Origin of the sequence: Solidesulfovibrio sp. DCME, from assembly GCF_049995385.1 — a bacterium.
In the GTDB taxonomy this organism is placed as follows: domain Bacteria; phylum Desulfobacterota; class Desulfovibrionia; order Desulfovibrionales; family Desulfovibrionaceae; genus Solidesulfovibrio.
In genome coordinates this window covers 2,684,998-2,910,013 of record NZ_CP188261.1, presented here as the reverse complement: position 1 = coordinate 2,910,013, position 225,016 = coordinate 2,684,998, and the positions used below count along the sequence as shown (strand labels likewise).

Below are 225,016 nucleotides of genomic sequence, written 5' to 3'. Positions count from 1 at the left end.
TCACCTTCAGCCCTGGGCCATAAAAGCCGCGAGCGAGGCTGCATGAACGGGCAAACCCAGTCGAGCGCGCCGGTGGGCGTGGTCGTGGTCACCCACACCGAATACGGAACGTGGCTGCTGCGGGCGGCGGAATTCATCCTCGGGCCGCAACAGGGCTGCCGCTCGGTCAGCGTGGACATGACCCACCCGGTGGACGCGACCCTTGTGACCCTCAAGGCCGCCATCAAGGAAACCGAGCAGGGGGCGGGCGTGCTCGTTTTGACCGACATGTTCGGCGGCACCCCCACCAACCTGAGCCTGTCCCTTTTGGGCACCGGCCACCTGGAAGTGCTCACGGGCGTCAACCTGCCCATGCTCATCAAGATCCTGGGCTCGCGCACGCGGCCCCTGCAGGCCCTGGCCGTGGAGGCCAAGCAGGCCGGTTGCCAGGGCATCGTGGTGGCCGGCGAGGTGCTGCGCAAAAAGGTGGCCGAGGGCTAGGCCATGGCGTTCGTGCGGGTGGACAACCGGCTCGTGCATGGCCAGATCATCGAGACCTGGCTGCCGTTTACCAACGCCCGGGCCATCCTGGTCGTCAACGACGCGCTGTCCGCCGATGCCCTGCGCCAGGAGATCATGTCCCTGGCCATTCCGGCCGGGGTGCGCATCGAATTTCTGCCCGTGGCCGAGCTCATGCCCTTTTTGGCCCGAAACCCCCTGGAGGCCGAGGACGCCCTGATCCTTTTTGCCAGTTGCCGCGACGCCCGGGCGGCCTACGAACAGGGCTTCGGCTTTGGCAACTTGAACCTCGGCAACCTGCATTACGCCCCGGGCAAGAAGCAGGTCTGCCCCCACGTGGCCCTGTCCAAGGAAGACGAGTCCTGCCTGGATTTTTTACGCGACAGGGGCGTGCGGCTCGATTACCGTTGCGTACCGAGCGATCCGCAGCAGTTGCGCTCCGTGTAGGTCTTTGGCCCCACCCGGCAAGGGCGGCCCCGCGCCGGCGGCGCGGCAACGATTTGCTTGAAGCGAGAACCGAAGCATGACCCATCAGGCCGACATCCTGCTGCACGTTTTTGGCGTCGCTTTTTTTTTGTCCTGTTTTCGTCCTTCCGCTTCTTCGTCAACGCCGCCCTGCTGGAGCGGCCGCTGGTCATCGGCTTCGCCTGGGCGGCCGTCTACGGCGACCTTGACCTGACCCTCAAGCTGTGCCTGTTCTACGAGCTGTTCTGGCTCGACGGCATTCCGGCCGGCACGCACATTCCACCCAACGCCGCCGCCGCCACCCTGGCCGGCCTGTCCCTGATGCATGTCTTCCAGCTGACCTCCCCGGCCGAGGCGCTGTTCGTGGCCGCCACCACGGCCCTGCTCGGCCGCCTTTTCGCCGCCCTGGAAGGGGTGCAGCGGGTGGTGGAGAACATCGTGCTGTCGCGCTACACGGCGGCCAGGGAGCGGACCAAGGCCCCGTTTTCACCGGGCCGGCTGATCCGCCGGGCCTTTTACGACATGGTCATCTTAAACGGCATGGCCTTCAGCGTGGCCCTGGCTGGCCTGGTGGCGCTGTATTACGTGGTCTTGCCCAAGGTCTGGCCCTACCTGTCCTCGTCCGGGGCCAGTTGGAGCCAGCTGTGGATCCTCGGCAGCCTGGGCGGGGTGTTGTCCCTGCGCTACCGGCCGGCCTACATGGTGCTGGCCGGGGGCATGGGGCTGACCATGCTGTGGTTTCTGCTGTAGCCCGGCCGGGCCGGCCGGGGCGGGCCGCATCCCCAGAACCGTAGGCCGGGTGGGCCGCCCGGGACAGGCCGCCGCCAAAAAAAGGAGCGGCCGTCGCTGGAATTTGACTTGGCAAGGTTTGCCTTTTGGGATATTCTTCACAAGTTTCGTTATGAGGCAGCCAACCCGTCAGGGTTTCGGAAAAACCACCAGGAGGACATTACTATGGCCGTGTATGTCGTTGGTCACAAAAATCCGGACACCGATTCCGTCGCCGCCGCCATTTCCGTCGCCGATCTGATGAGCAAGAAGGGCCTGGATGCCAAGCCCGCCGCCCAGGGCCCGCTCAACCCCGAAAGCGCCTTTGTGCTCGAGAAGTTCGGCGTGGCCGCTCCGGAGATCGTCACCGACGCCACCGACAAGAAGATCATCCTGGTCGACCACTCCGATCTGGCCCAGAGCCTGGACAACCTGTCCAAGGCCGAGATCATCGGCATCTACGACCACCACAAGCTCGGCGACGTGACCACCCCCAATCCCCTGGACATCCTGGTCAAGCCCGTGGGCTGCTCCTGCACCGTGGTCAAGATGATGTACGACTGCGCCAAGGTCGAGATCACCAAGCCCATGGCCGGCATCATGCTGTGCGCCATCCTGTCCGACACCGTCATGTTCAAGTCGCCGACCTGCACCCCCGAGGACAAGGCCGCGGTCGAGGCCCTGGCCGCCATCGCCGGTGTCACCGACTACATGTCCCTGGGCGTGGAGATGTTCAAGGTCAAGTCCGCCGTGGGCGGCACCCCGGCCAAGGACCTGGTCTTCCGCGACTACAAGGATTTCGACATGAGCGGCAAGAAGGTCGGCATCGGCCAGCTGGAAGTGGTGGACCTGTCGATCCTCGAGCCGGTCAAGGCCGATCTGCTGGCCGAGTGCAAGAAGGTCAAGGCTGAAGGCCGCCACAGCGTGTTCCTGCTTCTCACCGACATCATGAAGGAAGGTTCCGAGATGCTGATCGTCTCCGACGACCCCAGCTACGTGACCAAGGCCTTCGGCGTCGAGGTCAAGGGCGATTCCGTGTGGCTCGACGGCGTGCTGTCCCGCAAAAAGCAGGTCGTGCCGCCCTTCGAGAAAGCCTTCGCCTAGTTCGTTCGCGCCAGAGCGTCAGAGAGGGGAGCGGCTTGCGGGCCGCTCCCTTTTTTCATGCCCGCCGGGCATGGGCGTCAGCCTGAGCCCGTGCTGCCTGGTGCCGCGTCCCGACAAGAGGCGATGGTGTTGAAGGAAAAAGCGGTGGTTCGCCTGTTTATTGCCTGACATTTTCGGGGGCGCGGCACGAGGCCTCATTGCAGCAACAGAAGGGAGGTGCTGGGTAGGGCAGCCGGGATGGTGACCAGGCCGGCCAGGTGGGCGACCGTGCCGAGGGACGCCTTGGTCTGGGCCGTCTCGTAGGCCATGTTCAAGTACTGGAGGTCGTCCATGTTCACACGGCAATGATAGTTCGGGTTGAAATTGTTGTCGTCCTCGATGACCATGATGGATGGAAAACTGTTGTCCCAGAAGCTGTATTGATCTCCCTCGTCGTTGCTGTCGCTGATGATGACCGGGACCAGGCTTGTCGACAGCCCGTAGTTGTTGACGACATTGACGAACAGGTTGGCTATGGCCAGATCCGCCGCATAGCCGGGGTTTTGCTGGATCCGGGTATGGAGGTTTTGAATGGGGCTGGACTGGGTGCTGTAGGCGATCATGTCCAGGTTGACGACGTCGAGGATGTTTTGGCCCGCGTCCTTGAGCTGCTTGGCATAGGCCTCGGTGCCGAGGAGGCCTTGTTCCTCGCCGGTGCTGAAGACGAAACGGATGGTCCGTTCGAAGCGGTAGCCCTTCAGGATCTTGGCCGCCACCAGCAGGGCGGCGCAGCCGCTGCCGTCGTCGTCGGCGCCGGGGGCGGCGACGGTGGGGTCGTCCGATTGGTTGTTGATGCTGTCGAGGTGGGCGACCATGAGGATGACCTCGGCGGGTTTGGAAACGCCGGGCATCTCGCCGATCACATTGCTCCCCGAGTAGGCGCTTGTGGCCCAATCGTTCGCGGAAACCGTCAAGCCGAGGGCTTGCAATTGCTCGGTGATGTACTGGCTGGCTTTTTGGATGGGCGTGCCGGAGGCGGTGTTTCTGGTCGTGATCGTGTATTGCTCCCCGCCGATGGTGACTTCCGTGTCGCCGCTGAGCCCGGAAATGCTGTCCGACAGATTGTCCGACGTGACTTTGTCGAGCATGGCTTGCACCGTGGCGCTCTTGACAAAGGGCGTGCCCGCTTTGCGTGGTGCGGTGGGGGCGGGAAGGCTGCGTGGCTCCGAGCGCAGCGGCCTGGGCTTGAGCCCCAGGCGGGAGAGGGCCGCGGTCAGGTTCGGGGCATCGCGGACGATGATCCGAAAGCCGTCGTCGGACAGGACATCGGTGATGGCCTTGGCCTTCTCGCGCGCCTGGGGGTCGCGGCTGGCCGCCAGCAGGTAGCGCGTCCCGGAAGGGGCCGCATCCAGCACGGTAGAGGCCTGGCCGGCTTGCTGCAACTGCTCCAGGCTGGCGATGGACAGCACGTAAGGCACGCCCTTGCCATCGACAAGGTCGCTGTAAATCGGCAAGGGGATGTCGGTTATGGGGCCGGAAACGTCCACACGGACCAGGTAAAGGGTGGCCGCAGCGTCGCCGGTTGTTTCCGCTTTGGAGGCCAGCGTCGGGCAGAGGACGGCGAGGCAGAACAGTATCAGGCCGAGGTACAAAGCGTATTTCTTGTCGTGATGCACGGACGGTTCCGATTCCATGGTCGCCTCCGGGTTTTCATGACGAAAACGGTTGGTGCAAGGATACGGAAAACTTACGGCACAGCGAGAAGAAGAAAGGAAACGCGGTCGCAGCTCGATGCGGCACGGGAACGGGATGGCTATCGAGGCACTATCTTTGTTTCCAAAAAAGGGCAAGGGGCATTTGGTATTGGCCGGATTTACTGTACTGTCGGCAAGTATTGGATGCAGAAAGAATCGAGCGCCTCACCTCCCTGTCTTCATGTCAGTCGTGTCATGTGGACGGTGCGCGGGGGGAGGCCAATCGCCAAGGTAACGGCAGTGCCCAGCCCGGCTTCGCCCTTGCGGGGATGGGGGCGCGACGCGTTGCGCCCGCTATCGAGGCCGCACGCCGCAAAAGAAGCAACCCCCCGCCGGATTGCCCGACAGGGGGTTGCCAACGGACCGGGTGCCGCGGTCCCCTAGAACATATCCTTTTCCGACTCGGAAATGGTCTTTTCGATGACGTCCTGGAGTTCCTTGGGCAGGCCCATGATATCCACGTTGAGAAAGCCGCGCACGATGGTGGAGGTGGCTTCCTCCTCGTCCAGGCCACGCGCCATGAGGTATTCGATCTCCTCCTGGGCGATCTTGCCCACGGCCGCCTCGTGGGAGAGCTCCACCCCGTCCACCGAACCGAGCAGTTCCGGGATGGCGTGGATGACCCCGCCGCCGAGGATGAGGCCCTTGCACTCCAGGTGCCCCTTGGCCGGCACGGCGTTGCCGCCGATGTAGCCCCGGGCCACGATGGTGCCGCCCGAGGCGATGGTGCGGGAGATGATCTCGCCCTTGGTGTCCGGGGCATTGAGTTCGATGCGGCTGCCGGAATCCACGTGGGAGCCCTTGGGGGCCACGATAACGGAATTGAACCGGGCCACGGCCCCTTTGCCGTTTAAGCGGATGGCCGGATAGGATTGCAGGTCCTTGACGGGCTTGAGCAGCACGTAGTTGTTGACGAACACGCCGCCTTCGGCCACCACGCCGCCGGTGCGGGGCCGCACGACCGTGGTCTCGGCCCAGTTGTGGATCATGGTGAAGGTGAGCTTGGCGTTTTTGCCCACGAAGAATTCCGAGATGCCGAGGTGGGCCGCCCCCTTGGAGCCGTGGGCCACCGAACAGCCGGTGATGATGTGCAGCTCGGAATCGTCCGCCACGATGACCACGTTGTGGACGTTCTGGCCGACCATGTCGCTTTTTAAAAACAGGCACGACTGGACCGGCTCGGTGATCTTGGCCCCTTTCTCCGTGCGCACGAAATAGCCGCCGTGGAGGTTTTCGGCCGCGGACCGGGTGAACTCGTCCTTGTCCTTGTCCACCTGGGTCCAGAAGTAGCCGGGCAGGCCGTCGTACTTTTTCAGGGCGTCCTTGATGTCGAGGATTTCCACGCCCGGCTGGGTGCTCTTGCAGTGGACGCGGCCGTGGTCGACTTGCAGGTAGGTGCCGGCCCGCTCGCGCTCCTCCACGTCCACGCCGGACATGAGCATTTCCGCCTTGTCCGCCGGGTCGAGGTTGCGCAGGTCGGCGATTTCGCCCAGTTGGGAGCCGCTGAACCGGAAATCGTGCAGATCGATCTTATCCATGGAGTTGGCTCCCTTGGGCTAATTGAGGCAGCGGACGCATTCCTGGTAGCCGTACTGGCTGATGTGGTCCAGGATGTCGCGAGGATTGGCCTCGCAGCACAGATGGCCGTTGTAGAGCACCTGTCCCCGGTCGGCGTTGACGTATTCGAGGATGTAGCCGGTGTGGGTGATGATCAGCCCGGAAACCGGGCGCTTGCGCACGCGCTGCTGCTTCATGCTGGTCTCGGGCCGGGGTTCGATGCCGCCGGAGAGCACCTCGCGCACGGTGGAGCCGATCAGCTTCATGTTCTCCAGGTCCACGCCGGACTCGGGCTCGTCGAAAAGCAGCAGGTAGGGGTTCTGGGCCATCAGCTGGAGCAGCTCCGAGCGCTTGATCTCGCCGCCGGAAAAGCCGGCGTTGATGTCGCGTTCCAGGAAGGCGTCCATGTTGACCTTGCGGGCCAGGCCGTCCACGTCGATGCCGCGGCCCCGGGCGCACATGCTGACCAGGTGGCGGGTCTTCAGGCCATGGATGGTGGGCGGGCGCTGGAAGGACATGCCAATGCCCAGGCGGGCCCGCTCGTAGATGGGGGCGTGGGTGATGTCCTGGCCGCGAAAGAGGATCCGGCCGCCGGTGATCTCGTAGTTGCCAAAGCCCATGAGGGTCATGAGCAAGGTGGTCTTGCCGGAACCGTTGGGGCCGAACAGAATGAAGGTTTCGTTCTCGGCGATGTGCAGGTTGATGCCGCGCAGCACCTCGCGGTCGCCGATTTTGACATGCAGATCTTCGATGCGAAGCATGCTTCCCTCGCTTTTCGCGCCATGGGCGCGGTTCTCGGCCAGGGGTCTACGGAAAAAACCCGGTAAAGTCCACTCGGGCAGTGGGAGATGGCCGCGGCGGCGGCGAAACTCAGCAGGGATCGTAGGCGCGGATGATGGTGGCCAATTCGTCGCAGTCGTAGGGCTTGGCCAAATAGTCGTGAATGCCGTGGCGATTGAAAAAGTCCAAATGCTGGCGCAGGCCGTAGCCGGTGAGGACCACGATGGGGATATCGGCGCGGCGGGCCTGGCCCTGGCGCACCCGGTCGATGATTTCCCGGCCGTCCACGTCCGGCAGGCGCATGTCGAGCAGGATGAGGTCAAAGGCCTGCCTGGCCAGGGCATTGAGGGCGGCCCGTCCGTCCGGGGCGGTCGTGATCAGGTGGCCGTCCCCTTCCAGGGCCTGCCGGGCCAGGGTGGCGTGATTGGTGTCGTCTTCGGCCAAAAGGATACGCAACATGGGCGTGGATACCTCCGCTTGCACTTAAGCATCTTTCATGCCGATGGCGACTTGACCAGGCGTTGCGCCGCGATCGCGGGAAAATGCGCCCGGGGCGTCGCCCGAAGGGCGCAGGTGGTTCCATTTTTACGAGAAAACAGGAAAATGACTCATCCCCGGCTCGCGCCTGCCGCCTTGCTCCCGCGGCTGGGCAACCGGGCGCCGGTGGCCAGGGCATACACCCAAGGCAGGAAACGGGAAAGCAGCCCGCCCAGGGCGCCCAGGAAAAATATGACCGCCAGGCCCGACAGCCAGTAGAAGGCCACCTGCTGAGCGTCGCCCACGGGTTTCCACACGGCCAGCAGCCGGGTTTGCAGGATGGACACCGTGGGCTCGTGGGCCAGGTAGATGAAGAAGCTGTGGCGGGCCAGCCAATGGAGCAGCCGGCTTTCGCGCACGGCCGGGATGGCGGAAAGCCGCCAGAAAGCGGCCAGGCCCAGGATCAGGTTGCACTTGAACAGGAACAGGCGGACATGTTCGTCGGTCAAGCCCAGTTGCCGGTAGGGGGCCAGCAGGGCGGTGAGGCAGACAAAGGCGATCGTGCCCCAGTTCTGCCACCACGACACCCCGGCCAGGGGAAACCGGGACCGGGCCAGATAGCCGCCGAGGTAGAACATGAAGAAATCGGCGAAATACGAATAGGGATTGGGGTTGATCCCGGCCCACAGGCAAAAAAGCGCCACCAGGCCCACGCCCGGGGCTTCCTTGAAAAACAGGAGCAGGGCCGGCGACAGGGCGAAGACCACGAACAGGTCGCGCAGAAACCACAGCGGGTAGTTGATGGGCGTGGTGCCCAGGCCCAGGGTCTTGGTGACCAGGCCCTCCTGGACGAGGTACCCCCAGGAGCCCATCATTTCGATGCTGCCCACGAAATAGAACCAGGCGGCCAGGCCGATGTTGAACAGCAGGTAGGGCACGAGCAACGAAACGGCCTTCCTGCGCAGCATCGCGGCGTAAGAGGCGGCCGACAGCTCGAACTTGCGCAGGAACAAAAATCCCGAAATAGTAAAAAAAAGCGGAACGGCCACGAAATCGACATGGCCGTTTAAGACCTCGAGCATCCAGCCGGCCACCGGGCCGGTGGCCTCCACGCGCACGGTGATGCCCCGGGCGCCGTGGGCCAGGACGATCAGGCCGATCAGGACGATGCGCAAGACGTCGATACGCCGCGAGACCTCGCGGTCAAGGGGCTCCCGGACCGGCCCGAGCAGCCAGGCCGGTTTGGCGGTTTCGTTCACGGAAAAGACTCCTCGGCCGCGCCGCTGGCGCGGGATTGGGCTGTGGCGGCCGCGCGAAACCGCACGGCCGGCCCGCCCCATGTGCCACGGCCGCAGGACGGAATCAATGGGCGTAGGCGAGCATCTTCTTGAGGCGGGCGTCCGTGACGGCGTAGCCCTCCTCGCGCAGGATGCGGACAAAGCTCTCGATGATGCACTGGGCGGCGAAGCCCTTGTTGGCGATATGCGGCGAGGTCATGATTTCCCGCAAGACGAGGTCGATCATGTAGACGCAGTGGGCCACATCCTGGATGTCTTTGCGGGGCATGCTGCTGCTTTCGGCTCTGCGGCCGCCCGGGGAGCGGGCGGGTTGGCGGCCCTTGGGCCGCGGTGGTTCAACCGGCCTTGCGCGCCAAAAGCTCGTCCATGCGCATGCCGTCGGCCAGGCCCTGCCGGTAGGCGATGGCCACGAAATCGTGCCGGATCCGGTCGCACAGGCGCTGCACGTCCTCGGCCAACTGGCGGGCCTTCTCGTCGCCCCCGCCGCCGGCCAGGGCCTCCAGCTCGCCGATGCGGCAGCCGAGTTCCTTGATGTGGGCGGCCATTTCCTCGTCCGCGGTCTGGCCGTTGAAAAGATCGTCGATGCGCGTCTGGATGATGTCGGGCAGCGAGGCCTTGATTCGTTCCATGTCCCTCCCCTTTGGCCGGCAATGGCACCCCGGCCGTTTGGCCCGCCGGGAAGCGGGCCGGCGCCCCACCATGGCAGGGTCATACCCGAGAAGAACGACGCTGTAAAATCCCTCGGAGGGCTACCGGCACACCGCGTCCACCGGTGGGCGGCCAGCCCGTGGCGCCCACCGGAGGGCTACCGGCACACCGCGTCCACATCGGCCTCGATGGATTGCCGGTCGGCCAGGCCGCGGAGCCAGTCCTCGGGAATGGCCCCGCGCCCCAGGGCGGCGCCGACGACCATGCCGGCCAGCAGCCCCCGGGCGGCGCTGTCCCCGCCGGCCATGACGTTTTGCCGCAAACAGGCGGCCAGGTCGCGCCCGTGGCGGGCAATGAGGTGGATGACGGCCGGGAAGGCCTCGTTGATGTGGCAGGATTGGCCGAAACGGCCGATGGCCGTGACCGTGTCCTCGCCGGCCGATTCCAGGCCGGCGGCCAGCCAGCGTTCGATGGGGGCGCTGGCGTAGCCGGCCTCGGCGGCCAGGACCAGGGCCTCGCGGGGGTATTTGCCGTCCAGCACCATCCGGGCGGTCCGGGCGAAAAATTCGGCCGCCTCGATGACCTGGGCATGGTTGTGGGTCATCTTGGTCTGGGCCCGGGCCGCCGCGACCAGGGCCGGCAGGTCGTGGCTCAGGGCGCCCACCAACGGGGCGATGCGGGCGGCGCCGGCCAGGTCGTTGGAGTTGGAGCCCGATTCCCCGGGCCCTTCGCCGAAATCGAAAATCTTGAGCGTCATGCGGGTGGCGCCGTCGATGTAGCCGTCGTAACCGCGCATGCGGGCGAGCCATTTGGCGGCGTAATCCCCCAGGTCGAAGCCGCCCCTCTCGGCCAGCGATCGCAGCAGGATGCGCGTCTGGTCGCCGTAATGCGTCAATTCCCCCGCTTTCTTGCCGCCGTGATAACCGTCCGGGGCCGGGGCGACATAGCCCGAAAGGGGCTCGTACCGCCGCCGCAGGGCTTCGGTGTCGTATTCCCAGTGGGGGCCAAGGGCCAAGGCATCCCCGATAAACGACGCCAGAACCATGGTTTTTGCCTTTTCGGACATGAGACCTCCGGTGGCGAGTCCCAGACACCCTACGCATTATGTCGGAAATATCCAAGCCGGTTTTCGGGCATTTCACACGAAAGCGGCCCGGGCAAACACCCCGTGGGGTCCTGCCGGCCGCCGGGCCGGGCAAGGCGGCGGCGCAGGCCGGCGTCGGGGGGGCGGAAAGCAGTGCGCGTAGCGTGCGCCAGCCCGTCACTCCCCTGAGAAACCCGTCCATGGACCGGGGCGTCGTGCAGCGCTACAGGCAGGCAGCAGGGCAGAATCGTTTACGGCGCATACCGCAACACAGGAGCAGCATCCACAGATACAAGAGGCTTTTCAAAAGATGCATCGCTGGAAAATATTGATGTAATCAATTTGTTGTAACGTGCCTCTTGTTATTGACAAAGCTATTCCATGGCTGTTGTTATGCCTTGCCACGGATGCAAAAGGTTGGGCCGCAGGCAGGGAAGGATTGACGGAGCCAAACCGAGGCCCTAGAGTTATGCGTCACAAAAAGCACGTCCGAGGGTGGCGCCATGACCGCGACAGTGACCGCTGGGGCCAAGAAGCCGCGTCTCGTGTCCGTGGATGTCATGCGTGGCATTGCCGTGGGTTGGATGATCCTGGCCAACAATCCCGGTGACTACATGCATGTCTTCCGCCAGATGCTCCATGCCAAGTGGGACGGCTGGACGGCCACGGACTTCGTCTTTCCCATGTTCCTGTTTTTGGTCGGCGTGTCCGCGGCCCTGGCGGTCAACAAACAGAAGGTCAAGGCCGGCGAGGTTCCCCACTTCTGGCCCAAGACGTTCAAGCGCACGGCCATCCTGTTCGGCCTGGGGCTGTTCGAGAACGCCTTCCCCCATTTCGACCTCCACCACCTGCGCATTCCGGGCGTGCTCCAGCGCATAGCCATCGTGTATCTGGCCGTGGTCTGCCTGCACCTCGTTTTCGAGAAAAAAGGCATCGTCGCGACGATCGCCGTCATCCTGATCGGCTATTGCGCCCTGCTCAAGGACGTGCCGGTGCCCGGCTACGGCGCGCCGAGCCTGGCCGACGACGTGAACCTGGAAGGCTGGCTGGACCAGAAATTCCTGCATGGCCCCCCTCAGGCCTGGCCCGACACCGCCTGGTCGCCGTCGCGCCCCAGGGCGTAGAGGGCGTCCATCCGGTTCTGGAAACGGTAATAGAATTTCACGTCGTTGCCGAGCACGTTGCCGACCCTGATGGCCTTGCGGGCGTCGGAAACGATGTTGCCCGTAGCCTGCTGATGCACGCAGCCGACCAGGCCGCAGTAGACCACATCGTAGCCCAGCAGCGCCAGGTCCAGGTCGTGGGCAATGTCGTCCATCTGACTCGGCGAGAAGCAGAGGTCGAAGCCCGGGACATCCAGCAACGCCTGGCGGGTGAACATATGGCAACAGCCCATGACGTTGAGGGTGTCACGCGCGAAATCGTAGGCGCCGTTGTCGTATTGCGTGTTGGGCGTGTCCAGGCTGATGCGCAGGATGCCCGGCTTGGCCACGGCGATATTGCGGTAGAGGTATTGGAAGCGGGGGAAGCGGCCGGGGAACAGGACCTTGCAGCCGACGACCCCGCATTTGGGCCGCAAACGGGCGGCGGTCAGGAAATGGTGCAGGAAATCCGGCTGCAGCAGCACGTCGTCGTCCAGAAACACCGTCTGGTCGGCCTGGCGCGTCGCGGGATCGGCGATCAGCCAGTTGCGCGCCGCCGGCGCGCCGATGTTGATGGGCAGGGCGACGATGTCAACGGGATTGTCGGGGAAGCGCTCCTTGGCGCTTTGCGTCACGGCCAGGCTGTCGTCGGTGCAGCCGTTGAGCAGGACCTTGATTTTGGCCGGGCCCAGGTCGCACCGGGCCAAACTGTCCAGGGTCTCGTCGAGGAGGGCGGCCTTGTTGAAGGAATAAAGATAGATATTCGTTGCCGAGGAACCGAGCAGGCTCGTGTCCGGCCGGGTCGGCGACACCAGTTCGCCCAGGCGGCGGCGCACCGGGTGTTGTCGCTGGTCCATGGCCAAGGAAGCCTGATAGAGGGCGATCGCCTGTTGCCTGTCCCCGGCGAGGGCCATGATTTCGGCGGCCCTGTTGAGAATGGCCTCGTCAGGGTCCGCCCCGCGCAGGCTCTCCCAGATTTCCAGGGCTTCCGGCACAAGCTTCACCGAGGCAACGGTGAGAAACAGCCGTCGCAGCCAGGCGGAGTGAAACTCCGGGGGCACCTGGACCAAATTTTTAAGCGGAAGCGGGTCCATTCCTTCTTTAAGGTGCAGGTTGAGGAGGATGTCGGCTACAATCAGGTTGGAGGGCATGTTTTTCAAATACCGAATGAATATATCCAGGGCCTGTTCCGAATCGTTTTGGAGAAGACGTTGGAGTTTCCTGTGCCAGTAACCCTTATTGTATTGCTGCTTGAGGTAAGCATACAAATTCTTATCTGGAAAACATCCGTGTAGACTCGAAAATGCTTCCAGGCCAATGATGTTGAATGGGTCTATTTGGATGTATTTTTTGCAGAGGTAGCGAATGTAGTTCTGTGCTTTTGTATTTGAAGCAAATCCTTCATCTTGGGCAATGCGATTGACATAGCAGGATGTTACAGCGGGATCGAGCAAAAAATTGCACTGATGGTTGTCGAGATGATCAAAAACTTCGTCGAGCGTCAGAAAAGTCAGTTCGCCAGGCAGGCCTCCCGCTATGCTGCAATAATCCTCGTTCATAACACGCCTCGTTTGATTTTATTTCAGAGACAGCACGTACGAAAAAAAACGCCGGCATGGGAGCACATGAAAACAATCGGTTGAAACCGATAAAACCAATAGGCGGATATGTCCACTCGTTGACAATTTTGAATTTGTCTCCCGAACGGTCTCTCCTTGAGCCGCAATGCCGGAGTGCCGTTTCTCGTCCGATGGCTGTGTGCCCTTGCGCCGATTGCGGGCCGGCCCCCAGGGCCATATCCGGCAAACAGCCCTTGCCAGGCGGTGGCCGTTGCGCTAGGGGAAAACCCGGTCGGCAGTTCACCCAGGCGTCGCCGCCCCGTACGGGGAGCTAAACCTGCCATGATCGCTTCGCGTTCCGACACCTTGTCCCGTGCCGTTTCGCAAGCCGGCGACCAGCGATATTCCCCCATGGAAATGGCACGCTTCGAGGGATAAGCGATGTCACGTATTGCCTTGCCCTTGGCCGTTGCCGACATTGCGGCCTTGGCCCGCTTCCTGCGGTCGCGTCTGGCCCAAGCCGAGTCCACCCCCAGCCATCTGGAAATGCTCCATTGGCTGGCCAAGGCGGCCGGCTACAAGAACTTCCAGCACTTCCGGGCCGAAGCCCGCCTCACGGGCTCCGTCGCCCCAGACGACACGGCCCAGCCAGCTTCCGTCATCCCAGGCGTCACGGCCAGGCCCCAAGCCGTCGCCCCGGACGATACGGTCAGGCCCCAAGCCGTGGCCACAAACGGCGTGGCCAGGCCAGCTCCCGTCACTCCAGGCGACGCAGCCAGGCCCGAAACCGTGGCCCTGGCCCGGCCGACCCGTGAGGAAGCCCCGCCCGTGCCCGAAGTCGTGGACCAGGCCCGGATCAAACGGCTGTTGCGCCTGTTCGACGCCGAAGGCCGCCTGGCGCGCTGGCCGTCCAAACGCGGCCTGCAGTTGACCTGCCTGTGGACGCTGTGGGCGGGCATCCCGGCCCGCGAGGTCTTTAACGAGCCCGGCATCACCCGGCTATTGGCCGCCGCCCACGGCTTCGGCGACCCGGTCTTGCTGCGCCGCGAATTGTGCGACCTGGGCCTGCTGTGGCGCACGACCGACTGCCGGGCCTACAAGCGCCTGGAACGCAGACCGCCCCCCGACGCCCTGGAACTCATCCGCCGGGTGCGCGCCGTGGCCACGGCCCGGCCGGACACCGCGCCGCGGCCGGCCCCGGGAAAGGAGGGGCGCCATGTCCGCTGACCGCTTCCGCTTCCGGGGCCTGATCCGGGAGCGGATGGAGCCGTTTGTGGCCCAATGCGGGCAATGACCTGAGGCAAGCCGCCGCCCGTCGGGGCCGCCGGTCCCGGCGGGCGGTTGCGGCCTCGGGCGATGCCCGAGGCCGGGCGGCGGGTTGCCAGACGCCCGCTGCGGGTCGCCTCGTGTCGCGTCCTTGAAAAGGATATGTGCTTTTCTGGAAACAACACCCTAAAATAATTATTTCTTCATAAAAATACTAGCGTATTTTTTTAGGGACGCAACACGAGCCGTTTTTTTCGGTGTAACGCGCCAGATAGGCCTTGTAGAAATCCAGGATGTGCGGCGGGCAGCCCGGGACGCAGTGGGCGTTTTCCCGGCAAGTGTCGGCGTTTTCAAGCAGCTTCGCGGCGCAGTCGCCAAAGCACCACAATTCGCCCCGGATGCGGCGCGGCGAGCCCATCCCGGGCATGGGCTCGCCCACGTAGACGGTTTGCACCGCCCGGCCGGAAAGCTCCCCCGCGGCATGCAGCTTGTCCAGGGCATGGCGCAGGGCCGACAGGCACCCCTGGCAGGCGCCGCCCTCCAGGCAGAAGATTTCCGGATAGGCCCCCATGCAGCCGATGATGGGCCGTCGAAACGGCCGGGCGACCGCCGCGACCGCCATGCCCACCACCTCGATCCGGTCCGGGTCGGTCTCGCCCAGGCCTTCGCTGCGGATGATGCGCAGCATGGGGACTTCCATGGGGTCGAAGCCCATGACCTGGGCGCAGACGGTATCCACGGCCGCCGTGTCCGTGCCGCAGACCAGCACGTTGCAATCCGCGACCACGCTGCCCGAAAGCGGGGCCTGGCCCTGCACGGCGTAAATGGCGTCCACCACGGTCACATGCGGCCTGATCACCCGCAGGATGTCGGTCACTTTCAGGTTGATGTCGTTGCGGTGGCAGAACATGCGCTGGTCGTCGAGCACCAGCCCGTACTGGTTTTTCACCCCGGCGGTCATCAAGGTGTGCACGTGCGTCTTGAGCTTGGGCACATTGATGTAGACCTCGGCTTCCAGCAGGGCCTTGGGCACCACGATGGGATCGAAAAGGACCGCCTCGGGATTGTCCAGGCGCACCGTCTCCTCCGCGTCGAAGTACCGCAGGGTCGCGCCGGCGCGTCGCAGCCCTTCCTTGAACCGGCCGAGCGCGGACAGGGCCGCGGCCAGGGACAGGCCGTAGCCCGGGTTGTCGCCCACCCAGACCTCGCGGGCGCCGGCATCCCGGCACAGGGAAACCAGGCCCAGGACCACCCGCTCGTCGGTGACGATGGCCTGGGGATTGCGGGGATCGGGGCGTACGAGGTTGGGTTTGAGCAGAACCCGCTTGCCGGCGCATAAGGCACGGAGATCGACGCACAGGCCGATGGTTTCGGCCAGGAAATCGGTCACGGCCCGCAGTCCCGCGCGTGTGTAGTGGCTGGGGGATTCCGGGATCGCCTCCCGGCGCAGCAAGGCGACGCGCTGCTTTGGGGGAACGCTCATTTCTTGCATCAACGGTCCTGGAGGGTTGCCCGATGCCGGCTAGGGGCGCTTGAGCTCGAAATAGTCCGCCCGGTCGATGTCCGGGAATTCGTAGAGCACGGGCGTGCAGGTCCCCTGGCGGATGATGCGCAGCTCGCAGGCGAAGGCCTTGCCCGCGACGATGCCGTATTTCCGGGCGAAGCGCGTGCCCGGCGGCATGCCGTTGACCAGGGTCAGCTGGTGGGTCAGGCCCGGGCGGTAGAGCGGTTCGCCGGTGATTGGGCTGTCGGGGGTGAAGGTGAAGGTCACGGCCAGGGGCGGATAGGGCGCGGGGATGCCTTCCATGGGCGAGGACGGCTGCCAGGGCGCCACGGTTTCGATGACCGCCTTGCCGGGAAAGGTGTCGTAGCGGCAGGGGCCGCCGACGCGGCCACCGTCCCCGCCGGCCAGGGCCGGCGAGGCCCAGGCCCAGAACGCGGCCAGGGCGCACAGGACCGTCAGGGGAAGGGCGATACGCATGGGAAACCTCCGCAGGCTTGGCGGCCGGGCTATTTGGCCAACAGCCGCAGGTACAGGTCGCCGCGCATGGGGCCGATGCGCCGGCCCATGCCTTTCAAACGGATGGGCCGGCCCACCACGAAATCCGGCGGCAGGGTCACTTCCACCATGGTCGGCTTGCCGGCCCCCAGGCCGTGGCGGATGCCCACCCGGATGCGCGTGCCGGGAAACAGGCTGGTGGTGGGCAGGTGGACGGTCTGCTCGTCGTCGAGCTGTTTCCTGAAGTAGTCCTTGAGGGAACCCCAAAAACCTTTGGAGATATCGAGGGATACCGCCTTGTCGCCCCAGTGGAACGAAACCTTGCGCGGCCCCTTGGCCGTCACGGGCCCAGGCTTGGCCGCGGCGCCGCGTTTGACCTGCTGGTAGATGTCCTGAAACACCTGCCGGGCAAAGGGGTCCTTGAGCAGGTCTTGCAGCACTTCCTCGCGGCGGAAGTAGAACCCGCCGTCGGCGTTCTGCTTGCTGGCCTGGGTGTAGGCGGCCCGGCCCTGGCGTTGGCGGTGGGCCTCGCCGGCAGTGGGGCCGGCCTTGGGGCCGGCGGTCGGGCCGGGGCCGGGTTTGGGGCCCGAGGCCGCCCCGGCCGACGAGGCCGGCCCCTTGGCCTGCCTGAATTCTGGCTCGGCCTCGCGGTTGGCCAGAAAGTGGCGCAACAGCAGGTAGGCTTCGTTTAAGCGCTGGAACTTGCGCTTGGCGCCGGGATCGTCGGGATGCAGGTCGGGGTGCAGGGAAAAGGCCAGCTTGCGGTAGGCGGATTTGACGGCCTCCAGGTCGGCGGAGGCCGCAACGCCCAAGATGGTGCGCGCCTCGTCAAGGCGCATCGAATCCGCAGGGGCCATGCTTCCCGTCCTCGGCTTGCACCGGCCCGACGTCGGCCAGGGCCTCGGGCACGCCTTCGCCCCTGGCCCGGGCCAGCCCGTGGCGGGCCAGGTATTCCCGCCCCTGCCGGGCGAACTCGGCGTGGGGCACGGCGCGGTTTATGCCCGGGCAGTCCTCGGCCGCCATGGCATGGCTGTCGGCGTCGATGATGTTGCCCCGAAAATACGGCCAGGCCCGGCAGACATCCGGCCGGCCGGGATGCACGCCGCAACCGTCGCTGTAAAAGACGCAGGAGCCGTCCGCGCCGGCGATGAGGCGGTACTTGCCCGAAACGAAACGGGCGTAACGGGACAGCATGACCGCCGGCTCCAGATGGAGATGGTCGGCCAGGCGGATGATGTCCCGCTCGGCCATGACGATGCCGCCCTCGCCGTGACAGCAGTGGCCGCAGCGGCGGCAGGTGAAGGCCTCAAGGTACGCCATCGCTTTCCCTTACCCCCAAAGGCGTCGGTGTTCAACCATGATGCAGCGATCTTCCACCACACTGATGCCGCTTGGCGACAAAAGTTCCCGGGCCTGCGGGCTGACGATGCCTGTTTGCATCCAGAAGCAGGCCGGCCGGAAGGGCAAGTCCAGGACCTCGGCGGCATGGTCCGGGCAATGCTGCGGGGCGCGGAACAGATTGACGATGTCCACGGCCGTGTCGATGTCGGCCAGGGCCTTGCGGGCCGGGATGCCCCAGACCGTGGCCCGGGCCGGATGGACGGGGATGACGGTGAAGCCGGCTTCGATGAGGTACCGGCCGACCATGTCGACCTCGGTGCCGGGCCGGTCCTTGGCCCCGACCAGGGCGATGACCTTGCCCGGGGCGAGCAGTTCCTTAAGCAGTGAATCGGCGTACAGCATGGCCTGCCTTGGGGTGGTTTTCGTTTACGGGAAAAAAGTGTATCCGCTTGGCGGCATCCATGCCCGGAGGTTACGCGCGCATGCCCGATTCCGCCATCGACCGTTTGAGCCCGGCAAAGGCCCGTGCCCTGTGGGAAGAAGAGGACGTCTTTTCCCTGGGCGCAAAGGCCCACGCCGCCCGCCTGGCCCGGCATCCCGAACCGGTCGTCACCTACATCGTCGACCGTAACATCAATTATACCAACATCTGCGCCTGTGGTTGCCGGTTCTGCGCCTTTTTCCGGCCGCCCGGACACCCGCAGGGCTACGTGCTCTCCCGGGAGCAGCTCGCGGCCAAGGTGGCCGAGACGGTCAGCCTCGGCGGCTGGCAGATCCTGCTCCAGGGCGGCATGCACCCCGAGCTGCGGCTGTCGTTTTACACGGACATGCTGGCTTTTCTGCGCGACCGGTTTCCGGAAGTGGCCGTGCACGGCTTCTCGCCGCCGGAAATCGTCTTTCTGGCCGAAATGGAAGGCCTGTCCATAGCCGAGGTCCTCACCGAACTCAAGGCCGCCGGCCTGGCCTCGCTGCCGGGCGGCGGGGCCGAGATCCTCGCCGACACCATCCGCGGCGCGGTCTCGCCCAACAAATGCCCGGCCGACGCCTGGATCGGGGTCATGGAAACGGCCCATGCCGTGGGCCTTCGCTCCACGGCCACCATGGTCATCGGCCTTGGCGAGACCATCGAAGAGCGCCTGGAGCACCTCACGCGCCTGCGCGACCTCCAGGACAAAACCGGCGGCTTCACGGCCTTCATTCCCTGGACCTTCCAGCCCGGCAACACGGCCCTGTCCGTGCCCGAGACCTCGTCCTGGGAGTACCTGCGCTGGCTGGCCCTGTGCCGGCTGTTTCTGGACAACATCCCCAACATCCAGGCGTCCTGGGTGACCCAGGGGCCGCGCGTCGGCCAGCTGGCCCTTTTTTACGGCGCCAACGACCTGGGTTCGACCATGATCGAGGAAAACGTGGTGGCCGCGGCCGGCGTCCATTTCCGCATGGAGGAGGACGAGCTGCGCCGCCTGGCCGTGGGCGCGGGGTTTACGCCGGTGCGGCGCAACATGGATTATTCGCGCCGGGACGGCTAGGCCCGTCCGCCGTGTCGCGCAGTCTGGGGACGGGCCGTGGGGGCCGGCTTGCCGCCGTCGCAGGGCGACCGGGACGAGGCGCGCCAGTTCAGGCCGGCTTGGACCGGCCGGGCCGGGAGGTCAGGGCCACGCCGCACAGGGCCATGAGCCCGCCCGCCCACTGGGCCGTGGTCAGCGCCTCGTCCAGCATGACCCCGGCCAGCAGGCAGGCGAAGACGGGGATGAGGTTGATAAATGCCGCCGCCTTGGCCGCCGGGGCGCGGCTGACGCCGTAGTTGTAGAGGCCGTAGGCCACGAAGGTGACACCGAACCCCAGAAAGGCCACGGCCAGGGTCGGGCCGGGGGCCAGGGCCTCGGGCAGGGGGGCGAAAAAAAGGACGGGCGCGAAAAAGACCGTGCCGGTGAAACTCTGGACCGCCGTCAGATAGAGCGGATGATGCCGGGCGGCCAGGCGCTTGGCCGTGACGATGTAGCCCACCGCGCAGCACATGGCCACAAATTCCAGGAAATTGCCGAGTACCGGCCGGGGGGCCGCGTCCGAGGCCTGGCCCGAGGCGCTCATGACCACCACCCCGGCCACGGCCAGGGTCAGCCCGGCCACGGAGGCGGCCTCCAGTTTTTCCTTGAGGAAAAAGGCCGCCGCCACGGCCGTGAGCAGCGGCAGCAGGGCCGTGACCATGGCCGCCTGGGAGGCCTGGGTGAAGGTCAGGGCATTGGCCTCGAAGACGAAATAGAGGCACGGCTCGCAAAAGGCCATGAACAGCAGCCCGACCCAGTCGCCCTTGGCCGCCCGGAAGCCGCCCAGGCGCGGCCACAGCACGGCGAAGACCAGCGAGGCCAGGGCCATGCGGCAAAAGACCACCACAAGCGGCGAAAAGCCCCGCATGGCGATCTTCATGGCGATAAAGGAACCGCCCCACAAAAGCGTGGCCACGGTCAGGGCGAAAAAGGCCGGCCAGGCCAGGCGCGTATTCGGCATAGGCTTTGTCCAACCGGCATAGATTCGGGAAAACGGTGCTCGACGGCCCGATGGCGCGTCCACCGTACCCATAACCCGGAGGATGGCTATACCGTGTTGCCTCCGGAATGCAACCCAAGGGGAGTGAGGATGTTTGAAGCGCTGGAACGCCTGCCCATCGAGGAAATGCGCGACCGCCAGGAAAAGTGCCGGCAGGCGCTCACGGCCGCCGCGCCAAAGGCCGGCGGCCTGCTCGTCTTTTCGCGCCTGGCCATCTATTACCTGACCGGCTCCTGGGCCAACGGCGTGCTGTGGCTGCCCCTTGACGGCGAGGCCGTGCTGTGCTGCCGCAAGGGCCGCAAGCGGGCCGAACTGGAATCGCCGCTGACGCACATCGTTTCCTTCCGCTCCTTCGGCGACCTGGCCGGGCTGTGCGAGCAGGCCGGCAGCCCCCTGGCCCCGGTGTGCGCCGCCGAGCAGTCCGGGCTGCCCTGGAACCTGGCCGAACTGCTGGCCGCGCGCCTGCCCGGCATCGCCTTCGTTGCCGGCGATGCCGCCCTGGCCGTGGCCCAGGCGCAAAAATCCGAATGGGAACTGACGAAGATCCGGCTGTGCGGGGCGCGCCACGCCAAGGGGCTCATGGAGCTTCTGCCGGCGGCCATCGCGCCGGGCATGAGCGAACGCGAGATCGCCCGCAAGTGCTGGGACGCCTTTTTCGACCTCGGCCACCAGGGCATGCTGCGCATGTCCGGCGGCGACGAGATCTTTCTCGGGCATATCGCCGCCGGCGATTCCGGCAACTACCCGAGCGTGTTCAACGGCCCGGTGGGGCTTCGGGGCGAGCACCCGGCCGTCCCCTTTTCCGGCTACGCCGGCACGGTCTGGAAAAAGGGCGGTGTACTGACCATCGACAACGGCTTTTCCCTGGAAGGCTACGCCACGGACAAGACGCAGGTCTATTTCGCCGGCAAGGCCTCCGAAATCCCCGAGGCGGTCAAACGCGGCCACGACCTGTGCGTGCGCGTGCAGCAAGCCCTGGCCGAGCGGTTGCGCCCCGGGGCGATCCCGAGCGACCTCTACGCCCTGGCCCTGTCCATGGCCGAGGCCGATGGATTGACCGAAGGCTTCATGGGCCTGGGCGAGAACAAGGTCCGGTTCCTGGGCCACGGCATCGGGCTGACCATCGACGGCTGGCCCGTTTTGGCCAAGGGCTTCGACGCACCGCTTGAAACCGGCATGACGCTGGCCCTGGAACCCAAGTACGGCATCCCCGGCGTGGGCATGGTCGGCGTGGAAAACACCTTCGAGGTGACCAAAGCCGGCGGCAAATGCCTGACCGGGGATACCTACGACATCATTTGCGTCGACTAGCCGGCGCTTCGCCGGTCAGATCTTTTGCTCCACGGCGGCAAAGCAGGGGATGCACAGGGTCCGGCCGGCGAACCGCCGGCTGCGCGATTCCATGACGGCCTCGCCGCAGGATTGGCAGGCCAGGCTCGACAGGATGGCCGCCCGGCGCGGGGCCGGGGCCGTGGGTTCGCCGCGGCTGAAAAGCGCCTCGGGGTCGCACGTAAGGAGGCGCTTGGCGCAACGGGCCGCCAATTCCGGCAGTCCGGCCTTGGCCGCGGCATCGTCCGGCGCGGCATTGGCCCGCTCCCGGGCGGCGGCGAACTCGGGGTCGACAAAGGCGTGCAGGTCCGGCCGGGCGAGCAGGCGCACGGCCGCGCCGTCGCGGCGGCGGTAGAAGGTGAAGGCGGCCTTGCCCCAGTCGCGGTGGACCAGGTTGCCCTTGCCGTACGTGCAGCCCATGAGCGCCTGGATGGCGTCCACGGCGCACATGTCGGTTTCCACCACGGCCACCACGTCCTCGTCGCGGTCGTGGCCGCACACGGCCAGCCCGATGCGGGCGGCCTGGATGCCGATGGCTAGCCCCGGGCACATGTGGCCGTGAAAATCCACGGCCCGCTGGGTCAGGGCGGTGACGTCGTCGATTCCCATACCGTCTCCTTTCATTGTCCCTTTGCGGCGGGCCTGTGGGGCACGAAGCCCGGCACGGCGCCAAGCGGCCCGAAATCCGCCGCCATCTGCCCATACACCGGCCGCCCCACCAGGAAGGCATAGACCGCGTCGGCCTTCCCGGCCGGGTCGATGTCGGCGAAGGCCTCGGGGTAGAGGACCTTGCCGGCGGCGTAGGCGTCCACCACGATGGTGTCCAGGTTGGTGAGGTAATTGGTGAAGGGGTAGAGCAGGTAGACCCGGCCCTCCCGCATGGCCCGCAGCGCGCCGACGAATTCCGGTTGCCGGGAACACTCGTCGGCAACGAGGGAAAGCCCGGCCGCGTCAATAAAAAGGATGTCGGGATCAAAAGCCAGGAGTTTCTCCCGGTCGATGAAGGCATGGCCGTCGTCCGTGACCCGGCTGGCCAGGTTGTCGGCGCCGAGCCAGTCCAGGGGGGCGTAGGGATGATCGGTGCTGGTCAGGCCGTGGGCGCCGCGAAGCCCGGTGCCGCCGACATAGACCGTGGGCCGGCGATAACCGGGCGCCGCCGCCGCCCTGGCCGCCCGGGCACGCACGTCGGCCTCGGCCGCGGCCAGGAAATCGGCCACGGCCCGCGCCCGTTCCTCGCATTGCAGGATCACGCCGGCCAGTTTCAAGGAATCGAAGACTTTTGGGTCGTAGCGGGCAAAGGCGCCGTAGCTGAGGGCCACCACCGGGATGCCGAGCTTGCCCTGCATGGCCTGGGCCACCGCCCCGTCCATGGCCGATGTGAAGATGACCTGGGGGGTCACCGCCAACACGGCTTCGAGGTCGGGTTCCTGGTTGATGCTCTTGGGGCCGCCGGGGCCGATCACGGGCAGGGCGAGCAGCTCCGGGTGGGCCAGGCGGTAGGGCCGGCCGGTTTTCTGGGCGATCTCGAAGCGTTCGATGCCGACCACCTTGTCCGTGGCCCCGAGGTAGGCAATCAGGCGCAGGCAGCCCGGACCCAGGCAGACGATGCGCGAAACGGTTGCCGGCACGGTCACGGACCGGCCGGCGGCATCGGTCACGGTCCGGCTGGCCGCCGCGGCCGGGCCGGACGGCAACAGCAGCATGAGGAGCAGGGCGGCCAGGGACCAGGGATGTCGACGCGGCATCGAGGTTTCCTCCGGATGATCGCCTCGCCCGGCGATCGATCACAAGCGACGGGGTTCGACTCATTGTTCTTGAAGTTCGGATGCGCGGCTTTCGAGAAGGCGGCCCGAGGCGGCCTCGGCCACCTTGAGCGGCGTGGCCACGGGATGGCCGCCGAGTTCGCCCAGGGCCACCTCCACGCCGTACACTTCGCGCACCATGTCCGGGGTCAGCCCCGCGCGGTCCACCCGGGCCGCGATGGCGCCGCCGAAAAGCAGGGCGAAGTCGTCGGCGAAGCGCATGGCCTGGGACAGGTCGTGGAGCACCACGGCGGCGGCGAGCCCGCGCCCGGCCACGGCGTCGCGGACGATGGCAAAGGCCTCCAGAGTGTTTCTGAGGTCCAGGCTGGCGGTGGGTTCGTCGAGGAGCAGGGCCCGGGGGTCCTGGGCCAGGGCCCGGGCGAGGGCCGCCTTTTGCGCCTCGCCGCCGGAGAGCGCGTCCAGGCGGCGAAAGGCCAGATCGGCAAGCCCCAGCGAGGCCAGGACATCCTCCACCCGGGCCAGGTCGCGCCGGCTGGGGGTCAGGCCCATGTGGGGCCGGCGGCCGAGCAGCACGGACTCGAAGACCGTCAGCTTCTCGCGCGGCCTGGTCTGGGGCACGTAGGCCACGGCCCTGGCCGCCTCGCGCCGGGGCAGGCGGGAGAGCTCGCGGCCCCCCAGGCGCACCGTTCCCCCCGTCGGCCGGGCAAGCCCGCCCAAACAGCGCAGCAAGGTCGTCTTGCCCGCGCCGTTGACGCCGAGGATGGCCGTGACGCGGCCCGGCGTCAGGGCCAGGTTCACCCGGCGCAGCACCGGCCGGCCATTGTAGGCGAACTCGAGATCCGTTGCGGCCAGGCTCATAAGCGTCCTTTGCGAAGCAGCAGGAACAGGAACAGTGGCGCACCCAGAAACGAGGTCAGCACGCCGACCGGCAAGGCGCCGGTCCCGGCCAGGAGCCGGCCGGCCGTGTCCGAGGCCAACAGCAGCAGGGCGCCCCACAGCCCGGCGTGCACGGCTAGGGGGCCGTGGTCGGCGCCGGTGGTGCGCCGGGCGATGTGGGGCGCGAGAAGCCCCAGAAAGGCGATGACCCCGCACACGGCCACGACCACGCCCGTGGTCAGGGCGGCCAGGCCCATGCCCCAAAGCCGCAGCCGGTTCGTGGCCACGCCTACGCTTGCCGCCACGTCGTCGCCGGCGAGCAGGGCGTTGAGGTCCTGGCGGGCCAGCAGGCAGAACCCGGCCGTCACGGCCGCCGCCCCGGCCATGGCCGCGATTTGCGGCCAGCCGGCCCGGGACACGTCGCCGAAGGTCCAGAACACGATGGCCGCCAGTTGCAGCTCGTCGGCGAAGAACTGGATCAGGATGGTGCCGGCCGTAAACAGCGAGGACAACGCCACGCCGCACAGGATCACGGCTTGCGGTTCCAGACGGCGCAGGATCGCCAGGGCGGACACGGCCGCCGTGGTGGCCGCCGCCCCGGCGAAGGCGCACAGCGAGACGGCGAACAACCCGGTCACCCGGGCCGTCTCCCCGGCCGTGGCGAAGACGGCGTTGCCCGAGAAACCGCCACCACCGAGGAACATGATGCCGCAGGCGGCGCCGAAGGCCGCGCCATGGCTGACGCCCAGGGTGAAGGGCGAGGCCAGGGGGTTGGCCAGCAGGCTTTGCGTGAGCACGCCCGAGACGGCCAGGCCGAAACCGCCGCAGATGGCGGCCAGGATGCGCGGCAGCCGGATGGTGCGCACGACCACGGCGCCGGCGCCGTGGTCCTGGCCGAGCAGGGCTCCCACCACCTTGGCCGGGTGCAGGTCGTAGCTGCCGGCGGCCAGGGCGTAGAGGGAAAGCGCGGCCAGGATGGCCCCCAAGGTCACGGCGCGAAGGGTCTGGGCGCGCTGCCGGGCAAGGTGGTTTTCGACGAGGTTCGGGGAGGCCGGAGGGCTCAACGACATGGTTGACGGTATTACGAAATCGTCATTGATACAATCGCAGGCTGAAATTTTTTTATTTCATCATGCATCAGTCGGAAATAAATGGAACGGTTCGCCGCCAGGCCCGATTACGGCAACGGCCCCAGGGCGGCCCGCACCGGCGCGGCTTCGGCCTCGGGCACGTGGGGCGGCGGGCAGGCCAGCAGGTAGCGGCCCGGGGCGATGTCGGCCAGAAACAGGCCTTCGAGGATGCGGATATCCGCGCCGAGCAGGATATGATGGACGGGGAAGGCCGGGTCGGCCAGGGGTTCGATGCTCAGCGCGTCGATGCCGACCAGGGCCAGTCCCCGCCGGACGCAGGCCCGGGCCAGGGCCGGCGTGGCGGCGGCGAAGGTTTCGGGAAAGGCCGGGCCGCAAAAGAGGCGTTCGCTGGAATTGACCGTGCGCAACAGCACCGCCTCGCCCGGGCCGGCCTCGCAGCCGTCCAGCACCTCCGGCCCGAGCTGCCGGGCCTGGCCGCCGTCGACCACCACGGCCGGCAGGAAGAAGGCGGCCACGGGATAGTCGCCGGCCCGCTTGCCGCCGGGCAGGAAATGGGCCGGGAAGTCGATGTGCGTGCCGGCATGGGCCGAAAGGCTCCAGCTGGCGGCCTCGCAACCGTCGGCGTCGTGGGCCAGGAAGAGCTGCCGGGCGAAGGGCGGGTCGCCGGGAATGGGCGGCAACGCGGCGCAAAGCGGCAGCGACACGTCGCGCCAGCCTGCCCGCCGCGCCGCCGGGGAGGGGAGCGGCATCAGCCTTCCATCGCGAACTTGATCAGGGACAGGAAGGCGCCCTGCGGGTCGCCGATGACGCAAAAGCGCCCCACGCCCGGGATGTCCGTGGGTTCCTTGTAGACCTTGCCGCCCAGTTCCACGGCCTTTTGGGCCGCGGCGTCCACGTCGGCCACGGAGACGTAGCTGCCCCAGATCGGCGGCATGGTCCCGGCTTCCGGGGGCATGGCCATGATGCCGCCGACGGGCGCGTCACCGACCTTGGCCAGGGTGTAGGTCATGCCCATTTCGGGCATGGGCTTGTCCTCGAGGTTCCAGCCCAGCAGGGCGGCGTAGAAAGCCTTGGCGCCCTCCACGTCCGTGGTCATGAGCTCGTTCCAGCTGAAAAAACCGTTCTTGCAGCAGGGTTCGTCCATGGCGTGCTCCTTGTCGGTGCGTCTTTGTTCCCGGGCGGCCGGGAGGATACGTTCACCGGATACGGGCAATGGACGGGAAAGGCAACGGCGCCCGGTGAAAACCGGCAATAGATGGCGCTCCGGCCTGGCCGGCGCCCGGGGCCGCGCCGGACCAGCGGGGCGGACGATCCCATCCCGCCCGCAATAAAAAAGGACACTTGGGAGAGCGGCCATGCGGTGGGCCGGCGCGTCCGCCAGCCGACAAACGCGCCCGCGCCAGCAGGACCGTCTCTTGCCGCCCAGAGCCGGGCCGGCCAAAAAAAAGCCCCCGCGCGGGGCGGGGGCTTGGGGCGGCGGAATCGATGCGGGCGTTACTTCTGGGCGACGTGGCAGCCGTTGTTGGAGCAGGGGGCCACGGAAAGGGGCTTCTGGCCCTTTTCCTTGCGGACGGCGTTGGTCTTCATGTGGCAGCCCAGGCAGCTGTTCTCGGCGTTCTTGTCATGGAAGGCGCGGAAATAGGAGGTGGCTTCCTGGCGCTCTTTGAGGTTGTCGTGGCAGCCTTCGGCGGCGCAACCCTCGATCTTGCCCTTGCCGTCCCACATGTGGTGGCAGGTGACGCAGGCGACGTTGGCATGCTGTCCGTGGGAGAAGGAGACCGGCGCGAAGCTGGTCTTGAGCACCCCGGACGGACGCTTGAAGGTGAGTGTCAGGGGGTAGCACAGCTCGGATTTGGCTTCGACGATCGCGCTGTACTTGCCATCGGCCAGGGCGGCCGTGGCCACGGCCAGGGTGAACACCGAAAGGACCAACATGGAAAGCATGACCTTGGAACGCATCCAACTCCCTCCTTAAAGCTCCAATAACGATAAATGGACCTTGCCGCTGTGAATACACGGGCGGCAGCCACAGGCTAAGCCCCGCCGCCTCAATTCAAGGTAAAAGCGTAAAATTTCACAAGTCGGAAGTCAACAGATTTTGGCAAAAAAAGGTGATTGCGACCTTCCCGGCCGCAAGCCCCCAGGCCAGGCAGGGCGCGGCTCGCCGGCCATCCGGCGCATTATTCCTCGCAGCTTTCACATTCGAGCTTTTCGCTGGCTTCCAGGGCGTCCATGAGTTCGAGGCTCAAGCGGATGAAGTCCGAGGCCGTCAGGATGCCCACGAGCTTGCCGCCCTCGACCACGGGCAGGCAGCCGTACTTCTGGGTCAGCAGCACCTCGGCCGCCTGGCGCAGGGGCAGGCCCGGCGTGCCCATGGCCACGTCGGTGCGCATGACCTCGCCGATGGGGATGCCGGAATAGATTTCCTCCTGGGTGGCCTGGTCGATTTCGGCCAGCCGGGACACGGACGCGGCCAGCAGGTCGCGGTGGGTCAGCAGGCCGACGAAGGCGCCGGCGGCGTCGATGATGGGCAGATGGCGGATGCGCCCCCGCTCCATGGCCCGCTGGGCTTCGAGCAGGCTGTCGGTGTCGCGCAGGGCGATGAGGTCTTCGGTCATGAGGTCGCGGGTGGTCAGCATGGATGCCTCCTTATTCGCCGGAAATGGCATTGCCCGGCAGGCCTGTCAAGGCGTGGCGGTTGACTTGGGGCGAGGATTTTGTTTTCAAAAAAGGTGCCTGCGCCTGGGCGGCAAGCCTTGGCCAGCGGTACGGGCGGGGGCGTGGATGAACGGACCGGGGCCGAAAATCGACTTGAAGCGCAGTCGCGAACGCATGGTCCGGGAACAGATCGAGTCCCGGGGCGTGGCCGATCCCGATGTGCTGCGGGCCATGCGCCGGGTGCCCAGGCATCTGTTCGTGGAAGAGGCCCTCGTGCCCCAGGCCTACGAGGACCACCCGGTGCCCATCGGCCATGGCCAGACCATTTCCCAGCCCTATGTCGTGGCCTGGATGACCGAGCTGTTGGAGGTCGCCCCGGGCATGCGCGTGCTGGAGATCGGCACAGGCTCGGGCTACCAGGCGGCCATCCTGGCCGAACTGGGGGCCTGGGTCTTCACCGTGGAGCGCATGCGGCCGCTTTTCGAGGCGGCCCGGGAGCGGCTTGGGGCCATGGGCTACCGCAAGGTGCGCTTCAAGCTCGACGACGGGACGCTGGGCTGGCCCGAGGAGGCCCCCTTCGAGCGCATGGTGGTCACGGCCGGCGGGCCGCGCATCCCCGAACCGCTGCTCGCCCAACTGGCCGACCCTGGCCGGCTGGTCATCCCGGTGGGGCCTTCCCGGCGCAGCCAGGCCCTGCACGTGGTGCGCAAGGAAAACGGCCGTATTTTGGCGCGCAAGCTCGGCGAGGTCGCCTTCGTCGACCTGGTCGGCGCCCACGGCTGGTAGGGTTGCCCCCGGCCGGCGCCGGCCTTTTGGGACGTGGGGCGGCAACATGGATGCATGGTTGGCAGGCGCGAAAACCCGGCCCGCTTGAAGCGCCTGTGACGGAAGCGGCCAGGAAACGGAGCAGGGCATGGACCAGTGTAGGACATTGCGCCGCGGCTGCCCGGCCCAGGGCGAGGGCGGCAAGGCCGACGAGGCCCGCGACGGCCGCATCGGCGCGACCCTGGAAAGGATCCGCTACAAGCTGTTCGTCATGAGCGGCAAGGGCGGGGTGGGCAAGAGTTCGGTGGCCGTCAACGTGGCCCGGGCCCTGGCCGACGGCGGGGCGCGGGTGGGGCTTTTGGACGTGGACCTGCACGGCCCGAGCGTGGCCCGGATGCTCGGTCTCACGGGCAGCCTGGAAGCCGGCCGCGAGGCGCCGCTGGCGCCCAAGCGGGCCGGCGAGAACCTGCTGGTGGTCTCCATGCAGTCCCTGCTCGAGGACCCGGACCAGGCCGTGCTGTGGCGCGGGCCCATGCGCACCACGGCCATCCGCCAGTTCCTGGCCGACGTGGACTGGGGGGAACTCGACTACCTGGTCATCGATTCGCCGCCGGGCACCGGCGACGAACACCTCACCGTGCTCAAAACCGTGCGCGACGCCCTGTGCCTGCTGGTGACCACGCCCCAGGAAGTCTCCCTGGCCGACGTGCGCAAAACCGTGAATTTTTTGCAATACGCCAACGCCAACATCCTCGGCGTCGTGGAGAACATGAGCGGCCTGGCCTGTCCCTACTGTCACCGGGAAATCGAGCTGTTCAAAAAGGGCGGCGGCGAGGCCCTGGCCACGGCCTACGGCCTGGAATTCCTCGGCGCGGTGCCCCTGGACCCGGCCACGGTGGTGGCCGCGGACCTCGGCAAGCCCGTGGTCTCCCTGGAAGGGAATCCGCCGGCCAAGCAGGCTTTCGTGGCCCTGGCCGCGGCCGTGGCGGCCGCCTGCCAGGCCAGCCTCGAGGCGGCCGCCACCTCCTGCCCGTGACCGCAAGCCGACCGGCGCCGCAAGGGGCCGTGTCCCCCGGCCGGGCGCATTGAGGCTTTACGCCGGCCGGGGATTGCTTTAAGTGCCTGCCAGCAAGCCGTAACCCGAAAGGCCCACAACCATGTTCAATCTCGCCAACAACCTGACCCTGGCCCGCATCGCCGCCGTGCCTTTCCTGGTCGTGCTGCTGTATTTTCCGGGCCGGGGGACCTGCCTTGTCGCGCTGTTGATTTTCGTCGTCGCCTCGGTGACGGACATCGTGGACGGCGCCGTGGCCCGGCGGCTCAACCTCGTCACCTCCCTGGGCAAGTTCCTCGACCCGTTGGCCGACAAGCTGCTGGTCGGCTCGCTTTTGATCATGCTCACCCAGCTCGGCTGGGTCCAGGGTTGGGTCTCGGTGGTCATCATCGGCCGGGAGCTCGCGGTGACGGGCCTGCGGGCCGTGGCCGCGGACAACGGCGTGGTCATTAGCGCCGACCGCTACGGCAAGCTCAAGACCATCCTCCAGATGGTGGCCCTGTGCCCGCTGGTCCTGCACTATCCCTGGTTCGGCCTCGACCCGGCCCCCCTGGGCCAGGTCCTTTTGTACGTCGCCGTGGTTTTGACCCTTGTATCCGGCGGCAATTACTTTTATGTGTTCGGGAAAAATATGATGCGGTCCACGGCCACCTCCGGCGGGGGTGCCGGCCGGGCCGCCAAACCGCACGACAAGGCGCCATGAAAGCCAAGAATACCTCCAAGCTGGCCAGACGCCGGGTCCGCGCCGTGCGTCCGGGGCTGGGCCGGGCCAGCCGGCCGACCCCGCGCCACGACGATAACCTGTCCGCCCGGATCGAAAACTGCCTGCACACCATCCTCGAACTCGAGCCGGACCTGGAGCGCCTCCAGTTCGGCCATTACCTGCTGCGCGATTTCAACATCCTCAAGATGTTTTTGTCCCACGTCGAGGACATCGACGTGAAGGAACAGGACGTGGCCCGCATCGAGGCGGCCACGGAGAACTTCCTGAAGGAACTCAAGGAACCCCTGGCCCAGCAAGACTATAAACGCTCGAAAAAGTACGTCGTGCAATGACATGATCTGGCGACGGTTTCTCCTGACGGGACTGATCTTCTTCAACATCTTCCTGCTCTATAATCTCATATGGAGCGATAACGGCATTTTTGCCTATCTGGAACTCAAATCCCGTCACGAACAGCTCAAGCAGCGCCTGGCCACCGTCGATGATCATACCCTGGATCTCAGCCAGGAGATCCGCTGGCTCAAGACCGACCGCGCCTTCACCGAAAAAATGGCCCGTTCCCAGATGAACTATCTCAAGGAAAACGAAATTCTCTACCAGTTTCCCAAGGACGCCGCCGCGTCCCGGACGCCGGAAGGAGACAGGGCCGATGGTCAGTAAGATCGAGCTCTACCGCGAAGTCCTGGAGATCGAGCCCAATTCCAAGGTGTTTTTCCCCCTGGCCCGGCTGCTCGCCGCTTCCGGGCAGGACGACGAGGCGGCCAAGGTGCTCGCCCGGGGCATCGCCTTTCACCCCGATCACCTGGAAGCCAAGTTCCTGCTCATCGAACTGCTCACCCGCCAGGGGCGCGGCAGCGAGGCCGACGCGGTTTTTGCCGACGTGGGCGGGCTGTTGTCCCGCTACCCCTCGGTCTGGCTCCTGTGGTCGCGCACGGCCGCGGCCCGCTCCAAGGACCCTTCCCTGGCCATGCTGTTTCTGGCCAACTATTTCCAGAACGAATCCCTGACCTGGTCCGAGGTCATGGAACGGGGCCTGCGCAGCCTGCGCCAGGCCGAGGCCGCCCCGGACCGGGAGGCCGGCGCCCCGCCCCAGGCACCCGTCGCGGCGGCGGCCGACGTTTGGGCCGCCCCTGCAACCGCCGCCCCTGCAACCGCCGCCCCGGTTGCGCCGACTGCCCCGACGGCGCCCCGGGACGAGGCCGGGGGAGGGGAGTCCCTGACCCTGCGCGGCGCCCGGGAAGTGCGCGAACTGGCCGCCGACCTGCTCGAGGCCCCCAAGGAAGCCCCGGAAGCCAAGGCCAAGGGCCGGGCCGGCAAGGGCCGCGAAGCCGTGGTGCGCACCAAGACCATGGCCGCGCTGTTGGCCGACCAGGGCGATACGGCCGGTGCCCGGGCCATTTATGAGGAATTGCTGGCCGAGTTGCCCGCCGGTGCCCAGCGGCGGGAAATCGAGGCCCTGGCCGCCGCCCTGGAGGCCGCAAAGCCCGCCGGGCCGCCGGCCGCCTCGGGCGCTGACGCCCCCGCGGCCGCCCCTGCCGCCGAACCCGCCCGCAAACCGGGCGGGCCGGCCAAGCTCGTCAGCCTGCTCGAAGCCCTGGCCGAGCGCCTCGACGCCCGGGCCGGCGGCTGAACCACGTCATCCCGCCGCGAAAGCGACGCCACAATCCGCAACTTCGTGAGGAAACGGCCTTGAAACGAACTGTGAGCGCGGCCCTGGCGGCCCTCTGTTGCCTTGTTTTTCTGACCGGCTGCGGCACGATGAAAACCTCTTGGCGCGACACGAAAAAGCTCTATCGCTCCTACATCAACACCGACCCCACCATCGACTTCAGCGACGAGGGCATAAGCGACAAGGGCCTGCAACGCCTGGCCGCCCTGTTCATGCCCGCCGACGAACGCCTCATGGGCATGCTGCGCACCCTGGGCGCCCAGGACACGCCGCCGGATGGCGAGTGGACCCAGCAGATTTTGAGCAAGTACGACTGGCTGTCCTCGGTTGCCGTCATCGACACCTCCGGCACGGTGCTGTCCCAGGTGCCTTCCGTGACCATGCGGCCCCTGGATTACACCGGCCTGCTCGAATACGCCGACCGCTATCCCACCCGCAAAATGGGGGCGCAAGTCAAGACCGACGAGTTCGGCACGGTGGTCATGGTCGGCGCGCCGTATTTCAAGAACAACGAATACGCCGGCCTGGTCGTGGCCAGCTTCGACCCGCGCAACCTCATGAAGTTTTCCCCCGACCCCGGCGCCTTGGTGGTGGTCTCCACCCAGGGCCTGGTCTGGGCCGGCGACGGCGGCCAGGGCGAGGCCCTGGCCGGGCTCAAATGGGACGACATCCTCAAGGGCGCGGTGCAGGGCGAGCTGACCGCGGCCGGCGGCCAGTACGCCTGGCAGGCCCGCTACCTGGGCCAGATGGAGATGGTCTACCTGACCGACGTGCGCGAGGCCAAGGCCCGCAAGCCCGAACCGCCCAAGGCCGCCCCGGCGCCGGCACCGGCCGAGGCCGCGCCCGCGGCTCGGGCGCCCGGCGACGTCCCGGCCGAGCCCACGGGTGTGCCCATGACGCCGCCGTCGTGAACCTTTCCGCGTAAGCTGGCCAAGCCGGCGGCCCGGGCCGCCGGCTTTTTTTATCCGCAACCCCTGGAAAATCTTGTGGGAAAGGGGCCAGCATTGTAGAAGGAATGGCAGCCGCCTGGGACATGGCGGGGCGTACGCCGCGCGTGGGCCGCCTCGAACATCGGCGGCGGGAGGAACCAGCTATGCCGCAAGTCACCGTGACCGAACATCTGCTCCTGCACCAGAAGGAATCCCCCATGGCCTCGGGCCGGTTCACCCGGCTTTTAAACGAATTGATCCTGGCGGCCAAGATCATCTCCCGCGAGGTCCGCAAGGCCGGCCTCGTGGACGTGCTCGGCTTCACCGGCGAGATCAACGTCCAGGGCGAGCAGGTCCAAAAGCTCGACGAATACGCCAACAAGGTGCTCATCCACCGCATGGAGCGCTCGGGCGTGCTGTGCGCCATCGCCTCCGAGGAAAACGCCGACCTGGTCCGCATCCCGGACCAGTTCCCCAAGGGTGACTACTTCCTCATTTTCGACCCCCTGGACGGCTCCTCCAACATCGACGCCAACGTCAACGTGGGCACCATCTTCTCCATCTACCGCATCAAGCCAGGCGGCAGCGCCGACAACCTCTGCGACCTGCTCCAGCGCGGCTCCGAACAGGTGGCGGCCGGCTACTTCCTCTACGGCACCTCCACCATGATGGTCTACACCACGGGCAAGGGCGTCCACGGCTTCACCCTGGACCCGAGCGTGGGCGAATTCCTGCTGTCCCACCCCAACATCCGCATTCCCGAAACCGGCAAGGTCTATTCCGTCAACGAGGCCTACTGGGACTTCTGGGACGAGCCGACCAAGGAGATCGTCAAGTACTTCAAGGGCTCGGACAACCTGCGCGGGGCGCCCTACGGCGGGCGCTACATCGGCTCCCTGGTGGCCGACTTCCACCGCAACCTGCTCTACGGCGGCATCTTCCTCTATCCGGCCGACCACCGCGACCCCAAAAAGCCCAAGGGCAAGCTGCGCCTTCTGTGCGAGGCCTCGCCCCTGTCCTTCGTGTGCGAGCAGGCCGGCGGCGCCGGCAGCGACGGCGTGCGGCCCATCCTGTCCATCGAACCCGAGGAGCTGCACCAGCGGGTGCCGCTTTTTATCGGCAGCAAAAACGACGTGGCCAAGGTGGAGGAGATCTACGCCCGGGCCGGCAAGGCCTAAGCGCTTCCATGCTTTGCCTCGGCATCGAGACTTCCTGCGACGAGACGGCCGTGGCCCTGTGTCGCGACGGCCGTCCCGTCCTGGAAAAACTCGCCTCCCAGATCGACGTCCACGCCCTTTTCGGCGGCGTGGTGCCGGAGTTGGCCTCGCGGGAGCACCTGCGCCGCATGGGGCCGCTTCTGCGCGCGCTTTTCGCCGCATCCGGCCTGACGCTTGCCGACGTGGACGTCATTGCCGTGGCCCGGGGGCCGGGGCTTCTGGGCAGCCTGCTCATCGGCCTGGCCGCGGCCAAGGGCCTGGCCCTGGCCGCCGGCAAACCGCTCGTCGGCGTGGACCATCTCCACGCCCACCTGCTGGCCGCCACCCTCGGCCGCGACGACGTGGCCTATCCGGCCCTGGGGCTCCTCGTTTCCGGCGGCCACACCCAGCTGACCCTCCTGCGTTCGCCGCTGTCGCTGACGACCCTCGGCCGCACCCTGGACGACGCCGCCGGCGAGGCCTTCGACAAGGCGGCCAAGTCCCTCAACCTGCCCTATCCGGGCGGGGCCTACCTCGACGTGCTGGGCCAGGGCCTCGAGGCCGACCGGGACCTTTTCCCCCGGCCCTACCTGGACAACCAGAACCTCGATTTCAGCTTCAGCGGCCTCAAGACCGCCGTGGCCACCTACGTGGCCGCCCATCCCGAACTGCGCCTGTCCGTCATGCCCGCTGTAACCGGCCCCATCGAGGCGGCGAGGTGGCCCATGGAACTGCGCCGGGTCTGCGCCGCCGTCAATTTCGCCATCGCCGACACCCTGCGCGTGAAAATCGAACGGGCCCTGGCCGGACCGGCCTCGGGCGCGGCCTCGCTCCTGGCCGCCGGCGGGGTGGCGGCCAATAGCCGCATCCGTGACATGTTGGCAACCGTTGCCGCCCGCCACGGCCTGCCGCTTTACCTGCCGCCGCCGGCGCTTTGCGCCGACAACGCCACCATGATCGCCGCCGCCGGCTGCCGGCTGGCCGCGGCCGGGCTTGTCCACGACCTGGACCTGGACGCCGTGCCCCGGGGGCGCAAGGTGCCCTGGGACTACCGGCCCGGCCCGCCGGTTGACAGCCGGCCGTTCGAGCAATAGGTTTGCACGGTTGCGGACTGCTTGACCCTTTGGCGTCCGCGTACCGAATCCAACTCCAAGACAGCGAAAACCCGGCCGCCCTGGCGGCCGGCCATCACACAAAAGGAGCATGCCCATGGCCATTCAACTCAGCGATGCGAATTTCGAGGCCGAAGCCCTGCAGTGCGACCTGCCGGTCCTGGTGGACTTCTGGGCTCCCTGGTGCGGGCCGTGCCGGGCCATGGGGCCGGTCATCGACGAACTGGCCAACGAGTACACCGGCCAGGTCAAGGTGGCCAAGATGAACGTCGACGAGAACCCCAGCACCCCGAGCAAGTACGGCATCCGGGCCATCCCGACCCTGATCCTGTTCAAGGGCGGCGAGGTGGTGGAGCAGATCACCGGCGCGGTGTCCAAAAGCAGCATCAAGGAAATGCTTTCCCAAAAGGCTTTGTAATCCATGAAACGCTATGACGCCGTCGTGATCGGGGGCGGCCCGGCGGGGATCACGGCCGCCCTGTACCTGGCCCGGTCCGATGTGTCCGTGGCCATGGTGGAGAAGCTCTCCCCGGGCGGCCAGATGCTCATGACGCATCTGATCGAGAACTACCCGGGGTTCCCGGACGGCATCGAGGGCTGGAAGCTGGCCGACCTCATGGCCGCCCACCTCGGCCATTACGCCGTGGACCGCATCGGCGACGAGGTGCGGGCCATCGAGACCGTGGACGGCTGCCACCGGGTGACCGTGGGCGGCGAAACCATCGAGGCCACGGCCGTGGTGCTGGCCACCGGCGCCCGCTACAAGCGGGTGGGCATCGCGGGCGAGAAGGAGTTCGCCGGCCGCGGCGTGTCCTACTGCGCCCTGTGCGACGGCAACTTCTTCCGGGGCCAGACCGTCGCCGTCATCGGCGGGGGCAATTCGGCCCTGGAGGAGTCGCTCTACCTGTCCCGGCTGGTCAAAAAGCTCTACCTCATCCACCGACGCGACGACTTCCGCGGCCAGAAATGCTACCAGGACCGCTGCTCGGTCAGTCCCGTCATCGAGATCCTGCGCTCCACCATCGTCTGCTCCATCTCCGGGACGGACAGCGTCACCGGCATCGAGGTGCGCGACGTCAAAAGCGGCGATTGCCGCACGATCCCGGTGGACGGCGTCTTCGTCTTCGTCGGCTTCGAGCCGCAAGGGGATTTCTATCCCGAGGGGCTGGCCCGGGACGGGAACGGCTTCATCAGGACGGACGAGGAGATGCGCACGAGCATCGACGGCATTTTCGCCGCCGGCGACATCCGGTCCAAGTCCTGCCGCCAGGTGGCCACGGCCGTCGGCGACGGCGCCAGCGCCGCCCATGCCGCTTACGCCTATATCAGTTCGCGCTTCACGCAAGGTTGACGGCCGGACCCGTCCCTCGCCGTCCGCTGTCGGAGGCGGCCGGACGGGTTCGGTTTTTTCCATTGTGCGCCCTTGACCCATCTGGTAAGAGGACGCCCATCAAAACGCCCGGCCGGTCGCCACCCTGGTGCGACCTGCCCGACGCATCCGCCCGGCCGGAACCGGGCCTTATCCGGGAACACACACCATGAATGCGATGTTGCGCCGTTTTCTGCCCCTGACCTGCCTGCTGCTGTTTCTCGGCGGCTGCGCGGGGCTTATGGATTACTATTTTCTGCCGCCGCCGGAAGACACCGCCCAGGAACTGTACGAGGCCGGCCGCCAGTCCATGTCCGAAAAGGACTACTACGGCGCCATCGGCTACTTCATCAAACTCAAAGACCGCTATCCCTTCAGCCCCTACACGCCCATGGGCACCATCGCCCTGGCCGACGCCTACTTCCTGGTCGAGGATTACGGTCCGGCCGCCGAAACCTACAAGGAATTCGAATCCGTCCATCCGCGTAGCGAAGAGATTCCCTACGTCCTGTACCAGATCGGCGTCTCCAACTTCAAGCGCTCCGAGTCCATCGACATGCCCCAAGGCAACCTCCAGGAGGCCCTCCAGTACTTCTACCTGCTGGAGCAGACCTTCCCGGATACCGAGTACGGCAAGGAGGCCGGCGAATACATTCGCCGCTGTCGCAAGCGCATGGCCGAGCACGAACTGTTCGTGGCCGATTTCTACTGGCGCACCGACCAGTACGGCGCGGCCTGGAAGCGCTACATGTACACGGCCGAGAACTTCAAGGACCTCGAGGAGGTCCTGGACTACGCCAAGCTGCGCGCCGAACTGTCCTACCTCGAATACCAGAAGACCCTGACCGAGGACGAGCGGCGCAAGCTCGAAGGCAGCTGGCGCAACTGGGCCAAACGCTGGCTGTAAGCCTGGCGCGGCGCGGGACGGCTTGCCGTTTCGCGCCGCCGCGCACGTCATGACGTCCACCGACACCCCCGTTGTCCCGCCGTTTTGGCCCGAGGCCATGGAGCGCGGCCGCGTCGCCGACGCGGCCTTCGCCCGGGCCTACGCCCGCGTCCCGGATCGCCACCGCGCCCTGATCAAGACCGGCATCGCCGCCGTCTACGCCGCCTGCGGCGGGCCCATGCCCGCCCGGCGCCGCCACGACGAAGACCTCGGCCACGACCTGCGGCTGGTGCGCGAGGATACGCCCCTTGATTTCGCCGTCATTGTCTGCGGCCCGCGGTTCGCTTCGCCGGCCCGGCTGGCTGCCGCCGTGCTCCCGGCCCTGTGCGCCAGGGTAGGGGAAGTGGCTGCCGTGCGCCTCGGCGCGGCCTGGCCCGAGGCACTGCTCGTCACCCTGGAGCTGTGCGGCGTGGAGACGGCCTGCCGCCTGGGCCGGCGCGGCCTGGCCGGCCTGTGGGCGGACCTGGCCGCCCGGGGCCACGGCGCGGCCGTCCTGCTGGACGGGGCCGACGGCCCCGGGCGCGAACCCGCCGGCAACGTGCGTTTTTTTTCCGCCAAGACCGCCGGCCGGGCCCTTGTCTGCGACGGCCCCGAGGCCGCCTGGGACCGCGAGGCCCTGGCCTTGGCCCAGCCGGACCTGACCTTTGACGCGGCCGATTCGCTGCCCGGCGGCCCGGACCGCCTGGATAAGGCGGCTTTTTCCGGGTATGACGCCGTCTACGCCGCCGACGGCCGCCGGGATGCGGCCCGGGCCACGGCCGGCCTGGTCCTTGGCCCCGGCCGGGAAAGCTGCTGGCTGTGGCCCGAGCTGTGGCCCGAGGCCTTTCGCCGCCTTCGCCTCACCGCCTCGGTCGTCGACGGCAGCGCATGATCCGGCCGGCCTCGCCGCCGCCCCAACGCACCAGCCGCACGGAGCGTGTATGAGCGCCAAGAAGGGAACCGGGAAATCCAGGCTCGAAAGCCTGCGCAACATCGGCATCATCGCCCATATCGACGCCGGCAAGACGACCTTGACCGAGCGCATCCTCTATTACACCGGCCGCATCCACCGCATGGGCGAGGTCCACGACGGCACCGCCACCATGGATTTCCTGCCCGAGGAACAGGAGCGGGGCATCACCATCACCTCGGCCTGCACCACCTGTGCCTGGAAAAACCATTCCATCAACATCATCGACACCCCGGGCCACGTCGATTTCACCATTGAGGTCGAACGGTCGCTGCGGGTCCTGGACGGGGCGGTGGGGGTTTTTTGCGCCGTGGCCGGGGTGGAGCCCCAGTCCGAGACGGTCTGGCGCCAGTCCGTGGCCTATGGCGTGCCCAAGCTGGCCTGCGTCAACAAGCTCGACCGCCTGGGCGCCGATTTCGAGGCCACCCTGGCCGCCATGCGCGACAAGCTGCGGGCCAACCCCGTGGCCGTGACCATCCCCGTGGGCCAGGGCGCCGAGTTGGCCGGGCTTATCGACCTCCTCGCCATGGAACGCCTGGATTTCGACCAGTCGAGCCAAGGCGAGGCCGTTTCCCGCCGGGCGCTTAATGCCGACGAGGCCGCCTATGCCGCGCCCTGGCGCGAAACGCTGGTGGAGGCGGCCTGCGAATACGACGAAGGCCTCATGGAGGCCTATCTGTCCGGGGAGGCCATCGACCCGGCCGCCCTGGTGGCCGGGCTTCGGGCCGCAACGCTTGCCCACGGCGCGGTGCCGGTCTATGCCGCCTCGGCGCTCAAAAACATCGGCGTCCAGCCCCTGCTCGACGGTGTGCTGGCCTTTCTGCCGAGCCCCCTGGACCGGGGAGCGGTCGTCGGCCACGACCCCAGGACCAAGGATGAGAAGCGTTTCGATCCCGACCCCGCCGCGCCCCTTGCCGCCCTGGCCTTCAAGGTCAGCATGGAAACCGGGCGCAAGCAGGTCTTCGTGCGCGTCTATTCCGGCCGCCTGGAAGCCGGCAAGGACGTCTACAACGCCACCCGCGACGCCGTGGAAAAGCCGTCCCGGCTTTTCAAGCTCCACGCCGGCCACCGCGAAAAGGCCGAGGTCGCCGGCCCTGGCGAGATCGTGGCCGTCTCCGGCCTGCGCTTGGCCGCCACGGGCGACAGCCTGTGCGAGAAGGCCGACCCCATCGTGCTCGAGGCCATCGCCGCCTACAAGCCGGTCATCAGCCTGGCCCTCGAGCCCCGAAACGCCGAGGAATCGGACAAATTGAAGGATGTCCTGGACAAGCTCCTCCAGGAGGACCCGACCCTGACCCTGGTCCACGACACCGACACCGACCAGATGATCCTTTCGGGCATGGGCGAGCTGCACCTCGACGTGGTCCTGGAGCGGGTCAAGCGCGAATACGGCGTGGCCCCGCGCGCCGGCAAGCCGCAGGTGGTCTACCAGGAGACGGTCACGGCCGAGGGGGCCGGGGAGGGCGAGTTCGACCGGGAACTGGGCGAACGCTTCCACCACGGCAAGGTGACCCTGGCCGTGTCGCCGCTGCCCCGCGAGGCCGGCCGGGACATCGCCTTTGCCGTGGATACGGCCCTTTTTCCCCGGGCCTGGATCGAGGCCGTGGCCGAGGGCCTGGAGGACGGCCTGCAATCCGGGCCGCTCAAAGGCTATCCGGTCCAGGACGTGCGCGTGCGGGTGACCGGCATTTTTCCGGTCGAGGGGCGCACCACGCCGGTTGGCTGCCGCATGGCCGCCTCGCAGGCCCTCAAGGCCGGCCTGGCCGCGGCCAGGCCGGCCCTGCTCGAACCGATCATGGAACTCGAGATCGGCGTGCCCGATGCCTTTGTCGGCGACGTGGCCGGCCTGCTCGGGGCCAAGGGCGCCAAGATCGAGAACATGTTCGACCGGGGCGGCCACAAGATGGTCACGGCGCTGGCGCCCCTGCGCCAAATGTTCGGCTTTTCCACGGACCTGCGCTCGGCCACCCAGGGCCGGGCCGGGCTGACCATGCGTTTTTCCAAATTCGACCTGCTCCAGTAGCCGCCAAAACGATTCCCATGGCCACCCGCACCCTGGTTTCACCGGATATTTCCAAGCGTTTCGACGTGTTGCGCACGCTACTCGTCGTTTTCGTCGTGGGCGTGCATGCCGAAAAGGGCATCCAGGCCTATTACACCGAGATCCCCGACGCCCTGCGGGCCTTTCTCGTCGTCGTGCCCCACAACATCTTCCGGCTGTGCGTGCCGGTTTTTTTCAGCATCTCGGGCTACCTCTTCTATCTCACCTACAAGCCCACGGCGGCGGCCTACGGAAAGATGGTGCTCAAAAAAACCCGCACCATCCTGTTTCCCTACCTGCTGTTTAACGCCATCACCATCGCGCTCATCCTCATCTTCAACAAGGCCCCCTACATGGGCGACATCCACGGCCTGCGCCAGGATGGCATCCTCAAGTTCCTGCTTGGCGTCTACCGCTTTCCGGCCGTCTATCCGCTGTGGTTTTTGCGCGATCTCTACGTCTACTTCCTGCTGGCTCCGGTCTTCTACGTCGTTTCCGTGGAGATTCCCCGGCTGGGCTTGCTGGCCTGCTGGGCGGTCTGGATGTTCGTGCCCCAGACGGGCCTGGCCGTGGAACTCAGCGGCATCTTCTTTTTCTATGCCGGCTGCCTGTTCGCCAGGACCGGCGCCGACCTGGACGGGCTGCGGCGGTTCACCATCCCCGGCATCGCCCTGGGCCTCGTTGCCCTGGGCGCCGTCAGCTACGTGGAATACTTCCAGGGCTTTCCGTCCTACTACCACCTGTTCTACCGCCACGACATGATTTTCGGCACCCTGGCCCTGTGGCTGCTCACCGGCTATCCCTGGCTTGGCCGGTCGCGCTTCCTGCTGTCCCTGTCCGGCACCTCCTTTTTCGTGTATCTGACCCATGAACCGGTGCTGTCGTACCTCATTTACGCTACGCGCTACGTGTTTCATCCCACGTCCGGGACGTGGGTGGGGGTCGGCTACATGGCGCTGCTGACGGCTCTGACCTTCGCCTTGTGTACGCTGCTGGCCAGGCTGCTGGTGCGCTTTGCCCCGGCCGTCTACGCCGTGGCCACGGGTTCGAGGCAACGATGAGCCTGCGTGTCATTGCCGGCCGTTTCGGCGGCCGCCGCCTGAAGGTCATGGAGGCCGCCGGCCTGCGCCCGGCCACGGGCCGGGTCCGGGAAGCCCTTTTCTCCATGCTCGAGGCCAGGGGCGCCCTGTTTCCCGGGGCCAAGGTGCTGGACCTTTTCGCCGGCGCCGGCAGCGTCGGCATCGAGGCCGTCTCCCGGGGCGCCGGGGAATGCCTGTTCGTGGAAAAAAATCCGGCCGTGGCCAGGCTGCTGCGCGAAAACCTGCGTTCGCTTAAGCTTTCGCCGGCCGAGGCCACGGTCGTCGAGGCCGATGTGGCCCGGGCCTTGCCGCGCCTGGCCGGCCGGGCCTTCGATCTGATCGCCGTGGACCCGCCCTACGGCCAGGGGCTTTTCCCGCCCGCCCTGGCCGCCATCGCCGCCCATGGCCTGCTTTCGCCGGACGGGGTCGTCGTGGCCGAGATCGAGGCCGAGGCCGCCTTCGATCCCAAGGACGCGCCGTCTTGCCTTTCCGTCGTCACCGACCGCGCCTACGGGCAAACGAGGATCATCTTATGGACGCCATGCGAAACTGCGTCGCCGTCTACCCCGGAACCTTCGACCCCCTGACCAACGGCCACGTTTCCCTGGTCAAACGCGCGGTCAAGATCTTCGGCTCGGTCATCGTGGCCGTGGCCGGCGACTCCCACAAGACCCCGCTTTTTTCCCTGGACGAACGGGTGGCCATCGCCGAGGCCGTGTTTGCCCATGACGAAAGCGTCATGGTCGAGGGCTTTCGCGGCCTGCTGGTCAACTACGTCAACAGCCGCCGGGCCAATGTCATCCTGCGCGGCATGCGGGCCGTGTCCGACTTCGAGTTCGAGTTCCAGATGGCGCTGATGAACCGCAAGCTCGACCGCGGCATCGAAACCGTCTTCATCATGACCGACTACAAATGGCTCTACATCAGTTCCACCATCGTCAAGGAAGTGGCCAAACACGGCGGCGACATCCGCGGCATGGTCCCGGAACTGGTGCGGGAGCGGGTGCTGGGCAAATACGGCCTGAAAAACGGCGCGGACGGGATAGGTTGAGCATGGCCGGCGCGAAAGTCGTCTGTCTTCTCGGGGCCACGGGGACCGGCAAGACCGGGGCCGCCCTGGCCCTGGCCGAAGCCTGCGGCGGGGCGGTGGTCAATGTCGATTCCCGCCAGGTCTACAAGGGCCTGGCCGTACTGACGGCCCAGCCCACGCCCGAGGAGCAGGCCCGCTGCCCCCATTTCCTGTATGGCGACACCCCGCTCGATATGGCCGTCACCGCCGGGGCCTATGCCAAACGGGCGCGTTGCGTCGTGGCCTCGATCCTGGAGCGGGGGCTCCTGCCGTTGCTGGTCGGCGGTACGGGCCTGTATTTCCGGGCCATCCTGGGCGGGTTGGCCCCCATTCCGGCCGTGCCGCCCGAGGTGCGAAACGAAATCGCCCGGGACTACGAGGCCCTGGGGCCGGCGGCCATGCACGAGCGGCTCGCCGCTGTGGACCCGGCCAGCGCCGCCCGCATCGCCCCGGCCGACCGCCAACGCGTGACCCGGGCCCTGGAAGTGGCCGCGGCCACGGGCCGAAGCCTCAGCAGTTGGCACGGCCAGGGCGATCCCGAGGCCCCGGGGTACGACGTCCTGTCCCTGGGTGTGCGCCTGCCCCTGGAGGCGCTGGCCCCGCGCCTGGCGGCGCGCATCGAGGCCATGGCCGCCGGCGGGGCGGTGGAAGAGGTGGCCCGGGCCTTGGAACGATACTCCGCCGACGTGCCCGGGCTGTCCGGCATCGGCGGGCCGGAGCTGGCCGCCCATCTGGCCGGGCAAACGACCCTGGGCGCGGCCAAGGCCGCCTGGCTGGCCAACACCCGGGCCTACGCCAAGCGCCAGATGACCTGGTTTCGCAAGGAGCCGGACGTGCATTGGTTCGCCCCCGGCGATACGGCGGGGATGCTCGCGGCCGTGGCCGGCTGGCTGGGCCGGGGGGCGGCGTGAACCGGCGGCTTTTCACCTGGCTGCTGGCGACCTGCCTCGTCGTGGCCGCCGTGGCCCCGGCCCTGGCCGATACCGCCGACGAACTGGCTTCCCAGGCCCAGGACGCCTTGTCCGACGGCAATTCCGACAAGGCGCTTTCGCTCCTCACCGAAGCCCAGGCCAAGGACCCGCGCAACCACCGGGTCCAGGCGCTGCTCGGCCGGGCCTTTTTCCAGCGCGGCGACCTCCGCTCGGCCCTGGAGCATTGCAACCAGGCCGTGCGCCTCAACCCCGAGGACACCTCCTCGCGCATCATGGCCGAGACCATCAGCCAGTTTCCCCTGCCCGGACGCCCGGCCAAGGAAACAGCCCCCGCGCCGCCCCGGCCGGGCACCCTGGCCGGCGAGGCCAAGGCCGAACGCCAGGCGCTCCTGGCCCAGGGGCCGTTCCGGCAGGGGCAGGGGCCGTTTCGGCTGCTCATCGATCCCGGCCATGGCGGCATCGATCCCGGCGCTCCGGGCGGCGGTCTGCGCGAGTCCGACGTGAGCCTGGACATCGCCCTGCGCCTGGCCCGGGTCCTGGCCGGGCACGGCCAGGCCGTGGCCGTCAACCTGACCCGCACGGCCGACGTGAGCCTGCCGGGCTGGGCCCGGGCCGCCTTGGCCGCCTTCTACGACGCCGACCTGGTCCTTTCCATCCACGCCGCCCGGGTGCCCGAGCCCGCGGCCACGGGGCTGGCCCTTTTCACCTTCGGCCGCCAACCCTCGGATGCCGTGGCCGGGGCCACGGCCCGGCTGGAAAACGCGGCTCACGAATCCCGCGACCCGTCCTCGGGGCGGTTGGGCGGGCAGTTTTTTGCCACGGCCGCCCGCCGGGCGGCCGATGCGGCCGGGACGGCCCGGGCCGCCCGCGCCGCCGGGCTTATGGCCGCAAGCCTTGGCCAGGCGTCGCCCCTGCCGGTGCGCCCGCCGGCTTCGGCGCCGTTTCGGCTCCTCGACGAGTCCGGTGGGCCGGCCATCCTCGTGGAGGCGGGCTCCCTGTCTCACCCGGCCGATGCCGCCATCCTGGCCGGGGCGGACAAACGGCAAGCCCTGGCCGAAGCCTTGGCCCGGGCCGTGCTGGCCGTGGCCACCGCCGGCCAGGCCGCTGTTTCGCCATGAAAAAGGCCCCGGGGGCGAACCCCCGGGGCCTTGTGCGCGCAGTGTGTCCGGACTAGTGCTTTTCCGGCGTGTCGTCCTTGGCCTTGCCCGGCGTCACGTCGATTTCGTCGGGTTCGTTGGTGGCCTTCTTGAAGTTCTTTATGGCCTTGCCCATGCCGGCTCCGATCTCGGGAAGCTTGTTGGCGCCGAAAATGATGAGCACGATGACCAGGATGATGATAAGCTCCGGAAATCCGATTCCAAACATGCGATGCCTCCGCGAGTGGGTTGGCCGAGGCTATACACGCCGTGCCTGGGCAGGTCAAGGAAGGGCGCGACCCGTGCAGGGCGCCTCGTGACGGCCCGGCTGCTGCGCTTGCCCGGCCAGGGCTGCCGCTATTTCCAGGCCGGCCGTTGCCTGTACGAGGAGCACCGCAATCCGGGGCTGCACGAAGGCTACCGGTGCGCTGTGCTGTTGCGCCTGGGCCGCCTCTTCGACGATTTCACCCTGCGGGCCGAGCAGCTCGGCCTGACCGAAGAGGAGGCCGGACGGGTCTGGCAGGCCCGGTTTCCGGCGACGCTGGCCCGGGAAGGCTATTGTCGGGATCGCCCGGCCGGTGATACGAGGGCCTTCCCGGATTGCGACAAGGTCGCCGGGGACCTGTGCCTGCTGGCCCTGCCGGCCTGCGGCGGCCTGTGCCCGCGTTTTGCCCGGCGGCAGGACGCCTAAACCCCCATGCCAAGGACGGACGTGCCATGAACGCCCTGCTTGTCTTTCCCCATCTGCATCCGGGCCTGGCCGGCGAACTGCCGGCCGGGGTGCGGCTGCTGGACCCGGGCCTGGGTTCGGCCGACGATCCGGCCTGGTTGCGGCCGGGCGACCTGCCCATCGGCCCCGAGGAACTGGCCGGTTATGTCCGGGAGTTCGACCGCCTGCGCCGCGAGGTGAAAAACCCCAAGGACCTGGCCTTGCTGGCCGGCACGACCGACGGCCACTTTTTTGCCGAGACCTCCTTTGCCGTGCGCCAGGAGATGGAGGATGCCCTCGATCCCGGGCGGGTGGCCCTCAGGCGCGCCCGGGCGGCCCAGCTTGCGCTGTGCCTCACGGCCATGGTCGAGGAGAGCCTGCTGGAACTGGCCACGGCAGGGGAGCTCGATGTCCGTTTCCGCCGGGCCATGGCCGAAAGCCTGGGGCTCGAAGCCGACGACGAGACCGAGGAGCTGGCCCTGGCCCTGGCCGCAACCGCCACGCTGCCGCCGGCCGCCGCCCTGGCCGAGGAGTTCCGGCCGCCCTGGCGGCAGACTCTGCCGGCGTTTTGGGCCGTGGCCCCGGCCGGCGCCGGGCTTTATATCGCCGATGCGGACATCGTCGAGACCCTGACCGATGCCGGCATCGCCTTCGCGCCCCTTTCCCCGGAGGATGCGGCCGCGTTTTTCCCGGACGGCCCGCCGGCCGGGGCGTTGCTGGCGGCGACCCTGCCGGGCTGGCGCCTGGCCGGCCGGACCCGGCCCGACCCCGGCGCGCCCTGGCTCGACGCCCCGCGCCCCGTGGTCGTGGTCGCGCCCTAGCTCGGCGACCTGGAAGATCAGGCCTTTTTGCTGTGACAACATACTAGAATGATTATTTTTTCTTGAAAATGCCAGCGTGTTTTCAAGGGACGCAACGCGAGAAGGAGCCTTCGGTGTACGTGTGCAACCCCGCCTCCCCTCCGGATTTCCTCGGCCGGGTCAAGGGCGTCGTCTTCGACTGCGACGGCGTGCTGGTCGATTCCCGCGACGCCAACCGCATGTACTACAACCTCATCCGGGAGGGCCTGGGCATGCTGCCCATCACCCCCGAGGAAGAGGAGTACGTGCACATGCATGCGGTCAACGAATGCCTCATTCGCATCATTCCGCCCGAGCGCATGGACGAGGCCCAGGAAGTGCGGCGCAACCTCAACTATGCCGACATCTTCCCCTATATCTACCTGGAGGATGGCCTCACCGACATCCTGGCCGCCTTGCAGGGCTGGGGGGTGCGCATGGCCGTGCACACCAACCGCACGACGACCGTCGGCGACCTGCTGGCCCATTTCGAGATCGACCGCTACTTCGACCCGGTCATCAGCGCCGGCAGCCTTAAGCGGCCCAAGCCCGACCCCGAGGGCATCCACATGATCCTCGGCGCCTGGGGCCTGGCCAAGGAGGCGGTGGCCTACATCGGCGATTCGGCCCTGGACGAGCGTTCGGCCCGGGCCGCCGGCATTCCCTTCTGGGCCTTCAAAAACCCCGGCCTGGCCACGTCCATGTACATTCCGGACTTCCCCACCTTGCTTTCCTGCCTGCGGGGATTTCACGCCAAGGCCGAGGGGTAGGGGCGGGGTTGCCTTGTGCGGGCTTTTCCTCTATAATTCAATGCGTTAATACATTAATCATGACAACGGCCCGTCCGGGTGGGGGCCAGGGCGACGTTTCGCGGCCGCCCCGTGCCCCCGCTCGGGCTGGTTCGCGGCCGCGGCGGCGGTTGTCTTGGGCTCGGCCGCGCGCCAGGATCGGCGGCTACCCCGAGCCTGGTAGCATGCCGCGACCGGCGTTGTGCCAAGTTTGGCCGTGTGCCGCGACCGGCGGTTACCTCGGGCCTGGCGCGTGTCACGACCAGCGGTCACCCCAGGCTTGGCCGCGCGCCACGACCGGCGGTTATCTCGGGCTGGGCACGCGGTGCGACCAGCGGTTACCTCGGGCCTGGCCGCGCGCGGTGCGACCGGCGGTTGTGCCAAGCCGGGCTGCGTGGTGCGGCCGCCCCGGCGGCGCGGTGCGCGAATTGTCTTGATTAATGGCAGGCGCTGTGCCATTTTTCAGGTACGTCACGGCGGCTTGATCGCACGTGTTGGAAGGATGTTGCATGGATATTGTTGGATTTTTCTTTGTCGCACTGGCCAGGGTCCTGGACATTGTCCTGACCTTGTATTTCTGGATCATCGTCGTTGCCGCGCTGATGTCCTGGGTGCGGCCCGATCCGTACAACCCAGTGGTGCGGTTCCTGCGAGCCGTAACCGACCCGGTCTTCTATCGGGTACGGCGTTGGTTGCCGTTTTTAACCATTGGCGGTGTGGACCTTTCCCCCATCGTGGTCATTTTGGCCGTGCAGTTTCTGCAATGGTTCCTGGTGCCGACGCTGTTGCGCCTGGGCGGCGTGGGCGCCCTGGGCGCCGGGCGCCTGTAGCCGCGGCCGCAACCAGGCGGGCGCGCAAGGGGCATGATGCAAACGCCAAACAGGCGGGGCGCCTGGCGCCTCCCGCAAGCGCAGGCACGATGGTCGTGAGCCGCGAGAACGCCCCCTCCCTTCGGATGTTTTCCCAAACCCTGCCCGGGCGAAGCCGGCACGAAGGGGACCGCCCGGCGCGGACGGCGGCGCGAGCCTTGTTGCCGCCCGGCCGCCCGGCCGCATGGCCCGTGACGGGCCGGGGAGGGCACTGATTGGCCGGCGCGGGCGTCAAGGCCGGGGTGCCGCGCCCTGGGACACCCCCCGGCAGCGCCGGGTTGCCGCTTTTTGTCTCGGCTGACGGGCCCGGGGCCTGGACGCTACGCGTGGCCGTGACCCCGGGCGGCGTCAAGGACGCCTTGGCCGGCCTGGCCGAGGACCGGTTGCGGGTGCGCCTTCGGGCCAAGGCCGTGGAAGGGCGGGCCAACGCTGCCCTGACCGTGTTTCTGGCCGCCTGCCTGGGACTGAAACCCAGGCAGGTGGCTATTGTGTCCGGGGAGAAATCCCGGAAGAAAACCCTACGCATCGAAGCGGAGTCCGAACCCGACTGGTCGCTTGCGGCCGGCACGGGATGAGACGAGAACCGTCAACAAGGAGTCTTTGCCATGGACCAACGCGATCTGGATCTCATTGCCAAATACGGCGAAGCGGACCCGGAACTCAAAAGCCTCTTCGAGGAGCACGTCGCGTTCGAAAAGATTCTGGAAAAGATGGAAAGCAAGCCGTACCTGACGCCTTCCGAGGAAACGGAACTCAAGGAAATCAAGAAAAAGAAGCTTTCCGGCAAGACGCGTATCGAAACGCTCCTCGTCAAATATCGCAAGGCGGAGGTCCACTAGCATGGAACTGACCGGGGCCCAAATCCTTCTGGAATCCTTGCGCCGCGAGGATGTGGAGGTCGTGTTCGGCTTCCCCGGAGGGGCGGTCATCGACATATACGACCAGCTTCCCAACTATCCCCTGAAGCACGTGCTGGCGCGCCATGAGCAGGGAGCCATTCACGCCGCCGACGGCTACGCCCGGGCCTCGGGCAGGGTAGGCGTATGTCTCGTGACCTCGGGCCCCGGCGCCACCAATGCCGTCACCGGCATCGCCACCGCCTACATGGACTCCGTGCCGGTGGTCATCATCACCGGCCAGGTCCCCACGCCGCTGATCGGCAACGACGCCTTCCAGGAAGTCGACATCGTCGGCATCACGCGCCCCTGCACCAAGCACAACTACCTGGTCAAGGACGTGCGCGACCTGGCCCGGGTCATCAAGGAGGCCTTCTACCTGGCCGCCACCGGCCGGCCCGGCCCGGTGCTCATTGACCTGCCCAAGGACGTGCAGCAGGCCAAGTGCGAGTACAAGTACCCGAAAACGATCAAGATGCGCAGCTACAATCCGACCTACGCCCCCAACCCCAAGCAGGTGGCCAAGGTGGCGGACGTGGTGCGCAAGGCCAAAAAGCCCATCATTTACGCCGGCGGCGGCGTCATCGCCTCCGCGGCTTCCGACGACCTCATCTGGTTGGCCCGCACCCACGACATCCCGGTCACGGCCACGCTCATGGCCCTGGGCTGTTTTCCGGCCGACGATCCCCTGTGGCTCGGCATGCTCGGCATGCACGGCACCTATGCCGCTAACCTGGCCATCAGCCACGCCGACCTGATCCTGGCCATAGGCTCCCGCTTCGACGACCGGGTCACGGGCAAGCTCAGCGAGTTCGCCAAAAACGCCAAGATCGTCCACATCGACATCGACCCCACCTCGATCCAGAAAAACGTGGCCGTGCACATCCCGGTGGTGGCCGACTGCAAGAGCTTCCTGGCCGCCCTGCGCCAGACCCTGGAAGCCGCGCCCGCGGGGGCCGCGACCGAGGAGGCCCCGCCGGCCCCCGGCCGCCATGCCGCCTGGCTGGAGCGCATCGACGCCTGGAAGGCCGAAAAGCCCCTGACCTACGCCGCCGATTCCAAGGTCATCAAGCCCCAGCAGGTCGTGGAGGTCATCTCGCGCCTGACCAAGGGCCAGGCCGTCATCACCACCGAAGTGGGCCAGAACCAGATGTGGGCCGCCCAGTTCTACCAGTTCACCCGGCCGCGCTCGTTTATCAGCTCCGGGGGCCTGGGCACCATGGGCTTCGGCTTCCCGGCCGCCATCGGCGCGCAAATGGCCTGCCCGGACCGGCTGGTCATCGACGTGGCCGGCGACGGCTCCATCCAGATGTGCATCCAGGAGCTGGCCACGGCCGTGTGCTACGATTTGCCGGTGAAGATCGTCATTTTGAACAACGGCTACCTCGGCATGGTCCGGCAGTGGCAGGAGCTGTTCTACGCCAAAAACTACTGCGCCACCTGCCTGGACGTGGCCCCGGATTTCGTCAAGCTGGCCGAAGCCTACGGCGCGGCCGGCTACCGCCTGACCGACCCGGGGCAAGTCGAATCCGTCCTGGCCGAGGCCTTCGCCCTGCCCAAGACCGTCATCGTGGACGTGGTCATCGACCGCGAGGAAAACGTCGCGCCCATGGTCCCGGCCGGCAAGTCCATAACCGAGATGATCCTCGTCTAGGAGCCGCCATGCGCCACATCCTCTCCATTCAGGTCGAAAACGAACCCGGCGTGCTCTCCCGGGTGGCCGGCCTTTTCAGCGGCCGGGGCTACAACATCGAAACCTTGAACGTCGCCCCGACCCTGACCGACGGCCTGTCCATGATGACCATCACCACCGAGGGCGACGAGTCCATCATCGAGCAGATCGTCAAGCAGTTGCGCAAGCTCGTGACCACGGTCAAGGTCGTGGACCTCACCGACGTCAAGTCCGTGGAGCGCGAGATGATGCTGCTGCGGGTGGACGCCGAAGGCGCCAAGCGGGCCGAGGTGCTGCGCATCGTCGACATTTTCCGCTGCAAGGTGGTGGACGTGAGCCTCGATGAGCTCGTCATCGAGGTCACCGGCACCCAGGACAAGCTCGGAGCGCTCATCAACCTGCTCCAGCGCTACGGTATCAAGGAAATCGCCCGCACCGGCGCCGTGGCCATGCGGCGCGGCATGCAGGAATAAAAAAGGAGCCCCAATGAAAATCTATTACGACCAGGACGCCGATCTTTCCCTGTTGGCCGACAAGACCGTGGCCGTCATCGGCTACGGCAGCCAGGGCCACGCCCATGCCCAGAATCTGCGCGATTCCGGCGTCAAGGTGGTCATCGGCCAGCGTCCTGGCGGACCCAACTGGCAGCTGGCCAAGGAAAACGGCTTCACCCCCATGTCCGCCGCCGAGGCCGCCGCCGCTGCCGACGTCATCATGATCCTGGTCCCGGACCAGCACCAGAAAGCCATCTACGAAAAGGACGTCCTGCCGCAGCTTACGGCCGGCAAGATGCTCCTGTTCGCCCACGGGTTCAACATCCACTTCCAGCAGATCGTGCCCCCGGCCGACGTGGACGTGGCCATGGTCGCGCCCAAGGGCCCGGGCCATCTGGTGCGCCGCGTCTACACCGAGGGCGCCGGCGTGCCCAACCTCGTGGCCGTGCACCAAAACGCCAGCGGCAAGGCCCTGGAAATGGCCCTGGCCTACGCCAAGGGCATCGGCGGCACCCGGGGCGGCGTGCTGACCACCACCTTCAAGGAAGAAACCGAGACCGACCTGTTCGGCGAGCAGGCCGTGCTGTGCGGCGGCGCCTCGGAACTGGTCAAGGCCGGGTTCGAGACCCTGTGCGAGGCCGGCTACCAGCCCGAGATCGCCTACTTCGAGTGCCTGCACGAACTCAAGCTCATCGTGGACCTCATGTACGAGGGCGGCCTGTCCCGCATGCGCTACTCCATTTCCGACACGGCCGAGTACGGCGATTACACCCGCGGCCCGCGCGTGGTCACCGACGAGACCCGCAAGGAAATGAAAAAGATCCTCAAGGAGATCCAGGAAGGCACCTTCGCCAAGGAATTCATCGTGGAGAACATGTCCGGCCGGGCGCATTTCCTGTCCATGCGCCGCATCAACGCCGAACACGCCATCGAGAAGGTCGGGGCGAAGCTGCGCGACATGATGAGCTGGCTCAAGAAATAGCACTGCGACGCGGCCGCGCCCCGAGTCCGGGACGCGGCCGCTTTCCAGGGAGGAGCCCCCCCATGCGCCTGCTTTTGCGCCTCGCCAAACTGCCCGTGCTGGCCTGGCTGGCCTTTTGGGTCGCACTCGCGCCCGTGGCCGCCGCCGCGCCGCCGCCCACCGGTCCGGATGCCGCCGACGCCGTCGAGGCGGCGGAAACCTTCGACGTCCGCCTGGCCAAAGCCCAGGCCGGCGATGCCCGGGCCCAATGCGAAGTCGGCGTGGCCTACATCAACGGCACCGACGTGCCCCAGGATTTCCGCCAGGGCCTGGACTGGCTCCACGCCTCCTCGGACGCCGGCTTCGGCTACGCCCGCTTCGTGCTGGCCGACCTCTACAGCCGGGGTTACGGCGGCGTGCCGGTGGACGACGCCAAGGCCTACTATTTCGGCACCCTGGCCGCCGCCTCCTCCACGCTGCCCGAACGCTTCCGCGAACGGGCGGTGAAACTGCGAAACGCCAGCGCCAAGCGCCTGAGCGCCGCCCAACTGACCAGCCTGCAAGCCAAGGCCGCCCTGGCCCCCCTGGACGCCGCCTTCGGCCAGTGACGCCCCCTTGACGCGGGAGCGTGGATTGCCCATCACAAGCCATGGACCGTTTCGCCCCTCTGCCTGCGTCCCTTGATCCGACCGTCGTTGGGCCGAACCCCGGCGTCCGGTATCGGGCCCGGCGCCGGGCCGCGCGGCCGGTCTGGCTGCGCCTGGCGGCGGTGGCGGTCCTGGCGGCCGGCCTCCTCCTGGGCTCAAGCCTCCCGGCCCGGGCCGCGCCCAAGGCCGACACCCGGGCCTTCAACGCCTCCTTCGCGGGCTTGAGCGCCAAGCTCTACGACCACCTGCTCAAGGTGCAGGACTATTACGCCTCCCTGGTCAAGGAGGGCAACGCCGAGCGCGTCAAGGACGCGCTGGCGTTGCGGGCCTCCCTTTCGGCCTGCTGGGAACTCTTTCTCAATGCCGGGGACATGGTCTACGTCTACGACCAGCTCGACCCGGCCTGCGCCGACAGTGTCGCCAAGGTCGGCGACATGCTGCAACGGGGCCTCGGCGTCGTTGCCGGCAAACTGGACAAGGAACTGGAGTGGATGGGGCTGACGGAAAAACACCTGACCGACCAGCCCATTTCCGTGGAACTGACCCAGGCCCGCAAGGACATCCTGGCCGCGGCCGCCGCCTTCCGCCAGGCGGCCACGCTTTTTGCCGCCCCTGCCGCCGGCGAGACACGCCGCCCCGTGGCCAAGTAGTGGTGCGCCCTCGAAGAGGACAGGGGATATATGCTACTCCAGATGAAAGGCCCGATACGCATTCTTAGGGTCGCAACACCAGGCAAGCCATGAGCGCCTTCTCCGACATCGTGGGCTACGCGGCCGGTATCCTGACCACGGCCGCCTTCGCGCCCCAGGTGCTGCAAGTGGTGCGCACGCGCTCCACCAAGGACATTTCCCTGGGCATGTACGTCATTTTCACCATCGGCATCAGCCTTTGGCTCCTCCACGGCCTGCAAGTCGATTCCATGCCGGTGGTCGCGGCCAATGCCGTCACGTTGCTGTTGGTCCTGGTCATTTTGGTCCTGAAGCTCCGCTACAAATAAACCGATCCGACGCGCCTCAACCGGCGCGAGGAGGCCCCGATGCGCGCCGCCCGCCTGTTGCTCATCCTGCTGGTCCTCGGCTGCCTGTCGCTTTCCGGCTGCGCCCGCCACACGTATTACGTGGAGCTGAGCAACGGGAAGTACTTCTACGTCGACCCGCCGCTGGTGCTCGACAGCGACAAGGCGGTCTACCGCATGTGGGTCGCCGGCAAGCTGCACATCATCCCCATCGACGATGTCCGCTACCTCGATGACGCGGCCCAGATCTGCTACAAAAACGGCCTCACCGACACCTTTACCTGCTACGACGCCCTCTACCAGTTCTAGCCGGCCGGCTCGCCATGGATGCGGTCAAGGACCTGGCCCTGCGGCTTCTGGAGCGGGAGCCGCCGCCGGGGCCGGTCATGGACCCGGCCCTGTACGTGGCGGGCAGCCTGCCCGGGCTGCTGGCTGCCCTGGCCAAGCCGGGCGGCCGCGCCGACGGGCCGGCCCTGGGGAGCCTGTGCCTCAAGTACGCCCATGCCTATGTCCATCCGGACCGCATCGGGCAGGATGTTTCCCTGGAGGCGGTCACGGAGCTGGCCGGGCAGTTCGTGCGCCGGCGCGGCGGCTGCCGGTCGCTGGCCGGCCGGGACGGCCTGCGCCGGCTGCTGTTGCACCACGGCTTCGCTTTGCAGATGCTCTTCGACCTGCCCAAGACCGTCCACCTGCTGACCGCGCTTGGCGCGGCCGCTTCCCGCGTCCTGGCGGGGGAAGGCTTCCTTGGCCTGGACTGTGGCGCCGGCACGGGCATCCTGCTGCTTGGCCAATACCTGCTGGCCGGGCAGCTGGGGGTGGCCGCGCCGTCCTTGTGGGGCATCGAGCACCTGCCGCCGGTGGCCGCCAGGGCCGATGACCTGCTGTCCGCCCTGGGAGTGGGCCGGGTCTTGTGCGGCGACGCCACCGCATCCGCAATCTACAACAATTTTCCGCAAGGCCCTGTCGCCTGCCTGACCAACGAAACCCTGCCTTCGCGGGGGCGGCGGCTCTACAAGGAGCCGTTTACGGCCATATGCCAGGCCCTTTTCGCGGCCCTGGGCGACAGGCTTGGCGACACGGCCTTCGTGCCGGAAGCGGTCTGGGCGGTGGACAGGGCAGGGGAGTGGTTGCGGCTGGCCCCGGAAAACGCCTTCGCCGGGGACGACGGCCAGGGCAAGCCGGCCCGCCTTTTCGCCATGGCCGATGTGGAGTTGGCTGGCCGGCGCCTGCCGGCCGACCGGGTGGGGGAACCCTTTGCGGACCTGCTGGCCCCGGCCTGGCGCGAAGTCCTGGGGCGTCGCTGGTAGGAGCTTGGGTTCATGCCCCCGGATTTCGCCCAAGCGAAGAAGAGGGCATGGCGGGCGGCTCGGGCCGGCGGACGGATGAAAAGGGGGATCGCCCATGTTCATGGTCAAACGCGTCTATGCGGCAGCGTCCCCGCAGGACGGCAAACGGTACCTGGTGGACCGAATCTGGCCGCGCGGCCTGACGAAGGAACGGGCCGGGCTGGACGGGTGGCTCAAGGACCTGGCCCCGAGCCATGCGCTGCGCGCCTTCGTGCATGGCGACCCCGCCGGCTGGGAACAGTTCGAGCCGCGCTACCGGCAGGAATTGACCACACCGGCGGCCGCCTCGCTCCTGGAAACGCTGCGCGAGGAAGCCGAAAGCGGCGTGGTGACCCTGCTGTACGCGGCCAAGGACGAACAGCGCAACAATGCCGTATGCCTGAAAAAAATCCTGGAGGACAAAGGGCGGGGCTGACGTGCCGCCCGGTGTCGGCAAGGCGGCCTACAGCCGCAGTTCGTAATACAGCGCCCCGGGCAGGGGGTTTTCGCAGTAGGGCGCGATCTGGCCAAAGCCCAGTTTCCGGTAGAGCGCGTTGGCCGCGGTCATGGACTCCAGGGTATCCAGGCGGATGGCGGCATAGCCGCGTTCCCGGGCGCCGGCCACGGCCGCCTCGGCCAGTTTGCGCCCCAGCCCCTGGCCGGCGTAGGCCGGGCGCACAGAGAGCCGCTTCATTTCGCAAATGCCGGTTTCCAGCGGCCGCAGGGCCACGCAGCCCGCCGGCATGCCTTCCATCCAGGCCAGCCACAGGCCGCCCCCGGGCGGGGCGTAGCGGCCGGGCAGGCCGGCCAGTTCCTCGTCGAAATGCTGGAAACACAGGTCAAAGCCCAGGCCCTGGGCGTATTCCTGGAAAAGCAGGCGGACCACGGCCATGTCCGTGGCCGGGGCGATGCCCGTGCCCAGGCGCAGGTTGTGACGGGGGGCGGATTCGGTCATGGGGGAGCGCTCCTTGACGGCCGATCAGACGATGACATGGCGGCGGATGAAGGCCACGGCCTCTTCCGGGGTGTCCATGACCGAGAACAGTTCCAGGTCCTCCTCGGACAGGAAACCGCGCGACAGCATGGACTGGCGGAACCAGTCCACCAGCCCGCCCCAGAAGGCCTTGCCCAGGAAGATGATGGGAAAGGGCTTGATGCGCCGGGTCTGGATGAGGACCAGGGCCTCGGACAGTTCGTCCAGGGTGCCGAAGCCGCCGGGCATGGCGATGTAGGCCATGGCGTATTTGACGAACATGAGCTTGCGGATGAAAAAATAGCGGTAGTCGCTACGGATCGTCAGGTAGGGGTTGGGCTTTTGCTCCAGGGGCAGGTGGATGTGCAGGCCGATGGATTCGCCGCTGGCATCGTGGGCGCCCTTGTTGGCCGCTTCCATGAGCCCCGGCCCGCCGCCGGTGATGACGGAATAGCCGGCCCGGCACAGCAGCCCGGCCAGCTTGGCCGTGTCGGCGTAGAGCGGGTCATCCGGCGCCACCCGGGCCGAGCCGAAAATGGACACGGCCGGCTTGATCTCGCCGAGGACCTCGAAGCCGTCGACGATTTCGGCCATGATGCGGAAAAGCCGCCAGGATTCGGAGACGGACAGGTCGTCGATAAGGTACTGATGCGACGTACTCAAGTGGGCTCCTTGGGGGGCCGACGGCCCCCGGGGCTTTTCAGGGCCGGCCAAACGCAGTAACACGGCGGGCTCGGCGAGCCGCCCATTTCCCAGCTGTGCTCCCTTGGGCAAGGATAATCAAGACCCGGCCGTACCCCGGCCCACCCTCGGAGGCTCCATGAAGGTCAAGTTCCTCGGCGCGGCCGGTACGGTCACCGGTTCCTGCCATGTGGTCACCACGGAAACCGCCCGCTTCGCCGTGGATTGCGGCATGCACCAGGGCAGCGACGTCATCGAGCGCCGCAACCTCGACACCAGCGTCTACGACCCCCGGCGCATGGACTTCTTCATCGTCACCCACGCCCATATCGACCATTCCGGGCTCCTGCCCCGCATGGTCAAGACCGGATTCGCCGGCAAGATCTACTGCACCCCGCCCACCAGGGACCTGCTCGGCATCATGCTCGAGGACAGCGCCCACATCCAGGAGATGGAGGCCGAGTGGGCCAGCCGCAAGAACAAGCGCCACGGCGGCCGCGTGGTGGAGGCCCTCTACACCCGGGCCGACGCCGCCGCAACCGTCAAGCGCCTGGTGGCCGTGCCCTATGGCGAGCCCTTTTCCCCGGCGCCCGGCATCACGGCCACCTACCACGACGCCGGCCACATCCTGGGCTCGGCCTTCATCGAACTGTCCGTGGAGGAGCAGGGCCGCCGCACCCGGATGCTTTTTTCCGGCGACCTCGGCCGGCCCGACCAGTTGCTCGTCAACGACCCGGACAGTCCCGTGGATTCGGACTACCTCTTCCTGGAGGGCACCTACGGCGACCGGGACCACAAGGACGTGGAGCAAAGCCGCGACGAACTGGCCCAGGCCATCGCCTACGCCCACCAGGGCGGGGGCAAGGTCATCATCCCGGCCTTTGCCGTGGAACGCACCCAGGAAGTGCTCTACTGCCTGCACCTGCTGCAAAAAGACGGCAAGGTCCCGGCCGACATGCCGGTCTTCGTGGACAGCCCCCTGGCCATAAAGGCCACGGAGATCTTCCGCCGCAACCCGAAGTACCTGGATCAGGAAACCCAGGCCGCCTTCGACCGGGGGGAAAACCCCCTGTCCCTGCCGGGGCTTCGCTTCACCGAGTCCACGGACCAGTCGCGCGAGATCAACACCCTGCAGGGGCCGGCCATCGTCATCGCGGCCAGCGGCATGTGCAACGCCGGGCGCGTCAAGCACCACCTGCGCCACAACCTCTGGCGGCGCGAGTCCTGCGTGGTTTTCGTCGGCTTCCAGGCCGTGGGCACGCCCGGCCGCAAGATCGTGGACGGGGCCAAGACCATCCGCATCCTGGGCGAGGACGTGTCGGTGGCGGCGAGGGTCTTCACCATCGGCGGCTTCTCCTCCCACGCCGGCCAGAGCCAGATCCTGGCTTGGCTGACCCATTTCAAGGTCAACCATCCCCAGGTCTTCCTGGTCCACGGCGAACCCAAGGCCCTGACGATCCTGGCCGGGCTCGTCAAGGAGCGCTATGGGCTCAAGGTGCGCATTCCCCAGTACCTGGAGGAATACACGCTCACCCCGGGCAGCGAGCCGTCGGTGGCCGTGGACGAGGCCAAGGCCCGGCCGCGCATCGACTGGGACGCGCTGCTGACCGAAACGGCAGGCCGCATCGAGCGCATGCGGTCCAGGAAGGAGGCGCTGGCCGCCCGCACGCCCGAGGAACAGGCGGAATGGCGCCAGCGGCTGGCGGCCGTGGACGGGGATCTGCTGCAGCTGCTGTCGGAAATGTAGGCCGGATGCCGGCGCGGTCGGGACAGCCGGCCGCGCCGCCCGCCCCGTTTCGGACCGGGCGGCCTTACTTCAGGCGGTAGGTGATGCGGCCGCGGGTGAGGTCGTAGGGGGAGAGCTCGACCTTGACCCGGTCGCCGGGCAGGATGCGGATGTAGAACTTGCGCATTTTGCCGGAGATGTGGGCCAGCACTTCGTGCCCGTTTTCCAGCTCCACACGGAACATGGCATTGGGCAGGGCTTCCTGCACCACGCCGTCGACCTCGATGGCACCTTCTTTGGCCATAAAAAGTATCCTCCCGGCGGCGTGGGGAAAGCCCCGGCCGCGTGATCATTTTCGCGTGAACGTAGCCGAATAGCCGTTTTTTTCTGGGATGGCAAGGGGGCGGTGCGCCGTCCCCGAGCGGCCCGTCCGAGGGCGACGACGGAGGGGGCGGCGGTTCTTGCCGCCGGGGCGGCTTTCGGGCTATGCTCCCCAAAAAAGGAACTATGCCGTGCTCACGCGCCCCCAACTCGAAAAATACGCCGATGTCCTGCTCTGGGGCCTGACCACCTCCCGGGTCGAGCCCTACAAGCCCGGCGACGTGGTCCTGGTCCAGTACGAACTGCCCGCCCTGCGCCTGGCCGAGGCCGTCTACGCCAAGCTCCTGGCCCGGGGCCTCAACCCCGTGCCGCGCCTGGCCCTGACCCCGCGCATGGAAAAGGACTTCTACAGCCTGGCCGACGAGGCCCAGCTCGTCTTCCAGGCCCCGGGCCAGGCCGTGCTCCACGAAAACGTCCACGGCGCCATGCATCTGCTCGCCCCGGAAAGTCTGACCCACTTAAGCGCCATCGACCCCAAGCGCATCGCCGCCGCGGCCGTGGCCCGAAAGCCCCTGCGCGACATCCTGGTGCGCCGGGAGGAGAAGGGCGAGTTCGGCTGGACGCTGTGCCTGTACCCCACCCGCGAGTTGGCCGAAAAGGCCGGCATGACCGCCCGGGAATACGCCGCCCAGGTCACGGCCGCCTGCTTTCTCAAGGAGGCCGAACCCGTGGCCGTGTGGCGCGGGCTCTACGAGGAGGCCCGGGAGATCAAGTCGTGGCTCGGCAGCTTCGAGGCGGTGGCTCTGCATATCGAATCCGACAATGTGGACCTGACCGTCACCCCGGGCGAACACCGCCGTTGGCTCGGGCTTTCCGGCCACAACATCCCGAGCTTCGAGATCTTCACCTCCCCGGACTGGCGCGGCACCTCCGGCCGCTACTACGCCGACCAGCCGTCGTATCGCAGCGGCAACTACGTGCGGGGCGTGCGCCTGACCTTTACCGACGGCGTGGTCACGGACATCGCGGCCGAGCAGGGCGAGGCTTTCGTGCGCAAGCAGCTGGCCATGGACCCGGGCGCCTCGCGGCTGGGCGAATTTTCGCTCACCGACAAGCGTTTCTCCAAGATCAACCGCTTCATGGCCAACACGCTCTATGACGAAAACTTCGGCGGCCCGCACGGAAACTGCCACGTGGCCGTGGGAAGCTCCTATTCCGACACCTTCGACGGCGATCCGGCCACACTCGACGGCGCCCGCAAGGAGGCGCTCGGGTTCAACGACTCGGCCCTGCACTGGGACCTGGTCAACACCGAGCCCAAACGCGTGCGCGCCCGCCTGGCCGACGGCCGCGAAACCACGATTTATGAGGACGGCCAATTCCGGTATTGACGTCGACGCCAAGGCACCGTAATCGCGGCCTTGTCGGGGCCGTTCCCGGGGAAGGGGAGCGGTTTGAAGGAGATGCCCATGCGCGCCTTGTTTTTTTCGTTGCTGGCGGCCTTTGTCGTCCTGGCCAGCCCGGCCTTTGCCGGCCCCAAGGCCAACCCGGACATCAAGGGCTGGGAAAAGGGCGGCGAATACGACCGCCTCTTCGATCCCAAGGAAGCCGACTCCCTCAAGGGCCGGGTGGTCAAGATCATTGACATCAAGCCCCTGCCCGGCATGGCCCCGGGCATCGGGCTGCAGATCGAGGACAAGAAGGACAAGACCCTGGAGCTCATCCACCTCGGCCCCAAGGATTTCGTCGACCTCGGCGTCATCGGGCTCAAGGAGGGCGACCAGGTCAAGGTCATGGGCGCCTGGGCCGAAATGGACGGCCAGGACGTGCTTATGGCCACCAAGGTCAAAAAGGACGAGAACGTCCAGCTCAAGGTCCGGCGCACCAAGGACGGCTTTCCCTTCTGGAGCATGACCCCGGAGGAACGCAAGGCCGAATCGTCCGGGGATTGAGGCCCGAAAACGGAATTTTCCGCCCGATGCCCTTGCCCAACCTGGGGGCCATTGGATAGATATCCCATACTGGGGACGTACTGCCGCCGCCCGCGCGGTCACATTCTAAACGGGAGCTTGCCGGATGGAGGAAACCCTCAAAAAACAGGATGCCGAGCTGCTCCAACTCGTCACGTTCAGCATCGGCGAGGAGGAGTTCGGCGTCGATATCCTCAGCGTGCAGGAAATCATCCGCATGATGGATATCACCAAGGTCCCGCGCGCCCCGGAATTCGTCGAGGGCGTCATCAACCTGCGGGGCAAGGTCATCCCCATCATCGACCTGCGCCGGCGTTTTGGCCTGTCCACCCGGGACCATGACAAACATACCCGGATCATCGTCATCGAGATCAACAACATGATCGTCGGGTTCGTGGTCGATTCCGTCTCCGAGGTGCTGCGCATACCGGCCAGTACCGTGGAGCCGCCGCCACCGGTCGTCTCCGGCCTGGAATCGGAATACATCAGTGGCGTGGGCAAGCTGGAAGACCGCCTGCTCATCCTGCTCGACCTCAACAAGCTTCTGTCCGGCGAAGAACGCGACATGCTCGGTTCCTTCTAGTTTTACCCCCCGGAAACCCGGCTCGGGTTTCCGGGGTCACGACGAATACCGTACCGTCGCCGCCAGGGGCATGCCCGTGACGACGACACAAGGCGAGGCCCGGCCACGGCCGTGAACGCCGGCCATGGCCGGCCTCGCCTCGATTCGGCGGCGCGCGGCGCCGCCCCCGCATCCGCAGCCGGCGCCGCGCACGTGGCGACGGCCATCCCGCGTTTCCCATGAGGCTCGCCTTGTCCCGCACCACACCCCTTGCCGCGCTCCTGGACAGCCCCGATTCCGTCTCGGTCTACAAAAGCGGCCCGGCCACCCTGGCCTTTCTCGCCGCCGAGGCCCTTTCGCGCGGCCGGTCCGTGGTGGTCACCACCCCGGGCCACAACGAACTGTCCCGCATCGCCGCCCTGCTGGAACTGGTGGCCCCGGCCGGAACCGGCAGCCTGTGGGGCCGCTCGGTCATGACCTTGCCGTCCTACGCCCCGGGCGCGCCGAGCGGTTCCTTCTGGGCCCGGCGCATGGCTTTCCTGGCCCATGCCGCCCTGGGGAGCGGGCCGCGGGCCTTCCTGTTTTCCGCCGACAACCTCCTGCCCAAATGGCCGCCCTTGCGGTCCCTGGAAGGCAACGTCCTGACCGTGGCCGTGGGCGAGGAGCTGCCCCGGGACCTGGTGGCCGAGCAGGCCGTGCTGTGGGGCTACAAGCGTATGCCCATGGTGACCAACCCCGGGGAATTTTCGCTGCGCGGCGACATCCTGGACATCTTTCCCCCGGGCTACGAAAACCCGCTTCGCCTGGAATTTTTCGGCGACACGGTGGAAGCCGCCCGCCGCTTCGACGCCGGCTCCCAGCGTTCCCTGGCCGAGCTGCCCGAGGCCGTGCTCGTGCCGGCCGCCCCGGCCGTGCTCTCGGAAACCTTCAAGGAAGAGGCGGCCAGGCTCTGGGAAACCATCGCCGGCACCGGCGAGCTCCACCGGGCGGCCAAGGCCCGGCTCGAAGACGCCGTCGCGGCCGCCGACGGCTGCCTCTGGCCGGGGCTTTACTACGAAAAGCCGGCCGCCCTGTCCGACTGGTTCCCCGACGACGCGGTCTGGATCGTCTGCGACGCCGGCCGGGTCAAGGAGCGCCTGGAGGAGACGGAGCATGCCTGGCGCCGCTTTTTCGAGGCCGAGGTCAAGGAGCGGGGCCATCCCTGGCCCAACGCCCGGGTGCTGTGGCCCGAGAACATGGCCCGCAAGGCCCTGGTCAATGGCCGGCGCGTCCTGTTCGAGGACCTGGTCATGGGCCGGGGGCGGCACGGGCCGGACATGCCGGAAAAGGCCCTGGAGCGCTTCGGCGACCTGTTCTGGAAACCCGGCTCGGACAAGCGGCCCTGGACGACGCTCACGGCCGCCCTCAAGGAATGGAACGGCCACGGCCAGACCATCCTGTCGTTTCACGGCGAGCGTTCCCGCAAGAAATTCCTCCAGATGATCGAGCCCGAGGGGCTGGTCTTCCGCACGAGCTATTCCCCCGGCGAGACGGGGCTTTTCGCGCTTCTTTCGGGCCTGCGCCACGGCATGGAGCTCCCCTGGCGCGACACCCGCATCCTGGCCGAGGACATCCTCCACCCCGAAGCCACCGGCGGCGAGGCCGGCCGGGGCCGGGACAAGGATTTCAAGGGCCTGGCCTCCTTCGACGACATCCGCCCGGGCGACCTGGTCGTGCACCGCGACTACGGCGTGGGCTCCTTCGAGGGGCTCACGCGCATGACCGTGGACGCCACGGGCGGCGACTACCTGCTGCTGGTTTTCGCCGACGAGGACAAGCTGTACCTGCCGGCCGACCGCCTGGGCCTGCTCCAGCGCTACAAGGGCCCGGAGGGCCTCAACCCGCCCCTCGACCGCCTGGGCGGGGCGCGCTGGAAGTCCGTGCGCGAGCGGGCCAAAAAGGCCATCGAGCGCATCGCCGCCGACCTGGTCGAGATGTACGCCTACCGGCAGGTGGCCAAGGGCTACGCCTACGGCCCCACCAACGAGCTCTACCTGGAGTTCGAGGCCACCTTCGGCTTCGAGGAGACGCCGGACCAGGAAAAGGCCATAAGCGAGGTCCTGGCCGACATGGAGCGGCCCGAGCCCATGGACCGGCTGGTCTGTGGCGACGTCGGCTTCGGCAAGACCGAGGTGGCCCTGCGCGCCGCCTTCCGGGCCGTGCTCGACGGCAAGCAGGTGGCCATGCTCTGCCCGACCACGGTGCTGGCCGAGCAGCACTACCAGAATTTCGCCGCCCGCCTGGAAGGGTTTCCCGTGCGGGTGGAGATGCTCTCGCGCTTTGTGACGCCCAAGCGGCGCAAGGTCATCCTCGACGCCGTGGCCCGGGGCGAGGTGGACATCCTGGTCGGCACCCACCGCATCCTCTCGGCCGACGTGACCATCCCCAACATTGGCCTGTTGATCCTCGACGAGGAGCAGCGTTTCGGCGTCAAGCACAAAGAACGCCTCAAGGCCTTCAAGAAGAACATCGACGCGCTCACGCTCACGGCCACGCCCATTCCGCGCACGCTCCAGCTGTCCCTTTCCGGGGTGCGGGGCCTGTCGGTCATCGAGACCCCGCCGGCCGAGCGCAAGGCCGTGGAAACGGCCCTGGTCGAGCGCGACGAAGGCTTTTTGCGCGAGGTCCTGCGCCGGGAGCTGGAGCGCCAGGGCCAGGTCTTCTGGGTCCACAACCGGGTCCAGGGCCTGGAGGACGTGGCCGCCTACGTGAAGACCCTGGCCCCCGGGGCCAAGGTGGCCATGGCCCACGGCCAGATGTCCGAAACCGCCCTGGAAGAGGCCATGCACGGCTTCTGGCACGGCGAGACGGATATCCTGGTGTGCACCTCCATCATCGAGTCCGGTCTGGATTTTCCCCGGGCCAATACGCTTGTGGTGGACAACGCCCACTTCTTCGGCCTGGGCCAGCTCTACCAGCTGCGCGGCCGGGTGGGCCGCTCGCCGCGCCAGGCCTACGCCTACTTCGTGGTGCCGAGCCTGGAGAAGGTGCCGGAGCTGGCCCGCAAGCGCCTGCGCGTCATCCTCGACATGGACTACCTCGGCGCCGGCTTCCAGGTGGCCATGGAGGACCTGCGCCTGCGCGGGGCCGGCAACATCCTGGGCGAGGCCCAATCCGGCCATATCGCCCGCATCGGCCTGGACATGTTCCTGGAGATGCTGGCCGAGGAAGTGGGGCGGCTCAAGGGCGAGCCGGTCAAGGAGCGCACCGAGCCCGAACTGACCCTGGGCGTTGCCGCCCGCATCCCCGAGCGCTACGTGCCCGAGGCCTCCGACCGGCTGCGCCTGTACAAGGCCCTGTCCACGGCCCGCACCGAAGAGGGGCTGGCCGAGCGCATGGCCGAGATGCGCGACCGCTTCGGCCCGCCGCCCCAGGAAGTGGAGAATTTCCGGGCCGTGCTGGCCTTCAAGCAGGTGCTCTCGCGCCTGGGGGCGCGCAAGGCCGAGATCGCGCCGACCCGCCTGACCGTTTCCTTCGAGGCCGAGGAAGCGGCGGTTTCGCCCGAGCGGCTGGTGGATTTCGCCGCCCGGCGCGGCGACGGGGTGAAGCTCTTGCCGCCGGGCCGGCTGGCCTTGCCGCTGGACGCCTCGCTGCCCCTGCCCGAGGCCGTGGCCGTGTGGACCCGTGAACTGGCGCAGCTTGCCGGGGAGGGACTGGCGGCATGACCCGGGTTGGCCGGCCGGGGCGGCGCGCCGCGTGGGGCGGGCTTGCCGGGCGAGTGGTGGCGCTGGCCTTGGCGTCCTGCCTGGCCCTTGGCGGCTGCGGCGCCGACGTGGCCGAGGAGCCGGGCGTGGTGGCCGTGGTCGGGGGCGAGCCCATCCGGCTGGCCGATGTCCAGGCCCGCCACGACCTGTTGCGCATCGGCCAACCCGAGGCGGACAATCCCGGCGTGGAACGGCTGCGGGCCGAGTACGGCGCCGTGGTGGCCGACCTGATCGTGGCCCGGCTGGCCGCCCAGGAGCTGGCCCGGCGCAAGCTTTCCGTCACCGAGGCCGAAATCGACGCCGCCGTGGCCGAAGCCCGGTCCGGCTACTCCGAGGAGGCTTTCGCGCGGCTGCTGCAAGAGGAGCGCATCGACGCGGCCCGCTGGCGCGAGGTCCTGGCCGACCGGCTGGCCTTGGAAAAACTCAGCCGCGAGGTGCTGCGCCCGGGCCTGCGCGTGGACGTGACCGAGGCGGCCAAATATTACAAGGACCACATCGACGCCTTTGCCCAGCCGGCCCGCATCATGCTTGCGCGGGTGCGCGGCGAGGACCTGGAAGCGGTCAAGGCGGCCCAGGCCGCCGTGCGCAAATCGGGGCCGGCCGCCCTGGCCGGGCTTGCCGGCGTCACCGTGGCCGAGGCCGACCTCCCCGAGGCCAACCTGCCCATGGCCTGGCGCGAGGCGGTCAAGGGCGTCAACCCCGGCGGCGTGACGGCGGTGTTGCCCGAAGGCAAGGGCGGCGCTTTTTTCGTCGTTACGGGCCGCCGGCCCGCCACCGTTCTGGACCCGGCCAAGGCCTATTCCCGGGTCGAGGCCACGCTTTCGGCCAAAAAGCTGGAGTCGGCCTTCACCGCCTGGCTGGACACGGCCCTGGCCGAGGGCCGCATCAAGGTCAGCCGGCAGTTGCTGGCCTCGGCCGGCACGGCCCAAGGCCCGGAAGCGGCCCGTGACCCCACGCCAGACGAACTGGCCCTGGCCCGGGCCGAGGCCGCCGCCCGCGAGGGCTTGACCCGGGAGGCCAGAAAGGCCCTGGCCCAAAAAGCCCGGCTCGCCAAGGACGGTGCCGGGCCCGCCGAGGACGGCGTGGCCGCCCCGGCAATCGGGGCGCCCGAACCCGTGGTGCCGCCCCGGTCTCCAGCCCGTTCCGCAGCGGAGTCGCCAGCCGGGCGGCCAGCCGAGGCCCCCCCCGTCGCAGCGCCCGCCGCAACGCCAACCCAAGCGCCCGCAGTCGCACCGTCCGCCGTAGCGCCCGCCGTAGCGCCCACCGCAGCGCCCGTCGCAGCATCCGCCGCACCGCCAGCCGAAGCGCCCGCAGTCGCGGCCCTGGCTCCCGTTGCGGCTCCACCGCCCGTGGCCGTGGCCGAAGAGGTTCCCGCCGACCTGACCGCCGACGGGCAGCCCGGCCCGGTCGACGCCTCCCCGGCCCCGCCGCCGCAGCCGGCGACAGCACCCCCATCCGGGGTTGCGGCCACGGCCTTGCCGGAACCAGCGTCCCCGGCCAGCCCGGCGCCCGACGCGACCGGGGAGGCCGCCGCGACCGCCGGGGTTGCCACGGCCGCAGCGGCCAAACCGGGCGTGGGCGAGGTCGTCATCAGCGCCATCAAGGCGAGCTGGATCCTGTATACGGTGGATGACGGCCAGGAACAGCGGGTCTACCTCAAGCCCGGCAAGCCGTTCACCATGGCCTACGCGAAAAAACTCACGGTGCGCCCCGGCAGCCCCAGCGAGTTCTCCTACCGGGCTGGCGGCCGGGAAACCACGGTCGTTGTCGGCAAAAAGGAGAGCCGCGTCCTGACATTTCCCTGAATCGGAGGGAAAACCCGTCCCCGGCCGCGATTGCCTGGACAGGTAAAAACGTTTATAGGCCCCAGATACGCCGACCGCCTGCCTGGGAGAGAGGCCGACGGCTCGGCCCAGATGCCCGCAACGGCATCCTTTATCGACCGGGTTGGGACTGCGGCAGCGGTCGTTTCGGCCGGTATACGATGCCGCTATCGCGCCCAGGCGGCGGCCTTGCCGCGACGCCTTCACGGAGGAAACTTTGCCTCGTCTGCCCAAAATCTGCATCGTACTCGGCCTGCTCCTGGCATTGGCCGCAACCGCCTCGGCGGCGGAACTGGTGGACAGGGTGGTGGCCGTGGTCAACGGCAAGATGATCACCCTTTTTGACCTCAACTCCCGTGTGGCCGACCTGATGCAACGGACCCAAGGCGTCACGTTCAAGGCCGACGATCCCCGGGCCGACGAACTGCGGCGCCAGATCCTCGACACCATGATCACCGACCTGCTCATCGAATCCGAGGCGACGCGCCTGAAAATCACGGTCTCGGAAACGGAACTGGACAACCAGATCGACGAGCTCAAAAAGAAGAACAACCTGACCCAGCAGCAACTCCTGGCCGAATTGGCCAAGGAAGGCCTGACGCTGCAGGAATTCCGCAAGCGCCTGCGCGACGACAGCATCAAAAAGCGCCTGCTCGGCTACATGGTGCACCGCAAAGTCCTGGTCACCGATGACGAGGTCCGGGACTACTACGAGAAAAACAAGGATTCCCTGTCCACGACCCGGTCCATCACCGGACCCAAGGTTTCGGGCAACATCGGCTTCATCATGGTGGGCAATGCCAAGCAGGCCGAGGAACTGCGCGCCAAGATCAACAGCGGCGCCATGAGTTTCGCCGAGGCGGCCAAGAAATTCTCCATCGGCCCCGGCCGCGACCAGGGCGGCGACCTTGGCGACGTCCAGGCCAAGGACTTGGCCCCGCCCCTGCGCGACGCCCTGGGCGCCGTGCCGGCCGGCCAGGTCACGGCGCCGGTCATGCTCGACGGCAAGGCCGTGCTGCTGACCCTGCGCGCCCCCGGGGCGGCCAAGCCCGCCCCGGCCCCGACGCCGGCCCCGGCGGCCGGACCGGCCCTCGACGGCGTCAAGGACCAGATTCAGGAAACCCTGTACAAAGAGAAATTCGACAAGCTTTTTCAGGCTTACATCGACAACCTGCGCTCCAAGGCGGTCGTCGAGGTCAAGCTGTAGCCCGCCCCGCCCGCCGCTTGGGGGCTCCCGCCCCGGCGCCGTGGTCACGGAGGAGTGTCTTTTATGGATTTGCGTGAGTTAGGGACAATGCTGCGCGAGGAACGGGAGCGGCAGGGTCTGTCCATCGAGGACGTTTCGGATAAGATCAAGATCACGCGCAGCTGTCTTGCGGCCATCGAGGACGGCAACGAAAGCGTTTTGCCCCATCCGGTGTACGCCAAGGGCTTCATCAAGAATTACGCCAGGCTCCTCGGCGTCGACCAGGAGGAGTTCACCCGGCGGCTGTCCGAGGTCTACCGGACCGAGGAAACGTCCGCGCGGGATGTGACGCTCGTCAAGGACATCCCGGATGACGACTGCGGCTGTCCGCCGGTGCGCCGGGCTCCCCGGCTGCCGCTCGTGCCGGCGCTGATCTGCGCCGGCGTGGTCCTCGTGGTCATAGGCCTGGCCTGGTATCTGTTCACCCACGTCTTTTCCCGCTCCGGGGATACGGCCGACACCGCGACGCCGGTGCAGACCGAACCGGCCAAGCCGGCCGCCGAAACGGACACGCCGGCCCGGCCCGTTCCCGTGGTGCCCGTGCAAAAGCCGCAGGAGACCGCGCCGCCGGCCGTTGTCCCGCAGCCCGCCCCGGCCGCCCCGCCCGTTGCCGCGCCGACGCCGCCCGCAACGCCGAGCGCACCCGTAGCCACGGCCAAGCAGCCTCCCGTGGAGGCCAAGCCCGCCCTGAGCCCCGACGACCAGGCCACCCAGGACATCGCCGTCAGCGGCCCGGCCAGCCCGACCACGCCGCCGGCCATTCCGCCGGCCCCCGAACCCGCTCCGGCCCCCAGCCAGCCGGCGGCCAAGACCTTCACCGTGGGCGAGACCGGCCCCCATACCGTGTCCATCGTGGCCAACGACCGCTGCTGGCTGCAAGCCGGCGCCGACGGCGGGGCCATGCACGAGACCATGCTGGAAAAGGGCGACGCCTTCACCGGCCGTTTCGCCGACTACCTGCTCGTGCGCCTGGGCAATGCCGGGGCGGTGGAAATCCGTTTCGACAACAAGCTCTATCCGCTCCAGGCCACCAAGGGCTCGGTCAAGACCCTCAAGTTCGTGGCGAAAAAATCCGAGGAGCCGGCCAAGCCGGCCCCGGGCCAAGCGCCGGCAGCGTCATCGTCCGCCGCGCCCACGCCGGGCCAGGCGCCGGCAGCATCGGCCCCCGCACCCACCCCGGCCGCGCCGGTTGCGGCCGTGGCCTCGCCCGCCCCGGCGCCCACTGCCGGCCAGGGCGGCCAGGGCGCCCGGGAAGTGGAACTCTACGGCCAGGACGGCAGCTGGGTCATCATCAGCCCGGACAAGGGCCCGGCCAAGGAAATCTACGTGAAAAAGGGCCAGCGGCTCACCGTGCCCTTTGGCGAGAAAATCGAGATCAAGCTCGGCAACCCGAGCAATGTGGTCTTCCGCTACGACGGCAAGGAAACGGCCGTGGTCACGGAAAAGGGCGAGACCAAGTCCATCCGCTTCCCCTAGGCCGCGCGGGCGGCGGGGGGCCGGCCCTGGGCCGGCTGGTTGACGCAAGCGGGGGATGGCGCGCCCGGCGGGGCCGGCATGGAATTTTCCGACCAGGCGCTCGTGCTCAAAGTGGGGCGGTTCCGGGAGATCGATGCCTGGGTGCGTCTTTTTTCCCCGCAGCGCGGCCTGTACACGGCCTTTGCCTTCGGCGGGCTCAAAAGCCGCCGCCGGTTCCTGGGCTGCCTCGATCCCTTGAACCATGTCCGCTTCAAGGTGCGCCACGCCGGGCACCTGGGCTACCACTGCCTGACCGAGGCCCGGCTGCTGGATGCGCCGGTCAACCTGCGCGGCGACCCGAACCGCTTAGGGATGGCCGTCAACTGCTTGAAATTTTTCGAGGCCGTGCACATCGGCCCCACGGGGTCGGCCGAGGCCTATGGGCTGCTGCGGGACATGCTCGGGGCGCTGGAGGAAACCGCCGCGCCGGCCTCGCTTTTCCCGATGCTGTTTCGGGCCAGGCTGGCCGCCTTGCAGGGCCAGTTCCCGGCCTGCCAGTGCTGTGCCGTCTGCGGCGCGCCCCTGTGCCAGGGGGCGGTGGTGTGCCATGTGGAGGCCGGGCGCTTGACCTGCGCCGACTGCCGGGACGATAACGCCCCGGGGGTGCGCCAGCGCCTCGGCACCGGGGCCTTGGCCCTTTATGCCGCGGCCGTCTCCGGCGACGCCCGGGGCTGGGCGGCCTGCCGGCCCGATCCGGCGGCGGCCAGGGAGTTTTCCCGAACCGTGGACCTGCTCGTGCGCTACCACCTGGGCCTGGCCTGGGAGCAGGGCGGGTTCGTGCGCGTGTGAGGATCGTCACGTTCGCTTGTCTTGGATTCGAGTCGCCGCGTGTGGCCACGGCGTAACCATGAAATCGGAGCGACCATGCATTTCCAGGATGTCATCTTGACGCTGCAAAACTACTGGGCCAAATCCGGCTGCCTCGTGGTCCAGCCCTACGACACCGAGGTCGGGGCCGGCACCTTCAACCCGGCCACCTTCTTCCGGGTCATCGGCCCCGAACCCTGGCGGGCCGCCTACGTCGAGCCCTCGCGCCGGCCCACCGACGGCCGCTACGGCGAGAACCCCAACCGGCTCCAGCACTATTACCAGTTCCAGGTCATCCTCAAGCCCTCGCCGGACAACGTCCAGGACCTCTACCTGGACAGCCTGGCCGCCCTGGGCGTCTCGGCCAGCGACCACGACATCCGCTTCGTCGAGGACGACTGGGAATCCCCGACCCTCGGCGCCTGGGGCCTGGGCTGGGAGGTCTGGCTCGACGGCATGGAAGTGACCCAGTTCACCTATTTCCAGCAGGTGGGCGGCATCGACCTGTCGCCGGTCTCGGTGGAAATCACCTACGGGCTCGAGCGCATCAGCATGTACCTGCAGCAAAAGGAATCGGTCTACGACCTGGCCTGGAACGACACGGTCACCTACGGCCAGGTGCACCAGCGCGGCGAGTTCGAGCATTCGCGCTACAATTTCGAGGAATCCGACGCCGCCATGCTGCTTTCCCACTTCAACGACTTCGAGAAGGAATGCAAGCGGCTGTGCGAACTGGGCCTGCCCTGGCCGGCCTACGACTACTGCCTCAAGTGCTCGCACACCTTCAACATGCTCGAAGCCCGCGGCGCCATCTCGATAACCGAACGCACGGGCTACATCGGCCGCGTCCGCGCCCTGGCCTCCAGCCTGGCCCGCCTCTACGCCGCCCAGCGTAAGGAACTCGGCTATCCCCTCCTGACTCCCAGCGCATAAAGGACGAAACGCCATGCCCCATTTTCTGTTGGAGATCGGATTCGAGGAGATGCCGGCCCGGTTCCTGTCGGGCCTTGTCGCCGAATCCCGCGCCCTGGTGGCCGACGCGCTGGCCCAGGCCAAGCTCGATGCGCCGGTGGTGGCCGCTTTCGCCACGCCCCGCCGGCTGGTGGTGAGCGTGCCGACCCTGGCCGAGGCCGCCCGCCGGGAGGAGGAACTCGTCACCGGCCCGCCCGAGAAGGTCGGCTTCTCCGCCTCGGGCGAACCCACCCCGGCGGCCGTGGGCTTTGCCAAGGGCCAGGGCAAGGACGTGGCCGACGTCTTTGTCATGGAAACCGGCAAGGGCCGCTACCTGGCCCTCAACAAGGCCACCGGCGGCGAGGCCGCCCTGGAGCTTTTGCCCGGCATCTGCCTGGAGCTGGTCAAGAAGCTGTCCTTTCCCAAGCGCATGCGCTGGGGCAGCCGCGATTTCGCCTTCGGCCGACCGGTGCACTGGTTCGTCGCCCTCCTCGACGCGGACGTGGTGCCCTTTGCCCTTGGCGACATCGTCTCGGGCCGGGAGACGCGCGGCCACCGCATCATGGGCCCCGGCCCCTTTGCCGTGCCCGCGGCGGCCGACTATTTCGCCCTCATCCGCGACCAGGGCAAGGTGGTCCTCGACGCCAAGGAGCGCGAGGGCATGATCCGCTCCCAGGCCGAGCAGCTGGCCCGCGAGGCCGGCGGCACGGCCGTGATCAACCCATCGCTTTTAGCCGAGGTCACGGGGCTGACCGAACACCCGGTGGTCCTGCTGGGCCGGTTCGACCGCAAGTTCCTGGACGTGCCGCGCGAGGTGCTGATTACCAGCATGGAGAGCCACCAGAAGAGCTTCGCCGTGGAAGACGGCAAGGGCGGGTTGTTGCCGGTCTTCCTGACCACCCTGGGCCTGGTGCCGGGCAATCCCGAGCTGGTGCGCCGGGGCTGGCAGCGGGTGCTGGCGGCGCGCCTGGAGGATGCCCGCTTTTTCTGGGAGGACGACTGCGCCACGGACCTCGAGGCCTGGCAGAAAAAGCTCGAACGGGTGGTCTTCCTGGCCGGCCTTGGCAGCATGCGCGACAAGGCCCGGCGCCTGGAGCGGCTGTGCGGCCTGGTGGCCGAGATGGCCGGCCGGCCCGAGGTCATGCTCGACGCCTCCCAGGCCGGCGGCCTGGCCAAGGTCGACCTCGTGTCCGACATGGTCGGCGAATTCGCCGAACTGCAAGGCATCATGGGCGGCATCTACGTGGGCCGCAAGGGCCATTCCCAGACCGTGTCCCGGGCCATCGCCGAACAGTACCTGCCGGCCGGGCCGGACAGCCCCGTGCCGCCGACCCTGGCCGGCGCTATCCTGTCCATCGCCGACAAGGCCGACACCCTGGCCGGCTGCTTCGGCCTGGACATGGCCCCCACCGGCGCCGCCGACCCCTACGCCCTGCGCCGGGCGGCGCTCGGCATCTGCCGCATCGTCATCGAGCACGGCCTGCGCCTGGACCTCATGGAGCTGCTCCAGGCGGCCCTGGACGGCTACGGCGACACCAAGTTCAAGGTGGACCGCACCCATAGCCTGGCCAAGCTCCTGGATTTTTTTGGCCAGCGCCTCAAGGCCTATTTCACCGGCCGGGGCTTCGACACGCTGGTGGTGGACGCGGCCCTGGGCGCTTCCTTCACGGACATCGCCCAACTGGCCGCCCGCCTCGACGCCCTGGCCGCCTTCGCCGCCAAGCCGGACTTCGACCAGGCCGTGCTGACCTTCAAGCGCGCCGCCAACATCATCCGCAAGCAGGGCGTGGGCGCGGGCGTGCCCCTGACCGGCACGGTCAAGGCGGCGCTTCTGGCCGAGCCGGCCGACAAGGACCTGGCCGCGGCCTGCGCCGACGTCTTTCCGCGCTACGACGCGCTGTTTGCGGCCGGCGACTACCGGGCCGTGCTGGATCTGCTCTACGAGCTGCGGCCGGCCGTGGACGCCTTTTTCGACAACGTCATGGTCATGTGCGACGACATGGACGTGCGCCTCAACCGTTTGAACCTGCTCAAGTCCCTGGTGGACCGCCTGGGCCGCGTGGCCGACTTCGCCGCGCTGCAGGTGTAGGGGATTAATGAGGGAAGATGCCTCCGGCGGCCAGGAGGGGCACTGCCCCTCCTGGACCTCCCGAAAGGGGGGGAGATAAACCGCACGGATGGATTTTTTTTCTTGACAGGTTTGGCTTGTCGAGCTAATTGATTCTGCTTCAGCGAACACTACACGGAGGAACGATCCTTGGCCAACCATAAATCCGCCATCAAACGGCACCGTCAAAGCCTTTTGGCCCGGGCTCGCAACCGGGCGGTCAAAACCCGCGTGCGCAATGTCATCAAGGCCGTACGCGCCGCCCTTTCCGCCGGTGACGCCGCCGCCGCCGAGACCGCCCTGTTGTCCGCCACCAAGGTCCTGGACAAGGCCGCCACGAAGAAGATCATCCACTGGAAGACCGCCGCCCGCAACATTTCCCGCCTGTCCACGGCCATCAACAAGGCCAAGTAGGGCCCCAGGCACACCGGTTCGAGACACGATTGTTCGCCCGTCGCGGTTCGCCGCGACGGGCTTTTCGTGCATGGGTCCGTCTGGGGTCGGGCCGGCCGCGGCATGGCCCGGCCGCGCCGACCCGGGGGCTGGGAACGAGGGCAAGGCCTCGCAGCGCGGACAGTGCGTCAGGCGCGGTGGTTGTGCAGCCAGTCGGCGAGCGCCTCGGCCGTCAAAGTCCCCTTGCCCAGCGCTTCGAAAACCAGGACACGCTGCGTCCCGGGGGCGGTGAGCCCAAGGCCGTGCAGCCGCAAGAAAAGCATGGCCGTGACGTAGGCCGTGCGTTTGTTGCCGTCGAGAAAAGGATGGCTCCTGGCGATCCCGTGGGCGTAGAGGGCCGCCAGGTCGAATCCGTCCGGCGCGGCATGGGCTGCCCATTGCCTGGGCCTGGCCAGGGCGCCTTCGAGCAGCGCCAGATCCCGCGTCCCCGCCAGACCCCCGTGCTCTTCGATCTGGCGGTCATGGATGGCCAGGACCACGGGGACTTCGATCCAGGTCCAGTTCACCTGGCGGCCAGTTCACGTAAAACATCGCGGTCTTCCCGCATGATGGCCTCGGCCGCCGCCATCTGCGCGGCGAATGCCGCATCCATGGGCGTGATCCGGCAACCGTCCGGGGCCTCGGTCAGGTAGACCGTGTCGCCTTCCCCGACCTTGAGCCTGGCCAGGACCTCCTTGGGCAGCACCAGCCCCAGGGAATTGCCCACCTTGCGAATCTTGAGCGCCTGCATGGTTCCGCCTCCAAGTTGATACAAAAATTATAACATCCCAAGGATCGCCCGGCAAGGCCGTGGTGGCAGGAAGAAGCGGGCGGGCACGCCGAGGTTACGGCTTGATGTAGGCAAAGCCCTGGCGCTGCAAATCCACCAGCTCCACCACGCCGGCCGGCACGATGGCGCAGGCCGGATGCAACTGGGCGGCGGTTACGCCGAAATGCCGCAGGGCGTTTTGGCACACCCGCACCGACAGCCCCTTGGCCGCCAGTTCCCCGAGGCGGTCGGCCGTCGCGCCATCGGCGGTCATCAGCGTGATGGCCGGGCCGTTGACCAGCAGCACCACCGTGAAGTCCTCATGGACCAAGGCGTCGAGATAGTTGGCCACGTTGGTCAGGGCCATGCCCAGGGCGGCCGCGTCCGTATCCACGTGAAAAACCACGTCGAAGTGCATTCCCGGCTCCTATTTTCCGATGTCACGCCAGGCGCAGCCGGGCCGCGTCCGGCGACGCCGCCACCACCCGGCCGATGACCGCCGCCAGGTCGCCGGCGTCGGTCAGCATCCGCCGGGCCGCCGCGACCTTCCCCTCGGGCACGGCCAGCACCAACCCGCCCGAGGTCTGGGCGTCGAAGACCAGGTCGCAGCGCACCGGGTCGAGCCCGGCGGCCTCGGCCACGGCCTTGGCGCAGTGGTCGCGGTTGGCGAAGCTCCCGGCCGGCAGCATGCCCAGGCCGGCCAGTTCCACGGCCTCGGGCAGGAACGGGATGTCGGCCAGGGTCAGCTCCACGGCCACGCCCGAGCCGGCGGCCATCTCCAGCAGATGCCCGCCCAGGCCAAACCCGGTCACGTCCGTGGCCGCCTTGAGCCCCAGTTCCCGGATCACCCGGCCGCCGGCGACGTTGAGCCGGCCGGCGACGCGAAACAGCAGGTCTTCGAGCACGGCCGCGTCGCCGAAATCCCCCTTGAGGGCCGTGGCCAGAACTCCGGTGCCCAGCGGCTTGGTCAGGATGAGCACGTCGCCGGGCGCAAGCCCGGTGTTGGAGGCGAAGCCGTCGGCCGCAACCAAACCGGAGACGGCCAGGCCGTACTTGATCTCCTTGTCCTCCACGCTGTGCCCGCCGGCCGGCACGGCCCCGGCTTCCAGGATCGCGTCCAGGCCGCCGCGCAGGATATCGGCCAGGATTCCCTTGTCCATGGTCTTTATGGGGAAGCAGACGATGTTCATGGCAGCAAGTGGCGTGCCGCCCATGGCGTAGACGTCGGAAAGGGCGTTGACCGCGGCGATACGGCCGAACTTGTAGGGGTCGTTGACGATGGGGGTAAAAAAATCCACGGTCTGCACGAGCCCCGTGCCGTCCGGAAGGCGCACCACGGCCGCGTCCTCGTTGACGCCGCTTGCGGTCAGCAGCCGAGGATCGGTCACGGGCGGCAAGCCCCGCAAGACGGCCTCCAGGTCCCCTGGGGCGATCTTGGCCGCTCAGCCGGCGGCGGTGACGGTCTTGACCAGTTCCACGGTCATGACGGCTCCTTGTCGATGCTTTCCCTCAAATCACGCACCAGCGCCTCGCGGTCAAGGCCGAACCGGGCCGCCAGTGCGCCGATGGTCTCGAAAAGCCCCTGGCACAGCAGGCAACAGCCGGCCGGGCCGTCGTAGCGCCGCAAGACGTCCTCGGTGGCCGGATGGGCGGCCACCAGGTCGAGGACGGTGGCCGTGTCGGGATCAAAGGTCACGGCCGGACTCCGCGCCGCTTTGCACGGCCCACATGCCGGCGTAGACCCCGCCGGCGGCCACCAGGGATTCGTGGTTGCCGCGCTCGACCAGGCAGCCCTCGACCACGACCAGGATTTCGGCGCACTGGCGCACGGTGGACAGGCGATGGGCCACGGCCAGGGTCAGCCTGCCCTGGCGGAAGGCGTGGAGGTTTTGCTGGATGATCGCCTCGGTGCGCGTGTCCACGGCCGAGGTGGCCTCGTCGAGGATGAGCACGGCCGGATCGCGCAGGATGGCCCGGGCCAGGGACACGCGCTGGCGTTCGCCGCCGGAAAGTTTCATGCCGCGTTCGCCAATGAGCGTGTCGTAGCCCGACGGCAGCTTCATGATGAAGTCGTCGGCCCCGGCCACGGCCGCCGCCCGGCGAACGGCCGCCAAGTCGGCTTCGGGGCGCCCCAGCAGGATGTTCTCGGCCACCGTGCCGTGGAATAAAAAGGCGTCCTGGGAGACGTAGCCGAGCTGGCCGCGCCAGCTTTTGAGCGTGTAGGCGGCCAGGGGACGGCCGTCGACGAGGATCGCGCCGCCGGTTGGCTCGTAGTAGCGCAGCAGCAGTTTGACCAGGGTGGATTTGCCGGCCCCGGTCGGGCCGACCACGCCCGTCACCTCGCCCCGGCGCAGGGAGAAGGTGATGCCGTGCAGCACCGGCCCCCGCGACGGGTAGGCGAAACGGACATCCCGGAAGGCGATCTCCCCGGGGCGGTGGGGCAGGGCCACGGCCTCGGGCCGGTCGGCCACCCGGGGCTTGACGGCCAACAGTTCGGCGATGCGCGAGGCGGCGGCCTCGGCCCGCTGGATCTGGTTGATGAGCATGCCGAAGACGAAAAGCGGCAGCACGAGCCGGGCGGCAAAAAGCACGAAGGTGGTGTAGTCGCCGACGGTGGGGCCGTGGCCGGCGGCCACCAGGTAGCCGCCGCCGGCGAAAACCGCGCCGAAGGAGAGGCCGGCCACGGCGTAGATGGCCGGGACGAATTTGGCCCGCTCGGCCTCGGCGGCGATGGCCTCGTCGCGGTAGCTGGCCGAGCGCGCGGCCACGGCGGCGTGGAGGCGGTCCTCGGCGGTGTAGGCCTGGATGACGCCCATGCCGGCGATGTTGTTTTCGAGCAGCCCGGCGATGGCGCCCACGGCCCGGCGCGTTTCCCGGTAGCGGGGCTGCACCCGGGTGACGAACCGGCGCACGGCGAAGATGGCCAGGGGCAGCGGCAAGAAAAGCAGCAGCGCCAGCCGCCATTCCAGGAAAAACAGGTAGCCGTAGATGCCAAGGAAGGTGACCGCCAGCCGGATGATGGAGGTGAGCGCATCGGTGAGGAAGCTTTCCAGGGTGTCCACGTCGGCCACGATGACGGACATGATGTCGCCGGTCTGCCGGTCCTCGAAAAAGGCCGGGTCCAGGGACTGGAGGTGGCCATAGAGGCTTAACCGGATGTCGTGGCGCGTCTTTTGGGCCATGGCCGCGAGCACGTAGTCCGAGCTGCTTTGAAAAACGGCCAGGAACAGGAAACCGGCCAGGATGGCCAGGCCGTACAGGACGTAGGTGGCGGGAGCGGCCTCGCCCCTGGCGGCGGCGTCGATGACCCGGCCGGCCAGGGCCAGGGGCAGCAGGTCGCAGGCCCGGGCCAGGATGTTGAGGGCCAGGCCGGTGGCCAGGGCCGCCTTGTAGGGCCGCAGATAGGCGTAAAGCCGCCAGACGTGGCGGCCCAGAAAGGCCTGGGCGGCCTTTGGCGCCGGGTGTTGGGATGGCTTTTTCATACGAGCAGGAGCAGGACGGCGTACCCGGTCGCGCCCAGGGCGAAGGCCGGGAAATTGCCCGACCCGTCGAGGGGGATCTCGTCCTTCATGGTGTTCATGACAACGCCGCCGGCCAGAAAGGCGAACAGGACGGCCAGCACGGCCTCGTGGACGCGAAAGGCCGCGCCGACGGCCCAACCGGCCAGGACGGCCCCGGCCAGGACCTTGCGGCCCAGGCGGCGGTAGTCGTCGGTGAAATGGCGCCGCAGGCCGTAGTCGCCGGCGGCCATGTGCAGGGCCATGGCCGCGAAATAGGTGAGAAGGCTCACCGGGCCGGGATGCACCCGGTTGACCAGCAGGTAGCCGATGAGGAAATTGTACAGGCCAAAGGAGACCAGGTGGAGCCAGAACACGCCCGCGCCCCGGGAACCGGCGCCCACGGGCGGGTTTTGCCGGCCGCCCCGGGCGGCCAGGGCGGCCCGCTCCAGGCCGTAGAAGACCAGCAGGCCGAGCAGGGCGACCAGGAAGACATGGCGGTCCAGCACCGCGACAAAAGCCCAGCCCGTGCGGCGTAGCGCCTCCTGGCCGTCGCACAGCCCGGGAAAGATGTGCACGAACACGTAGGCCGCGGCCGCGCCGCCGGCCGCCGACAGCCAGGGGCTTCGCGGCGCGTCCAGGGCCGGGGCTAGCAGGCGCACCTCCAGGTGCAAGGCGGCCAGGCACAGGGCGGCCAGGCCCGTGGCGAGGATCACGGCGCGCCGTCCCTGGCCAGGGTGGCGGCCCGGCGCAGCAAGGCCTCCTCGTCGGCCCAGGCGGCCGGGTCGGCGTTCTTGACGATGCGGCTGGCCCGGGAGAGCTCCTCCCCGGTCAGGCGGATGCCGATCTCGCCCAGGCGCAGGGCCAGGGCGGCCCGGCCGGACAGGGGCGACAGGGGCAGGCGGATGCCGGCGGCCCCCACCGCCTCCGGCCGGAAGGGCAGGTAGGTGTCCGGGTGTTTGAGCAGGCCGTCCTGGTGGACGCCGGCCGAGGTGGCGAAGACGTTGCCGCCGACCACGGCCTTGTTGGGCGGCAGGGCCACCCCGGACAGGCGCGAAACCAGGCCGCACAGGGCGGTGAGCCTGGCCGGGTCCAGGCCGATGGCCCGGCGGTACTGTTTGCGGTGCAGGGTCAGGGCCATGACCGTTTCTTCCAGGGCGGCGTTGCCGGCCCGTTCGCCGATGCCGCCCACGGTCAGGTGGACGATATCCGCGCCGGCGGCCACGGCGGCCAGGGTGTTGGCCGTGGCCAGGCCCAGGTCGTCGTGGAAGTGCACCCGCAGCTTGACGCCGCGCGGGTGGGCCAGGCCGGCGAGCGTGCGCACGCGCCGCTTGACGGTTTCGGGCGTGAGCACCCCCAGGGTATCGGGAAAGCCGATGCCCGTGGCCCCGGCGTCCATGGCCACGGTGTAGGCCTTGACCAGGAAGGACGGCTCGGTGCGGCTGCCGTCCTCGCAGCTGAAGGTGACCTTGGTGAAGCGCCGGCGGGCCTTGGTGACGGCCGACGCGATCATGCCCAGGCAGGCGTCCTTGGACTTGCCGAGCTTGTAGCGGCGGTGCAGGGGGCTTGTGGCCAAAAAGACGCCGACCCCCCGGCGGTCGGGCTCCACCTCGGCCAGGGCCTGCCAGGCGGCCTCGATATCGCCGGAAACGGCCCGGCACAGCGCCATGATCCGGGGACCGGCCACCGCGGCGCCGATGCGGCGCACGGCCTCGATTTCCCGGTCGGACACGGCCGGGAAGCCGGCCTCGATGACGTCGACCCCGGCTTCGGCCAGGGCGGTGGCGATGGCCACCTTGTCGTCCACGGAAAAGCGCACGCCGGGCATTTGCGCCCCGTCGCGCAGGGTGGTGTCGGAGATGATAAGCGGTGTGAGGGGTCGCGGTGAAGCTGCGGCAAGGGAAGTGGGCATGCGCCTTCATGCGCTTCTTTCGCTTCGATGGCAATGCGGCGCGCTTTTGGCAATTCCGGTGGACCGGCGGGCCGGGCCGGTCCAGCCGGGACAGGATTTGACGAACAAGGGGCCAAGGGATAGGTTTTCCGGGTTGGGTGGGAGGGATTTTTTCCTTATTCCCCGATCCCGGAGGAGACGGTATGGCCACCATCGGCGTGTTGTTGTCCGGCTGCGGCGTGCTCGACGGATCGGAGATCCACGAGGCCACGCTCACCCTGTATTTCCTGAACAAAGCCGGCGCCAAGGTCGTGTGCCTGGCCCCGGAGGCGGACTATGCCGTGGTCGACCACGCGGCCAAGGCCCCGACCGGCGAGCGGCGCAACATCCGCGTGGAAGCCGCCCGCATCGCCCGGGGGCCGGTTGCCGACGTGGCCGCCGTCACGGCCGACGACCTCGACGGCCTCATCTTGCCGGGCGGTTTCGGCGCGGCCAAAAACCTGTGCGATTTCGCCGACAAGGGCGGCCAGGGCACGGTCGTGCCTTCGGTTGCCGCCCTCATCGCGGCCATGCACGCCGCCGGCAAGCCCATCGGCGCCATCTGCATCGCCCCGGCCGTGCTGGCCCTGGCGCTCGGCGGCCACCAGCCGGAACTGACCATCGGCAACGACCCGGGCACGGCCCAAGCCCTGGAGGCGGCCGGCGCCAGGCACGTGGCCCGGGCCGTGGACGAAATCCAGGTGGACGCGGCCAACAACCTCGTGACCACGCCGGCCTACATGCTCGGCCCCGGCATCGCCGACATCGCCAAGGGCATTGAAAAGCTCGTGGAGACGGTGCTCTCCCGGGTCAAGGCAGCCTGATCGCCAAGGAGGGCGGATGCGTCGGCTTTTCGTCAATGCGGACGATTTCGGCCTCACCGACGGCGTGACGCGCGGCATCGCCGAAGCCATGGAGCGCGGCCTGGTGGACGGGACCACGGCCATGGTCTGCGCCGCGGGCGCGCCCGAGCGCATCCGCCGGTTCGGCGCCGGTCTGCGCGGCCGGGTGGGGCTGCATTTGCAGCTCACCGGCGGCCGGCCCTGCCTGCCGCCCGGGGAGGTGCCGAGCCTGGTTACGGCCGAGGGGCTTTTCCCCCGCAAGAAGCTCGACGTGGCCGATGTCGCCCCCGACGAGGTCCGCCGGGAATGGCGGGCGCAGTTGGCCCGTTTGCGGGAAACCGGGCTCGAACCGAGCCATCTGGATTCCCATCACCACATCCACAAGCGGGTGGAAGTGTTTCCGGTCTTCCTGGAATTGGCCCGGGAACTGGGGCTGCCGGCCAGGGCCCTGTCCGACGGCATGCGCCGGGCCATGGACGGGGCCGGCGTGCCCCATGCCGATTTGTGCCTGACCCGGTTTTACGGCGAAACGGTTGACGCCGAGGCCTTCGTGTCGCTGGTCGACGCCGCCTTTGCCGCCCTGGGCGGCCAGGGCACGGTGGAGGTCATGGCCCATCCGGGGCAGGCCGACGCGGCCCTGGCGGCCATCAGCGGCTATGACCAGGGCCGGGAGCGGGAACTCCTCGTCCTGACCGATCCGGGCCTGGCCGCCCGGCTGGCCGAACGCGGCATCGTCCGTTGCGGCCCTGGCGCCGTGGCGGCCACGGCCGTGTCGGCTGCCGTCGCGGCACGGACGGAACTTCGCCTCATATCGTAACCGGACGGCGGGGCGAAGCATCGCCCGGGAGGGGACATGCCGGAACGATTGTTGTTGTCCCTGCGCAAATTCGTGGCCCCGGAATTCGTCTTCGGCCGGGGGGCCGTGGCCCTGGCCGGCCGGCAGGCGGCCGGGCTCGGCGTGCGCCGTGCGCTGCTCGTGGCCGATCCGGGGCTTTTCGCCTTCGGCTGGCCGGACAAGGTGGCGACGAGCCTGGTGGCGGCCGGCATCGAGCCGCGGCTGTTCTCGGCCCTGTCCTCCAATCCGCGCGACGTGGAGGTCATGGCCGGGGCGAAACTGTTCGACGAATCCGGCTGCGACGCCCTGGTGGCCGTGGGCGGCGGCTCGGCCATGGACTGCGCCAAGGCCATCGGCATCGTTTCGGCCAACAGGCGCCACATCCTGGAATTCGAGGGCGTGGACAACGTGGACCGGCCCGGGCCGCCCATCGTCTGCGTACCGACCACGGCCGGCACCGGCGCCGACGTCTCCCAGTTCGTCATCGTCACGGACACGGCCAGACGGGTCAAGGTCGCCATCGCCAGCAAGATGCTCATTCCCGACGCGTCGCTGATCGACCCGGAAGTCACGGCCACCATGCCCCGGGAACTGTCGGTCCACACCGGCCTCGACGCCCTGACCCACGCCGTGGAGGCCTACGTTTCCAACGCCCACGGCCCTATGACCGACCTGCTGGCCCTGGAGGCGGTGCGGTTGATCCGCCTCAACCTGCCCCGGGTGCTGGTCGACCCGGGCAATATCGACGCCCGGGGCGGCATGTGCCTGGCCAGCCTCTATGCCGGCATGGCCCTGTCCAATGCCATCCTGGGCGCGGTCCACGCCATGGCCCACAGCCTGGGCGGCCTGCTCGACCTGCCCCACGGCCTGTGCAACGCCATTTTGCTTGACCACGTGGTCCGCTACAATTACGACGCCGTTGCGGACCGCTACGTGACCCTTGGCCGCCTGCTCGGCGCCCGTTTCGACGACGACGCCCCGGACGCGGAGAAAAAGGAGTCGGTGGTGGCCGCCATTGCGGATTTTCGCACGTCCCTGGGCCTGCGCCTGAACCTGGCCGATCTGGGGGTCAGCCCGGAAGCCATCCCCGAACTGGCCCGCAAGGCCATGGCCGACCCGTGCCTGCTGACCAACCCCCGGGAAGCGTCCCAAAGCGACCTCGAAGCCATCTATGAAAATGCCCGGCGCGCCACCTCCTGAACCCGACTATCGCCGGGCCAGACTCCTGGGCTTTGGCGAGCAGTCCGTCAGCAAAAGCTATTTTCCCGAGCTCAAGCGCCGCCTCGACGAGCTTGAGCGCTTCCGTTCGCTGCTGGACCAGACGGCCGAAGGCATTTTCCTGGTCGATGGCCGCACGGGGCGCGTGGCCGACGCCGCCGGGGCGGCCGGCGCGCTGCTTGGCCTGGAGCGTAGCGCCCTTGTCGGCCGCCATTTCGCCGACCTGCTGCCCAAGGAGGCCGTGGAGCACCTGCGCGGGCTTTTTTCCGGCGACTTCGCCGCCGGCCGCATCGAGACGATCTTGCCTTCGCCGCGCGGCACCGGGCCGGGCTTGGCCGTGGAGATGACCTTCCGCCTGGCCAGGGGCGAGGAAGGGGCCATCGCCGTCATCGTGGCCCGGGACGTGACGGACCGCAAAAAAAGCGAACTGGCCCTCAAACGGGCCGAGGAAAAATACCGGGGCATCGTGGAAAACGCCGCCGAGGGCATTTTCCAGTGCGCCCTCGACGGCCGCATGATCAGCGCCAACCCGGCCATGGCCGCGATCCTCGGCTACGCCTCGCCGCGCGATCTCATGCGGCGCATCAAGAACATCGTGGACGAGGTGGTGACCAACGACCACGACCGGCAGCGCATCCGCTCGGAACTGGCCCGCTACGACGAGGTCAAAAACCTCGAAATCGAACTGCGCACCAAATCCGGCGGGCTGATGTGGGGGCTCATCAACGCCCGGCGCATCCGCGACGCCGCCGGCGAGCCCGAACGTTTCGACGGGTCGCTCCAGGACGTCACCATCCGCAAGAAGGCCGAGCAGACCCTGCAACGCTACCAGGACGAGCTGGAGCAGGCCGTGGCCGAGCGCACGGCCGAACTGACCCGCATCAACGAACGCCTCACCCACGAGGTGACCATCCGCAAACGGGCCGAGGAGGCGGCCGAGGCCGCCAACCGGGCCAAATCCGACTTCCTGTCCATGGTCTCCCACGAGATCCGCACGCCCTTGACCTCGGTGCTGGGGTTCGCCGTCATCATCGAAAAACGCCTGGAGGAGCTGTTCGAAAAGCTTCTCGACGACAACCCCCGCCACCGCCGCCAGGCCGGCCAGGTCATGGACAACCTGCGCATCATCGTCTCCGAGGGCGAGCGGCTCAAGCACCTCATCAACGACGTCCTGGACCTGGCCAAGCTCGAAGCCGGCAAGATGGCCTTCCGGTCCGAACGGGTGGACCCGGCCGCCATCGTGCGCCATGTCATGTCCGCCTCGGCCGGGTTGCTCGGGGCCAACAAGAAGGTTTCGCTCAACACCCGCATCGAAGGGCGGCTGCCCGAGGTCCTCGGCGACCGCGACCGGATCATCCAGGTCCTGGTCAACCTGGTGTCCAACGCCCTCAAGTTCACCGAACACGGCTCGGTCACCTGCCGGTCCCGGGTCGAAGGGCACTATGTCGTCATCGAGGTGGCGGACACGGGCATCGGCATCCCCGAACCCGAGCAGCACAAGGTTTTCGAGAAGTTCAACCAGATCGGCGCGACGCTCACCAACAAGCCCAAGGGCACGGGGCTGGGGCTTCCCATCTGTAAACACATCGTGGAGTCACACGGCGGTCGCATTTTTTTCGTATCCAGGCCCGGCACCGGCAGTACGTTTACCTTCACCCTGCCGATTGCCTAACGGCCGCCGTTGCGGTATGTCCCCGACCCCGGCGCCGCGGTGACCGCGCGCCGGCAACGTTTTTTCAAGGACCCCCCCATCATGAGCCAGAAGATCCGAAACGAAGGGCTGCGCAATATCGCCATCATCGCTCACGTCGACCACGGCAAGACGACGCTTGTGGACCACATGTTCCGTCAAAGCGGGCTGTTTCGCCAGAACCAGGAAGTGGCCGACCGCATCATGGACAGCATGGACCTGGAGCGCGAACGCGGCATCACCATCGCCGCTAAAAACTGCGCCGTCATTTCCGGCGGGGTCAAGATCAACATCATCGACACCCCGGGCCACGCCGACTTCGGCGGCGAGGTGGAGCGGGCCCTGTCCATGGTCGATGGCGCGGTGCTTTTGGTCGACGCCTCGGAAGGGCCCCTGCCGCAGACCCGTTTCGTGCTCAAAAAGACCCTGGACCGGGGCTTGCCCGTCATCGTCGTGGTCAACAAGATCGACCGCAAAGACGCCCGGGTCGAGGAAGTCTTAAACGAAATCTACGACCTGTTCATCGACCTCGACGCCTCGGAGGAGCAGCTCGAATTCCCGGTGCTCTACGCCATCGGCCGCGAGGGCCTGGCCAAGGAGTCCCTGGACGGGGAGGGCAGCGACCTGCTACCGCTTTTCGCCCGCATCCTGTCCACCATTCCCGCCCCGTTCCACGACCCGGACGAGCCCTTCCGCATGCTGGTCTCGGACCTCGGCTATTCCGACTTCCTGGGCCGGCTGGCCGTGGGGCGCGTCATTTCCGGCACGGCCCGCATCAACCAGACATTGGTGCGCATCGACGAGTCCGGGGCGGCCAAGCCCCTGCGCGTGTCCAAGCTGCAGGTCTATCAGGGGCCGAGCCTGACCGAGACCGACGAGGCCGAACCCGGCGACATCATCGTGTTGTCCGGGGTCGAGGAAGTGACCATCGGCGACACCATCTGCACCGCCGACGCGCCCAAGGCCCTGCCGCGCATCCACGTGGACGAGCCCACCGTGGCCATGCGTTTCGCCATCAACTCCTCGCCGTTCGCCGGCCGGGAGGGCAAGTTCGTGCAGTCGGCCAAGCTGCGCGAGCGCTTGTCCAAGGAGACCCTGCGCAACGTGGCCATCCGCGTGGAGGAGACCGAGGACAAGGACAGCTTCACGGTCAAGGGCCGGGGCGAGTTCCAGATGGCCATCCTGGTCGAGACCATGCGCCGGGAAGGGTTCGAGCTGTCGGTGGGGCGGCCGGAGGTCATCCTCAAGGTCGAGGGCGGGGTGAAAAAGGAGCCCGTGGAGCACCTGTTCATCGACTGCGACGAGGCTTTCGTGGGCGTGGTCACGGAGAAGCTGTCCATCCGCAAGGGGCGCATGCTCAACCTGGTCAACCACGGCTCGGGCCGGGTGCGCCTGGAATTTTCCATTCCGTCGCGCGGGCTCATCGGCTACCGCGACGAGTTCCTCACCGACACCAAGGGCACGGGCATCATGAACTCGTCTCTGGAGGGCTACGAGGAATACCGGGGCGATTTCCCCAGCCGTTTCACCGGTTCCATCGTCTGCGACCGCGAGGGCGTGGGCGTGCCGTACGCGCTTTTTAACCTCGAACCGCGGGGCCGGCTGTTCATCACCCCGGGCGAACCGGTTTACGAAGGCATGATCGTTGGCGAGCACAATCGGGACAACGATATCAACGTCAATCCGTGCAAGGAAAAGAAGCTCACCAACATGCGGGCCTCGGGCAAGGACGAAAACGTCATCCTGTCGCCGGTGCTGCCCATGACGCTCGAGCGGGCGCTGCATTTCGTGCGCGAGGACGAGATGGTCGAGGTGACGCCGGCCTCGATCCGGCTGCGCAAGACCGTGCTTTCGGCCAAGGACCGCCACACCCTGGACGGGGTCCGGAAGAAGGACAAGGGCTAGGCCGCCGGCCTGGCCGTATCGGACGCCAAGCCCGGGTTCGCCCGGGCTTTTTTTATGGGAAACGGCCGCAGGCGGCTTCCGGGAGCCGGCCCACGGGGCTGGTCGTGGGCATTGCCGCAGCGGGCCGCTATCCATCGGGTGGGCATCGGGCGCGGGGAGCGTCCGGGGGCCGCAAACCGACAGGATGCAGCGGCCGCAACCAAGGCGCGAAGGCCTGGCCTTGCCAGCGCCGGTGGGACTTGCCTGGGGAATGCAGGGGAAGGTGTTGCTGGCCGTTGGCGGCAGAAAATGCCGGCGCGAATCGGAACCTCCGGCTCAAAGTTAACATAATTTACATTATGGGACAAATAGCCGGGAACGGGAAAGCGCGCCAGTCCGCTTCCGGACACCGCGCCCAATCGTTTCCTGGAACTCCCTGCCGCCGCGCCGAGCCGGAAAACGTCCGCCGCGCCCAAGGCTCCCGTTGCCCGGGCCGCTTGCCTCCGTGTCGCGCCCTCGAAAAGGATTTAGGAAGGATTTATGAGGAAGGATTTATACTGGTTATGAAGGATCTCTGCTGGTAAGGATTTATGCTTTCCCATGTGCAACATCTCAAAATAATTGTCTATTCTTTAATTCCGCCAGCGAATTCCTTCAGGAAGCAAGGCTCGTCCGAACGGTCGCCGGGTCCGCATGCCGGCCAACGGCCCAACCGTCGCAAGGCTTCGTCCGCCGCCTGGCGGACCTCAGGTAAGCATCACCGGCCAGCCGGATTCTTCTCGGCGCATTGGCAGCCCCCGGCTTTTTTCTGTGCCAGGATATGCTCGAAAATCAGCGACTTGCCGTTCGTCGCCACATCCCGTTCGATGTCCGCCGCAGCATAGCCGAAGCAATGGCAAATCAGGCCCTGCATGGGATTGCTCCGCAAAGAAACGTTCCGAAACGCCGCCGGCCCTGGCATCAGGCCAAGGGCCAGCGGACACGTCGGGCAAAGGAACTGTTCACAATAATCTTTTTAATTTAATATGTTGACGAATAACATATAATAATGTAATACTGAATGTATACGTAAAGTACACATTCAGTCCCCGGCCTCAAACGAACAGCCCGACCCGGGAGAAGGTCGTCACGTCGAAAAGCCCCTGGTCCGTGAGCTTGAGCGACGGAATCACCTCGAGCGACAGAAACGACATGGCCATGAACGGATGGGCCAAGGCTTCGGGTCCCTCGCCGGCCAACTGCCGGTAGGCCTGGCCCAGGGCTGCCAACTGGGCCGTGACCACCTCCAGCGGCGCGTCGCTCATGAGCCCGGCCACGGGCAGCCGCACCTGGCCCAGGACCTTGCCGTCGGCCACCACGGCGAAGCCGCCGCCCGAGACCATGAGCGTGCGGGCGGCGAGCACCATGTCCGCGTCGTTGACCCCGGCCACGATCAGGTTGTGGGCGTCGTGGGCCACCGTGCCGGCCACGGCCCCGCGCTTGAGCCCAAGGCCGGACACGAACCCCAGGCCCATGTTGCCCGTGGCCTTGTGGCGCTCGATGACGGCCAGCTTGGCGATGTCGCGCGCGGGGTCGGCCACGGCCAGGCCGTTTGCGATGCGGGCCTTAACGAGGCGCGCCTCGGTGACGATCTGGCCCGGGATGAGCCCGATGACCCGGTGGCGCGCACCCTTGGCCGGGATGGCGAAACCGGCCTCGGTGAGCTCCCCGGCCACGCGCATGGCCCGGGGCGGTGTCAGGCAGGAATGGTCGGCGAATTCCCAGTCGGCCAGGTGCCGGCCGTTGAGGAAGACATCCGTGATGTCGAAGGTTGTAAGGTCCGTGACCAGCATGCAGTCGGCTCGGTAGCCCGGGGCGATGGCGCCGCGCCGGCGCAGGCCGAAATACCGGGCCGGGTTGATGGAGGCCATGGCCACGGCCCGAAGCGGCGGCACGCCGCGCGAGACGGCCTGGCGCACCAGGGCGTTGATGTGCCCTTCCCGGCTCAGGTCCACCGGGTCGCGGTCGTCGCTGACCAGGGAGAACTGGCTGGAATTGTCCGCCGTGACCAGCGGCAGGAGCGTGTCAAGGTTCTGTTCGGTACTGCCCTGGCGGATCATGACGTGCAGCCCCCGGCGCAGCTTTTCCCGGGCCTCCTCCAGTTCCGTGCACTCGTGGTCCGAGCCCGGCCCGGCCGTGACGTAGGCGTCGAGGGACCGGCCGGTCAGGCCCGGTGCATGGCCGTCGATGACGCGCCCCCGGGCCGCCCGCAGCTTGCGCAGCATGTCCTCGTCGCCGCCAACCACCCCGGGGTAGTTCATGACCTCGGCCAGGCCCAGGATGCGGTCGGGATAGCGGGCCAGCATGGCGGCCACGTCCGAGGCGCCGATGCGCGCCCCGGACGTGGCCATGTTTGTCGCCGGCACGCACGAGGGCATCATGAAGTAGCAGGTCACGGGCAGGTCCCGGCTGCAGGCCAGCATGTATTCGATGCCGGCGAGGCCCAGCACGTTGGCGATCTCGTGGGGGTCGGAGACCACGGCGCAGGTGCCGTGGGGGGCCACGGCCTGGGCGAAGACCGGTGGCGAAAGCAGCGTCGATTCGATGTGGATGTGGCCGTCGATGAAGCCAGGGCACAGGTAGCGGCCGTCGGCCTCGACCACGGTCGCCGCCTCGCCCCCGGCAAAGCCGACGACCACGCCTGCGGCCACGGCCACGTCGGCCTGGTGGATTTCGCCGGAAAGCACGTTGAGCACACGGGCGTTTTTGATGCACACATCGGCCGGCGCCTCACCGCGCGCCACGGCCAGCCGCCGCCGCAGGATGTCGAGGCTTTCGGAATCGGGCATGGGCTCTCCTTGGGGAAAACGTTGAATCCCGGGGAAAAATTGCGTATATCATGGCACATGAACGTACCAGGAACGTTTACCTTGGGTCCCGGCGACGGGGCGGCCCGCACCGGACTGCTCAGCACCGCCCACGGCCAGGTCGAAACGCCCATTTTCATGCCCGTCGGCACCCAGGGCACGGTCAAAAGCCTGTGCCCCACCGACCTGCATGACCTCAAGGCGCAAATCATCCTTGGCAACACCTACCACCTCTACCTGCGCCCGGGCGACGAACTGGTGGCCAGGCTCGGCGGGTTGCACCGCTTCATGGGCTGGGACGGGCCGATCCTCACCGATTCCGGCGGCTTCCAGGTGTTCAGCCTGTCGGGGCTGCGGCGCATCACCGAGGAGGGGGTCACCTTCTCCTCCCATATCGACGGCTCCAAGCATCTCTTTTCGCCGGAAAAAGTCGTCTCCATCCAGCGAAACCTCGGCTCGGACATCATGATGGTCCTCGACGAGTGCGTGCCCTACGGCGCGGACCGGGCCTACACGGAAAAGTCGTTGGCGCTCACCACCCGCTGGGCGGCGCGCTGCCGCCAGGCCCACCCGGCCCGGGATCGGGGCCAACTGCTGTTCGGCATCGTCCAGGGCGGATTTTTCAAGGACCTGCGCGCCGAGAGCGCCCGGCAGCTCATCGACCTGGACTTCGAGGGCTACGCCCTGGGCGGCCTGTCGGTTGGCGAGAGCCGGCCGGAGATGTACGACATCCTCTGCGACGCCACCCCCCTGCTCCCGGCCCACAAGCCCCGCTACCTCATGGGCGTGGGCGCGCCGCGCGATTTGTTGGCCGGCATGGCCGCCGGCATCGACATGTTCGACTGCGTGCTGCCAACCAGAAACGCCCGAAACGGCACGCTTTTTACCACCAAGGGCAAGGTCAACATCAAGCGGGCCGAGTACCGCGAGGACGACTCGCCGCTGGACGCCGACTGCCCCTGCTACGCCTGCCGGACCTTTTCCAAGGCCTATCTGCGCCATCTCTACATAGCCAAGGAGCTTTTGTCGTACAGGCTCAACACCCTGCACAACCTGACCTTTTTTTCCCAGATGATGGAACGCGCCCGGGCCGCCATCCGCGACGGCCGCTTCGCCGCCTTCCGGGCGGACCTGGAAGCCGTCTACCCGGAAAACGAGGAAGTGGAAGAATAAGATCGGGGCGCCGCCCCGAACCCCGCCGGGGGGCATGATGCCCCCCGGACCCCCTCGTATTTAAAAGAAAGTCACAGGCGGCATGTCCCGGGGCGGGATGGCCAGGGGCCTGGCGGCGCGCCGGCCGAGCAGCAAGGCGGCGTAGCCTTTGCGCCCCTGCGGGATGCCGAGCATTTCCCCCAGCGGCCGGTGCGCGTCCAGGGCGAAAATGAGGTAGCCGCACCAGCAGGCGCCGTAGCCGGCGGCCGCGGCCGCGATCTCCAGCCACGCACAGGCGATGGCCGCGTCCAGCGCCGGCGTGATGCCGCCGTCCGGGGCGTGGGCCACCACCACGTGGGGCGCGCCGCGAAAAATGACGTCCTTGCCCTTGCCCGCCGCCCGGGCCGCGCCGGCCAGGTGCAGTTCCCGGGCGCGCTCGGTCTTGGCGCCGACTTCCCCGGCGATCCAGTCCAGCACCCCCTGGCGGGCCACGTCCATGCGCGCCGGGCCGTCCACGACGACATAGCCGACATCCCGGGTGTTGTGGCCCGTGGGCGCGTGGCGCACGGCATCGATCAGGGAAAGCAGTTCCTGGCGCGGGACGGGCGCAGGATCGAAGGTGCGGCAGGACCGGCGGCTGTCCAGCAGATGGCGCACGGCGGCGAAATCCGGCAGGTCCTTGCGCCGGATGGGGGCGAATTCCTCGGCCGGCAGCAGCTCGTGGACGAAGGCTCCGGTCGGGCAGGCGATGGCGCAGTGGCCGCAGCGGATGCAGTGGGCCTCGCGCCCTTCCAGGGCCGTGGGCGTCTCGCCCGGGGCGGCCTGGCGCACCAGGCTGGCCGGGCAGGCGGCCACGCACAGGCCGCAGCCGGTGCAGGCCTCGGTTATGGTGAACAGGGCCATCACGAACCTTCCTTTTTTGCGGAGGAGGTTGCGCCGAAACGGGCGTTTAAAACGGCCAGGGCTTGCTCTTCCTGGCGCACGTAGAGGTCGGTGTCGAAAAGCGCCTTGTGGCCGCCCACGGCATGGCGCAGGCACGGGGCCAGGGGGACGTGGACGAATTCGTGCCCCAGGCGGACCATGTCGCCGAACCAGGCCACGCCGATGTCCAGCACACCCTCGCCGGTTTCGGGGTTGCCCACGTCCACATAGGCGCCAAACGGCCGGGCCGGCCCGGCGGGACAGGTGGCCGGCTTGGCCTTGGCCATGTTGATGAGGCAGCAGTATTCGTTGAGCCGGCATTCCGGCAGGGGCCAGGGGTTGGCCACGAGTTCGGGCCTTGGCTCCCACATGTAGCGCCGCCGGTAGATGGCCGGGTCCAGGGCGTCGTAGAGCCCGCGCAAGGTGGCGAAATCGGGCCGGAAGTCCCGGTAGCGGCCCGGGCCGCACCGGCCCAGGTAGCTGGCCGGGCACAGCCAGCACTGGCCGATCTCGCCCGCGCCCGTGGCCTCGCCGATACGGCCGAGCAGCAGCCCCACGGCGTCGCCGATGAATTCGCAGTCGTTGTGGATCAAAAGCAGGTAGTTCTTGTCCGTGCGCTCGAAGGGATACTGGTAGCGCAAGCTGTGGCGATAGTCGGTGTCGCCGAGCCGGGCGGGGTCCACGGGATAGCGCCAGTTCATGAAGCGCGGCCGGAAATGGACGAGGCGCTCGCCCACAAGCCGCCGGGTGTCGGCGTGGGCGAACAGGTCGTTGATGACGTCCGGCTCCTCGATGAAATAGACCTTGTCGATCCACTGGCCGCTGTGGTGCAGGAGCGTCAGCAGGGAAAGGGCCGTCTGGGCCGGCTTGCCGAAGACGTTGACCGCCACGTCGACGATGCGTGTTTTCTTGTGCGCCATACTCCGCTTCAAGGATGCGACATTAGCCCATGGCGTGGCTTCCGGCAAGCGCCCCACTCGCGGCCGCGCCGCCTGCCTCGGGGAAGGTGATCACCACCATGGTGATGTCGTCTTCCTGGGGCAGCCCCTGGCGGAAGGCCGTCACGGCTTCGGTTACGGCCGCGACCACTTCCTGGGCCGGAAGGCGGGCCGCCCGGCGCAGCACCTCGCGCAGGCGCTCCTTGCCGAACATCTCCCCCGCCCTGTTGCGGGCTTCCCAGATGCCGTCCGTGCCGAGAAACAGCAGCCCGGCCTCGGGCCAGGCCCGGCGCGACTCCCTGTAGCCGTAGCCGGCCACCACCCCCAGGGGGACACCCGGGCCGGCCAGGTCCTCGAAGCGGTCCGCTTCCGGCAGATAGAGCATGGCCGGGTCCTGGCCGGCGCGCACCCAGCGCAGCAGGCGCGTGCGGGCGTCGAGGTCGAGGTAGAAAAGGGTCACGAAGCGCCCCGTGCCGTTGACGTCTTCGCACAGCCGGCCGTTGACCGCGCCGACCACGGAAACCGGGTCGCCGCCCAGGGCCGCGGCCATGCGCACCGAAGCCCGGGCCGAGGCCATGAGCAGCGCCGAACCTACGCCATGCCCGGCCACGTCGCCAACGACCAGGGCGAAACGCTGGGCGCCGAGCGTAATGCAATCGTAATAATCCCCGCCGGTCTCGTCGCAGTAGACACTGGAGGCAGCCACATCGAGCCCGGTCAGGCGAGGCGGCTCTCCGGGCAGGAGGTTTCGCTGCACGTCCTCGGCGACTTTGAGGGCATCGAGCAGCCGCACCCGATGGGAAAGGCCGGCCACCATGGCGTTGACCCCGGCGGCGATGCGGCCGAACTCGTCGGCCGTGACCACGGGCAGGCGCACGGTCAGGTCGCCCTGGCTGACCCGGGCCAGGCCATCGGTGACGGTGTGGAACAGCAGGCGCAGGTTGCCGGCATACAGGACGATGATCCGGGCGGCGCACAGGAACAAGATGGTCAGCACCAGCAGGTTTTCCAGCATGACCGTGCGCCTCGCCCGGGCGAGCACCTCCGGGGTGCGCTCCAGGGTGGACAGCCAAGCCACGTCGCCGGCCCAGATGAGCGCCAAAAGCCCCATGAGGAGGAGCGTGGCCACGCTGGCCAGAAACAGGAACCGGCGGGCCAGGCTGCGCAGATCGCCCGGGGCGGTGGCCCGGGGGAAAACGTCGGTGTGCCTGGCTTGGCGCACCAGGTCGCGCAGCCGCAGCAGGCCGCTTTCCAGGCCCAGGTAGAAGCCGGCGGCCGCGCCGCCCACGGCCAGCTTCCAGCCCGTGACCAGGGGAAAGCCGTACAGGGCCTCGACGCCCAGGCCGGCCACGGAGCCGGCGAACAGGCAGCAGACGAATTCCAGCAGGCCTTGGCGCCCGGGCTGTGCCCTGGAGGAAGCGGCAAGGACGAAACGATGCATGGCCAGGGGCCGCCCGGCCAGCATCAGGGCAAAGGACCCGGCGAGCATCGCCCCCAGCCACACGGGGGGCAAAGCCTCCATGAACGGTCAGACCTGGCCGCCGTAAACCGTCAGCAGGACCGTGACGACCAGGTAGCGTCGGGCGGCAAAACCGACCCCTTGGAACGATGGAGCGTGGTGCATCCACTCCTCTTGCCCGAAGGCGCCTAGGGAAGCAATCCTGCTTTGCGCGATATCGTGACTGGAAGGCCGGGCGCAGGCCCGCCCGGGGCGGCCGGCTGCGGGACGGCTGGCGGGGACACGTCGCGAGGGCTCGCGCGGGCGTCCGCCGGGACTACGACAAGGTTTCGTATAATTTCATTTTCCTTAAAAATACGGACGTATTTTCAAGGGGCCTGGCTCTAGCGCGGGGCGTCCGCCGGGGCCTGGGGCACGAGGCGCAGCCGACGCAAAAACAGGGCCATGGTCCGCAGGTCGGTCGGCGCAAACGACGTCTTGCCCTGGTTCCAGTCGGCGTACTCCAGGGTCACGGTATTGCGGCCCCGGCGCCCTTCCACGGGCAGGCGCAGGCTTTTGACGGCGTCGGCCGGCAGATCGGTGATTTTGGCCAGTTCCCGGCCGTTGGCGGCGATGGTCACGGCCTGGCCGGGGATGACGTTGGCGAAATCGCATTCGAGCACATACCGCCCGTCCTCGGGCAGTTCGAAGGCCAGGGAGGTTTTCGGCCCAAGGCCCCACCGCCAGAGGTTGGCCGCGTTGTGCTCGATGGTGCCCAGGCCCGATTCGGTGACGTCCAGTCCCGGCGAATCGAAATGGCCCGTGGGCGCGATTTCCAGGTCGAACCCCCGAAAGGCGGCGGTCTCCAGGTTGCCGCCCGGGTAGCGGGCCGTATAGGGCGCGCAGACCGTGGTCACGATCAGGCGCAGGCGCTTGTAGGGGCGGTCGCGCCGCACGGTGACCGTGCGCGCGGTGTCCGGGTCCGGGCCGGTGGAGGTGAAAAGCGGCAGCGGCGCCTCGTCGTCAAAGGCCAGGGCAAAGGCCATGGTGCTGTCGCGGCCTTCGTTTCTGTACTCGAAGACCCATTGCAGCAGTTGGGGCGCCTGGCCGGCGGTGTTGTCCAGGGCGTATTCGAGGCTGGCCGGGCTGTCGTTTCGCGTGGCCAGGGCCTCGCCGCCCCAGTAGGGGTTGATGGTGACGTCGTTGAAGGCGGCCACCTGCCGGTAGAACTCGGGAAAGGCCGTCCGGCGGCGCAGGTGAAACGGCACGGCCGCGACCACCGGGGCCGGCTCGCGCCTAACGGGCAGCGTATAGAGCATGGCGTTGAGGACCGGTTCGGCCTTGGCGATGGGGCCCACGGCGGCGGCGAAGGCTTCCTCGGTTGCGCCGAGGTGGCCCCAGATCTTGTACGGCGCGAAAAACAGCAGGTCGAAATCCCCGGCCCCGGCTTCCAGGCGCTGGTGGCGGAAGGGGTTTTGGGCGGTGAACCGGTCGAGGTACCAGGACACGGCATTGACCGCCCCCGGGTCCGAGGCGGCGATGACCCGGCCGGGGCGCAGCCGCCAGGACAGCTCCCGGGCCATGGGCTTGAAGTTGGTGACGAAGACCGGATGGCGGTAGCTGGTTTCCTCGAAGTAGGCTTCGGGATGGCCCCACGAAACCCCCAGGCTGCCGATGGCGGCCAGGGCCACGGCCAGGGGCAGGGCCAGGCCGGGCCGCGGCAGCAGGCGGGCCGCCTGGCCGGCCACGAGGGCCGCCGGCACGGTCATGTAGAGGAAATGGCGGGGCGAGAAATAGGCGGTCTTGCGCATCAAAAAAAGGATCAACGCCGGCACCACGACCAGCAGCAGGCAGGCGGCCAGCTCGCGCGGAGCGCGCCGGGCCAGGGCCACGGCGCCGCAAAGGACCCAGGCGCCCATGCCAAGCCGCATGGCCAGGTCGTCGTGGCTCCACAGGACCATGGCCGCGTATTGGGCGATGAGCCGGCCGATGTCCTCGTACCCGGCCTTGAAACCGAAAATCGACAGGGTCGTTTGGCTGGGCAGGAAGAAATAGAGCAGCACCGGCACGGCCACGGCCAGGGTGCCGGCGGCGAAGAGAAGGATTTGGCGCAGGGAAACGCCCTTCCCGCCCGGCCGCCAGTTGGCCAGCAGCACGAGCCCCTCGGCGAAGACGATCTGGAAGGTGAAATAGTGCAGCAAAAAAAGCGGCGCGTTGACACCCAAAAGGGCCCAGAGGTCGCGGGCGCGGCCCTCGCGCAGGAAGCGCAGCAGGAAGTACAGGGAAAAGACGAACAGCAGCGTCAGGAGGGCATAGGGCCGCACCTGGCGGACATGCCAGACCTGCATGGCGCTGCCGGCCAGGAAGGCGGCCGCCACCAGGCCCACTCCCCGGCCGTAGAGGGCCGTGCCCACCCGGTACAGGGCATAGACCGCCGCCAGCCCGCACAGGGCCGAGGGCAGGCGCAGGGCGAAATCGGACAGCCCGGCCGCTTCCACCAGCTTGATCAAAAAGTGGTACAGCGGCGGGTGCATCTCGCAGTGCCGCGCGAAGTCGATGATGTAGGCGGCCGGAAACCGGGCCGTCAGCGGCACGAGGATCTCGTCCCACCACATGGACGGGGTTTCCAAATGATAGAACCGGGGCCAGGCGGCCAGGGCCAGGACGCAGGCCAGGGCCAACCGCCAGGGCCAGGGACGGGCCTCCCGGGAGGGGACGGAGTGCGGGAAGGACGGCTGGGGCATGGAGGGAAACGAGGCGGTTAACAGGCCGGGCCTAGCCGCCGGCCGACAACGGCAGCCACACTGCCGCGCCGAAACCTCGGGCGGGAACGCGCGGCCATGCCGTGTCGCCGTGGGGCGAAAGGCCTAGGCTTGGCCGTTGCCGACGTGCTCGCCTTCCTTGGCCTGGGTCACGGACTGCTGCTGGGTGCGCACGGCTTCCAGGCGCTTGACGAAGGCGTCACGGCATTCGTAGCTGCAAAAGGCGTAGACCTTGTCGCCGTCGCGGGCCCGGATATCGGCATCGGCCGGCACGTAGGTGCCGCAGATGGGGTCCTTGACCATTTCGCCGGTGGCGGCCATGCGCTTTTTCGATTCGGCTTCCTGGTCCTTCTTGCGGCCCCGGTCGCCCATGAACAGCTTGTACAGCACGAAAGCGGCCACGATCAGTATGAGCCAGCGGTACATAACGCTCCTTGGAGGCCCTTTCCAGAGCCGGTCAATCCCCGCTCCATAGGCTATTTCCGGAGATTTTGAAAGGGATTTTCGCCAGGGCCTCGGCCACGCCGCCCCCCTGCCCGTCCGGGATGGGGAGATCCGGGGCCAGATCGGCCAGGGGCACCAGGACGAAGGCGCGCTGGCGCAGGCGCGGGTGCGGCACGACCAGATCCGGCTCGTTAAGGCGCTGCCCGCCGAAAAGTAGGATGTCCAGGTCGATGGTGCGGGGGCCGAAACGCCGGCCGGGGTCGCGCACCCGGCCAAGGGCCGCCTCGATGGCCTGCAAGGCCGCCAGCAGCCGGCGCGCCGACCAGCTGTCGTCCAGTTCCAGGGCCACGACCTGGTTGCGAAAGCCCGGCTGGTCGGCATCCCCCCAGGGCTCGGTGGCGTAGACCGGGCTCCCGGCGGCAAGGGTCGCCCCCGGAAGCGCGGCCAGGCGCTCCCGGGCGGCGGCGAGATGGGCTTCCCGGTCCCCGAGGTTGGACCCCAGGCCCAGGTAGGCCGTAATCATTACAGTTTGCCGGCGATGCGGGAAAGCGCCTCTTCCAGGCGGGCCACGGGCACGGTCATGGCGATGCGGAAATAGCCTTCCCCGGGCGCGCCGAAGCCGTTGCCCGGGGTGACCACCACGCCCGTTTCCTGGAGCACCCGGGTGACGAAGGCGGCCGAGGTCTGGCCGGCCGGCACCTTGCACCACAGATAGAAGGAGGCTTTGGGCGTGCGGCAGGCAATGCCCATCTTGGCCAGGGCGGCCACGGCCACGTCGCGGCGTTCCTTGTAGACGTCCCGGAACTTGGCGGCATGGGGCTCGCCGTGCCGCAGGGCGGCGATGCCGGCCTCCTGCACGGCCTGGAAGATGCCCGAATCGACGTTTTCCTTGATCTTGCCCAGTCCCTTGACCAGGCCGGCGTTGCCGACAGCCATGCCGATGCGCCAGCCGGTCATGTTGTAGGTCTTGGACAGGGAATGGAACTCGATGGCCACGTCGCGCGCCCCTTCGATCTCCAGGATCGACAGCGGCTTGTCGGACGGATCGTAGTACATCTCGGTGTAGGCCGCGTCCGAAACGACGATGGTGTTTGTTTCCCGGGCCTTGGCCACGAGCTTTTCGTAGAAGGAACGCGGGGCCGTGGCCGCGGTGGGGTTGTTGGGGTAGTTGACGAAGATCATCTTGGCCCGGGCCCATTCGGCGTCGGTCACGGCGTCGAGGTCGGGCAGGAAGTCGTTTTGCTCGAGCAGCGGCAGGGTCTTGACTTCGCCGCCGCAAAAGCCCGTGGCCACGGGGTAGACCGGATAGTTGGGCGGGCACACCAGCACCAGGTCGCCGGGGTTGACGTAGGCCAGGGGGAAATGGGCGATGCCTTCCTTGGAACCGATCAGGCTCACCACTTCGCTGGCCGGGTCGAGGGAGACGCCGAAGCGGGCCTTGTACCAGTCGGCCACGGCCGCGCGGAAGGCCAGCAGGCCGACGTAGTCCGGATATTGGTGGTTGGCCGGCTTCTTGGCCGCTTCGCACAGGGCCTCGACGATGAAATCCGGGGTGGGCATGTCCGGGTCGCCGATGCCAAGGGAAATGATGTCCACGCCACGGGCCCGGACCTCGGCCTTGACCCGGTCGATCTCGGCGAAAAGGTACGGCGGCAGCGCGGCCAGGCGGTCGGCCATGGGGAATGCGGTCATGGGGGCTCCTTTGCGGGCGTATGGGGTCGCGCGAGGCGAAGGGCACACACTTAAGAAAGACAAAAAGCCCCTGTCAAGCCGCTGTCGCGCTTCGTTGCCGGCAACAGGCAAATCCCTTTCCCCCGACCGCTACTCTGGGGTATGGAAAATACGCCCGCGATCCGGAGCCGGTCCGGGACCGCGACGGCTTCCCCAAACGCCTGCGTCCCCCGGCGTCGACCCCTTTTGCTGCGGGAGCACGCTCCATGGATGGCACTTTTTCCGCGCGTCTGCGACGTTTTCGTATTGCGAACGAAAAGGCCGAACGTGTTGCGGCCGACATTGCCCAGGGCTCGACGCCGGCCATCGGTTTCTATGCCTTGATCGCCACGGCGTCGCTGATCGCCAGCCTTGGCCTGGTGGCCAACAGCCCGGCGGTCATCATCGGGGCCATGCTGGTCTCGCCGCTGATGTCGCCCATTTTCGGCCTGGCCCTGGGCATGATTCGCGGCGACGCGCACCTGCTCGGCAAGGCGGCCCAGGCCGAGGTCTCGGGCATGGCCCTGGCCGTGGCCTTCGGGGCGCTGTTCGGCCTGCTGCCGGTGATGACCGAGATCACCCCGGAGATGCTGGCCCGCACCGAACCCACCCTGCTCGATCTGCTGGTGGCGGTCTTCGCCGGGTTCGCCGGCACGCTGGCCATGATCGACGACCGCATCAGCCCGGCCCTGCCCGGCGTGGCCATCGCCACGGCCATCGTCCCGCCCCTGGCCACCTGCGGCCTGTGCCTGGCCCATGGTTCCACCGCGGCGGCCAGCGGCGCGTTTTTGCTCTTTTTCGCCAACTTCGTGGCCATCCTGCTGGTGTCCGCCATGACCTTCCTGGTCGCCGGCCTCACCCGGCACGCCGACGCCGCGGGGAACTCCCGTCGCGTGGCCGGCAACATGGCGCTGACCATCCTGGGCTTCCTGCTGGTCTCGGCCTACCTGACCCACAGCCTGACCGCCATTTTGCGGGACCATCGCCAGCACGATCAAGTCAAGGCCGCCGTGGAACAGGCCCTGCGCGCCGAGCCGGCGGCCACCCTGGTCAGCCTCCAGCGCAAGGACCTCGGCGACAGCGTGGATGTCCTTGTCGCCGTCCGTTCGCCGCGCTCCCTGGACCCCCGGCTGGTGGCGGACATGGAAGAGGCCGTTTCCAGGCGCATCGGCAAAAAAGTCCGCCTGGGCGCCCGCAGCCTGCTGACCAAGGACATCTACCCTCCCGGCGGCGGCGGCCTGGTGGCTGTTGCCCGCCTCGACGGCGGGCTTTTCACCGACAAGGTTTCCGATGACGTCAGGCACTTGCAACAGGCCGAGCAATGCCTGCGGGAGATGCTGGCCGACAGGCCGCAGATGCTGCTGCTCGACGTCAACCTCGTCAAGCTCGGCAACGACCCCGTGGTCATGGCCACGGTGCAGACGGCGCGGCCCCTGCTGCCCGTGGAGATCCGCGAGGCCGAAGGGATGCTGCGCGACCGCCTCGGGGTGGCGAACCTGCGCCTTTTGGCCAGGTGCCTGCTGCCCGAGGACATCGCGTCCGACGGCCGCATCCTCTACGGCAAGGCCCATTTCGGCCCCGACGATCCCGAGGCCGATGCCGTGGCCGAGGCCGTGCGCCGCACGCTGGAGGCCCTGCCGTTGGTGTACGTGACCGCCCTGGACGTGGTGCGCGCGGGCGAGCGCTACCAGGCCCGGGTCGACATCACCGGCGCGCGGGTGATCACGTCCCAGGAGGTCAAGGCGGCCGAGGCCGCGGCCGCGGCCGCCACGGGCAAGGATGTCGTCCTCGCCGCCCGGTCCAGGGTGGGGCTCATGGTGACGGATGCGGAGGCGATGCCTGTGGAGGAATACACCCGCCGCCGCATTCTCGAAAACCGGGAAACGGAAGAAAAGCTCCCCCAGCGGCCCGAGGCCGGAGAGACTGCAAACACCGCACCGTCGGGCGGCCGTTAACACGATGACGCCTCCGGGGCTGGTGGCTGCGCACGATCGGCAAACACCGCACCGTCGGGGCGGCCATCAGAACGGGTCGAAGGCCTCCGGCCCGATCTGCCCGGCCTTGACCGGCGAGGCATTGTCCCCTTGGGGCTTGGGACGGTCCGTGTCGGGAGCCGTCGCGGCGGGGCGTACGGCCCCGGCCGCCGGGGCCGTGGCTGCGGCCTCGGCGGCCGGGGCCGGCCGGCTGGGCCGGGGCTTCGGGCGTCGCGGCCGCAGGCTGGGCCGGGGCTTCGGGCGTCGCGGCCGCAGGCTGGGGCAGGGCCTGCGCTTCGGGCGTCACGGCCGGTTTGGCGTGCGGGGCGGGCGTGGCCCGGCGGGGCTTGGCCACGCTTTCGCGTACCGGCGTCGGGGAGAGGCTGTCGCTTTCCACCCAGCCGACGATGCGGCCGTCGTCGATGGCCACCTTGGAAAACCCGTCCCGCCTGGCCGAGACCGCCACCTCGACGTTGACGCCCACGGAAACCAGGGTCCGCGAGGCGGCATCGGGCGCGGCAAGGACCAGGGTCTGCCGTTTGGTATAGGCGACATCGCCCAGGCCGGGACCATGCACGGCTTTCTGGCACCCCCCCAGGGCCATGGCCAGGAGCAGGCAAAACCATGGGGCAAGCGCGAAAACGGGTGGGACTCGCATGGGCCGCCTCCGGGGATCGGATATGCCTTGTAGGTTCCACGCCGGGTTCGAAGTTGCAAGGGCCTTTTGCCCGAAACCACCAAGGCGCGCCATTGAAGCCCGTCCGAAATCGTGTCACTGTCCGGGCCAGACCGGCCATGAGCACCGAAAAAGACCTCCCCGCCTCGCCCCCTACTCACCCCTGGGTGGACCGCTACCTGGAGCACCTGATCGTGGCCAAGGGGCTTTCCGAGCATTCTCTCGACGCCTATTCAACTGATATCACAAGTTTTTTAATATTTTTAAACAGCCATGACGGCCGCCTGGAAAGCGTTACCGATGACACGCTGTTCCTCTATCTGATGCACCTGCGCGCCCGGGGCCTGGCCAGCCGGTCCCTGGCCAGGCACCTGTCGGCCCTGCGCGGGTTCTTCGCCTTTGCCGCGGACGAGGCCTGGCTGCCCGGCTCCCCGGCGGCGCTGATTGAAAACCCCAAGCTGCCGCGCCTGCTGCCGGACGTGCTTTCGCGCGAGGACGTCGCGCGGCTGCTGGCCGCCCCGGATACCGCCAAACCCAAGGGCTACCGCGACCGGACCATGCTGGAGCTGCTCTACGCCGCCGGGCTGCGCGTCTCGGAGCTGGTGGGCCTGACCCTCGGCGATTTCGACGCCCAGGCCGGGCTTTTGCGCGTCTTCGGCAAGGGCGCCAAGGAACGCCTCACCCCCATCCACGACCTGGCCCGGGAGTTTCTGTCCACCTATATCGCCACGGTGCGCGGCGCCTTCCATCCCCGGGAACAGTTCCTGTTCCTCAACCGCTCGGGTAAGGGCCTCAGCCGCCAGACGGTCTGGAAGGACATCAAGCACTACGCCCTGGCCGCGGGCGTGCCCCAGCGCATTTCGCCCCACAGCTTGCGCCATTCCTTCGCCACCCATCTGCTGGAAGGCGGGGCCGACCTGCGCACGGTCCAGATGCTCCTGGGCCACGCCGACATCAGCGCCACGGAAATCTACACCCATGTCCAGGCCGGGCGGCTTTTGGCCGTGCACCGCGCCCACCATCCCCGGTCCGGGCCGGCGGGCGGGACCGGATCGGACGAACCAAGGCAAAGTTAAAGTGAAGCTTTATCTATGAGTTTTCCGCCCAAGCCAGCCTTGCAACAGGCCCCGATCATCATCACCGGCCATGCCAACGCCGACTTCGACTGCCTGGCCGCCATCATCGCCGCCGGCAAGCTCTATCCCGGCGCCACCCTGATCTTCCCGGGCAGCCAGGAGAAAAACCTCCGGCATTTCTTCATCCAAAGCGCGACCTATTTGTTCAACTTCAAGAATTTCAAGGATATCGACCCGCAAAGCGTCCACACGCTCGTTTTGGTCGACACCCGCCAGCGCTCCCGCGTGCCCCATATCGAGCCGGTCTTTGCCAACCCGGGCCTAACCATCCACTGCTACGACCACCACCCCGACACCGACGAGGACGTCGCCGCCACGGTCAGCCAGGTCAAGCCCTGGGGCTCCACCACGGCCATCCTCATGGAGCGCATCATGGCCGAGGGCCTGGCGCTCACCACGGACGAAGCCACCATCCTGGGCCTTGGCATCTACGAGGACACGGGCTCGTTCACCTTCGCCTCCACCACCGAGCACGACCTGGCCGCCGCCGCCTGGCTGCGCGGCCGGGGCATGGACGTGGGGGTCATCGCCGACCTCATGACCCGGGAGCTGTCCTCGGAACAGATCACCATCATGAGCCAGCTCATCGAGTCGGCCCAGACCCACGACGTCAACGGCGTGGAGGTGGTCATCGCCGAGGCCACCAGCGACCAGTATGTGGGCGATTTCGCCCTGCTCGTGCACAAGTTCCTGGACATGGAAAACCTGCGCGTGCTGTTTGCCATCGGGCTCATGAACGACCGGGTGCACCTGGTCGCCCGATCGCGCACCCCGGACGTGGACGTGGGCAGGATCTGCGCCTCCCTCGGCGGCGGCGGCCACCCCTACGCCGCCTCGGCCTCGATCAAAAACCGCACGCTCACGCAAGTGCGCGAGGAGCTTTTCGGCCTGCTCTATTCCCAGGTCAATCCGCAGATCCTGGTGCGCCAGCTCATGAGCAAGCCGGCCGTGTCCATCGAGGAAACCGCCTCCATGCGCCGGGCCGAGGAGATCATGACCCGCTACGGCTTAAAAGCCCTGCCGGTCATCGTCGGCAAGGGCAACCGTCGCTGCGTGGGCGTCATCGAGCACGACATCATGGACAAGGCCATCAACCACGGCCTGGGCGACGTGCCGGTCTCGGAATACATGATCCGCGACCCGGCCGTGGTCGCGCCGGAGACTGACCTCTACCCGGTCATGGAGATCATCCTGGGCCGGCGCCAGCGCCTGGTGCCGGTGGTGGAAAACGGCCGGCTTTCCGGCGTGGTCACCCGCACGGACCTAGTCAACACGCTCGTCAAGGAGCCGGCCCGCATCCCGGAGTCGCTGCTGCCCGAGCGCAAGCGCGACCGCAACATCGCCGGCCTGCTGCGCGAACGACTCCCTAAAGAAATACTTGAACTCCTGAAAAAGGCCGGCAACCTGGGCCAGAGCCTGGGCTACGGCGTCTACGTGGTGGGCGGGTTCGTGCGCGACGTGCTGCTCAAGCACCCCAATTTCGACGTGGACCTGGTGGTCGAGGGCGACGGCATCGCCTTTGCCGCGGCCATGGTCCGGGAGATGGGCGGCCGGTTCAAGTCCCACCCGAAGTTCAAGACCGCCGTGGTGGTGTTGCCCGACGGCCAGCGCGTGGACGTGGCCACGGCCCGGCTCGAATACTACGAATACCCGGCCGCCCTGCCCACGGTGGAGCTGTCCTCCATCAAGATGGACCTCTACCGCCGGGATTTCACGGTCAACGCCCTGGCCGTGCACCTCTCGCCGGAGCGCTTCGGCGAACTGGTGGATTTCTTCGGCGCCCAGCGCGACATCAAGGAGCGCGTGCTGCGCGTGCTGCATTCCTTGAGCTTCGTCGAGGACCCCACGCGCATCGTGCGGGCCATCCGCTTCAGCGAGCGCTTCGGCTTCCGCATCGGCGGCCAGACCGACCGGCTGATCAAAAACGCCGTGCGCCACAACTTCTTCCACAAGCTCTCCGGCGCCCGGGTCTTCCACGAGCTGCGCCTGATCCTGGAGGAGAAAACGCCACTGTCCTGCCTGCGCCGCATGCAGGAATACAAGCTCCTTCCCGCCGTCCATCCGCTGTTGGCCCTGACCCCGGCCCGGGAGGGCGTGCTCATGGAGGTGGAAAACGTCATCAACTGGTACCGGCTGCTCTACATCGAGCCGGCGCCGCGCACCTGGCTGGTCTATTTCCTGGCCCTGTGCTCGGGCATGGATGCCCAGCAGTTCGGGGCCGTGGGCAAGCGCCTCAACTTCTCCAAGCGCACGGCCGAGGACATCGCCCGGCTGCGCGAGATGATCCGCGACACGGCCCAAGGGCTTTTCAACTGGGAGTACCACAAGGGCCCCCTGTCGGAACTCTATTTCCTGCTCGAGGACCTGCCCATCGAAGGCGCTCTGTTCCTCATGGCCCGCAATCCCCGGGAGCCGCTCCAGAAGTACGTCTCTCTCTTCCTCACGGGCCTGCGGGCCAAGCGGGTGGAGATCACTGGCAACGACCTCAAAAAGCTCGGCATCGAGCCCGGGCCGCGCTACACCGACATCCTGAAACAGGTCACGGCGGCGGTCATCGACGGCCATGCCCCCTGCCGGTCCGAACAGCTGGAACTGGTCCGGCGACTGGCGGCCGGGCGTTCCATCGCCTCCCTGCTGGCCCGCACGAGCGGCGGCGAGCGTTGCGCCCTGCCCCAAGCGGAACACGACCCCGAGGCAACGGACTGAGCCGGCCGGCCTCGACATTTGCCCGGCTTGACGCTAGGCTCGATCGCTTTCACACATTACCCTGGACCTTGCCTTCCAAAGGATATTCCGTATGCCCTGCCCCAGTTTCACGGTCAAAGGCCCGGAGGATTTCGGGCCTGTCCGCGCCTTGCTCGACAGCCGCGAAGAGGCCGCCGGCGATGCGGCCGAAAAAGTCGCCCGCATCCTGGCCGACGTGGCGAAGCGCGGCGACGAGGCCCTGGTGGAATTCACCAGCCGCTTCGACTGCGCCACCTTCGACGCCGCCTGCATCCGGGTCGCGCCCGAGGACATCGCCAAGGGCCTGGCCGCCATTCCCGCCTCCGACGCGGCCATCATCGCCGAGGCGGCGGACAACATCCGCGCCTTCCACGCCGCCCAGAAGGAACGGTCCTGGTGGATGCCGGCGGCCGACGGCACCATGCTCGGCCAGATCGTCAGCCCGGTGGACGCGGCCGGCTGCTACGTGCCCGGCGGGCGCGGCGGCGAAACGCCGCTTATTTCCAGCCTGCTCATGAACGCCATCCCGGCGCAGGTGGCCGGCGTGCCGCGCATCGTGGCCGTCTCCCCGCCGCGCGCCGACGGCACCCTCAATCCCTATATCCTGGCCGCCGCCGCCATCTGCGGCATCGACGAAATCCACCGCGTGGGTAGCGCCTGGGCCGTGGCCGCCCTGGCCTACGGCACGGCCTCCATCAAGCCCGTGGACGTCATCGCCGGGCCGGGCAACATCTACGTGACCACGGCCAAGCGGCTGCTCATCGGCAAGGTCGGCATCGACATGATCGCCGGCCCCAGCGAGATCGCCATCCTGGCCGACGCCAGCGCTAACCCCGAGTGGCTGGCCGCCGACATGCTGTCCCAGGCCGAGCACGACCCCATGGCCGCGGCCATCTGCGTCTCCACCGACGCGGCGCTCCTGCAGGAGGTCTGCCGGGCCCTGGCCCGCCAGTTGGCCGACCTGCCGCGCAACGAGATCGCCGCCGCCGCGCTCGGCAAATTCGGCGCCCTGGTGTCCGTGCCGGACCTCGAGGTCGGCATGGACCTCATAAACGCCATCGCCCCGGAGCATTTCGAGCTGTGCCTGGCCGATCCCTGGGGCGTGGTCGGCAAGGTGCGCCATGCCGGCGCGGTGTTTCTGGGCCACCACTGCCCGGAGCCGGTGGGCGATTATTTCGCCGGCCCCAACCACGTGCTGCCAACCATGGGCACGGCCCGGTTCTCCTCGGCCCTGTCCGTGAGCACCTTCACCAAGAAAACCAGCCTCATTGCCGCCGCGCCGGGCTATGTGACCGCCCACGGCGCGAAAATCGCCCGCCTGGCCCGGCTCGAAAACCTGGAAGCCCACGCCCGCAGCGTGGAATGCCGGCTCAAATCCTAGGAAAAGGACCCGACCATGACCGCCGTGACCGAAACCGATATCAAGGCCTATCCCCTGCGCTCGCGCGGCAAGGTCCGCGACATCTACGAGCTGTCCCCGCAGAGCCTATTAATCGTCACCACCGACCGCATCTCGGCCTATGACGTGATCATGCCCGACCCCATTCCCCAAAAGGGCGTGATCCTCAACCAGATCACACTCTTTTGGATGGACATGTTCAAGGACATGATCCCCAACCATTTGCTGGCCACGGACGTGGCCGACTTCCCGGCCGGCCTGGCGCCCTACGCCGGGATGCTGGCCGGCCGGGCTGTTGTGGCCAAAAAGGGCAAGCCGCTGCCCATCGAGTGCATCGTGCGCGGCTTCATCACCGGCTCGGGGCTTGCGGACTACAAGGCCACGGGGACGGTCTGCGGCCATGTCCTGCCGGCCGGCCTGGTCGAGGCCGACATCCTGCCCGAGCCGCTGTTTACCCCCTCGACCAAGGCCGAGCTCGGCGCCCACGACGAGAACATCAGCCTGGCAAAAGCCAAGGACCTCATCGGCAAGGAGCTGTGCGACAAGGTCGAGGCGGTAAGCCTCGCCATGTACGCCAAGGCCCGGGACTACGCCCGGTCGCGCGGCATCGTCATCGCCGACACGAAATTCGAGTTCGGCCTGACCGACGACGGCCTCATGCTCATCGACGAGGTGCTCACCCCGGATTCCTCGCGCTTCTGGCCGGCCGCCGGCTACGCTCCAGGGCATGTCCAGCCGAGCTTCGACAAGCAGTACCTGCGCGACTGGCTGACCTCGGTCGGGTTTGCCAAGCAGCCGCCGGCGCCGCGCCTGCCCGAGGAGGTCGTGGCCAAGACCCGGGAGAAATACCTGGCGGCCTACGAAGTGCTCACCGGGAAAAAATTGTCCTGACCGGCGGATTTTGCTTGCCAGGTCCAAGAGCTTGGGATAGGTAGACGAGCTCTTGCGGAGAGGTGTCCGAGCGGCCGAAGGAGTACGATTGGAAATCGTATGTACCTTGACGGGTACCGAGGGTTCAAATCCCTCCCTCTCCGCCAGCAAGATTTTGGGGAAGTCGGACGGCGGTTTCGCCGCCAACCCCGTCAGGTCCGAAAGGAAGCAGCGGTAACGGTTGGAGCCGGGTGCCCGGCTTCCCTTGAAAGCGCGAGGCAACTCGCGCTTTTTTTATGCCCGGCCGGTCCTGGCGCCTGCCGCCGCCCGGCGCCGGCTTGCCCGCCCGGGGGCTTTCCCGCCGTCCGTCGTCGCCGCTGACACAACGCCCACGCCTGACTTCCGCCGCCGCTTCATGTCCGGGCGCCTCACCGGTGCGCGGCCTCGCAGGACCAAAGGCACAGCGTCGCTGCCACCTGGGCGCGATCCCCGAGTGTCCCTGGAGGGGGTCCCTTGGCCGCCGGAGGCTTCCCCCCATCTCCCCCCACCCCTCTCCCTACCGTTTCAGGTACTCCAGCTCCGTGCCGGCCAGGGCCACGGCCTCCCCGGTCAGGTAGCCGGCCTCGATGCCGTGGCGCAGCAACGCCTCAAGGGTCAGCGGCGCGGCCACGGGCAGGGGGAAATCCGCCCGGCGCGATCGCGGCCGCTTGTCCACGAAGACGAAAAGCGAAACCTCCCCGGCCCCGTGCTCGCCATAGGCCCGGGCGGCGGCCAGGGCCGTGCCGCCGGAGGTCAGCACGTCGTCGAGGAGGATCGTGGGCAGGGAGGAAACCTGGCCGAAGACCCGGCCGGCCAGGCCCTTTTCCGTCTCGTCGGGCCGGAAAAGGAGCAGCGGCAGGCCGAAGCGCGCGGCAAAGGCCCCGGCCAGGACCGGCGACAGCAGGCTGGCCGCCGCGGCCACGGTGACGGCCGCCTCCCCGAGATGGCGCCCGAACAGGTCGCCGCACAGGCGCAGGCCGTCCGGGGCGCACAGGAAATGGCGCAGCGACACGTAGACGTGGCTTTGCCGGCCCGACTTGAGGGTGACGGGCTGTTGCGAGACGGTCACGGCGCCGGCTTGCCACAGCGCCCGGCACAGGCGTTTTTCCAGGGGCATGGCCTTTCTCCCGGTCTTGGCGTTGGGGCCGGGAAGGCGGGCAGAGGCCCCCTTCCCGGCCCGTGGTCACTGGGCGGCCTTGTGGCTGTCGTACAGGTCGAGGTGCTCGCGCAGCATCTCCGGAATCGGCAGGTTGTACGGGCAGCGCGTGGCGCATTCGCCGCAGTCGACGCAGTTTCGCACCGACTCCATGGTCGTCGCGGCGAACTGGACCGCTTTGGCCGGGGACATGCGCCTGGCCACCACCTTGTACATCATGGCGTAGGTGATGCTCACGCCTTGCGGGCAGGGCTGGCAGTATTCGCAGCGCCGGCAAAAGCGCGAACCGAGTTCGTCGCGGTAGGCTTGCGCCTTGGCCTCGTCGGCCTCGGTCCAGTCCGCCTCGGCGGCAAAGACGTCCACGGCCAGGTCCACCTGCTGCGGCGTGTCGCAGCCGGGCAGCACCAGCAGGCCCGGGTCCCGGCGCAGGAAGCGCAGGGCCAGCCCGCCGTCGTCGAGCATGCCGCCGGCAAAGGGCTTCATGACCAAAATCCCCAGGCCGGCCGCCCTGGCCTCGGGGAAAAGGGCCTCGGCCGCCTCGGTCTCGACGATGTTATAGGGGAACTGAACGGTGGCGAAACGCCCGGTGGCCACGAGTTTGCGGGCCATGGGCAGGCTGTGGGAAGTGACGCCGACATGGCGGATCTTGCCCTGGTCCCGGGCGGCCTCCAGGGCGTCCATGACCCCGCCCGGGGCGAACAGCGCCTCGAACTCCTCGGGCTTGGACACCTGGTGGGGCTGGTAGAGGTCGATAGAGTCGGTTTTAAGGCGCGCAAGGCTCAGTTCCAGCTCTTCCATGGCCGCCTTGGCCGTGCGCTGGCCGGTCTTGGTGGCGATGACCACCTTGTGGCGCAGGCCGGCAAAGGCCCGGCCCATCTTCTCTTCGCTGTCCACGTAGCGGTTGGCGGTGTCGAAAAAGGTGATCCCCCTGTCCACGGCGTGGCGCAACACGGTTTGCGCCTCGTCAAAATCCAGGCGGATGATGGGAATGCCGCCGAAGCCGACGGCCGAGACCATGATGCCGGTCGATCCCAAGGGCACAAGACGCATGCGGGCTCTCCTTCAGGAGGCGCGGGCCGACGGTGGGATGTCGCCCGCGGGAAGGGTTGCGGCCAATACCCCCACGCCCAGGCCGCACACGGCACCGCACACGGCCAGGGTCGCCGGCGCGCCGATCAGGCTCGCCAGGCCGCCGGCCAGAAGCGAACCGAACGGCGCCATGCCGACCAGGGTGATCGCATACAGCGCCATGACCCGCCCCCGCAAGGCGTCGGGGCTGCGCAGCTGCAACGAGGTGTTGGCAGCGGCGAAAAACAGGATCAGGAAAAATCCCAGCACCGGGGACAGGCACAAGGACAGCCAAAAGGCCCGGGACAAGGCGAAGGCGGTCAGGGTCGCCCCGAAGCCCATCCCGGCCAGCACCCGTATCCGGCCAAGCCCCCGGCTTTGCGGCCGCACGGCCAGGGTCAGGGCGGCGACCACGCTGCCCACGCCCGCGGCCGCGGTGAGAAAGCCCAGCCCCTGCGCGCCGTGGCCCAGCACGGCGTCGGTCATGACCGGCAACAGGATCATGAACGAGGCACCGAAAAGGCTGGCCAGGCACAGCGAGGCCAGGATGCCGCGCATGGCCCTGTCCTGCCAGGCATGGCGCAGGCCTTCGAAAATATGGGCGCCCATGGGCTCCTCGGCCCGGCATCCCGTGGCGGGCGGCAGGCGCATGCACAAAAGGCTCGCGATGACGGCCAGGTAGCTTATGGCGTTGAGCAGGAAGCAGACCCCCTCGCCAACGGCGGCCACCAGCAGGCCGGCCAGGGCCGGCCCCAGGACCCGGGCGCTGTTGAACATGGAGGAATTGAGCGCGATGGCGTTGTGCAGGTCCTCCTTGCCCACCATCTCCACGACAAAAGCCTGGCGGGTGGGCATGTCCACGGCGTTGACCACGCCAAGGACCATGGCCAGGGCGCCGACCAGCCAGACCGTGGCCGCGCCGCTGAGCGTCAGGGCGGCCAGGGCGAAGGCTTGCAGCATGGCCGCGACCTGCGTGGTCACCAGCAGCCAGCGCTTGTCGCGGCGGTCGGCCAGGCAGCCGCCCCAAAGGCCCAGCACGAAGACCGGCAGATGGGTGACGAAGCCCACGGCGCCCAGGGCCAGGGACGAGCCCGTGAGCCGGTAGACCAGCCAGGACACGGCCACGGACTGCATCCAGGTGCCGACGAGGGAGATGAACTGGCCGGCGAAAAAAAGCCGGAAATTGCGGTGGCGAAACGAACGGACAAGCAGGGAATAGGAACGGCGCGCCTGCGGGCCGTTTCCAAGAGTCGAGCCTTGCGGCCCATGGTGCTCCATGACGCAACATATCCTTCTACAGACGCCACAAAGGCGCGTTCGGCCCCGTGTCGGGCAGGGGCCGACCTGTGGGAGGGTTTTGCCCCTGCGCGCGGGAGCCGCGTTGGTATCGGCAACGCGCCTCTAGGCTTCGAGCGGCTCCGGTACGACGTTCGCCTGGGCCGCGGCAGCGGCCGGGACAAACACGAACAGATCGCGCAACAGCCCCAGGCTGGCCGTGACCGTGACGATGTCTTCCGGCCGCAGGCGAGCCAGCTTGGTGGCGAAGGCGGACTGCACCGCCTCCCTGGCCTTGGCCAGCACGGCCGCCCCGTCCTCGGTCAGAAAAAGCCGCACGCGTCGACGATCCCCGGGGTCGGGCTGGCGGTCGATGAAACTCCGAAAGGCCAGCGCGTCCACGAGCTTGGACATGGACGGCAGGGATACGCCAATGTATTCGGCCAGATCGGTGAGGTTCGAGCCGGGGTTGTGCCGCAGGAAGGCCAGGCTTCGCAGTTCGGGAACGCGCAGGTCCGGGGAGCTGTGGCTGCGCATGGTCCGCCGCAGGTCCTGCATGACCAGCGGCATGACCTCCAGGAGTTCGCGGGCGCACGCATCCAGTGTGTCGGCCATGGCTGTACCCTTTCAAACAGTTAGTTTTAGAAACTATAAGGCTCGTTGGCCCGTGGTCAAGACACGACGGCTAAAATATCCGTGACAATGCCTCGTCCATTCCCGGTTGCGGCGAAAGGCCGAGGGCAGCGCACACCGTGGCCGCGAGCCGCGTCTGGGCCACCCCCTGGTCGGGCACTGCGTAAGGGATATCAGCAAAAAGTGTGCCCGGAACAAAGGAGGCGTCGACGCAGTGGTCACCGGACCACTTCTGCCTGTTGTCCGCGAAAATTTCCGAACCGGTGCCGCCGATGACCGAGGCCCAGGCCAGCCGGTACGGCGGGCGCAAGCCGACCACCAGGTCCGGGGCCTCGCCCAGGCGTTCCCCGGCGTACAGCGCGCTCGCGCGGTACACGGCGGCCACGGCCGGCCGGCCGTCGTCGGTTTGGGCCGCCAGGCGGGCGGCGATGGCGTCGGCCAGTTCCCGGGCCGGCGCCCCGGCCGGTACGATCCCCTGGGGTTCCCGCCCGGCCCTATTAAGGTAGATGGAGCCGAAGCCCAGGGCGTAGGCCTGGGTGCGCGACCAGTCCACATGCTTGAAAAGCTCGCCGGGATCGGCCGGGTCGTGGGGGCGCACGGCCAGGTAGCCGGCCTGGGCCAGCCAGGCGTTGAGGTGCACGGAGCGGGTGTAGGAACAAAAGCCGTGGTCGGAACACACGAACAGGGCCGTGTCCTGGCCGGCCGCCTCCATGGCCAGCCCGACCACGGCATCCATGCGCGCCAGGTGGTCTTCGATGACCGGCCCCAGCCGCTTGGCCGCGGCCGGGTCGTAGAGCGGGTGCGCGGGGTCGTGCAGGCGCCAGAAGCAGTGCTGGATGCGGTCCGAGGTGTCGAAGACGACCGCAAGCAGCCCTTCCCGGAACCGGCCCAGTTCATGGGCCAGCATCTTTTCCCGCTCGACGGTGACGTCGTGGCAAAACGACAGAAAGGCCTCGTCCGTGACCACGCCGTCGGTGAGCCCCTTGGTTTCCTCGGGCATGCCCAGGGTGCTGTAGGGGCCGCCCAGGCCGGCGGCCAGTTCCCCGGCGAAGCCCAGCGGCGAGGCGATGGGCAGGGACGGCGCCTCGGGGTCGACCTGGACCGGGCCGCAGTACAGGGACAACGGCTCCAGGCTTTCCAGGAAAAACCGGGTCAGTCCGGAAACAACCTTGCCCTGGCCCAGGTCGAAGGCCAGGCGCACATAGGGCGACCATTCCCCGGGGCCGAGGTTTCCGGTGACGCCGCCCAGGGCATAGCCCAGCCGGCCGCCGTCCCGGGTCAGGACCAGGGAGGCCAGGGCCGGCGTGCGCTTGCCCGCGACCACGGTCAAGGGGCCCTCCACGGCCGTCACGGCCCGGCCGTCCTCAAGGCGCACGGCAACGGCCTTGCCGCGCCCACCGTCCCGGGCCGGCTGCTCGGCATACACGACATAGTTGCCCAGCCGCCCCTTGATGTCCGGCGCGCCAAGGCCGGCCAGGACCCTGGCCCCGGCGAAGGCCGGCGGGTAGGTCACGGGCCAGCGCACGGCCGTCACGGGCAGCCCGGCCCGGGCGGCCACGTCGAAGAAGGTGGGCGTGTCATAGGCCGGGCCGGGAAGGCCGCCCTTGCCCGGGCGGGTCAGGGACAGGCGCGGCAGGTAGGTGCCCGGGTCGCGCACGATGAAGTCGAAGACGCCATGGCGGCCGGGATTGGTGCCGGTGGCCAGGCAGGTCCAGGCCACCGGGCTCTGGGCCGGATTGGCCGTGAGCAGCTGGCCGAACACGCCCCTGTCCGCCAGCCTGGCCAGATGGGGAAGCCGCCCGCTTGCCATCAAGGCGCGACAAAGGCCCGGGTCCAAGCCGTCGATGCCGACGACGATCGCTTTGCGGAATGTGCGGGGAAGCGCCATGGGAAAACGGTCCATCGGGTTACGGTATCATTGGGGGAGACGACGTCCTGGTTCATAGGTAACGTAAAAAAATTTGTCTGCCCAGAGCGGCTCGGGCTCTGGCCAGGGCAGCGTTGGGACTGCCAACGTCGTGTCCCGGGCAGGCGGCGAATCGTACGAAACGCTGCGGAAGTTGGTTGTCGCCGCACACGCGCACAACAGCGTCTGTCCCGATACGATTTGGACAAGAGTGTCTGTAACATGTTTTTTTTACACATCATCAGGCAGATAGTTAGACGAAGAAAAAGTAAATATAATATCAAGATTGAAACAAAACCAAACAAAAAAGATAATTGACGAGCGAGCCACTTGTGGTGCAGTATAACAATGTGGCGTGTGGTATTATTTCCCCGAACAACAAAAACCAACGGAGCGGCACAATGAAATTCTTTTTCTGCGCTTTAGGCTTAGTTCTTTCTTTGGCTATTTCCGGTACGTCATTTGCCGGATCCGACGATGCGAAATGGGTAGCCAAGTGCATCAGTGACAACAAGGACGCCAAGGTCTCCATCGAGGTGATCACCAAATACTGTACGTGCATGAACAACAAGATGGACGACAACGAGACCTTGTCCATCACGCAGTGGGAAAAGAAGCATCCGGCCGAGATGGCGGCTTGCGACAAGGAATCCGGCTGGGACAAATAGCGGCGACATGCAATCATCCCCGGTCGTCCGGCGGGCCAGCACCTGGCCTGGCCGGGACGCGCCGGAGGCCGCCGCCGGCTTCGAGCGGCGGCGCATCTTGCCGTTCCAACGGGTTGTCTGGGGTTGCCTTTATGGGGCAGCCCCTTTGTTTTGCGTTTGTGGCGGGAGCTGGCCGTGGAGATCACCACAGAAGCCCATGGGGGTTATGCCGGGGCCAGGGAAGGACCCGCGGCCATTGGGGCGGTCAGGCGCTGATTGGTGACAACTGGTCGGCGCGTCACATTGACGGGGGGCGCGGGGGGACGGGTATGGCCCGCCGCAAGGTGGGGCTAGAGTGGGGCTAAATGGAAAGTCGGAGGAGACGAGAAAATTCTACTTTTCAGAACAACCTTTTTCGGGGGGATTACCAGCAGTCTCAGATCATTCATCATCTGTAAATCCAGGGCAATTTCACGAAAATAACATCATAACTGTTTAGTTTGAAGCGGAGCCCAAATACTTGTTGCAAGTAAACCGCCAGTCGAGTAATATTATTATATAGATTTAACGCTCTAATATGATTTATTTTTCTTTGGCTACCTTTGTGACGTGCTTTCTAATTGTGCTTGCCTCATGTATCTCTTCGCATTTGCTGCTTTTATACATATTTTCGCTGCATCTATGTCAAAGGAGCGTTGTAAATGTTTTTATTGTTCGCTTGTTTTAATATACTTTTTTTGCTTATAGCTCGTAGCATGTTAGCGTTGTCTGTTCTGGCTGGTTTGCTCATGGCCCAGGCGCTCCCGGTTCAGGCCGATACGGCTTTGCTTGTTAGCCGTTTTGCCCCAGGGCATTCGACACAATTCGCTTATGCAGCCTTTTCTTCACCACATTATGTCGCAGTTAACGCCTCTGGAAACATCTCTCTCTCGGATAGAGAAAACCACCGTATCCAGAAGGGGCAGTCCGCAACACCCACCGCAACCATCACCGGTCTGCCAACCTCGCCCACGAACCAGGCCAGCGCCACATTGACCGTGGGCGGAGAGGGAGTGACGACCTACACATGGAAGCTTGACAACGGGGCCTGGAGCGCCGAACTGCCCGTGGCTCAGGCGATTCCGTTGCCCGCGCCTTTGCCCGATGGTGCGCATACCATTGCTGTCCTTGGCTGTGGCAATGGTGTTTGCCAGGACGCCTCGGCGCCAACGAGTGCGGGTTGGACCGTAGACACGACCCCGCCCGAGACCCTGGTCAGCGGCGTCTCAACAGGCGCGACCAGCGCGAACGCCATAACCGTCCAGGTCGGCGGTGCCGATGTCCACTCCGTGACCTACGTCCTAGACGGCGGAGCGGCCACGGACGTGGCTGTGGGGTCGACCTTCGTCCTCTCCGGATTAGCCGAAGGGCCACACAGCTTGGTCATTCGAAGCATGGATGCGGCAGGCAACATCACCACCAAGACCTATGTTTTTTCGGTGAAAACCGAGGACGTGTTGTTGTTTTTCCCGGCCATGGTTTCCTCTCCCTGCGGCATGGGGGTCATCGGCGCCGCGCCCAGGTCCCTTGGCGACAAGCGGCGTCTTCTGGTCAGCGACAACGTCGCCGACCAGATCGCCGTCAATTCCAGGGGCTGTTTCGACTACTCCCGGGACGCCGGCGAAATCCAGCGGCTTTACGCCTATCTCCCCGCCGGCGACGGGCGCGGGGACGCCAGCGTCTATCAGGCCCTGGCCTTCCCGGGAGAAGACCGGGTTGTCTTGGACGCGTCCTCCACCGCTGGCGCGATCCTCGTTACCGCCCTGTCCGCGGACGACTATCTGTCCCCGACCCAGATCAAGCAACTGCTCGGGGACCTTTCCTCCATGGCCGAATTCAAGACCTTGGTCGCGACTATCCAGGCCGAACTGGAGAACGACATCCGTTTCTTCGAATGGAGAAGCTACGACTCCATTTCGCGAGCCTACAGCGACGCCGTCAGGCAGGCCTTTCTCGCTGCCAAATCCCACATGGACGCCACGTACAACGTGGCGGCCAAGGCCGCCAACATGGTCAAGAAGGGGATCGCCAAGAACGCCGCCTTGTCGAGCTCGGCGAACAACGTCAAGTTGGTCAAGGGTGATGCGCAAGGTCGCTACGAAGTTCTCAACCAGTCCGGGAACATCGCTGTTAACAACAAGACCATGTTTTACCTGAGCGCGAAGATATCCAGCTTAGCGGACGGCAATGTCGTACAGGACCATATCGACTCGCTTGTCGACGAGGACATGATCGAGCCGCCGTATACCGGCCTGTGGGACTTTTTGTGGGGCGATCACGAAAAAAAACACACCTTCACCGTGCCGCAATCCATCAACTCCCACATCCAGATCGGAACGCCCGGTTTTATGACCAGCATCGGCGGCGATCCCCTGGACGCGGCGGTCGCCAACCGGCTGCTGTGCGCCACGGTCCTCGACTACGGCCTGCTGGAGCTTGTGTCGAAGCTTCTGGGCGTGAAAATTTCCAAAGCCAACAAGGGACCCATTCTGGAGTTGGCCAACGAACTGTGGCCGCTCCTGGGGGACTTGATTGGCGCCATCCGCGCCGACGACTACACGTCCGCCCTGCGGAACATGATGATCATCGTCAACCGGCAACTCGTCGAGAAGGAATCGGCCCTTTACCGATGCCTGAGCGCCTATCTCTCCCCGCAAGTCCTGGCACGGCTCGGCATGAGGACCTTCCCCGTGCTTGCTGCCTTGCACGCGTGTTACGATGCATACAATGTTTCGACTACTTTTGTCTTCATGACCACCTTGTTGGGGGTCATCGCCGATTCTGCAGCATCAACCGAGTGGGAGGCACAGTGGCTTAGCAGCGTTTCTATCGAGCCGAATTTGATTGCGGAGCCAACGGGCGACGTGAACGTGACCATCGCTGGCCAGGGTTTTGAAGCTTATTTTGATTATTTTAATACTCAACAGCAATTGAGCATCGTCCTTAACAACGCTTCCGGACAAGCGGCCTATACGGTCCCGGCATCCGATATTGTCGTCGGAAGCAACTCAGCCTCCTTCACCCTGCCCTACAGCTTCCTGCAAGGCGCCAATGGCGTTTACAGCGTCGTGTGCACGGTTGGCGACCTGAGCGTCGGGGCAGGGGACATCCGGATCGACCAACCCAGTTGTTTCAATTTGTCAGATTTTCAGCCTACGAAAGTTTATTATACTGGAGACATTAACAACGGCTTTGAAGGTTTAGGTTCTTTATGTTTGCCATACAAAACATCCGATAAAGACAACCACTGTTTTGACGTTAGGACTCAATACAATGGTCAATGCGACACAAACAAGTTGTGGTATTTCATAAAACTGAAAGACAACAACGGACTCGTGATAAAAGAGGATGACGCAACCTTTGGCTATGTAAATTACATTAATTGTTTTATTCGCATTAGCGGCGAAGATATCAACAGTTATTCTGGAGACCTTACACTTGAGGTTACTCTTGCAGAAAGAGCTGGAGTAAAGTTTATACCAATCAATACTACCGATTTCACAATAAAAGAGAAGCATGGTATGCGGTATGTTTCACATGGTTTTGAATATTCTGGATCGATGAGTAGTTACTGGGTCTTTGTCGATTTGACAAATGGAGGATTTCACCCGAATGATGTTTCTTTTCAATACAACAAAAACTATACATGTATGGAACTTGACGAGAAAGGTAATACTATTTATGTCGATTACTCAGACATTGAAATTAATCCGTTTTTCCAAGAAGATGAAAGCTTTAGTTGTGACAATACCACTGTTCGCTTTCGTGGTTTAATTAGTATTCCATCTGAATATTACAAACTTTGCTATAATTTGAGTTTTAGCTCGATACATGTTTATGATGTTAAAACATCCGGAAAATAAATTTTCTTTCAGTATTGCTATAATATGGCGCGATTGCCAATGCTCCGCAATCTTCATACAATTTAGAAAATTTCTAATGGGTGAGGAGGATCTTCATGGCCAAGCTTTACAACGCTATGGACCTGATCTTCTGCCAGCGCCGAATCGGAACCGAAAAGGCCTGCTGAAAACGCCTGCTTGAATTGTGCTAGCCAGATGTTTTCGTTATCCTCGGTGCGGATGCCATGAAACCTACCATCTTGAAAATTATTTTCGTATCAGTGTGTTATTTGAAAGCTTCAGATTTCGCTTAACTGGTTGATCGTCCTCGATGTCGCGGCGCGAGGCTGAGATGCGGTGCATGATTCCAAAACGATTCCTTCCCTGGTTGCCGGCCCTTTGCCTGGCCTTTTCACCCCTCACGGCCCAGGGCGGTTCCTGGGCAACCATCTACGATCCCTGGTCGCCGTCGTATTTCCTGGATTCCCTGCATCAAGCCAACGGGACCGCGCAAAACGGACTGGGCCTCTTCGGTTTGTCCGGAACGGGATTTCAGATTCTCCGTCATGAAAACGGGACAGTTGCCATCAGCACGGCCAATCTTTCCATCGCTGGCTCCCCCGGCTTCTGGGGCGGCCTCTTGACCACCAATGCCTCCAATTTTTTCAGCCTGGCCCGCTCATCGGACGACGCGCTCTATTTGGCCTACACCGTGCCCAGCCTCGACAGCGGCTACAACGTCCTATCCACGGCCCTGCGCGTGGCCCGTCTGGACGGATCGTCATGGACCGCCGTGGGGCCGGACAGCATAGCCCCCTCGGGCTTCGGCGACCACAGCGCCCTGGTCCACCTCGGATTCCTGGCCAACGACGTTCCCATGCTCCTTTGGACCTACAAGTCCTCGGACTGCGAAAACCTTTTCGCCGCGCGCTGGGACGGTTCGACGTGGCAACCCATGGGTCCGGGAGCCATGAACGAAGGCGGCGGCATCGCCGGGTCGTCAGTGCTCGACCCGGTCCTGGCCGTGGGTCCGGACGGCCTGCCCGTGGCCGTGTATTGCGATTTTTCCGTGGCCACGAATCCCGAGATCCGGGCCTTGCGCTGGGACGGCACAAGCTGGTCGCCCCTGGGCGGCGACCAGGGCAACATCAGCCAAAGCGCCAATTTCTCCATCCAACCCACGGCCGCCTACGACGACTCAGGGACGCTTCACGTGGCCTGGGCGGAATTCATCGGCGTCCAGGACTACCCGGCGGGTTGGTGGATCAAGCGACAAACGCACGGCTCGGGCATGACCCACGCCGACGGGCTCGACGCGGTCCTCGGCAACCTCGTGGCCCCTGCCGATGCCTCCGGAAACCCTCTCGACGCCTCCACCAGTTGGAGCCAGGGACAATGGCGCCTGAGGATGAAAAAATACCAAGGCGGCGCCTGGGTGGCCGAAACCACGCCCGACCCGGACTACGGTTTCCTCGTCACCGGCCAGGTCACCTCGGCGCACATGCTCTCGCCCCGCCTAGCCGCGTTGCCTGGCGGCCGCCTGGCCCTGGGCTGGGAAACCTGGCGCATAACCGGCACGTTTCCTTTCGAGACGTTTGTCGTATTCCCCAACACCGTCCATCTCATGTACCGCCAGGAAGATGCCTGGAAGGAAATCCGGTCCGGGGACGCCACCGCGGGCTTGCCCGTCAGCGGCTCGCAACGCTTGCGCGAGGTCTGCCCCCTGGACGGCGGAACCGTCGGCGTGGCTCACACCAGGGGCGTCCTCCGTTCTACCTCCCTGTCGGCGCCACACCCCAGTCCGACTCTCGGCATCCTGCTCCTGTATCGGTAACGTCCCTGCCCGACGCTTTCCTTGAGGGAAACGTCGGGGTGGATACCAAGCGAGAGTGTCTTTTCCTTTCCTTAAAGTCCCTCCCTTCGTCGGGTCTACCGTAGACCGATTTACGGCAAGCACTCTTTCGGCATCCCCATGGCGACCAATTCCATTCGACGATTTGCCGGCAGCGGCTCCCGGCCGCTCACCAACCACTTCCCCGGCGCGGACTTATGCACGCCCATACGCTCGGCCAGCCTGGTTAATGTCAGGCCCTCGCTGCGCAGCCACAGCCTGAGCCGCTGTTCCCTTGGCAGCATCGACCAGTCCGTCGGCAGGGCCAGGCCACGGGGACGTCTCGATGGAATCACGAACCGGCCGTCGCGCCACAGCACACGGCCAACACCTACCAGCTGCTGGATCGTGCGCGGGTTCTCCCCCGGAGGCACTTCGAGTTGCAACCTGAGCAAGGCGTCGAAGTGCGCGGCGTATTCGTAGCACCGCTTCCGGATCTCCCGCCGCACGTGATTCTCGAAGAGCAACCGGATCTCGCCCTCCACCAGGGAAACGCGCGCACCCTTTAACCGCAGCACTGCCAACGGATCGGTCAATCCCGTGCGCGCTCTCCCGTAGGTGATCTTGGGCGTCAGCATGTCGCGCCTCCGATCAAGCCGTGGACAGCCTGGTCGCTACCGTTGCGGCGTCCTGGCCAGCGCCGTGCGCGGCTTCTGACAGCGGATCACAATTCATGACCGGCTTCATAGCGATTCTCCTCGCGTCTTGCAAAGCAGCTGAAATCCCAAACCGGCCGCCTGGCCCAGCACAACCGGACGCCCGCGACGCCGTCGTAAAACGTCGGCAACGGCCGGAAGAATCGGCAGGACGCGCACGGCGCACCCCTGCCGGAAACATCCGCGGCCTTGGACTCGGGCACCGGCGGCGCCGGCTGGGGCAAGGCACGGTCCTCCTCCTCCAAAACCGCCTCATCCTCGCAGGGAATGGCGAAAATGTTCTGTTCGGGCGAGGCGTCAACCCCTTCCCGGGCCTGGTCGACCACCGCCCGGATCCTGTCCACCGCTGCATCAACCGCCGCCTGCTCGCCGGGGATTGTGGTTGAGCGCCGCGTCCGGATCGCGCCCCAAGGCCATGCGGATGCCCGTGGACGCGCCCCCGCCGCCGGCGAAACTGTCGATGATGAGCTCGCGGCCGGATGGCCCGCCGCTGCCGCCGCACATGTCGAGCATCATGCCGCCTCCCTATTCGCTCGCTGCGCCGCAGGCGCGTACCTTTTCGGGTTTCCAGCCTTCGGTTTCGATCCATTCGGTCTCCACCGCCTCGTAGAGGCGTTCCGCCTCGGCGCGCAGCGCCTCCGGGAACCCTTCCGGGAACGCGAACCGGCAACCCGACAACGTCACGCCGGCGGACGCATACCTCTCGAGGAATGCCGCCAGCGCCAACGTCGCCGCCGTTTCCACCACCTCCCCCAGGAATCCCCCCGCCCCCCGCAACAAGAGCAATCCAGACGTTGAAGGTCCCGGCGTCCCCGAAACGGCAACACAATCCGCCGGCTTTTTGACGGACGGCAGCGTGAACACGGGCGGAAGGCCTGCCTCGATCCAGGCGCGCAGGTCCACGCCGGCCTTGCCCCCGTAGCAGGCCGGACAGGTCAGGCGGTAGCCCGGGTATTCCGGGGCCACGCGCCAGCCGGCCGCGATATAGTCCGCCGCCGTGGCCAGGGCGGGGTCGCCCGGACGGTGGCAGTGTTGGCACTGGACCCAGTGGTGATGCAAACGGACTTCGGTCGTCTTCCGTCGAAAATGATCCATGACGGCTTCCATATCCGCGAAATCGTCGATGATCGGCCAGACATCCATGGCTAATCCCTCCCTCGCCGCTTGAGCTGCGCCAGCGGCACGGGTTGCTTGATGCCGGCGCAGCGGGCGGCAAAGCCGGCCTCGGTCCAGACGATGGCCATGATCCAGGTGGCCAGGCGGCCGCGCCAGGGCGACGGCGCGCTGACCCGGTCGCGGGGCGCGAACGGCAGGGCCCCGGGCAGCGGCTCGCGGGCGACCGGTCCGCCACGGCCGGCGCGGGAGGACGCCGGCCGCGACAGTCCGGGGCTCTTGAGGGGATTCAAGCCCGTCGGGACGCCTTTTCGGGGGATCGGCGCCCCGCCAGGGGCCGGGAGGGTCCGTTCCCGGCCACCGGCCGACGCGGACGCGGGGAGGGTTCCGCGCGCGCCGGGGTTGGTGACAGCCCCCTGGCGGGATGTCGATAGGGCGTCCATGTCAGGCGTCCTCGAGGGCCTTGCCGAAGGCGACGAGCGCGGCCACGGCCTCATAGATTTCCTTGCGCACGTCCTGTTTGTCCTTGGTGCTGATGTCGCCGTCGCCCGAGGCGGCGAGGTAGGCTTCCATGACGTCCCCGACCTCCTTGACGGTCTGGATGGCTTGCCGCGACAGCGGATCGGCGCCCTTGGCCACGCGCGGCAGGTCGATGAACACGCCGTCCAGGCGCGCCGCCAGGTAATGCACCGGGCGCTTGGAGCCGGTTTGGAGCATGAGCGGCAGCAGCAGGTCCACAGACACCTTGTGGCCGGGCTGGCCCTTGAGCTCGCCCATGAGCGTCACGTAGGGTTTGCCCACGTTGGTGGCGATCTCCTTGGGCTTGCGGCCGCTGGGGGCGTCGAGCACGTCCTCGTGAAGCACTTCGCTTAACAGGTCGAAATCACGCGCCATTTCAGATTTCTCCTTCCACTATCTGATAGACGATATCGCACGGGGCCAGCATAAAAAAAACCATGGGCCGCCTCGCGCCGCCCGCCCGCCCGGGCTAGGCGGCTTGCGCGTCGGCCTGGTCGGGCTGGCCGGTTTTGGGTTTGGGGCCTCTTTTCTGCAAAACGGCCGGCACGGGCAGCAGGTCGGAGGGAATGCCTCGCGAGATAAGCCATTCGATATGTTCACGCTTGGCCCGGCGGCCCGAAAGCACGTCACCCATGGCACCCGGGGAAATCCCCCGCTGCATGGCCAGGGCCTTCACTTCGATGCCCGCCTCCAGGAGGAAAACCTTCAGCCGCACTTGACGGTCGCTTAATTTGTTGCGTACCTGTTCGCTTAAACAGTTCATCGAAAAACCTCTTGATGTTGTTACCGGAGATCCAAGGGGTTGGCACGGATGAATACGAGGACCGCTTTTTCGACGAACCCCTCGAGGAAGCCTGCCTTGCGAAGCGCCAGGGCAAGATCCATGAGGCCGAAGGAAAGCGGCAGCCACGTCTCGCCGCCCTTGGGCCGTTCGTCCTTTTTCGTGGTGCACGCCAGGCGCAGGCCCATGAGCTTTACGTGTTCCGGACCCGGGGGATCGTCCCGCTTCGGGTCGAGGATGCCGGGACCGGAAGCTTCACGGAGGATGCGAAGCCAGGTTGGACACCGGGAGGGGTCGTAGCTTGTGAAGAGCGGCAGGCTATGGGTCGGACGGAATCGACGGGAACGGCGGGACATGGTGTTTTCCCCTTGGTAAGGTGGCGCGGCAAGCCGGGCGGGCACGGGCCGCGTTGTCATTCGCTTGATTTTGGTCTTATTTGAAAAAAGCGTAGAAGGTCAATGAAAAAAGCGAAGCAAGCCGCAAAAAATACATCATCACCCGAAAAACGTCCGGAATTGATAGATTTTTCAGAACGTTTACGGGTAGTTATCGAGCACTTAAAAATTGAAAAGAAAAACTTTGCTCAAGCTGGAGGGATAACGGCTCAGTCGCTTAGTGGCTATCTCGCGGCTATCCGTGAGCCAGGAGCCAGCAGTCTGGCCGGTTGGATTCACACTTACAACTTGGACATCAACTGGCTCCTCACGGGCCAAGGGGAGATGATCCGGTCACCATCACCTTCTTCCGTACAAGTCGAACCATTGCCAGAGAAAGTGCGGATTATGCGTGAATACGTCTCAATGATGAAAGAATTACACGCAACAGATGAGGACATAAAAAAAGGGCTTAATGCCTACATGGGCGTATCCGAGAACAAAGACAAAAGCACTTATGGCAACACCGAGCCTCCATCTTCTTCTGGGCCTTCTCGAATCCATGAGGGCCAGGGCGAATTTGGGAAAAAAGATTATTAAAAAAACAACCAGAGAATGACTATGTGCCCAACTAACAAGTCGCTAACCATTCTGAAAAAACTAATTTCCCAAACACGTTCAAAGCGACTTGATTCTTTTCTGGCGACCTTTGAAAACGGATATGCAACGGGATGGGCTTTCCCTTTACCTGTAGCATTCCAGGATGCGATAGACATCCGCTATACTCCGAGGACGGAAAACAAGGTAATGGAGTACTTTTGGACGCAAGGTAGCCGTTTCGAATTTCGCGAAGGCTACATGGTCTATGATACGCCCAAGGCATACCTTCCCTGGGACCAAGCCTTGCGGCATATCAACACGGCCTTTCAAATCACCAAATCGAGCCCGGCCATCCCGGCGACAAACGAGCCCCGAAAATGGGACAAGCGCCCAGACGATGCCGTGATAAAAGCCCACATCCGGTCGTTCGGCCAAAACTACGTGTCACATACCGAGGAGACGAAGCGAAACGGCAACTTCATCTTGCGCGTCCAAACCAAACGGTTCGCTGGTTACCTCGAGGTCGCGAGAATGATACCCGACCAGAGCAAGACATCCCTCATCGTCAAAGACGCTTTCCCCATTTCCCAGGACAACTTCGTGGAGTGGCTTATAACCGGCACCGACCCCTTACTGCGCAAACAGGGACAACTCCCCTAAGGAGGCTAGCATGTCCTTCACGTTCGACCCCGACATCGACCTTGACGACTACGGGCAGCCTAAAAGCCGCGCTCTCAACGCCACCATCGTCAAAAGGAGGAATGTCAACGAACTCATCGGGATATGCAAGGGGCTCATCGCCGACAAGATTGTGAATGACGATGAGGCGAGATTTCTTCAGGACTGGCTCGAAGAGAATAAGGACGTCATCGCCTGCTGGCCGGGGAACGTGCTGTACGCCCGCGTGTACGAGTACCTCCGGGACGGCGTCATCACGCCTCTGGAGCGCGAGGACCTCTTCCGCCTGCTTCGCGAGTTTTCCGGCCTCATCCCGGGCCGGGTCGACCTCCGGGCCGCCACGGCCATCCCTTTCGACACCCCTCCCCCGCAAATCTTGTACGAAAACCGCACCTTCGTACTGACCGGCCGGTTTGCCTACGGCACGCGAGAGCAATGCATCGACGCCATCCACGACTTGTGCGGCTGGGTTCGGCCCGCCGTTCTCGCGGAAACAGACTATGTGGTGGTCGGCACACTGGCCAGCCGAGACTGGGCCTGCGGCTCGTACGGTCGCAAGATCGAGACGGCCATGTTTTGGAAGGAGAAAGGCAGGGAGATCGCCATCGTCTCCGAAGATCATTGGGTTGAGAGTCTGACGATCTAAGGTCCGCCAATGGAAAACTCGACGACTTACCGCTGTCCCGGTTGCAAGGTAGAATTCAATGTCGAGGACATCGCCGGCAAGGACACCTGTCCGGTTTGCGGTAGGCCGTTCTTTGAATCGGGCCTGGGCATGGGCGCTCCCCCTCTCCTCGGTGACCGGAAGCCAGCGAAAACCCCTCAATGGGTTTATTGGGGTATCGCAGTGGTGATGTTTGGCATGACCTACCTGAGCCACTCCTTGGATCGCGAGGTCAAAAAGACCACCAACCCATCACCTGTAAGGGAAAAGACACTCGGCGACGCCCTGGAGACGGGATCGATTTGCCGAACCATGGGAGGGCACTTCTTTTCGCTGACGGAAAATGGGCTCGCCCAATTATACAGGATGCACGCGCAAGGGGATAAAGTCGCCCTATACAAAGCGATGGACTTGCACGGGAATGGCATCCTCGCCCCAGGGAAAGAGGTTTACATCGACGAGTCGGGCTGGTCCGTGATCCGTATACGGCCCCGTGGTCAAACGGCGGTTTTCTGGACCGTCCGGGAAGCTGTCGACTGCAAATGACACCTTTTCTCCCCCCAGGGTTTGGCCCGCGGATTGGCCGGCGGCCGGCCCGGCAGGTCGTAGCGGGCGCCGGCCAGGCGCAGGCGGCCTAAGGCGAGGAGCTGGCGCACCGTGCGCGGCCGGACGCCCGGCGCCACGTCGAGCTGCAACCACAGCAACCCCTCGTAGCGCGCCACCACGCGGCGGATGCGCGCCCGCATCTCGGGCCGCTCGCAATCGTTAAAGTGATACGTGAGGTTTCCGTCTCCACCGACGGAAACCGTTACGCTTTTCGTGGCCAGCCAGGCCAGGGGGTCGAAGAGGGGGTCGGTCATGGCGGCAGGATAGACGCGGCGCAGGAAAAGCGAAAGCCCCGTTCTCCCGGGGCTTTCGCTCATGTCATCCGATCACGCCAGACTTGCAAGAAAAGCCCTGGCCGCCGAGGCCAGGAACCCGGATCGGGTCATGCCTTCCTTCCTGGCCGCCGCGTCCACGTCCTGAAGCAACCGCTTGTTGATCGAGACGTTGATACGGACCGGCGGCGACTCCTCCAACGGGCCGGACGGCACCAGGGCCACGCGCACGCCCGACGGGGCGTCGAGCGCCGCAAGGGCGGAAGGGACGGGGATTTCCTCCCCGTCTTCGCGCAAGACCTCCAGATGGCCGGTCAACGCGTCGGACGCCCGGGCCATGGCCTGGAGTTCGTCGTCCCCCTGGGTGAAACACCCGGGCAAATCAGGAAAGGAAACCACGACGTGGCCGCCTTCGCCGTCCTCAAAAAAAGCCGGATAAATGACCATAGCCTCTCCGTTTATCGCTCCCGCGCAAGACGCGGGGGCTTTCGCCCCCGGCCCTCATCGCAGTTTCATCCCGGCTTGCTTCTCAATCTTTTTGAGCAGCGTTACGTCAATATCTTTCACGGGGTCGGGGACCGTCACTTTGCCGGGCTTTTCGGGATGCTTCAGGTGGACATGGTCGCCTTTTGTCGCTCGCACATACCACCCGGCATCCTTGAGCCTCTTGAGGATATCCTTGCTGCTTGGCATCTCCTCCCTTCCCGTTCGTCGTGAGAAATAAATACACATTTTTTGTGTATTGGTCAAGCAAAAATAAGTAATTTTTGTGTAAAAAAAAGGGGGAAGGACCCCATACCCCCTCCCCTTTTTTTGTCCAGAAAAAGGCTACGGATGCCGCCCTACCCCGGCCAGGCCGCCCCGTCCCGGGCGGCGAGGATGCCGGCCAGGCCCGGGGCGGCGTCCACGGCCTTCTTGGCGGCCAGGCGGGCGCGCTCCAGGGCGCGGCCGTAGACGCGCCAGGCGGCCGCCGCCCGCATGACCGCCTGGGCCACGCCGGTGGCCGTGTCGGCCGTGATGCCGACCTCGTTGTAAAGGTCCGGATAGTCCGCTTCCTGCGGGAATTCGTCCTGCAGAAACGCTTCGGCCTGGGCCTCCTTGGCCAGGTAGGCCGCCATCTGGCCGGCACCGGGCGTCAGCACGGCGTTGCGCCGCCGCTCGGCCTCGGCGTCCACGCCATTCCGGGCCGCCGTCCGGGCCGCATCGCGGTCGACCACCCAGGCCTGGCCCGGCTCCACCGCCATACTGTCCGGCACGGTGAGGGCAAGGCAGCCGGCATACCCGGGGACGCCGGATATGTCTCCCGGACCACGGCGGCGTCGGCGGCAGGCACGGCACAGCGGCAGGCCAGCAGCCGCTCGACGGGCGTGTGGTCGAGGACGTCGCAGCGGCAGGGAACAAGCCGCGCGACGGCGGCCGGCACGGCGCTGCGGCAGGCGACCGGGCGCGTGATCCAGCCCGGCACGGCGCTGCGGCAAGAAAAAAGCCGCTCCACGGGCAGGGCGCAGCGTGCGGCCAAAAGCCGGCCCGTCCAGACACCACAGCGGCAGGCGACGAGGCGCGACACGCCGCGCTCGGCCACGGGCACGGCCGGAACCGGGAACGTGGCCGAGAAGGCGGCCGAGGGCGCCATCACCCCCGGCGAGCCGGACAGGAACAGCCGGCGCCGGGCAAGCAACTGCCAGCGGTTGGCCTCAATGGCGCGTATTTCCGAGTCGGATAGGGGCTTTTTCTCGGCCCGCCAGTCAGCGGCGGCCAGGAACGAATCCGGCCGGGCGTAGGGAAAGCACCAGCGGTCGAGCCAGTAGCCGAGGTAGCCGGCCACCGAGACCAGGGCCAGCTTGTAGGCGGCCACGGGCAGTTGCGCCGGCGACAGCACGGTCACGCCGGCCACGGACAGGCAGGCCAGGAACAGGCAGGCGAGCATGCGCGGCGTCAGGCGCGCGAACAGCGGTGCCTTGGCGGCCGCCGGCGCGGGCAGCGGCGAGGCCGGCGCGGCGGCCGCCTGGATCTTTTCGTCGATGAGGCCCGCGAGCATCTCGCGGAAGTCGGCCATGGTGTCGGGCGCGGCGGCCTTGGTTTCGGGATTCTCGGCCATGTCATTCTCCCCTGGGGGTTTCGTTGAGGATGTTCGCCTTGACTTCCGGCGGCATGTCCCGGTCATGGACGACCAGGGCGCGCATCATGCGGAACAGAGTCTGCGTCCGGTCCTTGATGTCCTGGCGCAGTTCGACGTGGCCGTCCTGGACGGCCTTGAGCGTGGCGCAGACGTTGGCCCGCCGCTCTTCGCACGTGTCGTGGCTGACGTAGTTGCGTTTGGTCAGCGCATGGGTGACCAGCGCGACCAGCAACGACAGGAACCCGGCGACAGCGGCGGCCTCGAGGGGCGTAAACGTCACGTGCACACTCCTTTCCTCCCGGGACGGCCGTGACAGCGGCCGCCCAGGAAGGTGTCCGTCCAGGACTTTTCTCGCTATTCGGACTCCATCAGGCCCAGGGAAATGAGCTTATCGCGAAGGCCGTTGACGGACGCGGCGATGGCCGTGCCGTTGGCGTCGTTGGCCAGGTCGGCCTGATGCGCGACGGGGGTGTTGTGGACCAGGCCAAGGCAGACCCGGATCGTCGTGTCGGTCTCGGCCGCCGCCTCGAAGGCAAATCCGGCCGGAGTGTTCCCGGACGCCACCGTGGTGACGGCGCCTGTCCCGGCAGTCCCGCCCAACGGGTCGCCGTCGGCATCGAAATACACGGGCTGTCCCTGGGTGATGGCCCCGGTTTTTTTGGGGAGGCTGAAAACCCCCTTCATCTCCAAAATGCCGGAGTCTCCGGCGGCGATATCGCCACAGGCCACGCCGACGCGGGTGCCCACCACAACGGGCTGGCCGGACGCGACCGCTTCCGAAATGGAGAACTTGAGCCTGTCCCCGGACTGGATATAGTTTTTCATGTCAATCCCCCTTCGCCGGCGGCCTTACGCGCCGGGGTTCTTGTTCATGGTGCGCCAGTCCAGGGCCTTGGCGCCGGCTTCCAGCCGGACCTTGTATTCCGTGCCGTCCACGCTCCAGCCCTGCCGCGTCTCCATGTAGGGTTCGCGCTGGCCGTTGAGGAAAAAGAGCTTCACGGTGGTGCCCTTGGCCCCGGCCGTGTACCAGGCGGTCAGGGAGTCGTCGTCGAGGCGCGGCTCGTAGACGCGCACGATCCGCTCGCCGTACCAGGGGTTGGTCAGGTTCGGCTGGTTGGCGACGCCGCCGATGTACTGGGTCATGAAAAACTGCTCGGTGGCGGTCTTGTTGGAGACGGCCCGCAGCAGGAAGCGCACCGGGATATTGAGGCGGCGCTTGCCGCGAAGGTCCTTTTGCAGGGCCATGGCCGTTTCGGCCGCGCCCAGGCTGGCCACGGTGATGTCGGCGGCGGACAGCAGGTTGGCGTGCTTGGAGTGGAACAGGGCGTACCCGTCGCCCATGGCCGCGTTGGCGATGATGACACCGTAGGCGATGTCGCCGATCTTGCGCGCGGCGGCCTCCCCGTGGTTGCGCGGCACGTCGGTGATGACGCCCAGGTCGTCGTTGATGATGGCCTCGCGCGAAATGGCGAAAAGCTTCCCGTACTTGGCGATCTTGTACGTTTCCTTGGTTTCGTCCTGGGAGCCGTAGGTGTATTCGCCGCTCTCGGGGATCTCCTCCAGGTCGTCGGACTCGCCGGCCCGGGCCATGGTGTGGATCTTGAAATCCGAGACCGAGCCCGAGTCGTCCACCCAGACGAGGTAGGTCTCGTTGGCGGCCTGATAGCCGGCCATGAGCGACCGGTTGGCCGTGCCCACCAGCAGCGTGGGCAGGTCGGACGTGGTCAGGGCGCGGCCGACCATTTCCATGGCGTTGGCCGGGATCCGCACGCCGGCCATGCGCAGGGATTCGCGGCAGGCCTCGCGCAGGGTCAGGCCGCGCAGGTCCTGGGCCCCGGGCGCGGGCTTTTCGATGGCGAACCCGGCCCGCAGGGCCAGGGCGTCGCCCATGGCGGCGCGGAACTTGTCGCGCTCGTCCGCGACCATGTCCACGGCGGTGAAGCCCGGGCCCTTGGCGCGCTGCCCGGCCACGTGGTCCAGCACCTTCTGGCGCGCCTTATCCAGGCTGTCACCCTCCCTGACGCAGGACTCGGCCAGTTCGGCGCAGCCGAAACGCTTGCCCATGGCCAGAATTTCCATGGTCCGTTGCCGTTCCTGTCCGGCACCCTCGGCGCGCGTGCCTTCGTTGCCGGCGTCGGCGGAAGGGCCGGCGGCGCCGGCCGCATCGCCGGCCGGCGGCTGGCCGTTCAAGCCGTTGCCATCGACGCCGCCCAGGGCCCGGGCCTCCAGCGTTTCCAGGAACGCCCAGGCCTCGTCCTCGGTGGCGGCGGCGGGGAGCCCGCGGGACTCCAGGATTTCACGCAACCGTTTGTTCATGTCCTCACTCCTTGCGGCCCCCCGGGCCTTGGCGTTGGGGTCGGCCCCGATGGGGCAGACCGAAAGTTCTCCCGGCTCCCAGTCCGTGGCCACGATCGCGGGGCCGGAAATCGTTTTCCCGTCGACGACGGCGGTTTTCCCCGCCTCGACGCGCGTATAGGCGGCGATGCGGTAGCCGAGCGAAAAATCCGTCAGGTGGCCTTCCTTGAGTTTCACGAACGCGCTTTCCCCCTCGGGTTGGCTCGTGAAGACCGCCCGGCCGACCAACTGGTCCCCCTCGACGCGCATTTCCTTGAAACTGCCCACCACGGACGACGTGCCGTAGCGGGAATGGCTGTCGAGCAGCACCACGCGGTTCGTCTCCGGGATGCGGCAACCGGACATGGTCAGGATCTCGGGAACATACCCGCCCAGCGCGTAATCATATGTGCGGACCTGGTCGGTCTCGGTGGCCCCGACCACTTCCACGGACCGCTCGGCCTCGTTCAAGGTGCTGGGCTTGCCGCCGGCGTCGAGGCGCACGGACAGGGACCGCGTGCGCAGATTCTCGGGTTCCCCGGCGGCGCGCGTCCGCCACGTTCCGGATTGCTTGCTCATTGCGTGAGGCTCCTTGCCTTGCGGTCGGCCTCCTCGGCCGTGTCCGGGTCTATGGCGGCCGGATTCCCGGCCAGGGCCGTGGACGTAGCGGCCTGGCTGAAATCGAGGCCGCGCTCGGCGCACATGGCTTTCCAGTCCTTGAGCTGGTCCAGGACTTCCTCGGGGTCGTCGCCGCGTTCCAGGATGATCTGCTGCGGGCTCCTGAGCCCGACCTTGATGGCCTCGATATTGGCCTTGAATTCCCGGAGCGGATCGATTTCCGGCATGCCGGCGGGTATCCAGACGCCGCGCTGGAACCGCAGCGGCTTACGGAAGTATCCGGGCAGGAAGCCGGGATCGGCCAGGGCTTCCATTTCCAGCCAGCCGGCAAACACCGGGCGGCAGAAGTGCAGCACCTTGCGGCGCTGCTTGGGGGCGAGCATCTGGCGGAAGTCGTTCCGGATGCCGCGCAAATTGGTGTAGGAAAGCCCGGAGTAGTCCCCGGAAAGGAGTTCGTAGGGCAGGTCCTGGGTGATGGAGACCATACGCAGCACGAAGCGGTAGAAGGCCTCGAAGGCTCCGCTCGGCCGGTCGTTGGTCTGGAAGTTGATTTCCTCGCCGGGCCGCAGGTATTCGATGATGGCGTCCTGCAGGTTCTCCAGGGCCGGGCCGCCGGAACCTGCCGCCGTGCCGTCCAGGCGGGCGGCCTGGAAAGCCGCCGGGTCGGGCGACTTGACGAAGCCCAGCCACTTGGCCGCGATCTTGGCCGCGCCCACCTCGGCGCTGATGTAGTCGTCCAGGTCGCGGGCGATGAGCAAGGAGGCGGCGAAGTCGGACACCCCGCGTAACTGCCCGGGGCGCAAGGTGCGGAAGTCGTGGATGACCAGCGAGGCGTCCACGCGCGTGGGATTGCCGTAGCCTTCGTCGCAGAAATGGTAGGCCGCGCGCTCGCCGGTCAGGGGGTCGTACTCCACGCCCTGGCGCACTTCATTGCCGGCTTCGGCCCGCGCGCCCCAGTCGCCCAGGCGTTCGGACTCCACGAACTGCAGCGCGAACGGATGGCGCCCCGGCCGCCTGGGGCTGCGGACGATGGCGATGTATTCGCCGGACTCGGCGTCCTGGCGCTGGGCAAGCTGTTGCAGTTCGTGGAAATGGAGCTTGCCCGAGACGTCGGCCTCGTCCATCCAGGCGGCGAAACGGTCCTCGATCTGCTGGCGCAGGGCCTTGGCCGGCGTCCCGTCCGGAAGCGTGACCCGGGACTGGAAGCGGATGCCCGTGCCCACGATGAAGGTGACAAGGTTGTTGACGGCGCGGTGGAACGGCGCGAAGTCGCGCACCATCTGGCGCGTGCGCTGCCGCAGCACCGGGGCCGAGGCGGCGATCAGGTCGTTGACGCGCAGGTTCGCCGGCATCCAGTCGCCGATGAGGCGGCCGGCCTGGGCCGCGGCGTAGCGCCGCTTGCGAAGGGCCTGCCGCTCCCGTCTGCGACGGATGAGCCAGTCGGACCAGGCGGCGAACATCAGCCGCGCCCCCCGTTGCGGGCATAGGTGCGACCGAAGTAGCTCTTGGACTCGCTGGCGGCCTTGGCCTCGACGAATTCCAACGCGGCCAGGAACTCCTGGGGCGTGTGGTATTCGATGCGGCTGTCGTCGACAGCGTAGCTTTTCAAACGCCACTTGCCCGAGGCGAAATCGGCGCGCATGGTGTCGCGCAGTGCCGTCCAGGTGGTGAATGCCACGGTCCCCCCTTCTTTCGAGAGGACCGTAACCCCGGTTTTTTAGCCCTTTTGGTAGATTTTGGCAGATTGCGGCAAACAGGGCTTAGATTTCGGCAAACGTGGCATTTTTTCGGTTGACAAGATTTTTGGCAAAAAATCTCATGCCGCGGCGTCCGCGATTTTCCGCCGCCGCCACTCGTCGATCATCTCCGTGTCCGAGGTCCATTCCCCCCGGATTTTCTTTGCCGGCAACCCCCCTTCGCGGATCAGCTTCAACACCGTCGGCTCGGAACGGCCAATATACGCGCACAGCGCCTGCATTCCCGATAGTCTTGTCCCGTGCATCACCATCTCCGTCGCTGGGGTTGGGGTTGCGCGACCGGGGCCGGCCGCTCGCGGATCGTTTCCCCGGCCGCCGCGCGCGCCAGCAGTTGCAGCCCCGGCGTCCATTCCGGGGCGGCGCAGGCGGCGGCCAGCATCTCGCAGTCGAGCAGGTGATTGTCGCGGTGCGTCTGCCGCCAGATTTGCTTGCCGCGCACCGTCACCAGTTCCTCAGCCGCAATCTGGCGGGCGTAATCCTCGCCCGTTTCGGCGTGCAGCCGCATGGGCTGCACCGCGTCCGGGGCCAGACGCACATGGATGAGCCGCTTGAAATAGTCCGTGTCCAGGATGTGCAGCACCAGCCCGCCGGGGATGGGCTTGCCCGAGCGCGGCAGGCGGTCTATGGGCGTGCGCTTGACCGGCGAAAGCTGCGCGTGGCTCGCGCCCTTGCAGGCGAAGATCTTGCCCAGGCCGTGGGCGCGCACCCATTGGTAGGCCTCCTCGGTGCGCGTCCAGACCTGGTCGTCGGTCTCGCCGCCGCCCGTGTCCAGACCGGCGCGCCAGATGCCCTTAACCGCGCCGGCTTCTCCCTCCACGGGCCAGGTCGCCTCGAAGCACAGCCGGCGCACGTCGTCGAAATCCGGCACATAGCCGTAATCCACCAGCCAGCTTTCCAGGGTGTCGGCCCAGGCCCGGACCGCGAACCACAAGCCGCGCTTTTGCAGGTCGAAGCCGGCCGTGAGCGCCACAGCCGCCGCCGGCACCACCCGCGGCGCAAGCCCGGCCACGCGCGCGTCGAGCACCCGCTCCCAGCTCGTCTTGATGGCCGTGCGGGCGTGCGGCTCGGCCAGCATGTTGTTGAAAAACGACTGCCACAGGCGCGGATCGGCCTTGGCCTCCAGAAACGCGGCCGCGATCTCGGACAGAGATACAAACGGGGAAGCCAGCGCCGGCAGATGGAACCCCACCGAGCGCGGCCGGTGCACGGCCGTGGTCGGCAGGAACTGCCGCGTGCCCTCGTCCCAGCGCACGGGTCGCCAGGAGCCACAGCGCACGGCCCTGTCCCGGGCGTGGTCCGTCATGTGGTATCTGCAGTGCTCGCACTCGTAGCGCGCGGCCTTGTCCTGGCGCATGACCTTGGGGTCGCGCACGCCCCGGAACTTGATCTGCGCAAAGCGCATGAACTGCTCGGCCCCGCAGGCCGGGCAGATGATCGCCCGGGCCCGGATCTCCATGCAGGCGAGCAGCGCATTCCAGATGCTGGACTCCTCGCCGCCCAGGCGCGCGGCCTGCTCGTGGGCCGCGCGATAAAACGGCATTAGGCAGTCCTCGCAGTAGCTCCCGCGCGAAACCCAGCGCCGGCCGAGCGCCGGGCAGACGATGGCTGCGGGCCGGCCGCCCTTGCCCTCGACGATGCCGTACAGGATGGCCAGGGCATCGCGCGGCGCGCCGGAAGGATCACGCACGCAGAACCATCTCTTGTTCGACCGGTCCGGCGGGCACGGCGGAATAGTCAAATCCGGTTCCGGCGAAGCCGCTTCCGGTTTTGGCAAATCCGAAACCGGTTTCGCGGCCGCCTCGGCTGAGCCGAACAAGGTGCCCTGGCCAGGGTTCGGGGAGCGGCGGCGGGTCACAAATCCCCCACGAGAGTCGCAGGGTCGGCCAACCCTCCAATCGCTTTGTAAATACGTTGCAATCTTTCCAAGTCACGGCACAACCTGATGGCCGGTGCCAGCACGGAACAACCACGCGCATGTTCGGGCTCGATCTCTGAGAAGTCGGGTGGATACGAGTAATTACGGGAGGGTAGAGACTCCCACGAGCTGGTTGCCGTCGAGAACAAATCGGAGGGCTGTTGGGGGCCTATCGCATTCAACATGGCAATACGGGCACAGGCTGTGCTGCAAAATATTTGTGAAGATCCTCTTGTCATGCCGCCTCCACCAGCGCCATGTCGGCGCAATTCGCCGCCACAAGGACTTCGGCCAGGAGCGGGCTGACACTGTTGCCGCAGGCTGCGGTTTGCGCATATTTCGGGAGCGGCTTGCCGTTATAGAACAGGTCGATCACGTAGTCCGGCGGGAATCCCTGGGCCAGGAACAGTTCCCGGGGCGTGAGCATCCGCAAGCCGATGTCCGCGATGACCCAGGGTTCGCCGCGAACCGTCACAAGGCCGAAGCGGTCCACGGCCGTCACGGTGTGCAGCGGCGCGCGCACGTCCTGGCCGACGGCTGTGCCGAAATACTTGACGAGGAAGGCCCGGACCTCCCCCACGTGGTAGCCGCCGGCCGTCACGGTCGGCAGAGGCTCGGTGACGGCCTGGCCGTCCCGGCAGGTGCCGCGCAACTTGAGCAGGTACGAGGTAACGAGTCCGGACTTGCCGCCGCCGTCGGCCATTACCGTGCCAAGGGGATCACCCGCAGAAGAACCGATCGAACATCCGAAGTGGCGCACGATATGGGCGGCGCAGACGGAATGATGGTCCACGGTCGTGACCGTGCCCAGGGGCGCGCCCATCTCCTGGCCGACCACGCCGCCGTAGTGCTTGAGCAGGCAGGCAGCCGCCACGGCGTGCTTGCCGCCACCGGCGACGACGGTGCCCAGCGGCTTCCCCATGTCGAGCGCGCGGGGAGACTGCCCGGGACGTTCGCCGTAGCCGGTCTGGATCAGTGTAGCGGCGGCCAGCATCTGGTTGCCGCCCGTGGTCACGGTCGCCAGCGGATCGGCCGCGCCGGCGGGCGCATGGCCGGTGGTGTTGGTGACAAGGGTCGGGACGGCAAGGGCAAACTGGCCGCCCTTGGTCCCTGCGGTGATGGTACGCAACGGCTCGCCCACGGGCTGCACACGAACCCGGCCGTTATAGTGCTCGATCGGGACGATGAACGGCTCGGCCGCCTCGATCACGTACCGGCGGATGCCTTCGGCAATGCGGCGCAGGGTGTTTTCGGCCAGCGGCCGGGCCCGCTCGAAGATGGACGGACACGGAATGGACCAATCGATGATGTCCGCCGCCGTGCGGTACGGCTGCGGCCGGCCCGGGCCGTGGGTTGGCTTGGGCCAGACGATGGGGCGGCCGTCGCGGCGGGCGATGAGGAAGAACCGCTTGCGGATGGTCGGCGCGCCGTAGTCACAGGCCCGCAGCTCCCGGTGCTGCACCTTGTAGCCGAGCCTCCGGAGCTCGCGCAGCCACTGCCGGAACGTCTCGCCCTCGCGGCCCCTGATGATCTCGCCCCGGTCGTTGAGCGGCCCCCAGGTCACGAACTCTTCGACGTTTTCCAGGATGATGACGCGCGGCCGGGCCTGCTTGGCCCATTTGACCACGGCCCAGGCGAGGTCGCGGATCTTCGCGTCCCGCTTGGGCGCGCCGCCCTTGGCCTTGGAAAAGTGCGTGCAGTCCGGCGATGCCCACAGCAGGCCGACCGGCCGGCCCCGGGTGACGTGGTTCGGCTCGACCGAAAAGATGTCCTGGCAGTAGTGCACGCTGCCGGGATGATTGGCGCGGTGAATGGCCAGGGCCACCGGGTTTGCGGCACCAGTATGTTCCGGCCTCCCCCTGCTGGGGCCAGACATGGAACCGGTCTTCGCCCTCGCCGCAGGCCGGGCAATGGGATCCGGCGTACTCGTCGCCTCGCTTGGCGGACGAACCGATCTTCTTGAGCAGGATGCCGCCGCCGTATTCGGTGACAAGATCCAGGATGTTCGCCATGGGGAGCCCTCCGGGGAGCCTCTAAATCCTGTATTTCTCTTCTATTATATTGTTTTTTTTATTCTTATTTTACATATAGAGTTTGGGGAGGATTGTTTGAACAAAGTGTGCGCACACGACAAAACGCAAAATAAAACTTTGTTTGAACATGCCTCCCTGCCTCCCTGCCTCCCCGGTTATGGCGACATTCCCTCCTGGGACGGCGTCAGGCGAAGACCGATAAACGTCGGTTTTCCATTGGATTTTATCTTCTGGAAACGCTTATCGACCCACTTGGAGAACCGGCCTTGCTTGGGAACCTTCTTGGGATCGGCGGAAATGTTGCGCTTGAACCAGCCCTCGAAGGCCTCGTAGAGGGTTGTCGAGGTGACGCGGAATTCCTGGCCGAGCTCGCAGCACTCGTCGAAGAAATCGGCCAGGTAGTCCTCGTCGCGACGGGCCTTTTCCACGGCGGCCCGGACCTCGTCCGGCGGGTTGAGGTTTTCCCGCTGCCACTCCAGGCAGCCGCGCACCATGTAGGCCAGGATGCCGGGCAGCTCGTCGAGCAGCTTCGCCGGCAGGTCGTTGTCCTGGCGGCGCTCGTTTTCCTCCTTGGGCTCGCGGTCCACGAAGGAAAGGCGGTGCTCCACCGCAAGGAATCGTTCCCAGAAAGCGAAGTCGCCGGAGGACGCGTGGGGCAGGTGGTTGGTGTAGTAGATGAGCTTGTGCGTGGGCAGGAACTTGGTGTTGCGCTTGTCGTGCGGATAGCGGCCGACGAGCGTGTCACCGCCGGACAGCCATTTGACCTTGGCCATGGAGAACCGGGCGTGCTCGTCCGTTTCCGAGGCCAACGCCAGGCGCATACCCTTGAGCTCCATGATGGCCGGGCTCGGCGCGTCGGCGCTACGCACGTTCTTGCCCTGGTCCAGCAGCATCTCGGACTGGATGGGTCCGCCGTAACTGCCCATGACGCGCATGGCCGTCTCGAACAGCGTGCCCTTGCCGTTGCGGCCCTGGCCGATGAAGACCGGGAGCTTGTGCTCCTTGATGAGCCCGGTCATGCAGTAGCCGAGCAGGCGGCGCACGAAGCCTATGACCCGCCCGTTGCCTTCGTAGATCGCGTGCACGAAGGCGTCCCAGGTCGGACAGGGAGCGTCGATGCCCCGCCACTCCACAGGAGAGGCGCGCAGGAGATAGTCCTCGGGCCGGCCGTCGCGCAGGGTTCCGGTGCGCAGGTCGAGGACGCCGTTGGCGCAGGCGAACAGCCAGGGGTCGCAATCCAGTTCGTCGCCCCGGATCTTGAGGCCTCCCGGGATCGTGTGGGCAAACTCGATGCAGGACTTCCCCGCCCGCTTCCAATTCACGGCGACGGGCATGCGGCGGCCGGCTGGCATGGTGGGATGATCGCCGCCTCATCCCTGCCGGTGTGACCTGCCCTTGTCGCCAGGCGTCTTCGGTTCCTCGCCTCCAGGCCGGGCCGGAGGGGGAGAGCCCGGCCGGAGACCTCTTGGGGGAGACTCCAGGGGGGGTGCCTGGAGGCGAGAAATCAAAGCACGTGGGCCAGGCAGGCGGGGCGGTATCACGCCGCCCCGCCCGGGATTGCCCTTTACTCCCCGCCGCCTTGCCCTGCCTCCAGCAGAGCGGGAACGTAGGGCTGGAAGCGCAGCGGATCGTACACGTCGGTCATAAACATGCCGTCGCGGAACCGGCCGATCCGTAGTGTTTCCCACGGCGCGTCCTTAGGCCCCGGCATCCCGTTGGGATCGAGCACCACGCCGAGCGCGCTCTCGCCCTCTCCTTCCCTCCCGAGCCTTTTGGCCTCCACGAGCTGCCCGGGCCGGAAGTCATGGGATCGGACGTACTCGGCATAAACCGCCCGGAGCCGCGCGGCCTGTTCCTCGCGCGAAGGCTCCGGGTTTTGCGGGCCGACGCGCATGCCCCCCATAATGACCGACCGCAACGTCGCCACGCCCACGGGTATCTGCACTTCGTCTTCACAGGCCTCGCCGGTTTCCCGCCCGTCCGTTTCCTGCCCCGTTCCGCCCGCCACGCCTTCCTGAATCTCCATGTCATCCATGCCTGTCTCCTTTGGGTCAGTTCGTGCGGCCCCAATCGGCCTTGCCACCCTTCGCCGTCCTCACCGGGCCGATGCTCCATCGCACCCGTGGCTGCCAACCACGTCATCGTCACCGGCCATGCCAGGACCAACACCAGCTTCCAGTCCATCGCCCTCCCCTTGCAGCTTGCGCCGCAGCAGCTCCCGGCAGTCTTCGCTGGCGGCATCGAGCTGCGCCACGAGCATGGACAGTTGGCCGGGATAGCGCACCAGGGGCGGCCGCGTGCTCTTCCCGGATTCGAAGTAGTCCTTGAGCAAGCGGAACATGAGGCGATAGAGCGCCACCCCGGCCGCGTCCTCGCGTTCAACCATGGTCAACATCGCGCCACCTCCTGGCCCGTATGAGCCACTCGATGCCGAAACACGCCCCAGCCGCCAGGAAACAGGCCGTCACGGCCGCCGCTTCGAGAAACGTCATTCCCTGTCCCCTTCCGGCAGGCTCCGCTCGATGCCGAAAAGCCGCCGTGGTTCCTCTTCCTCCGGCAGGATCAGCCGGTCCTGGATGTGGCGCACCGCGCCCAGCGCCCCCTGCATGGCCCGGCGGTCGATGCCGGCCAGATCCGGATGCTCCAGGCACCGTTCCATCTTGGCCAGGACCCCTTGCACTCGAATAATTCCATGCTCCCGACCTATGGCCAGAGGAAAGGGCTTGATCTCATTAACCGCGCGTCGCGGCACGCAACGATACCGGACGTAGCTGTTACATTGCACTATGGGAGACCAGGTCGAACGCGAATCGCCCGAAGCCTCCGCCACGAAATTGACCAAGCCCTTTCATCTGGCCATATTCCAGACATTGCTCGATGACGCTCCACTGGACTTCGCCATGGGGAAGAAGCCCTATCCAAACATGGAAGGAAACCCCGGCATTGATCAATTCCGAGGTGGCAAGACAGCTCATCGGACCGTCTTTGGTTATCCGCCGGAGAGGGCGCTTGAAAATCCCATTCGGCTCTTTCTGCAAAGGGATGATCCGAGGCCCGCAAAAGGCATAGCGCCCAAGTTTATTACGAAGCGCCGCGATGCCTTCTTTCGTTGATTTGGCCCTTTTGCCCGTCGCCTCGTACTGCACGATATCTTTCAGCGTATTCCCGGCTTCCTTGAGAAAACCGAGGAACTGATAGTCAAGGATTGAGCACCATCCGTCATTGTTGCGCAAAAAGACCGTCGTCCGTTCATCCACCCCCTCCGCAAGCGCCGGCAGCATGGCCATTTCTTCCATGCCTTCGACATCCGGCTCCGGCGCCCTGGCCGCCACCAGGTCCTGGTAGACCTGCCGTTGCGACGGGAGCGAACCCAGGATCGGTTCGACCAGGGTGATCTTGTAGGTGCGGTACTCGATACGATCGGAAAGCGACATGCGGGCCTCTTTTCTGTCTTTGGACTTCATTCCTACGCAAAGCGTTCCCGCACCTGCAGCACGGCCGTCTTGCCCGAACCGCTCCAGTCGCCCAGGGTCAGCATGGCCTGGACCCGGTAGTTCCCCGCCTCGGCCAAGTCGCCGGCCCGGGTCAGGCAACGCAGGTAATGGGCCTTGCCCTCCAACGTGGCCACCGTGGCCGGCCAGTTCACCACGTTGCCCGAGGGAAACCGCACCGTCAGAAAGGTATTGGTCGCGCCGGAAATGTCCTGGCCGCAATCCACAAGCAATTCCGTTCCGATATCGCCGACATAGACAACGCTGCTCATAGTGGCCTCGCAAGCGGTGATTATTCCCGTTGCGCGCGCAGGGAGCCTGAGCGCAGCAACACCGTGGTGCAAAAGGGAGACTCCAAAATGGTCGACATGGTGAAAGGACTGGCCAGGCGCGCGGGCTCCCCAGCGGCGGCCGTTCGCTCCAGACTGCCGGCCAGCACCTGCCGGGGGCCGATCACGGAAACCAGGCGCACCCGGTCGCCGATACCCGTGAAGGCCTGGGCGTCGCCCAGGACCAGGGCCAGGGCCAGGGTTGCCGCCCTCCCCTTCGCGGACACGGCTCCGACAACCGCCGGCAGTCCGAGCGGAACCGACAGAGCGTCCACGGCCACGGCCGTGGATATCGAAACCCCAACGCCGGGCAACTCGACGCCCAGGGCAAAGGCCGGCGCGGCGGCCGAGGCGTCAATCCGGACCCGCGCCTCCAGGAACGCCAGAGGAACCGGCAAAGCCTCGGCCGGGACGGTGGCGTCCGTCCACACCGTCACGGACGGCTCGATCCAGGCCAAGGGCCGGTCGACCCAGGCGGCATTCCTGTCGGACCAAGCCATGCCCTACCCCACGGTCACAATGCCGGCGTTGTTGAGGAGCACGGTGAAATCACCCTCGGAAACGGTCTTGTCCACGCCGAAGTCGATCAGCCCGATCAAGGGGTTGACGATGCCAGCCACGGTCTTGGCCGCGTAAAACACGGCGTAGCGGGCAATGAAGGTGGCGCCGGTCCAGACCGGGTCATCCGCCTCGAGGCGGCCCTTGCCGTCGCGAAACGACCAGGTGCGGTTGAGCAGTTCCTTTCCGCCGGCGGTGTAGCCGGTGCCGGCAACCTCGCTGGCCGCCACATTGGCGAACACGCTGTGGCCGGCGTTCGGCGTATAGCCGGAACCAAGCAACGCGACCTTGAAGGTATCGCCGTCCATGTCGAAAACGCCGTTGGCGATGTTGGTCAAAAAGGCATCGTACACGAGGTTGGCCATGTCGCTCCTCCGGCTTAGCGGTCGTTCGCCGCCCGCCCCATTTCCTGCCATTTGCGCACAACAGCTTGTTTTTCTTCCAGTGTATTGGCGCGTAACACTTCCTCAACAAGCAATGATTCGCCAGACTTTGCCAACATTTTCGCTAGATTCTCAGCAAGTGAACGAGGAGATTTTTCCTTGTCGATCTTCAAGGCAATCAGATCATCTCTCGACAAAATCTGTAGTAATGATTCCCGATCCTTCGGATCAGCCAACAGGGGATGCTTGTCGTCGGAGGAATCCGGGGCGGGAATCCCCAAGGGCCGGGAGGCAAGCGGGTAGTTCGTGCCCTCGCCCTGGGTGGCCATGGCCAGCGTCGTCAGCTTGGGCTTGCCGTCGCCCGTGAAATAGACCCGTTTGGCGTCGTCATCGATGATCGGCCCCTTCATGGCGACGCGCAGGTCCGCCGTGCTGTCGCCCTTCCTGACCCTGACCTTGGCGTCGGACAGGCCGCGCTCGAAAAGCTGCTGGTGGTAGGCGCTTAACTGCATATCGGACCAGGCCTTCCTGGGGATCTCGAACAGCCTGGCCGCCGCGCCGTGGGCGATGGTTTCGCCGTGGGTTTCCAGAAGTTCCTCTTCCACCTCGTCGGCGCCGCGAACCGGCGCCAGCCCGGCCCGGACGAACAGGCCCCGGGCAATGTCCGTATCCGGCACGGGATGCAGGCGAATAAGCTGCGGCGTCATCCGCAGATACCCTTGCGCCTGGCCCGCGCCCCGCGCCCGCCAGCCGCGCGGCATCTGCTCTTCGCACAGGGCATCGATTTCCCGGCCAGCCACGGCCACATAGACGGGAGCAACAATGCGCGTGCCCAGGTCCGGCGGGTCCAGGGCGTATTCCGCCACGCCGGCCAGGATGTCGCTCGGATCGAGATCGGCCCTGTAAGCCAGCGTTTCCGTGCAAAACACGATGGCCGCCGCCCGGATGGCCATGACCAGCAACGGCTCGGCCACCCCGTCGCAGTGCAGCTTCACCAGCGGAAAAAAATCGTCCCATTTGATCTGCATGGCATCAGTCCGGCGGCAAGGAACTGTCGGTCGTGGTCTTCACGCCCAGTTCCTGGAAAAACGCGGTGTAATGGGCTTGCCCCCGCTCGACGCTGGTGGCGTCGTCGGTTCACGGTCTTCGGCGTTGAGACGATGCCGGCCCCATTACCCGAAGGGATGGCGGCCGGCGTTGCGGGCTTGTAGGTTTTCGGGAGCCTGGTCGATCACCTCGAGCAGTTCCCGCAGTTGACGCGCCTCGGCCTGGCGCCAGCGCAGTTGGACAAGATCCTCTTCAAGGCGCAGCCCCTGCTCCGTGACCTCGAGGCACCGCCCGAGCCATGGCCGGATGACGGCCCGCCAGTGCGGGTTCACGGCCAGCAAGGCCAGGGCGTCGCATTCCTTGCCTTCGGGCTGTTCGATCATGTCCGCATCCGCATGAGGTTGGCGCCGTCGCCGCCGGCGGGCGAGCCATCGGGCAGCATGGGCGCGCCCTGGCTGGCCGGCGGCGGCTGGCCGCCAAGTTGTCCCATCCGCATCTGGTTTTGCGCCGCCTGCTGCTGGGCCTGTTCGCGCCGTTGCAGCTCTTCCTCGGCCGGAATGATCTTGTCCGGCGTGAAATCCAGGCTTTTGAGCGATTCGCGCAACAGCTGGGCCCGGCCGGCCACGCCCATGATCTGCAGGTCCACGGGGTTGGCCGTGGTCTGCATGAACTCGTTTCGCCGCAGCTGCTGTTGCTCCTTGACCATCATGGCACTGGAGCCCAGGGCCACGATTTCCACATCGCCCTTGATGGAGGGATCGGGGTCGTAGAGCATGACGAACACCCAGGCCTCGGTGACGGAAGGCTTGGTGATGCCGGTATCGATGTTGCCCACCACGCGCTTGATGCCCTTGGTGGCGTTGTTGACCATCATGGAGAAACCGGAGGCCGTATTGAGCACGCCGGAGGTCTGGCCGGAGCCGTAGATGTATTTCGGAATGCCGGTCTTCGTGTCCGCTTCCATGCTGAATTTGTCGTAGGCCTTCATGAGCTGCTCGATATTGCTCGAGGCCTGGTAGAAGCTCACGGGCGCGCCGCCGGCCTTGGCCCGGTTGCCCTTGAACGGCCAGACCTTCCACGGGTAGATTTTGCGGATGTTGGTGGCGGGATCGACCTGGTCGATATGCGGCCGGCCAGCCGTTCGGCTTCTTCCCGCATGGCCCGCTCGAATTCGCCTTGCAGCTCCTTGGCCCGGGCCTGGATGTCCTCGCGCGTCACGGCCATGCCGGCCTGCAGCCCCTGGAGGACCTCGAGCTCCACCTGGCCTACGATCCTGGCTTGCTGGTCCGGGGAAAGATTGGGGACCTTGGTGGGACGCACGGCCCAGGGTTTTTCGCCGGCCACGAGCAGGATGTCTTCCAGCCAGGCTTCGGCGGCCGTGCATTTCTCGTCCGTGAGCATCATGAAAACGAGCGGCCCGCCCTCTTCCTGAATGGCGGCCAGCTTGTCCGGTTCGTAGAGGCCGTTTCGCTGGCGCAAGGCCCGAAGCATCCGGCGCTGCACTTCCTCCTTGGCTTGCCGGGCCGCCTGCCAACAGGACTGGATATGCGAGGCCAGGTTGCTTTGGAAATGGTCGCGCCGGGATTGCACCCGTTGCAACGCTTCCTCGCGTTCCTCGGCCTCGAGCTGGGTGTTGGATTTGACGAGCAGCAAGCCGGGCATGTTCACGCCCCTTTCCCGGGTCGATCATGGAACACCGTACAATCCCGGTAATCCTTGAGGCGGCGGATCATCTTCTCCGGAAGCGGCACGCCAAAGGAGCGGAGATGCCCCAGGACGGAAATCGTCTCGTTGATGGCCAGGTACATGACCATCAATGACCTAAAATCGACATGCAGCAGGACTTCGGCCGCCTTCACGTTGAGCACGTCATCCAGGAGGCACGAGGCCAGGATGGCGGCGTAGTAGAGGAAGAACTTGGCAAGCCCCCGGCGGAACGTCGCGCGCGACAGGCAACCGTCCACCCAGCCACGCGCGAAGCCCAGGGCGAAGTCCAGGCAGATGATGAGGAAAAGGCCTTCCACGAGCTTGTCGCGCCCGCCGATCCAACCGCAGATCACGGCCAGCAACGTGGAACCGCACGTCTTGGCCAGCCACCCGCCAAGCAGATCCCTGCCCACGTCCGCCACGTACTCCCGGGCCGTGGACCACATCACGCCGCCCCCGCCAGTTCCAGCGCCCGCGCGGCTTCCGGAGAATCCGCCAACCGCTTGGCCGCCAGCTTGAGCACCGCGAAGGCCCGGGCGTCCGTGGCGTCCATGGCCACTTCCTCGGGCAGATCGGCCTGCAACCGGACATAGTTGCCGCCAAGCCAGGCGCGGCAGGCCAGGTGCGCCTCCTCGGCCTGACCGCTGAAGACGATGTCGATCAGGTGGGACGTCCATTGCGCCGCGCCAAAATCCCGGGCGTCGGCATACAGGATCGGCCTGTCCCGCCGGCCGGTCCCCATGGACACGAGGTAATGCGGGCCTTCGGCCTCGGTGAAGGCCAAAAGCGACGGGTTGTTGGCCACCATGCCGCCGTCGATGCAGGGCCGGACCCGGCCGGACTGGCTGCGGATGGGAAAGGGCTCGAAATAGACCGGGGCGGCCGAGGTCGCCCGCCCCACATCGGCCAGCCGGTAGTCTTCGCCGGCCCAGGAACGGAACAACACCCGTTCCCGGGCCTCGATATCGAAGGCGACGGCCAGGGCGCGCGTTTCCACCGAGGACAGCAGGCGGTCGCCAAAGACTTCGGCCAGGGCCACTTCCAGTTCCCCGGCGTCGTACAGCTCGTCCGCCAGGCCCCCAAGAGAGCTCAAACGCTGCCCGAGGGAGCGCGAAAAGATCGCCGGCCCCCGCTCCAGGTAGAACTCGGCCAACCGCATGGCCGGGATGCCGGCCGCCAGGCCCAGGGCCAGAATGCCGCCCGTGCTGGTGCCGGCCACAAGATCGAAGAATTTGGCGACGGACCGCCCCGTCCTGGTCTCGAATTCGGCCAGCACCAGGGCCGGAAGCAGGCCCCGGATGCCGCCGCCGTCAATGCTCAGGATGCGCATGGTCACAACCCCCGGGCCTTGAGGGCGGCGCCGGCCACGGCGGAACCGGCCTTGGCCAGGTAGGCCAGCCAAGTCTTCCACCCCTCCACCTGAGCCTGGGTCGCGGCATCGGCCGGCACCGGGGGCAATGCGTCCAGGGCCGCGACCACGCCGGCCGCCTGCTTTTCCAACGCATCGGAAGACACCGTGCCCAGGCCGGCACAGCCGCCCAGGGCGATGCACAGGAAAACGGCCACGATCAGGGCTTTCATGACTTGGCTCCTTGCTCCGGGGCCTGGGCCTCGGGTTTGGGTTCGAGGCAATCCGCCGCCTGGCGCAGGGCGGCGGCGACAAGGGGACCCTTCGCCATTCCCCGGCCGTACAGCAGCAGGCCGTAAAGGGCCGTGGCCAAGGCGGCCAGCAGGCCGGACATGTTGAGCACAGTGGAAAAGATGACGGTCTCATCCATGCTGAATTTGAAGGAATGGGAGCCACCGGAAGCAACGATGTTCCAGAGGGAGAGCAGGTACAGGCCCGTGCCCCCGTACTGCGTCTTGGATTTGGCGTAGGCCGCCAGCACGTCCTTAGCGCCCATCGCCGCCCCCGACTGGCACACCCGCGCCCATGGTCCAGACATCGATGGGCAGATTGCCGGCGGCGATGGTGAAGCGGAGTTTGTCCAGGTAGCGCGCGTCCTCGGCCCGTTCCAGGATCAACACGATCCCGGCCCGCTTGCCCGTGGCCCCGCCGTAGGCCAGGGCCTGGCCAACGGCCTCCGCCCATTTCCTGGCGAAATCGAATTCCACGGCATGGGTATCGGTCTCGCAGTCCACCCGCAGCCCGGGGCGTGGCCTGGTTTCCATGGCACCGCCTTTTTCCGCGCACCAGATGGCCTGGTAGTGCTTTTCGGGCTGGTCATGCCCGGCCAGCACCTGGGAACAGGACACCAGCACCAACCCCGTGGCCAGGGCCACCAAGGCGACGCGCGGCCGCCGGTAGACCCACTCCCAGACCACGCTCAGGCGCCGGGCGCCGGCGTCCGAGAAGCCGGCATCCTTGAGCCGGCAAAAGAAGTGCAGCGGATTGCAGCAATGCCGCAGCCGTTCCAGGAAGGGCTTACGCATCGGGTAACCTCCCACCCATGATCTTGCGGATTTTCTCGGGGTATTCGGGATTGCTGTTCTTGAGGCAGGCGGCGGGGCCGCCGTTGTAGGCCCGCAACACCCCTTCCCAGCCGAACCCTTTCAAGTAGCTCCGGGCGTAGGCGGCCAGGTGTTTGCAGCCCAGGTCGACATTCAGGGCGGGATCGTAGATTTCGCCCAGAAAGAGCCCGGTGAAGCCGCGTTCCCTGGCCACGGCCCCCATGAGCTGCATCAGCCCCCAGGAGGCTTGCTGGCCCCACCACTCCGCATCCGCGCAGACGCCCGGATAGGCTTTGAAATCCGCCGGCGGGATCTTGCAGGCCGCCTCAAGGCCGCTGACGGCGCGAAAAGCGCGACCGGCCCGGACGTCCCAGAACCAGCGGTATTTGGGTTCCGGGTTATAGGCCCAGACATTGCCGCCCATGGACTCGTGCTCGACCACGGCCCCGACGATGGGGACCGGCAAGCCATGGCGCGTGGCGGCCTCGCCGACGAGCTGCTCGATTTGCGACGGGGTGATGCTGAAAAAAGCGGACATGGCGACCTCCTTGTGGAAGGCCGCCATGTCCGGGCTCAAGAGGAGAGGGTCAGGCGCGCATGGTGACGGGTTGGCGGCCGTTACCGCTCAAGCCGTACCATGCGTTTTCTAAGGGTCCGGGAGGGTGTACCGAAGATGCGAGGGAGTGGTAGGGGAATGGTAGGCGAGTGTACCAAAGATGACACGGAATGGATGGGAAGATTTTTCTTGACAAATATTCGTGCCGAAGCTTCCGACGAGCTGTGCCACGTTTTCCGCACCTTGTCGCACCGGGAACGGGCGGCCTGTTACGCCTTATCTTTGCGCTCGACCAGTTCGCGCGGGTTGAGGCGGTGCGGCCCCAGGGAACATAATGATGAGTATTAGTGTTTAAATGCTTGCTTTGCAGCTACTAATACGATTGACGGCATAAAATGATGTCTATCTTCTGGATGTTTTGTCAAATAATTAACTACAATCTCCCTAATTTGTTCATACGAAACCCTGACAGGAAAAGGATTTTTTTCATCTTGAAATATAACGGAATAGACATCACAAATACCCATCACATAATAGCCTTGAGCAAACTTGTTATACCTCAAAAAATCATTTCCAGTAATAGGCCATCCGTTTTGCGCAAAACAAAAACTTGAGACAGACAACGCAAGTGCTACTACAACAAGACTGGTGAATATCGTTTTCATAACAAACTTTCTTATAAGCTATCTTACACAGACCCCATAAATCCCACCCGACTTCAAGCAATGGGAGCCCGGCCCGCAATCCGTGTCCCAGGAGCAGGTCGCGCCATACGTGCCATTGGGATCCAGCGGAGCGTACACCGGCTGCCGGTCGTTGCGGTTCCCCGGCATGATGCCGCCGGCGCACACGCCGTACAGCGCGCCTCCCTGCTTCAGGCAGACGCTTCCCGGCGAGCAGTCCGTGTCGAAGGAACAACCCCACGCCTGACTGCTCAGGGTCCCAAAAAGAAGCAGGCCAACGATCAATTGACGCATATCGTTACCCCGTTTTCAACCAGCTAGACCGCAGAGAAAAAGAGAAGTCAAGGACAGTCCTCATTCCGACGCCCGCTTCGTGAACTCCCGACGCCAGGCTAAAAGCTCCTCCTTGTCGGCGATGTAGGAGAACCCGTCGAAACGCACCGGCATCGGGGGTTCGGCCTGGCGGAAATACCGCTCGAACCGCCGCCGGCCGATCCCGAGAACCTTGCAGATATCCCGCAGGTTGCGCAGCATGTTGGGGTCGCGTTCCATCACGTCCACGCCAGCCACCCCCCTCCCGACCCACCGGCCACGGCGGGGGAGCCGGCCATGGCCACGCCGGTCAGCACATAGCCCAGGGCGGCCAGGGGCGGGTATTCCCTTGCCTGCCGGCCCATGTCGTTCACGGGGAACTGCCGGAGCACCCCGGGCAACAGGCTGTCCCCGAAATGCAGGGTCTTGATGCCGCCCTTGGTTCTATTGCCCGCTTCGAGGAAATAGGCGGCCAGTTCGTCCGGATGACCAACCATCGGTGCCGACGTTGGTTCGACGGCCCACCGCCCGCCTGCGGCGTCCTGGTCGGACAGATCGCGCCAGGCGTCCATGGCCGGATCGGTCAGGTCCGTGAACCAGTCCAGGACCCGATATTCGGCCCGCCGCGACTTGCACCACTCGTACAGGCCGGCCACCCGAGGCGCGCTTGCCTCCCGCAGCACACGGACCTCGCGACCGCGCACAGCCAGCACAAGGGCAAAGCCGGGCTTGTCTCGCCACGGCCAGCCGATCCCGCCGTATTTCGCGGCATGCTTCCAGGATTCCCGTTCCGCCAAGTCTGCATCAGCCCCTGCCTGCCTGCGTTCCATGTCCACTCCTAGCTCAAATCCGCATCATCGAAGTATTTTGCCGGCGATCCCCAGGCCGCGATGCAATAGTAGTTGAGCGAATGGCGGTAATGGTCCGGCCCCAGGCGTACCCACACATAGATTCGGGACCCGGACTCCTCGTCTTCTTCCAGCTTTTTAGCCGTGTTCTGCGCATGATTCGCGAAGGCCTCCACCGGTTCGCATCGCGCCGGCAGCACAACATGGCCGCCGCTTAAGGCTTCATGGGAGGCGTCCAGCGATTCCGTCCGGTTGACGGACACCTTGAGGTCCTTGTCGTCCCAGGCGTAGTCCCCCTTCTGGTGCTCGTTGTACCAGTTGAGATAAACCCGGCCGGGGAAGCGCTTGGCGAATTTGCGGGCCTCGCGCGTCTCGGGCATGCCGTCGATGACGCAACGGGCCACGTGAAAGGCGTTCATGAGCTCGTCGAGCTCCTCGAAGTCGCGGTACTCGCCCACATGGACAATCACGCCGTCCCGGCGGCCGATGGTGACATGCAGGCCCTTGCCCTGGTCAACGCCCATGTAGCAGGGGCCGGGGTCGGATGCGGCGATGCCGTGGGAGCCGCACAGTTTGAGCACCTGCTCCTTGGTGATGCGGCTGTTGGCGGCCACGTAGGCCAGACCAAGCTTGTAGTTGTACAGCTTGTCCATCCGGGACGTGGTCCGGTACAGGTGCAGGATTTCGGCCGGCGTGACGTACTGCGAAAACAGCTGGCTGAACTGGTAGCCGCGCCAGGCCGTGACCCCGGGCTTGCGGGCCACCCATTCGCCCCGGGCCGGGTCCAGCACGCCCTCGCGGCAGCGCATGCAGCGCAGGACAACGGCCCCGTCCGAGCGCTCCCACAGCAGGTCCGGCACGCCCCGCTCCAGGGGCCGGGCGGCGTCCTCCCACTCGCCCACCGGGTCGGTCCAATCGCCACATCGCGGGCATTTGAGCAGCCAACGGCGCTGGTCGGACAGCTGGTATTTCTTGTCCACGCCGAAGTCGGGCAGCGTGGGGTTGGACAGGAAGTGCTCGGCCTTGAGGTCCGAGTGCCCCAGGCGTTCGTGGGCCGTGGGCTCCACCCAGACCGCCATCAGGTCGAACTCGTCGTAAACGATCTTGTCCACGGGGTCCGAGCGCAGGCCCTCCTCGGTCCTGGTGCCGCGAAACAGCACGTTGACGCCGTTGACCCGCTTGAGCCCGACGCTGTCCGTCTCCACCACCCACCGGCCGAGCGTGGCCGGGTTGCGGTCGATCAGCGGGTCCACGCGGCTTTGGACAAAGTCCGTGGAGCCCTTTTTCGAGGGGAACAGGTACAGCGCGCCGACGATAGGCAGGAAAATGGCCGCGAAAAGCGTGCCGAGGATGGCGTTGGTGGTGTTGCCCATCTGGGCGCACTTGAGGTCCACCCGCTGGGGGTGGTCGTCGGCGTAGGGCAGTTCCAGGCACTCATGGCGGGCAAAGGAGAACTCGCCGCGATCGAGCCTGATCCGCTCCTTGATGGCCCAGGCCCCCACGCCCCCCGGTGGCGGCTCCTGCCGCACCGGCACAACGCTCTGCACCTTGGTCAGGAAATCCGCCATGATGGTCCGGCTTCCCGGACCAAGCCCTTTCATGCCTCCTCTGGCCATGGCCGTGCCTCACACCAGCTCGAAGGCGTAGACTGACCGGATTTCGTCGGGTTGAATGCACAGGTAATCAAGGGTTTGCCGTTGCGTCGCGTGGCCAAAGACGGCCATCAGCGTGGGAATGTCCACGTTGCAGGTCACGCGCATGTGATAGCCCCAGGTCTTGCGCAAGGTGTGGCTGCCGAAATGGCCGGGCAGGTTGACGGCCGCGCACCAGCCGATGACCAGGCGGCGCAGCCAGGACGTCGTCAGCGGGCCACGCTTGCCCTGGAAGAGCAACTCCGCGTCCTCATACGGCCTGGAGGCCAAAAGCCGCTCCACGGCCGCCCTGACGGGCTTGTTGGCGCTGATCCGGCGCAACTTGCCCTCCTTGATCTCCCGGATCACGTCGCCGTCGTCCGGATCGGCCAGGATGGACTTGATGCCGCCGACCGTCAGGGCCAGCAGGTCACTGGCCCGCAAGGCCGAGTGGATGCCCAGCACGAACAGGGCCTGGTCGCGCGGCTTGTCGGCCAACAGCCGGGCGATGGTGCCGAGGGCCTTCTTGCTCTTGATCGGGTCCACGGCGATGGCCGCCCCCTTGGCCGCGTGGTTGTTGCGGGTCATTTTCCGGCCTTCCTTTTCGTCGTCTTTCCGTGCCGTGCCTGGCATGACACGACGATGGCCCAGGGCGCGCGCCAGGACGATTTCGGGCTTTCCATGCCAACAACCTGAATTCACGGCAAATCCTCCTTTCCTTTTTCGTCGTCTTTTGTATGAAAGACGACGAACCTAATCCGACGATTTCAGCCCGTAATCGAGGGCATTCTGCGTGGCGTCGAGGGCCATGAGTTCCTCGACAACCTGCCGGGCCATTTCGGGCGCGACGCGTTGCAACACTTCCATGACCTTGGCCTGAAACTGAAGTACTTTCTCTATATCGAACTTGGTCTTTTTGATGGTGTTATCCAACTCCAACATTTTCCTATTCTCACCAAGCAGCGAAATGTAGGCCTTCAGCAGTTCACCACGTCTCCCGGCAAGACGTTCCAGCTTTCTGCGCGAATCCGCATCGCCTTCCAGGGACAACTGGAACAGCTCCACAAGGTCGGTTGCCTGCTTGGCCAGCTTTTCCAGCCGCTCCAAGGCATCGTGTTGCCGCTCGAGCACCTCGACCTGGATGAGCTGCGGCTTGACCGACTCCACGGCCGTTTCGCAACGCCGTTTCACCTTGGAGACGTAGGCCTCGGAGATGGCAAAGCGCTCGGCCATTTGCCGCTGGTTCAATCCCTCCTTGAGGCAAGCCAGGTAGTCCTGTTCGGTGAACTTTGCCATGCACTCTACTCTATTCGGCCGATTTGTTAACTCTACTTCACTGCATCAGTGTTTTTTCCTGGTGAATCTTCACCATCTTCACCGTCTTTCAGCTAAGGAGGTTTCGCATTAACCGCTTTATTGGAAACTTCCGGTTCAGTCTTGGCTTTTCTCTTGAGTGCTTCCCAGGCCTCGGCACTCATTCCCTGTTGTGTTTTGTCCCCTTTCTGCGTTTGTTCTTGCGCCATTGCCTTGGTAGCCTGGTCAAGAATCTGGCCGTAGTTGTCACAATACGCCTTTGGCGAGACGATACGCGATCGCCAAAACGGGTCTTGCAGGGCAAACCGCGTGGCGCGTTCGAGGTCCTCGAGGGTTGTCCCCTCGTCGAGGAGCCCTTGCAGCATGCCCGGCCAGGTTCCCGGGTTTTTGGCTCGGACTTTCGGCGTGGACTCGGACATGAGGGCGAAAACGAGCGCTCTCGCTCTCTCCCCGTCAGGGGCTTGAGAGAGAGATTTAAGATAGGATGGGATGGGATGGGGCATTGCAGAAGGCATGCACTGCATTGCAGGTGCATCAGCGTCAACAACAGCTTGTTTTTTCTCGTTTTTCTCTTTCGAATCCGGTTCTTTTTTCCCCCACCGCGCGTTTGCGGCCGCGACTTTGACCGGGTCTTTTTCGCCACGGCTCCAGATGTTGGGCTGCCGCTTCTTCCAGTTGTGAATGGCGACGACACCGTCCTCGCCACGGTCCAGCAAGCCTATCTCGACAAGATTATTCACAAACTCTGAAGGATCGATCACCGTGGGATCAATGCCGCAGGCGGCCGCGATCTTTTTGTCCGTCATATTGGCGAGGGTGCCCTTGGGGCGTTCCTCTGTCGCGAACGCCCACAAGGCGAAAACGGCATCAACGCCCTCGCTTCCATACAGCTGTTTTAGCAGGATAAATTTTGGATGCGTCCGATAGGTGGACTCCACCCGAAAATCCCAACCCATGGGTTCACCACCTCTGCATGTGCGTTGTTGCCTGCTGCATATGCACTTTTCTGCACCTGCTTTGCAGCTGCATAGCAGCTGCATTGCACCTGCTCGGCAGACGCTAATTCAGCCGGTCATCCTGCTCGAATCGCACGTTTTTTCTGTTGTAGGCCACCGGCACGTCGCCCGTCATGGAGTTGCGGCTCTTGGCCACGGTCAGCTGGGTGAACTGGATGTCCTCGCGCCCCGAGCGGTCCCAGGGCTGGATCAACAGGATGATGTCGGCATCCTGTTCGATGGCTCCCGACTCCCGGAGGTCGGATTCCACCAGCTTGGGTGATTTCCGCTTGGCCACCTCGCGGTTGACCTGGGCCAGCAGCACCACGGGCACGGCCAGATCCTCGGCCAGGAGCTTGATGGACCGGGAGATGGAGGCGATCTCCTGTTCCCGGTTGTGGTGGTGGCCATCAGGCGGGATGAGTTGCGCGTAGTCGATAAAGACGATGTCCAGGCCCCCGTCCTGGCGCCAACGCCGGCAAGTGGCGCGGATGTCGGAAGGCTTGCGGGCAGGTTTGTCATAGATGCGCAGCGGCATGTCCCGCATGCGGTCGCACAGGGCGTAGATGCGTGCCCAGTCGTCGTCCGAGAACTTCCCGTCCCGAAACCGCTGGGCCGCAACGCCGGCGCCCGAGGAAAACAGGCGGTTGAGCAGTTGATACTTGGCCATCTCCAAAGAGAAGATGCCGGTCGGGTGTCCGAGCCCCACGGCGTGCTCGGCAAGGGTCAGGGCCAGCGCCGTCTTGCCATGGCTGGGCCGGGCGCCGACGACGATCATTTCGCCTGGCATGAACGACCGGATCAGGGCGTTGAGTTTCCAAAACGGCGTGGGCACGCCGCCGCCGCCGGATTCTTCCAGCCGCTCGAGATAGTGGGTGTAGGGGTCCAGGAATTCGGCTGGCGACTCGCCATGGGCATCGAGGCGGTCCTTGAGCACGGCATCGGCGGCCAATTGGGCGATGCCCACGAACTCGGATGGATCGCGCTCCGGATCGTAGGCGATTTCCATCATGCGCATGGCCATATCCAGCATGGCCCGACGTTTGGCCATGGCCCGCACGAGGTCGGCATGGTGCGGGGCGTTGGCGGCGCTGATTGTGGCCGTAGCCAACTCGGCCAGATACGCTGCCCCGCCCACCTTTTCGAGGGCTCCTGCGGCGGTGAGCGCATCGGCCAGGGTGACCAGGTCAACCGGCTTGTTGCCGCGCCACAAGGCGGCCATGGCTTCCCAGACCAGCTGATGGCGCGGGTCGTAGAAGTCCCCCCGCCGCAGTTCGGGGACCAGTTTATCCAGCAGCGACGGCTTGAGGAGCACGCCGCCGAGCACCGATTGCTCGGCCTCCCGGTTGTGCGGCGGCACATTGCGCAGCATCATCGTGGAAAGATCCGCCGGCCCGCGTTCACCTGTACGATGTCGTGGCGCTGCCATGCGCTCCCCCAGTGGTCCGGCTGCAGTCCATGTACGGCTTTGCGGCAAAGCAACGTGGCGAGCGAAGGCAGGCGACCGCTCTTGACAAGGTTCCATTTGTTGGTACCATCAAAACAATGAACAGCCGGAACCGAAGGACGCTTGCCGCGATTTTTTCCCGTCCGACCCTCGCGGACATCCGGTGGGATGATATTCTGGCCCTGTTTCGCGCCCTTGAGGCCACAGTAGACGAGGGACGGGGATCTCGGGTCAGGGTCATCCTCAACGGCGTTGCGGCCACGTTCCATCGACCGCATCCCGGGCCCGTCGCCAAGAAAGGCGCAGTGGAAAGTGTTCGTGAATTGTTAACAAATGCTGGGGTGAGACCATGAATGCCATGACCTACAAGGGATATACGGGAACCTTTGAATTCATCCCTGATGACAATGAATTCCACGGCCGCGTGATGGGCATCCGGGATGTCATCCATTTCTCTGGGAGTTCGGTCGACGAATTGCGTCAGGCCCTGGCAGATTCCGTGGATGATTATCTCGAGATGTGCGAACAGGCCGGCAAAACGCCTGAGAAGCCCTATTCCGGCCAATTTCGTCTGCGCCTTACCCCGGAAATCCATCGGCTTCTGGCTGTCGCTGCCAAAGCAAAAGGGAAAAGCCTCAATGAGTTTGTCGCCGAAGCGGCCGAGAAGGCAGCACGGGAGGCGGTGTTGTAACGCTTGAAATGCCGTGGCTGTCAACGTGTCGGCATGGCGGGCCAACACTCTCAAGACGTCGCAAATGCTCTCACCTTTGCCGGAATATGCATCCCGACGTGCCAAGGTGAGCCGTACGGATTTTGTGTAGGGCAGCAGAAATCCCCCCTGCGCAAGGTCCCAAATCGTACAACCCGAGGGGGAGCTGAGGGGGAGATTTCGGAATGAGGGGGAAGAGAGGGACTTTTGAGGGGGAAGTTTCCTCAAAAAAAACCAATGATGGCGGAAGCGTATAGGAGTCGAACCTACCGAACGCCTCTCGACGTTCCACTGGATTTGAAGTCCAGGCGCCACACCGGTGACGAAACGCTTCCGTCGCAGACGCCTCTTAGATGCTTTTGAGTCGCGGAGCAAGCCGTTTGGCCGGCCGGGGCGCATTTGGCACCGAAAGGGCCGGCCCGATCCCCGGCCCCACCTGACCCGGTCCCTTGACTTCCCCGCCACCCGTGACAACATTGGCCGAAACGCACGGCGCATCCTGCGCCCGCGCCATCCCTCGCCGCGAGCAGCCATGGTTCCACGGATCGCCTTATGCCTCACCTTGCTGGCCTGCTTCTGGCCGGGCTTGGGCCATGCGGAAAAAATCCGCAAAAACGTCTTGTATTTCAATTCCTACCAGAACGGCTACCAGTGGTCGGACGAAATCCTGGCCGGCATCCGCGAGGCCTTTTCCCATTCCGATTTCAATGTGGACCTGCAAATCGAGTACATGGACTCGAAGAAATACACCGATCCGACACTGCGCGGCATGCTCCACGATTTCTACAAGCTCAAGTACCGCAACACCCGCTTCAGCGCCCTGCTGGCCTCGGACAATTTCGCCTTCGATTTCCTGCGCGAATACAAGGACGAGCTCTTCCCCGGCGTGCCCCTGGTCTTTTGCGGCGTCAACGACTTCCGCCCCGACTGGCTCGATGGCCATCCCGACTTCACCGGCGTGCTCGAGGAACCAGACATCCGCGAGACCCTCGAACTGGCCCTGCGCTTCCATCCCGACCGCCGTCGCCTGGTCATCTTCGGCGACACCTCCATCACCGGCGTGGCCATCGGCAACCAGTTGCGCGCCGTGGAACACGCCTTCGCCGGACGCCTGGACTTCGAATACCAGGACAACCTGACCCTGCCGCAGATCCTCGACACCGTGGCCGCCCTGCCCGCCGACGCCATGATCTTCCTCATCCCCTTCTACAAGGACACCGAAAACGACGTCTATTCGGTCAACGAGGTGCTGGCGGCCATCCGGGCCAAGTCCGACCTGCCCATCTACAGCGCCTGGCAGTTCATGCTCGGCCACGGCATCCTCGGCGGCAGGCTCCACAGCGGCTTCGAGGAAGGCCGCCTGGCCGCCGAGATGGCCGATCAACTCATGCACGGCACCCCCATCGCCCAGTTGCCCGTGGTCACCAAAACCGAGGACGCCTACGTCTTCGATTACAGGGAAATGCTGCGCCTGGGCATCACCACGGACAAGCTGCCCTCGAACTTCACGCTCATAAACGAGCCCTACCCCTTCTACCACGTCAATATCGCCGTCTTCTGGACGGTCATCATCAGCGTCATCATCCTGTGCTACGTCATGGTCCTGCTGGTGACCAACATCCTGCGCCGCCGCCGGGTCGAGGAAACCATCAAGGACCAGCTGTCCTTCATGGAAACCCTGGTCAACACCATCCCCATTCCCCTCTATTTCAAGGACGGGGCCGGCATATACCGGGGCTGCAACCCGGCCTTCCGCGCCTGGTGCGGCCTGGCCTCCGATGCCGTCGCCGCCGAGGCCTGCGCCGGCCTGACCCAGTCCCCCTTGTCGACCTTCCTGGACGAGGGCGACGAGCAGTTGCTGCGCGAACCGGGTGTGCGCGTGGGCGAGGCCGAGATCCTGGCCGCCGACGACGAGGACCCACGTTCGGTCATCCTGCACCGGGCCGTGTACGAAACGGCCAAGGGTGGCATCGCCGGCCTGGTGGGCGTGCTCTACGACATCTCCCAGCTCAAGCGAGCCTCGGAAAAGCTGCGCCAGGCCGAGGAGAAATACCGGGGCATCTTCGAGAATTCGGCCCTGGGCATCTTCCGCATGACCCCCGACGGCCGGGCCGTGGACGTCAACCCGGCCTTGCTCGCCATGCTCGGCGTGCGCGATCTCAAGGAACTGGCCAATCGCCGGGGCGACCTGGTGGAGGTGCTTTTTTCCGGCAACGAACGCTTCGAGTCGCTCATGGGCTCGGTGGACGCCGCCGCCGGCACGGTCACGGTGGAAACCCGGTTCGTGCGCCCGGACACGCGCATCATCACCGTCAACATCAACATGCGCCTGGTGGCCGACCCCGGCGGCTACCTGGCCTACGTCGAGGGCGTGGTCGAGGACGTGACCATGCGCCACGAGGCCGAACGGGCGCTTCGCGAATCCCAGGAGATGCTGCGCCTGGTCCTTGACAACATCCCCCAGCTCGTGTCCTGGAAGGACAAGGCCCTGCGCTACATCGGCGCCAACCGGGCCTTCATCGAATTCTTCGGCTTCGCCGACCTGGCCGACCTCATGGGCCGCGACGACTACGCCCTGCCGCTGCGCCGGGAGGACATGGACGCCGTGCGGGCCACGGACGTGGACGTCATGCGCAACAACCGGGCCGTGTCCGGCGAACTGGCCGCCCGCAACGTGCGCGGCTCCGACGTGCTGCTCGAGATCAAAAAGGTGCCCCTCCATGACGACAAGGGGGCCGTGGTGGGCGTGCTGTCCACGGCCGAGGACGTGACCCAGAAGGTGAGCCTGGAACGCCAGTTGCTGCAATCCCAGAAGATGGAGGCCATCGGCACCCTGGCCGGCGGCATCGCCCACGACTTCAACAATATCCTCACCTCCATCATCAATTCCACGGAGCTGGCGCTGATGGACCTGCCCGAAGGCGAGCCCATCACCGACGACATGCGCCGGGTGCTCAAGGCCGGCCAGCGCGGCAGCCGGCTGGTCAAGCAGATCCTGTCGTTTACCCGGCCCTCCCAGGCCGGTTTCGCCCCCATCAACATCGTGGACGCCATCGGCGAGGCGGCCGGCCTGCTCAAGGCCTCCATGCCGCGCAACATCAAGATCGTCCTGGACATACCGGCCCATCCCGTCACCTGCCGGGCCGACCCCACCCAGCTCCACCAGATCGTCATGAACCTGTGCACCAACGCCTTCCAGGCCATGCGCGCCTGCGGCGGCCTGCTCACCCTGGCCCTGGCCGAGGACGACCTGGACGAGACCATGGCCGGCCAGGTCGGGGTGCGGGCCGGCCGCTACGCCCGCATTTCCATTGTCGACACCGGCCCGGGCATCCCGGCCGACATCCTGGACAAGATCTTCGATCCGTTTTTCACCACCAAGCAGAAGGGCGAGGGCACGGGCCTGGGGCTGGCCGTGGTGCGCGGCATCGTCAAGAACCACCGTGGCGCCGTGCGGGTGGCCAGCCTTCCCGGGATGTCCACGGGCTTCGACGTCTTTTTGCCCCTGCTCGGCCAGGCCGAGGCGGCGCCGCCGCCCCAGGACGCCGCCGCCAACCGCGGCCGCGACCGCATCCTGTTCGTGGAGGACGACGAGGACCAGCTTTTGACCATTCCCCGCGTCCTGGCCCAGCTCGGCCACGAGGTCACGGCCTACGGCGGCGCCGCCCCGGCCCTGGCCCGCCTGGCCCTCGATGCCGGCGCCTTCGACGTGTGCATCACCGACTACGACATGCCCGACATAAACGGCCTGGAACTGGCCCGCCGCATCGCCGCCCTGGCCCCCCGGCTCCCGGTCATCCTCGTCTCCGGGCGCCTGGGCGACATCGAGGACCGGGAACTGGCCGGCAACATCAAAAAGATCGTGCTCAAGCCCTACAACCAGGCGATCATCTCCGCGGCCATCCGCGAAGTGCTCGACGCCAAGCCCCAAACCAAGGCCGCATGAAATCCGTCTGCATCATCGACGACGACCCCGAGGTTCGCGACACCATCGAAAGCCTGGCCCGCCGCATGCGCCTGACCAGCGACGCCGCCGGCAACCTGACCGCCGGCCTGGAGCTGCTTTCCCGCGAGAGCTTCGACGTGGTGTTTCTGGACGTGCGCCTGCCCGACGGCAACGGCCTGGCCGCCCTGCCCGAGATCAAGCGCCTGCCCGATGCCCCGGAGGTCATCATCCTGACCGGCATGGGCGACCCGGACGGCGCGGAGCTGGCCATCCAGGAGGGCGTGTGGGACTACCTGGTCAAGCCCTCGCCCATCAAGCAGATGATGCTGACCCTCCAGCGCGCCCTGCGCTACCGCGAGGAGCGGCGCTGCGACAAGGCGCCGGTGTCGCTGTCCCTGGCCGGCTGCGTGACGGCCAGCCCCCGCATGCAGCCCTGCCTGGACCAGGTGGCCCATGCTGCCTGGTCCAGCGCCGCCGTGCTGGTCACGGGCGAGACCGGCACGGGCAAGGAGCTTTTCTCCCGGCTCATCCACGCCAACAGTTCCCGGGCCAAGGCGCCGTTTGTCACCGTGGACTGCGCCTCCTTGACCGAGACCCTGGTCGAGAGCACGCTTTTCGGCCACAAGAAAGGCGCCTTCACCGGGGCCGACGCCGACCGCGTCGGCCTGGTGCAGCTGGCCGACGGCGGCACGCTGTTCCTCGACGAGGTGGGCGAGATGCCCATGTCGCTGCAAAAGACGTTTTTGCGGGTGCTCCACGAAAAGACCTTCCGGCCGGTCGGGGCCGTGGCCGAGGCCAAGAGCGATTTCCGCCTCATTGCCGCCACCAACCGCGACCTGGAAGCCCAGGTGGAAGCCGGCCAGTTTCGGCGCGACCTCTATTTTCGCCTCAAAACCATCGAGCTGCGCCTGCCGCCCCTGCGCGACCGGCCCGAGGACGTAAAACCCCTGACGCTGTCCGTGGTCGACGCCCTGTGTTCGCAGTACGCCTTGCCGCCCAAGGGCTTTGACGCGGAATTTTTGAGCGTGCTCGAGGCCTACGACTGGCCGGGCAACGTGCGCGAGCTGCGAAACGTCCTCGAGCGGGCCTTTCTGGCCGCCGGCCGGGAAAAGACGCTCTACAGCATGCACCTGCCCCGGGACCTGCGCATCAAGGTGGCCAAGTCCAGCCTGGAACGCGGCCAGCAGCTTTCCGAGCGGCCGGCGGCCGCCGGGCCGGAGCGGGTCGAGCTCGCCGGGGCGCCCATTGGCCGGCGCACGCTCAAGGACTACAAGGAAGCCATGGAGCGCCGCTACCTCGAAGGCCTTCTGGCCGAGCACGGCCGCGACGTGGCGGCCATGGTCGACATCTCGGGCCTGTCGCGGTCGCATTTTTACGCGCTGCTGAAAAAGAACAATTTAGCGATTCCCGACTGATCCAGCCGAGGAAGTCCGCACTTCCGGACGCGTTTCGCGTCCCCTTCCCGACGGACTTTGCGTCTTTTTGGACAATCCAAATTTCCGCCTTTTCCCCGTGCCATTATGCCCGGCTTGTGGCATGAGGAGCCAGGAATCCCACTTCCGGCCATTGACGCGGGGCAGGCTGTCTGGTTTTCCGGACACAGCAAGGCTGTCTGAAAAAACGGATTGGGGCGAAATCGCGGAATTGCTTTACGAACCCTTAAATTTCGCGGTATTAGCTCTTCCGTTGACATCCGAAAAATCGGATGCCCTTCCCGTGCCCGGGCCAGGAAAGGGGTCACCTGTTCGTCAACTCATCGAAGTCTTTCTGCCTTTTTACAAGTGGCACGAGGATTGCCTAAAGAGGAAGCGTCGACCCCGGCCTTCCTCTGTTCGGTCGAACGACAACTTTTAAGGAGACGTGAGCATGGCCAAGAAGATGAAAAGCATGGACGGCAATACCGCCACCACGCACATCGCCTACGCGTTAAGCGATACGGCGGCGATCTACCCCATTACCCCCTCGTCCACCATGGGCGAGATCGCGGACGAATGGGCGGCCAAAGGCCTGAAAAACATCTTCGGCCAGACCGTAACCATCCGCGAAATGCAGTCCGAGGCCGGTGCGGCCGGCGCCGTCCACGGGTCGCTCGCCGCAGGCGCCCTGACCACCACCTTCACCGCCTCCCAGGGCCTGCTGCTCATGATCCCCAACATGTTCAAGATCGCCGGCGAACTCCTGCCGGCCGTCTTCCACGTGTCGGCCCGGGCTGTCGCCACCCACGCCCTGTCCATCTTCGGCGACCACTCCGACGTCATGGCCGCCCGCTCCGCCGGTTTCGCCCAGATCGCCTCGGCCTCGGTCCAGGAGTGCATGGACCTGGCCCTGGTCGCCCACCTGTCGGCCATCGAGGGCAGCGTCCCCTTCGTCCACTTCTTCGACGGCTTCCGCACCTCCCACGAGATCCAGAAAATCGAAGTCATCGACTACGAGGACATCAAGGGGCTGGTCAATTTCGAGAAGATCGCCGCCTTCCGGGCCAAGGCCATGAACCCCGAACACCCGGACATGCGCGGCACCGCCCAGAACCCGGACATCTTCTTCCAGGGCCGCGAGCGGGCCAACCCCTACTACCAGGTCCTGCCCGGCATCGTCTCGGCCATGATGGACAAGGTCGGCGCCCTGACCGGCCGGCCCTACAAGCTCTTCGACTACGTGGGCGCCCCCGACGCCGACCGTGTGGTCGTGTCCATGGGCTCCTCCTGCGAAACCGTGGAGGAAGTGGTCAACTACTTAAATGCCAAGGGCGAGAAGGTCGGCCTGGTCAAGGTCCGCCTGTTTAGGCCCTTCGCCCCGGATGCCCTGTTCAAGGTCCTGCCGGCCTCGGCCGAAGTGGTCACCGTGCTCGACCGCACCAAGGAACCCGGCAGCCTCGGCGATCCGCTCTACGAGGACGTCTGCGCGGCCTTCATCGAGCGCGGCGGCGCCATTCCCAAGCTCATGAGCGGCCGCTATGGCCTGGGGTCCAAGGAATTCCGCCCCGGCATGGCCAAGGCCATCTTCGACAACATGGCCGCGGGCAGCCCCAAGCGCCACTTCGTGGTCGGCATCGACGACGACGTCTCCGGCTCCTCCCTGCCCATGGGCGGCCCGCTGCCCACGGTCCCCGAGGGCACCGTGCAGTGCAAGTTCTGGGGCTTCGGCTCCGACGGCACCGTCGGCGCCAACAAGTCGGCGATTAAAATCATCGGCGACAACACCGACCTCTACGCCCAGGGCTACTTCGCCTACGACTCCAAGAAATCCGGCGGCATCACCGTCTCCCACCTGCGCTTCGGCAAAAAGCCCATCCAGTCCACGTACCTGGTCGACGCGGCCGACTACATCGCCTGCCACAAGCCGAGCTACGTGCACACCTACGACATCCTGGAAGGGATCAAGGACGGCGGCACCTTCGTGCTCAACTCGTCCTGGAACACCGCCGAGGAACTCCAAGCCAACCTGCCCGGGCACATGCTGCGCACCATCGCCGCCAAAAAGCTCAAGGTCTACAACATCGACGCCGTGGCCATCGGTGCCAAGACCGGCCTTGGTGCCCGCATCAACATGGTCATGCAGACGGCCTTTTTCAAGCTGGCCGGCGTGCTGCCCATCGAAGAGGCCATCAGCCTGCTCAAGGACTCCATCAGGAAGACCTACGGCAACAAGGGCGAGAAGATCGTCAAGATGAACGTCGACGCCGTGGACCTGGCCATGGAAGGCCTGGTCGAGATCGCGGTCCCGGCCTCCTGGGCCGCCGCCGCCGACGCCCCGGCCGCCACCCCCGACGAGCCCGAATACTTCAACAAGGTCATCCGGCCCATCCTGGCCCAGAAGGGCGACGAACAGCCGGTGTCGGCCTTCGCCGAGAACGGCTCCTTCCCGGCCGCCACCTCGCGCTACGAAAAGCGCGGCGTGGCCATCAACATCCCCCACTGGATCAAGGAAAACTGCATCCAGTGCAACCAGTGCTCCTACGTCTGCCCCCACGCCACCATCCGGCCGTTTTTGGCCGACGAGGCCGAGATGGCCGGCGCGCCGGCCGGCTACGACACCCTGCCGGCCACAGGCAAGGAGCTCAAGGGCCTGGCCTACCGCATGCAGGTCTTCCCCATGGACTGCATGGGCTGCGGCTCCTGCGCCGACGTCTGCCCGGCCAAGCAGAAGGCGCTCGTGATGAAGCCCCTCGAGGAGGAAGTGACGACCCAGGCGGCCAACTACGACTTCGCCATGACGCTTGCCAACAAGGCCTCCCTGGTCAAGCGCGAGAACCTCAAGGGCAGCCAGTTCCACCAGCCCCTGCTCGAGTTCTCGGGCGCCTGCGCCGGTTGCGGCGAGACCCCGTACGTCAAGCTGCTCACCCAGCTTTTCGGCGAACGCATGATGGTGGCCAACGCCACGGGTTGCTCCTCGATTTGGGGCGGCTCGGCGCCGACCTCGCCTTACGCCGTTAACGCCGACGGTTACGGCCCGGCCTGGAACAACTCGCTGTTCGAGGACGCGGCCGAGTTCGGCTTCGGCTACAACATGGCGCTGATGCAGCGCCGCGACAAGCTGGCCGACAAGGTGTCCGAGGCCCTTGGCGGCGCGGTGCCCGACGCACTGCGCGCCGCCCTGTCCGGCTGGCTGGCGAGCAAGGACGACGCGGCCGGCTCGCGCCTCTACGGCGACCAGCTCAAGGCCCTGCTCGACAAGAACGATCCGGCCCAGGCCGCCATTGCCGCCGACGCCGACATCTTCACCAAGAAGTCCGTGTGGATCTTCGGCGGCGACGGCTGGGCCTACGACATCGGTTTCGGCGGCCTCGACCACGTCATCGCCTCGGGCGAGGACGTCAACATCCTGGTCATGGACACCGAGGTCTACTCCAACACCGGCGGCCAGGCCTCCAAGGCCACGCCGCTGGGCGCCATCGCCAAGTTCGCCGCGGCCGGCAAGGTCACGGGCAAGAAGGACCTGGGCCGCATGGCCATGACCTACGGCTACGTCTACGTGGCGAGCGTCGCCATGGGCGCGGACAAGAACCAGACCCTCAAGGCCTTCCTTGAGGCCGAGGCCCACAAGGGCCCGTCCATCGTCATCGCCTACGCCCCCTGCATCAACCAGGGCATCCGCAAGGGCATGGGCAAGTCCATGGAAGAGGCGAAACTCGCCGTGGAAACCGGCTACTGGCCGCTGTACCGGTACAACCCGGACCTCAAGGCCAAGGGCGTAAATCCGCTGACCATCGACTCCAAGGCCCCGGCCGGCGACTTCCAGGGCTTCCTGTCCGGCGAAGTGCGCTACGCCGCCCTGGAGAAGATGCACCCCGACATGTCCAAGCGCTATCGCACGGAAATGGAGGCGGCCTACAAGGAACGCTACAAGGAGCTCGAGTACCTGGCCGCCATGCCGGTCGAAGGTGCCCCCGCCCCGGCCGGCGCGGCCGAGGCCGGCGAAGACCCGGCTTACTGCGCCACGGCCGAAACTGCCGAGCATGCCCGTCCCGGAAACGGCGAGCCCTGTGACGACGGCCGCGCCGGCAAATAAGTAAAAGCGAGAGCAGACACATGGATAACCACCTGTCCCAGAAGTTCGCGGAAATCGTCGGCAAGGAAAACGTCCTGGCCAGCGAGGTGGATCGCCACGCCTATTCCTACGACGCGGCCGTCCTGCCCCCCAAACTCCCGGCCCTGGCCGTGCGTCCCGAGACGCCCGAGGCTCTGGGACGGGTGGTGAAAACCTGCAACGAACTCGGCCTGCCGCTGACCGTGCGCGGCTCCGGCACCAACCTCTCCGGCGGCACCATCCCCTCCCCCGGGGGGGTGGTGGCCCTGACCGGGGCGCTGAGTAAGATCATCGAGATCAACGAAGCCGACATGTACGCCGTGGTGCAAACCGGCGTGATCACGGCCAAGTTCGCGGCCGAGGTGGCCAAGCGCGGCCTTTTTTATCCGCCCGACCCGGGCAGCCAGGCCGTGTCCACCATCGGCGGCAACGTGGCCGAAAACGCCGGCGGGCTGCGCGGCCTCAAGTACGGCGTCACCAAGGACTACGTCATGGGCTTAAGCCTCTACGACGTGGACGGCGAGCTGGTCAAAACCGGGTCGCGCACCGTCAAGTGCGTCACCGGCATGAACCTGCACGGCCTCATGGTCGGCTCCGAAGGCACGCTCGGGGTCTTCAACGAGATCATCCTCAAGCTCGTGCCGCCGCCCAAGGCCAGCAAGGCCATGATGGCCATCTTCGACGACCTGGGCAAAGCCTCGGAGACCGTGGCCGCCATCATCGCCGCCAAGATCGTGCCGGCGACGCTCGAGTACATGGACGATTTCACCATCAAGACCGTCGAGGACTTCGCCCATGCCGGGCTGCCCACCGACGCCAAGGCCCTGCTGCTCATCGAAGTGGACGGCCACCCGGCCCAGGTCGAGGACGAGGCGGCCGAGGTCGAGGCCATCTGCAAGCGCGTGGGCGCCACCCGCATCCAGGTGGCCAAGGACGCGGCCGAGCGCAACAAGGTCTGGGAAGCCCGCCGGGCCGCCCTGTCCGCCCTGGCCCGGGTGCGCCCGACCACGGTGCTGGAAGACGCCACCGTCCCCCGCTCCCGGATCCCGGCCATGGTCGGTGCCCTGGAGAAGATCGCGGCCAAGTACAAGCTCACCATCGGCACCTTCGGCCACGCCGGCGACGGCAACCTGCACCCGACCATCCTCACCGACAAGCGCGACCACGAGGAGTTCAAACGCGTGGAAGAGGCCATCGACGAGATCTTCGACGTGGCCCTGTCCCTTGGCGGCACGCTGTCCGGCGAGCACGGCATCGGCACCGCCAAGTCCAAATACATGGTCAAGGAAGTGGGCGCCGGTTCCCTCCTCTACGCCCGCAAGCTCAAAAAGGCCCTGGATCCCAAGGGTATCCTCAATCCCGGCAAGATCACGGGGGAGTAACATGAGCGAGATGCGCGAACTGGTCGGCCTGCTTAAGCAGATCGACGACCAGCTGGTGGCCTGCATGCGCTGCGGCATGTGCCAGGCCGTGTGTCCCCTCTACGGGGAGACGGGGCTCGAGGGCCACGTGGCCCGGGGCAAGATCGCCCTGCTCGAATGCCTGGCCGACGAGGTCATCAAGGACCCGGCCGGGGTCAAGGAACGCCTGGACGCCTGCCTTTTGTGCGGCTCCTGCCAGGCCAACTGCCCGAGCGGCGTCAAGGCCCTGGACATCTTCCTCAAGGCCCGGGCCTTCCTCACCGGCTATTACGGCCTGCCGCCGGTCAAGCGGGCGATCTTCCGGGGGCTGCTCAAAAACCCGAGGCTGTTCGACTCGGTCATGGCCGTCGCGGCCAAGTTCCAGGGGATCTTCACCCGGCCGGTCAACGACGCCATCGGCTCGTCCTGCGCCCGCGTGTTCTCGAACCTGCTGGAAGGGCGGCATTTCGCGCCACTGGCCGGCACGTCCCTGCACGCCTCGTCGGCCGAGCGCGACACCCCCCGCGGGCCGTCCGGCCTCAAGGTGGCCTTTTTCTACGGCTGCGTGGTGGACAAGATGTTCCCGCGCATCGGCCAGGCCATCCTCAAGGTCTGCGACCACCACGGCGTGGGTGTCTTCATGCCCCACGGCCAGGCCTGCTGCGGCATCCCGGCCCTGTCCTCGGGCGACCGCGACACCTTCGAGACCCTGGTCGCCGCCAACGTCAAGCTCTTTGCCGACCACGACTTCGACGTGCTGGTGACGCCCTGCGCCACCTGCACCTCGACCATCAAGAAGATATGGCCGCTGATGGCCGAAGGGCTGCCCGAGTCCACCCGGTTCAAGATCCGGGAGCTCGCGCCCAAGGTCAAGGACATCAGCGCCTTCCTGGTTCAGGACCTGAAAGTGACCGAAGGGCCCGCCGCCACGGGCGGCGACATCGCGGTCACCTACCACGACCCCTGCCACCTCAAAAAATCCCTGGGCATCTCCGCCGAGCCCAGGGCGCTCATCGCGGCCAACCCGCGCTACCGCCTCGTGGAGATGGACGGCGCGGATTCCTGCTGCGGATCCGGCGGAAGCTTCACCTTGCAGCACTACGACCTGTCCAAGCGCATTGGAAAGCGCAAGCGGGACAACATCGCGGCCACGGGGGCAACCGTTGTGGCCACGAGCTGCCCGGCCTGCATGCTGCAGATAGGGGACATGCTGTCCCAGGCCGGCGACAGGCTGGCCATCCGGCATCCGGTGGAGATCTACGCGGAGACACTGGCCGGCGAGTAAGCCCGGCCGCATCACAACTGGCGAGCGAGGTAGCCGAATGAGTTTTAAAGAGAATATCCAGGCGCTTTTCGCGCCGAAAACCGTAGCCGTCATCGGCGCCTCCGCAGCGCCGGGCAAGGTCGGCCATACGGTGGTGCACAACATGCTGGAGGCCGGGTACGCGGGAACCCTCATTCCCGTAAACCCCAAAGCCGACGAAATCCTGGGCCTGCCCGTGACCAAGCGCATCGAGGACCTGCCCGTGGGCCTCGACCTGGCCGTCATCGTCGTGCCCGTGGCCGCCGTCGTCCCCTCCATGGAAGCCCTGGCCGCCATCAAGGTCAAGGCCGCCATCATCATCACCGCCGGGTTCAAAGAGGTCGGCAAGGAAGGCTACGCCCTGGAGCAGAAGCTCATCGAGATCTGCACCCAGCACGAAATCGCCATGGTCGGCCCCAACTGCCTGGGGCTTATCAGCACCCAAGACCACAACAACGCCTCGTTCGCCGCCGGCTACCCCCAGGAAGGCTCCATCGCGTTTTTCTCCCAGTCCGGCGCCCTGTGCACCGCCATCCTCGACTGGGCGCTGGGCGAGAACGTGGGCTTTTCCAAGTTCATCTCCCTGGGCAACAAGGCCGTGATCAACGAAGCCAACATGCTTGAGTGCCTGCGCACCGACCCCAATACGTCCGTCATCCTCGGCTACATCGAAAACGTGGCCAACGGCCCGGATTTCATCGAGCAGGCGGCCAAGGTCACCCGCGAAAAGCCGGTGATCATGATCAAATCCGGCACCACCGCCGCCGGCGCCAAGGCCGCCTCGTCCCACACCGGCGCCATCGCCGGCTCCGACGCCGCCTACACCGCCGCCTTCCGCAAGACCGGCATCATCCGGGCCGGCGACATGGCCACCCTGTTCGACCTGGCCCAGGCCTTCTCCACCCAGCCCCTGCCCGAAGGCCCCGGCCTGTGCGTGGTGACCAACTCCGGCGGCCCCGGCATCCTGGCCGCCGACGCCACGGAAAAATCGCCCCTGCTCCACATGGCCCGGCTCTCCAACAGCACCATCGACCGGCTCAAGGAATTCCTGCCTCCCTACGCCTCGCTCTATAACCCCATCGACCTCATCGGTGACGCCCCGGCCGAACGCTACCGCAAGACCCTGGAAGTGGTGGTGGACGACCCGCAGGTCCATTCCATCCTGGTGCTTTTGACCCCCACCGCCTCGGCCGAGATTATCGAAACCGCCGAAGCCATCATCGACGTGGCCAAGACCACCAAAAAGCCCATCTTCGTCAACTACATGGGCGGGCTGCGCACCAAGCCCGGCGTCAAGATGCTGGCCGAGGCCGGCATCCCCTGCTCCATCTACCCCGAGCCGCTGATCCAAAGCATCGAGACCATGTACAACTACTACCTGTGGCGCCAGACCCCGGCCCAGGAGTACCCGGAAATCCGGCGCAACCGCCAGAAGGCCCGGCTGGTCATCAACGAGGCTCGGGCCAAGGGCGCCACCGAAGTGGTCGAGTTCCAGGCCCAGGAAGTGCTGCGCGCCTACAACCTGCCCACCCCCAATACGGTCCTGGCCCGCTCCTCGGACGAGGCCGTGGCCGGCGCTGAAAAGATCGGCTACCCGGTGGTGCTCAAAATCGCCTCGCCGCAGATCTCCCACAAGTCCGACGTGGGCGGCGTCAAGGTGAACCTTCCCGACGCCGAAGCCGTGCGCAACGCCTTTTTCGACATCACGGCCCGGGCCCAGCGCCTGCGCCCCGAAGCCTACATCGCCGGCTGCCTGGTCCAGGAGATGGCGCCCAAGGGCTGCAAGGAGATCATCATCGGCTTTAAGCGCGACGACCAGTTCGGGCCGCTGCTGATGTTCGGCCTCGGCGGCATCTACGTGGAAATCCTCAAAGACATCGCCTTCCGCCTGGCGCCGCTCGGGCGCGATGACGCCAAAAACATCATCCGCGAAATCAAGTCCTACATGCTGCTCAAGGGCGTGCGGGGCGAGCCGCCCATCAACTTCCAGGCCATCGAGGACATCTTGCTCACCATGTCCGAACTCTCCCTGGATTTCCCGGAGATCCAGGAGGCGGAGTTCAACCCCGTGCTCGTCAACGCCGAAAAGGCCGTGGTGGCCGACGTGCGCATCACCCTGAGCGCGAAGTAAGAACCCCAGGAGGAACAATCCATGATCGGTCTGTACATCGGGTCCACCCAAGGCTATTCGGGCAAAAACCTCGTCACCCTGGCGCTTGGGCAGCAGTTCCAGCGCGAGGGCCTGCGCGTGGGCTACATGAAGCCCGTCGGCGCCGTGCCCCACAAGGTGGAAAACCAGATCGGCGACGAGGACGCCCATTTCATGCAGCAGGCGCTGGGGTTGTCCGAAACGCCCTCCCTGGTCACGCCCGTGGTCATCACCCGCGACTTCCGCATGCGCGCCTTCCTGGAAGACTGCGCCAACCTGTTGCCCGGCATCGTGGACAGCTACAAGAAGCTGGCCGAGGGCAAGGACATGATGCTGGTCGGCGGTTCGGGCAGCTTCCTGTATTCCGGCAAGTACTGCGGCGTGGACGGCGTGTCCGTGGCCCAGGCCCTGGGCACCAAGGTGGTGCTGGTCGACCGCTATTTCCAGGACTACAACTACGACTACCTGGCCGCGGCCAAGGAATCCCTGGGCGACGACCTGGTCGGCGTCATCTTAAACGACGTGCCGGAACACTTCCGCGAGGAAGCCGAAACGCTGATTGTGCCCTTCCTCAAGCGCCGGGGCGTGGACGTGCTCGGCATCGTGCCCCACGACCCCATCATGTTCGCGGTGCGGGCGGGCGACCTGGCCCACGGCCTGGGCGGCCGGCTGATCACCTCGGGCGGGCGCGTGGACAACCTGGTGGTCAACTTCCTCATCGGCACCATGCAGGTGGAGAACTTCGTCACCTTTTTCAAGCGCCACAAGGACGTGGCCATCCTGTGCGGCGGCGACCGGGCCGACCTGCAACTGGTGGCCCTGGAGGGCGGCTGCGCCGCGCTGATCCTCACCGGCAACCTCTACCCCAACGACATCATCCTGGCCAAGGCCGAGGACAAGGGCGTGCCGGTCATCGTGGTGCGCGACGACACCTTCTCCGTGGCCAAGAAAATGGAGCTCATGCTCACGCGCGAAAAACTGCGCGACAAGTCCCGCATCGAGCACGGGACCAAGCTCATGCAGCAGGCCGTGAACATGGCCGCGCTCAAAAAGAACCTGGGGCTGTAGGCCCCCACGTCCCCGGGGCGCGCGTCGGTTGCGCGCGCTCCGGGGCGACGACTTCTGCCGACGGGCGGTTTCGGCCTGCACCCCCCCTTTTGGCGACGGGATCGGGAGCGGCTGGGCGAATATCAACCAAAAGGAGCGTACAACATGTCGTGGGTCCAACAGTACCAACCGCTCGGAAGCTATGGGCTTTCCGCGCTCGTAGCAGGCATTCCCCTGTACATGCTATTCTACATGCTGGCCGTCAAACGCATGGCCGGGCACAAGGCGGCCTTCGCCGCCACCCTGACCGCCGTCATCCTGGCCATCGTGGCCTGGGGCATGCCGGTGAGCCTCGCCCTTGACGCCACGCTTTACGGCGCGGCCATCGGCCTTTTCCCCATCGTCTGGATCGTCATCACGGCCATCTGGGTCTACAACATGACCGTGGAATCCGGGGAATTCAACATCATCAAGAACTCCCTGGCCCAGATCACCGACGACCGCCGGCTGCAAGCCATTTTCATCGCCTTCGCCTTCGGCTCCTTCATCGAGGGCACGGCCGGCTTCGGCACGCCCGTGGCCATCACCGCCGCCATGCTGGTGGGCCTGGGCTTCAACCCGCTCTATGCCGCCGGCATCTGCCTGATCGCCAACACCGCCCCGGTGGCCTTCGGCGCCATCGGCATTCCCATCGTCGTCGCCGCCCAGGTCAGCGGCCTGGACATGATGAAGATCAGCGCCATCTGCGGCCGCCAGCTGCCCTTCCTGTCCATCATCGTGCCCCTGTGGCTGTCCGTGACCATGTGCGGCTTCAAGCGCACCATGGAAATCCTGCCGGCCGTCCTCATCGCCGGCGTCTGCTTCGCCGGCTCCCAGTTCCTGGTCTCCAACTTCGTCGGCCCCTACCTGCCCGACATCATCTCGGCCGTTGTCACCATCATCGGCCTGGGCGCTTTCCTCAAGGTCTGGAAGCCGAAAAACATCTGGCATTTCCCGGACGAGCCGCCGGCGTCCCAGCGCACCGTCGAGTCGCAGTACACGGGCGGCGAGATCCTGCGCGCCTGGGCTCCCTACATCATCCTGGCCGTCATGGTCTTTTTGTGGGGCATCAAGCCCGTCCAGAACTTCCTCAACGCCATCTTCGCTCCGACCTTCGACTGGCCCGGCCTGCACAACCTGGTCGTGAAGGCCGCTCCCATCGTGGCCAAGGAAACCCCCTACGCCGCGCAGTTCAAGTTCAACTTCCTGTCCACGCCCGGCACGGCCATTCTCATCGCCGGCCTGTTGTCCGTGATCTTCATGCCCAAGTACGGCCTGGACAAGGCCATCCCCTGCCTGTTGAGGACCATCAAGCAGCTGCGCTGGCCCATCTTCACCATCGCCATGATTCTGGGCCTGGCCTACATCATGAACTACTCCGGCATGAGTTCGTCCATGGGCCTGGCCTTTACCGCCACCGGCGCGCTCTTCCCGTTCTTCGCCCCGGTGCTCGGCTGGCTGGGCGTGTTCCTGACCGGTTCCGACACCTCCTCCAACGCCCTGTTCGGTTCGCTGCAAAAGACCACCGCCCAGCAGATCGGCGTCAGCCCCGAACTGTGCGTGGCCGCCAACTCCTCGGGCGGCGTCACCGGCAAGATGATCTCGCCCCAGTCCATCTCCGTGGCCACCGCCGCCTCGAACATGGTGGGCCACGAAGGCGACATCTTCCGGTTCACCCTGCCCCACTCCCTGGCCATGCTCTGCGTCGTGGCCGTGCTGACCCTGCTTCAGGCCTACGCCCTGAAGTGGATGCTGCCTTAAAGTCCCGCCGTCACCAATCGCGGCCCGGCGGTCGCCACAAGGCGTCCGCCGGGCCGTTTCCGCATCCCAAGGAGACCCTCATGTCGACGTCACCTGCCCTGGTCGACCGGCTCACGGAAAAGGCCGGTCTCGTTTCGGCCGTTGTGCGGACCGTCGCCTCCATGGACGAAGCCCTGGCCTACGTGGCCGAGACCTGCGACGCCAAGGAGGCCTGCCAGATCCTCGCCTCGGGCTGCGATGCCCCGCTTTCGGGCACGGCCGAGGCCCTGTGCGCCACCAAACAGCAAAAAATCGTCTGCGCCCCGGACCTGCCCGAGGACGAGGTGGCCAAGCTGACCACGCTGTGCGAGGCGCGCGGCATCGCCGTCATCACCAAGGGCATGCGGGAGCGCCTGGGCGGCATCGACATCGCCCTGACCATGGCCGCCGCCGGCATTGCCGAAACCGGCTCCATCGTCGTGCGTTCCACGGACGAGGAAGTCCGCCTGGCCACCATGATCGCCGAGACCCACATCGCCGTGCTGCCCGAAAGCACCATCGTGGCCGATTCCTACGATTTCGAACCAACGCTGGTCGAATGGATGGGACAGGCGCCCAACTACACGGCCTTCATCACCGGCCCCAGCCGCACGGCCGACATCGAACGCGTGCTGGCCCTTGGCGTGCACGGCCCCCTGGAACTGCACATCCTCATCTTGGAGGGCAAATAGATGCAAGACGCCGCCAATTTAAGCCAGTACCGCCAGCAGTTGCGCGAGGCCCTCAACAACGAGTTCCAGCGCGAGGCCCTGGACAAGTTCGCCGTGGCTTACCGCACCTCCCGGGCCAACGCCTTCGCCGGCATCGACGCCCCGGAACTCATCGCCGAGATCGCCGCGGCCAAGGACGAGGCCATCGACCACCTCCTGGAACTGTACGAGGAGTTCAAGCGCCAGGCCGAGGCCGCCGGCACCAAGGTCCACCTGGCCGCCACCGCCCACGAGGCCAACGAGATCATCGGCCGCATCGCCAAGGAAAACGGGGTCAAGACCATCGTCAAATCCAAGTCCATGACCGCCGAGGAAACCCACTTAAACGACCACCTCGAGGGCCTGGGCCTGGAAGTCACGGAAACCGACCTCGGCGAATGGATCATCCAGTTGCGCCACGAGGGCCCCACCCACATGGTCATGCCGGCCATCCACCTGTCCCGCTACCAGGTGGCCGACCTCTTTTCCGAGGTCACCCACAAAAAGCAGGACGTGGACATCCAGAAGCTGGTCAAGGTGGCCCGGCGCGAGCTGCGGCCCAAGTACTGCCAGGCCGACATGGGCATTTCCGGGGCCAACTTCGCCATCGCCGCGACAGGCACCATCGGCATCATCACCAACGAGGGCAACGGCCGCCTGACCACCACCCTGCCCCGGGTCCACGTGGCCCTGGCCGGCATCGACAAGCTCGCCCCGACGCTGCACGACGCCCTTCGGGTCATCAAGTGCCTGCCCAAAAACGCCACCGGCCAGAACCTCACTTCCTACGTCACCTGGATCACCGGCGCCGTGCCCTGCGCGAGCAGCCAGGACGGCAAGAAGGTCCACCACGTGGTCTTCGTGGACAACGGCCGCCTGGCCATGGCCCGCGACCCCCTGTTCAAGCAGGCGCTTCGCTGCATCCGTTGCGGCGCCTGCGCCAACGTCTGCCCCATCTACCGGCTGGTCGGCGGGCACAAGTACGGCCACGTCTACATCGGGGCCATCGGCCTGGTGGCCACCTATTTCTTCCACGGCCGGGACAAGGCGAAAAACCTGGTCCAGAACTGCCTCAACTGCGGGGCCTGCAAGGCCGTGTGCGCCGCCGGCATCGACCTGCCAACCATGATCAAGGAGGTCCATGCCCGCATCCAGGACGAGGAAGGCCATCCGCTGTATTCCTCGGCCGCCGGTGCGGTACTCAAAAACCGCACGCTGTTCCACACCATGCTCAAATCCGCCCGGCTGCTGCAAAAGCCCGTGGCCGGCGGCGGCTACCTGCGCCATCTGCCCATGTTCCTTTTTAAGGACCACGACTTCCGCGCCCTGCCGGCCATCGCCGACGAGGCCTTCCGCGACCGCTGGGAGAAAATCCGGCCCCGGGTGGCCAAGGCCGACATCAAGGTGGCCCTTTTCTCGGGCTGCGTGCAGGATTTCGTCTATCCCGAGCAGATGGAGGCGGCCGTGGCCGTGATTGCCAGCAAGCCTGGCGTGGCCATGGAATACCCCATGGGCCAGTCCTGCTGCGGCCTGCCGCTGATGATGATGGGCGAGAAAAAGGCCGGCCGGGAACTGGCCGCCCACAACATGAACGCCATCGACGCGGCAGGCTTCGACTATATCGTCACCCTGTGCGCCTCCTGCGCCTCCTACCTCAAGCACGGCTACAAGCGGCTGTTTACGGATGATCCGGCCATGTCCTTCAAGGCGGCCCAGTTCGCCCACCGGGTCATGGACTTCAGTTCCTTCGTGCGCGACGTGCTGGGCCTGGACGAGGCGGCCTTCGCCGGCCCGTCCAAGGACGTCACCTACCATGCCCCCTGCCACCTGTGCCGGGGCCTGGGCGTGACCGAGGCGCCGCGCGCCCTTTTGCGCGACGCCGGGCTCAACTACCTGCCGGCCGCGGAAGAGGATGTCTGCTGCGGTTTCGGCGGCACCTTCTCGGTCAAGTTCCCGGAACTGTCCAAGGAGCTGCTGCGCAAGAAGATCAATAACCTCAAGGCCACCGGGGCCACGTCCATGGCCACCGACTGCCCGGGCTGCATCATGCAGATCCGCGGCGGTTTCGAACACGACGGCACGCACTTCGAGGTGCGCCACGTGGCCGAATACCTGGCCGCGCGCCTCAAGCGCAAATAACCGGCCCCGACTGACCGACAAAGGCCGCGCCCCCGGGCGCGGCCTTTCCGTTTTCTCATGCCCCCTGGTCCCCGGGTGCTTGTCCGCACCGGCAGCCGGGGGTACAAGGGCGCACGATCCGCGAGCAAGGAGGGAATATGTCGCGAGCCTCCCGTCCCCGCCCCTACCGCGCGGTTGGTTCCGCCGTTCGGGCCACCGCCTGCCTCCTCCTGATCCTGGGCCTTGTGGCCTGCCAGGGCGACAACGTGCGCGCCAACCTGGCACAGTTGCATAAAAAACAGCAACTCATCGCCGCGGTACGCACCGGCCTGCTTGTGGCCGTGGATCAGGAAAAAAACGCCTTGCTCTCGCCGAGCCAAGCCGAGGCCAAGCAGTTCCTGGACAAGGGCCGCGAGGCCATGGCCGGCGTGAAAAAGGACATGGGCAGCCTGGCCCAGCTCGTGGACGAGACCGACAATCCCAAGGAAGCCGAATCGTTCAAGCTCGTGGCCGCCGATTTCGAGGACATGGCCACGGTGGACGACAACCTGCGCAGCCTGGCCGGGCGCAACACCAACCTGCGGGCCGCCCAGCTCTCGCGCACCGAGGCGGCCCTGGCCGCCAGCCGCCTGCAGCAGGTCCTGACCCCGGTTATCGATGCCGCCGATTGCCACGCCAGCCAGGACGCCCTGCGCATCGTCACGGCCACCCTGTCCGTCCTGTCCCTGCACGCCCAGCACATCGACGAGAAGACCGTCCCCGGCATGGACACCCTGGAAGCGGCCATGAACCGGCAAAACGCCCGGGCGCAAGAGGCCTTCGACCGGCTGGGGGCCTTGTCCTCGCCCGAGATTGCCGCCGCCCTGGCCCCGGCCCAGGCCGCCTACGCCGACTTCTGGCGGGTGACCCGGGAAGTGCTCACCCTGTCGCGGGAAAACACCAACATCGAGGCCCAGGCCCTGGCCATGGGCAAGAAACGCCTCATCACGGCCAAGGCCCTGGCCGATCTGGCCGCCCTCCAGGACGTGGTGGCCGAGAAGGAATTCACGGCCACGCGCTAGGCCGAGCGTTCGCTCATGCCGCCGTTCGGCCTCGGCCAAGCCGGCGCGGCGCCGCCTCCCCCGGGCGGCTTCGGTCGCGGGAAGCGGCGCCGGCCCGTGTCGCGGCGACTGTCGGGGCCTTGCGGCGTGCGCGTCCTAGCGGCCCGCCACCTCGCTTTTGGGGCACGAGGCCCGCAGATGGCAGACCGGGCAGCCGCTCACATAGGGTTCGTACGTCATGACGGCGTACTGGACGCTGACGCTGCCGGCGTCGTTCCAGACCAGGCCCAGGTTTTCCAGGCGGCGGCGCAAGTCCCGGTCCGGGGTGGGCAGGGGCGCGCAGGAGCCGGCCTCGATCTCCGGCACGCACTGTCCCGCCGCGCCCATGACCATGGATACGGCCAGGTTGTGCAAGGCGAACCCCTCCGAGGGCGACCGGGCCCAGGCTTCCTCCACCAGGCCCTCGGCCGCCGGCTCCAGGAAAAACAGGACCACGGCCCGCCGGGATCCCGGCGCGGCGAAACGGTAGCCCTTGAGGTGTTCTTTGAACGTATCCCAATGCGCCTGGCACAGGTCGCACTGGGCCTGCTCCACCTTGGCCGCTCCAGAAACCTTCAGGAATAAAAAGAGATCGAACTCCGGATTGGGAGAGAGCCTCTCCACGCGCAGCTTGCCCAAGGACGCCTCCAAAATCGAAATTCGCCCGGGTGTAGCCCAGGGGCCGGCCGATCACAAGCCCGGGGTCTCCCGAATCCGGCGGATAAAGCACGCGCTACCACGTAAATAAGAAGGATCATATTGCCATCACCTCCCGGCTTGGGTAGGATGATTGGTACATGTTGTTCCAGCATGGTCTACTGGCTGCATTCCATGATCCTCGTCGAGGCCGAATATCGTTAGTGTGAAAACTTCAATCCGGTTGCCGTGGGGAAAACAGGCAATCGCAGCGTCAGCCGTCATACGGTCGCTGTATACGGGAATGCCAGGAGCCAGCCATGCGAACACAGATGCGTCTTTCCACAAAACTGATATGTAGTTTTGCAATTCTTATCGCCATCCAGATTGGCGGTAACCTCACGGCCCTGATGCTGATGGGAAGCATCAACGCCAACGTCACGGAGTTGGCCACCAACTGGCTGCCGAGTATCGATGCCGTTGCCGACATTGATCATCAGTTCCAGACGTTGCGGCGGTGGGAGATTCTGCACGTCCTCTCGACGGATGAGAGCGAGATGCGGGGATATGACCAGCGTATCGCCGCGATAAAAGTCGAGTTGAACAAAACCTTCGCCAAATACGAACCGCTCATCTCTTCCGATGAAGAGCGAAGGATATACAAAGCATTTCGTGCAGATGAGGAAAAATACAACGCTATTTCCGTCAAGCTCCTCGAACTGTCGCGGAAAAACGCCACAGCCGAGGCGAAAAAACTGATCGAGGGCGATTCGCGTACCGCGTTCAACAATGCCCTGGATGAACTCAAAAAACTCGTCGAGCTCAACAAAAAAGGCGGCGCGGATTCCGCCGCCGCCGGCCACGCCGACTACCAGCGGGGCCGCCTGATCCTCATAAGCCTGCTGGTTGTCGCCGCCATCATCGGCCTGGCCGTATGCCTTTTTATCCTGCGCGGCGTGTCCAGCCAGCTCGGCGAGGACCCCGGCTACCTGTTCGAGGTGGCCAGCCGCATCGCCGGCGGCGAGATGGACATCCGCTTCCGGGAACACAAGGGCGAGGGCGGCGTGTTCGCCGTGCTCAAGCAGATGGTGGCCAACCTCAAGCAGAAAATCGCCGAGGCGGACGGTAAAACCGCCGAGGCCGCCGCCGAGGCCGCCAAGGCCCGGCAGGCCACCGAAGCCGCCGAAGCCGCCCGGGCCGCCGCCGAAAACGCCAAGACCGAAGGCATGCTCCAGGCCGCCGATCGCCTCTCGTCGGTCGTGCATATCATTTCCTCGGCTTCCGAAGAACTCTCGGCCCAGGTCGAACAGACGAGCCAGGGTGCGGAACAACAATCCGCCCGCCTGGGCGAGACGGCCACGGCCATGGAGGAAATGAACGCCACCGTGCTGGAAGTGGCCCAGAACGCCTCCCAGGCCGCCGATACCGCGGCCAAGGCCCGGGCCAAGGCCGAGGAAGGTTCCGGCGCCGTGGGCAAGGTCGCCAGCTTCATGGAACGCATCAATGAAAACTCCCGCCAATCCCTGGAGGACATGGGCGTGCTGGGCAAGCAGGCCGAAAACATCGGCCAGATATTAAACGTCATTTCCGACATCGCCGACCAGACCAACCTGCTGGCCTTAAACGCCGCCATCGAGGCCGCCCGGGCCGGCGAAGCCGGTCGCGGCTTCGCCGTGGTGGCCGACGAGGTCCGCAAGCTGGCCGAAAAGACCATGACCGCCACCAAGGAAGTCGGCGACGCCATCCGCGGCATCCAGGGCGGCGCCCGCAAGAACTACGACAACGTGGCCCAGGCCGTGACCGCCGTGGGCGAAGCCACGACCCTGGCCACCACGGCCGGCGCCATCCTCCATGAGATCGTCGACCTGGTCGACGCCTCGGCCGACCAGGTCCGTTCCATCGCCACGGCCTCGGAGCAGCAGTCCGCCTCGAGCGAAGAGATCAACCGCTCGGTGGACGAGGTCAACCGCATCGCCTCCGAAACCATGGACGCCTTGCGCCAGTCGGCCCAGGCCGTGTCCGACCTGGCCCAGCAGGCCCAGGAGCTCAATACCATGATCATCGACATGCAGGGCGGCTCCGGCACCGCGGCGGCCCTGCCCGGGAGGAAGGCCGCCGCCCTGGCCGGTGGCAAACGGCCGCGGGCACTCACCTAGGCCTGCGCGGCCTACCTTTGCCGTTCCCGGGCGAACGTCATGGCTGCGGCCGGGCGTTCGCCCGTTTCGTTTTGACGAAAACGTCGTTTCGGGGATGACAACAGCCGGCGACCTGTGTAGACAATGCCGCCATGGCCGCCCGGCACAGCCGCGGCGGCCCTTGCCCCGAGACCGGCCAGCTCTCGCATCATGCGCGGGCCCTCATATTCCCCTCCACACCATCCATCGCACCGCAGGAGAAACCCATGACCACCAAGGACGCCCCCACCGGGGCCATTTTGCAGCGTGACCAGCAGACCTACGCCATCGTGCCCCGCACCCCGGTGGGGCTCATTTCCCCGGAGGTCCTCGAAGCCCTCAATACCGTCGTCAAGAAATACGCCATTCCCATCGTGAAGATCACCTCGGGCCAGCGGTTGGCCCTGGTCGGGGTCAAGGCCGAGGATGTGGACGCCATCTGGAAGGACCTGGGCACGGACGTGGGCCAGGCCCTCGAGCTGTGCGTGCATTTCGTCCAGGCCTGCCCGGGCACGAGCGTGTGCAAGTTCGGCGTCCAGGACTCGCTGGGGCTGGGGCTCGAGATGGAAAAGCTGTTCGTCGGCCGCGACCTGCCGGGCAAGTTCAAGCTGTCGGTGTCGGGCTGCCCGTTTTGCTGCTCCGAGGGCTTTGTCCGCGACCTGGGGGTGCTCGGCAAGAAATCCGGCTGGACGGTCATTTTCGGCGGCCATCCCGGGGCCAAGCCCCGCATCGGCGACGTCGTGGCCGAGGACCTGACCAAGGAGCAGGTCATTGACATGACCGAAAAGCTGCTGGCCTACTACGCCGCCAATGCCAAGAAGCGCGAGCGCGCCGCCCGCTTCGTGGAACGGGTGGGCATCGAAACCATCAAGCAGGCCGTGCTGGGCTAACCCCCGGCAACACCGTCAAAGGCCCCGAACACCGCAGGCGTTCGGGGCCTTTGCTATTGGCGGGATGTCCGCCGTCCGGGCCGGTCCAAGGCGGCCCTATGCGCCGTCGCCCTTCGCCCCCAAAAGCCGCAGCATGGCCGCCGGGTCCGTGGTCGGCGGCTGGCAGGAGCCGGCCCGGCAGACATGGGCCGCCGCCCGGCCCTCCACGGGCAACTGGTAGCGGGTATAGGGCGCGATGGCCGCGATCTCGGGCTCGTCCTCGTCCGGGCGCAGGACCAGGGCCACCTCGGGCAGGTAGCGGTTGCACACGGCCCGGGCCAGGACATGGGTATCGTGGCTGTCCGGGTCGCCGGCGATGGTCACTTCCGCGGCCGGGGTGAGCAGCTGGGACAGGCCGCACAGGAAAAAGGCATGGGCCGAGGGCCGCTCGGCCACCCGGGGGCCGAAGGCCTTGGCCAGCTTGCGGGCCTCCTCCTGGAAGGCCTTGTCGCCGGTGAGCCGAAACAGCGTGGTCAGGACGAAAAAGGCCACACTGTTGCCCGAGGGCACGGCCGCGTCGAAATAGGTTTTCTGGCGCAATAGGAGCTGCTCGCCGTCGTCCGGGGACAGGTAAAAGCCGCCGGCCTCGTCCCCGAAATGGGCGATCATGGCCTTGGCGATGGCCACGGCCCGGCGCAAGTATGCCGGGTCGAACACGGTCTGGTAGAGTTCCACCAGGCCCCAGGCCAGGAAGGCATAGTCGTCCAAAAGCCCCGGCACGGCCGCCTCCTCGCCGCATAAGCGGTGGAGCAGGCGCCCGTCCGGCAGGCCGAGCCTGTCGAGGATCACCGTGGCCGCGGCCATGGCCCGCCTGGCCAGGCCGTCGTCGTTAAAGGCCCGGGCGGCCTTGGCCAGGGCGGCGAGCATCAGGCCGTTGTTGTCGGTGAGCACCTTGTCGTCGCGAAGCGGGCGCGGGCGTTTTTCCCGGGCGGCCAGCAGGGCCAGGCGGCAGGTTTCCAGCCGCGCGGCCAGTGTTTCGGGGGAAAGCCCATGGCGGGCGGCGGTTTCCTCGGCCGGCTCGGCCCAGTAGGGGATATTGGCCCCGGTGGCCACGCCCGTGGCCTCGTCGTGATAGTTGCCCCGCTCCTCGATGCCCCAGGCCTCGATGGCCAGCGCCGCATCCTCGGGCGGCAGGAGCTCGCGGATTTCCGCCGCCGTCCAGACGTAGAACCGGCCTTCCACGCCCTCGCTGTCGGCGTCCTCGGCGCTGTAGAAGGCGCCGTCCGGCCGGGTCAGGTCGCGGCGGACGTATTCCAGCACCTCCAGGACCGTTTGGCGCAGCAAGGGCTCCCCGGTGACCTGCCAGGCCTCCAGCGCGGCCATGGCGCACAGGGCCTGGTCGTAGAGCATCTTTTCGAAATGCGGCACGAACCAGTGGGCGTCGGTGCTGTAGCGGTGGAAGCCGAAGCCGATCTGGTCGAAGATGCCGCCCCGGCGCATGGCGGCCAGGGTCTCGACCACCAGGCGCAGGCAGGCGGCCTCGCCGGTGCGGCGGTATTCCCGCAACAGCAACAGCAGGTTGTGGGGTGAGGGAAACTTGGGCGCCCCGCCGAAACCGCCGTGTTGCGCGTCGAAGATGGCGGCCAGTTCCTGGCGCGCGGCGTCGAGGCTGGCCGCGTCCGGTTCCGGGGAGTCGCCCTTTTCCCGGGCGTTGATCTGTTCCCGCACGGCGGTCAGGATCTGGGCGGCATTGGCCAGGACGGCCTCGCGGTTGGCTTGCCAGGCCATGTGCACGCGCTGGAGCAGTTCGCGCATGCCGGTGCGGCCAAACCCCGATTCCTTGGGGAAATAGGTGCCCGCGAAAAAGGGCTGGCCGTCCGGGGTCAGGATGACGGTCAGGGGCCAGCCGCCCCGGCCGGTGAGCGCCTGGCAGAAGGTCATGTAGAGCGTGTCCAGGTCGGGCCGCTCCTCGCGGTCCACCTTGACCGCCACCACCGTCGCCCGCATCATTGCCGCGATGTCCTCGTCCTCGAAGCTCTCGCGTTCCATCACGTGACACCAATGGCAGGTGGAATAGCCGATGGACAGGAAAATGGGCTTGCCCTCGACCCTGGCCAGGGCGAAGGCTTCCTCGCCCCAGGGATACCAGTCCACGGGATTATGGGCGTGTTGCTGGAGGTAGGGGCTCTTTTCGTTTATCAGGCGGTTGGCTTGGCGCTGCATGGCATCCTCCGTGTCCCTCCTATGTACCAGGGACGCGGTGCTTGGCAACCGTTGCCGCGGACGAGCCTTGTCGGGCCGTGTTTGGGCTTGAAGCTTTTCGTGTTCCGGGCTATGCGGTTGTATTCAAATTGTGAAATCGGGAGCAAGCGAACCATGGCGGGGAAAACGGTGCTTCTGGTCGATGACGAGGCCGGCCTCACGGCGGTTCTGGCCAAGCGCCTGGCCTCCCGGGGCTTGACCGTGAAAACGGCCGCTTCGGGCGAGCAAGGGCTGGCCCTGTTGGGCGAGGACCCGGACATCGCCCTGGTCGTGCTCGACATCAACATGCCGGGGATGGACGGGCTGGAGACGCTTCGCGAGGCCAAGGCCCTGCGCCCGGGGCTCGAAGCGCTCATCCTCACCGGCTACCCTTCGGTCGAGGCCGCCCTGGAAGGCCTGCGCCTGGGGGCCTACGAATTGCTGTCCAAGCCCATCGCCATCGAGGACCTGTACACCCGGGTGACGGAAGCCCTGGCCAAGGCCGCCCACTGACCCGGGACAGGCCGGGCGCCTGGCCTGCCGGCTGTCCGGTCATCGTTGTCCGCTTGCGACTCGAGGACGTCGGCGTGGATGACGGCCACCAGGGACTGCCGGCTGTCCGGTCCTCGTTGTCCGCTTGCGACGCCCCTGCGGCAGGGGCCATACGTAACCCGCGTCGGCCGGCCGGCCCGGCGGACGCGGCCGGCTTCGTGGAGGTTCGGGGATGAGGCAGCTGCAACGCATCCTGGATAACATCATCGCGCGCACCAACATCAACCTGCGGCGCAGCGCCATCGACGTCGGCTCTTACGTCCACGGCGCCGTTCCCCAGGAGAACTACGCCCAGTTCTACGCTTTCTACGGCATCACCACCGAGCATCCGCTGTTTTTCAATTTCCAGTGTTCCTCCCTGGCCGGCTCGTATTTTTTCGGCAAATGCGACGTGCAGCATTCGGTGCTGTATAAATGCGACGTGCGCGGCGACGAACTCAAGTCCGTGACCAGCGGCTTTTCCGTGGACAACGTCTGCCTGTGCCTGCACAGCGACGAGGTCATCCGCATCGTCGACAGCTTCCTGCACAAGGCGCTCATCCACAGCTTCAGCCACGACCCCGAATTCCCCGAGGAGTTCCTCATCAAGAACACCGTGGCCCTGTCCTACGCCAACATCCACGGCGCGCCGGTCATGGGCTCCTTTTTGGGCCCCTTTTGCACCATCGACCTGTGCACCGTGCAAAACAGCTCCATCGGCGCCTACGCCTACGTCCAGGTCTGCGACCTGGCCCCCTCCATCGTCGAGCCCGGCCATATCTGGATCCGCAACAAGGCCGGCGACGAATTCAGCTACAACTACGCTCCCGACGTCCTGGCCAAATACGTGTCCATCGCCCCGGGCGAGCGGGCCAGGGGCGTGTTCATGGACTTCGTCGAGGGCCGCAAGCGCGATTTCGAGCGGGTCTTCGGCTTCCTGTACGCCTCGCGTCCCGAAACCTACGCCCCGGGTTCGTTCGTGTCGCGCTACGCCGTGGTCAAGGGCGAGACGAGCATCGGCGAGAACGTGCTCGTGGCCCAGCGCGCCTACCTGGAAAACGCCCGCCTGGGCAAGGGCGCCAATGCCCAGGAAAACAGCTACGTGGTCGATTCCGTGCTCGAAGGCTACGACGTTACGGCCCACGGCGCCAAGATCATCGGCAGCCACCTCGGCACCAACGTCTTCGTCGGCTTCAACTCGTTTCTGCGCGGCACCCCCGAGGCCCGGCTCACCGTGGGCCAAGGCTCGGTCGTGTTGCCCCACACCATTATCGACCTGGCCGAACCGGTGACCGTGCCGCCCATGCACGTGGTCTGGGGCCACGTCAGCCGCCAGTCCGACCTGGCGACCCAGTCCGTGTCCATCGACGACTTCGCCAAAGTGGACGGCCAGGCCTCCATCGGGGCCATGACCTTCACCGGCAACGGCGAACGTTTCATCCGGGCCTTCCAGAACCGCATCCACCACATCCTCGAAGCCAACGGCGCCTACTACGACGGCGCCCAGAACCATGGCCACGCCCAGAAGACGAAAAACATCACCTACAACCTCATCCAGCCCTACGTCGAAGGCGGCTTCAAGGGCGTCTACCCGAACATGCGCATCTTTCCCCTGTGCGCCGACGACATGTCCATGTAGCAGCACGGCCGCTGCGGCCTCCCGACGCCCCGGCCCCGGCCGGGGCGTTTGCGTTTCCCGGGCCGGCTGTTGCCAAAACGGGGTGCCTGTCGCATATTCTCGGGTATGGGTTTGACATTTCCGTCAAGTCCCAAACCCATGGAGCCCCGTCATGAACGCCAAGAAAGCCCTGATCCTGTCCGCCGACAACTTCGAGGACTCGGAACTGCTCTATCCGCTCTACCGCCTGCGCGAGGCCGGCTTCCAGGTGGACGTGGCCGCGCCCGCGGCCGGCACCATCACCGGCAAGCACGGCTACGCCGTCGAGGCCAACCTGGGACTGGAGGCCGTGGAATCGGCCGGCTCGTGCGGCTACAGCCTGCTGGTGCTTCCCGGCGGCAAGGCCCCGGCCGCCCTGCGGACCCTCCCCAAGGCCATCGACATCGTGGAAGATTTCGCCTCCTCCGGCATCCCCATGGCCGCCATCTGCCACGGGCCGCAGCTTTTGGTCACGGCCCGGCTGTTGCGCGGCCGCCGCGCCACCTGCTACACGACCGTGGCCGACGAACTACGGGAAGCCGGCGCGCTCTACGAGGACGCGGCCGTCGTGGTCGACGGCAACCTGGTCACCTCGCGTATGCCCGGCGACCTGCCGGATTTCATGCGCGAAGTCATGAAGAAGGTGGGGTGAGGAAGAAAAAGGCGAAGATGCCTCCGGCGGCCAGGAGGGGATGATCCCCTCCTGGACCTCCCCGACGGGGCGTGCGGTGGGGAGGTCGGAAGCGTCAGGCCGGTTGGGCGGCGGGGCGTCGGGCCATGTGGAGCCGGAAATGGGCCTGGCGACACTGGCCGCAAAGCCGGCCAGCACGCCAGGCCCATTTCCGGCTCCACGGGCGCCAGCGGCGAAGCGCCGCATTTGAAGAAAAGATTTTTTCGCCCCGAAGGGGCGACGGCCTCGCCGACGGGCAACCGCCCGCCGACCGCTGCCGCACACGCATACCCAACCCCCACCCCATCGAGGGGGGCCGGGTGGCATCATGCCCCCCGGCCGCCGGAGGCATCTTCCCCATGGCACACCCCGTCCACCTGCTACGCCTCACCCGCTACGACGATCCGGCCCTCGACGCCCGCGTGGCCGACTTACTGGGCGCCACCGCCTGTCCCGTGACCCGGGGCGACCGGGTGCTGGTCAAGCCCAACCTGGTCGCGCCGCGCAATACCGCCCTGTCGTGCTCCCATCCGGCCGTGGTGCGGGCGGTGTGCCGGTTCGCCCTGTCGCGGGAGGCACGCGTCACCGTGGCCGATTCCCCGGCCTTCGGCACCGGGCGCATCATGGCTCGCCTGACCGGCCTGACCGCCAGCCTGTCCGACCTGCCCGTGGCCGTGGCCAACCTCGACGAGCCCAAGCCCTTGCGCCTGGCCCATGGCGGAACCATCGGCGTGTCGCGCCTGGCCCTGGAAGCCGATTGCATCCTCAACGTCGCCCGGCTCAAATGCCACGACCAGATGGGCATGACGCTGGCCGTGAAGAATTTCTTCGGCTGTGTCTGCGGCTTTCGCAAATCCCTGGCCCACCAGCGCCTGGGCAAGGACCGGGCGCGTTTTGCCGCCATGATCCTGGACGTGCTGGCCGCCTTGCCGCCCACGACCTCGCTGCTCGACGGCATCGTGGCCATGCACAAGGCCGGGCCGGCCTTCGGCGAGCCGTTCCCCCTGGGCCTTGTCGGCGCGGCGGACAATCCCGTGGCCCTGGATACGGCCATATACACGCTTTTGGGGCTCACGCCCGAAGCGGTCCCGCTGTGGCGGGAATCCGAACGGCTGGGCCTTGGCGGCACGCGGCCCGAGGACATCACCTATCCTCGTGAGCGCCTCGAAGCCTTCGACGCCACCGGGTTCGTCACGCCGCCGCAACTGTCCCCCCTGGCCTTCGAGCCCCGGCGCTTCGTCACGGGCCGGCTCAAAAGCCTCCTGCTGTCGCTGCGCGGCAGCCGTTGACACGCGGCCAAAGCCCTGTACCTTGCTGCCGCATGTCGTCGCAAACCGTGCGTTGCCGCCACATCGTGGGCGGCCAGGTGCAGGGCGTGGGCTTTCGTCCCTTCGTCTTTCGCCTGGCCCGGGAATTGGGGCTTGGCGGGTCGGTCCGCAACACGCCGCAAGGCGTGGTCATCGAGGTGGAGGGGCCGGCCGAGACGGTTGCGGCCTTCGGCAGGCGCCTGCCGGCGCAACTGCCCCCCCTGGCCAGGCTCACCCGCCACGAAACCGAAGCCGTCGCGCCTACCGGCCAGACGGCCTTTCGCATTGAGGAAAGCGCCCCCGGCGCCGGCCACGACGTGCTGGTCAGCCCCGACGTGGCCACCTGCCCGGACTGCCTGGCCGACATGGCCGACCCGGCCAACCGGCGCTACCGCTACCCCTTCACCAATTGCACCAACTGCGGCCCGCGCCACACCATCACCCGGGCCATCCCCTACGACCGGGCCACCACCTCCATGGCCTGTTTTCCGCTGTGCCCGGCCTGCGCCGCCGAATACGCCGACCCGGCCGACAGGCGTTTCCACGCCGAGCCCGTGGCCTGCCCGGCCTGCGGCCCCGGGGTCTGGCTGACCGACGCCGCCGGGGCGCGCCTGGCCGCCGGGGATGCGGCCATCGCCGCCCTGGCCGCCGGCCTGGCGGCGGGGAATATCGCCGCCGTCAAGGGCCTGGGCGGCTTCCACCTGGTGTGCGACGCCACCAACGACGCGGCCGTGACCGCGCTTCGCCGGCGCAAGCACCGCCCGTCCAAGGCCCTGGCCGTGATGGTGGCGGACCTGGCCGCCGCCGAGTCCCTGGCCCGGCTCGACGGGCGCGCCCGGGAGCTCCTTGCCGGGGCCGTGCGCCCCATCGTCCTGGCCCCGGCCCGCGGCGGCAGCGGCCTGTCCCCGGCTGTCGCGCCCGATACCGGCGAAATCGGCGTCATGCTGCCCTACACGCCCCTGCACCACCTGCTGCTGGCCGCCTTTGCCGAAGCCCTCGGCCCGGGCCGGCCGGCCGCCCTGGTCATGACCTCGGGCAATGCCGGCGGCGAACCCATCAGCCTCGGCAACCGCGAAGCCCTGGCGCGCCTTTGCGGCATCGCCGACATCTTTTTGCTCCACGACCGGGACATCCTGATCCGCACCGACGATTCGGTGGTCCGGCCGCTGACGCACCAGGAAGCGCCGGAGGCAGGCGCCATCCCGCCGGCCGTGTTCCTGCGCCGGGCCAGGGGCTATGTGCCCTCGCCGGTATTCCTGCCCGTGTCCGGCCCGCCGGTGCTGGGGCTTGGGCCCATGCTCAAGGCGACCGTCTGCCTGACCAAGGGCGACCAGGCCTTTGTCAGCCAGCATATCGGCGACCTGGAAACACTTGAAACCTTCGGCTTCTATCAGGAGACTATCACGCATATACGCAGCCTGCTGCGGGTGGAGCCGCATGTCTGCGTGGCCGACCTGCATCCGGATTATCCAAGCACGCGCTTCGCCCTGGAGCAGGACACCTGGCCGGTACTGCGCCTGCAGCACCACGTGGCCCATGTGTACGCGGTCCTGGCCGAGCACGGCCTGACCGAACCCGTGCTGGGCCTGGCCCTGGACGGCACGGGCCTTGGCGACGACGGCAGGCTCTGGGGCGGCGAGGGCCTGCTGGTCGATCCCCTGGCCGGGAAATACCAGCGGCTGGGGCATCTTTCGCCCATGCGCCTGCCCGGGGGCGATGCCGCCGTGCGCGAACCCTGGCGCATCGCCCAGGCCTGCCATTTCGCCCTGGGCGTGGCGCCCGCGGCGGACGGCGCCTGGCCGTGGCTGCGGCACGAGGCCGGGGCTTCGGCCCTGGTGGGAAGCATGCTGGAAAAGGCCTTCCACTGCCCGACGACCACGAGTTGCGGCCGGCTGTTCGACGCCGTGGCCGCGGTCCTCGGGTTGTGCCGGCGCATCGAGTACGAGGGCCAGGCGGCCATCTTGCTGGAACAGGCCCAGGACCTGTCGGAGGCCGGCGCCTACGACTGCCCGGTGGACACGGCGGCTTCCCCCATGCGCCTGGACGGCCTGGCCCTGTTCGCCCAGGCGGCGGCGGATGCCAGGCGGGGCCTGCCGGTGGCCAAGGCGGCCAGGCGGTTTCATCTGGGCCTGGTGCGCGGCCTGGTCAGCCTGGCCGGGGCCATGGCCGACCGAACGGGGCTTGCCCGAGTGGCCTTAAGCGGCGGCGTGCTCCAGAACAGGACTCTGGCTACGCTCTTGCCGCGGGCGCTGGGCCAGGCGGGCCTCGCGCCGTTGTGCCACCGTGCCCTGCCGGCCAACGACGGCTGCATCAGCCTCGGCCAGGCCTACTATGGCCTGTGCCTCGGCCAGGCCTGACGCTTGCCTGATGACACACTTAGGATAGGCAGCAATTATATATCCAATTGGTATGAATTTATTTGACAAAGGGGGGAGTGTTTCGTATGCATTTCATTCCCCTCTGCTGGAGGCCGATACTGAGGGCCGGGCAGTACAACTACTATCCTGGCGGGGGGTTAGCGCGGAGAGGACTGCGATGTGCCTTACTGTGCCGCCGGAGGAACCGGCAGCGGCATTTCCGGGCGCATCCAGGAGTCCGAACAAAGGGTTGTTCATAAAATTAGGCTAAAATAAACATATACTAATATACGCCGAACGAATCACTCAAATTTTCAATTCACGAGCCCCTTGTCGTATGGTATCAGGAAGGCTTGACGATGGAGTGGTTTGTAATCAAAGTGACGCAGCGAAGAAATGTGCCCTTCGCAAAAGAGCATGTTCGGCTGTGACATTCCAAAATGGACAACCATCACTGACAACTTTTGGGCACAGGACAGCGCGCCTTGACCTGATTGCATACGGTACAGGGAATTGGCCCGACTGGATACAGTGCCCATAGTATGACGCCATGACGTTCGCGACCTACTGCCGTCGTTTGCGCTTCCCCTATCGCCACGGCGAATGCAATGACAGGAGGATTCATGACTGAAATCGATACCCAGGAAACCGGCAACCGTTTCGATGAGGCCTTTGAGCGCATCAAGAAATCCACCGGCATGCGCACGCAGGTCGAGATCGCGAAACTGCTCGACATCCGGCAATCCAGTATTTCCGACGCCAAGCGTCGCCAATCGATTCCCGACAGTTGGCTGATCAAGCTGTATCAGATCTACAACCTCAATCCCAACTGGATCATCGACGGTGAATCGCCGCAGTTTCTGGGGGAACAGCGCGGCGGCGCCCTGTCCGTCCGGGATGCCGGCGATGTCTACGGCCGCAAACCCAAACACTATCAGGCACCGGTCTGCGCCATGTCCCTGTCGCCCCAGAGCCAGGGCGGCTGGACGGAAACCCCGGTCGAGACCGTGACCGTTCCCGAGCAGTTCCACCGGCCGTCCCTGCTGGTCGTGCGCATGGACGAAAGCGACATGGAGCCCCTGATCGGGCGCGGCGCCCTTGTCGGCATCGACAAGGAACGCAAAACCATCCGCTCGGGCGGTTTGTACGCCTTGGACATGCCTGTCGAAGGCCTCGTCATCAAGCGCCTGCTTCACGATGCGGAAAACGGCCGCTTCCTTTTGCGGTCGGACAATCCCGCCTTCATGGATCAGACCATCGCCGCCGACGCTGTCGTGGAACGCGTCATCGGCCGGGTGGCCTGGGTTTTCCAGGAAATCTGATCCCGCCCACTGCCTTCCTCGACGCCTGGGGTGCCGCACCAACCCAGGCGCGAGGGAGACCCAGCCCACCCTGGCCTGCCATGCAGGCCACAGAAGTTACAGACCGAAACTTTCTCAATTGCGTATCCACCAGTCCGCAGCGAAGAACCGCATTGACGCAGTGCGCAAAGCGTTGTATGTCCTTTTCATAAAATAACGAATTAATTGTCTTTATAGGCGCTTTTATGTAGTTGCCCGACAACATGCTGCCGGACCGGAGGACCTGTGAAGCCAGATTCCTTTGATGACGCTTACGCCAGAATTCAAGCCGCAACCCGGACGCGCACGCAAACTGAAATAGCCAATCTCCTTGGTATCAAGCAATCCAGCATTTCCGACGCCAAAAAGAAGAACACCATCCCCGATGGCTGGCTTGTCACCCTCTATCGTTCCATTGGCCTCGAGCCGGATTGGGTCCTGTACGGCCAGGAACCGGTTTCGCGCCGCGAGGGGTTCTGCCTTGGCCACGCCGTGCGCGAATCCCTCAGCGATTATGCCAGCGCCACGATCAAGGCCACTGTGTACGCCATGAGCCGCATCGATCCCCAAAGCGGGGGCTGGCAGCGGGAAGGCATCGAGAGCATCCCCATTTTCGACCAGCTCAACCGTCCCCACCTCCTGGTCGTCAAAATGGACGGCATGAGCATGGAACCGGTCATCCGCCGCGGGGCCTACGTCGGCATCGACTGCGACGATACCCGCTTTCGCAGCGGCGAGGTCTATGCCTTGGAAATCCCTGGGGAAGGCCTGGTCATCAAACGCATCGTCCGGGACATGGAAGCCAAACGGCTGGCACTGCTCTCCGACAACCCGGCCCATCAGGCCCAGAATTTCCCCTTGGAAAACCCAGATCTTCGCGCCGTAGGCAAGGTCGTGTGGATCATCCAGGAAATCTGACACACCGCTCCCGTTTTTTCCCTCGGGGCCACCGCACCGGATACACCTGTCCGGGACAGCGGTGTTGCCTCCCCTGCCTGCCGGCTCGATCAGTCACGCCATTTGTCACGCCGATACCGCATACTATCTGGCGACATTTAAATTGATTAGCCTGTAATGCGGAGAAAATATTTACATGCATATAAAATGGGCCTATGATTTTTCCCATAGGAGCATGCATGGGACACGATGTGCAACATCCGATGCTGGCGCGCCTCAAACTGGCCCTTGAAGCCAAGGGGGAATTCAAGGCTGCCAGGCGGCTCGACTTGGCCGCGCTCTACTACCCGCAGGAAAACCAGGCCGGCGTGCGCTCCCTGGTGCTGCGGCATTGCCGGGAATACGGCCTGGCCCCGGAGGATATCGCCGGGCAGGACCTGGCCCACCCCGCGCCCGGCCGGGTCACCCTGACGCCGGTCTTCGCCATGGCCAGCACCAATCCGCGCACCGGCTGCTGGCGGCTCGACGAGATCGAACGCATCGCCCTGTCGTCCCATCTGCTCGGCCCCACCCGCTTCGTCACCCGCATGGACAGCCGAGCCCTGGAACCACGCATCCGCCTGGGCGCCTACCTGGTCGTGGACACGGCCCAGGACCTCCCCCCGGCCGCCTCCCACGCCCAATTGCCGCCCGAGGCCGAGGGCACGCCCTTCGCCATGGACATCAAGGACGAAGGGCTTGTCGTGCGCCTGACGCGCTATGACGCCGGCCACGATAGCTGGGAACTGGCCGCCCTGGACCAAAGCGTGCCGCCCATGGTCGTCCCGCGCCAAAACGAAGGCTGTCGCCTGGTCGGCCGGGTGGTCTGGGTGGCCCAGGAGTTCTGAGGCGGACCGTCCGCTCGGGTCACGTCCTCGAAAAAAGCTTGTGCTTATCCCGCTACAACACCTGAGAACAATTATTTTTTTGAAAAAATACCCTCGTATTGTTTCACAGACGCCACGCTAGGCGTCCCGGTCGTAGCGCCGGTTGCGCGGATCGAAGCAGAACCGGCAGCCCGGCGGCAGGAACAGCCGCACCAGGGCCAACCCCGCCACGAAGCCGCCGGCATGAGCCCAGAAGGCCACGCTCGTGGCATCGTCGCCGCCCACCGAACCGGACAGGCCGGACAGGAGCTGTATGCCGAACCAGATGCCCAGAAAGACCACGGCCGGCAGCTCGATGATCCAGGGAATGATGATGATGGGGATGAGGGTAACCACCCGTGCCCGGGGAAAGAGCCGGAAATAGGCCCCCATCACCCCGGCGATGGCCCCGGAGGCGCCGATGACCGGCACCGTGGCGTTCCAGTTGAACAGGACATGGGCCAAGGCGGCCAGCAGCCCGCACAGCAGGTAGAAGACCGTGAAGCGCAGGGGGCCGAGGGCTTCCTCCACGTTGTCGGCGAATATCCACAACACCCACATGTTCAGCAAAAAATGCAGCCAGCCGCCGTGCAGGAACATATAGGTGACAAACGACTCCAGGCCGCCCTCGGGATAGCCCATGGCCAGGGCGTAGGCCGGATCGGTGTAGCGGGCCGGCACCACGCCGTAGATGTGCAGGAACTCGAACAGCACCGGCTCGGGCAGCAGTTGCTCGAACAGAAACAGCAAGGTGCAAAGCCCGACAAGGGTCCAGGTGACCAGGGGCCGTCGCGAACGCGGCACGTTGTCGCGCAGGGGAATCACCGGCTCTCCCCGGCCGGGACGTCCGGTTTTCCGGCATAGCCCTGGGCGAGGAGCCAATCGTGGCGTTTCCGGACGTCCCGGCGGCGCATGTCCAACAGCGTGTCCAGGACCTGGCGCGCCTTGGCCGCCAGTGCCTCCGGCCCGGCGTCGTTGTCCACCACCATCCGGCAGCGGGCGAGCTTTTTTTCCTCCGGCCACTGCCAGCCATCCATGCGGTCGATCAAGGCGTCGTCCCAGCCCCGGCTGGCCGTCAGCCGCTGGCGGCGGGCCTGCAACGCACAACGAACCCCAACAACGAGGTCCACGGCCTCGGCCACCGGCCAGCCCGATTCCAAAAGCAGCGGCACCTCGGCAAAAGCCGCCCTGGCCTGGGCGTTGGCCGCGAAAAAGGCCTCCATATCCCCCCGCACCAGCGGATGCACCAGGGCCATGACCTCCCGGCGCATGGCTTCGCTTTCGAGGATCGCGGCCAGAAGCCAGTTTTTGTCCACCGAGCCGTCGGCGGCCAGGGCCTTTTCCCCGAACCGGCCGGCCAGCATGTGCGCCCCGCCGCCGCCCGGGGCGTAGAGCGCCGCCACGGCCGCGTCGGCGGAAAACGTCGGATAGCCGGCTTCAGCCAAGGCCCCAAGCACCGTCGACTTGCCGCAGCCCGGCAGGCCGACCAGGCCCACGCGCTGGGTCCGGCGGCCAAGCAGCAGCAACAGCCGCCAGAAATCCGGCGGCGGCGGGCAGCGAAACGACAGGGTGCGGCCATTGGCCGGATGGGCGAAGGCGAGTTTCCAGGCATGGAGCATCTGCCGGCCGGCCAGGCGGGCCTCGGGGCCGCCCCGGCGCGTCCAGAGGGCATGGGGCGTGGCGCCGTAGACCGTGTCGCCGACGATGGGATGGCCCAGGGCCGCCAGGTGTACCCGGATCTGGTGGGTGCGGCCGGTGAAAATTTCCACCTCCAGCAGGCTGGCCGCGCCGTCCGGGGCGGTCCAGGCCAGCTTCCAGCGGCTTCTGGCCTCGCGCCCGCCCTTGTGGGCCACGGCCATCTTGTGCCGGTGCCGGGGGTCGCGGCCGATGGGCAGGCGGATGTCGCCGCCCGTGCCCTCGGGGCGGCCGTGGACCAGGGCCAGGTAGGTCTTGCGGACCTTTCTGGCGGCGAAATCGGCGGCCAGGGCCAGCCGGGCCGGCTCGGTCAGGGCCACCAGCAGCAAGCCGCTGGTGTCCTTGTCCAGGCGGTGCACGATGCCCGGCCGCTCGCCGCCCAGGTCGCGCAGGGCCGGGAAATGGTGCAGCAGGCGGTTGACCAGGGTGCCCTCGGGCAGGCCAGGGGCCGGATGCACGGTCAGCCCGGCCGGCTTGTCGAGCACGATGAGCTGCTCGTCGCGATACAACAGCCCCAGGCTGCCGGATTCCGCCGCCGCCTGGCCGGGTTTTCGCGGAATCCCGATGGCCAGCTTTTCGCCGCCGCGCAGCTTCGTGCCGGCCTTGCGGCAGACCGCCCCGTTGAGGCTGGCCAGGCCCTCGTCGATGGCGGCCTGAATGCGGGCGCGCGTCACGTCTTGGCCGGCCAGTTTGGCGCACCAGAACACATCCAGGCGCACCCCCGGCCCGCCGTCCGTTTCGGGATCGAACACCGCTTCCAGCCGCAAATCCGTTTCGGTCATGTCTGTCGGACCCTATCCTTCGCAAGGCCTGCGCCCTCGCGGCAATTGAGCATGGTTCGTGAATCAGTTAGGCTGTTTTATTCCGTTGCGCCAGCCATAAGCAAGGAGGTGCCCTATGCGGGCCGCGACCTTTTCCGATGGGGCCGTCCGCCTGGTCGAACGCCCGGCGCCCGTGCCGGGGCCGGGCGAAGTCCGCATCGCCGTGACGCTTGCCGGTATCTGCAACACCGACATCGAGCTGCTGAAGGGCTACATGGGTTTTTCCGGCATCCCGGGCCACGAATTCGTCGGCGTGGTCGATACCGCTCCGGAGCATCCGGAACTGCTCGGCCGGCGGGTCACGGCGGAAATCAACCTCGGCTGCGGCGACTGCCCCACCTGCCGCACGTCCGGCCCCCGCCACTGCCCCAACCGCACCACCCTCGGCATCGCCGGCAAGGACGGCGCCTTCGCCGACTACCTGACCATGCCGGCCGCCCTGCTCCATCCCGTGCCGGACAACGTCGGCGACGCCGCGGCCGTTTTCGTCGAACCCCTGGCCGCCGCCCTGGAGCCGGGCCAGCAGCTCCACCTGCGCGCCGACATGTCCGTCCTGGTCCTTGGCGACGGCAAGCTCGGCATCCTGTGCGCCTGCGCGTTGCGCCGGCTGTGCCCGGGCCTCGTCCTGGCCGGGCGCCACCAGGCCAAGCTGGCCATCGCCGCCGGCCAGGGCGTGGCCGTGCGCCGGGCCGACGTGGCCGCCCTGCGCCGGGAATTCGGCCGCTTCGACGTGGTCATCGAGGCCACGGGCCGGCCCGAGGGCCTGGCCGACGCCCTGGACCTCATTCGGCCGGAAGGCACGATCGTGCTCAAGACCACGACCTTTGCCGCCACCCCCGTCAACATGGCCCGGGTGGTGGTTGACGAGATCACGCTTCTCGGCTCGCGTTGCGGCGATTTCAGGCTGGCCACGGCCTACCTGCGCGACGGGCTGGTGGACGTCGCACCCCTCGTCGAAGCGACCTATCCCTTCGACGCCTTTCCCGAAGCCCTGGCCGCCGCCTCGCGCCAGGGGGCCATGAAGGTGCTGGTGGATTTGCGGCGGCGTTGACGGGGAAAGACACAGAAGAGGCCTCCGGCGGCCAGGAGGGGGTGACCCCCTCCTGGACCTCCCCGATGGGGGGATTGAAGCCCCGGGCCGGCAACAGTGTTCGGTGCCAAGGTTAGGTGTCGAGGAGGGATTTGCGGGTCTGGATTGTCAGGCCGGTGTTGGCGAGCAGTGCGTGAAATTCGTCGGGCGACAGCACCGTCACGCCGAGATCCCGGGCTTTCGCCAGCTTGGAGCCGGGCTCGGCCCCGGCCACCAGGTAGTCGAGCTTTTTGGATACCGCCGACACCACCCGGCCGCCGGCCGCTTCCACCAGGGCCTGGGCCTTTTCCCGGGACAGGTCCGGCAACGTGCCGGTAAAAAGGAATTTCTTTCCGGTCAGGGCCGTCGTCTGGGCCGGCGTCGCCGGCTTGGGCGTCGCCACGGGCCACAGGCCGATGGCCTTGAACCGGGCGAGCAGGGCGCGGTTGGCCGCGTTGTCGCAAAATTCCCGGATGGACCGGGCCACTTCCGGGCCGATGTCCGGCAGGGCGGTCAGGTCCTCGGCCGTGGCCGCGCCCAGGGCGTCGAGGTCGGTGAAATGCCCGGCCAGGGTGCGGGCCGTGCGCGTGCCGACCTGCGGAATGCCCAGGGCGGCGATGAGCCTGGGCAGGGTCGCCTTGCCCTTGGCCGCCGCCACGGCGGCCACGAAATTGGCCGCCGACTTCTCGGCCATGCGCTCCAGGGGCAGCAGGTCGGCTTCGGTGAGGTCGAACAGGTCGGCCGGCGTGCGCACCATGCCCTTGTCGATGAGCGTTTCCACCCACTTGTGCCCCAGTCCCTCGATGTCCAGGCCCGACCTGGACACGAAATAGGCGATGCCCCGGCGCAGCATGGCCGGGCAGGCCAGATTGACGCAGCGCCAGGCCGCCTCGCCCGGGGCGCGCACGGCCGGCGAGCCGCACGACGGGCAGCTATGGGGGAAGACGTATTCCTTGGCGCCCGGCGGCCGTTTCTCCGGCACCACCCGGACTACCTCGGGGATGACGTCCCCGGCCCGGCGCACCACCACCGTGTCGCCTTGCCGCAGGTCCTTGGCCCGGATTTCGTCCTCGTTGTGGAGTGTCGCCCGCGACACCGTCACCCCGGCCAGGGAGACGGGCTCCAGGATGGCCACCGGCGTGAGCACGCCCGTGCGGCCCACCTGGACGTCGATTTTTTCCAGCACCGTCTCGGCTTCGTGGGCCGGGAACTTGAGGGCCAGGGCGAAACGCGGGGCGCGCCCCGTGAACCCCAGCGCCTCCTGCAAGGCTAGGCTGTCGACCTTGACCACCACGCCGTCGATCTCGAAGGGCAGCTCCTGGCGCCGGGCGCCCATGGCCGTGAAATAGGGGTAGACGCCGTCCATGGCCACCACCCGGCCCTCGCCGGCCACGGGCAGGCCCAGGGAGCGCAGGCCGGCCATGACGGCGGAATGGGTCTCGAAGCCCGTGTGCGCCCCGCCGAAATCCATGGCCCCCACGGCGTAGGCGAAAAAGGTCAGCGGGCGCGAGGCGGAAACGGCGGAATCGAGCTGGCGCACCGAGCCGGCGGCGGCGTTGCGGGGGTTGGCGAAAACCTTGCCGCCCTGGTCGCGCTGGCGTTCGTTGAGCTCGTAGAAATCCTGGCGGGTCATGACCACCTCGCCGCGCACCTCCAGCAGGGCCGGCACGGGCAGCCCGGCCTTGGCGGCCTGGGGGCGCAGGTCCAGGGGCACGTTTCGGACCGTGCGCACGTTTTCCGTCACGTCCTCGCCCACTTCGCCGTCGCCGCGCGTGAGCGCCCCGGCATAGACGCCGTTTTCATAGATGATCTCCAGGGCCAGGCCGTCGAATTTGGGGTCGACCCAGAAGGAGCGGGAAAACGGCAGGCCCTCCTTTTCCAGCTTGTTGGCGGCCCGGGTGACGAAATCGAGCCACTCGGCCTCGCTCATGGCGTTGTCCAGGCTGTACATGGCCAGCCGGTGGGGCCGGGAGGCGAAGGCCGGCAGGACCGTGCCGCCCACGCGCCTCGTGGGCGAATTGGGGTCACCCAGTTCGGGATGGGCCGCCTCCAGGGCTTTCAGTTCCCGGTAGAGGGCGTCGTAGGCCGCGTCCTCGACTTCCGGGTCGTCGAGCACGTAGTAGCGGTAGTCGAGATGGTGAATGCGCTCGCGCAGTTGGCGCAGGCGCCCGGCGGCGTCTTGTTGCTCGCTCATGAAAGCTCCCCTCCTCCCTTGGCCTCGCGGCGGGAGAGCCAGATGGCTTTTTTGCGGATATCGGTCAAGAGCCGGGCGCGCTGTTCCCGGCGCAGGCGCCTCACGTCGCCGCTGTCGTACTTGCCTTGGAGCTTGAGCATATTGCCGTGGGCATTGGCCCCGGCAGCCCGTTTTCTGGCCGCATCCAGGCCGCTTGCCCGCTTGTGCCCCACGGCCAGGTGGCCCTGGTGGACGGCGAAACGCCCGGCCAGGGCCTGCCGCAGGTCGCGGTCGAAATCGTCGAACTGGGAGGGCGCGAAGCGGATGTCGAAATCGCCGCCCTCGGCCAGGGCCTGCCGGGTAAACAGGTGGCAGCAGCCGGTGACGCTGAGCGCCGGCCGGCAGTAGGCGAACTGCCCCAGGTCCGGGGCTTGCAGTTGCAGGTCCGAAGCGACGATCCCCTCTCCGGCCTCGGCCGGTTCGAGGAAAAATTCCGTGGCCTGCAACACGGCCGGCCGGCCGGCGTCGTGGATGCGGCAGCCGTAGGCCCCGGCCCCGGGAAAGGCGGCCACGGCCGCGCCCAGGCGAAGCGCCCAGTCCCCGGGCAGGGACACGTCGTCGTCCACGTAGGCGGCGAAATCGGCGGCCAACACCTCGGGCCGGTGCTTGAGCCAGTTGCGCCCGGCCGGGGCGCCCACGTTGACCGGCGCGCGCAGCGTCGTGAAGCGCTGCGCGCCCAGGCGCCCGGCAAAGGCGGCCAGGACGTCCGGCGTGGCGTCACTGGAGCCATTGTCCAGGGCGACGATGCGAAAACGTTCGGGCAGGTCGCTGGCGAGCAGGCCGTCCAGGGTCTGGGCCAAGGCTTCGGCCTTGTTCCAGGAATAGAGCAGGATGGCCAGTTCGCCGGCAAGGGGCGCCAGGGCCGTGTCGCGGCCCCGGGCCAGGTCGTGGAGCACGAGCAGGGCCTGGGCACACCAGGGAAAGCGGCGCAAGTAGGCGCCATAGGCGGCCAGCCCGGACTGGCGGCCGTCCAGGGCCAGGGCGGCCCGGGCCAGCAGCCAGTAAAGGCCCGGGCTGGCCGGCGCCTGGCCGAGGTTCGCGCGCCAGGCCTCGATGCGGGCCGCCTCGCCGCCGGCCAGGGCGGCCAGCCCCTCCAAGCGCGACCGCAGGGGCGCGGCCGCCTCCGGGAAAGCAGCCGCGATACGGTCGGCGACCTCCGCCCAGTCCCCGGTCCGCTCGGCCGCGGCCAGGGCGGCGCGCCAGGCCTCGCCCAGGACGTCGGCGGCGGCGGCGTGCAGGGCCAGGCGGTCGGCGGCGGGCAGATCGGCCGCGCCGGGCATGGCCAGTATCCCCCGGGCCAGGGCGGCGTTTGCCGGGTCCAGGTCGAAGGCCAGAAGCGTCGATTCCAGGCCCAGGCGCAAAAGCGTTGCCGTGTCGCCGCGCCCGGCGCCGGCGGCCCGCAGCGCCGCCAAGCCCGTTTGCGCCGCCGCCTTGCGGCCGAAGGTACCCATGAGCAGACGGTCGGCCAGCCCCTCGGGCAGGGCGTCGAAGACCGGCGGCAGGAAGAAGTCGTACGGTCCCATGCCCTCCTCCTACAGGCCTTCGGCCTCGGTCGTTTCCGTCTGCCAGGCCTGGAGGCGCGCCCGGTAGCCGTCGCCCAGGCGGGCTCGCAGATAGGCGGCCTCGTCCCGGGCGGCGGCTTCCAGGAAGCCCGGCACGGCCCGGGCGGCGGTGTGATGCCGGTGGCGCAGCGTCACCTGATGATCGACCACCAGGTTCCAGCCGGCGGCATGGGCTCGGGCGGCCAGCCACATGTCCACGCCGTAGCCGCGCGGGTTGTCGTCGGCGTCGAGGCCGCCCACCGCCTCCAGGCAGTCCAGGGAGACCAGCGGCGCCACGCCGTCCATGACCCGCACCAGCCTGTAGGCCCCGCCCGGCCGGGCGACCATCTGCGGATGGTAGGGGCTGGCCTCGAAGGCTGGCGAATAGAGCCCCACCGGGCCGTGGGCCGCCTCGATTCTGGCCAGCCGGCCCAGGGCCCGGCCGATATGGGGCGGACGCGAGGTGAACACGAGGTCGTTATTGAAAAACCAGACATGGCTGCGGCCCATGTCCCGGGCGGCCGCGGCGGCATGGGCGAAGGCCCCGGCCCAGAAGCGGTTTTCCGGCAGCCGCACCCAGGCGTCGGCGTAGGGCTCGGGCGAAGCGTTGTCCAGCACCAGCACCGGCACCCCGGCCGCCCCGGCCTTGGGTGCCAACTGCTCGTGCAGGCGGCGGGTCAGGCGGGCCTGGCCGTAGTGGAGGATGACCGCCACGGCCCGCACGGCAGAACCGCTCAAAGGATTTCCCGCAGCCCGTCCAGGTTGTCCTTGCTGCCGACCAGGATCATGGTGTCGCCGGCCTCCAGCACGGCCTGAGGCTGGGGATTGAAGATCATCTCGTCGTTGGCCTTCTTGATGGCGATGACGATGAGGTTGAAACGCGGCCGGATGCGGGCGTCGATGAGGTTCTGGTTGACGATTTCGGAATCCTCCCCGACTTGCAGCTCCTCCATTTGCAGGTCGATGGTCCCACTGCGGCCAGCCAGCTCCAGGAAGCTGGTGACCGTGGGCCGCAGCACCGACTGGGCCATGCGCACGCCGCCGTAGAGGTGGGGCACGAGCACCTGGTCGGCTCCGGCGCGCTCCAGGCGCTGGGAATGGCCCTGGGCGTCGGCCCGGGCCACGATGCGGATGGACGGGTTGAGCTGGCGGGCGGTGAGCGTCACGTAGACGTTGGCCGCCTCCTGGGTCAGGGCGGCCACCAGGGTCTTGGCCCGGGTCAAGCCGGCGGCGAGCAGGGTCTCGTCGGCCGTGGCGTCGCCCAGGACGTAGGGAATGCCCTGCTCGTCCAGGATGCGGATGATTTCGGGATTGTTCTCGATCACGACCGCGGCCACGTTTTCGGCCAGGATCTCCCGGGCGACGACGGCGCCGATGCGACCGTAGCCGCAGATGATGACATGATCGCTCAAGCTGTCGATGATCTTCTGCATGCGCCGCTTCCCCAGGTACTGTTGCAGCCGCCCTTCCACCAGCACCTGGGTGAAGGAGCCGACCAGATAGGCGAACGTTCCCACGCCCGAGACGATGAGCAGCATGGTCAGGATGCGCCCGTCGCGGGTCAGCGGATAGACTTCCTGGAAACCCACCGTGGAAAGGGTGATGACGACCTGGTAGAGGCTGTCGAAAAAGCTCCAGCCCTCCACCTGCATGTAGCCGAACACGCCCAGGCAAAAGACCGTGACCAGGGCGACCAGGCCGCCGATGAGCGGCCCCCACGAGCCCAGCCGATGGTGCAGCCGCACCGCCCGGCCGTGCAAGCGCAGCAGGCGCCGGGAGCGATGCTCCGCCATGTTCAGCCCATCTCCAGCAGCCTGGCCCGCAGCGCCGCTACCTGGTCGCGCAACTGCGCCGCTTTCTCGAATTCCAACGCCTTGGCCGCCTCGCGCATCTCCCGCTCCAGCATCTTGATTTTTTTCTCCAAGGCCTTCTTGGACATGTCGCCATAGTCGGCCAGCTCTTCCCGGGCGGACGCGGCCGCCCCGGGCCGGGCAGGGCCGCCCGAGTCGTAGCCGGCGGAGGCCCGGCCGGCGCCGGCCTGCCCCCCCTGGCCGTACAGGCTGTCCAGCACGCTGTCCATGCCCTTGATGATGGTGCGCGGCACGATGCCGGCCTCGGCATTGAAGGCCTCCTGCTTCTCGCGCCGCCGGGCCGTCTCCTCCATGGCCAGGCGCATGGAGCCGGTGACGACGTCGGCGTAGAGGATGACCCGGCCGCCGACATTGCGGGCCGCCCGGCCGAAGGTCTGGATGAGCGAGCGGACCGAGCGCAGGAAACCTTCCTTGTCGGCGTCGAGGATGGCCACGAGTGACACTTCCGGGATGTCCAGGCCCTCGCGCAGGAGGTTGATGCCGACCAGCACGTCGAACTCGCCCTGGCGCAGGGCCTTGATGATGGCCACGCGCTCCAGGGTGTCGATGTCCGAGTGCAGGTAGCGGGCGCGCACGCCCATGGCGTTGAAATACTGGTTGAGCTCCTCGGCCATGCGCTTGGTCAGCGTGGTGACCAGCACCCGCTCGCCCGCCGCCGCGCGCAGGCGGCATTCGGCCATGAGGTCGTCCACCTGGCCCTTGGTGGGCCGCACTTCCACCTCCGGGTCGAGCAGGCCGGTGGGGCGGATGATCTGCTCCACCACCACACCCTGGCTGCGTTGTATCTCCCAGTCCCCGGGCGTGGCCGAGACGTAGACGGCCTGGCCGATGCGGCCCAGGAACTCCTCGAAATTGAGCGGCCGGTTGTCCAGGGCCGAGGGCAGGCGGAAGCCGTAGTCGACGAGCGTCTGCTTGCGCGAGCGGTCGCCGGCGTACATGCCGCCGATCTGCGGCACGGTGATGTGGGACTCGTCCACGAACAGAATGAAGTCCTCGGGGAAGTAGTCGAGCAGCGTATAGGGCGGCTGGCCGGCCTGCCTCCCGTCGAGGTGGCGGGAGTAGTTCTCGATGCCGTTGCAGTAGCCGAGCTCCTCGATCATCTCCAGGTCCTGCATGGTGCGCATTTCCAGGCGCTGGGCGGCCAGCAGGTCGTTCGCCGCCTTGAGTTCGGTCAGGCGCAGGCGCAGTTCCTCGCGGATGTCGGCCACGGCCCGGTTCAGGTTGTCGCGGTCGGAGACGTAGTGGCTGGCCGGGAAGACGATGGCCTTTTCCATGGAGCCCAGGACCTCGCCGGTCAGCGGGTCGGTCTCCAGTATGGCTTCGAGCTCGTCGTCGAAAAATTCCAGGCGCAGGGCCCGATCGCGGCTGTAGGCCGGGATGAGCTCGATGACGTCGCCGCGCACCCGGAACACGCCCCGGTGGAAATCGTAGTCGTTGCGCTCGTACTGGATCTCCACCAGCCTCGCCAGCACCGCCTCCATGCCGGTCTTCGCGCCCACGGTGAGCGAAAGGACCATGCGTTCGTAGTAGTCGCGCGAGCCCAGGCCGTAGATGCAGGAAACCGAGGCCACGATGAGCACGTCGCGGCGGGTGAGCAGTGAATGGGTGGCGGCGTGGCGCAGCTTGTCGATGTCGTCGTTTATGGAGGCGTCTTTCTCGATGTAGGTGTCCGTGCGCGGCAGGTAGGCTTCCGGCTGGTAGTAGTCGTAGTAGCTGACGAAGTATTCCACGGCGTTTTTGGGGAACAGCCCCTTGAATTCGCTGTAGAGCTGCGCGGCCAGGGTCTTGTTGGGGGCCATGACCAGGGCCGGCCGGTTGAGCCTGGCCACCACCTGGGCCATGGAAAAGGTCTTGCCCGTGCCGGTGGCCCCGAGCAGCACCTGGCTCGGCAGCCCCTGGGACAGGTTGGCGGCCATTTCGTCGATGGCCCGGGGCTGGTCGCCCTGGGGGGTGTATTCGGATTCAAGCTGGAAAAGCATGGCGTTTTCTTGTACATCCCTGGGCAACGGAGCGGAAGCGAAATCCCCGGAGCATCCGCGGCGGCCCGTGTGCCGCCGGGCGGCCGGGGTTTGCCCGCCGCGCAAGGAGTAGCCCATGGAAATCGACGTCGTTCCGGCTGATTTCAACCTTCCCGTGGACCGGGCCTGGACCGTATCCATGGTGATCAAAAGCTTCAAGGGCCGCAAGGACGTCAACGTCCACCTGTTTCGCCCCGACTGGGACCCGGCGGAAGAGGACATCTACGACTGGGACGTGCTCACCGGCGACCCGGTGGAACCGGACCTGCCGGTCAGTTACGCCAGTTGCCGCCGCGTGCTGCTCGAATCCTTCACCGAGGCGGAGCGCGACGCGCTCATTGCGTACCTCAAGACCCGCTACAAGGACAAGCTGTCGGAAATCCACGCCTGCGCCCTCAATTTCCCCATTCCCCTGGGCCTGACGGCCTTGTCGGAACTGGCCGAGGGCAAGGATATCGGCTTCATCCAGTTCGACAAGATCCCCAACTACACCCTGCCGTTTCCGGTGCGGGGCTATTTCGACCTGAGCCAGCACAAGCCGATCATCGAAGGCCTCGATTAGCCCGATTGCCTCGTCGCCCCCCATCGGCCAGACCGGGGCCGCCTTGCGGCCCCTTGGAGCGTTTCGCATGCAGAGCGTGTGTGTTTTTTGCGGTTCGTCCTCGGGCTTCGACCCCGCCTATGTCGATGCGGCCAACGCCCTGGGCCGGTTGCTGGCCGCCGAGGGGTTGACGCTCGTCTACGGCGGGGCCTGCGTGGGGCTCATGGGGGCGGTGGCGGACGCGGTGCTGGCCGCCGGGGGCAAGGCGGTGGGCGTTCTGCCGGATTTTCTGCGCCGCAAGGAGTTGGCCCATCCCAAGCTGACGGAGCTGCATGTGGTGTCGTCCATGCACGAGCGCAAGGCGCGCATGGCCGAGCTGGCCGACGGCTTCATCGCCCTGCCGGGCGGCATGGGCACGCTGGAGGAGTTCTGCGAGATCATCACCTGGGCGCAGCTGGGGCTGCATAAAAAGCCCTGCGGCCTGCTCAACGTGCAGCACTATTACGACGCCCTGCTGGAATTCGTCTCGCGCATGGCGGACGAAGGTTTCCTGCGGGCCGAGCACAAGGGGCTGGTGCTGTCCCACGACAAACCCGGGGGCCTGCTGGCCGCCATGCGGTCCTTCGAGCCGCTGCGAGTGGAGAAGTGGGTGGACAGGAAGGAGAAGGCGTAAGCACCCTTGACTTTCCGACGGAACCGGCCCAGAAGCGGGCCGCCTGAACAGGCTTTGGCCTGAAGGAGGTTCCGCCATGCCCGACACCCGCGACACCGTGCCTGCCGCAAGCCGCCCCCGTTCCACCCAACCGGACTTCACGCCCCCCGCCTTCGACAGCCCCGAGGCGGAACTGGCCTACTACAAGGACGAATGCCGGCGCCTCAAGGCCATTATCGGCTTGCAGAAGCAGAAAATCCGCAGGCTCGTCGAGGCAAGCAAGGCCTAGCCCCCGGCCGTTCGCCGGTCAGCCCGAAACGGGTGGCTTGGCCCGCACAACGGCCTCAAAGCGCTCGGGCGGCAAAATGTGATACGTGCCCGTGGCCGTGAGGCAGACCACCCCGACGGCGTCGACCAGCTCGGCCACCATGTGGACCTTGGGGCCGTCCCGGCCGGTCACCCGGCAGGCGGCCCGCACCGGCGTCCCGGCTATATACAGCGGACGCCGGAACTTGAACCGCATGTCCGTGGTCACGGCCATCTCCCCGGTGTGCACGTAGCAGGCCCAGCCCATCAGTTCGTCGAGCAGCCCCATCTGGATCGCGCCGTGCAGGATGTCGCCCTGGCCGACGAAACGTTCTTCGGGCAGGTATTCCGTCGAGGTCTCGGCCGTGGCCTCATCGTGGTAGAACCTGAGGCCCAGCCCCTGCGGATTGTCCGGGCCGCAATAAAAGCAGCGCCCATCCGGATACGGCCTGGCGATTTCCCGTTTCATGCCCCGTCCCTTCCTTGTCTTGCCGCCACCCGGCCATAGCCGGGCGGATATTTTCCCAACCGCGCGATGCCGTCCGGCCGGTCCGGGGGTGCCCAGCCGTTGCCGGGAAACGGGCGGACATATCCCCAACCGGGCCTACCCTGGCCATGGCACCCCAAGCGTCCTCACCTCGGGCTTCCCCGGTCACGGCGCCCCGAACGTCCACGGCCCGGGCACGTCCCCGGACTCCCGAGCCGCTTCCAGGCGCCTGGTGAACTCGCCGCGCCGCACCTCCACCGCGCCAAAACGGCACAGGTGCCCGGTCGTCTGCTGGCAGTCGATGAAATGGAAGCCCAGCCGGTCCAAATGCCGGCACAGGCCGACAAACGCCACTTTCGAGGCGTCGGTTGCGGCATGGAACATGGATTCCCCGAAAAAGGCCTTGCCGATGGCCACGCCGTAGGCCCCGCCGACGAGCACCTCGTCCTGCCAGGCCTCGACGCTGTGGGCGATGCCGGCGGCGTGGAGCGCCTCGTAGGCCTCGATCATCTCTGGCAGGATCCAGGTGCCGTTACCGGCGGCGCGTCTGGCCCCGGCGCAGCCCCGGATGACGCCGGCGAAATCCGTGTCCAGGCTGAGGCGGAACGTGCCCGAGCGCAACGTCCGCTCCAGCCGGCGTGACACATGGACCTGGCCGGGGAACAGGATGGGCCGGGGGTCCGGCGACCACCACAGGATGGGGCTTTGCTCATCGTACCAGGGAAAAATGCCCCGGCGATAGGCGGCGACCAACCGCTCGGGGCACAAATCCCCGCCCACGGCCAAAAGCCCGCCGGGCTCGGCCAGGCTCGGCCGGGGAAAAAGCGTCGGCTCGTCGGTCAAAGCGAAAATCGGCATGCGCGTACCATCTGCAAGAACCAGAACCAAACAGCGTCCTGGTCGCATTCTGCCTGAGCCCCCTTCATGCGTCGGGCGGCGCGAGGCGGCAGGTCTTCCCTGCCGCCTCGCGCCGCCCGACGCCATCAAGGAGGGTCCGGGAGGGGGTTACCCCCTCCCGGCCGCCGGAGGCATTCGTCTTTTCTACTCCGCCTCGCCTTCCGTCGCCTCGGCCAGGGCCTTGCGCGGCGCGCGGCTGGCGAAGGTGAAGGTGAACAGTTCCGGGGCGCCGGCCGGCGCGGCGTCGATTTCCGCCTCGCCGCCCTTTTGCAGCTTGCCGAAGAGCATTTCCTGGGCCAGGGCGTCCTTGATCTCCTCCTGGATGACCCGGGCCAGGGGCCGGGCACCGTAGTCAGGATCGAAGCCCTTCTCGGCCAGCTTGGCCACGGCCGCCGGGGTCAGGCGCACGAACACCCGCTTCTCGGCCATCTGCGCGTTGAGCTCGCGCAGGTACTTGTGGACGATGCGGTCCATGATCTCCGGTGTCAACGGCTTGAACGACACGATGCCGTCCAGGCGGTTGCGGAACTCGGGGCTAAACAGCCGGTTGACGGCCTTGACGCCCTTGTCCGAGGTGTCCTCGCCGGCCTTGCCCGAGCCGAAGCCGATGCTCTTGGCCGCCATCTCCCGGGCGCCGGCGTTGGTGGTCATCAGCAGCACCACGTGGCCGAAGTCGGCCTTGCGGCCGTTGTTGTCGGTCAGCGTGGCATAGTCCATCACCTGGAGCAGAATGTTGAACATGTCCGGATGGGCCTTCTCGATTTCGTCGAGCAGCAGCACCGAGTAGGGGTGCTTGCGGATGGCGTCCGTCAAAAGGCCGCCCTGCTCGAAGCCGACATAGCCCGGGGGCGAACCGATGAGCCGGGCCACGGCGTGCTTTTCCATGTACTCGCTCATGTCGAAGCGCACGAAATGCACGCCGAGCACGGTGGCCAGCTGCTTGGCCAGCTCGGTCTTGCCCACGCCCGTGGGGCCGGCGAGCAAAAACGAGCCCGTGGGCTTGCCGGCGTTGGCCAGCCCGGCCCGGGAGCGCAGGATGGCCTTGGCGATGGCGTCCACGGCCTGGTCCTGGCCGAAGATGAGGTTTTTGAGCTCCCCTTCCAGGTTCTCCAGGCGGATCTTGTCCGAAGAAGTAACCCGGGCGGCCGGGATCTTGGCCATGGCGGCCACGACCTTTTCCACCTCGGCCACGCCGATGGCGCCCTTGGCGGCGGTACCGGCCAGCTTGCGCACGGCCCCGGCCTCGTCGATGACGTCAATGGCCTTGTCCGGCAGGAAGCGATCGTTGATGTGGCGCGAGGACAGCTCCACGGCCGAACGCAGGGCCGCCGGCGTGTAGCGCACGCCGTGGTGGCTCTCGTAGTAGCTGCGAAGCCCCTTGAGGATCTCCACGGCCTCGTCGATGGTCGGCTCGCCCACGTCGATCTTCTGGAACCGGCGCGACAGGGCCCGGTCCTTCTCGAAATGGTTCTTGTATTCCTCGTAGGTCGTGGAGCCGATGCAACGCAGCTTGCCCGAGCCCAGCACGGGTTTGAGGATGTTGGAGGCGTCGAGGGTGCCGCCGCTGGTGGCGCCGGCGCCGACGATGGTGTGGATCTCGTCGACGAAGAGGATCGCCCCGGGTTTCTGCTCCAGCTCGGACAGCACGCCCTTGAGCCGGGCCTCGAAATCACCCCGGTACTTGGTGCCGGCCAGAAGCGCGCCCATGTCCAGGGCGTAGATGAGCGTGTCGCGGAAGCTGTCCGGCACGTCGCCCTTGACGATGCGCAGGGCCAGGCCCTCGGCCAGGGCGGTCTTGCCCACGCCCGGGTCGCCGACGAAAATGGGGTTGTTCTTGCGCCGGCGCAGCAGCACGTGGATGGTGCGCGTGAGCTCGTTGTCGCGGCCGATAAGCGGATCGATCTCGCCCTTTTTGGCCTTGGCCACGAGGTCGACGGTGTACTGCTCCAGGTTGGACCCGGATTTGCCGGCGGGCTGGTCCTCGCCGGCGGCCCCTTCGGTCTGGCCCTGTTCGCGGCCGCCGCCGTGGGAGACGTACTCCAGCACGTCGAGGCGCGAGACGCCGTGGGACTTCAGATAGTACACGGCGTAGGAGTCTTCCTCGTCGAAAATGGCGGCCAGCACGTCCCCGACTTCCACCTGCTGCTTGCCCGAGGACTGCATCTGCATGATGGCCCTCTGGAGCACGCGTTGGACGCTGATGGTCTGCACCACCTCGGCATTGGCGTCCTGGGGCAGCGTTTCCATGTGGTCGGTGAAAAAACGCTCCAACTGGTGCTTCAGGCGCACCACGTTGGCCCCGCAGTGGACCAGGATGTCCCGGCCCGTCTCCTCCAGGAGCATGGCATAGAGCAGATGCTCCAGGGTCAGATATTCGTGGCTGCGGCGTTTGACTTCCTTGACGGCGCTGGTCAACACCTTTTCGAGTTTCTTGCTGAGCATTCAGACCTCTTCCATGCTGCATTTGAGCGGGTAGCCATGCTCCCGGGCCAGCCGGTGCACCAGGGAGACCTTGAGTTCGGCCACCTCGGCGGTGTACTCGCCACACACGCCCACGCCATTGTTGTGGACGTTCAGCATGATCTGCGTGGCTTCGTTTTCGTTTTTGTGGAACACGCCGACGAGTACCTGGACCACGAACTCCATGGTCGTATAGTCGTCGTTGTGCAACAACACCTTGTACCGCCGCGGCTCGCGCACGTCTTCTTCGACGCCGACGCCAATACCCGGCTGTTCCTGTTCCATGGGATGGCTCATGGGTCTGCCGTCACCTTTTCCCGTATGTCGGGGAAATCCGGGGCACTGCGCCCCATTTTCCATCTACCGCAAACATATAAGTCGCCGCCCGCGACTGTCGAGGGGGCGACCGTCGGTCGGCCACGACGGGCCGACCGCCTTGCATTCCATGAAAAGGGGTACGAAAAAACGCGGCCACTGACAACAGTATTGACAGCAGCCCGATATCGTTTGCTTTTGGCTAGGCGTCGCCGGACTCGGCCAAGGCCTCGCGGCGGCCCTGCGGCGTGAAGACGAAACTGTCGGCCGGGGGCAGGCCCGATGCGGCCAGATGGTCCTGGTAGAGGTCGTGGTAGGTCTTGGCCGTGGCCGCGGCCATGGAAAGGCCGAGGCTTGCGGCCGCGGCGGCGATGTCCGGGGCCGGGCCTTCGATCTCGACGAAGCGGCCGTAGGGCAGCCGGTCCAGGCACACGAGCACCGGCCCCAGGCGCCAGGTCTCCCGCACCTTTTCGTAGCGCAGGCGCGGCAGGTAGCCCAGCGCGGCGAAAATGGCCTCCAGGGCGGCCAGGTCGCCCACGCCGGTTTCGATCTCCCGGCGGATCTTGATTGCCGGGTTGCCCGGGACCGCCGCCGGCAGCTTGAGCGTCACCTTGCCGGCCGCGTCCCGGCGCAGGCGCAGGAGGATGTCGCGGCGGCGCAGGTCGCCGTCGGCCGTGTCCAGGACGATGTTTTCCTCGAACCAGCGCGACAGCCGCTCCCCGCCGGCGGCCGCAAGGGCCGCCCGCACCGGGGCAAACCCGTCCACGGCGAATTTCGATTCGATCTCGGCGGTGTCGGACACGGCGGACTCCCGGATGCCCGTAGCGGCCGGCAAAGCCCAGGCCAAGGCCCCGGCCGCGGTTGCGCAGGCAAGGCTACAGTTCGAGCTGGTACTTGTGGTAGGCGGCGCAGCCGCCTTCGGTGGAGACCATGCACGGCCCCACGGGCGTGGCCGGGGTGCAGGCCTTGTCGAAAAGCGGGCATTCGTTGGGGGCCATCTTGCCCTTGAGCACCTCGCCGCAACGGCAGCCGGCCAAGGGAGGCGATTCCTTGAGCGCCACGCCCGGCAGGTGCATGGCGTCGTAATCGGCGAAGGCCTCGCGGATGGTCAGCCCGCTGGCCGGGATGCGGCCCAGGCCCCGCCACAAGGCGTCGGCCGGGGCGAAGACCTCGTCCATGACGGCCAGGGCCACGGGGTTGCCGGCCTCGGCCACGACCCGGGTGTAGTCGTTTTTGACGGCCGGGGCGCCGGCTTTGCGCATGGCCACGATGTCGCGCAGGGCCGACAGGATGTCCAGGGGCTCGAAGCCCGTGATCACGGCCGGCACGCGGTATTTCTCGGCCACGAAGGCATAGGGGGCGGCGCCGATGATGGCCGAGACGTGGCCGGGCAGGAGGAAGGCGTCCACGTTGATGTCCGGGTCGGCCAAAAGCGCGGCCAGGGCCGGCGGCACGAGCTTGTGGAAGGACAGGACGCGGAAGTTGCGCAGGTTTTTCTCCCGGGCCAGCTTGATGGTCGCGGCCACGGCCGGGGCGGTGGTCTCGAAGCCGACGCCGAGGAAGACGACCGTGCGGCCGGGGTTGGCCGCGGCCAGGGCCAGGGCGTCCACGGGCGAATAGACCACTTCCACCCGGGCGCCGTCGGCCTGGGCCGTCTTGAGGTTGCGGCCCTTGGGGCCGGGCACGCGCATGAGGTCGCCGAAGGTGGCGAGGATCACGTCGTCGCGGCCGGCCAAATCGAGGAAGCAGGCCACTTCCGACTCGTGGGTCACGCACACCGGGCAGCCCGGGCCGGTTACGTGGGTGATGGTGGCGGGCAAAAGCCCGCGCAAGCCGGACTGGAAGATGGACACGGTGTGCGTGCCGCACACCTCCATGAACCGCAGGGGCGTGTCGGCCTCGTCGATGAGGCGGGCCAGCAGCGCCCGGCACAGGGCCGGGTCCTTGAAGGCCTCAAATGAGTTCAAGGTTGAGCCCTTCCTGGAAGAGCTTGATGGTTTCCAGGGCGTCCTCGCGGTCCAGGCGGCGGATGGCGAAGCCGGCGTGGACGATGACGAAGTCGCCGATGGCCGGCGCGGCGTCGATGAGCTCCAGGCGCACCTGCCTGGTGACGCCGCCGATTTCCACGTCGGCCACCTTGTCGTTAATCGCGGTGATTTCCATGGGCACGGCCAGGCACATAGGGCGGACTCCTTGGGAGGGGCTTGACGGCGGACGGCGCGTCCGGCGCGTCAGAGGTATATGCGCATCCCGGGCGGGCTTGTCAAAACACTTGGCCCCCTAGGTTGTGTAGACATTTACCGTAGCCAGACAGCTATCGCCGCCACATGGAGAAACGACAAGTATGCGATGGCCAGCTTGTCATATCGTGTGGCAATTCTCCTAAACTGTTTGATCTTATTGAACATGCGTTCGATCGCATTTCTTTCCTTGTAGATATGGCGGTCATAATCGCGAGGCATCTTCCGAAGAGAACGGGGCGGGATAACAGGCTCGGCCCCTTTCGATCTGATGGCATCAACGATAGCCTGCGAGTCATATCCCTTGTCTGCAAGCACAAAATCAGCTTGTTGATCTTCTATTAAAGGCAAAGCTTGATTATAATCCGATTCATTGCCACCTGTAAGGATAAATTTTGTTGGACAACCTAATGAATCAGTTGTAGCATGGACTTTCGTGGAGAACCCACCTTTTGATCTACCGAATTCCTGAAACTGCTGCCCCCTTTGCGCCAGCGGCATGTTGATGTGCCCGAACAATGGTGCTGTCAATCATAAGCCATTCCGTATCCGCATCAGCTGCTAAGGTGTTGAAGATCATTTGCCAGACGCCATTTTTTGACCATCGAATAAATCGTTTGTGTACTGTTGACCACTTGCCATAACAAGTAGGCAAGTCGCGCCATGGTGCTCCGGTCTTGGCCATCCACATCACCGCGTTAAGGAAAAGCCGATTGTCTTCCGCCGTTCTTCCTCTATCACCGGCTTTTCCGGGAAGAGCGTCCTTTATCTTGTCCCATTGCTCATCAGTAATGGTGTGTCGTAGCTCCATTGTATCCCTCCTGTAGAGAGGAATAGCATGGGACAGATCAAATGTCTACACGGCCTAGGCCACCTCCACGACCTCCAGGGCCCGGAAGCACTTGGGCGGGATGAGTTCCTGGTGCACGGCGAAGCGGGCCTTGGCCGCGGCCTTGTCCGCATCCTCGGCCGCCACCTCGATCTCCCCGGCAACCTCCTCCTCGACCTTGGTCCGGTAGGCCACCTCGAAGGTGCCGGGGGCGTCCAGGGCGCGGATGGTCAGGGGTTCGAAATGAAAATAGGGTTCGTCGGCCCGCTCATTGGGGTGCAACCGGGCCTGGGCCGCCAGCATGGCCTGGCCCTTGCCCTGGGCGCTGACGGTTTCCACGCCTTCCTTGTCCCGAAACAACCTGGTTTCGTAACGCACACGGTATGTTTTCATGACGCTTCCGGGCCAGGCGGGGGCCGGTCGGGCCTCCCTGGCCGTTGCTTTTTCCCGAGGGGTTGCTATCTACGCGGGCGACGGCACAACGTTTCGCCCTGCCCGTGACCGGTGTTTTCCATGCCCGAAGAAATCCCAGGCCCCATCACGACCCCGCCCGCCCCGCCTTGCGGGGAGGCCTGCCCGCCGGCCGATCCGCCCGCGGTCGGGCCCGTGCCCAGCGAAGCCCAGTGCCGGATGCTCTGGGACGCCTACGGCATGCTCCCAAACATCCGGGAACACAGCGAACTGGTGGCCTGCGTGGCCACGGCCCTGGCCGAGGCCGGCCGGGCGGCCGGGCTGCCGGTGGTGGTGGCCGCGGTGCGGGCGGCGGCCCTGCTCCACGACCTGGCCAAGACTTACACCATCCGTCACGGCGGCAACCATTGCCAGCTCGGCGGGGCCTGGGTGCAGGCGCTCACGGGCAACCCGGCCCTGTCCCAGGGCGTGGTCTGCCACGTGTCCTGGCCCGGGGCCATCGACTTGCGCGCCCATTTCCTGCCGCTCGTTCTGATTTACAGCGACAAGCGGGTCAAGCACAATCGGATCGTCACCCTGGAAACCCGTTTCGATGACCTGCTCGTGCGCTACGGCAAGACGGCGTACATCCGCGAACGCATCCGCGAATCCTTCCAACAGGCCGAGGCCATCGAACGCGCCCTGGCCCAAACGCTGGGCATAACACTCCATGAAAGTACTTTTGGTTGCGGGGGGCTGGTCGAGTGAGCGCGAGGTGTCCCTGTCCGGGGCCAGGCAGATCGCCAAGGCCCTGGAGACGCTCGGGCACGACGTCGTGCCCTGGGATTTTTCCGACAACTTCCCGGCCTTCGTCGCGGCGGCCAAGGCCTGCGATTTCGCGTTCCTGAGCCTGCACGGCGCCCCGGGCGAGGACGGCCTGCCCCAGGCCCTGCTCGACGCCGCCGGCGTGCCCTACCAGGGCACCGGGCCGGCCGGTTCGTTTCTGGCGCTGAATAAGGCCGCGGCCAAGCAGCTTTTCGCCGAGGCTGGGCTGGCCACGCCGCGCTGGGTGTTCCTGCCCGCGCCGCCGGCGCCGGGCTTCGCCCCGCACTTCCCCCTGCCCTGGTTCGTCAAGCCCGTCAGCGGCGGCTCGAGCGTCCATATGACCCTGGTGCGCGACCCGGCCGTCTTGCCGGGCGCCCTGGCCAAGGTCTTCGCCACCGGCGACGCGGCGCTGATCGAGGAAGGCATCGACGGCACGGAACTGACCTGCGCCGTCCTTGGCGAGACGGCCCTGCCGCCCATCCTCATCCGGCCCAAGGCCGGGGAATTTTTCGACTACGCCAGCAAGTACGAGCCGGACGCGGCCGAGGAGGTCTGCCCGGCGCCCATCCCGGCCGCCCTGACCGAGGAAATCTGCCGCATCAGCCTGGCCGCCCACAAGGCCCTGGGGCTTTGCGGCTACAGCCGGGCCGATTTCATGTTCGACGGCGAAACCCTCATGCTCCTGGAAGTCAACACCCTGCCGGGCATGACGCCGACGAGCCTGCTGCCCCGTTCGGCCCGGGTGGCGGGGCTGGATTTCCCGGCCCTGGTGGGCCGGCTGATCGAACTGGGGCTTGCGCGCCGGGCCAAGACGCCTTAATGGACCGCAACCGGCGCACGGCGGGCTTTACGCCGGCCCCGTTCCCCTATACGCTACCGGCGGCCGATTTTTCGCGGCCAACGGCCAACGACCCGCGGAGACACGCATGAAAGCCATTCTGGCCCTTGAAGACGGGACCCTTTTCCACGGCCAAACCTTTACCGGCCAGGGCAGCGCCGGTGGCGAGGTCATTTTCAACACCGGCATGACCGGCTACCAGGAAGTGCTGACCGATCCGTCCTACACCGGGCAGATGGTGTGCATGACCTATCCCCACGTGGGCAACTACGGCATCAACCCCGACGACGTGGAATCGGCCGCCATCCGGGTGGCCGGCTTCATCGTCAAGGAATGCTGCAAGGCGCCCTCCAACTGGCGCTCCACCATGACCCTGCCGGACTACCTGACCAGCCAGGGTGTAACCGGCATCGAGGGCATCGACACCCGGGCGCTCACCCGCCACCTGCGCCTGCACGGGGCCATGCGCGGCTATATTTCCACCGACGTCTCCGACCCGCGCCGCATCGTCGAGGCGGCCAAGGGCCTGCCCACCATGGAAGGCCTGGGCCTGGCCGACAAGGTCTCCTGCGACGCTCCCTTCGTCTGGACCGGATCGGGCATCGCCCCGGCGGCCATCGTCGACGGCACCTACGCCTGGCCCGGGGACGGCCCGCGCCTGGTGGTCTTCGACATGGGCATCAAGTGGAACATCATGCGGCTGCTCACCGCCCAGGGCTTCGACATCCTGATGGTGCCCTACACGACCACGGCCGAGCAGGTGAAACGCCTGTCCCCGGACGCGGTCTTCCTCTCGCCCGGCCCCGGCGACCCGGCCGTGCTGACCGACCTGGTCCACACCACCGCCCTTCTGGCCAAGGACTATCCCCTGGCCGGCATCTGCCTGGGGCACCAGCTCCTGGGCCTGGCCCTGGGCGGGCGGACCTTCAAGCTCAAGTTCGGCCACCACGGCCTCAACCACCCGGTCAAGGACCTGGAGACGGGGCGCATCGAAATCTCCTCGCAAAACCACGGTTTTTGCGTGGACATCGAAAGCCTGTCCGACGTAGAGTTGACGCACGTGAACTTGAACGACGGGACCCTCGAGGGCTTCGCCCACAAGAAAAAACCACTGATCGCCATCCAGTACCACCCCGAGGCGGCTCCCGGGCCCCACGACAGCCGGTACTTCTTCACCCGTTTCCGCAACATCGTGCGCCGGGAGACGGGCAAATAACACCAGGCGCCGATCCGGCGGGGTGGCATGTCCGCTGAACTGACCAAGGCACGCGCCCAGATCAACAAGGTCGGGACGTATCTCAAGCAGGCCAAGCCCCTGCCTGCCGTCTCGGCCTTGTACGAGGCCATCGTCGCCGTCATGCGCACGCCGCTGATCAAGTCGGAGAAGGACGAGTTTTCCAAGCTCATCACCGACGCGGTGCTGCATTTAAACGGCGACCGCAACCTGCGAAAGATCTATCCGCTCATCCTCAACTACGCCCCGGGCGGGGAAAAGGATCTCGCCGACACCCTGGTCACGCTCCTTGGCGAATTGCAGGCCACGGCCGTGGAGGAAGCCAAGGACCTCATCGCCGACAAGGAACAGCGCATCGAGCGGGGCCTGGCCGAAGGCAGGCTGCTGATCGAGGAAAAGCGCTTCGACGAGGCCAGGGCGCTGCTGGAAAAACTGGCCCGGGAATTTCCCCGCGACGCCGACCTGCGTGCCCGCATCGCCGAGCTTTTCATCAGCGGCGAACTCTTCGAGGAAGCCTTCAAGTTCCTGGACGAGGCCATCGAGCTCTCGCCCGACCAGATCCGCCATTATAACCGCATCGGCATCGTCCTGCGCAAGCTCCAGAAGTACGAGATCGCGGAAAAATACTTCGTGCGGGCCGTGGAATACGCCAAGTCCGACCCCAACCTCTATTTCAACCTGGGCCGGGTCTACCTGGACTGGCAGCGCTGGGACAAGGCCGAGCGGGCCTCGCGGCTGGCCCTGCGCTTGGCGCCGACCTTCGTGGAAGCCCAAAAGCTCCTCAACTTCGCCCTCAAGAAACAGGGCAAGCAGCCCGAGCCCTCGCCCTCCTGATCACTCGCCGCCCTGCTCGACCACCGGCCCCACCGCGCCCACCAGTTCCGGCGCGCCCCAGGCCGGGGCCAGTCGGTTGAGCTCCGGGCGCGGCAACTGCACGATCACCGGTTTTTTCGCGGCGTCGATCCAGCTCAGGATGACCAGCATGGCCGGCTCGTTCATGGCCGTGCAGCCCACCGTGGGCGCACCGGGGCGGCGCCACAGATGCAGGAAGATGCACGAGCCGGCGCCCGGCTTGGTATCCGGGGCGTTGTGGTCGACCATGAGCCCGTAGCGGTAGAGCCCATCCGGACGCAGCATGCGGTCCGGGCTGTCGTAGTCCTTTGCGGCCTGCGGTTTTTCGTCCAGGATGCGGTTGTAGGAGGCCGAGCCGATGGTTTCCACGCAGACCGTTTCCCGGGTCACCTGGTGCACGGGCATCTTGGCCGGCGCCCAGAGGTTTTCCGGCTGGTAGGCGAAGATCGTGGAAAAGGTGAAGACGCCGGCCGGGGAACGGCCGTCTCCCTCGACCTTGACCGGCCCGCCGGCCGGGGGCTCGCCGTGCAGGCCCCGGCCCCAGGCCAGGCCGTTTTTTCCGATGGTCACGGCCACGTCGTCGCCGACCGGCCGCCAGGTCCCGTCGGGCGCCCGGTCGAAACGGCGCAGGCGGGCCTGGTTGGCGGAAAAGTTCTCGGTGACCACCAAAAGGAGCTGTTTGGCCCCGGCCAGTGGCGAGCCCGTCCGGGCCGAGGCGGCCGGTTGCCCGGCCGGGTCGGCCTGGGCCGTCCGTCTGGCGGCGGGCTGGCAGGCGCAAAGGCCGGCGACAAGGACGAGCAGCAGGGGCAACGGGTACGGGTATCGGCGCATGATCGGCTCCTGGGGCAACGGGTACGGGGAACGGCCCGTGTCGGGTTTCGGGGACCATACGCCAAGGCCCGTGTCCCTGACCAGGAATTCTTCACTTTTTCCCGTTGCGCGCGACTCCGCGACGAGGCCGGCAAAGAGTCCGGCCGCTGCTTGACATGCCCCGGTTTCATGGCAGTGTGAGGTGGTTATCGGGATTACGGGCAACGCGACGCGAGCCGCTTTGGGCACCGATCCCGCAAATGGCGTCGCCCCGTTTCGGCGGTGGCACGGGGAACAGCGATGATCAGTTGGGATGCCTGTCTCTCGGTCGGTGTCGCGGAGATCGACGCACAGCACCAGGCCATCATCGGCCTGATCAACGACCTCGAAGCCAAGCACGGGTGTGACGATCCGGCCGTGGTCACAGAGGCCCTGCGGTTTTTGCGCGACTACTTCAACCGGCATTTCGCGCTTGAGGAAAAACTCATGGCCGACATCGCCTTCCCCCATCGGGATCGCCATGCCGCAAACCACGAGACCTTCGTCAACCAGGTCATTTTTTTCGAGATCGAAAAGGAGTTCGGCCTTGTGACCCAGCAGATGGTCGACGAGCTGCTGGGCTTTCTCACGGAGTGGTTCGTGCGCCACATCGCCAGCGAAGACCGCGAGCTGGGCGCCTACCTGCGCGCCGGTCCGGCCGCCTGCTACGAACCCTGACGGCCGGGACGCCCTCAGGTCAGGGAAAGCAGCAGTTCGACCACCTTGCGGCTGTCGGCTTGGTTGGGGTTGTCGGCCCGGGCCAGGGGCAGGTCCAGGACCTCGGGGCCGAGGCGCTTGATGGCGGCGATGTCCAGGGGATTTTCGTAGAAACCGTTTTTGCTGTCCACCAGGACGAAGCGCAGCAGGTCCTCGCGCCGAAAAGGCTTGGCGCAGCCGGCGGCCAGGGTCTGTTGCAGGATGTCCACCTGCCTGGCCACGGTCAGGCCGCGCTGTTCCGGGTCATGGCCGAGATTGGGGATATAGACCTTGGGACAGGGGTTGGCGGCCACGGCGTCGCCCACGCCCTGGGGCAGCAGATTGGCTAAAAGGCTCGAATAGAAGCTGCCGTAAGGATAGCAGATGACATCGGCCCGGCGGATGAGGGCCACGGTCTTTTCGCGGATGCGCACGGTGGCCGGGGCCGGGTCGTCGAGGCTGGCCGTGAGCCACATCCGGGCAATGGGCGACTCGATGGGCTCGGCCTCCTTGCCGGTCATGTTGTGCTGGCCGATGAGCACCCGTCCGTTTTCCAGGGCGCAGGCCAGGTGCAGATCGGCGTTGACCACGGGGCGCACCACGCCCCGGGCCGCCACCAGCTTCATGAACAGGTAGATGACCGGGTCGAGCAGGCGGTTGTAGTTGAAATAGCCGCCGGTCAGGATGCAGTTGCCGATGCTGGCCCCGCGCAGGTCGAAGGAATCGGGCCGGCGCTGCTCGAAAAAGCGCAGATGGCTGCGGATGATCTTGCGCATGGGGTCGGGCACGCGGCGCACCAGGGCATCCTCGCCGGCGATCAGGCGTTCCAGGCGCTTTTTGAGTTCCTCCTGCGAGGCGTCCTTGGGCAGGCGGTAGGCGAACAGTTCGAACACGGCCGGATTGCCGGTGATGGAGCGATCGGCCAGGGCCATGATGCGGTTGCGCACATCGCCCACGGCCGGCATGGCGAAGGCCCGGCGCAGCACGGCCGAGGAGCCGCCGGAATCGAAGGGCGTGATCAGGTGGATGGAATTGGCGGTGTATTCGATGAGCGTTTCGCTCAAGTGCCGCAAGGCGGTGCCGCCGCTGAAAAAAAGGATCTTCGGCCCCAGTTCCGGGGACCGGCGGAAAAGCGCCACCCGGGACGGGTCCGGCAGGGTGACGGTGCGGGTGAGCGTCACGCGCGTGTTGGTGGTTCTTTCAGGCACGGCTATTCCTTCTGTCGGGGAAGCGGCGGCGTTTCAGGCCGAGCATACAATATAACGGCTGTTACATTATAAGAATATACAACCATAGTAGCATGTTATATGCAATTCCTGTCCGGCTTTCGAAAAAGGATCGGAATCAGGCCCCCGGGGCGGCGAGCAGCGCCAGGCAGCGGTCGGCGGCCCGGTGGAAATCCGTTCCCCCTTCCAGCAGCAGCACCGGGCAATCGGCCAGCAGGCGCAGGTAGTCCTCGGGCCTGGCCCGGCGCGGCCCCTGGGCGAAAAGAACGCTGACGTCCTTGGTTATCGCCGCGACCAGTTCGGGCCGCTCGGCCAAGCCGATCCGGCGTGCCGCCATGGCCCCGCCGCCGGGGCGCCAACACAGGAGCACCAAGGCCTGGCAGGGCACCCGCAACCGGAAGCGCCCCGGGCCGAAGCAGTCGCGGATGGGCACGTCGTATTTGCGCTCCAGCCGCCACAACTCCTCGTCGGCAAGCCCGGCGTAGACGGCCCGATCCGCCTCGGGCAAAAGCCCGGCCAGGCTGTCGTTAAAAAGCAGCGTGCCCGGATTGACCCGGGGCATGCGGGCCACCCCGGTCATGGCAAGGCCGCCGCCGGGCGCCTCCGACGGGCCGACGAGGAGGCGGTCGTTGGACACGAAGTCCGCCCCGCGCCGCACCAGTTCCAGGGCCAAGGTGGACTTGCCGGCCCCGGCCAGGCCGGCCACGGCCAGGCCCCTCTCGCCGACGGCCACGCCGGCGGCATGGAGCAGGCTGGCGCCGGCGGCCAGCTCCCGGTCGGCCGCCCGGGCGTTGACGTAGTTGATCACCTGGTCGACATGGCGGCGACAGGGGCCGAGCACGAAATGGCCGGCCGGCCCGAACACCAGCCACAGCCCGGTGCGGCGCTTGCGCACCACCCGCCCGTCGGCCAGGTCGACGAACTCCTCCTTGGCCACCTCGTCGGCGCCCTCCCAGACGGCAAAGGGCAGGGAAAACGGCACCGGACCCCGGTCGAGGAAAGCGATCGTGAGGTCCGGCGGATCGGCCTCGTCCGTGCCAAAATCCCGGTAATGCCCGGCCAGGGCGTCCATGAGGCCGGCGTCGCCGCCGCGAAGGGCGAGGCGCGTGCGCCCCAGGCGCAGTTTGAGGCAATGGCGGAGGGGCTTGCCGTCGCGGTAGGCGGCGACAAGGCTATGGCAGGTAGCCGGAGATGCCTGCATGCCGGGCTGTTCCTTCTGACCGGGCTGGCGCGCGGCCTAGCGCGGCTGGCATTGCTGGCTGAGCGTGGCGCCCTTGAGGATGAAGACCACGACTTCGGCGATGTTGGCGGCGTAGCCGGCCATGCGTTCGAAACACCGGGCGGCGAGAATGGCCCGCACCGCCGTTTCCGGCACGGCCGCCTCGTGGGTGAGGGCTTCGGTGATGCAGCGCATGGCCGAAACGGCCATTTCCCTGGCCCGTTCGTCCAGCCGGCAGACTTCCATGGCTTCCTCCAGACTGTCCCCGGCAAAGGCCTGGCTGGCGAGATGGAACATCTGGCCGGCATGGACGGCCAAGTCCTCCAGGGCCTTGTCGCATTCGCCGGGCAGCCCCGGGCCGGCCAGGGCCCCCTCGGCCACGCAGACGGCCTCGTCGGCCAGGCGTTCCAGGTTGATGCTCGCCCGTGCATAGCCGACAATGCAGCGCAGGTCGAGGGCCACGGGCTGTTCCAGGGCGAGCAGCCGCAGGCAGGCCTCGTCGATGTCGCAGGCCTGCTTGTTGATGAGCTTATCCGCGCCGATGATGCGCCGGGCGGTGTCGACGTCGTGGCGCAGATAGGCGGTCACGGCTTCCTGCCGGGCCGTTTCCGCCAGGCTGAAAAGCGTCACCACGGTTCCCTTGAGGGCCGCCAATTCGGCATGGAAGTGGGTTCTGGTTTCCATTCGCAGCTCCCGACACCCCGATACGGGGTTTTTTTTACAGCATAAGGATGATCGCCGCAGGCAGCCGGGTCGGCAAGCCCGCTTGCACCGCAACGGAGAGGCCGGCCGTGGCTCGTCCCCTCCGGCAGCTTCCTGAAAACGGAGCCAGGGGCAGGCCGTCGGTGGCCATGAAATCATTGGCCAATTTCCTTGACGATCCGGCCATGACCAGGTGGCGAACCGGTGACAAAGAGGCAAGGCCGCCCCACAGCCGCGCACGCCCAGGCGCACCGCCGTCCGCTCCCGACGGCTGTCCGGCGGGCGAGGATCAACCCGGCCGGCGTCTGCACAGCAATTCGAGCAGCAGTTCCGTGAGGGCCTCGCGATCGGCGGCGACCCGGGCCAGGCGGTCGAATTCCCGGACCAGTCCGCGCTCCCCCAGGGCGCGCAAAACTAGCCGCCCCTGCTTGCGCAGCCCGTCCAGGCCCTGATCGGCCTCCCGCAACGCCTCCCTTCCGGGTTCCATACCGCCTTTTTTGCGCCGTGGCGGTGGTCCGGGCAAGCGTCATTTGCGTGACAAAACCCCGCGGCGCGTCAACAAAACTGTGGGCAACCGCAATCCGACCGCCACGGCCGCGTGCGAGAAGGCGCCAACCCCGCCCGACGCCGACACCGCCACGGCTTTACGCCGGCCGGTCGTCCCGCCGGCCTTCCCTCCAAGGAGCAGCCATGAAGATCGACCTGCACGTGCATTCCAAATTTTCCACCCGGCCCTCCCAGTGGGTGCTCCAGAAGCTCAATTGTCCCGAGAGCTTCACCGAGCCCCTGCGCATCTACGAGGAGGCCCGGCGCAAGGGCATGGGGCTCGTGACCATAAGCGACCACAACCGCATCGAGGGCGCTCTGTCCATCGCCCACCTGCCCGGGACCTTCATCAGCGAGGAAGTGACCTCGTACTTCCCGGAGGATCGCTGCAAGGTCCACGTGCTGGTTTACGACATAAACGAGGCCATCCACCGCGAACTCCAGCGGCTGCGCGAAAACGTCTACGATCTGGTCGACTACCTGCGCCGGGAAAACCTCCACCACGCCGTGGCCCACCCGCTGTTCGGGGTCAACGACCGCATCACCGTGCCCAATTTCGAGAAGCTGCTGCTTTTATTTCGCAACTTCGAGATCAACGGCGCCCGCGACGCCTGGCAAAACGACTGCCTGCGCGAGATCATCCCCAGCCTGGGCGAGGAAACCATCTGGCGGCTGGCCGAAAAATACGGCATCGACCCGGGCTATACCCAGCCCTGGCGCAAGAACCTCATCGGCGGCTCCGACGACCACAGCGCCCTGACCATCGCCGCCACCTACACCCACGTGGACGGCGCCACCAACCTGGCCGAATTCCTCGACGGCCTGGAAAACGGGGCCGCCCGGGCCATGGGCGCCTCCTCCACCCCCCGCACCATGGCCCGCACCCTCTACAGCATCGCCTACCAGTACTACAAACACCGCTTCGGCATCGACCGCTTCCTGGACAAGGACGTCACCCTCAAGGTCATCGACCGCTTCCTGGAACCCGGCGAACAGGCAAACGTCGGCTTGGCCTTCAAACTGCGCACCCGAATCGTGCGCAGCCTCACCCGGCGCCGGCCCACGGCCAGCACGCCGCTCAAGGACCTCATCCGCACCGAGACCGAAACGCTCATCCGCTCCGACGCCACGCTCATGGAATTCGCCCAGGCCGGGGTCCTCAACGGCGAAAACCTGGAAAATGGCTGGTTCTCCTTCGTCAACCGGGCCACCAACCGGGTGGCCTCCCATTTCGCCCGCACGCTCCTCGACCACGTCAGCGGCGCCAACGTCTTCGACATTTTCGGCACCCTGGGCTCGGCCGGGGCGCTCTACACCATGCTCGCCCCCTACTTCCTGGCCTATTCCATCTTCACCAAGGACCGCCAGTTCAGCTTGGAGGTGCGCAAGGCCGTCACCGGCCAAAACGGCAAGGAAAACGACATCCGGGTGGCCCATTTCACCGACACCTTCCACGAAATCAACGGTGTCTCCGGCACCCTGCGCCAACAGGCCGAACTGGCCATCCGCACCGGCAAATACTTGAGCATCGTCACCTGCGACCACGGCCAGCGCGTCTTCGAACCGGGCGTGCAAAACTTCAAGCCCATCGGCGTCTACCACCTCGACGAATACCCCGACCAGAAGCTCTTCTACCCGCCGCTTCTGGAAATGCTCCACCACGTCTACGCCGGCGGCTTCACCCGCATCCATTCGGCCACCCCCGGCCCCATCGGCCTGGCCGCCCTGTGCATCGCCAAGACCCTGCGCCTGCCCATCTACGGCACCTACCACACCGCCCTGCCCCAATACGCCCAGATCCTGACCGGCGACGAGGCCATGGAAGACCTGACCTGGAAATTCATCATCTGGTACTACAACCAGATGGACCTCGTTTACATCCCGTCCAAGGAAACCGGCCGGGAACTCGAGGAAAAAGGCCTCGACCCGGCCAAGCTGCGGCTTTTTCCGCGCGGCGTGGACGTCGTCCGCTTCCACCCGGCCAAACGCTCCGACGAACTGGCCCGGCGCTTCGCCATGGCCGACGGCCCGCGCCTGCTCTACGCCGGACGGGTGTCCCGGGAAAAGGACCTGCACCTGCTGGCCGTGGCCTTCCGCAAGCTCATCGCCAGCCGGCCCGAAGCCACGCTCACCGTCGTCGGCGACGGCCCCTACCTCGACGAATTGCGCGAGCTGCTCGCCGGCACACCCACCACCTTCACCGGCTACCGCGAAGGCGAGGAACTCGCCGCCCTGTTCGCCACAAGCGATCTTTTCGTCTTCCCCAGCGCCACCGACACCTTCGGCAACGTGGTCCTGGAAGCGCAAGCCTCGGGCCTGCCCATCATCGTCACCGACCAGGGCGGCCCCATGGAAAACATCCTGCCCGGCGAAACCGGGCTGGTCATGCCGGCCGGCGACGCCGAGGCGCTGCACCAGGCCATGGAAACGCTCCTGGCCGACCCCGGCCGCATGCGGGCCATGGGCAAGGCCGGCCGGGCCTACGCCGAGGCCCGCACCATCGAACAGGCCTTCGAAGACTATTGGGCCATGTACGGCGACACCCCGGCAACCGCCCAGGCGGCGACGGATGGCGACGCGCACGGGAACGCCTTGCGGGAAAAGGAAAAGGAGAAGCCGCAGCGACTGGTGTATGCGGCGTAGCGCGGCGTCGGTTTCAGGCAGAAGAATGCCTCCGGCGGGCAGGGCGCTGCCCTGCACCCGCCGGGGGGCATGATGCCCCCCGGACCCCCTCGACGGGGCGGGTGCAGGCGTGGTCGGGAATGGTGAGCGGCGGGGCGTCGGTCGTTGTGGTCGCGGAAATGGGCCTGCCGACACTGGCCGCAAGGCCTGCCAGCACGGCAGGCCCATTTCCGCGACCACGGGCGCCAGCGGCGAAGCGCCGCATGTGAAGAAACACTGGAGTGGCCCGGACGACGCCTGTAACCGCCGCACCACAAGCGCAATAGCCTTTCAAAAAGCTTTCAAAACAAAAAATTCCACCCCTCGATGTCGAGCCGCGCCATATCCGGGGCGCGGCGGCCGTCGAACTGGCCGCAAGCGGCGAAGTAGCGCAGGTCGTTGAGCCAAAGCCCCAGTTGCTGCCTGTCGGCGCGGGCCAGGCGCAGCCAGCCGGCCGGCCCGGCGGCCAGGTCGCCGAACGGCCCGAGCAGTTCGCTGGGGTCGCGGAAGCATTCCCAGTCACAGGCCCGGCAATGGGGTTGGCTGTGGAAGTCGTTTTCCGCCAGTTGCCAGAAGGGCCCCAGCCGTTCCTCGGCCCGGTAGCCGCAGGGGAAGCTGTCGCCTTGGCGGTTGACGTAGAAGAAGCTGACA

The 225,016-nt window shown here is 66.5% G+C and carries 225 protein-coding genes, 2 tRNA genes and 1 other RNA gene (1 of these 228 cut by a window edge); 107 read left to right on the top strand and 121 right to left on the bottom strand.

The genetic code is table 11. The features are described from left to right. The first annotated feature begins 42 nt into the window (after positions 1–42). The 4 genes from ACP59X_RS12795 (at position 43) to ACP59X_RS12780 (ending at position 2,835) form a co-directional block, all read left to right on the top strand. Positions 43–480 (top strand): PTS sugar transporter subunit IIA, encoded by a 438-nt coding sequence (locus ACP59X_RS12795; protein WP_428558860.1) that lies wholly within the window; start codon positions 43–45, stop codon positions 478–480. A 3-nt stretch (positions 481–483) separates the two neighbouring features. Further along, positions 484–945: a PTS sugar transporter subunit IIB gene (locus tag ACP59X_RS12790; protein WP_428558858.1), complete on the top strand. Its 462-nt coding sequence runs from the start codon at positions 484–486 to the stop codon at positions 943–945. Positions 946–1,002: 57 nt separating this feature from the next. Continuing rightward, on the top strand, positions 1,003–1,713 hold the full coding sequence (locus ACP59X_RS12785; protein WP_428558856.1) for a PTS sugar transporter subunit IIC: 711 nt from the start codon (positions 1,003–1,005) through the stop codon (positions 1,711–1,713). 204 nt (positions 1,714–1,917) lie between these two features. Beyond that, the gene (locus ACP59X_RS12780; protein ID WP_428558854.1) at positions 1,918–2,835 is read left to right on the top strand and encodes a manganese-dependent inorganic pyrophosphatase; all 918 of its coding nucleotides are present in this window, start codon (positions 1,918–1,920) and stop codon (positions 2,833–2,835) included. Between the two features lie 194 nt (positions 2,836–3,029). Here ACP59X_RS12780 and ACP59X_RS12775 read toward each other — a convergent pair whose 3' ends face one another. The 8 genes from ACP59X_RS12775 to ACP59X_RS12740 form a co-directional block, all read right to left on the bottom strand. Beyond that, on the bottom strand, positions 3,030–4,508 hold the full coding sequence (locus ACP59X_RS12775; protein ID WP_428558852.1) for a M28 family metallopeptidase: 1,479 nt from the start codon (positions 4,506–4,508) through the stop codon (positions 3,030–3,032). Positions 4,509–4,948: 440 nt separating this feature from the next. Next, on the bottom strand, positions 4,949–6,106 hold the full coding sequence (locus ACP59X_RS12770) for a SufB/SufD family protein (RefSeq protein ID WP_428558850.1): 1,158 nt from the start codon (positions 6,104–6,106) through the stop codon (positions 4,949–4,951). 18 nt (positions 6,107–6,124) lie between these two features. Continuing rightward, complete coding sequence (locus ACP59X_RS12765) at positions 6,125–6,886, bottom strand: ABC transporter ATP-binding protein (protein WP_428558848.1); 762 nt, start codon at positions 6,884–6,886, stop codon at positions 6,125–6,127. Between the two features lie 109 nt (positions 6,887–6,995). Next, entirely contained in the window at positions 6,996–7,364 is a 369-nt protein-coding gene (locus ACP59X_RS12760) for a response regulator (RefSeq protein ID WP_428558846.1), read from the bottom strand. A gap of 149 nt (positions 7,365–7,513) precedes the next feature. Beyond that, the gene (locus ACP59X_RS12755; protein WP_428558844.1) at positions 7,514–8,641 is read right to left on the bottom strand and encodes an acyltransferase family protein; all 1,128 of its coding nucleotides are present in this window, start codon (positions 8,639–8,641) and stop codon (positions 7,514–7,516) included. Positions 8,642–8,744: 103 nt separating this feature from the next. Then, on the bottom strand, positions 8,745–8,948 hold the full coding sequence (locus tag ACP59X_RS12750; RefSeq protein WP_428558841.1) for a hypothetical protein: 204 nt from the start codon (positions 8,946–8,948) through the stop codon (positions 8,745–8,747). Positions 8,949–9,015: 67 nt separating this feature from the next. After that, positions 9,016–9,309, bottom strand: coding sequence for a hypothetical protein (locus ACP59X_RS12745; RefSeq protein WP_428558839.1), 294 nt, complete (start codon positions 9,307–9,309; stop codon positions 9,016–9,018). Between the two features lie 176 nt (positions 9,310–9,485). Beyond that, on the bottom strand, positions 9,486–10,394 hold the full coding sequence (locus ACP59X_RS12740) for an ADP-ribosylglycohydrolase family protein (protein ID WP_428558837.1): 909 nt from the start codon (positions 10,392–10,394) through the stop codon (positions 9,486–9,488). 521 nt (positions 10,395–10,915) lie between these two features. Between ACP59X_RS12740 and ACP59X_RS12735 the strand changes: the two genes are divergently transcribed. Continuing rightward, complete coding sequence (locus tag ACP59X_RS12735; RefSeq protein ID WP_428558834.1) at positions 10,916–11,536, top strand: heparan-alpha-glucosaminide N-acetyltransferase domain-containing protein; 621 nt, start codon at positions 10,916–10,918, stop codon at positions 11,534–11,536. On the opposite strand, the gene ACP59X_RS12730 is transcribed toward ACP59X_RS12735, so the two are convergent. Then, positions 11,488–13,113, bottom strand: a complete 1,626-nt coding sequence (locus ACP59X_RS12730) for a glycosyltransferase (protein WP_428558831.1) — start codon at positions 13,111–13,113, stop codon at positions 11,488–11,490. The two genes, ACP59X_RS12735 and ACP59X_RS12730, sit on opposite strands and share 49 nt — an antisense overlap. Before the next feature lie 441 nt (positions 13,114–13,554). Between ACP59X_RS12730 and ACP59X_RS12725 the strand changes: the two genes are divergently transcribed. Further along, positions 13,555–14,340 (top strand): DUF2087 domain-containing protein, encoded by a 786-nt coding sequence (locus ACP59X_RS12725; protein ID WP_428558829.1) that lies wholly within the window; start codon positions 13,555–13,557, stop codon positions 14,338–14,340. Between the two features lie 253 nt (positions 14,341–14,593). On the opposite strand, the gene ACP59X_RS12720 is transcribed toward ACP59X_RS12725, so the two are convergent. From ACP59X_RS12720 to ACP59X_RS12700, 5 genes are read right to left on the bottom strand one after another with little or no spacing between them, the layout of a single operon-like run. Continuing rightward, entirely contained in the window at positions 14,594–15,862 is a 1,269-nt protein-coding gene (locus ACP59X_RS12720; protein WP_428558827.1) for a DUF362 domain-containing protein, read from the bottom strand. A 39-nt stretch (positions 15,863–15,901) separates the two neighbouring features. After that, a complete protein-coding gene (locus tag ACP59X_RS12715) occupies positions 15,902–16,360 on the bottom strand; it encodes a hypothetical protein (protein ID WP_428558825.1) in 459 nt (152 codons plus the stop codon). Between the two features lie 29 nt (positions 16,361–16,389). After that, on the bottom strand, positions 16,390–17,235 hold the full coding sequence (locus tag ACP59X_RS12710) for a J domain-containing protein (RefSeq protein ID WP_428558823.1): 846 nt from the start codon (positions 17,233–17,235) through the stop codon (positions 16,390–16,392). After that, a complete protein-coding gene (locus tag ACP59X_RS12705; protein ID WP_428558821.1) occupies positions 17,207–17,698 on the bottom strand; it encodes a YkgJ family cysteine cluster protein in 492 nt (163 codons plus the stop codon). The genes ACP59X_RS12710 and ACP59X_RS12705 overlap by 29 nt, the downstream gene beginning before the upstream one ends. A gap of 9 nt (positions 17,699–17,707) precedes the next feature. Next, positions 17,708–18,121, bottom strand: coding sequence for a CoA-binding protein (locus tag ACP59X_RS12700; RefSeq protein WP_428558819.1), 414 nt, complete (start codon positions 18,119–18,121; stop codon positions 17,708–17,710). Between the two features lie 80 nt (positions 18,122–18,201). Here ACP59X_RS12700 and mqnC point away from each other — a divergent pair, with 80 nt between their 5' ends. Next, positions 18,202–19,245, top strand: a complete 1,044-nt coding sequence (mqnC, locus tag ACP59X_RS12695; RefSeq protein WP_428558817.1) for a cyclic dehypoxanthinyl futalosine synthase — start codon at positions 18,202–18,204, stop codon at positions 19,243–19,245. Positions 19,246–19,333: 88 nt separating this feature from the next. On the opposite strand, the gene ACP59X_RS12690 is transcribed toward mqnC, so the two are convergent. Then, positions 19,334–20,224 carry a DMT family transporter gene (locus ACP59X_RS12690; RefSeq protein WP_428558815.1) on the bottom strand — a complete coding sequence of 297 codons (891 nt, stop codon included), beginning with the start codon at positions 20,222–20,224 and terminating at the stop codon, positions 19,334–19,336. Between the two features lie 129 nt (positions 20,225–20,353). Between ACP59X_RS12690 and ACP59X_RS12685 the strand changes: the two genes are divergently transcribed. Then, positions 20,354–21,574, top strand: coding sequence for a M24 family metallopeptidase (locus tag ACP59X_RS12685; protein ID WP_428558812.1), 1,221 nt, complete (start codon positions 20,354–20,356; stop codon positions 21,572–21,574). 15 nt (positions 21,575–21,589) lie between these two features. Here the strand turns inward: ACP59X_RS12685 and ACP59X_RS12680 are convergent, their stop codons facing one another. From ACP59X_RS12680 to ACP59X_RS12645, 8 genes are all read right to left on the bottom strand, one after another. After that, the gene (locus ACP59X_RS12680) at positions 21,590–22,201 is read right to left on the bottom strand and encodes an FmdE family protein (protein WP_428558809.1); all 612 of its coding nucleotides are present in this window, start codon (positions 22,199–22,201) and stop codon (positions 21,590–21,592) included. Positions 22,202–22,212: 11 nt separating this feature from the next. Then, complete coding sequence (locus ACP59X_RS12675; protein ID WP_428558806.1) at positions 22,213–23,337, bottom strand: ABC transporter substrate-binding protein; 1,125 nt, start codon at positions 23,335–23,337, stop codon at positions 22,213–22,215. 60 nt (positions 23,338–23,397) lie between these two features. Next, on the bottom strand, positions 23,398–24,213 hold the full coding sequence (locus ACP59X_RS12670; protein ID WP_428558804.1) for an ABC transporter ATP-binding protein: 816 nt from the start codon (positions 24,211–24,213) through the stop codon (positions 23,398–23,400). Then, on the bottom strand, positions 24,210–25,301 hold the full coding sequence (locus ACP59X_RS12665; protein ID WP_428558802.1) for a FecCD family ABC transporter permease: 1,092 nt from the start codon (positions 25,299–25,301) through the stop codon (positions 24,210–24,212). The genes ACP59X_RS12670 and ACP59X_RS12665 overlap by 4 nt, the downstream gene beginning before the upstream one ends. 107 nt (positions 25,302–25,408) lie before the next feature. After that, complete coding sequence (locus ACP59X_RS12660; protein ID WP_428558800.1) at positions 25,409–26,071, bottom strand: cyclase family protein; 663 nt, start codon at positions 26,069–26,071, stop codon at positions 25,409–25,411. Then, positions 26,071–26,466 carry a VOC family protein gene (locus ACP59X_RS12655; RefSeq protein WP_428558798.1) on the bottom strand — a complete coding sequence of 132 codons (396 nt, stop codon included), beginning with the start codon at positions 26,464–26,466 and terminating at the stop codon, positions 26,071–26,073. The genes ACP59X_RS12660 and ACP59X_RS12655 overlap by 1 nt, the downstream gene beginning before the upstream one ends. A gap of 350 nt (positions 26,467–26,816) precedes the next feature. Continuing rightward, entirely contained in the window at positions 26,817–27,281 is a 465-nt protein-coding gene (locus tag ACP59X_RS12650) for a cytochrome c3 family protein (protein ID WP_428558796.1), read from the bottom strand. A gap of 221 nt (positions 27,282–27,502) precedes the next feature. Next, entirely contained in the window at positions 27,503–27,961 is a 459-nt protein-coding gene (locus ACP59X_RS12645; protein WP_428558793.1) for a CBS domain-containing protein, read from the bottom strand. Positions 27,962–28,106: 145 nt separating this feature from the next. On the opposite strand from ACP59X_RS12645, the gene ACP59X_RS12640 reads away from it, so the two are divergent. From ACP59X_RS12640 to ACP59X_RS12550, 19 genes are all read left to right on the top strand, one after another. After that, on the top strand, positions 28,107–28,766 hold the full coding sequence (locus ACP59X_RS12640) for a protein-L-isoaspartate(D-aspartate) O-methyltransferase (protein WP_428558791.1): 660 nt from the start codon (positions 28,107–28,109) through the stop codon (positions 28,764–28,766). Between the two features lie 127 nt (positions 28,767–28,893). Further along, positions 28,894–29,781, top strand: coding sequence for a P-loop NTPase (locus ACP59X_RS12635; RefSeq protein ID WP_428558789.1), 888 nt, complete (start codon positions 28,894–28,896; stop codon positions 29,779–29,781). 121 nt (positions 29,782–29,902) lie between these two features. After that, positions 29,903–30,502: a CDP-diacylglycerol--glycerol-3-phosphate 3-phosphatidyltransferase gene (gene pgsA, locus ACP59X_RS12630; RefSeq protein WP_428558787.1), complete on the top strand. Its 600-nt coding sequence runs from the start codon at positions 29,903–29,905 to the stop codon at positions 30,500–30,502. Further along, complete coding sequence (locus ACP59X_RS12625) at positions 30,499–30,855, top strand: hypothetical protein (protein ID WP_428558785.1); 357 nt, start codon at positions 30,499–30,501, stop codon at positions 30,853–30,855. The genes pgsA and ACP59X_RS12625 overlap by 4 nt, the downstream gene beginning before the upstream one ends. A 1-nt stretch (position 30,856) precedes the next feature. Continuing rightward, the gene (locus ACP59X_RS12620) at positions 30,857–31,183 is read left to right on the top strand and encodes an FtsB family cell division protein (protein ID WP_428558783.1); all 327 of its coding nucleotides are present in this window, start codon (positions 30,857–30,859) and stop codon (positions 31,181–31,183) included. After that, complete coding sequence (locus ACP59X_RS12615; RefSeq protein ID WP_428558781.1) at positions 31,173–32,153, top strand: tetratricopeptide repeat protein; 981 nt, start codon at positions 31,173–31,175, stop codon at positions 32,151–32,153. Before ACP59X_RS12620 ends, ACP59X_RS12615 begins: the two co-directional genes overlap by 11 nt. 59 nt (positions 32,154–32,212) lie before the next feature. Then, a complete protein-coding gene (locus ACP59X_RS12610; protein WP_428558779.1) occupies positions 32,213–33,103 on the top strand; it encodes a hypothetical protein in 891 nt (296 codons plus the stop codon). A 182-nt stretch (positions 33,104–33,285) separates the two neighbouring features. Next, positions 33,286–34,299, top strand: coding sequence for a class 1 fructose-bisphosphatase (fbp, locus tag ACP59X_RS12605; RefSeq protein ID WP_428558777.1), 1,014 nt, complete (start codon positions 33,286–33,288; stop codon positions 34,297–34,299). A gap of 8 nt (positions 34,300–34,307) precedes the next feature. Further along, on the top strand, positions 34,308–35,411 hold the full coding sequence (gene tsaD / locus ACP59X_RS12600) for a tRNA (adenosine(37)-N6)-threonylcarbamoyltransferase complex transferase subunit TsaD (protein ID WP_428558775.1): 1,104 nt from the start codon (positions 34,308–34,310) through the stop codon (positions 35,409–35,411). 115 nt (positions 35,412–35,526) lie between these two features. After that, the gene (gene trxA, locus ACP59X_RS12595) at positions 35,527–35,847 is read left to right on the top strand and encodes a thioredoxin (RefSeq protein WP_006918681.1); all 321 of its coding nucleotides are present in this window, start codon (positions 35,527–35,529) and stop codon (positions 35,845–35,847) included. 3 nt (positions 35,848–35,850) lie between these two features. Then, positions 35,851–36,780, top strand: a complete 930-nt coding sequence (gene trxB / locus ACP59X_RS12590; RefSeq protein ID WP_428558773.1) for a thioredoxin-disulfide reductase — start codon at positions 35,851–35,853, stop codon at positions 36,778–36,780. Between the two features lie 187 nt (positions 36,781–36,967). Next, positions 36,968–37,705: an outer membrane protein assembly factor BamD gene (locus ACP59X_RS12585; protein ID WP_428558770.1), complete on the top strand. Its 738-nt coding sequence runs from the start codon at positions 36,968–36,970 to the stop codon at positions 37,703–37,705. Between the two features lie 49 nt (positions 37,706–37,754). Next, entirely contained in the window at positions 37,755–38,615 is an 861-nt protein-coding gene (locus tag ACP59X_RS12580) for a hypothetical protein (protein ID WP_428558768.1), read from the top strand. Positions 38,616–38,664: 49 nt separating this feature from the next. After that, entirely contained in the window at positions 38,665–40,716 is a 2,052-nt protein-coding gene (fusA, locus tag ACP59X_RS12575) for an elongation factor G (RefSeq protein WP_428558766.1), read from the top strand. Between the two features lie 17 nt (positions 40,717–40,733). Then, positions 40,734–41,795 (top strand): acyltransferase family protein, encoded by a 1,062-nt coding sequence (locus ACP59X_RS12570; protein ID WP_428558764.1) that lies wholly within the window; start codon positions 40,734–40,736, stop codon positions 41,793–41,795. After that, on the top strand, positions 41,792–42,400 hold the full coding sequence (gene rsmD / locus ACP59X_RS12565; RefSeq protein ID WP_428558762.1) for a 16S rRNA (guanine(966)-N(2))-methyltransferase RsmD: 609 nt from the start codon (positions 41,792–41,794) through the stop codon (positions 42,398–42,400). The genes ACP59X_RS12570 and rsmD overlap by 4 nt, the downstream gene beginning before the upstream one ends. Beyond that, positions 42,346–42,864, top strand: a complete 519-nt coding sequence (coaD, locus tag ACP59X_RS12560) for a pantetheine-phosphate adenylyltransferase (protein ID WP_428558760.1) — start codon at positions 42,346–42,348, stop codon at positions 42,862–42,864. Before rsmD ends, coaD begins: the two co-directional genes overlap by 55 nt. 2 nt (positions 42,865–42,866) lie before the next feature. After that, positions 42,867–43,793 carry a tRNA (adenosine(37)-N6)-dimethylallyltransferase MiaA gene (miaA, locus tag ACP59X_RS12555; RefSeq protein ID WP_428558758.1) on the top strand — a complete coding sequence of 309 codons (927 nt, stop codon included), beginning with the start codon at positions 42,867–42,869 and terminating at the stop codon, positions 43,791–43,793. Continuing rightward, positions 43,790–44,932 carry an N-acetylmuramoyl-L-alanine amidase gene (locus ACP59X_RS12550; RefSeq protein ID WP_428558756.1) on the top strand — a complete coding sequence of 381 codons (1,143 nt, stop codon included), beginning with the start codon at positions 43,790–43,792 and terminating at the stop codon, positions 44,930–44,932. The genes miaA and ACP59X_RS12550 overlap by 4 nt, the downstream gene beginning before the upstream one ends. A 52-nt stretch (positions 44,933–44,984) precedes the next feature. On the opposite strand, the gene ACP59X_RS12545 is transcribed toward ACP59X_RS12550, so the two are convergent. Beyond that, positions 44,985–45,179 carry a twin-arginine translocase TatA/TatE family subunit gene (locus ACP59X_RS12545; protein WP_428558754.1) on the bottom strand — a complete coding sequence of 65 codons (195 nt, stop codon included), beginning with the start codon at positions 45,177–45,179 and terminating at the stop codon, positions 44,985–44,987. Between the two features lie 87 nt (positions 45,180–45,266). On the opposite strand from ACP59X_RS12545, the gene ACP59X_RS12540 reads away from it, so the two are divergent. The 15 genes from ACP59X_RS12540 to ACP59X_RS12470 all read left to right on the top strand — a co-directional run bounded on the left by ACP59X_RS12540 (position 45,267) and on the right by ACP59X_RS12470 (position 55,601). Continuing rightward, positions 45,267–45,641, top strand: coding sequence for a hypothetical protein (locus ACP59X_RS12540; RefSeq protein ID WP_428558752.1), 375 nt, complete (start codon positions 45,267–45,269; stop codon positions 45,639–45,641). Positions 45,642–45,667: 26 nt separating this feature from the next. Next, the gene (locus ACP59X_RS12535) at positions 45,668–46,480 is read left to right on the top strand and encodes a hypothetical protein (RefSeq protein WP_428558749.1); all 813 of its coding nucleotides are present in this window, start codon (positions 45,668–45,670) and stop codon (positions 46,478–46,480) included. Between the two features lie 113 nt (positions 46,481–46,593). Beyond that, a complete protein-coding gene (locus ACP59X_RS12530) occupies positions 46,594–47,268 on the top strand; it encodes an HAD family hydrolase (protein WP_428558747.1) in 675 nt (224 codons plus the stop codon). A 527-nt stretch (positions 47,269–47,795) separates the two neighbouring features. Further along, the gene (locus ACP59X_RS12525; protein ID WP_428558744.1) at positions 47,796–48,116 is read left to right on the top strand and encodes a YggT family protein; all 321 of its coding nucleotides are present in this window, start codon (positions 47,796–47,798) and stop codon (positions 48,114–48,116) included. Positions 48,117–48,481: 365 nt separating this feature from the next. Beyond that, positions 48,482–48,730 (top strand): DUF167 domain-containing protein, encoded by a 249-nt coding sequence (locus ACP59X_RS12520; protein WP_428558742.1) that lies wholly within the window; start codon positions 48,482–48,484, stop codon positions 48,728–48,730. 30 nt (positions 48,731–48,760) lie between these two features. Next, a complete protein-coding gene (locus tag ACP59X_RS12515) occupies positions 48,761–48,994 on the top strand; it encodes a DUF465 domain-containing protein (RefSeq protein ID WP_428558739.1) in 234 nt (77 codons plus the stop codon). A gap of 1 nt (position 48,995) precedes the next feature. Continuing rightward, complete coding sequence (gene ilvB, locus ACP59X_RS12510) at positions 48,996–50,705, top strand: biosynthetic-type acetolactate synthase large subunit (RefSeq protein ID WP_428558737.1); 1,710 nt, start codon at positions 48,996–48,998, stop codon at positions 50,703–50,705. Between the two features lie 8 nt (positions 50,706–50,713). Further along, on the top strand, positions 50,714–51,196 hold the full coding sequence (gene ilvN / locus ACP59X_RS12505; protein ID WP_428558735.1) for an acetolactate synthase small subunit: 483 nt from the start codon (positions 50,714–50,716) through the stop codon (positions 51,194–51,196). Positions 51,197–51,209: 13 nt separating this feature from the next. Beyond that, positions 51,210–52,199 carry a ketol-acid reductoisomerase gene (ilvC, locus tag ACP59X_RS12500; protein ID WP_428558733.1) on the top strand — a complete coding sequence of 330 codons (990 nt, stop codon included), beginning with the start codon at positions 51,210–51,212 and terminating at the stop codon, positions 52,197–52,199. A 62-nt stretch (positions 52,200–52,261) separates the two neighbouring features. Next, the gene (locus tag ACP59X_RS12495; protein ID WP_428558731.1) at positions 52,262–52,786 is read left to right on the top strand and encodes a tetratricopeptide repeat protein; all 525 of its coding nucleotides are present in this window, start codon (positions 52,262–52,264) and stop codon (positions 52,784–52,786) included. Positions 52,787–52,806: 20 nt separating this feature from the next. Continuing rightward, a complete protein-coding gene (locus tag ACP59X_RS12490; protein ID WP_428558728.1) occupies positions 52,807–53,475 on the top strand; it encodes a hypothetical protein in 669 nt (222 codons plus the stop codon). A gap of 89 nt (positions 53,476–53,564) precedes the next feature. Further along, the gene (locus tag ACP59X_RS12485) at positions 53,565–53,822 is read left to right on the top strand and encodes a SemiSWEET transporter (protein ID WP_428558726.1); all 258 of its coding nucleotides are present in this window, start codon (positions 53,565–53,567) and stop codon (positions 53,820–53,822) included. 39 nt (positions 53,823–53,861) lie between these two features. Continuing rightward, positions 53,862–54,149 (top strand): hypothetical protein, encoded by a 288-nt coding sequence (locus ACP59X_RS12480; protein ID WP_428558724.1) that lies wholly within the window; start codon positions 53,862–53,864, stop codon positions 54,147–54,149. Positions 54,150–54,163: 14 nt separating this feature from the next. Further along, positions 54,164–55,147 (top strand): hypothetical protein, encoded by a 984-nt coding sequence (locus ACP59X_RS12475; RefSeq protein ID WP_428558722.1) that lies wholly within the window; start codon positions 54,164–54,166, stop codon positions 55,145–55,147. Between the two features lie 94 nt (positions 55,148–55,241). Next, complete coding sequence (locus tag ACP59X_RS12470) at positions 55,242–55,601, top strand: DUF488 domain-containing protein (RefSeq protein WP_428558720.1); 360 nt, start codon at positions 55,242–55,244, stop codon at positions 55,599–55,601. 27 nt (positions 55,602–55,628) lie between these two features. On the opposite strand, the gene ACP59X_RS12465 is transcribed toward ACP59X_RS12470, so the two are convergent. Both ACP59X_RS12465 and ACP59X_RS12460 read right to left on the bottom strand, forming a co-directional pair. Then, positions 55,629–56,120, bottom strand: a complete 492-nt coding sequence (locus ACP59X_RS12465; RefSeq protein WP_428558718.1) for a GNAT family N-acetyltransferase — start codon at positions 56,118–56,120, stop codon at positions 55,629–55,631. 24 nt (positions 56,121–56,144) lie between these two features. Further along, positions 56,145–56,801 carry an LOG family protein gene (locus ACP59X_RS12460; RefSeq protein WP_428558716.1) on the bottom strand — a complete coding sequence of 219 codons (657 nt, stop codon included), beginning with the start codon at positions 56,799–56,801 and terminating at the stop codon, positions 56,145–56,147. A gap of 157 nt (positions 56,802–56,958) precedes the next feature. Here ACP59X_RS12460 and ACP59X_RS12455 point away from each other — a divergent pair, with 157 nt between their 5' ends. Then, positions 56,959–58,566, top strand: a complete 1,608-nt coding sequence (locus tag ACP59X_RS12455; RefSeq protein ID WP_428558714.1) for an MBL fold metallo-hydrolase RNA specificity domain-containing protein — start codon at positions 56,959–56,961, stop codon at positions 58,564–58,566. 64 nt (positions 58,567–58,630) lie between these two features. Here the strand turns inward: ACP59X_RS12455 and infA are convergent, their stop codons facing one another. Then, positions 58,631–58,849 (bottom strand): translation initiation factor IF-1, encoded by a 219-nt coding sequence (gene infA, locus ACP59X_RS12450; RefSeq protein WP_006918952.1) that lies wholly within the window; start codon positions 58,847–58,849, stop codon positions 58,631–58,633. 208 nt (positions 58,850–59,057) lie between these two features. On the opposite strand from infA, the gene ACP59X_RS12445 reads away from it, so the two are divergent. The 11 genes from ACP59X_RS12445 (at position 59,058) to rpsT (ending at position 74,004) form a co-directional block, all read left to right on the top strand. Next, a complete protein-coding gene (locus ACP59X_RS12445) occupies positions 59,058–60,257 on the top strand; it encodes an aminopeptidase (protein WP_428558711.1) in 1,200 nt (399 codons plus the stop codon). 78 nt (positions 60,258–60,335) lie between these two features. After that, a complete protein-coding gene (locus ACP59X_RS12440; RefSeq protein ID WP_428558709.1) occupies positions 60,336–60,818 on the top strand; it encodes a MamS/MamX family magnetosome protein in 483 nt (160 codons plus the stop codon). 124 nt (positions 60,819–60,942) lie between these two features. Beyond that, positions 60,943–61,419, top strand: coding sequence for a chemotaxis protein CheW (locus tag ACP59X_RS12435; RefSeq protein WP_029458965.1), 477 nt, complete (start codon positions 60,943–60,945; stop codon positions 61,417–61,419). A gap of 230 nt (positions 61,420–61,649) precedes the next feature. Next, complete coding sequence (mfd, locus tag ACP59X_RS12430) at positions 61,650–65,102, top strand: transcription-repair coupling factor (RefSeq protein WP_428569891.1); 3,453 nt, start codon at positions 61,650–61,652, stop codon at positions 65,100–65,102. Continuing rightward, positions 65,099–66,946, top strand: a complete 1,848-nt coding sequence (locus ACP59X_RS12425; protein ID WP_428558707.1) for a peptidylprolyl isomerase — start codon at positions 65,099–65,101, stop codon at positions 66,944–66,946. The genes mfd and ACP59X_RS12425 overlap by 4 nt, the downstream gene beginning before the upstream one ends. A 235-nt stretch (positions 66,947–67,181) precedes the next feature. Continuing rightward, positions 67,182–68,171, top strand: a complete 990-nt coding sequence (locus ACP59X_RS12420; RefSeq protein ID WP_428558705.1) for a SurA N-terminal domain-containing protein — start codon at positions 67,182–67,184, stop codon at positions 68,169–68,171. Between the two features lie 63 nt (positions 68,172–68,234). Beyond that, complete coding sequence (locus ACP59X_RS12415) at positions 68,235–69,686, top strand: RodZ domain-containing protein (RefSeq protein WP_428558702.1); 1,452 nt, start codon at positions 68,235–68,237, stop codon at positions 69,684–69,686. Between the two features lie 78 nt (positions 69,687–69,764). Next, entirely contained in the window at positions 69,765–70,514 is a 750-nt protein-coding gene (gene recO, locus ACP59X_RS12410; RefSeq protein WP_428558699.1) for a DNA repair protein RecO, read from the top strand. A 75-nt stretch (positions 70,515–70,589) separates the two neighbouring features. Continuing rightward, positions 70,590–71,465 carry a glycine--tRNA ligase subunit alpha gene (locus ACP59X_RS12405; protein ID WP_428558697.1) on the top strand — a complete coding sequence of 292 codons (876 nt, stop codon included), beginning with the start codon at positions 70,590–70,592 and terminating at the stop codon, positions 71,463–71,465. A 13-nt stretch (positions 71,466–71,478) separates the two neighbouring features. Further along, the gene (gene glyS, locus ACP59X_RS12400; protein ID WP_428558695.1) at positions 71,479–73,572 is read left to right on the top strand and encodes a glycine--tRNA ligase subunit beta; all 2,094 of its coding nucleotides are present in this window, start codon (positions 71,479–71,481) and stop codon (positions 73,570–73,572) included. Between the two features lie 168 nt (positions 73,573–73,740). Continuing rightward, on the top strand, positions 73,741–74,004 hold the full coding sequence (gene rpsT, locus ACP59X_RS12395) for a 30S ribosomal protein S20 (RefSeq protein ID WP_428558693.1): 264 nt from the start codon (positions 73,741–73,743) through the stop codon (positions 74,002–74,004). A gap of 167 nt (positions 74,005–74,171) precedes the next feature. Here rpsT and ACP59X_RS12390 read toward each other — a convergent pair whose 3' ends face one another. The 8 genes from ACP59X_RS12390 to ACP59X_RS12355 form a co-directional block, all read right to left on the bottom strand. Next, complete coding sequence (locus ACP59X_RS12390) at positions 74,172–74,549, bottom strand: type II toxin-antitoxin system death-on-curing family toxin (protein ID WP_428558691.1); 378 nt, start codon at positions 74,547–74,549, stop codon at positions 74,172–74,174. Then, entirely contained in the window at positions 74,546–74,773 is a 228-nt protein-coding gene (locus ACP59X_RS12385) for an AbrB/MazE/SpoVT family DNA-binding domain-containing protein (RefSeq protein ID WP_428558689.1), read from the bottom strand. The genes ACP59X_RS12390 and ACP59X_RS12385 overlap by 4 nt, the downstream gene beginning before the upstream one ends. A 94-nt stretch (positions 74,774–74,867) precedes the next feature. After that, entirely contained in the window at positions 74,868–75,209 is a 342-nt protein-coding gene (locus ACP59X_RS12380) for a DsrE family protein (protein WP_428558687.1), read from the bottom strand. Between the two features lie 22 nt (positions 75,210–75,231). Continuing rightward, the gene (selD, locus tag ACP59X_RS12375; protein ID WP_428558685.1) at positions 75,232–76,275 is read right to left on the bottom strand and encodes a selenide, water dikinase SelD; all 1,044 of its coding nucleotides are present in this window, start codon (positions 76,273–76,275) and stop codon (positions 75,232–75,234) included. Beyond that, a complete protein-coding gene (locus ACP59X_RS12370; RefSeq protein ID WP_323429245.1) occupies positions 76,272–76,487 on the bottom strand; it encodes a hypothetical protein in 216 nt (71 codons plus the stop codon). Before ACP59X_RS12370 ends, selD begins: the two co-directional genes overlap by 4 nt. After that, on the bottom strand, positions 76,477–78,273 hold the full coding sequence (locus ACP59X_RS12365) for an ABC transporter ATP-binding protein (RefSeq protein ID WP_428558682.1): 1,797 nt from the start codon (positions 78,271–78,273) through the stop codon (positions 76,477–76,479). The genes ACP59X_RS12370 and ACP59X_RS12365 overlap by 11 nt, the downstream gene beginning before the upstream one ends. After that, positions 78,270–79,004 (bottom strand): hypothetical protein, encoded by a 735-nt coding sequence (locus ACP59X_RS12360; RefSeq protein WP_428558680.1) that lies wholly within the window; start codon positions 79,002–79,004, stop codon positions 78,270–78,272. The genes ACP59X_RS12365 and ACP59X_RS12360 overlap by 4 nt, the downstream gene beginning before the upstream one ends. Continuing rightward, positions 79,001–80,200, bottom strand: a complete 1,200-nt coding sequence (locus ACP59X_RS12355) for a LeuA family protein (protein ID WP_428558678.1) — start codon at positions 80,198–80,200, stop codon at positions 79,001–79,003. The genes ACP59X_RS12360 and ACP59X_RS12355 overlap by 4 nt, the downstream gene beginning before the upstream one ends. Positions 80,201–80,382: 182 nt before the next feature. Between ACP59X_RS12355 and elbB the strand changes: the two genes are divergently transcribed. The 5 genes from elbB (at position 80,383) to typA (ending at position 86,708) form a co-directional block, all read left to right on the top strand. After that, positions 80,383–81,042, top strand: coding sequence for an isoprenoid biosynthesis glyoxalase ElbB (gene elbB, locus ACP59X_RS12350; protein ID WP_428558676.1), 660 nt, complete (start codon positions 80,383–80,385; stop codon positions 81,040–81,042). A 16-nt stretch (positions 81,043–81,058) separates the two neighbouring features. Further along, the gene (locus ACP59X_RS12345) at positions 81,059–81,877 is read left to right on the top strand and encodes a carbohydrate deacetylase (protein WP_428558674.1); all 819 of its coding nucleotides are present in this window, start codon (positions 81,059–81,061) and stop codon (positions 81,875–81,877) included. 36 nt (positions 81,878–81,913) lie between these two features. Continuing rightward, positions 81,914–83,095, top strand: coding sequence for an alcohol dehydrogenase-like regulatory protein ErcA (ercA, locus tag ACP59X_RS12340; RefSeq protein ID WP_428558672.1), 1,182 nt, complete (start codon positions 81,914–81,916; stop codon positions 83,093–83,095). Further along, positions 83,067–84,785 carry a PAS domain-containing sensor histidine kinase gene (locus ACP59X_RS12335; protein ID WP_428558670.1) on the top strand — a complete coding sequence of 573 codons (1,719 nt, stop codon included), beginning with the start codon at positions 83,067–83,069 and terminating at the stop codon, positions 84,783–84,785. Before ercA ends, ACP59X_RS12335 begins: the two co-directional genes overlap by 29 nt. Before the next feature lie 81 nt (positions 84,786–84,866). Further along, positions 84,867–86,708 (top strand): translational GTPase TypA, encoded by a 1,842-nt coding sequence (gene typA / locus ACP59X_RS12330; RefSeq protein WP_428558668.1) that lies wholly within the window; start codon positions 84,867–84,869, stop codon positions 86,706–86,708. Between the two features lie 736 nt (positions 86,709–87,444). On the opposite strand, the gene ACP59X_RS12325 is transcribed toward typA, so the two are convergent. Beyond that, positions 87,445–87,600 carry a bacterioferritin-associated ferredoxin gene (locus ACP59X_RS12325; RefSeq protein WP_428558666.1) on the bottom strand — a complete coding sequence of 52 codons (156 nt, stop codon included), beginning with the start codon at positions 87,598–87,600 and terminating at the stop codon, positions 87,445–87,447. A gap of 181 nt (positions 87,601–87,781) precedes the next feature. Then, positions 87,782–89,515, bottom strand: a complete 1,734-nt coding sequence (gene ade, locus ACP59X_RS12320) for an adenine deaminase (protein ID WP_428558664.1) — start codon at positions 89,513–89,515, stop codon at positions 87,782–87,784. A 57-nt stretch (positions 89,516–89,572) separates the two neighbouring features. On the opposite strand from ade, the gene tgt reads away from it, so the two are divergent. Further along, complete coding sequence (tgt, locus tag ACP59X_RS12315; RefSeq protein WP_428558661.1) at positions 89,573–90,706, top strand: tRNA guanosine(34) transglycosylase Tgt; 1,134 nt, start codon at positions 89,573–89,575, stop codon at positions 90,704–90,706. A gap of 60 nt (positions 90,707–90,766) precedes the next feature. Here tgt and ACP59X_RS12310 read toward each other — a convergent pair whose 3' ends face one another. From ACP59X_RS12310 to ACP59X_RS12280, 7 genes are all read right to left on the bottom strand, one after another. Further along, a complete protein-coding gene (locus ACP59X_RS12310; RefSeq protein WP_428569888.1) occupies positions 90,767–91,588 on the bottom strand; it encodes a nitroreductase family protein in 822 nt (273 codons plus the stop codon). After that, positions 91,588–92,526 carry a hypothetical protein gene (locus ACP59X_RS12305; RefSeq protein WP_428558659.1) on the bottom strand — a complete coding sequence of 313 codons (939 nt, stop codon included), beginning with the start codon at positions 92,524–92,526 and terminating at the stop codon, positions 91,588–91,590. The genes ACP59X_RS12310 and ACP59X_RS12305 overlap by 1 nt, the downstream gene beginning before the upstream one ends. Positions 92,527–92,548: 22 nt before the next feature. Next, positions 92,549–94,066: a PP2C family protein-serine/threonine phosphatase gene (locus ACP59X_RS12300; protein ID WP_428558657.1), complete on the bottom strand. Its 1,518-nt coding sequence runs from the start codon at positions 94,064–94,066 to the stop codon at positions 92,549–92,551. A gap of 320 nt (positions 94,067–94,386) precedes the next feature. Next, positions 94,387–96,726, bottom strand: coding sequence for a glycosyltransferase family 39 protein (locus ACP59X_RS12295; protein WP_428558655.1), 2,340 nt, complete (start codon positions 96,724–96,726; stop codon positions 94,387–94,389). Positions 96,727–96,849: 123 nt separating this feature from the next. Then, positions 96,850–97,170 (bottom strand): transcriptional regulator, encoded by a 321-nt coding sequence (locus tag ACP59X_RS12290; protein WP_428558653.1) that lies wholly within the window; start codon positions 97,168–97,170, stop codon positions 96,850–96,852. 31 nt (positions 97,171–97,201) lie between these two features. Then, positions 97,202–97,711, bottom strand: a complete 510-nt coding sequence (gene folK / locus ACP59X_RS12285; RefSeq protein WP_428558650.1) for a 2-amino-4-hydroxy-6-hydroxymethyldihydropteridine diphosphokinase — start codon at positions 97,709–97,711, stop codon at positions 97,202–97,204. After that, positions 97,711–98,880, bottom strand: a complete 1,170-nt coding sequence (locus tag ACP59X_RS12280) for an LL-diaminopimelate aminotransferase (RefSeq protein WP_428558647.1) — start codon at positions 98,878–98,880, stop codon at positions 97,711–97,713. Before ACP59X_RS12280 ends, folK begins: the two co-directional genes overlap by 1 nt. Before the next feature lie 245 nt (positions 98,881–99,125). Between ACP59X_RS12280 and ACP59X_RS12275 the strand changes: the two genes are divergently transcribed. The 7 genes from ACP59X_RS12275 (at position 99,126) to ffs (ending at position 107,947) form a co-directional block, all read left to right on the top strand. Next, positions 99,126–100,853 carry a DUF389 domain-containing protein gene (locus ACP59X_RS12275; RefSeq protein WP_428558645.1) on the top strand — a complete coding sequence of 576 codons (1,728 nt, stop codon included), beginning with the start codon at positions 99,126–99,128 and terminating at the stop codon, positions 100,851–100,853. An 813-nt stretch (positions 100,854–101,666) separates the two neighbouring features. Beyond that, the gene (gene xerD, locus ACP59X_RS12270; RefSeq protein WP_428558643.1) at positions 101,667–102,623 is read left to right on the top strand and encodes a site-specific tyrosine recombinase XerD; all 957 of its coding nucleotides are present in this window, start codon (positions 101,667–101,669) and stop codon (positions 102,621–102,623) included. Between the two features lie 15 nt (positions 102,624–102,638). Continuing rightward, positions 102,639–105,389, top strand: a complete 2,751-nt coding sequence (locus ACP59X_RS12265; protein ID WP_428558641.1) for a CBS domain-containing protein — start codon at positions 102,639–102,641, stop codon at positions 105,387–105,389. A gap of 91 nt (positions 105,390–105,480) precedes the next feature. After that, entirely contained in the window at positions 105,481–106,788 is a 1,308-nt protein-coding gene (gene hisD, locus ACP59X_RS12260; protein WP_428558638.1) for a histidinol dehydrogenase, read from the top strand. 15 nt (positions 106,789–106,803) lie between these two features. Then, positions 106,804–107,697 (top strand): phosphoribosylaminoimidazolesuccinocarboxamide synthase, encoded by an 894-nt coding sequence (locus ACP59X_RS12255; RefSeq protein ID WP_428558636.1) that lies wholly within the window; start codon positions 106,804–106,806, stop codon positions 107,695–107,697. A gap of 56 nt (positions 107,698–107,753) precedes the next feature. Then, positions 107,754–107,843: transfer RNA gene (locus ACP59X_RS12250), tRNA-Ser, on the top strand. A gap of 8 nt (positions 107,844–107,851) precedes the next feature. Further along, positions 107,852–107,947, top strand: an RNA gene (gene ffs, locus ACP59X_RS12245) — signal recognition particle sRNA small type. A gap of 285 nt (positions 107,948–108,232) precedes the next feature. On the opposite strand, the gene ACP59X_RS12240 is transcribed toward ffs, so the two are convergent. The 5 genes from ACP59X_RS12240 to ACP59X_RS12220 form a co-directional block, all read right to left on the bottom strand. Beyond that, positions 108,233–108,832 (bottom strand): phosphoribosyltransferase, encoded by a 600-nt coding sequence (locus tag ACP59X_RS12240; protein WP_428558634.1) that lies wholly within the window; start codon positions 108,830–108,832, stop codon positions 108,233–108,235. 66 nt (positions 108,833–108,898) lie between these two features. Next, complete coding sequence (locus ACP59X_RS12235; protein WP_428558631.1) at positions 108,899–109,921, bottom strand: aldo/keto reductase; 1,023 nt, start codon at positions 109,919–109,921, stop codon at positions 108,899–108,901. 12 nt (positions 109,922–109,933) lie between these two features. Next, positions 109,934–111,217 (bottom strand): MFS transporter, encoded by a 1,284-nt coding sequence (locus ACP59X_RS12230; RefSeq protein WP_428558629.1) that lies wholly within the window; start codon positions 111,215–111,217, stop codon positions 109,934–109,936. A 123-nt stretch (positions 111,218–111,340) separates the two neighbouring features. After that, complete coding sequence (locus ACP59X_RS12225) at positions 111,341–111,829, bottom strand: MarR family winged helix-turn-helix transcriptional regulator (RefSeq protein WP_428558627.1); 489 nt, start codon at positions 111,827–111,829, stop codon at positions 111,341–111,343. Positions 111,830–111,899: 70 nt separating this feature from the next. Continuing rightward, positions 111,900–113,735, bottom strand: coding sequence for an alkaline phosphatase family protein (locus tag ACP59X_RS12220; protein WP_428558625.1), 1,836 nt, complete (start codon positions 113,733–113,735; stop codon positions 111,900–111,902). Positions 113,736–114,154: 419 nt separating this feature from the next. Here ACP59X_RS12220 and ACP59X_RS12215 point away from each other — a divergent pair, with 419 nt between their 5' ends. From ACP59X_RS12215 to ACP59X_RS12205, 3 genes are all read left to right on the top strand, one after another. Then, positions 114,155–114,421, top strand: a complete 267-nt coding sequence (locus ACP59X_RS12215) for a hypothetical protein (protein ID WP_428558623.1) — start codon at positions 114,155–114,157, stop codon at positions 114,419–114,421. A gap of 680 nt (positions 114,422–115,101) precedes the next feature. Further along, complete coding sequence (locus tag ACP59X_RS12210) at positions 115,102–118,302, top strand: hypothetical protein (RefSeq protein WP_428558621.1); 3,201 nt, start codon at positions 115,102–115,104, stop codon at positions 118,300–118,302. Between the two features lie 619 nt (positions 118,303–118,921). After that, positions 118,922–120,115, top strand: a complete 1,194-nt coding sequence (locus ACP59X_RS12205) for a hypothetical protein (RefSeq protein ID WP_428558619.1) — start codon at positions 118,922–118,924, stop codon at positions 120,113–120,115. 110 nt (positions 120,116–120,225) lie between these two features. On the opposite strand, the gene ACP59X_RS12200 is transcribed toward ACP59X_RS12205, so the two are convergent. The 8 genes from ACP59X_RS12200 to ACP59X_RS12165 all read right to left on the bottom strand — a co-directional run bounded on the left by ACP59X_RS12200 (position 120,226) and on the right by ACP59X_RS12165 (position 123,429). After that, positions 120,226–120,750 carry a hypothetical protein gene (locus tag ACP59X_RS12200; protein WP_428558616.1) on the bottom strand — a complete coding sequence of 175 codons (525 nt, stop codon included), beginning with the start codon at positions 120,748–120,750 and terminating at the stop codon, positions 120,226–120,228. An 86-nt stretch (positions 120,751–120,836) separates the two neighbouring features. After that, positions 120,837–121,154 (bottom strand): hypothetical protein, encoded by a 318-nt coding sequence (locus ACP59X_RS12195; RefSeq protein WP_428558614.1) that lies wholly within the window; start codon positions 121,152–121,154, stop codon positions 120,837–120,839. A gap of 25 nt (positions 121,155–121,179) precedes the next feature. Continuing rightward, positions 121,180–121,344: a hypothetical protein gene (locus ACP59X_RS12190; RefSeq protein WP_428558612.1), complete on the bottom strand. Its 165-nt coding sequence runs from the start codon at positions 121,342–121,344 to the stop codon at positions 121,180–121,182. Positions 121,345–121,353: 9 nt separating this feature from the next. Further along, a complete protein-coding gene (locus ACP59X_RS12185; RefSeq protein ID WP_428558609.1) occupies positions 121,354–121,971 on the bottom strand; it encodes a hypothetical protein in 618 nt (205 codons plus the stop codon). Positions 121,972–121,973: 2 nt separating this feature from the next. Beyond that, positions 121,974–122,234: a hypothetical protein gene (locus ACP59X_RS12180; protein ID WP_428558607.1), complete on the bottom strand. Its 261-nt coding sequence runs from the start codon at positions 122,232–122,234 to the stop codon at positions 121,974–121,976. 151 nt (positions 122,235–122,385) lie between these two features. Further along, positions 122,386–122,835 carry a phage regulatory CII family protein gene (locus tag ACP59X_RS12175; protein WP_428558604.1) on the bottom strand — a complete coding sequence of 150 codons (450 nt, stop codon included), beginning with the start codon at positions 122,833–122,835 and terminating at the stop codon, positions 122,386–122,388. A 94-nt stretch (positions 122,836–122,929) separates the two neighbouring features. Further along, a complete protein-coding gene (locus ACP59X_RS12170) occupies positions 122,930–123,175 on the bottom strand; it encodes a hypothetical protein (protein ID WP_428558602.1) in 246 nt (81 codons plus the stop codon). Between the two features lie 68 nt (positions 123,176–123,243). Then, entirely contained in the window at positions 123,244–123,429 is a 186-nt protein-coding gene (locus ACP59X_RS12165) for a hypothetical protein (protein ID WP_428558600.1), read from the bottom strand. 270 nt (positions 123,430–123,699) lie between these two features. Here ACP59X_RS12165 and ACP59X_RS12160 point away from each other — a divergent pair, with 270 nt between their 5' ends. The 4 genes from ACP59X_RS12160 (at position 123,700) to ACP59X_RS12145 (ending at position 126,103) form a co-directional block, all read left to right on the top strand. Then, positions 123,700–124,215, top strand: a complete 516-nt coding sequence (locus tag ACP59X_RS12160) for a helix-turn-helix domain-containing protein (RefSeq protein ID WP_428558598.1) — start codon at positions 123,700–123,702, stop codon at positions 124,213–124,215. A 207-nt stretch (positions 124,216–124,422) separates the two neighbouring features. Beyond that, positions 124,423–124,875 carry a hypothetical protein gene (locus tag ACP59X_RS12155; protein ID WP_428558596.1) on the top strand — a complete coding sequence of 151 codons (453 nt, stop codon included), beginning with the start codon at positions 124,423–124,425 and terminating at the stop codon, positions 124,873–124,875. Between the two features lie 10 nt (positions 124,876–124,885). After that, positions 124,886–125,539, top strand: coding sequence for a BRCT domain-containing protein (locus tag ACP59X_RS12150; RefSeq protein WP_428558594.1), 654 nt, complete (start codon positions 124,886–124,888; stop codon positions 125,537–125,539). A gap of 9 nt (positions 125,540–125,548) precedes the next feature. Then, positions 125,549–126,103, top strand: a complete 555-nt coding sequence (locus ACP59X_RS12145) for a hypothetical protein (protein WP_428558592.1) — start codon at positions 125,549–125,551, stop codon at positions 126,101–126,103. On the opposite strand, the gene ACP59X_RS12140 is transcribed toward ACP59X_RS12145, so the two are convergent. The 39 genes from ACP59X_RS12140 to ACP59X_RS11950 all read right to left on the bottom strand — a co-directional run bounded on the left by ACP59X_RS12140 (position 126,055) and on the right by ACP59X_RS11950 (position 154,891). Continuing rightward, on the bottom strand, positions 126,055–126,480 hold the full coding sequence (locus ACP59X_RS12140; RefSeq protein ID WP_428558590.1) for a hypothetical protein: 426 nt from the start codon (positions 126,478–126,480) through the stop codon (positions 126,055–126,057). The two genes, ACP59X_RS12145 and ACP59X_RS12140, sit on opposite strands and share 49 nt — an antisense overlap. Before the next feature lie 9 nt (positions 126,481–126,489). After that, on the bottom strand, positions 126,490–126,882 hold the full coding sequence (locus ACP59X_RS12135) for a type II toxin-antitoxin system HicB family antitoxin (RefSeq protein WP_428558588.1): 393 nt from the start codon (positions 126,880–126,882) through the stop codon (positions 126,490–126,492). A 54-nt stretch (positions 126,883–126,936) separates the two neighbouring features. Further along, the gene (locus ACP59X_RS12130; protein WP_428558586.1) at positions 126,937–127,128 is read right to left on the bottom strand and encodes a type II toxin-antitoxin system HicA family toxin; all 192 of its coding nucleotides are present in this window, start codon (positions 127,126–127,128) and stop codon (positions 126,937–126,939) included. A gap of 149 nt (positions 127,129–127,277) precedes the next feature. Beyond that, positions 127,278–127,610, bottom strand: coding sequence for a hypothetical protein (locus ACP59X_RS12125; protein WP_428558584.1), 333 nt, complete (start codon positions 127,608–127,610; stop codon positions 127,278–127,280). Next, entirely contained in the window at positions 127,571–128,533 is a 963-nt protein-coding gene (locus ACP59X_RS12120) for a putative holin (RefSeq protein ID WP_428558581.1), read from the bottom strand. Before ACP59X_RS12120 ends, ACP59X_RS12125 begins: the two co-directional genes overlap by 40 nt. Before the next feature lies 1 nt (position 128,534). Next, positions 128,535–128,834, bottom strand: a complete 300-nt coding sequence (locus ACP59X_RS12115; protein ID WP_428558579.1) for a hypothetical protein — start codon at positions 128,832–128,834, stop codon at positions 128,535–128,537. A 74-nt stretch (positions 128,835–128,908) separates the two neighbouring features. Then, positions 128,909–129,379: a DUF2190 family protein gene (locus ACP59X_RS12110; protein WP_428558577.1), complete on the bottom strand. Its 471-nt coding sequence runs from the start codon at positions 129,377–129,379 to the stop codon at positions 128,909–128,911. A 24-nt stretch (positions 129,380–129,403) separates the two neighbouring features. Then, the gene (locus ACP59X_RS12105; RefSeq protein WP_428558575.1) at positions 129,404–131,467 is read right to left on the bottom strand and encodes a prohead protease/major capsid protein fusion protein; all 2,064 of its coding nucleotides are present in this window, start codon (positions 131,465–131,467) and stop codon (positions 129,404–129,406) included. After that, positions 131,464–132,966 carry a phage portal protein gene (locus ACP59X_RS12100; RefSeq protein WP_428558573.1) on the bottom strand — a complete coding sequence of 501 codons (1,503 nt, stop codon included), beginning with the start codon at positions 132,964–132,966 and terminating at the stop codon, positions 131,464–131,466. The genes ACP59X_RS12105 and ACP59X_RS12100 overlap by 4 nt, the downstream gene beginning before the upstream one ends. Continuing rightward, the gene (locus ACP59X_RS12095) at positions 132,966–133,184 is read right to left on the bottom strand and encodes a hypothetical protein (protein ID WP_428558571.1); all 219 of its coding nucleotides are present in this window, start codon (positions 133,182–133,184) and stop codon (positions 132,966–132,968) included. Before ACP59X_RS12095 ends, ACP59X_RS12100 begins: the two co-directional genes overlap by 1 nt. Before the next feature lie 138 nt (positions 133,185–133,322). Next, the gene (locus ACP59X_RS12090) at positions 133,323–133,508 is read right to left on the bottom strand and encodes a helix-turn-helix domain-containing protein (RefSeq protein ID WP_428558569.1); all 186 of its coding nucleotides are present in this window, start codon (positions 133,506–133,508) and stop codon (positions 133,323–133,325) included. Further along, positions 133,508–134,950, bottom strand: a complete 1,443-nt coding sequence (locus ACP59X_RS12085; protein ID WP_428558567.1) for a terminase gpA endonuclease subunit — start codon at positions 134,948–134,950, stop codon at positions 133,508–133,510. Before ACP59X_RS12085 ends, ACP59X_RS12090 begins: the two co-directional genes overlap by 1 nt. 463 nt (positions 134,951–135,413) lie before the next feature. Continuing rightward, positions 135,414–137,003, bottom strand: a complete 1,590-nt coding sequence (locus ACP59X_RS12080; protein WP_428558565.1) for a DNA cytosine methyltransferase — start codon at positions 137,001–137,003, stop codon at positions 135,414–135,416. Positions 137,004–137,366: 363 nt separating this feature from the next. After that, positions 137,367–138,545, bottom strand: coding sequence for a DNA primase family protein (locus ACP59X_RS12075; protein ID WP_428558563.1), 1,179 nt, complete (start codon positions 138,543–138,545; stop codon positions 137,367–137,369). Positions 138,546–138,775: 230 nt separating this feature from the next. Then, complete coding sequence (locus ACP59X_RS12070; protein ID WP_428558561.1) at positions 138,776–139,246, bottom strand: hypothetical protein; 471 nt, start codon at positions 139,244–139,246, stop codon at positions 138,776–138,778. Between the two features lie 60 nt (positions 139,247–139,306). Further along, complete coding sequence (locus ACP59X_RS12065) at positions 139,307–139,606, bottom strand: hypothetical protein (protein WP_428558559.1); 300 nt, start codon at positions 139,604–139,606, stop codon at positions 139,307–139,309. A 93-nt stretch (positions 139,607–139,699) separates the two neighbouring features. After that, entirely contained in the window at positions 139,700–139,891 is a 192-nt protein-coding gene (locus tag ACP59X_RS12060) for a hypothetical protein (RefSeq protein WP_428558557.1), read from the bottom strand. 94 nt (positions 139,892–139,985) lie between these two features. Further along, the gene (locus tag ACP59X_RS12055) at positions 139,986–140,645 is read right to left on the bottom strand and encodes a hypothetical protein (RefSeq protein ID WP_428558555.1); all 660 of its coding nucleotides are present in this window, start codon (positions 140,643–140,645) and stop codon (positions 139,986–139,988) included. Positions 140,646–140,677: 32 nt separating this feature from the next. Continuing rightward, positions 140,678–140,974 (bottom strand): hypothetical protein, encoded by a 297-nt coding sequence (locus tag ACP59X_RS12050; RefSeq protein ID WP_428558553.1) that lies wholly within the window; start codon positions 140,972–140,974, stop codon positions 140,678–140,680. Between the two features lie 20 nt (positions 140,975–140,994). Then, complete coding sequence (locus ACP59X_RS12045) at positions 140,995–141,531, bottom strand: hypothetical protein (RefSeq protein WP_428558551.1); 537 nt, start codon at positions 141,529–141,531, stop codon at positions 140,995–140,997. A gap of 3 nt (positions 141,532–141,534) precedes the next feature. After that, positions 141,535–141,954 (bottom strand): hypothetical protein, encoded by a 420-nt coding sequence (locus tag ACP59X_RS12040; RefSeq protein ID WP_428558548.1) that lies wholly within the window; start codon positions 141,952–141,954, stop codon positions 141,535–141,537. Between the two features lie 14 nt (positions 141,955–141,968). Then, positions 141,969–143,000, bottom strand: coding sequence for a phage adaptor protein (locus tag ACP59X_RS12035; protein WP_428558545.1), 1,032 nt, complete (start codon positions 142,998–143,000; stop codon positions 141,969–141,971). Positions 143,001–143,144: 144 nt separating this feature from the next. After that, the gene (locus ACP59X_RS12030) at positions 143,145–143,402 is read right to left on the bottom strand and encodes a hypothetical protein (RefSeq protein ID WP_428558542.1); all 258 of its coding nucleotides are present in this window, start codon (positions 143,400–143,402) and stop codon (positions 143,145–143,147) included. After that, a complete protein-coding gene (locus tag ACP59X_RS12025; RefSeq protein WP_428558540.1) occupies positions 143,399–144,046 on the bottom strand; it encodes a hypothetical protein in 648 nt (215 codons plus the stop codon). Before ACP59X_RS12025 ends, ACP59X_RS12030 begins: the two co-directional genes overlap by 4 nt. Then, complete coding sequence (locus tag ACP59X_RS12020) at positions 144,043–144,681, bottom strand: hypothetical protein (protein ID WP_428558538.1); 639 nt, start codon at positions 144,679–144,681, stop codon at positions 144,043–144,045. The genes ACP59X_RS12025 and ACP59X_RS12020 overlap by 4 nt, the downstream gene beginning before the upstream one ends. 2 nt (positions 144,682–144,683) lie before the next feature. Continuing rightward, a complete protein-coding gene (locus tag ACP59X_RS12015) occupies positions 144,684–145,172 on the bottom strand; it encodes a phage holin family protein (RefSeq protein WP_428569885.1) in 489 nt (162 codons plus the stop codon). After that, positions 145,172–146,056 carry a patatin-like phospholipase family protein gene (locus ACP59X_RS12010; RefSeq protein WP_428558536.1) on the bottom strand — a complete coding sequence of 295 codons (885 nt, stop codon included), beginning with the start codon at positions 146,054–146,056 and terminating at the stop codon, positions 145,172–145,174. The genes ACP59X_RS12015 and ACP59X_RS12010 overlap by 1 nt, the downstream gene beginning before the upstream one ends. Positions 146,057–146,058: 2 nt before the next feature. Further along, complete coding sequence (locus tag ACP59X_RS12005; RefSeq protein WP_428558533.1) at positions 146,059–146,307, bottom strand: hypothetical protein; 249 nt, start codon at positions 146,305–146,307, stop codon at positions 146,059–146,061. Then, positions 146,304–146,630, bottom strand: coding sequence for a hypothetical protein (locus ACP59X_RS12000; RefSeq protein WP_428558531.1), 327 nt, complete (start codon positions 146,628–146,630; stop codon positions 146,304–146,306). Before ACP59X_RS12000 ends, ACP59X_RS12005 begins: the two co-directional genes overlap by 4 nt. Beyond that, entirely contained in the window at positions 146,620–147,159 is a 540-nt protein-coding gene (locus ACP59X_RS11995) for a hypothetical protein (protein WP_428558529.1), read from the bottom strand. Before ACP59X_RS11995 ends, ACP59X_RS12000 begins: the two co-directional genes overlap by 11 nt. Then, the gene (locus ACP59X_RS11990) at positions 147,152–147,715 is read right to left on the bottom strand and encodes a lytic transglycosylase domain-containing protein (protein ID WP_428558527.1); all 564 of its coding nucleotides are present in this window, start codon (positions 147,713–147,715) and stop codon (positions 147,152–147,154) included. Before ACP59X_RS11990 ends, ACP59X_RS11995 begins: the two co-directional genes overlap by 8 nt. 362 nt (positions 147,716–148,077) lie before the next feature. Beyond that, a complete protein-coding gene (locus tag ACP59X_RS11985; RefSeq protein ID WP_428558524.1) occupies positions 148,078–148,398 on the bottom strand; it encodes a Rap1a/Tai family immunity protein in 321 nt (106 codons plus the stop codon). 372 nt (positions 148,399–148,770) lie between these two features. After that, on the bottom strand, positions 148,771–148,968 hold the full coding sequence (locus ACP59X_RS11980; RefSeq protein ID WP_428569881.1) for a hypothetical protein: 198 nt from the start codon (positions 148,966–148,968) through the stop codon (positions 148,771–148,773). Beyond that, a complete protein-coding gene (locus tag ACP59X_RS11975; RefSeq protein WP_428558522.1) occupies positions 148,968–149,558 on the bottom strand; it encodes a hypothetical protein in 591 nt (196 codons plus the stop codon). Before ACP59X_RS11975 ends, ACP59X_RS11980 begins: the two co-directional genes overlap by 1 nt. Positions 149,559–149,566: 8 nt before the next feature. Further along, complete coding sequence (locus tag ACP59X_RS11970; RefSeq protein ID WP_428558520.1) at positions 149,567–151,177, bottom strand: phage terminase large subunit family protein; 1,611 nt, start codon at positions 151,175–151,177, stop codon at positions 149,567–149,569. Between the two features lie 24 nt (positions 151,178–151,201). Next, entirely contained in the window at positions 151,202–151,795 is a 594-nt protein-coding gene (locus ACP59X_RS11965) for a tyrosine-type recombinase/integrase (protein WP_428558518.1), read from the bottom strand. A 165-nt stretch (positions 151,796–151,960) separates the two neighbouring features. Further along, on the bottom strand, positions 151,961–152,503 hold the full coding sequence (locus ACP59X_RS11960; protein ID WP_428558516.1) for a hypothetical protein: 543 nt from the start codon (positions 152,501–152,503) through the stop codon (positions 151,961–151,963). A 92-nt stretch (positions 152,504–152,595) separates the two neighbouring features. After that, entirely contained in the window at positions 152,596–153,477 is an 882-nt protein-coding gene (locus ACP59X_RS11955) for a hypothetical protein (RefSeq protein ID WP_428558514.1), read from the bottom strand. Positions 153,478–153,580: 103 nt separating this feature from the next. Then, complete coding sequence (locus ACP59X_RS11950) at positions 153,581–154,891, bottom strand: replicative DNA helicase (protein WP_428558512.1); 1,311 nt, start codon at positions 154,889–154,891, stop codon at positions 153,581–153,583. Between the two features lie 83 nt (positions 154,892–154,974). Between ACP59X_RS11950 and ACP59X_RS11945 the strand changes: the two genes are divergently transcribed. Together ACP59X_RS11945 and ACP59X_RS11940 are read left to right on the top strand one after the other, a co-directional pair. Next, the gene (locus ACP59X_RS11945) at positions 154,975–155,316 is read left to right on the top strand and encodes a type II toxin-antitoxin system HicA family toxin (RefSeq protein WP_428558510.1); all 342 of its coding nucleotides are present in this window, start codon (positions 154,975–154,977) and stop codon (positions 155,314–155,316) included. Continuing rightward, positions 155,313–155,654, top strand: coding sequence for a type II toxin-antitoxin system HicB family antitoxin (locus tag ACP59X_RS11940; RefSeq protein WP_428558508.1), 342 nt, complete (start codon positions 155,313–155,315; stop codon positions 155,652–155,654). Before ACP59X_RS11945 ends, ACP59X_RS11940 begins: the two co-directional genes overlap by 4 nt. Before the next feature lie 259 nt (positions 155,655–155,913). Here the strand turns inward: ACP59X_RS11940 and ACP59X_RS11935 are convergent. Then, a tRNA-Sec gene (locus tag ACP59X_RS11935) sits at positions 155,914–156,007 on the bottom strand. A gap of 197 nt (positions 156,008–156,204) precedes the next feature. Here ACP59X_RS11935 and ACP59X_RS11930 point away from each other — a divergent pair. From ACP59X_RS11930 to ACP59X_RS11880, 11 genes are all read left to right on the top strand, one after another. Beyond that, positions 156,205–159,618 carry a PAS domain S-box protein gene (locus tag ACP59X_RS11930; RefSeq protein ID WP_428558505.1) on the top strand — a complete coding sequence of 1,138 codons (3,414 nt, stop codon included), beginning with the start codon at positions 156,205–156,207 and terminating at the stop codon, positions 159,616–159,618. Further along, the gene (locus tag ACP59X_RS11925) at positions 159,615–161,033 is read left to right on the top strand and encodes a sigma-54-dependent transcriptional regulator (RefSeq protein ID WP_428558503.1); all 1,419 of its coding nucleotides are present in this window, start codon (positions 159,615–159,617) and stop codon (positions 161,031–161,033) included. Before ACP59X_RS11930 ends, ACP59X_RS11925 begins: the two co-directional genes overlap by 4 nt. Before the next feature lie 451 nt (positions 161,034–161,484). Beyond that, the gene (gene nifJ, locus ACP59X_RS11920; protein ID WP_428558501.1) at positions 161,485–165,126 is read left to right on the top strand and encodes a pyruvate:ferredoxin (flavodoxin) oxidoreductase; all 3,642 of its coding nucleotides are present in this window, start codon (positions 161,485–161,487) and stop codon (positions 165,124–165,126) included. A 20-nt stretch (positions 165,127–165,146) separates the two neighbouring features. Continuing rightward, positions 165,147–166,526: an FAD-binding oxidoreductase gene (locus ACP59X_RS11915; RefSeq protein WP_428558499.1), complete on the top strand. Its 1,380-nt coding sequence runs from the start codon at positions 165,147–165,149 to the stop codon at positions 166,524–166,526. A gap of 1 nt (position 166,527) precedes the next feature. Next, a complete protein-coding gene (locus ACP59X_RS11910; RefSeq protein ID WP_428558496.1) occupies positions 166,528–167,829 on the top strand; it encodes a (Fe-S)-binding protein in 1,302 nt (433 codons plus the stop codon). Positions 167,830–167,866: 37 nt separating this feature from the next. Next, the gene (locus ACP59X_RS11905; protein ID WP_428558494.1) at positions 167,867–169,978 is read left to right on the top strand and encodes an acetate--CoA ligase family protein; all 2,112 of its coding nucleotides are present in this window, start codon (positions 167,867–167,869) and stop codon (positions 169,976–169,978) included. Between the two features lie 21 nt (positions 169,979–169,999). Continuing rightward, positions 170,000–171,064 (top strand): phosphotransacetylase family protein, encoded by a 1,065-nt coding sequence (locus tag ACP59X_RS11900; protein WP_428558492.1) that lies wholly within the window; start codon positions 170,000–170,002, stop codon positions 171,062–171,064. A gap of 144 nt (positions 171,065–171,208) precedes the next feature. Then, the gene (locus ACP59X_RS11895; RefSeq protein WP_428558490.1) at positions 171,209–172,843 is read left to right on the top strand and encodes an L-lactate permease; all 1,635 of its coding nucleotides are present in this window, start codon (positions 171,209–171,211) and stop codon (positions 172,841–172,843) included. Positions 172,844–172,923: 80 nt separating this feature from the next. Next, on the top strand, positions 172,924–173,553 hold the full coding sequence (locus ACP59X_RS11890; RefSeq protein ID WP_323426322.1) for a LutC/YkgG family protein: 630 nt from the start codon (positions 172,924–172,926) through the stop codon (positions 173,551–173,553). Next, positions 173,554–175,710 (top strand): L-lactate dehydrogenase (quinone) large subunit LdhH, encoded by a 2,157-nt coding sequence (gene ldhH / locus ACP59X_RS11885; RefSeq protein WP_428558487.1) that lies wholly within the window; start codon positions 173,554–173,556, stop codon positions 175,708–175,710. 137 nt (positions 175,711–175,847) lie between these two features. Beyond that, positions 175,848–176,750, top strand: coding sequence for a hypothetical protein (locus ACP59X_RS11880; RefSeq protein WP_428558484.1), 903 nt, complete (start codon positions 175,848–175,850; stop codon positions 176,748–176,750). A gap of 135 nt (positions 176,751–176,885) precedes the next feature. On the opposite strand, the gene ACP59X_RS11875 is transcribed toward ACP59X_RS11880, so the two are convergent. Next, the gene (locus ACP59X_RS11875) at positions 176,886–177,407 is read right to left on the bottom strand and encodes a hypothetical protein (protein ID WP_428558482.1); all 522 of its coding nucleotides are present in this window, start codon (positions 177,405–177,407) and stop codon (positions 176,886–176,888) included. Between the two features lie 317 nt (positions 177,408–177,724). Between ACP59X_RS11875 and ACP59X_RS11870 the strand changes: the two genes are divergently transcribed. Both ACP59X_RS11870 and ACP59X_RS11865 read left to right on the top strand, forming a co-directional pair. Then, positions 177,725–179,560: a methyl-accepting chemotaxis protein gene (locus ACP59X_RS11870; protein WP_428558480.1), complete on the top strand. Its 1,836-nt coding sequence runs from the start codon at positions 177,725–177,727 to the stop codon at positions 179,558–179,560. A gap of 245 nt (positions 179,561–179,805) precedes the next feature. After that, positions 179,806–180,468 (top strand): nitrite/sulfite reductase domain-containing protein, encoded by a 663-nt coding sequence (locus ACP59X_RS11865; protein WP_428558477.1) that lies wholly within the window; start codon positions 179,806–179,808, stop codon positions 180,466–180,468. Between the two features lie 96 nt (positions 180,469–180,564). Here the strand turns inward: ACP59X_RS11865 and ACP59X_RS11860 are convergent, their stop codons facing one another. Further along, complete coding sequence (locus tag ACP59X_RS11860; RefSeq protein WP_428558475.1) at positions 180,565–182,670, bottom strand: thioredoxin domain-containing protein; 2,106 nt, start codon at positions 182,668–182,670, stop codon at positions 180,565–180,567. A gap of 153 nt (positions 182,671–182,823) precedes the next feature. On the opposite strand from ACP59X_RS11860, the gene ACP59X_RS11855 reads away from it, so the two are divergent. From ACP59X_RS11855 to ACP59X_RS11820, 8 genes are all read left to right on the top strand, one after another. Continuing rightward, positions 182,824–183,201, top strand: coding sequence for a response regulator (locus ACP59X_RS11855; RefSeq protein ID WP_428558473.1), 378 nt, complete (start codon positions 182,824–182,826; stop codon positions 183,199–183,201). 211 nt (positions 183,202–183,412) lie between these two features. Further along, positions 183,413–184,858, top strand: a complete 1,446-nt coding sequence (locus ACP59X_RS11850; RefSeq protein WP_428558471.1) for an LbetaH domain-containing protein — start codon at positions 183,413–183,415, stop codon at positions 184,856–184,858. Between the two features lie 151 nt (positions 184,859–185,009). After that, positions 185,010–185,528: a type 1 glutamine amidotransferase domain-containing protein gene (locus tag ACP59X_RS11845; RefSeq protein WP_428558469.1), complete on the top strand. Its 519-nt coding sequence runs from the start codon at positions 185,010–185,012 to the stop codon at positions 185,526–185,528. A gap of 377 nt (positions 185,529–185,905) precedes the next feature. Further along, the gene (locus tag ACP59X_RS11840) at positions 185,906–186,835 is read left to right on the top strand and encodes a DUF362 domain-containing protein (protein ID WP_428558467.1); all 930 of its coding nucleotides are present in this window, start codon (positions 185,906–185,908) and stop codon (positions 186,833–186,835) included. Positions 186,836–186,867: 32 nt separating this feature from the next. After that, on the top strand, positions 186,868–189,210 hold the full coding sequence (gene hypF, locus ACP59X_RS11835) for a carbamoyltransferase HypF (protein WP_428558465.1): 2,343 nt from the start codon (positions 186,868–186,870) through the stop codon (positions 189,208–189,210). Positions 189,211–189,833: 623 nt separating this feature from the next. After that, on the top strand, positions 189,834–190,532 hold the full coding sequence (locus tag ACP59X_RS11830) for a LexA family transcriptional regulator (RefSeq protein ID WP_428558463.1): 699 nt from the start codon (positions 189,834–189,836) through the stop codon (positions 190,530–190,532). A 264-nt stretch (positions 190,533–190,796) separates the two neighbouring features. Continuing rightward, positions 190,797–191,468, top strand: coding sequence for a LexA family transcriptional regulator (locus tag ACP59X_RS11825; protein WP_428558461.1), 672 nt, complete (start codon positions 190,797–190,799; stop codon positions 191,466–191,468). Positions 191,469–191,686: 218 nt separating this feature from the next. Next, a complete protein-coding gene (locus ACP59X_RS11820; RefSeq protein ID WP_428558459.1) occupies positions 191,687–192,334 on the top strand; it encodes a hypothetical protein in 648 nt (215 codons plus the stop codon). A 117-nt stretch (positions 192,335–192,451) separates the two neighbouring features. Here ACP59X_RS11820 and ACP59X_RS11815 read toward each other — a convergent pair whose 3' ends face one another. Further along, complete coding sequence (locus tag ACP59X_RS11815) at positions 192,452–193,177, bottom strand: rhomboid family intramembrane serine protease (RefSeq protein ID WP_428558457.1); 726 nt, start codon at positions 193,175–193,177, stop codon at positions 192,452–192,454. Beyond that, a complete protein-coding gene (gene coaE / locus ACP59X_RS11810) occupies positions 193,174–194,829 on the bottom strand; it encodes a dephospho-CoA kinase (protein WP_428558455.1) in 1,656 nt (551 codons plus the stop codon). The genes ACP59X_RS11815 and coaE overlap by 4 nt, the downstream gene beginning before the upstream one ends. A 115-nt stretch (positions 194,830–194,944) precedes the next feature. Between coaE and ACP59X_RS11805 the strand changes: the two genes are divergently transcribed. Further along, positions 194,945–195,919: an MDR/zinc-dependent alcohol dehydrogenase-like family protein gene (locus ACP59X_RS11805; protein ID WP_428558453.1), complete on the top strand. Its 975-nt coding sequence runs from the start codon at positions 194,945–194,947 to the stop codon at positions 195,917–195,919. Between the two features lie 112 nt (positions 195,920–196,031). On the opposite strand, the gene ligA is transcribed toward ACP59X_RS11805, so the two are convergent. From ligA to uvrB, 5 genes are read right to left on the bottom strand one after another with little or no spacing between them, the layout of a single operon-like run. Continuing rightward, a complete protein-coding gene (gene ligA, locus ACP59X_RS11800) occupies positions 196,032–198,131 on the bottom strand; it encodes an NAD-dependent DNA ligase LigA (RefSeq protein ID WP_428558450.1) in 2,100 nt (699 codons plus the stop codon). Then, complete coding sequence (locus ACP59X_RS11795) at positions 198,128–199,693, bottom strand: glycosyltransferase (RefSeq protein WP_428558447.1); 1,566 nt, start codon at positions 199,691–199,693, stop codon at positions 198,128–198,130. The genes ligA and ACP59X_RS11795 overlap by 4 nt, the downstream gene beginning before the upstream one ends. A gap of 9 nt (positions 199,694–199,702) precedes the next feature. Continuing rightward, positions 199,703–200,449 (bottom strand): glycosyltransferase family protein, encoded by a 747-nt coding sequence (locus tag ACP59X_RS11790; protein ID WP_428558445.1) that lies wholly within the window; start codon positions 200,447–200,449, stop codon positions 199,703–199,705. Then, positions 200,446–201,504 carry a potassium channel family protein gene (locus tag ACP59X_RS11785; protein WP_428558442.1) on the bottom strand — a complete coding sequence of 353 codons (1,059 nt, stop codon included), beginning with the start codon at positions 201,502–201,504 and terminating at the stop codon, positions 200,446–200,448. The genes ACP59X_RS11790 and ACP59X_RS11785 overlap by 4 nt, the downstream gene beginning before the upstream one ends. A 2-nt stretch (positions 201,505–201,506) precedes the next feature. Next, positions 201,507–203,561, bottom strand: coding sequence for an excinuclease ABC subunit UvrB (uvrB, locus tag ACP59X_RS11780; protein ID WP_428558440.1), 2,055 nt, complete (start codon positions 203,559–203,561; stop codon positions 201,507–201,509). 115 nt (positions 203,562–203,676) lie between these two features. Here uvrB and ACP59X_RS11775 point away from each other — a divergent pair, with 115 nt between their 5' ends. The 3 genes from ACP59X_RS11775 (at position 203,677) to ACP59X_RS11765 (ending at position 205,082) form a co-directional block, all read left to right on the top strand. Beyond that, positions 203,677–204,162 carry a hypothetical protein gene (locus ACP59X_RS11775; protein WP_428558437.1) on the top strand — a complete coding sequence of 162 codons (486 nt, stop codon included), beginning with the start codon at positions 203,677–203,679 and terminating at the stop codon, positions 204,160–204,162. A 67-nt stretch (positions 204,163–204,229) separates the two neighbouring features. Next, positions 204,230–204,814, top strand: a complete 585-nt coding sequence (locus ACP59X_RS11770; protein ID WP_428558435.1) for an LOG family protein — start codon at positions 204,230–204,232, stop codon at positions 204,812–204,814. A gap of 76 nt (positions 204,815–204,890) precedes the next feature. Then, positions 204,891–205,082, top strand: a complete 192-nt coding sequence (locus ACP59X_RS11765; protein WP_428558433.1) for a hypothetical protein — start codon at positions 204,891–204,893, stop codon at positions 205,080–205,082. Between the two features lie 18 nt (positions 205,083–205,100). Here the strand turns inward: ACP59X_RS11765 and ACP59X_RS11760 are convergent, their stop codons facing one another. The 9 genes from ACP59X_RS11760 to ACP59X_RS11720 form a co-directional block, all read right to left on the bottom strand. Then, a complete protein-coding gene (locus ACP59X_RS11760) occupies positions 205,101–205,568 on the bottom strand; it encodes a PaaI family thioesterase (RefSeq protein ID WP_428558431.1) in 468 nt (155 codons plus the stop codon). Positions 205,569–205,751: 183 nt separating this feature from the next. Then, entirely contained in the window at positions 205,752–206,444 is a 693-nt protein-coding gene (gene aat / locus ACP59X_RS11755; protein ID WP_428558430.1) for a leucyl/phenylalanyl-tRNA--protein transferase, read from the bottom strand. A 183-nt stretch (positions 206,445–206,627) separates the two neighbouring features. Further along, positions 206,628–208,925 carry an ATP-dependent Clp protease ATP-binding subunit ClpA gene (gene clpA, locus ACP59X_RS11750; protein WP_428558429.1) on the bottom strand — a complete coding sequence of 766 codons (2,298 nt, stop codon included), beginning with the start codon at positions 208,923–208,925 and terminating at the stop codon, positions 206,628–206,630. Next, complete coding sequence (gene clpS / locus ACP59X_RS11745) at positions 208,926–209,228, bottom strand: ATP-dependent Clp protease adapter ClpS (RefSeq protein ID WP_428569878.1); 303 nt, start codon at positions 209,226–209,228, stop codon at positions 208,926–208,928. It abuts the gene before it with no gap. A 232-nt stretch (positions 209,229–209,460) separates the two neighbouring features. Next, on the bottom strand, positions 209,461–210,060 hold the full coding sequence (locus ACP59X_RS11740) for a class IV adenylate cyclase (RefSeq protein WP_428558428.1): 600 nt from the start codon (positions 210,058–210,060) through the stop codon (positions 209,461–209,463). A gap of 73 nt (positions 210,061–210,133) precedes the next feature. Beyond that, positions 210,134–211,225 carry a hydrogenase formation protein HypD gene (gene hypD / locus ACP59X_RS11735; protein ID WP_428558427.1) on the bottom strand — a complete coding sequence of 364 codons (1,092 nt, stop codon included), beginning with the start codon at positions 211,223–211,225 and terminating at the stop codon, positions 210,134–210,136. Next, entirely contained in the window at positions 211,212–211,439 is a 228-nt protein-coding gene (locus ACP59X_RS11730) for a HypC/HybG/HupF family hydrogenase formation chaperone (protein WP_428558426.1), read from the bottom strand. The genes hypD and ACP59X_RS11730 overlap by 14 nt, the downstream gene beginning before the upstream one ends. Positions 211,440–211,555: 116 nt before the next feature. Beyond that, positions 211,556–212,309, bottom strand: a protein-coding gene (locus ACP59X_RS11725) for an IS5 family transposase (protein WP_428558424.1) whose coding sequence is annotated in 2 segments (ribosomal slippage) — positions 211,556–211,982 and positions 211,981–212,309 — 756 coding nt in all. Because the reading frame shifts where the segments join, the coding sequence is not laid out codon by codon here. A gap of 54 nt (positions 212,310–212,363) precedes the next feature. Then, positions 212,364–212,720 carry a hypothetical protein gene (locus tag ACP59X_RS11720; protein WP_428558422.1) on the bottom strand — a complete coding sequence of 119 codons (357 nt, stop codon included), beginning with the start codon at positions 212,718–212,720 and terminating at the stop codon, positions 212,364–212,366. Positions 212,721–212,840: 120 nt separating this feature from the next. Between ACP59X_RS11720 and ACP59X_RS11715 the strand changes: the two genes are divergently transcribed. The 4 genes from ACP59X_RS11715 (at position 212,841) to ACP59X_RS11700 (ending at position 216,448) form a co-directional block, all read left to right on the top strand. Further along, on the top strand, positions 212,841–213,485 hold the full coding sequence (locus ACP59X_RS11715) for an HDIG domain-containing metalloprotein (protein WP_428558419.1): 645 nt from the start codon (positions 212,841–212,843) through the stop codon (positions 213,483–213,485). Further along, positions 213,448–214,362 (top strand): D-alanine--D-alanine ligase family protein, encoded by a 915-nt coding sequence (locus ACP59X_RS11710; RefSeq protein ID WP_428569768.1) that lies wholly within the window; start codon positions 213,448–213,450, stop codon positions 214,360–214,362. Before ACP59X_RS11715 ends, ACP59X_RS11710 begins: the two co-directional genes overlap by 38 nt. Before the next feature lie 106 nt (positions 214,363–214,468). Beyond that, positions 214,469–215,596, top strand: a complete 1,128-nt coding sequence (gene carA / locus ACP59X_RS11705; protein WP_428569765.1) for a glutamine-hydrolyzing carbamoyl-phosphate synthase small subunit — start codon at positions 214,469–214,471, stop codon at positions 215,594–215,596. Positions 215,597–215,623: 27 nt separating this feature from the next. Further along, on the top strand, positions 215,624–216,448 hold the full coding sequence (locus tag ACP59X_RS11700; RefSeq protein ID WP_428569762.1) for a tetratricopeptide repeat protein: 825 nt from the start codon (positions 215,624–215,626) through the stop codon (positions 216,446–216,448). On the opposite strand, the gene ACP59X_RS11695 is transcribed toward ACP59X_RS11700, so the two are convergent. Further along, positions 216,449–217,297, bottom strand: coding sequence for a L,D-transpeptidase family protein (locus tag ACP59X_RS11695; RefSeq protein WP_428569759.1), 849 nt, complete (start codon positions 217,295–217,297; stop codon positions 216,449–216,451). A gap of 279 nt (positions 217,298–217,576) precedes the next feature. Here ACP59X_RS11695 and ACP59X_RS11690 point away from each other — a divergent pair, with 279 nt between their 5' ends. Further along, positions 217,577–217,993, top strand: coding sequence for a bacteriohemerythrin (locus tag ACP59X_RS11690; protein ID WP_428569755.1), 417 nt, complete (start codon positions 217,577–217,579; stop codon positions 217,991–217,993). Between the two features lie 14 nt (positions 217,994–218,007). Here the strand turns inward: ACP59X_RS11690 and ACP59X_RS11685 are convergent, their stop codons facing one another. The 4 genes from ACP59X_RS11685 to ACP59X_RS11670 form a co-directional block, all read right to left on the bottom strand. After that, on the bottom strand, positions 218,008–219,219 hold the full coding sequence (locus ACP59X_RS11685) for a GAK system CofD-like protein (protein WP_428569751.1): 1,212 nt from the start codon (positions 219,217–219,219) through the stop codon (positions 218,008–218,010). Between the two features lie 136 nt (positions 219,220–219,355). Further along, positions 219,356–220,438: an HprK-related kinase B gene (locus ACP59X_RS11680; protein ID WP_428569748.1), complete on the bottom strand. Its 1,083-nt coding sequence runs from the start codon at positions 220,436–220,438 to the stop codon at positions 219,356–219,358. Positions 220,439–220,474: 36 nt separating this feature from the next. After that, a complete protein-coding gene (gene phoU / locus ACP59X_RS11675; protein WP_428569745.1) occupies positions 220,475–221,140 on the bottom strand; it encodes a phosphate signaling complex protein PhoU in 666 nt (221 codons plus the stop codon). Positions 221,141–221,447: 307 nt separating this feature from the next. Beyond that, on the bottom strand, positions 221,448–221,645 hold the full coding sequence (locus tag ACP59X_RS11670; protein WP_428569742.1) for a hypothetical protein: 198 nt from the start codon (positions 221,643–221,645) through the stop codon (positions 221,448–221,450). A gap of 203 nt (positions 221,646–221,848) precedes the next feature. On the opposite strand from ACP59X_RS11670, the gene ACP59X_RS11665 reads away from it, so the two are divergent. Continuing rightward, positions 221,849–224,347 carry a glycosyltransferase gene (locus tag ACP59X_RS11665; protein WP_428569739.1) on the top strand — a complete coding sequence of 833 codons (2,499 nt, stop codon included), beginning with the start codon at positions 221,849–221,851 and terminating at the stop codon, positions 224,345–224,347. Positions 224,348–224,667: 320 nt separating this feature from the next. Here the strand turns inward: ACP59X_RS11665 and ACP59X_RS11660 are convergent, their stop codons facing one another. Next, positions 224,668–225,016: the 3' end of a radical SAM protein gene (locus ACP59X_RS11660; protein ID WP_428569735.1), read on the bottom strand. 887 nt of this gene lie beyond the right edge of the window; the window shows 349 of its 1,236 coding nt (coding positions 888–1,236); its start codon lies off the right edge, out of view; its stop codon occupies positions 224,668–224,670.

Bases quoted from the DNA above. Each gene is read 5' to 3' on its own strand.
- ACP59X_RS12795 (WP_428558860.1), top strand. From the start codon at position 43: ATGAACGGGCAAACCCAGTCGAGCGCGCCGGTGGGCGTGGTCGTGGTC.
- ACP59X_RS12790 (WP_428558858.1), top strand. From the start codon at position 484: ATGGCGTTCGTGCGGGTGGACAACCGGCTCGTGCATGGCCAGATCATC.
- ACP59X_RS12780 (WP_428558854.1), top strand. From the start codon at position 1,918: ATGGCCGTGTATGTCGTTGGTCACAAAAATCCGGACACCGATTCCGTC.
- ACP59X_RS12775 (WP_428558852.1), bottom strand. From the start codon at position 4,508: ATGGAATCGGAACCGTCCGTGCATCACGACAAGAAATACGCTTTGTAC.
- ACP59X_RS12770 (WP_428558850.1), bottom strand. From the start codon at position 6,106: ATGGATAAGATCGATCTGCACGATTTCCGGTTCAGCGGCTCCCAACTG.
- ACP59X_RS12765 (WP_428558848.1), bottom strand. From the start codon at position 6,886: ATGCTTCGCATCGAAGATCTGCATGTCAAAATCGGCGACCGCGAGGTG.
- ACP59X_RS12760 (WP_428558846.1), bottom strand. From the start codon at position 7,364: ATGTTGCGTATCCTTTTGGCCGAAGACGACACCAATCACGCCACCCTG.
- ACP59X_RS12750 (WP_428558841.1), bottom strand. From the start codon at position 8,948: ATGCCCCGCAAAGACATCCAGGATGTGGCCCACTGCGTCTACATGATC.
- ACP59X_RS12745 (WP_428558839.1), bottom strand. From the start codon at position 9,309: ATGGAACGAATCAAGGCCTCGCTGCCCGACATCATCCAGACGCGCATC.
- ACP59X_RS12740 (WP_428558837.1), bottom strand. From the start codon at position 10,394: ATGTCCGAAAAGGCAAAAACCATGGTTCTGGCGTCGTTTATCGGGGAT.
- ACP59X_RS12735 (WP_428558834.1), top strand. From the start codon at position 10,916: ATGACCGCGACAGTGACCGCTGGGGCCAAGAAGCCGCGTCTCGTGTCC.
- ACP59X_RS12730 (WP_428558831.1), bottom strand. From the start codon at position 13,113: ATGAACGAGGATTATTGCAGCATAGCGGGAGGCCTGCCTGGCGAACTG.
- ACP59X_RS12725 (WP_428558829.1), top strand. From the start codon at position 13,555: ATGTCACGTATTGCCTTGCCCTTGGCCGTTGCCGACATTGCGGCCTTG.
- ACP59X_RS12720 (WP_428558827.1), bottom strand. From the start codon at position 15,862: ATGAGCGTTCCCCCAAAGCAGCGCGTCGCCTTGCTGCGCCGGGAGGCG.
- ACP59X_RS12715 (WP_428558825.1), bottom strand. From the start codon at position 16,360: ATGCGTATCGCCCTTCCCCTGACGGTCCTGTGCGCCCTGGCCGCGTTC.
- ACP59X_RS12710 (WP_428558823.1), bottom strand. From the start codon at position 17,235: ATGGCCCCTGCGGATTCGATGCGCCTTGACGAGGCGCGCACCATCTTG.
- ACP59X_RS12705 (WP_428558821.1), bottom strand. From the start codon at position 17,698: ATGGCGTACCTTGAGGCCTTCACCTGCCGCCGCTGCGGCCACTGCTGT.
- ACP59X_RS12700 (WP_428558819.1), bottom strand. From the start codon at position 18,121: ATGCTGTACGCCGATTCACTGCTTAAGGAACTGCTCGCCCCGGGCAAG.
- mqnC (WP_428558817.1), top strand. From the start codon at position 18,202: ATGCCCGATTCCGCCATCGACCGTTTGAGCCCGGCAAAGGCCCGTGCC.
- ACP59X_RS12690 (WP_428558815.1), bottom strand. From the start codon at position 20,224: ATGCCGAATACGCGCCTGGCCTGGCCGGCCTTTTTCGCCCTGACCGTG.
- ACP59X_RS12685 (WP_428558812.1), top strand. From the start codon at position 20,354: ATGTTTGAAGCGCTGGAACGCCTGCCCATCGAGGAAATGCGCGACCGC.
- ACP59X_RS12680 (WP_428558809.1), bottom strand. From the start codon at position 22,201: ATGGGAATCGACGACGTCACCGCCCTGACCCAGCGGGCCGTGGATTTT.
- ACP59X_RS12675 (WP_428558806.1), bottom strand. From the start codon at position 23,337: ATGCCGCGTCGACATCCCTGGTCCCTGGCCGCCCTGCTCCTCATGCTG.
- ACP59X_RS12670 (WP_428558804.1), bottom strand. From the start codon at position 24,213: ATGAGCCTGGCCGCAACGGATCTCGAGTTCGCCTACAATGGCCGGCCG.
- ACP59X_RS12665 (WP_428558802.1), bottom strand. From the start codon at position 25,301: ATGTCGTTGAGCCCTCCGGCCTCCCCGAACCTCGTCGAAAACCACCTT.
- ACP59X_RS12660 (WP_428558800.1), bottom strand. From the start codon at position 26,071: ATGCCGCTCCCCTCCCCGGCGGCGCGGCGGGCAGGCTGGCGCGACGTG.
- ACP59X_RS12655 (WP_428558798.1), bottom strand. From the start codon at position 26,466: ATGGACGAACCCTGCTGCAAGAACGGTTTTTTCAGCTGGAACGAGCTC.
- ACP59X_RS12650 (WP_428558796.1), bottom strand. From the start codon at position 27,281: ATGCGTTCCAAGGTCATGCTTTCCATGTTGGTCCTTTCGGTGTTCACC.
- ACP59X_RS12645 (WP_428558793.1), bottom strand. From the start codon at position 27,961: ATGCTGACCACCCGCGACCTCATGACCGAAGACCTCATCGCCCTGCGC.
- ACP59X_RS12640 (WP_428558791.1), top strand. From the start codon at position 28,107: ATGAACGGACCGGGGCCGAAAATCGACTTGAAGCGCAGTCGCGAACGC.
- ACP59X_RS12635 (WP_428558789.1), top strand. From the start codon at position 28,894: ATGGACCAGTGTAGGACATTGCGCCGCGGCTGCCCGGCCCAGGGCGAG.
- pgsA (WP_428558787.1), top strand. From the start codon at position 29,903: ATGTTCAATCTCGCCAACAACCTGACCCTGGCCCGCATCGCCGCCGTG.
- ACP59X_RS12625 (WP_428558785.1), top strand. From the start codon at position 30,499: ATGAAAGCCAAGAATACCTCCAAGCTGGCCAGACGCCGGGTCCGCGCC.
- ACP59X_RS12620 (WP_428558783.1), top strand. From the start codon at position 30,857: ATGATCTGGCGACGGTTTCTCCTGACGGGACTGATCTTCTTCAACATC.
- ACP59X_RS12615 (WP_428558781.1), top strand. From the start codon at position 31,173: ATGGTCAGTAAGATCGAGCTCTACCGCGAAGTCCTGGAGATCGAGCCC.
- fbp (WP_428558777.1), top strand. From the start codon at position 33,286: ATGCCGCAAGTCACCGTGACCGAACATCTGCTCCTGCACCAGAAGGAA.
- tsaD (WP_428558775.1), top strand. From the start codon at position 34,308: ATGCTTTGCCTCGGCATCGAGACTTCCTGCGACGAGACGGCCGTGGCC.
- trxA (WP_006918681.1), top strand. From the start codon at position 35,527: ATGGCCATTCAACTCAGCGATGCGAATTTCGAGGCCGAAGCCCTGCAG.
- trxB (WP_428558773.1), top strand. From the start codon at position 35,851: ATGAAACGCTATGACGCCGTCGTGATCGGGGGCGGCCCGGCGGGGATC.
- ACP59X_RS12585 (WP_428558770.1), top strand. From the start codon at position 36,968: ATGAATGCGATGTTGCGCCGTTTTCTGCCCCTGACCTGCCTGCTGCTG.
- ACP59X_RS12580 (WP_428558768.1), top strand. From the start codon at position 37,755: ATGACGTCCACCGACACCCCCGTTGTCCCGCCGTTTTGGCCCGAGGCC.
- fusA (WP_428558766.1), top strand. From the start codon at position 38,665: ATGAGCGCCAAGAAGGGAACCGGGAAATCCAGGCTCGAAAGCCTGCGC.
- ACP59X_RS12570 (WP_428558764.1), top strand. From the start codon at position 40,734: ATGGCCACCCGCACCCTGGTTTCACCGGATATTTCCAAGCGTTTCGAC.
- rsmD (WP_428558762.1), top strand. From the start codon at position 41,792: ATGAGCCTGCGTGTCATTGCCGGCCGTTTCGGCGGCCGCCGCCTGAAG.
- coaD (WP_428558760.1), top strand. From the start codon at position 42,346: ATGGACGCCATGCGAAACTGCGTCGCCGTCTACCCCGGAACCTTCGAC.
- miaA (WP_428558758.1), top strand. From the start codon at position 42,867: ATGGCCGGCGCGAAAGTCGTCTGTCTTCTCGGGGCCACGGGGACCGGC.
- ACP59X_RS12545 (WP_428558754.1), bottom strand. From the start codon at position 45,179: ATGTTTGGAATCGGATTTCCGGAGCTTATCATCATCCTGGTCATCGTG.
- ACP59X_RS12535 (WP_428558749.1), top strand. From the start codon at position 45,668: ATGAACGCCCTGCTTGTCTTTCCCCATCTGCATCCGGGCCTGGCCGGC.
- ACP59X_RS12525 (WP_428558744.1), top strand. From the start codon at position 47,796: ATGGATATTGTTGGATTTTTCTTTGTCGCACTGGCCAGGGTCCTGGAC.
- ACP59X_RS12515 (WP_428558739.1), top strand. From the start codon at position 48,761: ATGGACCAACGCGATCTGGATCTCATTGCCAAATACGGCGAAGCGGAC.
- ilvB (WP_428558737.1), top strand. From the start codon at position 48,996: ATGGAACTGACCGGGGCCCAAATCCTTCTGGAATCCTTGCGCCGCGAG.
- ilvN (WP_428558735.1), top strand. From the start codon at position 50,714: ATGCGCCACATCCTCTCCATTCAGGTCGAAAACGAACCCGGCGTGCTC.
- ilvC (WP_428558733.1), top strand. From the start codon at position 51,210: ATGAAAATCTATTACGACCAGGACGCCGATCTTTCCCTGTTGGCCGAC.
- ACP59X_RS12495 (WP_428558731.1), top strand. From the start codon at position 52,262: ATGCGCCTGCTTTTGCGCCTCGCCAAACTGCCCGTGCTGGCCTGGCTG.
- ACP59X_RS12485 (WP_428558726.1), top strand. From the start codon at position 53,565: ATGAGCGCCTTCTCCGACATCGTGGGCTACGCGGCCGGTATCCTGACC.
- ACP59X_RS12480 (WP_428558724.1), top strand. From the start codon at position 53,862: ATGCGCGCCGCCCGCCTGTTGCTCATCCTGCTGGTCCTCGGCTGCCTG.
- ACP59X_RS12475 (WP_428558722.1), top strand. From the start codon at position 54,164: ATGGATGCGGTCAAGGACCTGGCCCTGCGGCTTCTGGAGCGGGAGCCG.
- ACP59X_RS12470 (WP_428558720.1), top strand. From the start codon at position 55,242: ATGTTCATGGTCAAACGCGTCTATGCGGCAGCGTCCCCGCAGGACGGC.
- ACP59X_RS12465 (WP_428558718.1), bottom strand. From the start codon at position 56,120: ATGACCGAATCCGCCCCCCGTCACAACCTGCGCCTGGGCACGGGCATC.
- ACP59X_RS12455 (WP_428558714.1), top strand. From the start codon at position 56,959: ATGAAGGTCAAGTTCCTCGGCGCGGCCGGTACGGTCACCGGTTCCTGC.
- infA (WP_006918952.1), bottom strand. From the start codon at position 58,849: ATGGCCAAAGAAGGTGCCATCGAGGTCGACGGCGTGGTGCAGGAAGCC.
- ACP59X_RS12440 (WP_428558709.1), top strand. From the start codon at position 60,336: ATGCGCGCCTTGTTTTTTTCGTTGCTGGCGGCCTTTGTCGTCCTGGCC.
- ACP59X_RS12435 (WP_029458965.1), top strand. From the start codon at position 60,943: ATGGAGGAAACCCTCAAAAAACAGGATGCCGAGCTGCTCCAACTCGTC.
- ACP59X_RS12425 (WP_428558707.1), top strand. From the start codon at position 65,099: ATGACCCGGGTTGGCCGGCCGGGGCGGCGCGCCGCGTGGGGCGGGCTT.
- ACP59X_RS12415 (WP_428558702.1), top strand. From the start codon at position 68,235: ATGGATTTGCGTGAGTTAGGGACAATGCTGCGCGAGGAACGGGAGCGG.
- recO (WP_428558699.1), top strand. From the start codon at position 69,765: ATGGAATTTTCCGACCAGGCGCTCGTGCTCAAAGTGGGGCGGTTCCGG.
- ACP59X_RS12405 (WP_428558697.1), top strand. From the start codon at position 70,590: ATGCATTTCCAGGATGTCATCTTGACGCTGCAAAACTACTGGGCCAAA.
- glyS (WP_428558695.1), top strand. From the start codon at position 71,479: ATGCCCCATTTTCTGTTGGAGATCGGATTCGAGGAGATGCCGGCCCGG.
- ACP59X_RS12385 (WP_428558689.1), bottom strand. From the start codon at position 74,773: ATGCAGGCGCTCAAGATTCGCAAGGTGGGCAATTCCCTGGGGCTGGTG.
- ACP59X_RS12380 (WP_428558687.1), bottom strand. From the start codon at position 75,209: ATGCACTTCGACGTGGTTTTTCACGTGGATACGGACGCGGCCGCCCTG.
- ACP59X_RS12365 (WP_428558682.1), bottom strand. From the start codon at position 78,273: ATGAAAAAGCCATCCCAACACCCGGCGCCAAAGGCCGCCCAGGCCTTT.
- ACP59X_RS12355 (WP_428558678.1), bottom strand. From the start codon at position 80,200: ATGCCCACTTCCCTTGCCGCAGCTTCACCGCGACCCCTCACACCGCTT.
- elbB (WP_428558676.1), top strand. From the start codon at position 80,383: ATGGCCACCATCGGCGTGTTGTTGTCCGGCTGCGGCGTGCTCGACGGA.
- ACP59X_RS12345 (WP_428558674.1), top strand. From the start codon at position 81,059: ATGCGTCGGCTTTTCGTCAATGCGGACGATTTCGGCCTCACCGACGGC.
- ercA (WP_428558672.1), top strand. From the start codon at position 81,914: ATGCCGGAACGATTGTTGTTGTCCCTGCGCAAATTCGTGGCCCCGGAA.
- ACP59X_RS12335 (WP_428558670.1), top strand. From the start codon at position 83,067: ATGAAAATGCCCGGCGCGCCACCTCCTGAACCCGACTATCGCCGGGCC.
- typA (WP_428558668.1), top strand. From the start codon at position 84,867: ATGAGCCAGAAGATCCGAAACGAAGGGCTGCGCAATATCGCCATCATC.
- ACP59X_RS12325 (WP_428558666.1), bottom strand. From the start codon at position 87,600: ATGCAGGGCCTGATTTGCCATTGCTTCGGCTATGCTGCGGCGGACATC.
- ade (WP_428558664.1), bottom strand. From the start codon at position 89,515: ATGCCCGATTCCGAAAGCCTCGACATCCTGCGGCGGCGGCTGGCCGTG.
- tgt (WP_428558661.1), top strand. From the start codon at position 89,573: ATGAACGTACCAGGAACGTTTACCTTGGGTCCCGGCGACGGGGCGGCC.
- ACP59X_RS12310 (WP_428569888.1), bottom strand. From the start codon at position 91,588: ATGGCCCTGTTCACCATAACCGAGGCCTGCACCGGCTGCGGCCTGTGC.
- ACP59X_RS12305 (WP_428558659.1), bottom strand. From the start codon at position 92,526: ATGGCGCACAAGAAAACACGCATCGTCGACGTGGCGGTCAACGTCTTC.
- ACP59X_RS12300 (WP_428558657.1), bottom strand. From the start codon at position 94,066: ATGGAGGCTTTGCCCCCCGTGTGGCTGGGGGCGATGCTCGCCGGGTCC.
- ACP59X_RS12295 (WP_428558655.1), bottom strand. From the start codon at position 96,726: ATGCCCCAGCCGTCCTTCCCGCACTCCGTCCCCTCCCGGGAGGCCCGT.
- ACP59X_RS12290 (WP_428558653.1), bottom strand. From the start codon at position 97,170: ATGTACCGCTGGCTCATACTGATCGTGGCCGCTTTCGTGCTGTACAAG.
- folK (WP_428558650.1), bottom strand. From the start codon at position 97,711: ATGATTACGGCCTACCTGGGCCTGGGGTCCAACCTCGGGGACCGGGAA.
- ACP59X_RS12280 (WP_428558647.1), bottom strand. From the start codon at position 98,880: ATGACCGCATTCCCCATGGCCGACCGCCTGGCCGCGCTGCCGCCGTAC.
- ACP59X_RS12275 (WP_428558645.1), top strand. From the start codon at position 99,126: ATGGATGGCACTTTTTCCGCGCGTCTGCGACGTTTTCGTATTGCGAAC.
- xerD (WP_428558643.1), top strand. From the start codon at position 101,667: ATGAGCACCGAAAAAGACCTCCCCGCCTCGCCCCCTACTCACCCCTGG.
- ACP59X_RS12265 (WP_428558641.1), top strand. From the start codon at position 102,639: ATGAGTTTTCCGCCCAAGCCAGCCTTGCAACAGGCCCCGATCATCATC.
- hisD (WP_428558638.1), top strand. From the start codon at position 105,481: ATGCCCTGCCCCAGTTTCACGGTCAAAGGCCCGGAGGATTTCGGGCCT.
- ACP59X_RS12255 (WP_428558636.1), top strand. From the start codon at position 106,804: ATGACCGCCGTGACCGAAACCGATATCAAGGCCTATCCCCTGCGCTCG.
- ACP59X_RS12240 (WP_428558634.1), bottom strand. From the start codon at position 108,832: ATGCCCCTGGAAAAACGCCTGTGCCGGGCGCTGTGGCAAGCCGGCGCC.
- ACP59X_RS12235 (WP_428558631.1), bottom strand. From the start codon at position 109,921: ATGCGTCTTGTGCCCTTGGGATCGACCGGCATCATGGTCTCGGCCGTC.
- ACP59X_RS12230 (WP_428558629.1), bottom strand. From the start codon at position 111,217: ATGGAGCACCATGGGCCGCAAGGCTCGACTCTTGGAAACGGCCCGCAG.
- ACP59X_RS12225 (WP_428558627.1), bottom strand. From the start codon at position 111,829: ATGGCCGACACACTGGATGCGTGCGCCCGCGAACTCCTGGAGGTCATG.
- ACP59X_RS12220 (WP_428558625.1), bottom strand. From the start codon at position 113,735: ATGGCGCTTCCCCGCACATTCCGCAAAGCGATCGTCGTCGGCATCGAC.
- ACP59X_RS12215 (WP_428558623.1), top strand. From the start codon at position 114,155: ATGAAATTCTTTTTCTGCGCTTTAGGCTTAGTTCTTTCTTTGGCTATT.
- ACP59X_RS12210 (WP_428558621.1), top strand. From the start codon at position 115,102: ATGTTTTTATTGTTCGCTTGTTTTAATATACTTTTTTTGCTTATAGCT.
- ACP59X_RS12200 (WP_428558616.1), bottom strand. From the start codon at position 120,750: ATGCTGACGCCCAAGATCACCTACGGGAGAGCGCGCACGGGATTGACC.
- ACP59X_RS12190 (WP_428558612.1), bottom strand. From the start codon at position 121,344: ATGATGCTCGACATGTGCGGCGGCAGCGGCGGGCCATCCGGCCGCGAG.
- ACP59X_RS12185 (WP_428558609.1), bottom strand. From the start codon at position 121,971: ATGGATGTCTGGCCGATCATCGACGATTTCGCGGATATGGAAGCCGTC.
- ACP59X_RS12175 (WP_428558604.1), bottom strand. From the start codon at position 122,835: ATGGCGCGTGATTTCGACCTGTTAAGCGAAGTGCTTCACGAGGACGTG.
- ACP59X_RS12165 (WP_428558600.1), bottom strand. From the start codon at position 123,429: ATGGGCCTGCGCCTGGCGTGCACCACGAAAAAGGACGAACGGCCCAAG.
- ACP59X_RS12160 (WP_428558598.1), top strand. From the start codon at position 123,700: ATGAAAAAAGCGAAGCAAGCCGCAAAAAATACATCATCACCCGAAAAA.
- ACP59X_RS12155 (WP_428558596.1), top strand. From the start codon at position 124,423: ATGGAGTACTTTTGGACGCAAGGTAGCCGTTTCGAATTTCGCGAAGGC.
- ACP59X_RS12150 (WP_428558594.1), top strand. From the start codon at position 124,886: ATGTCCTTCACGTTCGACCCCGACATCGACCTTGACGACTACGGGCAG.
- ACP59X_RS12145 (WP_428558592.1), top strand. From the start codon at position 125,549: ATGGAAAACTCGACGACTTACCGCTGTCCCGGTTGCAAGGTAGAATTC.
- ACP59X_RS12140 (WP_428558590.1), bottom strand. From the start codon at position 126,480: ATGAGCGAAAGCCCCGGGAGAACGGGGCTTTCGCTTTTCCTGCGCCGC.
- ACP59X_RS12135 (WP_428558588.1), bottom strand. From the start codon at position 126,882: ATGGTCATTTATCCGGCTTTTTTTGAGGACGGCGAAGGCGGCCACGTC.
- ACP59X_RS12130 (WP_428558586.1), bottom strand. From the start codon at position 127,128: ATGCCAAGCAGCAAGGATATCCTCAAGAGGCTCAAGGATGCCGGGTGG.
- ACP59X_RS12120 (WP_428558581.1), bottom strand. From the start codon at position 128,533: ATGGCCGAGAATCCCGAAACCAAGGCCGCCGCGCCCGACACCATGGCC.
- ACP59X_RS12110 (WP_428558577.1), bottom strand. From the start codon at position 129,379: ATGAAAAACTATATCCAGTCCGGGGACAGGCTCAAGTTCTCCATTTCG.
- ACP59X_RS12105 (WP_428558575.1), bottom strand. From the start codon at position 131,467: ATGAGCAAGCAATCCGGAACGTGGCGGACGCGCGCCGCCGGGGAACCC.
- ACP59X_RS12100 (WP_428558573.1), bottom strand. From the start codon at position 132,966: ATGTTCGCCGCCTGGTCCGACTGGCTCATCCGTCGCAGACGGGAGCGG.
- ACP59X_RS12090 (WP_428558569.1), bottom strand. From the start codon at position 133,508: ATGCACGGGACAAGACTATCGGGAATGCAGGCGCTGTGCGCGTATATT.
- ACP59X_RS12075 (WP_428558563.1), bottom strand. From the start codon at position 138,545: ATGCCCGTCGCCGTGAATTGGAAGCGGGCGGGGAAGTCCTGCATCGAG.
- ACP59X_RS12070 (WP_428558561.1), bottom strand. From the start codon at position 139,246: ATGGATGACATGGAGATTCAGGAAGGCGTGGCGGGCGGAACGGGGCAG.
- ACP59X_RS12065 (WP_428558559.1), bottom strand. From the start codon at position 139,606: ATGTTGACCATGGTTGAACGCGAGGACGCGGCCGGGGTGGCGCTCTAT.
- ACP59X_RS12055 (WP_428558555.1), bottom strand. From the start codon at position 140,645: ATGTCGCTTTCCGATCGTATCGAGTACCGCACCTACAAGATCACCCTG.
- ACP59X_RS12050 (WP_428558553.1), bottom strand. From the start codon at position 140,974: ATGAGCAGCGTTGTCTATGTCGGCGATATCGGAACGGAATTGCTTGTG.
- ACP59X_RS12045 (WP_428558551.1), bottom strand. From the start codon at position 141,531: ATGGCTTGGTCCGACAGGAATGCCGCCTGGGTCGACCGGCCCTTGGCC.
- ACP59X_RS12040 (WP_428558548.1), bottom strand. From the start codon at position 141,954: ATGGCCAACCTCGTGTACGATGCCTTTTTGACCAACATCGCCAACGGC.
- ACP59X_RS12035 (WP_428558545.1), bottom strand. From the start codon at position 143,000: ATGCAGATCAAATGGGACGATTTTTTTCCGCTGGTGAAGCTGCACTGC.
- ACP59X_RS12030 (WP_428558542.1), bottom strand. From the start codon at position 143,402: ATGATCGAACAGCCCGAAGGCAAGGAATGCGACGCCCTGGCCTTGCTG.
- ACP59X_RS12020 (WP_428558538.1), bottom strand. From the start codon at position 144,681: ATGCCCGGCTTGCTGCTCGTCAAATCCAACACCCAGCTCGAGGCCGAG.
- ACP59X_RS12015 (WP_428569885.1), bottom strand. From the start codon at position 145,172: ATGTGGTCCACGGCCCGGGAGTACGTGGCGGACGTGGGCAGGGATCTG.
- ACP59X_RS12010 (WP_428558536.1), bottom strand. From the start codon at position 146,056: ATGCGCATCCTGAGCATTGACGGCGGCGGCATCCGGGGCCTGCTTCCG.
- ACP59X_RS12005 (WP_428558533.1), bottom strand. From the start codon at position 146,307: ATGAAAGCCCTGATCGTGGCCGTTTTCCTGTGCATCGCCCTGGGCGGC.
- ACP59X_RS12000 (WP_428558531.1), bottom strand. From the start codon at position 146,630: ATGGGCGCTAAGGACGTGCTGGCGGCCTACGCCAAATCCAAGACGCAG.
- ACP59X_RS11995 (WP_428558529.1), bottom strand. From the start codon at position 147,159: ATGCGTAAGCCCTTCCTGGAACGGCTGCGGCATTGCTGCAATCCGCTG.
- ACP59X_RS11990 (WP_428558527.1), bottom strand. From the start codon at position 147,715: ATGTCCGCTTTTTTCAGCATCACCCCGTCGCAAATCGAGCAGCTCGTC.
- ACP59X_RS11985 (WP_428558524.1), bottom strand. From the start codon at position 148,398: ATGAAAACGATATTCACCAGTCTTGTTGTAGTAGCACTTGCGTTGTCT.
- ACP59X_RS11980 (WP_428569881.1), bottom strand. From the start codon at position 148,968: ATGGAACGCGACCCCAACATGCTGCGCAACCTGCGGGATATCTGCAAG.
- ACP59X_RS11975 (WP_428558522.1), bottom strand. From the start codon at position 149,558: ATGGAACGCAGGCAGGCAGGGGCTGATGCAGACTTGGCGGAACGGGAA.
- ACP59X_RS11970 (WP_428558520.1), bottom strand. From the start codon at position 151,177: ATGAAAGGGCTTGGTCCGGGAAGCCGGACCATCATGGCGGATTTCCTG.
- ACP59X_RS11965 (WP_428558518.1), bottom strand. From the start codon at position 151,795: ATGACCCGCAACAACCACGCGGCCAAGGGGGCGGCCATCGCCGTGGAC.
- ACP59X_RS11960 (WP_428558516.1), bottom strand. From the start codon at position 152,503: ATGGCAAAGTTCACCGAACAGGACTACCTGGCTTGCCTCAAGGAGGGA.
- ACP59X_RS11955 (WP_428558514.1), bottom strand. From the start codon at position 153,477: ATGGGTTGGGATTTTCGGGTGGAGTCCACCTATCGGACGCATCCAAAA.
- ACP59X_RS11950 (WP_428558512.1), bottom strand. From the start codon at position 154,891: ATGATGCTGCGCAATGTGCCGCCGCACAACCGGGAGGCCGAGCAATCG.
- ACP59X_RS11945 (WP_428558510.1), top strand. From the start codon at position 154,975: ATGTACGGCTTTGCGGCAAAGCAACGTGGCGAGCGAAGGCAGGCGACC.
- ACP59X_RS11940 (WP_428558508.1), top strand. From the start codon at position 155,313: ATGAATGCCATGACCTACAAGGGATATACGGGAACCTTTGAATTCATC.
- ACP59X_RS11930 (WP_428558505.1), top strand. From the start codon at position 156,205: ATGGTTCCACGGATCGCCTTATGCCTCACCTTGCTGGCCTGCTTCTGG.
- ACP59X_RS11925 (WP_428558503.1), top strand. From the start codon at position 159,615: ATGAAATCCGTCTGCATCATCGACGACGACCCCGAGGTTCGCGACACC.
- nifJ (WP_428558501.1), top strand. From the start codon at position 161,485: ATGGCCAAGAAGATGAAAAGCATGGACGGCAATACCGCCACCACGCAC.
- ACP59X_RS11915 (WP_428558499.1), top strand. From the start codon at position 165,147: ATGGATAACCACCTGTCCCAGAAGTTCGCGGAAATCGTCGGCAAGGAA.
- ACP59X_RS11910 (WP_428558496.1), top strand. From the start codon at position 166,528: ATGAGCGAGATGCGCGAACTGGTCGGCCTGCTTAAGCAGATCGACGAC.
- ACP59X_RS11905 (WP_428558494.1), top strand. From the start codon at position 167,867: ATGAGTTTTAAAGAGAATATCCAGGCGCTTTTCGCGCCGAAAACCGTA.
- ACP59X_RS11900 (WP_428558492.1), top strand. From the start codon at position 170,000: ATGATCGGTCTGTACATCGGGTCCACCCAAGGCTATTCGGGCAAAAAC.
- ACP59X_RS11895 (WP_428558490.1), top strand. From the start codon at position 171,209: ATGTCGTGGGTCCAACAGTACCAACCGCTCGGAAGCTATGGGCTTTCC.
- ACP59X_RS11890 (WP_323426322.1), top strand. From the start codon at position 172,924: ATGTCGACGTCACCTGCCCTGGTCGACCGGCTCACGGAAAAGGCCGGT.
- ldhH (WP_428558487.1), top strand. From the start codon at position 173,554: ATGCAAGACGCCGCCAATTTAAGCCAGTACCGCCAGCAGTTGCGCGAG.
- ACP59X_RS11880 (WP_428558484.1), top strand. From the start codon at position 175,848: ATGTCGCGAGCCTCCCGTCCCCGCCCCTACCGCGCGGTTGGTTCCGCC.
- ACP59X_RS11870 (WP_428558480.1), top strand. From the start codon at position 177,725: ATGCGAACACAGATGCGTCTTTCCACAAAACTGATATGTAGTTTTGCA.
- ACP59X_RS11865 (WP_428558477.1), top strand. From the start codon at position 179,806: ATGACCACCAAGGACGCCCCCACCGGGGCCATTTTGCAGCGTGACCAG.
- ACP59X_RS11860 (WP_428558475.1), bottom strand. From the start codon at position 182,670: ATGCAGCGCCAAGCCAACCGCCTGATAAACGAAAAGAGCCCCTACCTC.
- ACP59X_RS11855 (WP_428558473.1), top strand. From the start codon at position 182,824: ATGGCGGGGAAAACGGTGCTTCTGGTCGATGACGAGGCCGGCCTCACG.
- ACP59X_RS11850 (WP_428558471.1), top strand. From the start codon at position 183,413: ATGAGGCAGCTGCAACGCATCCTGGATAACATCATCGCGCGCACCAAC.
- ACP59X_RS11845 (WP_428558469.1), top strand. From the start codon at position 185,010: ATGAACGCCAAGAAAGCCCTGATCCTGTCCGCCGACAACTTCGAGGAC.
- ACP59X_RS11840 (WP_428558467.1), top strand. From the start codon at position 185,906: ATGGCACACCCCGTCCACCTGCTACGCCTCACCCGCTACGACGATCCG.
- hypF (WP_428558465.1), top strand. From the start codon at position 186,868: ATGTCGTCGCAAACCGTGCGTTGCCGCCACATCGTGGGCGGCCAGGTG.
- ACP59X_RS11830 (WP_428558463.1), top strand. From the start codon at position 189,834: ATGACTGAAATCGATACCCAGGAAACCGGCAACCGTTTCGATGAGGCC.
- ACP59X_RS11820 (WP_428558459.1), top strand. From the start codon at position 191,687: ATGGGACACGATGTGCAACATCCGATGCTGGCGCGCCTCAAACTGGCC.
- coaE (WP_428558455.1), bottom strand. From the start codon at position 194,829: ATGACCGAAACGGATTTGCGGCTGGAAGCGGTGTTCGATCCCGAAACG.
- ACP59X_RS11805 (WP_428558453.1), top strand. From the start codon at position 194,945: ATGCGGGCCGCGACCTTTTCCGATGGGGCCGTCCGCCTGGTCGAACGC.
- ligA (WP_428558450.1), bottom strand. From the start codon at position 198,131: ATGAGCGAGCAACAAGACGCCGCCGGGCGCCTGCGCCAACTGCGCGAG.
- ACP59X_RS11795 (WP_428558447.1), bottom strand. From the start codon at position 199,693: ATGGGACCGTACGACTTCTTCCTGCCGCCGGTCTTCGACGCCCTGCCC.
- ACP59X_RS11785 (WP_428558442.1), bottom strand. From the start codon at position 201,504: ATGGCGGAGCATCGCTCCCGGCGCCTGCTGCGCTTGCACGGCCGGGCG.
- uvrB (WP_428558440.1), bottom strand. From the start codon at position 203,561: ATGCTTTTCCAGCTTGAATCCGAATACACCCCCCAGGGCGACCAGCCC.
- ACP59X_RS11775 (WP_428558437.1), top strand. From the start codon at position 203,677: ATGGAAATCGACGTCGTTCCGGCTGATTTCAACCTTCCCGTGGACCGG.
- ACP59X_RS11770 (WP_428558435.1), top strand. From the start codon at position 204,230: ATGCAGAGCGTGTGTGTTTTTTGCGGTTCGTCCTCGGGCTTCGACCCC.
- ACP59X_RS11765 (WP_428558433.1), top strand. From the start codon at position 204,891: ATGCCCGACACCCGCGACACCGTGCCTGCCGCAAGCCGCCCCCGTTCC.
- ACP59X_RS11760 (WP_428558431.1), bottom strand. From the start codon at position 205,568: ATGAAACGGGAAATCGCCAGGCCGTATCCGGATGGGCGCTGCTTTTAT.
- aat (WP_428558430.1), bottom strand. From the start codon at position 206,444: ATGCCGATTTTCGCTTTGACCGACGAGCCGACGCTTTTTCCCCGGCCG.
- clpA (WP_428558429.1), bottom strand. From the start codon at position 208,925: ATGCTCAGCAAGAAACTCGAAAAGGTGTTGACCAGCGCCGTCAAGGAA.
- clpS (WP_428569878.1), bottom strand. From the start codon at position 209,228: ATGGAACAGGAACAGCCGGGTATTGGCGTCGGCGTCGAAGAAGACGTG.
- ACP59X_RS11730 (WP_428558426.1), bottom strand. From the start codon at position 211,439: ATGTGCCTGGCCGTGCCCATGGAAATCACCGCGATTAACGACAAGGTG.
- ACP59X_RS11720 (WP_428558422.1), bottom strand. From the start codon at position 212,720: ATGAAAACATACCGTGTGCGTTACGAAACCAGGTTGTTTCGGGACAAG.
- ACP59X_RS11715 (WP_428558419.1), top strand. From the start codon at position 212,841: ATGCCCGAAGAAATCCCAGGCCCCATCACGACCCCGCCCGCCCCGCCT.
- ACP59X_RS11710 (WP_428569768.1), top strand. From the start codon at position 213,448: ATGAAAGTACTTTTGGTTGCGGGGGGCTGGTCGAGTGAGCGCGAGGTG.
- carA (WP_428569765.1), top strand. From the start codon at position 214,469: ATGAAAGCCATTCTGGCCCTTGAAGACGGGACCCTTTTCCACGGCCAA.
- ACP59X_RS11700 (WP_428569762.1), top strand. From the start codon at position 215,624: ATGTCCGCTGAACTGACCAAGGCACGCGCCCAGATCAACAAGGTCGGG.
- ACP59X_RS11695 (WP_428569759.1), bottom strand. From the start codon at position 217,297: ATGCGCCGATACCCGTACCCGTTGCCCCTGCTGCTCGTCCTTGTCGCC.
- ACP59X_RS11690 (WP_428569755.1), top strand. From the start codon at position 217,577: ATGATCAGTTGGGATGCCTGTCTCTCGGTCGGTGTCGCGGAGATCGAC.
- ACP59X_RS11680 (WP_428569748.1), bottom strand. From the start codon at position 220,438: ATGCAGGCATCTCCGGCTACCTGCCATAGCCTTGTCGCCGCCTACCGC.
- phoU (WP_428569745.1), bottom strand. From the start codon at position 221,140: ATGGAAACCAGAACCCACTTCCATGCCGAATTGGCGGCCCTCAAGGGA.
- ACP59X_RS11670 (WP_428569742.1), bottom strand. From the start codon at position 221,645: ATGGAACCCGGAAGGGAGGCGTTGCGGGAGGCCGATCAGGGCCTGGAC.
- ACP59X_RS11665 (WP_428569739.1), top strand. From the start codon at position 221,849: ATGAAGATCGACCTGCACGTGCATTCCAAATTTTCCACCCGGCCCTCC.